The organism is Paramylibacter kogurei (genome assembly GCF_002742285.1).
Lineage (GTDB): Bacteria > Pseudomonadota > Alphaproteobacteria > Rhodobacterales > Rhodobacteraceae > Amylibacter > Amylibacter kogurei.
In genome coordinates, this window is record NZ_MDGM01000012.1 from 170,860 (window position 1) to 401,545 (window position 230,686).

Sequence of the window (230,686 nt, forward strand, 5' to 3'; positions counted from 1 at the left end):
GGGCGCACGGCTATTCCAATGTATCGTTGCGCGATATCACATCAGAGGTGGGTGTTGATGTGGCGTTGGTGTCGCGTTATTTCGGATCGAAACTGGGCCTGTTTCAAGCGACCTTGGTCGATGTTTACGATTGGCCCGAGTTGTTTGAATCCCGCAATCCAGATGTGGCCAAAGTGTTGATAGAGCGGCTTCGTGATGATGAAACGGGGCAGGCGGTTGTGCAAATGTTGATCGCAAATATCACCGACCCAGAAGTGGGCGATATGGTCCAAGAGGATTTCACAAAACGTGTGGTTGCACCGCTTGAAACCATTGTCGGGAGCGCATGGGCAAAAGAGCGCGTGGGCATGTTTTTGGCAGCAATGATTGGCATGTCGATGATGCGCAATTCTTTTGGCCTAACGGGCATTTCTGATGTCAGCGACGAAAGCTATGCGCAACAGTTGCAGCATTTGGCGCGAAATGCGCTGCGCTATATTGCCTAAACAGGTTTAAAAACGTCTTTTTTCGACTGACATAAAAAGTTCAACGCGCTACATCTGATGCAATCAAAGAGGATTGTAAAATGGCGTTGATGTTGGGTGTTGATACGGGTGGAACCTATACCGATGCGGTGTTGATCCGTGACGAAGAAACCGTCATTGCATCGGCGAAATCTTTGACCACGCGCCATGATTTGTCTGTCGGTATTTCACGCGCAATTGCATCCGTTTTGGAACAATCTGGCGCGGATAAATCCCAGATTGCGATGGCGTCCATGTCCACCACACTGGCCACAAACGCGCTGGTCGAGGGGCAAGGTGGGCGCGTTGGTTTGATCCTGATTGGGTTTTCGGAAAAAGACGTTGCACGACAAGGGCTTGCGCAGGCGCTCAATGGTGATCCGGTGATTTATGTCGCGGGTGGTCACAATCATTCAGGCGGCGAAATCGCACCGCTGGATGTGGCGCATTTGCGTGACGAATTGGCCAAAGTTGCGGATGATCTGTCTGGCATTGCCATCGCCAGCCAATTCGCCACACGCAACCCCGCACATGAAATTGCGGCGCGTGAAATTGTGCGTGAAACATCGGCCTTGCCCGTATCGTGTTCGCATGAACTCAGCGCGAAATTGGGCGGACCAAAACGTGCAATGACCGCAGTTTTAAACGCGCGATTAATCGGGATGATTGATCATCTGATCGCCGCGACAGAAGGGTTGCTAAACGACCTAGACATCGATGCACCCTTGATGGTTGTGCGCGGTGACGGCGCATTGATCAGCGCGGATCAAGCGCGTGAAAAGCCGATTGAAACCATCCTGTCTGGACCCGCCGCATCCATCGTTGGTGCACGCTGGTTGACCGATGCAAGTGATGCGCTGGTGTCTGATATTGGTGGCACGACCACGGATATCGCATTGCTGCGCGATGGGCGCCCGATGATTGATCCTGATGGCGCCAGTGTCGGCGGTTTGCGCACAATGGTCGAAGCGGTTGCCATGCGCACAACCGGGCTTGGCGGGGATTCAGAGGTTCATATCGACAAGGATGGATTGGCGGGTGGATTGCAACTTGGCCCGCGCCGTGTGATGCCGATTTCATTGTTGGCGATGGATTGGTCCGACTTGGTTCACACAACCTTGGATCGTCAATTAAACGAAAATCGCGTAGGCGAATTTGCCGCGCGATTTATCGTTCCGATTCAAGGTAATAGCCTGTCTCGCGCGGGCTTGGAGCCACGCCAAGTACGGCTGTTGGATCGTGTTGGGGATACGCCAAAACCGCTGGGAGATGTGTTGCAAACGCGGGTGGAATTGGGGGTGCTGGATCGGCTGATTTCGCGTGGCCATGTGATCGTATCTGCGATCACCCCATCGGATGCGAGCCATGTATTGGGGCGCCTTGATGCATGGGATCAAGAGGCGGCGCAAAAGGCGCTGACATTATTTGCAGGACAGCGCACGGGTGCGGGTGTGCGTGTGGCAAATGATGCATCCACGCTTGCCCAAAAAATCATTGATCAATTGACCGAACAAACCTGCGAAGCATTACTGGAAGCGGCATTCGCAGAAGAGCCAGATATCAACGGCACCCCGCGTGAATTGGCGCGTCATGTGTTGATGAAATCTGGGCTGAATAATCATCGTAATGTCGTGGCGATAAAGGCGGATTTGAACCTGCCCATCATCGGGCTGGGCGCATCGGCGCGGGCGTATTACGGCGCGGTTGGCGATCGGTTGCACACCACGACAATTTTGCCCGAACATGGTGGTGTGGCCAATGCCATTGGCGCGGTGGTGGGGCAGATCACCATGCGTGAAATGGGCGAGGTAAACAGCGCGGGCGAGGGGCGTTATCAAGCATTCCTTGATCATGGTCCACAGATGTTCGATGATCAGTCCAAGGCAATCGCAACGCTGGAACAGGAATTGAAAACACGCGCCCAATCAGCGGCGGTTGCAGCAGGCGCACAGGATGTGCGCATTCAAGTGTCACAAGACATTCAAACTGCTGATGTAGAAAACCGGCAAGTGTTTGTTTCAGCACAAATAACCGTCACTGCAAGCGGGCGACCACGCATTGCAATTGAATAGGAAAGACCAATGATAACACATGTTTGTTTCGATGCAGATGACACGCTTTGGGAAGAGGGAAAATTTTTCATCGCGGCGGAATTTGTGTTGGCGGATGTGTTGGCAAAATACGCACCGAACGAGGATATCGCCGACATTTTATTGGGTGTTGAGCGCGCCAATGTTCCCACGCTTGGCTATGGTGTGAAAAGCTATACCCTGTCGTTGATTGAGGCAGCGTTAAAGATTTCGGATTATCAAATTAGTGCCGAGGAAATCGCGCGGGTTATGGATGCAGGGCGCGCCATTTTGCGCCATCCGATGGAAATGCCAGAAGGGTTGGTTGATGTTTTAACCAGTTTGCGCAAATCCTATAAATTGGTGGTGATTACCAAGGGTGATTTGGTGGATCAAAACCATAAATTGGATCGTTCAAACCTGCGCGAATATTTTGATGAAATCCATGTGGTGATCGAAAAAGACGCGCCAAAATATACCGAGATTTTTGATGGGTTTGATGTGGCGCCAGAACAGTGTTTGATGATCGGGAATTCGATGAAATCCGATGTGGTTCCCGCGATTGATGCAGGGGGCTGGGGCGTGTATTTACCCCACACCGTCACATGGCAATTGGAGAGCGCGGATGAACCCGTGGATGCACCAAAATACCGCCGCTTGAAACATATTTCAGAGCTGCCCGCATTGCTGGCCGAATTGAATAAAACACCCGTGTGACAGACGTGGGACACATGGCGGACAAACGTGCGACATGTGGCGGGCGGGTTAAGCGCGGGTAAATGCGCCGCGCGAATGCTTGGCAATATGTAAACATCCGTCTGGCAATCTGTTTGCCATGACGACAAATGCACAGAAACAAAAACGCGCCTTGACCCAATTCATGGACAGCGCGCTGGATTTACAAAGCCACTTTTTAATCTGGAACATGCGCGGGGCATTGCCCCCTGAATGGGACGAGATTGATATCAACGCACCCGTCCCACCCAAGAAAGAAAAGATCAGCATCCGCATGGACGCCGATGTGATCAAATATTTCCGCGCCCTTGGCCCTCATTACACAACACAAATCAACGCTGTGTTACGCTGTTTCGTGATGGGACGGCTGGCCAATACATTGCACATCCGCGAAGAAGGGTTGAGCATTGACGAATTGATGAACGGCTATCGCCAAAAAACAATCGCAGAGCTGGAAATGGAAGCAAGGATGAAGGCGCGACGGGAGGAGAGGAATTATAAATGATCATCATCTTTTTGTGACCACTGTAAAAGTGTTCTGAAACTATCAAAGTTTTCGGCACACTTCACCGCCTCACCACGCATAGATAATGCGTGAAATTCTGCGACGGCTCTAGCTTGGCAATTTATAGATTTACTCGGTGTAAACTCAACATCTGAATATGCCGCATATTTCATGTTTTGTCGTACCCAAGTTTCATGAGGAGCAATGGCACGGATATAAAGCCAGTCATAAAATGCATTAAGCGGAGTTGTTGGGAAATCTTTGCCCATAAAATTGAAAGCTATGATTTCGCCCTTACCCAAGTTTCGGATTTCACGCTTTGCTTGAAAAGGGTCAGTATCCATCAAAAATTCGTGCTGACCAGATATCGAGAAAACTTTGGAGCTTTGATAGACACTTTCCAACGGTTTCATATCGCCGTGTACTTCGATTTTAAGATTAAAGGCCGACAGTCTTCGTCCAACTTCTTGCTCGGATTTAGTGGAAATTTCTAAAATCGGCGAAATCCCCATTTCTGCGGCTTTGCGATGAATTTCTGCAATATTTTTTTGCTTTTGCGAGACCGCAAAACCGCCGTGCCACTTAACGTTAATATCAACGGTTTCGACCAAACGGCCACTTTTAAAATCACTCTTAGTGTGCGCTTGGCGTCCTTCCAGCGGAACAAATATTGGGCGTACGGCCACTAGTACAATACCTTAATGAATTTTTTTGGGACAAATTTCGGCACAAGGATTTCACATCTCTCCGCTGCGATGAGCCTTGCATGTACTTTGGGATCTGTCCATTTTGTTCTGGTATAAATCACGTCTAAATCCAAATCCATTAGGTGTTCCGCGAAGTCGAGACACGGCTCTTCGGGTATATTTGCGATATTTAAGGTTAATTTTGTTTCAGGCTCTAGAATTATGCTTGGGCAAATACCCAGATAACGGATATTTTCAAGCCGACCATCTTTCTGTGCGATGTACGCCATGGGGTGATTTCTGGTAAAACATAAATTAACGTAGTCATAAAGGCCTTGTTCGCGGTCAAGATCATGGCTTAAATCGTTTCCACCAAATGCTTTGGGCACCACTTTCCTGCTCTCTAATTCTTGCTTGGAAAGCAATCCGTGTTGTTTGATGCTATCTATATTCCTTGCGTCAGTGAAATGATATAAGTACTTGTGTTGCTCACTTTTTTTAATATATTCCACGAGTTCATTTAAGTTCATTGGTAAAATCCAGTATATTAACAAAACTACTCTATTTTTAGTTGAATTAACCAGATATGCAACTTTACCGCGTAAACTTCTTATATTTCACACGCTTTGGTTCCAGCGCATCGGGGCCTAGGCGGCGTTTTTTGTCTTCTTCGTAATCTTCAAAGTTGCCTTCGAACCATTCGACATGGCTGTTGCCTTCAAACGCGAGCATGTGGGTACAGATCCGATCGAGGAAAAAGCGATCGTGGGAAATGACCACGGCGCAGCCTGCGAAATCTGTGAGCGCGTCTTCTAGTGCACGCAATGTTTCAACATCCAGATCGTTTGTCGGTTCGTCGAGCAGCAAAACATTGCCGCCATCCTTGAGCAATTTTGCCATATGCACGCGGTTGCGTTCACCACCTGATAACAGGCCAAGCGGTTTTTGTTGATCGCCGCCTTTGAAATTGAATGACGAACAATAAGCGCGAGAGTTTACCTCTGCATCGCCCAGTTTGATGATGTCGGAACCACCCGAAATTTCATCCCAGACGGTTTTCTTGTCATCCAGCGCATCACGCGATTGATCGACATAGGATAGTTTCACCGTGTCGCCAAATTCCAATGTGCCACTGTCGGGTGTTTCTTGGCCTGTGAGCATACGAAACAGCGTGGATTTACCCGCGCCATTGGGGCCAATCACGCCAACGATACCACCAGGGGGGAGCGAGAATGACAGATTATCGATCAACAGATTATCGCCATAAGCTTTGGACAGGTTTTCAACCTCGATCACCTTGGAACCCAGACGGGGGCCGTTAGGGATGATGATTTGTGCACGCCCGACCTTGTCCCGTTCGGATTGTTCGGCCAATTCGTTATAGGCGTTGATCCGTGCCTTTTGTTTGGCTTGGCGTGCTTTTTGCCCCTGACGCATCCATTCCAATTCGCGTTCCAGCGTTTTTTGTTTGGATTTGTCTTCGCGTGCCTCTTGTTCCATGCGCTTGGCCTTTTGTTCCAGCCAGCTGGAATAGTTGCCCTCATATGGAATGCCGCGCCCGCGATCCAATTCCAAAATCCATGATGTGATGTCATCAAGGAAATAACGATCGTGGGTGACGATCAAAATCGTGCCTTTGTAATCAATCAAATGGTTTTGCAGCCACGCGATTGTTTCCGCATCCAGATGGTTAGTCGGTTCGTCGAGCAGCAACATATCTGGTTTTTCCAAGAGCAATTTGCACAAGGCCACGCGGCGTTTTTCACCACCAGAAAGCTTGGACACATCCGCATCATCAGCGGGGCAGCGCAATGCCTCCATCGCGATATCGATGCTAGCGTCAAGGTTCCACAGATCCAGCGCGTCGATTTCATCCTGAAGCTTTGCCATTTCATCGGCGGTTTCTTCGGAATAATTCATCGCCAGTTCGTTGTATTTATCCAAAATGCCCTTTTGCTCGGCCACCGCCAACATCACGTTTTCACGCACATTCAGCGTTTCATCCAATTGTGGTTCTTGGGGCAGGTAGCCCACGCGCGCACCCTCGGCCGCCCATGCTTCGCCAGTGAAATCCTTATCAATCCCTGCCATGATGCGCATCAATGTGGATTTACCCGTGCCGTTCACACCGACCACACCGATTTTCACACCGGGCAGGAATGACAGGCGCACATTTTCAAAGCATTTTTTGCCACCGGGATAGGTTTTGGACACGCCGTCCATGTGATACACATATTGATAAGATGCCATGTTGGATGCTCCAAGATTGAAATGTTTCATTGCGGTTTAGCGGGTTGGCAGACCTGTTTCAATGGCAGGGCGTGATTTTCGCGCTTTGATGTGGACATTTATAACCAACTAAAATACTAGGGATTAAATTTTACGACAGAAAGCCCGCAAATCATGACAAAACCTCAACGCCCAGGCCCTCGTTTGTTGACTGTGAAATCGGTGTATCATCTGACCCCAAATATGATCCGTGTGACGTTTCAGGGGCCTGAATTAGCGGGTATTGCAGAAAATTGCGCCGGTGCAAATTGCAAGATTTTCATGCCCGCCGATGGGCAGAGCCGCGAAGATTTTGCACATGAGTTGGAAAATGGGCGCCCAACTGTGCGCACATATACGGTGCGTGCCTATCGGGCTGATCAATTGGAAATGGACATTGATTTTGTCGATCACGGCGATGAAGGCCCAGCGAGCGCATGGGCATGCAATGCAAAGGCAGGGGATTTTCTGGGGTTTCGTGGGCCAAGTGCGCTAAAACTTAATGAATTTTACGCAGATTGGTATTTGGTGGCGGCGGATATGTCGGCGTTACCAGTGGCAGGCGCGGTATTGGAAACCATGCCGCGCGATGCCAAAGGTGTGGCTATTTTTGAAATCACATCGCCCGAAGATAAACAGGATATTAATGCGCCAAAGGGTGTTGATATTCATTGGTTGGTACATGAAAACCCGCATCATGCATCGAGTGCCCAAGAAGATTTCATTCGTGCGATGGATTGGCCAACGGGCACATGTCAAACCTGTATCGCGGGTGAAAGCGGCGTGATCAAATCGCTGCGCGGATTTTTGGCAAACGAGATCAAATTACCCCGCGAAGATGTGTATATCAGCGGATATTGGAAAATCGGCTTGATCGAAGATGAACATCAAAAGATGAAACGCGCAGAGGCAGCGGCATAAACCGGCATCAGTTTATGCGGGGCGCATCATGTTGCATATCACCCCATTGTCTGGGGGATAGGCCATACATGCGTTTAAATTCACGGCTGAATTGGGATGCGCTGATATAGCCAACGTCCATTGCGGCCTCACTCACCGTTGTACCAGTGGCAATTTTCATCGCAGCATTATTGAGACGCATCGATTTCATATACTGTATGGGTGACATGGAAGTGGCCTGTTTGAATTTGCGATGAAAAACCGCACGGCTCAGCCCAGCGCGATCGGCCATGTCATCAATCGAAACCGTTTCATTCAGATTGGATGTCATATGCGCAATGGATCGCGCAATGGCGTTGCCCACACCAAATGCGCGGCGTGCAAAGATGCCTGCGTCGCCTTTGAGAATGGCATAATAAAGTTCGCGCAATCGCGATTCAGCAAGCACGGCAATATCGGTTGGGCGATCTGACAATTGCAATATGCGCAACAATGCATCCGAAAAATCATCATCCCATTGCGCAAGGCGAATGCCCTGTTCGCGTGTATTATTTCCAGTGGGTAGCGAACCACCGGCATTTTCCATTTCGATCGCCAATTCCGTCATTACCCGTTGATCAAGCGAAATATAAACCCCAAAGAGCGGTTTTTGAGGTGAAACATCAGGAGCGCCAGCGCGAAGCGGCATGGACATAGGACAGCACATATATTTTTGATCGTCATAAATATATCGCCGGCCATCAAATATGGCCTCTTTCGCGCCCTGAACGATGGCAATCACGCAGGGTTCAAAGACCGCATGATCACAAGGCACAGCAGCGGTTGCACGAAAAATTTGTACGGAATTCAAGCCGATATCAATAAGACCATCAGCATCTGCACGGGTTTCGATGAATTGTTTTATTTGCATTTTTGACATGCGGTAACGCTAATGCGCAATATGTGCGCTGGCAACAGGTTTGATACAAATAGGCAAGTATTTGCAACAATATCGCCTATTTTATGCAATGTAAGTTCATTATTTAACAAATCAGACGAAATGATATTGCGGGCCGATGAACCTGCGTGAAAAGGATTATTAAAATGGCAGACTATCAATATGGCCTCAAGGGCTGGACCCCAGAGAAACTCAGCGACTTGAGCGGGAAAACCTATCTGATTACGGGTGCCAATTCTGGCACGGGTTTCGAAGCATCAAAGATATTTCTTGCCAATGGGGCAGAGGTTGTGATGCTGAACCGGAGTGTTGAAAAATCAAACGCGGCGATTGATGCGTTGAAGCAAGAATTTGGAGCAGGCGCAAAGGTGCGGTTTATCCAAACGGATCTGGCCGATTTGGTCAGTGTGCGCCGCGCCGCGGATGCGATTTTGAAAACGACGCCGAAAATTGATGCGCTGATCTGTAATGGTGCGATTGCGCAGGTGCCAACGCAAAAACTAACTGTTGATGGATTTGAAAGCCAGCTTGGCACAAACCATTACGGACATTTTGTTTTATGCGGCAAATTGTTTGATCGCATTGATGAATCCAAGGGGCGTATCGTGGTGGTTGCCAGCCTTGGGTATAAAATGGGCATACGCACCATTCAATTTGACGATATGAATTGGGATAAAAATTATAGCCCCAATCCGGTCTATAGCCAAAGTAAACTGGCGCAGATGATGTTTGCCTATGAACTCCAAGATCGGGTAAAGGCCGCTGGCAAAAATGTAGAGGTATATGTTTGCCATCCAGGTTCGTCTGCCACGTCGTTGATTAGCACAAGTGGTGGTTGGCACATGCGTGCCGTTTGGTGGTTGATGAGCAAATCTCCAATGGTGCAAACCGCAGAAAAAGGTGCATATCCAGAAGTGATGTGCGCCACCAATAATAATTTGGAACAGCGTGCATTTTATGGCCCAACAGGGCGGATGGAATTTGTTGGGCCAGTGGGGCAGGGCACATTGCACCCATATGCATATGATAAGGCGGTGATTTCAAAATTGTGGGATGTATCCGAACAGGCCACGGGGCACCGTTGGGATTTATAATCGCGTTCCTGTGCATTGCTTTTCACCTTGGATGATCCCCAAAACTTCTTTACACCTGTTATAAGTTTGAATTGCACAGGAAAAACACATGCGCGGGATGCCGATTGCCACTGCTGGTCTGCGTGTGGGATTGTTGGGTGGTTCGTTTGATCCACCCCATGCGGGGCATTTGCATATTTCCAAATGGGCGCTCAAAGAATTTGGGTTGGATCAGGTTTGGTGGCTGGTCAGCCCCGGCAATCCGTTAAAATCAGAGGGTCCCGCCGATATTGATCGTCGCGTTTTGGCCTGTGAACAGTTGGTGGATAATCACCCGCGTATTGTCATCACCGATTTAGAGCGGCGGTTTAACACGCGATACACCGCGCAAACTTTGCAAGAAATTCAGAAACGTTATTTGGGTGTGCGGTTTGTGTGGTTGATGGGTGCGGATAATCTGGCGACGTTTCATCGCTGGGATCGTTGGGATGAAATCATGCATATGATGCCCATTGGCGTTTTGGCACGCCCGGGTGATCAACTGGCCGCGGGATGTTCGCCCGCGGCGCGCCGTTTTCGTGATTATCGTCTGAAGGCGCGGCGTTCAAATGCGCTGCCTTATCGCGCGGCCCCATGTTGGACCCTGCTCACTGGGCCAATGGTGAATATGTCCAGCACAGAAATCCGCGCACGCGGGGAATGGCAACGATAAGTGACTTGCCCTGAAGCATTCTTGATCTAAGATATGCCCATGCGTAGTGATTTGAACCATTCCCGTCTTTCTCGCCGGTTATTTTTAGCCAGCCTTGCCGCTTGTACTTCGAGCGTTGCGATTGCCCAAACACAGGTTGCACCAACGGGTGCGAAACGTGTGGTTGTGCCAATCCCCAGCCTGTCACAGATCATGGCGAAATATGCCGTATCTGGCGATCAATCTATCGTGGTGATGGATGTGGCCACAGGGCGTGTGTTGGAACAAGTGAACGCGGGCAAATCTTTGCCCCCCGCCAGTGTGACCAAGATTGCCACCACATTATATGGGTTGCGCAATTTGGGCAGTGATTTTCATTATGTGACGCGTCTTGTTGGATCGGGCAAGGTGGTGAACGGTGTGTTGCAAGGTGATTTAACCCTGATGGGTGGCGGTGATCCATTGTTGGATACGGATGCGCTGGGCGCGATGGCAGAGCGGCTTGTCGCAAAGGGTATTCGCACTGTTGCGGGCAAATTTCAGGTGCATTCAACCGCATTGCCCTATCAGCGGGTGATTGATACGGATCAATTGGAACATGTGGGGTACAACGCCTCTGTTTCAGGATTGAATTTGAATTTCAATCGCGTGTTTTTTGAATGGAAACGCAATGGCGCTGGGCATGAAACCAGCCTGACCGCAAAAGGGCGCAAATATGCACCACGCGTGTCGGGCATTAAATTGAATACAGCGGCGCGTAAATTTCCCGTTTATGCATATCGTTCTGTCAATGGTGCGGATCATTGGACAGTGGCATCAGGGGCGCTGGGCAGTGGTGGTAACCGTTGGTTGCCTGTGCGTGCGCCGGCGAATTATGCGGGTGAAACATTTCGCGCCATCGCACAGGAACTGGGCGTGACATTGCCCCATCCCACAACCGCACGCGCCAATCCGCGTGGTGTGGTTTTGGCACAATATAATAGTGATAGCTTGGCCACGATCACCCGTGACATGTTGAAATTTTCCAATAACCTTACTGCAGAGGTTGTTGGCCTGACAGCCAGCAAACGGCGCAAGGTTTCGGGAAAATCACTGGCCGCATCTGGCAAAGAGATGAGCAGTTGGTTGGCAAAAACCTACAAGGTGAAGGGTGCGAAATTTGTCGATCATTCGGGGCTGGGCGATGGATCACGGATCAGCGCGCGCGATATGGGGTTATTGCTACGCCGTGATGGCTGGAACGGGCCGCTGCGCGGATTGTTGAAAACCGTTGGTTTGCGCGATGCCAATTGGAAAGCAGCACCGATTGCCGGCGTATCCGTGGTGGCCAAGACAGGAACGTTGAATTTCACATCGGCATTGGCGGGATATGTGGAATGCCCCAATGGGCGGCAATTGGCATTTGCGATTTTCACCGCCGATCAACGTAAACGCGCCGCCATTGCCAAGGATCAGACGGATCGCGCACCGGGGGCAAAATCTTGGGCGCGGGGCAGCCGTATTTTACAACATCAACTGATCGCGCGTTGGGCCAAGGTTTACGGGGCGTAATCGCCCCGAAAACTAAAGTGTCATATGACGTGCGCGCGCACCCCATTCGATTGCGGCGGTGCGCAGACGATCAATTTCCAATTCATATCGGGTTTCTTGTAAAAAACGCAGCTCTTCTTCGCGCAGGCGCCCATCGGCGGCGGCCACATCACAACAAAGCGCATATGCAGTTTCATAAAGCTTTTCCGGCAGGGCCTCTTTGACCAAACCAAAAAGCGCATCCAACCCATCATCAATTTCCATTAAATCAAACACGGAATTGGACACAGATCGTAAATGATCGGTGTTGTACCCTGCAAAAACAGGCAGGTGATTGACGATGCGTTCAATTGACAAAAGCTCGATCGTTTTGATTGCTTGGTCGGATATGGATGCCGCAACCATCATCGCGACAAGCGCGTCTTGGGCGGACCAGGGTGTTGTATCTGAATCAGACATGATATTTCCTTTGTTTCGCGTTGCAGATTATTGACCACAGCCGCGCGGGGCAATAGGAGAGGTGAACAAAACCAACCTCAATCTGGAATAAAACAATGTCTGATATGCGCAATGCGGGAATGAAAAGCAAAGCTTGGCCGTTTGAAGAGGCGCGCAAGCTGTTGAAACGTTTTCAAAAAGGCGCACCCGAAAAGGGTTTCGTTTTATTTGAAACGGGTTATGGCCCATCAGGTTTGCCCCATATCGGCACATTTGGCGAAGTTGCCCGCACAACCATGATCCGCCGCGCGTTTGAGGTGATTTCAGATATCCCCACCAAATTGATCTGTTTTTCAGATGATTTGGACGGCATGCGCAAAGTGCCCGATAACGTGCCCAACCCAGATGGATTAACACCGCATTTGCAAAAACCGCTGTCCGATGTGCCAGATCCGTTTGGCAAATTCGACAGCTTCGGTGCGCATAACAATGCGATGTTGTTGCGTTTTCTGGATACATTCGGTTTTGAATATGAATTTTACAGTGCGACCGAATTTTATCGCACAGGTCAGTTTGATGAAATCCTGCTGCGTGCTGTGGAAAAATATGACGAGATCATGGAAGTGATGCTCGCATCCCTGCGCGAAGAACGCCAAAAAACATATTCACCATTTTTACCGATCAGCCCATCAACCGGGCGCGTTCTTTATGTGCCGATGAAGGCTGTGAATGCCAAAGATGGCACCATCACATTCGATGATGAAGATGGCACAGAACACACCGTAAGCGTGACCGGTGGTCAGGTGAAATTGCAATGGAAGCCAGACTTTGGTGCGCGTTGGGCCGCGCTGGGTGTGGATTTTGAAATGTATGGCAAGGATCATTCCACCAATACGCATATCTACGATAAAATCTGTCGTATCTTGGGGGTGCCAGCACCCGAACATTATGTTTACGAGCTGTTCTTGGATGAAAACGGTGAAAAGATTTCAAAATCCAAGGGTAACGGAATTTCGATTGATGAATGGCTAACCTATGCCAGTGCGGAAAGCCTGTCGTATTTCATGTATCAAAAACCGCGCACCGCAAAGCGGATGCATTTTGATGTGATCCCAAAGGCGGTTGATGAATATCATCAACAACTGCGCGCATATGAGGACCAAGATATCACACAGCGTTTGAACAATCCTGTGTTCCATATCCACGGCGAAAATGTACCGAAATCCGATATGGTTGTGCCATTCGCGATGTTGTTGAATTTGGCATCTGTGTCCAGTGCGGAAACCAAGGATGCGATGTGGGGCTTTATCAACAAATACGCACCCGACGCATCGCCTGAAACGCACCCTGGATTGGACGCAGCGGCGGGTTTTGCCGTGCGCTATTACCATGATTTTGTAAAACCCAACAAAACATTCCGCGCCGCCAGCGATCAAGAACGTGCAGCACTTGCCGATTTGGCAGCCGCACTTGGTGATGTGGATGTGGCGAAATCCATGATTGATAAGAAAAATGAAATGAAGGCGAACGGGCAAGCCCCCGTTGAAACGCTTGATTTCACCAATGCAGATGATTTGCAATCCATCGTATTTGCGGTGGGGACAATCCACGGGTTTGAACCGCTGCGCAATTGGTTCACTGCGATTTACGAGGTATTGTTGGGCGCATCACAAGGGCCGCGTTTTGGCGGGTTTATCGCGCTTTACGGTGTCGATGAAACCATCGCTTTGATCAAGGATGGTTTGGACGGCAAACTATCCTAAGCCAACGGCGCTGGCGATCACCGCCAGCGCACCGCTTAACCCCAATACAGTCACAACATTCCAGTGGCGTTTTAACAGCAAAACGCCACAAAGAATTGCCAGTGTCACAACCAGCCAATTGATGCTGACAAGGCTGGGTGTCAACAATGTGATGGGGCCAAGGGTGTTGGTGTTTACGACATCGAAAAATACGTGCAGTGCAAACCAGATTGAGAGGTTTAAAATCACGCCAACAACAGCGGCGGTGATGGCGGATAATGCGCCATGCAATCTGGGCTGTGCACCGATCCAATCGATATAGGGCGCACCTGAGAAGATCCACAAAAAGCAGGGGGTGAATGTGACCCAAAGTGTGACAATCGCGGCCATGATTGCCATGCCAATACCGCCCTCGCGAAAGCCTGCGAAAAACCCGACAAATTCGGTGACCAAGATTAATGGCCCCGGTGTGGTTTCGGCCAATCCCAACCCATCCATCATTTCACCGGTATGCAACCAGCCTTTGATCGCGACCACGTCTTGCGCCATATAGGCGAGCACCGCATAAGCGCCGCCAAACGTGACCACCGCCAGTTTGGAAAAGAAGTAGGCGATTTCGGTGAGGATGGATTGTTCTGTTACCAGTTCAAGCGCCAAGACAGGCAGCCACCAAATTGCCAGCCATATCACAACCGTGCGCAACATTTTTGAAAGCGGTTGGCGGGGTTGAACAGGTTCAGAAATATCACTGTTTTTGAGGAATGCCCAACCTGTGAGTGCTGCGAGTAAGACGATCAACGGATAGGGGATTTGAAGGAAGAAAATGCCGATGAATGCCGCCAGTGCAATCGCCCAATGCAGCGGTTGATGCAATGCCTTTTTGGCGACGCGCAACAAGGCCTCTATCACGATAATCACAACCGTGGCCTTAACCCCAAGGAAGAGGGCGCTGACCAAGGGGACAGATCCAAAATAGGCATAGATCGTGGCCAAGATTGCAATGACGATTGCACCGGGCAGGACGAACATTAACCCTGCGATCAATCCACCAATTGTGCCGTGCAATCGCCACCCCGCATAGGTGGCCAATTGCATTGCCTCTGGCCCAGGTAACAACATGCTGAAATTCAACGCGTTCAGGAATTGGCGCTCAGTTAGCCATTGATTTTGTTCTACAATTTCGCGGTGCATCAAGGCGATTTGTGCCGCTGGTCCACCGAATGACAACAGGCCGATTTTTGTCCAAACACGGCTGGCCGTGCGCAAGGTTGGGGTGGATGACATTTGATTTAAACCTTGTTCTTTGCGTTTGGCCAATCATGCTTTTCGCCCGTGGCATCACGCGCCCAGCGATAAAAGCTGTCGTATAATGTCATGCCCGCATCAAGTTGTTGGTGATCGTTGGAATACATGCGCGACAATCCAAGGGATGCCGCAACAAGACCTGCACATTCGGGGGCAAGATCATGGCGGTTGGTATCCGCGCCTCGAATGATGGTGGCAAGGCGATCAAGGGCAGGGGAATGGAGGTTAAAGTCATCGCAAAACGCATCAAAGCTGCACCGATCATCGCGATGGGAAAAGTGGACGTTATCAATATCAAACGGGGTGGCGTTAAAACGTTCTGCGACGCCTGTAACTTCGGATGGGGACACGAACAAAAACTGTGCGTTTGGATCGATGAAACGGCGGATCAACCACGGACAAGCGATGCGATCAATCTTGGGGCGGTGGCGCGTGACCCAAATGCTATGCCCTTGTGGGCCGCGCGGGATTGCGGCATTTTCGATCCGCAGTTCACCCGCATCACGCCATGCGTAATTCCCACCCGCGAGATATTCAGCGGCAATGCCATGTCCGCGCAAAATGGCCGCCGTTCCTTGGGATAGTTTTTTGCCCTTTTGACAGATCACCACCACGGATTTACCCTGCAACGTGGGTACCAACGCGGCGATGTTGTCAAACAGATGACGTGTGGCGGTGGGGATCAGATAGGGATCAGCGTTAAAATCCGCGTCGATGGACACATCGATAAGGATCGGGCAATTGGGTGTGCCGATCAGTCGTGACAGTTTTGATATGCTAATTTCATTTGGCGATGGCATAGGCGCATCCTTCCTGTGGATTGGTTGGACACGAAACTTGGGCCAAAGCCTCTTGGGGTGTTCGTAAACCCCATAGCGTAAGTATGGCAAAGTGAATTGCCCCACGTCAAGCAATGTTGAAACTATTTTGCATGCCATTGCGTGTCTTCGAAAGAAGACCAACAGAGAGGGAAGGAAAATGAAAAAATTATTGATCAGTTTGACCATGATGCTCTGCATCGCATTTCCAATGCAGGCGCGAAATAATGACATCGAAAGCGTGATTAGCGATCAATTCAAAGCATTTCAGATGGATGATTTTGAGCGCGCATATGAATTTGCATCCCCCAATATTCAACGCATGTATGGCGATGTGGATCGGTTTTCACAGATGGTCACCAACGGATATCCCATGGTGCATCGCCCCAGCCGCATCGAGTTCAAAGAACAACAAGAAAAGGGCGGCGTGATTTACCAATATGTTTATATCATCGATCAACAGGGGCGTGGTTTCATTGCGGAATATGCCATGATTGAAATGGAAAACGGATGGAAAATCAACGGTGTGGATATTCAGCGCAGCAAAGATATCGGGGTATAATCCAAAGCAGCGTACGGTGACATAAGCGGTTTTTAAATCCTTAACGATAAATTGCATTCAGATTTGCATGCATTGGCTTTGGCCAGATTATCAAAGGATTTTTCGATGAATAAAGCAGTCACAGATGGCATTAATTTCACACCTGCACCGTTTGGTGATGGTCTTGATATGTGGTCGAGCGTGGATGGAACCCCCGGTTCGCCAACCTATGATGGGGCGACAAATGCAACCTTGATCGCAGCGGACGCTGATTTTGGCCTGTGTTTAGAAATGCAAAAAACTCAAAGCGTTCAGCGCCTGCGATATATGGGGGAAATCCCGATGTTGCCTGGCTGTTATTTGCGCGTGCGTGTGCGTATCAAGGCGATCAGCGGGCAAATGCCATCGGTGCGCATCGCAGGCTGGGCAGGGGGTGCAGGCGGGAGCCATGTATCAGGCGTTGATGAAACTGGGCCTCTGACGGCGCTTAGCGAATATGGCAAGGTGGAAACCATCGAGGCGATTATCGGATCGGGGTCGCGCACTGGCGTGGATATGGTTTGGGGTCGCGATCCGATTTACGGGCATTTTGGCATTGATTTAACGGGCGCAGATGGCGGTGTGGTGCGCGTTGAAAATATCCGCATCGAGGATGTCACATCCGTGTTTCACCGCAATATGATGGATGTTGTTGATGTTGCCGATTACGGTGCGGTTGGCGATGGTGTGACCGATAATTCAAGCGCGTTCGAGGCCGCCGATGCAGATGCCAACGGGCGCGATATTTTGGTGCCAGCGGGCACATATTACATCGCGCAAACCATAACCATGAATAATCGCATTCGGTTTGAGGGGCATTTGGTCATGCCCGATGATGCGATTTTGCAATTGGCAAAGAATTTCAATTTCAACATGTACGAAGATGCGTTTGGCGACGAAGAAATCGCGTTGAAAAAAGCGATTCAAGCGCTGTTTAACTATACCGATCACGAGGCATTGGATCTGAACGGGCGCATTGTGCATCTAAGCGGGCCGATTGATGTGCATGGCGTTATTGGCAATCGCGATACATTTGGTACGCGCAAAGTTATTCAAAACGGAGAACTTTATGCATCAAACAACGACAATTGGGATATTGATACCGTCGTTGCATCTGCAAGCTATGACACCGATGATCCCTATACGCTAACCGATGTTCAAAATATCGCCAGCATCCAAATTGGATCACATATCGAGGGCAATGGCGTGGGGCGCGAAGTTTATGTGCGCGATGTGGATATTCCCAACAATACAATCACGCTGAGTCAGGCGCTTTATCGTGCGAATGCGAACCAAAATTACACGTTTACACGTTTCAAATACCTGTTGGATTTTTCAGGCTTTCATTCCATGCAACGCTTTGTTGTGGATGCAATTGATTTTCGCTGTAATAAATTTGCCAGTGCGATTTTATTGCCGCGAAATGGTAAAATTTTCCACGTCAAAGATTGTTTCATCACCAGCCCCAAAGACCGCGGGATCACATCGGTGGGGAATGGCTGTTCGGGGATTATGATTGATCGGTGCCAATTCCTATCTTGGGAACAAGACGAAGCGGTTGCAGATCGGGTGACGATTGGATTCAATATCAATGCGAATGATGCAAAAATTCGAGACAATCGCGCCACGCGGTTCAAACATTTTGGTATTGTTGGCGGCACAGGTAATATCATTTCTGGCAACCACTTTTTCCAAGGTGATAACCAAGGAACATCTGATCGCACCGCTGGTATGATTTTTGCCGCCAAGGGTTTCAAAAGCACATTCACCGGAAATTACGTTGATAATTGTTACCTGTCATGGACCAATGAACATTCGCCCCGCCCCGATGCAGATGATACATCATTTGGCCAATTAACGATCACTGGTAATGTGTTCACCGGAAGTGGTACTGAAACTTGGTTTAGCTATATCCGCGTGAAACCTTATGGCACGGGGCAATATATTAGCGGCCTGTCGGTGACAGGAAACACGTTCAAACAATTTGGATCGGTTGATATTGATCGTGTTGAACAGGTGACAACGACATTTGCCGAATTGGACGGATCAAAAACCAAAAACCTGATTTTTGCCGATAATCAATTTGCGCGGGTGAATTATGTGACGCAAAGCCCTGTGAATATCGAAGTGTCGCGCAGCAGCAATGGTTCGGTTTGGTCGGCGGATTTGGCGGATTACATGCCTTTTGGGCTACGTGCGCGCCATGTCACCGCTGTGGTGCCAGAGGGGCCGGTTCTAGGGTCGTCAGGTGCGGTTTACACCATGCCCTATGCGTTGACGGAACTGGGAAGCAATAAAACACAGATCAGTTTGAATTGGTCACAGGCCGTGCGCGGCAAGGTGCGATGCGAAGTGCGCTGTGACGATCCGATCCAAGTTTAGCCCGCGATTTCATCACATTGTAAATTGCCTGCTTGATCTGTCCAGCCAGATGAAATTTTGCCGGGTTTGGATTTGCTCATCAATGTGATGAATTGCCAGTCACCCTCGTTCAGGTGAAGCCAGCCAAGCGTATCACCCGTGTCGATTACCGCCAGCACGGGTGATGTTTCGGTTTTATCTTTGTGTAGAACAATGGGTTTATCTGGTTGTGCGCCAAAGCAAACCTTTACATTGTCTTCGGTCGCGATGGGTTGGGTTAACAGACGCAAGCGCGATGCTTGATTATAAACGCTAATACTGGTTTGGGATTGATCAACTGCACATTCCAGCGCTTTGTCCTGTGCCCAAATTCGGGTGATGCGTTCTTGTAATGCAGGGGGCAATGCGGGATCGACACTGGTGCAGCCGTTATTGTCAAAAATCGCCTTGCCGAGCGTGGAGCCAAAGCAATAGCCATGCGCATCATAGATCACATTTCGCGACAACCACAGATCATCACAAACCGATTGCGCCCATGATGGGGCAGCGAAAAAGACCAGAGAAATAAGCACATAAAATTGTTTCATTATGAAAAGTTTAAATTAATGAATTTATATTGATACCTAGCTTTTCAGCTAGGTTTTGTCATTTAAAACCTGCGTTGCGTTTTCCCTTTGCGCACACGTGTGCCACCCTTGCCCGCCGAACTTCGCCCCGATTTTTTAATCGCGTCATCAACGGCGGCCTCGATCACCGATTGACGTGCCATTGGGTTTTCTGCCACGGCTAACTCCACCGCCTCTAGGCGTTTGACCTCGTCGCGGATGCGCGCGGCCTCTTCGAATTCGAGATTTTCAGCGGCTTTAAGCATATCCTTACGCAAACCATCCAGATGCGCTTGCAGGTTAGCGCCGATCAAATTGGCGGATTTCGTTTTGGCGGTGATGCGCGATTGATCGGTATCGGCACCAAAAACACCCTCTAACACATCTTCGACATTCTTTTTCACGGTCAGCGGTGTGATGCCATGTTCAATGTTATAAGCATGTTGTTTTTCGCGCCGTCGATTGGTTTCGCCCAATGCGCGTTCCATGCTGCCTGTGATGCGATCGGCATACATAATCACGCGCCCATCGGCGTTACGCGCCGCACGCCCAATGGTTTGTACCAATGATGTTTCAGATCGCAAGAAACCCTCTTTGTCCGCATCCAAAATCGCGACCAAGCCACATTCAGGGATATCCAACCCTTCGCGTAACAAGTTAATCCCGATCAACACATCAAATGCACCCAGCCGCAAATCGCGCAGGATTTCGATACGTTCGATCGTGTCGATATCGCTGTGCATATAGCGCACGCGAATACCCTGTTCGTGCAAGTATTCTGTCAGATCCTCGGCCATGCGTTTGGTCAGTGTCGTCACCAACACACGATTTCCTGCATCTGCAACAATGCGAATTTCATCCAGCAAATCATCGACCTGCGTTTCAACGGGGCGAATTTCAACGGGGGGGTCAAGCAACCCAGTGGGGCGAATAATCTGTTCGGCAAAAACCCCGCCCGATTGTTCCAATTCCCATTTTTGCGGTGTCGCCGATACGAACACCGATTGTGGGCGCATGGCATCCCATTCTTCGAATTTTAGCGGGCGGTTGTCCGTGCATGATGGCAAGCGAAACCCATGTTCGGACAAGGTGATTTTGCGGCTAAAGTCACCTTTGTACATGCCGCCAATTTGGGGGATGGATACATGGCTTTCGTCCGCAAAAACGATGGCGTGATCGGGGATGTATTCAAACAGGGTGGGGGGCGGTTCACCCGGTGCACGCCCTGTCAAATACCGTGAATAGTTTTCAATCCCGTTGCAAACGCCCGTGGCTCCCAACATTTCCAAATCAAACTTGGTGCGTTGTTCCAAGCGTTGTGCCTCTAACAATTTTCCTTCGGCTTCGAATTGTTTTAGGCGTGTTTCCAATTCGGCCTTGATGCCGACCATGGCTTGGCTCATCGCAGGCCCTGGGGTGACATAGTGTGAATTGGCATATACGCGCACCTTTTCCAGCCGATCGGTTTTTTCGCCTGTGAGCGTGTCAAATTCGGTGATGCTTTCAAGTTCTTCACCAAAAAACGACAAGCGCCAGCCGCGATCATCAAGGTGCGCAGGCCAAAGTTCCAAGCTATCGCCGCGCACGCGAAATGTGCCGCGTGCAAATACCTGATCGTTCCGTTTATATTGCTGTGCCACCAGATCGGCCATGATTTGACGTTGATCGTAACTTTCGCCAACCAATAAATCCTGTGTCATGGCGGTATAGGTTTCAACGGAGCCGATGCCGTAAATGCACGAAACGGACGCAACAATGATCACATCATCACGTTCCAATAATGCGCGGGTTGCTGAATGGCGCATACGGTCAATCTGTTCGTTAATTTGGGATTCTTTTTCAATGTAAGTGTCGGATCGTGGGACATATGCCTCTGGCTGATAATAATCATAGAAGCTTACAAAATATTCGACCGCGTTTTCGGGGAAAAAGCTTTTGAATTCACCATAAAGCTGTGCTGCAAGCGTCTTGTTTGGTGCCAAGATAATGGCGGGGCGCTGTGTCGCCTCGATTATTTTGGCGACGGTGAATGTTTTACCCGTGCCCGTCGCACCCAATAGCACCTGATTTTGCGCACCCGCATTCAATCCACCAACCAGTTCGGCAATGGCGGTGGGTTGATCACCTGCGGGTGAAAATTCGGAATGCAGGATGAATTTTTTCCCACCTTCCAGTTTATTTTTCTGGGCGCGTGGATTTTGCGTGATGACTTCGGCTTGCGACATGAAAATGATTCCCAGACGGATAATGAATGCACAGGTTGCAACACTGATGTCCTAAAACACAAGTACCCTAGAAATAATGTGAATATTTAACCTGTTGTTAACCAAGTCGTTGCAAACCAAAGCTACAGAAGACGTAAACGAATACTGCATGATTAATTGGGTTAAATTTATTTGGTACTGCAATTTTAATTGGTTTGTTCTGTTGCTCGGCTTGCAGAACCAGCGTGTTTTGTGACGCAAGCCGCGAAAAGTTACTGGTCAATTGTTTGACCTACCCCACCCCTCACCTTAACAATTGGCCAGTAACACCCTTGGTGAAAACGCCAAGGAGTGCTTGATCAATTGCGCAGATTTGGCGATAAGCAGTGGAATCATAACACAAAGGGTTTTGTTCAATGACCGCGCGTATTTATCAGCCTGCTCGTAATGCAATGCAATCTGGCCAGGCGAAAACAAAAAATTGGATTTTGGAATATGCACCAGAAGAACCACGCGCCGTTGACCCATTGATGGGCTGGACAAGTTCAGGTGATATGGACAGCCAAATCAAATTAACATTTGAAAGCAAAGATGCCGCAATCGCTTATGCGCAATCCAAAGGCATCGCATTTAGCGTTCAAGAACCAAAACCACGCAAACATAATGTTCGCGCTGGTGGATATGGCGAAAACTTTGCCACCAACCGTCGTGGTGTCTGGACGCATTGATCAAATAACACAGGTTGTGCGAAAGGCGGATTTTGCCCGCCTTTAACCTTGAAAACAAACCCCAGCTATAGCAAAACTTCATCACAAGGTCCCATAGCTCAACTGGATAGAGCACCTGCCTTCTAAGCAGGGGGTTTCAGGTTCGAGTCCTGATGGGATCGCCATGATTTTGTACTGGGTTCTGAATGTCATTTCGTAAATCTGCAAATTCTGCCACGCCTGATGTCGCCATCTATTTTCACAATGATGGGTTTGACCCCAAGAAAAACACATTAAACGGGCGGCGCATTGCGGGTGAATCGTTTTTGCGCGGATATATTCAACATGCCGGCGTGGATCGATTATGTGGTGCAGTAGATAATAAAACCCAAGGTGATGGTTTTCGTGAATTTGCAAAATCGCTTGGTTATGATGGCGAAGTTGTCACGCGCATTTTATCACGTCCGGGCCTGGCAGGGGATGCCAGTGTTTTAAACATGCCCGGTCCAAACCTGTCGGAACAGGCATGGCGGCGGCATCATTTGGGCGGACAGGCATTTTCGATCTGTGGCATAACACATACGACGGCCACAAAACGCGTGATGCAGGGAATTTTTGATATGCGATCTGCGCCCGTTCTGGAATGGGATGGGGTGATTTGCACATCAAACGCGGTGAAAGCATCGGTTGACTATCAATTCGATCAGGCGGATCAGTTTTTAAAACAACGATTTGGGAAACTGCCCGCACGCCCGCAAACCCCCGTGATCCCACTTGGTATCCACACCAAGGATTTTGCGCGTGATGAAAACGCACGAAAATCATGGCGAGAGCGTTTGAATGTGGGGCCAGATGAAATTGTGGTTCTGACCATGTCGCGGCTCAATAGCTTTGGTAAATTTGATCCATTGCCGTTGTTTCAGGCGCTTGAAATCGCAGCAGGTAATACCACGCATAAAATTCATTTCCTTGCTGTTGGGCCGTATAGCGATAATGTCACCCGTCGTGTGTTTGAAAATGGTGCGCGTAAATTGGCGCCAAGTGTCAAATATCACCACGTTGATGGCACCAAGGAACCCATGGCGATGGGGCTGTGGTCAGCGGGCGATGTGTTCACCCATCCTGTTGATAATATACAAGAAACATTCGGGCTTGCCCCTGTCGAAGCAATGGCCGCTGGATTACCTGTTGTTGTGTCCGATTGGGATGGGTTCAAAGATACGATTACACCAGATGTTGGCGCACGTATCAGCACATATGGCCCCAAACAGGGCAGCATGCGCATCGAAGCATTACGCCATTTCATGGGCACAGATAGCTATGCCCAATATATGGGGCAGGTAAGTTTTCAAACCTATATCGATGTCGCCCAAATGGCGGGTGTTTTTGCGCAATTGTTTAACGATCCAGCCTTACGCCAAAAAATGGGTACAGCGGGGCGCAAACGTGCGCAAATGATTTATGATTGGAAAAACGTGATCCCGCAGTATCAAGCGTTTTGGGCCGAATTGGATGCACGCCGTGTGCATCAATTGAATGAAAACTTTACCTATAAACCCCAAACCGCGCCTGTCGCGCTTGACCCAAGTACATTATTCGCAAGCTATCCAAGCGATGTTGCTGAATTTGGCGGGCGTGGATTTTGCGCAAATACATCCGATAACGCCAAGGAAACCGTGCTTGATTTGGTGCGATTGCGCGAAATTCCCGCGCTAAAACGTGCATCCAGCAAGGCAGATAATTATGCGGCGGTGTTGGAATATATCCAAAACAACAAACGCGCATCGTATGAATCCCTGCAACGCGGTGTTTTTGATATGGATGATGCGGTGTTGGACAAGTGTCTGATCTGGCTTTTGAAATACAACCTGATATCCATCGGCAAGGATTAGTCGAAACCAACCTTGTTTCGATAAACTTGTATCTGTGGCTCTCGTCCCTAGATATAAAGGGATAATTCAAAAGCGATGAGGGTATGATGCTATTTAATCTGATATTGGGAGTGGTCGCGGGGATCACGTCACGTTATGTGGAAAAACCGCTGGGGGGCATGATTCAGGAACAATTGGATATGCCAGAGGCGGATTTACGTGTGTTGTCTTTTGTGGCGTGTTTGTTGGTTGCTTCGTTGTTGATTGCAATCGCGGGTGCAAATGGAATGCCGATCGTGTTGTTGATCGGTGGTGCATTGGGCATTTTTGGCAGCCATGTGATGAAATTCGGTCGCGAACAAAAAGATGTGTTTCAGCAAAAACTGGATGAACGCAAGGCAAACGCCGGCAATGCAACACCATATCGCGCCGAAGATGTGAACCAAGACGTTGCCGATGCGGTTGACGAAGCTGTTGAGGCCGCGAAAGAGGCATCAACCAAAACCAGCCGTGCGGTGAAAAAAACGGCAGCCAAGAAAACAACGCCGAAAAAGCCAGCAGCAAAAAAATAAGCTGTTTCAAAACTGATCATTTTTTCAAAAGGGTAGCAATTGCTGCCCTTTTATTTTGCATAGATGTTACGTTAGGTTATGCGTTGAGCGCATAGCGACTTTGCGATTTGTATTGTTGTGCATTGCACCATCTGGCCCCATATTCAGGGTAACAAAACGCATGACAACCAAGAAAGGAATGTCAAAATGGCTCAAGTAGCAACAACAACCGCATCAGTTCGCGACATCGCTGTATCAGTATTATCTTCTATCGGTAACTGGTTCATCAAAGTTGGCGAAGCACATTCACGCTCTGCAAAGTTCGAAGAGATGAACAATCTGACAGACGTTGAATTGGCAACGAAATACGGTATCAACCGTGATCAAATCGCTGCTTATATCTTTCGTGACCGTATGATCTAATCCGATCATTCGTTCATGAAAAAGGCGGGCAAATTGCCCGCCTTTTCTATTTTTTGATGGGGCTTTCGCCCCTTTTTTATGCGGCTTTTTCAACCTTTGGACCGAACTTGCCGTAAAATGTTTCACCAGATGCGGCCAGATCGCGCAACATTTTTGGTGTCGTGAAACGCTCGCCATATGTTTTGGTCAATCCATCACAGATTTCCACGGCTTTTTCTGCGCCGATCATGTCCAACCAGCTGAACGGGCCACCAGACCATGGCATAAAGCCCCAGCCAAGGATCGCGGCAACGTCGCCTTCGCGGATATCCATCAACACGCCGTCTTCAAAGCTACGCACAGCTTCCAAAACCTGTGCCATCGCCAAACGGTGCTGAACGGTGGTCAGATCAAGCGCATCTTCGGTCACAGGCCATTCGCGGCGCAAACCTTCCCAAATGCCGATACGTTTGCCTTTTTCGTCATAGGCATAGAAACCAGCGTTGTTTTTACGCCCCATGCGCTCTTCTTCGAACAATTTGAACAAGATGCCTTCAGCCTCTGTCGCTTTGTAATCATCGCCAAGTGCGGCTTGTGTTGCCTTGATGATTTTCACTGACAGGTCGATGGAAACCTCGTCCGCCAATTGCAATGGGCCAAGCGGCATGCCAAGCAATTTGGCAGCGTTTTCGATCAAGGCTGGTTCCACACCCTCGGCCAACATTGTGATACCTTCGTTCACATATGGCAGGATACAACGGTTGGCATAGAAGAAACGCTCGTCATTCACCACAATCGGTGTTTTCTTGATTTGCGCCACGTAATCCAATGCTTTGGCCACCGCATCATCACCGGTGTTTTTACCTTTGATGATTTCAACCAAGTTCATTTTGTGAACTGGGCTAAAGAAGTGGATGCCGATGTAACGTTCATCATCACGGCTGGCTTTGGCCAGTTCGGTGATTGGCAATGTGGATGTGTTGGTTGCAAAAATTGCATCCGCTTCCAATTGTGCCTCTGCGTCTTTGGTGACACCGGCCTTAACGGTTGGGTCTTCGAACACAGCCTCAACAATCAAATCACAGCCCTTGAGCGCTGCGTAATCTGGTGTTGCTGTCAAACGGCCAAGGATTTCTGCTTTCTTTTCTGGTGTTACTTTTTTGCGTTTCACACCTTCATCAAGCAATCCCTCAACCGTGGCGTAACCACGATCAGCGGCTTCTTGATCACGATCAAGCAATACAACCTCGATCCCAACTTTGGCGGATACGAATGCAATGCCTGCACCCATCATGCCCGCGCCCAAAACGCCAAGCTTTTTGACCTTCATGTCTGGTACACCAGCGGGGCGAACAGCACCTTTTTCAAGCGCTTGTTTGGATGTGAACAATGTGTTGATCATTGCCGATGATGATGGGTTCATCAATACTTGGGTGAACCAACGTGCTTCGATTTTGATCGCCGTGTCGAATGGTACTTGAGCACCTTCATAGATTGCCGACAACATTGCCTTGGCTGCGGGATACACGCCTTGGGTGTTGGAATGCACCATTGCGGATGCGCCAACATATGTCATGAAACCAGCAGGGTGATACGGTGCGCCACCTGGCATTTTGAAACCTTTTTGATCCCAAGGTTTCACGATATCCGCATCTGTTGCGTTTAAAACCCATTCTTTGGCTTTGGCCAGCAATTCATCGGCGGGAACAACTTCGTCAACCAAACCAATTTTTTGCGCTTTTACGGGATCGTGCAATTTGCCCTGCAACAGGATTGGTGACACGGTCATCATATCCATTTTGCGTGACAGACGTGTTGTACCACCTGCACCTGGGAAAATACCGACCATGATTTCTGGCAAGCCGATTTTCGCCTTAGGGTTGTCCGCCGCAAAAATGCGATGACAGGACAATGGAATTTCATAGCCAATGCCAAGCGCCGTACCCGGCAGAGCCGCCGCGATTGGTTTCCCACCCTTGTTTGTTTTTGGATCCATGCCCGCACGTTCGATTTTACGTGTGATGCGGTGGAAATTCATGATCCCGTCAAACAGACCTTGGGCTGGGTTATCACCCGCCATTTCGGCCATTTTCTTGATCACGTTCAAATCCATACCACCGGCGAAATCTTTTTTGCCAGATGTGATAACCACACCTTTGACAGCGTCGTCTGCCAAGGCTTTGTCAACCAGCCCGTCCAATTCCGCCGTGCCTTGCAGGTTCAACACATTCATGGATTTATTTGGCAAATCCCATGTGATTGTGGCAACGCCGTCGCCGTCTACGTCATAATGAAAATCAGTCATTTCTCTTCCCTTTCGATGGGTGCTCACAATGGTGAGCCATCCTTGCGGGTGAATGTGCAGGAACCGCCCTGCATTTCCACCTTCATGTCGATGTCTGAATAGGTTGCGGTTTCTGTTGGGGCCTTGGTGCCAACCACCAGAAAACGTGCAATCCTATCCGTTTTATTGATAAAATGGTGACCATTTGCATCGCCTGCGGGAAATGCGGCACAGTCACCAACGCTCATTTGGGTTTCGCCGTGATCGTCGATCAACGTCACAATACCATCCGTGACCATGACAAACTCGTCCTCGTTCAAATGCCAGTGGCGCAATGATGATTTCGCCCCTGGTTCAAGGATGACAAGATTGGCGCCAAACTGGGTCAATCCACCGGCATCCCCCAAACGCAACGATGTGCGCCCCGCCATTTCAGCGGCAAAAGGATCAGGATAGATCGAACCTGTTTTTACAGGCACCATATCAAGGTCAAGTTTTGGCATTATACGCGTTCGATAATGGTTGCCGCACCCATGCCAGAACCGATGCACAATGTTGCAAGACCGGTTTCTTTGTCGCTGCGTTCCATTTCATCGAGCAACGTGCCAAGGATCATTGCACCCGTCGCACCCAATGGATGCCCCATCGCAATGGCGCCGCCGTTAACGTTCAGCTTGCCATGATCAACATTGAAATGTGTCATGAAACGCAACACAACAGATGCGAATGCTTCGTTGACTTCGAACAGATCAATATCACCGATATCCATGCCTGAATCGCGCAAGATTTTTTCTGTTACCGGAACAGGGCCCGTCAACATGATGGTTGGGTCTGTGCCGATTTTCGCGGTGGATTTGAAACGTGCGCGTGGTTTCAGGCCATTTGCTTCGCCAAACTCTTTGTTCCCGATCAATACAGCCGCCGCACCATCAGAAATCGCAGATGAATTGCCCGCGTGGTGAACGTGATTGATGCGTTCCAGTTCTGGGTATTTCATCAATGCGATTTTATCAAAACCGGGCATTGTTTCACCCATGTCTTTGAATGATGGACGCAATGCACCCAAACCTTGCATATCTGTTGGGCGAATTTGTTCGTCCACACCCAAAATGTCCAAACCGTTTTGGTCTTTGACCATGATGCGTGATTTTTCGAAATGGCCTGCTTTGGTTGCTGCCGCCGCACGTTTTTGGCTTTCAACTGCGTATGCATCACAATCATCACGGCTAAACCCGTATTTCGTTGCGATGATGTCAGAGCTGATCCCCTGTGGAACGAAATATGCTTTCATTGCCAAATAGGGGTCAACCGCGATTGCGCCACCGTCCATGCCCATTGGCACGCGGCTCATGCTTTCAACACCACCGGCGATATATGCGTTACCGGCACCACCGCGCACTTGGTTTGCGGCCATGTTCACTGCTTCCAAACCAGATGCACAGAAACGGTTGATGGAAACGCCTGGAACGCTTTCGTCCAGATCAGAGTATAAAACGGCAGAACGCGCCAAACACGCACCTTGTTCGCCAACTTGGGTCACATTGCCCCAAATCACGTCTTCGATTTGCGATGTATCTGTCAGGTTATTGCGCTTTGCTGTTTCGTTCAGCACTTCTGCAGATAGGCGCACAGCGGTCACTTCGTGCAAGCTGCCGTCTTTTCTGCCTTTGCCCCGTGGGGTTCGAATTGCATCATAGATATAGGCGTCTGTCATAATAGCCCTCATTTAGTGTGAATTGAGCCGCGTCAGAAACGCGAGATTGCTGGCGACATAAAACAGTGTGAACCCTGCACGGCGCAAGGTGTAATTTGGCCAAATCACTCAATAAGACGTTACGTTCTTACGTTTACGTCATGGTTTGCGCAATAAATTGACCTTTTGCGTTGATTGGTGAATGTGTTGTGACAAAGGAAAGAATCTCATGAAAGCAGTGATTGTTGGGGCGGGAATTGGCGGCATAACGACGGCCTTGGCCTTGGCTATGCGCGGATGGGACGTCAACGTTTTGGAACGTGCCGCAAAGATACAAGAAGTGGGTGCCGGTCTTCAGATAAGCCCAAATGGGATGAAGGTTTTACAATCCCTTGGTGTAACAGACTATATTAATGAAAAATGGTTTGAACCTGAAAATATCGAATTGCGTATGGGGGCAACGGGGCGGCGGATTTTTCAAATTCCGATGAAAGCCCAGGCGCAAAATCGTTGGGGTGCGCGATACGTGCAAATCCATCGTGCAGATTTGTTAAACGGATTATTGGCGGCCCTACATGCACGTGTGGGTAATGTGGTACAAACCAATTGTCAGGTGACGGGATATCAAAATGCCCATGCAACCCCATCTGTGATCTGTGCCGATGGGCGCATGATTGAGGCTGACCTTATTGTTGGGGCGGATGGCATTCGTTCTGAAATCCGCACCCAAATGATCGGCCCTGATAAACCACGTTTCACTGGAAACACCGCATGGCGCAGTGTTGTGCCCATGGATCGATTGGGTGAACAAGTGCCACCGCCTGCGGGGTGTATTTGGGCGGGATCATCGCGCCACGCTGTAACCACCCGCATTCGCGCAGGTAAGGTGGCGAATTTTGTGGGCATCGTTGAAACCGATGTTTGGACCAGCGAAGGATGGTCTGTTCAGGGTGAAAAATCTGATGCCTTGGCCGATTTCGATGGCTGGGATCCGATTATTCAAACGATCATCGAAAAATCACCCAATATGTTTCGCTGGGCGCTGTTTGATCGCGCGCCGCTAAAACAATGGTCGGATGGCAATGTTGTTCTGTTGGGGGATGCTGCGCATCCGATGTTACCATCGATGGCGCAGGGCGCGGTGCAGGCCATCGAAGATGCATATGTTTTGGCGCAAACGGTGTCATCCGCGCCAAATATCGCACAAGGTGCATCGCTTTATTTTGAAAAACGTATCAAACGCTGCACCAAAATTCAGGCGATTTCCACGCGCAATCTTCGCATGTTTCACAGACATGGCGCGATGGCGCGGTGCTTCACCTATGCCCCGCTTTGGGCCGTGGGACAGATTGCGCCAAATATATTGCTGGCAAAAAACGATTGGATTTATGGGTTTGATCCAACACGCAATTAATCAACCTGCGGTCCAGCCACCGTCGATTAACAATGAAGTACCTGTCACCATCGCGCTGGCATCGCTTGCCAAATACACGGCAGCACCCATGATGTCGGTTACTTCGCCAACGCGGCCCAATTTGATTTTCGACTCCACCCATGCGATTTTTTCAGGGTCGTCAAATGTCGCAGCCGTCAAAGGCGTGCGAATGAATGTCGGGCAAATGGTGTTCACACGAATGCCCAGCTTACCCCATTCAATCGCCATGGATTTTGTGAACCCTTCGACCGCGTGTTTCGTGCCACAATAAACCGCGCGATCAATGCCACCCACATGGGCCATTTGTGATGATATGTTGATCAGGCTGCCGGACTTGCCTGCCGCGATCAAACCCTTGGCCACGGCTTGGGTCAAAAAATACGCACCCTTGATATTCAGATCACTGACCGCGTCAAAATCATCAGGGGTGGTTTTTGTGGCCTCGCTGTGGCGTGCTAAACCAGCGGAGTTGATTAATATATCAAACGGGCCGTGATCGGCGACCTGCTTGGCGGTGTTTTCAACATCGCCAATATCCATGACCAATGATTCAATTTCCCAACCTTCGGTGCGCATTTGCGTTGCGATATCTTGCAACCGATCCGCACCTCGCGCGGCAATGGTGACATTTGCGCCAGCTTCAGCCAGTGCCACTGCACAGCCAAGCCCGATGCCCGAACTTGCCCCCGTAACCAAGGCACGTTTGCCGTCCAGCCGAAAAGATGGGGTTTTGGGCAATGTCATGTCGCAATCCTTTTTGGTGGAAACTTGCGCAGATTGAACAGCGGGTCAAGCATGGACTTGGCGCATCAATTGCGGTTTAAATCCCCCACGGACAAAGGAAACACCATGACACCACATTTTTGGCTTCGTGCAGAAGATCACAATAACGAACATCGTAGCCCAATTACCCCAACAGAGGCATCCGCATTAATGCAGGCGGGCGCAAAACTTACGGTGGAACGCAGCGATGATCGCGCACATCACGATGCCGATTTCGCCGCACTTGGCTGTGACATGGTGGAACGTGGCACGTGGATGGATGCGCCACGCGATACGGTTATCTTGGGGTTAAAGGAATTGCCAATTTTGGATTTTCCGCTGATCCATCGCCATATCCAATTCGCCCATGTTTTTAAGGGGCAGGATGCCGCCCCACAAAACCTAGATCGGTTTAAACGTGGTGGTGGAACGCTGTATGATTTGGAATTTCTGGTTGATGACACGGGGCGCCGCGTGGCGGCATTTGGATATTGGGCCGGGTTTGCAGGTGCTGCCATTGGCTTGATGGCGTGGATTGCACAACAGCGCGGTGAAACGCTGGGCGCTGTGCCGAGCTATCCAAATCAGGCGGCCCTTGTTGATGAATTGAAAGAGGCACTTGGCGCGGTTGATACGCGCCCCAATGCGATTGTGATCGGCGCACTTGGGCGTGTTGGCACGGGGGCGGGTGATTTGTTTTCGGCGCTGAATTTGGATGTCACAAAATGGGACATGGATGAGACCGCAAGCGGGGGACCATTTCCCGAAATTGCACAGCATAACATTTTCCTTAATTGTATATTGGCATCCCCCAAAACACCGCTGTTTTTTGGCGCGGATGACGTTGCCAAATCACGAAGCCTGAGCGTGATTGCCGATATCGCCTGTGATCCAAACAGCCCTTATAACCCGATCCCAATTTATGGCGATAACACGCGTTTTGATGCGCCCATCATTCGCGTGGCGGATACCCCCGTGTTGGATGTGATGGCGATTGATAATCTGCCATCCATGTTACCATTGGAAAGCAGTGCGGATTACGCAGCACAACTCTTGCCTATTTTATTGGACTTTAGCGAAGACAAACTTGGCACATGGGCACGTGCCAAATCCGTATTCGATGAAAAAATCGCCGCGCTTTAGGTCAATAACGCCGCGTGATGTTTAATGTGATCTTGCATAAAGCTTTGTACAAAATAGTAGCTGTGATCATACCCGTCTTGCATGCGGTATTCACCCGCTTGGCCGCGCGCGGCCATGGCATCGTTCAGGGATTGTGGTTTCAACAAATCCAGAAAATTGTCGCCCAAACCTTGGTCGATCAAAATGGGCGAATGAAACCCGTGTTCACGCATCAAAATGCTGGCATCATGGGCAACCCAAGTGGTTTCATCATCGCCCAAATATGCGCTAAACTGTTTGCGTCCCCAATCGGATGCGGTTGGGTTGGCGATGGGTGCAAAGGCTGACAATGATTGATAACGATCGGGCAGGGTCATCGCGATGGTTAATGCACCATGCCCCCCCATCGAATGCCCCGTGATCCCGTTTGCATCTGCGCGGACATTAAATTCTGTGGCAACCAAGGTTGGTAATTCATCCGTTACATAATCCCACATCTGGAAATGTGGCGCCCAAGGTTTTTGCGTGGCATTCACATAAAAACCAGCGCCCTGACCCAAATCATAATCATCATGATTTGCAATATCGTCCCCGCGTGGGGATGTGTCGGGAAATACAAGTGCCAGCCCATGTTCTGCGGCGAAACCTTGCGCGAACGCTTTGATCATGGCGTTTTCGTGGGTGCAGGTCAGCCCAGATAAATACCACAAAACGGGCACAGGGTTTTGCGCCGCCTGTGGGGGCATGAACACCGCAAATGTCATATCGCATTGCGTAGCGCTTGAAGCGTGTTTGTAAACGCCCTGAACACCGCCAAAACATTTGTTTTCCGAAATGATTTCCATGATTTGTTAGCTTTCTACATTGCCAATAAAAATATATCCCGCGCCATAAATCGTTTTGATGATTTGTGGGTTTTGCGGATCATCGCGCAGCTTGGTGCGCAATCGCGATACGCGCACGTCAATTGCACGGTCAAAATTTTCACCCGCCGTTTGATCCAATGCGGTGAATATCTGATCGCGGGTAATCAAACGATTTGGTGCATCCAAAAAGATGCGTAAAACCTTGCTTTCTGCGTGGGATAAATCCTGCGTTTTGCCATTTTCATCTGTCAGCCGATATTGTTCAAAATCCGCGGTCCAGCCAGAAAAACGCACGACTTGTGATGCGGTTTCAACGGTTTTTTGCGTGTTGCGGCGCAACAGGGCGCGCACGCGGGCCACAACTTCTGCGGTTTCAAAGGGTTTGGTGATATAATCATCTGCACCCAATTCCAGCCCGATAATTTTATCCTGCACCAAATTGCGCCCTGATATGATGATCACCGCCGCACCACTTTCCAATGCCAAACGATTGACCAAGGCCAAGCCGTCCTTATCTGGCAGGCCCAAATCCACCAAGCATACATCGGGGGATAATGTGCGAATTGCGCGTTCAAAATCACCAGATCGACCAAAGCTTTTGGTATCATACCCCGCATCTTGGAGCGCGGTGGATAACATTTCACGAATTTCGGGGCTGTCGTCCAGAATTGTGATCAAGGATTTTTGCGGGGTCATTTTGAAATACTTTGGAACATGTGTTGCAGTTCTTCTTGGCTAAACGGTTTCCCAAGCAAAGGGAATGTTGCGCGTGCCTTTTGTCGAATTTTATCGCTTTGCGGTAATCCTGTGACAATCAAAACGGGGGTGTCTTGATCAGAATCGCGCATATGCTGTGCCAAATCAAAACCAGTCATATCCCCGGCCAGCATTAAATCGGTCACAACATGGGTCAGGTTTGGAATTTTAAGTAATCCCATTGCTTCTTCGCCACTTTTGGCTTCGATCACCGAATGACCCATTTCGCGCAGATATCCCCGCACGGTTTGGCGAATTTCATCGGTGTCTTCTACCAATAAAACTAGCCCATCTGGCACGATTTCCGCTTCGCGATAAGGGATTTGGATTTTGACAAATCCTCCCTGATCGTGATTGCCAATGCGGGCATGGCCATCGCTTACTTTGGCGTAATCAAACACGGTGGATAATCCCAAACCGCGCCCAGCATTGTTTTTCTTGGTGGTGTAAAACGGTGCAAAAGCATTGGATAATGCATCATCGCTGAAACCTGGACCTGTGTCAGAAACGCTAAACTCCAACCAATTTTCATGCACATATTGTATCGTGACACGAATAAGTCCGTTGCCGTTCATCGCCTCTGATGCGTTTAAAACCAAATTCAACAGCGCATCTTGGGTAAAACCCTGATCCAGCAATATCGTTTTATCGCCCAATAAATTCACAATTTCCAAGGTGACATCTGTGGGGATCGCGGCATGTGCCAATTGTGAAAAACTTTTGATAAAATCGGGAAGTTTCACCGCCCCAAGCCGCAGATTGCGCCGCGCAGAAATATTGGACAACCCTTCCAATAACGCCCCACCGCGTAGTGCCGCAGATTTTGTCGTTTCCACAATTTCACTAATATTTTTGGGCAGTGAATCCATTGCTTCTAATTTGTTTTGCTGACCCAAAATAATTGTAAGCAAATTGGCAAAATCATGTGCTAGACCGCTGGTTAATTGCGCCGCCAATTCGCGCCGGCGCGCATGGGTCAATGCCTCGCGGGCTTGGGATTCTGCGGTGATATCCATCGACAAAAGATATACACCGTCCACCTCGCCATCGGGATTGATATCAGGTGTGAATGCCACACGCACCTTGCGGTTATCCGCAGGCAGTGCGAATTCAAAAACGCTGGGCACACCATTTAATGCATCATTAAAATAAGGGAGGATATGGGCATATGCCTCTGATCCAAGAGCCTGTTCAAAATGCATACCAACAATATCGTCTGGGCGGTTTGGTACAACCGTGCCCAATTTGCGATTGGTATAGGTATAATACCCATTTATATCCACATGCGCCAAATGTGCGGGCATCATTTGCGCGGTCATTTGGGTGCGCGCCTCTGATTCCGTTAATTCGCGCTTTGCTTCTTCTAATGCGGTGATGCTGGCTTGTAATGCGCGGTTGGTGTGTTCCAATTCTTGGCTGCGTTCGATGAGCTTTGCGGTGAGTTCATCAGAGCGCCCGCGCAACATGTCTTCTTGGCGATGAATTTCGGTGATGTCGGTGTAAACCGTTACCCACCCACCTTGGCGAAGCGGGCTGCCTTCGACGGAAATATGCATACCATTGTCGCGCACACGTTCAACATAGTGGGGTTGAAAATCCCGTGCCTGTTCCACGCGTTCGCGCACAAATTCTTCGACATCATCCACCACGCCGTAATCGCCGCTGGTTGCCAGATAGCGAATGGTATCAGCAAAATCCGCACCCCGTTCCAACAGGTTTTGTGGCAGGCCGAACATATCCTTGAACCGTTGATTGCACACAACCAGACGCAAATCGCCATCATAAATCGAAATTGCTTGTTTGATCAGGTTTAACCCTGATTGGGTCATTTCGCTGATATCTTGCCTGCTGCGTTTCATGGCATATCGGTATCATTGGGCGACACAGAATGACCAGTGATTTTGCAAAAAATTTGCGTTGATACAATTCGTTACATTTGCGAAAAATTTTTGCAAAACTGAAATGTCAGCGTAACCTTGAGGAATAGCACAGGGATTCGGCCCCTGTGCACGTCTGACAAGACGCTGGGAGGAAATATGTCCGAGACTATGGGTGATCCACAATTGGATACCGTGCCTAAATTATTGGCGCGAAACGCAAAAATGTACGGGGATTCCCCAGCATATCGCGAAAAAGAATTTGGAATCTGGCAAAGCTGGACTTGGGCGCAAACCGCAAAAGAGGTGCACGCGCTCGCACTTGGGTTTTTAACCCTTGGTATTAAACAAGGCGATCACATCGCCATTGTCGGGCGCAATCGTCCGCATTTTTATTGGTCAATGTTGGCGGCGCAATCGGTGGGCGCAATACCTGTCCCATTGTACAAAGACGCGGTTGCTGATGAAATGGCATTTGTTTTGGATCACTGTTCTGCGCGTCTTGTCGTGGCAGAGGATCAGGAACAAGTCGATAAAATGATCGATGTCAAAGATCAGTTGCCCAATCTGGCCAATATCATTTTTTTGGATCCGCGTGGCATGCGTAAATATGATCGCGAAGCGTTGTTCGATTTCACGGATGTTCAGGCCAAAGGTTTGGCAAAGGCCGCTGAATTGCAGGGCGAATTGGATGCACGATTGGCTGCGCCAAATTACGATGATACCTGTGTGATGCTCTATACATCGGGTACAACAGGGCGCCCCAAAGGTGTGGTTTTATCCAATCGCAACATTATTGAAACAGGTAAAAATACATCTGAATTTGACAGCCTGAAACACACTGATTCCGTGTTGGCCTATCTGCCGATGGCGTGGGTTGGTGATTTTATCTTTTCGATTTCACAGGCTTACTGGTCTGGGTTTTGCGTCGCGTGCCCCGAAAGCGAAAGCACGATGCAGGATGACCTACGCGAATTGGGCCCAACATATTTCTTTGCGCCACCTCGCTATTTCGAAGGCGTGCTAACATCTGTGCAAATCCGCATGGAAGATGCCGGCAAATTTAAACAACGGTTGTTTAAATGGGGCATGAATGTCGCCAAAGAAGTGGGGCCAAACCTGTTGGATGGGAAATCCGTTGGGCTTGGTGATCGCATCAAATACCAAATGGCAAAATTGTTTGTGACAGGCCCGCTGAAAAACACGCTTGGTCTGTCATGTGTGCGTCTTGGCTACACCGCGGGCGAGGCAATCGGGCCTGAGATTTTCGATTTCTACCGCTCGCTTGGCATAAACCTTAAACAGCTTTACGGCCAAACCGAAGCCTCTGTTTTCATCACCCAACAACCCGATGGACAGGTACGTGCCGATACGGTTGGCATCCCATCACCAGGTGTTGAATTGAAAATCGCTGAAAACGGCGAGGTATTTTACCGATCATCGGGCACATTTGTCCGATATCACAAAAACCCAGAAAGCACCGCAGACACCAAAGATGCCCAAGGTTGGGTTGCCACAGGTGATGCAGGTTTCATCGAAAAAGAATCTGGCCATTTGCGCATCATTGATCGCGCAAAGGATGTTGGAAAAATGAAAGACGGGTCAATGTTTGCCCCCAAATTCGTTGAAAACAAGCTCAAGTTTTTTGCCAATATTTTGGAATGTGTGGTGTTTGGGAACGGGCGCGAAATGTGCACTGCATTCATCAATATTGATCTCACGGCCGTTGGTAACTGGGCAGAGCGGAACAACATCGCCTATTCATCATACCAAGAATTGGCTGCACATCCCGAAGTGTACAAAATGATCCAATCCCATGTGGAAGAGGTGAACGCATCGGTTGCACAGGATGAAATGTTATCGGGTTGTCAAATTCATCGGTTCCTGATCTTGCACAAAGAACTGGATGCGGATGATGGCGAATTGACCCGCACGCAAAAGGTACGCCGCAACATTATCGCGGAAAAATACGACGATCTGTTGACCGCATTGTTCGACGGCAGCACCGAAATTTCCACCAAAACCGAAGTCACATACGAAGACGGTCGCAAAGGTTCCATTTCCGCGACGCTTGAAATTCGTGATGCTGCGGTTTTTGAACGCGCAAAGGTGGCGGCATGAACGCGATAGACAGCTATATCACCCCAGACGGGCGCACCATTGGTGCCCCTGTGATGGAAATGAAAAATATCACGCTGCGTTTTGGCGGCGTTGTTGCGATCAAGGATATTTCCTTTGATATCCGCGAAGGCGAAATTCGCGCGATCATCGGGCCAAATGGTGCGGGCAAATCATCCATGTTAAATGTGATGAACGGGTTTTATCACCCCCAAGAAGGCGAAGTCCATTTTCGCGGTGAAAAACGTGGCCCCATGCGCCCGCATCAAATTGCACATCAAGGTATCGCACGCACATTCCAAAACATCGCGTTGTTCAAGGGCATGTCGACCCTTGATAATATCATGACGGGGCGATTGACTCATATGAAAACGGGCATGTTTTCCCAAATCAAATGGTGGGGTGCGGCGCAACGCGAAGAAGTTGAAAATCGCGAACTGGTCGAAAAAATCATCGACTTTTTGGAAATTCAAACCATCCGCAAAACACCTGTTGGTCGCTTGCCTTATGGTTTGCAAAAACGTGTGGAATTGGGGCGTGCATTGGCGGCAGAACCAAAATTATTGCTGCTTGATGAGCCCATGGCGGGCATGAATGTCGAAGAAAAAGAAGACATGTCGCGCTTTATTCTGGATGTGAATGATGAATTTGGTACCACGATTGCCCTGATCGAACATGACATGGGCGTGGTGATGGATATCGCCGATCGTGTCGTGGTTATGGATTACGGTAAGAAAATTGGCGATGGCACCCCCGAAGAGGTGCGCACAAACCAAGACGTGATCGACGCCTATCTGGGGGTTGCACATGATTAATACTCCCCAACGCAATCCCAAGACGAGGGTAAATCAATGAGCGCTAATTTCTATTTCGGGGTCGAGGTTTTCCTAAACGGCCTGATGGCAGGGGTGATGTATTCCCTTGTTGCCCTTGGTTTTGTTTTGATTTTCAAGGCTTCTGGTATTTTCAACTATGCCCAAGGTGTGATGGCGCTGTTTGCAGCGTTGACACTGGTTGGGTTTCAAAATGGACAAATCCCGTTTGCCCATCTGATCAATGCGATTTTTGGCACGGATTTACACCATTTTGGCTGGCATATGCCTGCGTTTCTGGCGATCCTATGTGCGCTGGGCGTGATGATATTATTCGCCTTTATTGTGGAGCGATACATTCTCAAACATTTGGTGAACCAAGAACCGATTATCCTGTTCATGGCGACAATTGGTCTGGCCTATTTCATGGAAGGTCTGGGTGATCTGATGTGGGGTTCTGACATCAAGAAACTGGATGTCGGCATTCCGCAGGGCGGCAATATCTGGCTTGAGGAAAAAACAGCCTTTTTGGGCGGCGAAGATTTTTATGGTTTCTATCTGGATAACCTTGATATCTGGGCCACTGTTCTGGCGGCGATCCTTGTGACCAGCCTTGTTTTATTTAGCCAATACACCAAAACGGGTCGCGCATTGCGTGCGGTGGCCGATGACCATCAGGCGGCATTGTCGGTTGGTATATCGCTGCGCACAATCTGGGTGATTGTTTGGTCGATTGCAGGTTTTGTCGCACTGGTTGCGGGGATCATGTGGGGATCCAAATCAGGCGTGCAATTCTCCCTGTCCTTGATCGCGCTCAAGGCATTACCGGTTCTAATGCTGGGTGGGTTCACATCCATCCCGGGTGCGATCATCGGCGGGTTGATTATCGGCGTCGGTGAAAAGATGTTTGAATTTCTGATCGGTGCGCCATTCTTGGGCGGCGCGACAGAAAACTGGTTCGCCTATATGCTGGCATTACTGTTCCTTGTCTTCAGACCCCAAGGTCTGTTTGGCGAAAAAATTATCGAGAGGGTGTAATCATGATCTATCGCGAAGCAGGTGATTTCAAAACATCCTATGCCAAGGATCAACAAACATTCCCGATTGCGTTTGATCGCTGGGGTTATTTCATCACATTGGCGTTTGCCTTTTTGGTGGTGCCATTCATCATCAATGATTATTGGATTAACGCGGTTGTGCTTCCGTTCCTGATCTATGCTATTGCGGCGATTGGGTTGAATATCCTGACGGGATATTGCGGTCAGGTCAGCCTTGGATCGGGTGGGTTTATGGCCGTTGGGGCCTATGCCGCATATAAATTGATGACGGGGTTTCCTGATCTTAATATCGTCTTTGTGATATTCTTGTCGGGTGGTATTACCGCGCTGGTGGGTATGCTATTTGGCCTGCCATCCTTGCGCATCAAAGGGTTCTATTTGGCGGTGGCCACATTGGCCGCGCAATTTTTCCTAGTCTGGCTATTTAACAAGGTGCCGTGGTTTTATAACTATTCCGCATCGGGGCAAATTTCCGCACCAGAACGCTCGATATTTGGCTATGCCGTGACGGGTGCGAATGCATTACCTGCGGTCAGCTATCTGTTTTGCCTGTGCTTTGTTGTGATCCTTGCATGGGCGGCGCGTAACCTGACACGCGGTGCCAATGGGCGCAAATGGATGGCCATTCGCGATATGGATATTGCTGCGGAAATCATCGGGGTGAACCCGTTGAAAACCAAGCTGACAGCATTTGGCGTATCCAGCTTTTATATTGGGATTGCGGGGGCGATGTTATTTGCGGTTTACCTTGGCGCGGCCGAGGTTGGCGAAGCATTCGGAATTTCCAAATCATTCCTGATCTTGTTCATGGTGATTATCGGCGGGTTGGGTTCCATTTTTGGATCATTCGCCGGTGCGGCATTCATGGTATTGATGCCTGTATTGTTGAAAAACGTCATGGTGGGGCAACTTGGCTGGCCCACGGATTTGGCGGCACATTTTGAATTTGTAATCGTAGGTGGCTTGATCGTTCTGTTCTTGATCGTCGAACCACATGGTCTTGCGCAATTGTGGCGCTTGGCCAAGGAAAAACTACGTCTTTGGCCCTTCCCACATTAGGGCCAAATCATTTGCGCCTTGGCGCAGAACTTATGTCAACCTTAGGGAGGAAAACGACATGAAAATGACTAAACTGGCCGCCTTTGCAGCGACCGCAATGACAATGGCAAGCCCTGTGTTGGCGGATCTTGTGTTCCCGTCGCTCAGCTATCGCACAGGGCCATATGCGGCGGGTGGTATTCCATTTGCTGATGGCTATGCCGACTATTTCACAATGGTCAACGCACGCGATGGCGGTATTGGCGGTGTACCAATTAAAATGATCGAATGTGAAACGGGCTATAACACCGAAAAAGGTGTGGAATGTTATGAATCAACCAAGGGCGAAGGCGCGCTTGTTTATCAACCATTGTCCACAGGTATCACATATCAGTTGATCCCAAAGGTGACGGCAGACGGCATTCCATTGCACACAATGGGTTACGGTCGTACGTCCGCTGCCAATGGCAAGGTGTTTTCAAACGTGTTTAACTATCCAGCGAACTACTGGAATGGTGCGTCAAACGCGGTGAACCACATTTTGGATTTGAATGGTGGTGACATTAACGGCAAAACAATTGCACTTGTTTATCACAACTCTGCCTATGGTAAGGAACCAATCCGCACCTTGGAAGAATTGTCCAAAAAGCATGGGTTCAAGCTGAGCCTTCTTGCAGTGGATCACCCAGGCCAAGAGCAGAAATCACAATGGCTTCAAATTCGCCGCGAAAAGCCCGATTACGTGGTGATGTACGGTTGGGGTGTGATGAACCAAGTTGCCGTGCAAGAGGCGGCAAATATCCGTTTCCCAATGGAAAACTTCATCGGCATCTGGTGGTCAGGTGGTGAACATGACGTTCTGCCAGCGGGCGATGCGGCCAATGGTTACAAGGCATTAACATTCCACGGTGTTGGCAAAGACTATCCAGTTTTTGCAGACGTTCAAAAATACGTTGTGGAACCGGGTAATGCTGCGGGTGCAGGCGATCAAATCGGCACAGCAGTTTATAACCGCGGTTTCTATGCGGCGATGTTGGCGGTAGAGGCCGCAAAAACAGCCCAAGAAATCCATGGTGTAAAAGACATCACTCCGGCAATGATGCGTGACGGTATGGAAGCATTGGTCATTGACGAGGCGAAGATGACCGCCCTTGGCATGCCAAACTTTGGCCCGTCATTTAGCGTGTCTTGTGAAAACCACGGCGGCCCAGGTTTGGGTGGCGTGGCACAGTGGGATGCTGGCGCGAAGGAATGGAAATTGATTTCCGATTTCGCCCCATCTGACATGGAAGTGATTGGCGATTTGATCGTTGAAGACAGCATGGCATTCGCCGCTGAAAACAACATCGAAGAACGCTGTAAATAAGCAAATCAAAAACCAACGCCCTTGGCCCATGCGGCCAAGGGCACCGCTAAATAAAGGGTTTTGTGAACCATGCTAGACACAACAGAAAATTCAGAAACACTGCTTGAGGTGAACAATATCGAGGTGATTTATAATCACGTGATCCTTGTTCTCAAAGGTGTCAGCCTGTCCGTCCCAAAGGGTGGTATCACCGCATTATTGGGGGGCAATGGCGCAGGGAAAACCACAACGCTCAAGGCAATTTCAAACCTGCTGCATTCTGAACGCGGCGAAGTCACCAAAGGGTCGATCAAATATCGCGGCAATGCCGTTGCCGATTTGAACCCCGCTGCATTGGTAAAATCAGGTGTTATTCAGGTGATGGAAGGCCGTCATTGTTTCGAACACCTCACCGTCGAAGAAAACCTGATGACGGGTTCATATACACGCCGTGCCAGCCGCGCCGAATTGGCGCAAGATTTGGAAATGGTTTACGAATATTTCCCCCGCTTGCGCGAACGGCGCAAATCACAGGCGGGATATACTTCGGGTGGTGAACAACAAATGGTTGCTATTGGTCGCGCACTCATGTCGCGCCCTGAAACCGTTTTATTGGACGAACCATCTATGGGGCTCGCGCCGCAATTGGTCGAAGAAATTTTTGGCATCGTGAAAGACTTGAATGAAAAAGAAGGAGTTTCATTCCTGCTCGCAGAACAAAACACCAATGTCGCGCTGCGCTTTGCGCATTACGGTTACATTTTGGAATCTGGTCGTGTGGTGATGGATGGCCCCGCCGCCGAATTGCGCGAAAACCCAGATGTAAAAGAATTCTATCTTGGCATGTCGGACGAGGGGCGCAAATCCTTTCGTGATGTGCGTTCATATCGTCGTCGTAAAAGGTGGCTCAGCTAATGACAAAATATTACGATGCGCTTGAAACCCGTTCTGCGGATCAACGCGCAAATGATCTGGCAATCGCATTGCCTGCACAGATTGCGCGTGCGCAAACCACCGCGCAATCGGCGGGTTTGGCGGGGATTGACGGCGCGAAAATCACCAGTGCCGATGATCTGGTTGGCCTGCCAGTTTTGCGCAAATCCGCATTATCATCGGCGCAAAAGAAACATCCACCTTTGGGTGGTTATGGTGATGTGTCCGCTGCGCGTCATGTGTTTCAATCACCTGGTCCGATTTATGAAATTGGCAACACCAGCCCTGATTGGTGGCGGTTTGGGCGCTATATGCATGCGGCGGGATTAACCGCAGATGACATTGTGCAAAACACCTTTTCATATCATTTCACCCCTGCTGGAATGATGTTTGAAAATGGTGCCGCGGCGATTGGGGCAACAATTTTCCCAGCAGGAACAGGCCAAACCGAACAACAGGCACGCGTTGCCGCCGATATCGGTGTAACAGCATACGCAGGCACGCCCGATTTTTTGAAAATGATCTTGGAAAAGGGCGATGCGCTTGGCCTTGATCTGTCAAAGATCACCAAATCAATGGTAAGCGGCGGGCCGTTGTTTCCACAGCTTCGCCAATATTACATTGATCGCGGGATCAGCTGTTTGCAATGTTATGCAACCGCTGATTTGGGGCATATCGCTTATGAAACGGATGCGATGGATGGCATGATTGTGGACGAGGGCGTGATTGTTGAAATCGTCACCCCGGGCACAGGCATTCCTGTTGCACCTGGTGAAATTGGCGAGGTTGTCGTTACAACACTCAATCCCGATTATCCGCTCATTCGATTTGCCACGGGCGACATGTCGTCGATCATCACAGGTGTTTCACCATGTGGGCGCACCAATATGCGTATCGCTGGTTGGCAAGGGCGCGCCGATCAAGCGACCAAGGTTAAGGGCATGTTTGTACGCCCCGAACAGGTGGCCACCTTGATCGAACGCCACCCCGAAATCCACAAGGCACGTATCGAGGTTACGCATGATGGCAGCACCGACAATATGACGGTGCGTCTTGAAACCGACCACAGTGATGAAAAACATTTCGAAAACGCGGTGCGTGACGTATTAAAATTGCGTGCAGAAATCGAAATCGTTGCGAAAGATGCTTTGCCAAAAGATGGACTTGTCATTCAAGATAAACGCGACCTAACCTAGGGTTTCAAAACCAAGGACTGGTATGATTCACACCCGATTAACAAAATTGCTGGGCATCCAGCATCCTATTATATTGGCACCTATGGCGATGGCTGCGGGTGGCACATTGGCGGCCAGCGTTTCAAACGCGGGTGGTTTGGGTTTGATCGGGGGCGGTTATGGCGATGGCGATTGGTTGAAAACAGAATTGGCCAACGCAGGTGATGCGCCCATCGGGGTTGGGTTTATCACATGGGCGCTGGATGAAAATCCAATGGTGCTTGATATCGCATTGGCACATAAACCGCGCGCTGTGTTTTTATCCTTTGGCAATGTTGCACCCTATGTCGATAAAATTAAATCGACAGGTGCGGTGATGATCGCACAGGTGCAAACCATGGCCGATGCACGCGCCGCAATTGATGCAGGTGCAGATATAATTGTTGCCCAAGGCAGCGAAGGTGGCGGCCACGGCCAAACACGTGCCACCATGTCATTTGTGCCAGAGGTCGCGGATTATATCGCCGCCCATTCCCCGCAAACATTGCTATGTGCCGCAGGTGGAATCGCCGATGGGCGCGGGCTTGCGGCGGCATTGATGTTGGGTGCAGATGGCGTTGTGATCGGTTCACGCTTTTGGGCCAGCGGTGAATGTTTGGCACATCAAAATATGCAAAACGCGGCGATGGCGGCGGATGGCGATCAAACGTTGCGCACCACGGTGATTGATATTACGCGCAATAAAAACTGGCCTGCGCGATATAATATCCGCGTGATGAAAAACGAATTTTCCAATCAGTGGCACGGGGCCGAAGATGCGCTTCGCAAGGATCGTGCCGCAATTGATCAATGGAACGCGGCCCTTGCCGCAGGGAACCCCAAAATCGCCAACCCCATCGTGGGCGAGGCCGTGGGGATCATCAACGAAATACGCCCGACCAGCGAAATTATGAATGATATCATGGCGGGCGCTGAAACCTTATTGGCGGGAACGCCATTTACCCAGAATTAATCACTGTACGAAAGGTGACATCATGACAAAATCAGTTGTAATCGCGGGCGCTGCACGCACCCCCATCGGGGGATTTCAGGGCGATCTGTCCGATGTTGCATCACCCGATTTGGGCGCAGATGCAATCAAAGCGGCGTTAACAAATGCTGGCGCCTCTGCCGCTGATATCGACGAATTGCTAATGGGTTGTGTATTGCCAGCGGGTGTAGGCCAAGCGCCCGCACGCCAAGCGGGCATTTTTGCCGAACTGGGCGAAAACACACCCGCAACCACGGTTAACAAGGTTTGCGGATCGGGCATGAAAACCGTATCCATGGCCACCGATCAAATCAAAGCAGGCAGCAACGACATCGTTGTTGCAGGTGGCATGGAAAGTATGACACGCGCCCCGTATTTGGCACCCAACGCACGCGGTGGCGCACGCCTTGGTCACACCACCATGTTGGATCATATGTTCCTTGATGGTTTGGAAGATGCATATGACAAGGGTAAATTGATGGGGCATTTCGCCGAAATGTGTGCCCAGAAATACCAGTTCACCCGCGAAGCACAGGATGAATATGCCCTCAAATCATTGTCCAACGCGTTGGATGCGCAAAAATCCGGTGCTTTCGATGGCGAAATTTTCCCCGTCACCATTAAAACGCGCCGTGGCGAAACAACTGTTTCTGCTGATGAACAACCTGCAAAGGCACGCCCAGAAAAAATTCCACAACTGCGCCCTGCATTTGCAAAGGATGGCACGGTGACGGCGGCAAACGCTTCATCCATTTCAGATGGTGCCGCCGCAATGGTGATCGCCGCCGAAGATGTGGCCAAGGCCAAGGGTTTGAACATTCGCGCACGGATCGTGGGATCGGCGGGTCATGCACATGCACCCGAATGGTTCACAACCGCACCCGTGCCAGCGGCGCAAAAGCTATTGGAAAAACTCGGCTGGTCGGTTGATGATGTGGATCTGTGGGAGGTCAACGAAGCATTCGCCGTTGTGCCCATGGCGTTCATGCATGAATTGAACATCCCGCGCGAAAAAATCAACGTCAATGGCGGTGCTTGTGCGCTGGGTCATCCCATCGGTGCATCGGGTACGCGTATTATCGTGACCTTGCTGAACGCGCTTGAAAAACGCGACCTGAAACGCGGTATCGCCGCAATTTGTATCGGAGGCGGCGAAGGTTTGGCCATCGCCATTGAACGCGTATGATTATTGATAAAAATACCCCCGTTGTCGTCACTGGTGGCGCATCTGGTTTGGGCCATGCCTGTGCGGTGATGTTTGCCAATCTGGGCGCAAAGGTTGCGATTTTTGATCTCAACGATGAAATGGGCAATGCGGTTGCCGCTGAAATTGGTGGTATCTATGCGCATGTGGATGTGTCCGATCCGGCGTCTGTCGCGGACGGGTTCAAAACAGCACGTGCGGCACATGGCCAAGAACGCATCTTGATCAATTGCGCGGGCATCGCACCGGCGCGTAAAACCGTATCACGCGGTGCAGCGCACGATCCCGCATTGTTTGCCAAAACCATCGGTGTGAACCTGATCGGATCATTCAACACCGCCAGCCAAGCGGCAGAGGGCATGGCGGCAAGCGGTGCATTAAACGCCGATGGTGAACGCGGGGTTATCATCAACACCGCATCGGTTGCGGCATATGATGGGCAAATCGGGCAAATCGCCTATTCCGCATCCAAGGGTGGCATCGTTGGGATGACGTTGCCCATGGCGCGTGATCTGTCGGACAAAGGTGTGCGCGTCAACGCCATCGCACCGGGAATTTTTGGAACACCCATGGTCAAGGCATTCCCACAAGAGGTGCAAGATGCATTGGCCGCTGACATTCCATTTCCATCGCGCCTTGGCGCGCCCGAAGAATACGCATCACTTGCCCGCCATATGGTGGAAAATGCGATGCTTAATGCCGAAGTGATCCGCCTTGATGGTGCGATCCGTATGGCACCTAGATAACCCAAGGATCGATCATGGATTTTGGACTTTCAGAAGAACAACTAATGTTTTTTGACACGGCTTATGCCTTTGGTCAGGAACATATCGCCCCGTTCGCCTATGATTGGGAAGAGGCGGGCGCAATCCCGCGTAGCGTTTTGGAAGGTGCCGCAGAACTTGGCTTTGCCGCACTTTATGTGCCAGAGGATCAAGGCGGCACGGGGTTATCACGCCTTGATGCAACCCTGATTTTCGAAGCATTGAGCGCGGCCTGCCCATCGGTTGCAGCATTCCTGTCGATCCATAATATGTGCACCAATATGGTGGCAAAATATGGCGCCGATCAGGCCAAGGATGAATGGCTGCCTAAACTGATTTCCATGGAAAAAATCGCAGCTTACTGTTTAACCGAACCGGGGTCTGGTTCCGATGCGGCCGCACTTCGCACCAAAGCGGAAAAAACCGATGGGGGCTATGCGCTGACGGGAAACAAGGCATTTATTTCGGGTGGCGGTTTTGCCGATCTGTACGTTGTGATGTGTCGCACGGGCGAGGCAGGGCCAAAGGGTATTTCAACCGCACTGGTTTCCGATGGTGCCAACGGTTTATCGTTTGGCGCGCTTGAAAAAAAGATGGGCTGGAAAGCACAGCCAACCGCACAGGTACAAATGGATAATTGCGAAATCCCTGCGCATAATTTGCTGGGTGAAGAAGGCAAAGGTTTCAAATACGCAATGGAGGGCCTTGATGGTGGGCGCCTAAACATTGCGGCCTGTGCATTGGGGGCGGCGCAATCCGCACTTGATATGGCGCTTGCCTATGTGGGCGAGCGCAAGGCATTTGGCAAAACGCTTGATCAATTCCAAGCATTGCAATTCAAATTGGCCGAAATGGAAATCGAGCTTCAGGCCGCGCGGGTGTTTTTGCGCCAAGCAGCGTGGAAATTGGACACCGCCCAACCGGACGCCACAAAACATTGCGCCATGGCCAAGAAATTCGTGACAGAGGCTGCAAGCCGCGTTGCTAATGAGGCGTTACAATTGCACGGCGGTTATGGATATTTGCAAGATTACAAAGTCGAAAAAATCGTGCGTGATCTGCGTGTGCACCAAATCCTAGAGGGCACATCAGAGGTGATGAATTTAATCACCGCACGCACATTGCTGGCAGAACGAGGCAATTAAATGGATGACGAAATCCTGATCCGCCAAAACGGGCATATCGGCCATATCACGTTAAACCGCCCAAGGGCGTTGAATGCATTAACCCAAGGCATGGTCGATGCAATGGAACCCGCACTTGTCGCTTGGGCCACGGATGATACGATCAAGGCGGTGGTGATTGATGCGACAGGGGACAAGGCATTTTGCGCAGGCGGTGATGTAACCCAGCTTTATCACGAAAGCCTTGCTGGTAATATCGCTTTTGGTCATAAATTTTGGCGCGATGAGTATCGTGTGAATGCGATGATCGCCGCATTTCCAAAACCCTATGTTGCATTGATGGACGGCATTGTGATGGGCGGGGGCGTTGGTGTGTCCGCGCACGGATCACATCGCATTGTCACCGATCGCACCATGTTTGCCATGCCCGAATGCGCAATCGGTTTGATCCCAGATGTTGGGGGCACATATTTGCTGGCAAATGCGCCAGGATCATTGGGTGAATATCTGGGCATCACAGGTGCACGTATGAACGGCGCTGATTGCATTTATGCGGGGCAGGCCGATTTTTATGTGCCACATGAACAATTGCCCGCGTTGCTGGATGAACTGGTGAAAACGGGTGATGTGGGCGTGATTGCAAATTTTGTCCAAACCCCACCAAACAGCACACTTGCCGATCAGCAATCCACAATTGATGCGGTGTTTGGTTTGCCCGATATGGCGCAAATCAATGCGGCCCTTGATGGTGATGACACCGAATGGGGTGCGAAAACACGCAAACAAATATCCCACGGCGCACCATTGTCGGCGGTAATGTCACTGGAATTAATCCGTGCTGCACGTGGTGGCGATATCAAAATGGCGCTTCGCAATGAATATCGATTTGTGTCACGTTGTGCCGAGCAAAGCGATTTTATTGAGGGCGTGCGTGCCATGTTGATCGACAAAGATCGCAATCCAAATTGGCGTTACAAATCCATCGCCGATATTCCCCAATCATTGATTGACGAATTGATGCAACCCGCGCCAGATGGCGACTTGAACCTATAAGGAATCCCCCCGATGCCAAATTCTATCAAAGTAACCCAAACCGGCGGCGTTGTTCTGGTTGAACTGAACCGTCCAAAGGCACTCAATGCCTTGAACCAAGAAATCATGGAAGAGATCGTTGAAACGCTCGTCCCGCTTGATCGTGATCCATCCGTTGGCTGTTTTGTTTTAACAGGCAATGAAAAGGCATTCGCCGCAGGGGCGGATATCAAGGAAATGGGCAGCAAAACATATATGGATGTTTTCACCAATGATCTGTTTGCAGATTGGGATAAATTTGGCGCAATGCGCACACCAAAAATCGCCGCTGTTGCGGGTTATGCGCTGGGCGGTGGCTGTGAATTGGCGATGATGTGCGATATGATTTTCGCCGCTGAATCCGCGCAGTTTGGACAACCTGAAATCAAGCTGGGCGTGATGCCGGGCATGGGTGGGTCGCAACGCCTGACCAAACTTGTGGGCAAAAGCAAAGCCATGGATATGATCCTGACAGGCCGCATGATGGACGCAGCAGAGGCCGAACGTTCAGGTCTGGCCGCACGTGTGATTGCCAATGATGAACTGATGGCCGAAACCATGAAGGCCGCGGAAACAATCGCATCCTTTGGTAAGCCAAGTGTGATGATGGCACGCGAAACCGTGGAACGTGCATTGGAATCCAGCCTGCGCGAAGGTTTGATGTTTGAACGCCGCGTATTCCAATCCATGTTCGCCACCGAAGATCAAAAAGAAGGCATGGCGGCATTCGCAGAGAAACGAAAAGCCGAATTCAAAGGCAAATAAGCACGATCATTACCAACAGAATCCTTGATTTGCGTGCCTGTGTCTGATTAAATGAACGAACGTTCATTAATGAAGGTTTCGCATGGCACGCCCCAAGGGTTCAACTGGTTTTAAAACCGCCGATCGTATTTTGGATGAAAGTCTGGCATTGATCGCACGCCTTGGTTATGCGGCCGTCTCCATGCGCATGATTGCCGATGCGGTGGGGGTGAACGCATCCGCAATTTACAACCATTTCCCCACCAAACAGGCGATTTTGCATCGCCTTATGGCGGATCACATGACGGGTCTGTTGGATGCGTGGAGGGATGAAAACAGCGCGGGAATGGCACCCGCCGCCGCGCTTGCCCATTTTGCGCGGTTTCACATTCGATACAATATCGCCCGCCCCGATCAGGTGTTCATTTCCTATATGGAACTGCGGGCATTGGAACCTGATAATTTTGAGGCCATCGAAACCCTGCGCCGCGAATATGAACAAATTCCGCGATCCATAATCGATGCGGGACAGGCCAGTGGCCAATTTGAAATTGATGATGCCCATGTCGCAACAATGGCCGTATTGGCCAGCCTGACGGGTGTGAATACTTGGTTTAAAACAACGGGTCGCTTGTCGGCCAAAGACATTGAAAATACCTATGCCGCATTCATTTTGCGCGCTGTGGGATGCAAGCTGGAGGAACTGTAATGTTTAACGCATCTATGAAATTCGACCTTGGTGAAGACATCAACGCATTGCGCGAAACGATGCATCGTTTTGCACAGGATCGCATTAAACCGCTGGCGGAAAAAACCGATGTGGATAACGAATTTCCTGCCGAACTTTGGGCGGAAATGGGTGAAATGGGGATGCATGGCATCACCGTTCCCGTTGAATTTGGCGGCGTTGAAATGGGATATCTTGCCCATGTTGTCGCAGTGGAAGAGGTCGCGCGCGCATCCGCATCTGTGTCGCTGTCATATGGTGCGCATTCCAACCTTTGCGTCAACCAAATCAATCTGAACGGCACGGCTGAGCAGAAACAAAAATACCTGCCAGATTTAATTTCTGGTACGCGTGTTGGCGCATTGGCGATGTCAGAGGCCGGTGCGGGTTCCGATGTTGTTGGTATGCAGCTCAAGGCGGAAAAAAAGAACGGGTATTACACATTAAACGGCACGAAATTTTGGATCACAAACGGGGGCGAGGCGAACACATTGGTGGTGTACGCCAAAACCGATCCCGACGCAGGATCCAAGGGCATGACCGCATTTTTGATCGAAAAAGACATGCCCGGTTTCAGCCAATCCAAACATTTTGATAAATTGGGTATGCGCGGATCAAACACCGTCGAATTGGTGTTTGAAAATGTCGAAGTACCATTTGAAAATATCCTTGGTGAAGAGGGCAAAGGCGTCAATGTTTTGATGTCTGGCCTTGATTACGAACGCGTTGTTCTTTCTGGCATTGGCCTTGGCATTATGGCGGCCTGTTTGGATGAGGTCATGCCGTATATGGTGGAACGCAAACAGTTTGGAAAACCAATTGGTTCATTCCAACTGATGCAGGGTAAAATCGCGGATATGTACACCAAAATGAACTCCGCCCGCGCCTATGTTTACGAGGTCGCGAAGGCCTGTGATCGCGGCGAAGTTACCCGCCAAGATGCCGCCGCATGTGTGCTTTACGCGTCAGAAGAGGCCATGACAGTCGCCCATCAGGCCGTACAGGCCATGGGTGGCACAGGGTTCATGAACGAAAGCGTGGTATCTCGCCTGTTCCGCGATGCCAAATTGATGGAAATCGGTGCAGGCACATCGGAAATTCGCCGCATGTTGATCGGGCGTGAACTCTTGGCGGCGATGGCATAATGGCAATCCTTCGTTCACAAATTTCACCAAATTCCGAAAGCTTTACCGCCAACACGGCGGCGCATTTATCGGCGATGGGTGGTATTGAAAATGCCGCCAACACCGCAATGGCGGGGGGCGGCGATGGCCCACGCGAACGCCATTTATCGCGTGGCAAAATGTTGCCCCGTGACCGCGTTCAAGGCTTGCTTGATCCAGGTTCCCCGTTTCTCGAGGTCGGCTTGTTCGCCGCCAACGGTTTGTACGATGGTGCATGTCCATCGGCGGGGATGATTGCGGGTATTGGGCGTGTGTCTGGGCGCGATGTGATGGTGATTTGCAATGATGCCACCGTGAAGGGGGGCACATATTTCCCGATGTCGGTGAAAAAACACCTTCGCGCCCAAGAAATTGCACAGCAAAATAATCTGCCTTGCGTTTATCTGGTCGATAGTGGCGGTGCCAACCTGCCAAACCAAGACGAAGTTTTTGCCGATCGCGATCATTTTGGCCGTATCTTTTTCAATCAGGCGAATATGTCGGCCATGGGTATTCCCCAAATCGCGGTGGTGATGGGGTCGTGCACGGCAGGGGGTGCATATGTGCCCGCCATGTCTGATGTGACGATCATTGTGCGCGAACAGGGCACGATTTTCCTTGCAGGTCCGCCATTGGTCAAGGCCGCAACGGGCGAGGTTGTTTCGGCCGAAAACCTTGGCGGTGGTGATGTCCATACCCGCCTGTCGGGTGTTGCGGATTATCTGGCGGATGATGATGCACATGCGCTTGCCTTGGCACGCCAAGCAGTGGGGAATTTGAACCGCCCCAAAAATCCAAATATCGAATTTCAAACACCAGAAGACCCGCTTTATGATCCATCCGAAATCCTTGGTGTTGTGCCGGCGGATTTGAAAACCCCATATGATATCCGCGAGGTGATCGCACGTCTGGTGGACGGCAGCCGCTTTGATGAATTCAAGGCACGATATGGCACAACGCTGGTCTGTGGTTTTGCCCATGTCAAAGGCATGCCCATTGGCATTATCGCCAATAATGGCGTGTTGTTTTCCGAATCCGCGCTTAAGGGTGCGCATTTTGTGCAACTGTGCAGCCAGCGTAAAATCCCATTGGTGTTTTTGCAAAATATCACAGGGTTCATGGTGGGTGAAAAATACGAAACAGGTGGCATTGCCAAGGATGGTGCGAAACTTGTCACCGCCGTTGCCACAACCAATGTGCCCAAAATCACAATGTTGGTGGGTGGCTCGTTTGGTGCGGGCAATTATGGCATGTGTGGTCGTGCCTATTCCCCACGGTTTTTGTGGACATGGCCAAATTCACGGATTTCCGTGATGGGTGGCGAACAGGCGGCAGGGGTGCTTGGCACTGTGCGCCGCGATGCGATTGAACGCAAAGGTGGCACTTGGTCAGCAGAAGAAGAAGCCGCATTCAAACAACCCACCATTGATATGTTCGAAGAACAATCGCACCCGCTCTATGCCTCTGCACGGCTCTGGGATGATGGGATCATTGATCCACGCCATTCGCGTGATGTGCTTGCGTTGTCGCTATCTGCGGCATTGAACCAACCAATCGAGGACACGCAGTTTGGCGTGTTCCGCATGTAAGGGGATCGCGATGTTTGATAAAATTCTGATTGCAAACCGCGGCGAAATTGCATGTCGCGTGATTGAAACCGCGCGTCGTTTGGGTGTGCAAACCGTGGCCGTTTATTCCGATGCGGATGCGGGCGCAAAACATGTGGCACTGGCCGATCAGGCGGTACATATCGGCCCACCAGCGGTGAATGAAAGTTATCTTTTGGGGGATCGCATTATTGCCGCCGCCTTAAAAACCGGCGCACAGGCCATTCATCCGGGATATGGGTTTTTATCCGAAAATCCCGATTTTGTGGATGCGGTTGTCGCAGCAGGGCTTAAATTTATCGGGCCATCTGCGGATGCGATCCGCGCGATGGGGCTAAAGGATGCGGCGAAAAATCTGATGCAAAAATCGGGCGTTCCTGTTGTACCCGGTTATCACGGCGAAGATCAGGATTTGAAATTGCTGCAATCCGAAGCCGAAAAAATCGGCTACCCCGTGTTGATCAAGGCCCGCGCAGGGGGCGGTGGCAAAGGCATGCGTTTGGTTGAACGCGCCGCTGATTTTTCCGCCGCACTTGATTCCGCACAGCGCGAAGCATCGGCAAGCTTTGGCGATCCGATCTGTATGGTTGAAAAATACATCACATCCCCGCGCCACATCGAAATTCAGGTATTTGGCGATGAACATGGCAATGTGATCCATCTGTTTGAACGTGATTGTTCATTGCAACGTCGCCATCAAAAGGTAATCGAAGAAGCCCCTGCACCAGACATGCCCGCCGATGTGCGCGCCGCCATGGGACAGGCGGCAATTGATGCGGCCAAGGCGGTGAATTATGTCGGCGCTGGCACGGTGGAATTTATCGTTGATGGTGGCGATGGGCTGCGCACAGATGGATTCTGGTTCATGGAAATGAACACCCGATTACAAGTGGAACACCCCGTGTCCGAGGCGATCACAGGGCTTGATTTTGTCGAATTGCAATTGCGCGTCGCCGCTGGCGAAGAATTGCCCGTGAAACAGGATGATCTGCACATTAACGGCTGGTCGTTTGAGGCACGCGTCTACGCCGAAGATGTGCCAAAGGGTTTCTTGCCATCAACGGGCACATTGCATCATTTGCAATTTCCAAAGGGTGCACAATTCGCCCTTGGGTCAACACGCATTGACAGCGGTGTACGCATGGGCGATGCCATCAGCCCCTATTACGACCCGATGATTGCAAAGGTGATCGTGCACGGCCCAACCCGCGCCGCCGCACTTGGACAGCTTCGCGCAGCCCTTGGTGATACGCATATCGCAGGGTCTGTGACCAATATCGGTTTTCTATCGGCGCTCGCCGCCCATGACGGGTTTGGCGCAGGACAAGTGGACACAGGATTGATCGCACGCGATATTGATGCGCTGACCGATATGGGAACCGCACCCGCTGAACTGATCGGTTTTGCCGCTGTGGCATCTTTGGGATTGTTGGACGACGCACAACCACATGATCCATTCGCCGCAAAATCAGGGTTTCGTGCTTGGGGTGTTGCAAATCCAGTGGCGACATTGACGATGGGTGATGACACACTGCAGTGCCATGTTGAAATTTTGGGGCATGACCAGTTTAAAATCACCCAAGGTGATGTTGAAACAACGCTGCACATCAAAGCGGGGCAAAACGGTGATTTCACCCTGTTGCATGACGGTGTGACCAGCGTTGTGTCACTTTATCAAGATGACGGAGCGGTCAGCGTTTTTGCCAATGCACAAACGCTCCATTTCATACGCCCTGATCCATTGCTCGGCAGCAGTGACGCCGCCGATGGTGGGGACGGTATCATCGCCCCCATGCCCGGATTGGTGAAATTGTTGAACGCGAAAGCAGGGCAATCCGTGTCCAGGGGCGATGTTCTGATCATGCTGGAAGCAATGAAAATGGAACACAGCCTAACCGCACCACGCGATGGTGTGATTGCAGAGGTTTTGACAGATGTCGGTGATCAGGTGTTGGATGGCGCGATGTTATTGCAACTTGAACCCGTCGATATCTAATGCTGCCCATCGTCAACAGCTTTGATGCGCTCAATGCGGAATTCGCATGGGATATCCCCGAATTTTATAATATCGGCGTTGATATTTGTGATCGCTGGGCGGATCGCGACCCTGATCGCATTGCCATTATCGATGTGAAATCATCGGGCAAGGGGATGCGCCACAGCTTTGCCAATTTGCGCGATCAATCCAATCGGTTGGCCCATGCGCTAACCCGTTTGGGGATTGGCAAATCGGGTGCATATGGTGATCGCGTGGGGGTGTTACTGCCCCAATGCGTTGAAACTGCGTTATCCCATATCGCATTGTCGAAAATGGGCTGTATCAGCATCCCATTATTCACATTGTTTGAACGGCTTGCATTGTTGCACCGCCTTCGCGATGCAGGTGCTGTTGCGGTGATCACGGATGCAACGGGGGCTGCAAAAATTGCCAGCCTGCGCGATGAACTACCAAAATTACGCTATGTGATTTGCATTGATACCGGTGAGGAGGACACGCATCATTTCGATACGCTCATCGCGGGTGAAAGCATTGATTTCACACCGATGATGACCCGCGCTGATGATCCGGCATTGTTGATCTATACCTCTGGCACGACGGGCAATCCCAAGGGTGCGTTGCATGCACACCGTGTGTTGCTGGGCCATTTGCCAGGGGTGGAAACCAGCCATAATTTCATGGGTGATCAGGGTGATGTGTTTTGGACACCCGCCGATTGGGCATGGATTGGTGGATTGCTTGATGTGATGATGCCAGCATTGCACCATGGTGCGAGTGTGATCGCACATCGATTTGAAAAATTCGACGGGATCGGGGCATTTGAATTGATGCGTAAACACGGTGTAACCAATGCATTCCTACCACCAACCGCATTGAAAATGATGCGAAAGGTGGAAAATCCCGAACGATATGCGTTGAAATTGCGCGCGGTGGCCAGCGGGGGTGAATCGCTGGGCGCGGATTTGCTGGATTGGGGCAATCGTGCGTTTGGCGTGGCGATCAATGAATTTTACGGCCAGACCGAATGCAATATGATTGTGTCATCCTGTGCAGGGCTGGAACCCGTTGCGGCGGGGATCATGGGGCGCGGTGTTGTTGGGCATAATGTTGCGATCATTGATGAAACCACGGGGGCGAAGTTGCCCCATGGGATCGAGGGTGCAATTGGTGTGAAATCCCCCGATCCTGTGATGTTTCTGGGCTATTGGAACAATGAAACCGCAACGGCGGAAAAATTTGTAAGCGGCGCGGATGGCAAATGGTTATTGACGGGTGATCGTGGATTGCAAACGCCATCGGGGCATTTCCAATTCATCGGGCGCGATGATGATGTGATCAGCTCGGCTGGATACCGCATTGGCCCCGCTGAAATCGAGGATTGCATCACAACGCACAAGGCCGTTCAATTCGCAGGTGTTGTTGGCAAACCTGATGCCACGCGGGGCAGCGTGATCGCCGCCTATGTGACATTGATCGCAGGTTTTGAACCCAGCGATGAATTGGCAGGTGACATTGCCGATCATGTGAAATCACAGCTTGCCGCATATGAATACCCGCGCGTGGTACGGTTTTTGGATGAAATGCCAATGACCACCACGGGCAAAATCATTCGCCACGAATTACGCAGATTGGCCAAGGCAGAGGCCGCATCGGAGGAACAAAATGGCTGAACATGTGACATTATTTGAAATGGGTCCACGCGATGGGTTGCAAAATGAATCCGTGCAAATCCCCACAGCGCAAAAAATCGCACTGGTCGATGGCCTGTCCGATTGTGGTCTGCAAAAGATCGAGGTCAGCAGCTTTGTCAGCCCCAAATGGGTGCCACAAATGGCCGATGCTGCGGATGTGTTTGCGGGGATCACGCGGCGCGATGGGGTATCTTACGCAGCACTCACGCCCAATATGCGCGGATATGACGGTGCGATTGCGGCAAATGCCGATGAAATCGCGATTTTCGCGTCGGCATCAGAAGGGTTCAGCCAGAAAAACATCAACTGTTCGATTGATGAAAGCTTTGATCGCTTTGCCCCGATTATAACAGCGGCAAAATCGGCGGGGATACCCGTGCGGGGGTATGTGTCTTGTGTAATCAAATGCCCTTATGACGGCGATGTGGCACCATCGGCGGTGGCGGATGTGGCGGCGCGATTGTTCGCCGTTGGCTGTTATGAAATCAGCCTTGGCGACACCATTGGTGCGGGCACACCTGATAGGATTGATGCGATGTTATCACCCGTATTGGCGGGGGTTCCTGCGGATAAACTGGCCGGGCATTATCACGATACAAACGGGCGGGCGCTGGACAATATTTCAACCAGTCTTGATCGGGGTTTGCGCACATTTGACGCCGCCGTGGGCGGGTTGGGCGGTTGCCCATATGCACCGGGTGCGGCGGGGAATGTGGCATCTGAATCTGTGGTGCAATTATTGCATGATCGCGGGTTTGAAACAGGCATCGATTTGGAAAAATTGCGCGCCATGGGCGCATTCGCAAAATCACTAAGGACAGCATGATGACAACATATGAAACGCTTGAAATTTCCATGGATGATCGCGGTGTTGCCACAGTGACCATGAACCGCCCAGATAAACGCAATGCGTTGAATGCACAGATGATGCTGGATCTGACCCATATGGCGCAAAATCTGGGTGCGACGGATGAAACGCGGGCAATTGTGATCAGGGGCGCTGGCAAATTGTTCTGTTCGGGTGGCGATTTGCAGTGGATGATGGATCAGATTAACGCAGATCGCAAAACCCGCATGGCCGAGGCACGCAAACTGGCCACCATGTTACAGGCATTGAATACCATGCCAACACCCCTTATCGGGCAAATTCACGGCGGCGCATTTGGCGGTGCGGTTGGTTTGGCCTGTGTCTGTGATGTAGCGATTGCAGAGACAGGTACAAAATTTGGCCTCACCGAAACCAAACTGGGTCTGATCCCCGCCACGATTAGCCCCTATGTGATCGCGCGTATGGGCGAGGGTTTCGCGCGGCGTGTTTTCATGTCTGCACGCATTTTTGATGCGGCAGAAGCAGCGGCATTAAACATCATCGCCAAAAGCGTGGATGCATCCGATTTGCCCCTTGCCATCGAAGCAGAAATCGCGCCATATTTGCACGTCGCACCACAAGCGGTGGGCCATGCAAAGGCATTGGCGCGCAAACTTGGCCCCAAAATTGATGATGCGGTAATCGACGAAACAATCACCCTGTTAGCAGACGTCTGGGAGGGTGCAGAAGCATCCAAAGGTTTGGATGCGTTTTTAAACAAAACGACCCCAAGCTGGGCAGATTGACGAAAGATGCGACATGAAAATTGGCATTTTGCAAACAGGGCACGCACCTGATGAATTGATCGGCAAACATGGCGATTACGATCAGATGTTCGCTCGCCTGTTGGCGGGGCTTGGGTTTGAATTTGAAACATTCCCCGTTTTGCACAATGAATTCCCCGAATCGGTCACGGCCAAGGATGGCTGGATTGTGACTGGGTCCAAACATGGCGCCTATGAGGATCACGATTGGATCCCCCCGCTTGAAAATTTCATCCGCGAAAGCTTTGCAAAAAACGTCCCCATGGCGGGGTTTTGTTTTGGCCATCAAATCATGGCACAGGCCTTGGGCGGCAAGGTTGTGAAATTTGACGGTGGCTGGGCCGCGGGGCGCACGGATTATCGCATGGGTGATGAAACGCTGACCATGATCGGCTGGCATCAGGATCAAGTGGTTGAAATCCCGCCTATGGCGACACCCACAATGGAAACTGATTTTTGCAGATACGCAGGGCTATCATACGGATCAAACGCCATGTCATGGCAACCCCATCCCGAATTCACCACCGAATTCGCCAAAGGATTGCTCGCCGCACGCTATTCCGTGTTTGACGATGCACAGGCAAAACAAGTCGCCGACAGTTTGACCGACGAACCATTATCAACGCCCAAACTGGTTGAAATGGTGCGCGATTTTTTCATGGCGGCAAAACAGGGCGCCACATCACAGGGCACAAAGGAAGTATCATGAATAAAATCACCAACCATCTGCCCACCGCCGAATTACAGGCACTTGATGCCGCGCACCACATGCACCCGTTTACCGCTGGCGCAGAGCTTGCGAAAAAGGGTGCGCGTGTAATCACCGCCGCAAATGGCGTGACGTTAACGGATTCTGATGGCAATCAGATGCTGGATGCCATGGCAGGGCTGTGGTGTGTGAATATTGGATACGGGCGCAAAGAATTGGCCAATGTCGCGGCCGCACAAATGGAACAATTGCCCTATTACAACACGTTTTTCCAAACCACACATGTGCCCGCAATTGCATTAAGCGCAAAGCTCGCCGAACTGGCACCAGCCCATATTAACAACGTGTTTTATGCCGGTTCAGGTTCCGAGGCGAACGATACAAATATCCGCATGGTGCGCCATTATTGGGCCGCCAAGGGCAAGCCCACGAAAACCACAATTATCAGCCGCAAAAACGCCTATCACGGGTCGACAATTGGTGGTGCATCATTGGGTGGTATGTCGGGGATGCACGCCCAAGGTGGATTGCCGATTCCAGGCATTGCCTATATCGATCAACCAAATTGGTATGCAGAGGGCGGCGATTTATCACCCGAAGATTTCGGTCTTGAACGTGCGCGCCAATTGGAATTGAAAATCGCCGAACTTGGCGAAGATAACGTCGCCGCATTCATCGCCGAACCGGTGCAGGGTGCGGGTGGTGTGATCGTTCCTCCCGCAACATATTGGCCCGAAATTCAGCGCATTTGTGATGCGCATGACATCCTGTTGATCGCGGATGAGGTGATTTGTGGATTTGGGCGCACGGGCAATTGGTTTGGTTCGCAAACCTATGACATTCGCCCCGATATTATGACCATCGCCAAGGGGCTATCATCAGGTTACGCCCCGATCGGTGGATCATTGATCAGCGATGAAATCGCAGATGTGGTCAATAACGCGGGCGATTTTAACCACGGTTATACCTATAACGGGCACCCCGTGTCCGCCGCTGTGGCCTTGGAAAATCTGCGGATTTTGCAAGAGGAAAAAATCATTGAAACCGCACGTGAAACCACCATGCCCTATCTGGCCGAAAAATGGCACGCTTTGGCGGATCACCCGTTGATTGGCGAAACCAATATTGTTGGCATGATGGGATCAATCGTGATGACCCCCGATAAATCCGCACGCGCGCCGTTTAAATCCGATGCAGGCACGGTTGGGCTTATCTGTCGCGAGTTTTGTTTTGAAAACGGTTTGGTGATGCGCCATGTCGGTGATCGCATGATTATTTCACCGCCACTTGTTTTAACCCCATCGGATGTGGATGTGTTGATTGAGCGCGCCGTCAAATCATTGGATCAAACATTGGCCAAGGCAACAGCGGATGGATTGATGGTGGCAGGATAGCGAACGCTATGCTCATAAAATCCTAACGCATTTCACGCTATAACATTCCCGACGTCAAAGTGGTTTCACTTGTGCGCGGGCTGGCACCCGTGCGCTGGTTCCAAAATCATCGGTGGACAGGCGCAAGCCTAGGACAAACGGGTCTAAAACCCCCGTTTGAATGAACAACCGCAACGGCGGGCCCGCCCAATTCCAAGACCCATATGCAAATATGCATGAACCCTCGCAATCCAATTTGGTTGCGGGGCGTTTGTGCTGTTGATTTTATCAAACTGTCACAGTGTTTAACTATACACTGGCGCTGATGAATAACGCGCAGATGGGAAAAATCATGAGCCTAGATAAACCAAACACCAACGACAGTTGGAGCAAAACCGAATTTCAGGATTATCTGGACGAAGAATTAGAACAGGAAATGTATGATTCCCATATTCCCGATGAATTGCGCAATCTTGACCGCCCACATAAAACCGACCCGATTGATCGCCATGTGTATTTTAACGAATTGTTCCGCCTGCAAGCGGAATTGGTGAAATTACAAGAATGGGTGATCGAAACCAAATCCAAGGTTGTGATAATATTCGAGGGTCGCGATGCGGCCGGCAAGGGCGGCGTTATCAAACGCATCACGCAGCGCCTGAACCCGCGCGTATGTCGCGTGGTGGCATTGCCCGCACCCAATGATCGCGAAACTTCGCAATGGTATTTTCAACGCTTCGTGCCGCATTTGCCCGCAGGTGGTGAAATCGTTTTGTTTGATCGCTCATGGTATAATCGCGCGGGCGTGGAACGGGTGATGGGATTTGCCGATGACAATCAGGTTGATCAATTTTTTCACGACGTTCCCGAATTTGAACGCATGTTGGGGCGCTCTGGCATCAAGCTGATTAAATATTGGTTTTCGATCACGGACGAAGAACAACAATACCGTTTCCTTACCCGCATCCACGACCCGATGAAACAATGGAAGCTGAGCCCAATGGATTTACAATCGCGCATCCGCTGGGAAGATTACACAATCGCAAAAGAGGAAATGCTACAACGCACCAACATACCAGAGGCACCTTGGTTCATTGTTGAGGGGAACGATAAAAAACGCGCACGCCTGAATTGCATGGATCATCTGTTGGCGCAAATCCCATATGGGGATGTGCCACATGATACGATCACGCTGCCCGAACGTGTTTCAAACCCCGATTATGAACGCGCGGTTTTGCCAACCGATCTGTATGTGCCGCAAAAATATTAACGCAAGCGGCGGTAAATGATTTTATCGCTGTCTGATTTTTCAGGCCGCCCATTTGGCAAAATTGCATGATAGACGATGAAATCCAACCGATTGTCGTTGATGTCTTTGACGGATTTGGACACTTCGGTGCCAAATTCCGCCAAAGTGCCGCATTCGGGATGACGTGCGGAAATGTCTTCGAGCGTGAAATGCGCGCCGATATCCATTTTTGAAACCTCTTGGCGCAATATTTCGATGTGGTCATTTGTAAGCATGGCATTCCTCCCTATTGGTTGGATCAGCCTAGCGTTGATGCCCCGCGTTTCAAAACGAAAACTTACGCCAAGATTTCATCGCGCTGTTTCAAAATGAAATCCATATCCGCATCCAGCAGCGTTTTTTGTTTTGCGCTCTCGATCATCAAATCAATATGGGTTTTGAGAATATCGCGCGCATCATCATCCCCCAGATGATACAACCGCCCCAAAGCATCCAAAATATGTTTGGTCATTAACACATTCCCCGCCGCCGCACGGCGCAGCGGATGAAATGCTGTGTTGATCAAATCGCGCAATGTCATGCCCGGTAAATGCAACCGCGCAATCCCATCACCGTCACCGCGAATATGTTCGCGCAAACCGTGGCAAACGGGATTGCGCAATGCGGATGAAATTCGATCAATACAGGTGATCGCCGTAAACGTATCATTGATCCCAGGCGACAGGGCGCGCAGGGCAATTTCGATCATCAAACGGATCGAAAAATCCACGTCCGACACAGGGGATCGTGACTCGGATAACATCACGGCAGCTTGCACATATTGCGTCACCTCATCATCAGATGAAAGGTTATCTTTCGCATAGACATTTGCGATTTTTGACCCCTTGATCACAAAATCCCCGAACCCGTGGCAGAGCTGAAAATACAGATCATGTTTTTGCGCAAATGCGATCAAACCCTTGCTGTCGATTTCATCAATATAACCCGAACCATCGGCGCAAATACGCAATGCAACGTCTTGGTCGGTGTCATGTTTGGATTGAAATTCCTTGGGGTCTTCTGATGCGATCAACGCGTCAATATCGCGACCCAATTGTGATGAAATCGCCGCCAGTTCTTCGTCTACTGTGACGCTAATGGATGCGGTGCGCACGAAATAAATCAACTGCAACACCGCCAATACCGCCAGCAACATGGTGATGGTGACGGATATTTTTGGCACAAAATCAGCGGTGGTTTGATATAAAACTGTTAATGAAAACAAAAACGTACCGCCAAATAGCCCTGCGGTGAATTGGTTGACGCGATCGGATGTAAACCGTTGCAATAATCGCGGCCCAATATTACCCGCCGCCGTGGTGAACACCACCAATACAATGGAATACACCAGACCAAGCGTGGTGATCGACGCCGATGCCACCGTGCCAAGAACGCGCGCAGCCGTGGTTTCATTCACGGCCAGAAACGAAAACCAGCCCGTTTCAAACGCATTTGGGAAATATCGATCTACGCCTAACCAGACAAAGGCAAAAAACCAGAAGGTCAACGCAATCAGCCCAGGAACCGTGGACAGTCCGCGCAGTTGTTTTAGCCGTTTGCGCAATGCGCTGATCATGAAACCCCCTTGTTAAATGCGCCCGATCACGTGGCCCTTGGCACCTTTTTTCTGAGCCAGCAAACACAACCAATCATGCGCAACCGTGGCCGCCGCCAATGCGGTGATTTCGCCGTGGTCATATGCGGGCGCGACCTCGACCACATCCATGCCGATCAGGTTTAGATCACCCATGCCTCGGATCAATTCCAATCCTTGCCAACTGGCCAATCCACCCACCACGGGCGTACCTGTGCCAGGGGCAAATGCGGGGTCAAACCCATCAATGTCGAACGAGATATAAACAGGCGCATCGCCTGCGCGTTTTTTGATAATATCAAGCGCTGCATCAATGCCATTGCGATGCACCCAGGGCGCGGTCAGGATTTCAAAACCCGCATCCGTATCATTATATGTACGAAGCCCAATTTGCGTGGATTTTGTTGTATCAATAATCCCATCCGCCGCAGCACGCGCAAACATCGTGCCGTGATCCAACTGCTTGCCATCATCGGGCCATGTGTCGCAATGGGCATCAAACTGTACCAACGCTATGGGGCCGTATTTTTCGGCGTGCGCCTTTAATAATGGATAGGCGATGAAATGATCACCCCCAAGGGTCAACATTTTCGCATCCGATTTTAAAATTTCTCGTGCATGATCCGCGATGGTATCGGCAATTGTTTCGGGATGATGGGGGTCCATGTAACAATCGCCATAATCTGTGACGGCAAGCGTATCAAATGGGAAAAACCCAAATGGAAATGCATCCAGTTCCGCCAATTGCGTTGATGCCTCGCGGATGGCGCGTGGGCCAAAACGACAGCCAGACCGATTGGTCACAGAACAATCATACGGCACACCGCTTACCACCACATCAACATCGTTCAATTCACGCGTATATCGGCGGCGCAGAAAGCTGAGCACACCAGAATAGGTACGATCATCCGAACGCCCCAAATTTTCATTTGATCGAAATGCAAAATCACCTTTGGTTGTCATGGTTGCAATCCTTATAGTCGGTTGAGGTAGGTGCGATATTCAATGGGTGCGATTTCTGTGGTTAATTGCGCAATTTCATCGCGGCGCACGGTGGCATAAATATCGCGATATTCTGCGCCAAAAATTTGGGCGGCAATATTCGATGTTGCGAATTTATCAACGGCTGTTGACCAATCATGGGTTAGCTTTTCAGGGATCACCGCTTCATCGGCATCAATCGCGGGTGGCACGGGCAATTTATTATCCAGCCCATGTAACATCCCACCCAAAATCGCGGCAAAGGCAAGGTATGGATTTACATCCGCACCGCTGATCCGATGTTCCAGACGTGCGGCGCGATTATCCGTATCGGGCAGACGGATCGCAGCGCCACGATGATCCAATCCCCAATTGGGATGGGTTGGCGCAAAGCTGTTTGCCTGAAAACGGCGATATGAATTGAGGTGAGGCGCAAAAATCGCCTGTAATTCTGGCATGGTTTCCAAAACACCACCAACGGCGTGGAACAGACGTTCGCCCACACCATCATCGCTGGCGAAAATATTATTGCCATCATCATCCAACACAGATGCGTGCAAATGCATCCCATTGCCCGGGTGTTCGGCGTATGGTTTGGCCATAAACGTGGCCTCCATCCCGTGGTTTTGCACCACACCGCGCACCAGACGGCGAAACATCAACGCTGTGTCGGCTGCAAACAGCACATTATCGGTATGCTGAAAATTAATTTCGAATTGGCCCGGGCCAAATTCTGCGATCAATGTGTCAATCGGCATGTCCATCGCCAATGCGGCGGCCTGAATATCGCGCAACAAATCCTCTGATCGGCTGAGAACATCCAGATCATAGTTTTGCGCATCGGGCGACCAATCGGGCGGTGTTGGGGATTGATCGGGGTCATCGCGCGGATGGAATACGTAAAATTCCAATTCACAGGCAATCACAGGGTGAAGCCCCTGCGCCTTGAACCGATCCCAGACATTGGCCAGTATTTGGCGCGATGACAGCGTGCTAATTTCGCCATTATCATCTGTCATTTCGACCAAAATTTGCGCCACATCGCCATCGGCCCATGGCACGTTGCAAAGGGTTTCAACAACAGGCACCAAATTTGCATCGGGATCACCCGAAACAATGCCAAGCCCCGTTTCCTCCACATCATTGCCCAAAATATTGGGGCAATATGTGGACATGGGCAGGCGCACGCTGCCTTTGCCAAGTTTGTCAATTTCGCTACTCGGGAGCCATTTGCCGCGCAGTACCGCGTTCATGTCACATAACATGATTTCAATGCGTTCGGGCGTGCCATGTGTTTGGCAATATTCGGTGTAGATGTCTGAAAAATTGGACACGTTGATCTTCTCATTATAAGGTTGGTTTACACTATCAGGCGGATTGATTTTGTCCACTGTATGTGCGCCAGATCGGCATAATTTATAACAGGATACTATCGTGAGTAACGCATCTGCTAAAGGCTGGCTCGATAACGTGCCAGACGCGTTTAAAACCTATCGTAATAATCGCCAACTGGACGAGGTGGAATGTATCATTCCCGATCTTGCGGGCATGTCGCGCGGCAAGGCAATGCCCGCGTATAAATTTTCACCTGATGAAACATTTTTCCTGCCTATATCATTGTTTTATCAAACAATTTCAGGCGAATATGTGGATATGGATATTGAAAATCAATGGCTTGAAAAAGACATTGTTTTGCGCCCCGATATGGGCACGGTTACGGCTGTTCCTTGGGCCGAAGACCCCACCATGCAGGTGATCAATGATCTGGAAACACGCGATGGCACGCCATTGCCAATTGCACCGCGCAATGTGTTGAAACATGTGCTAAAGCTTTATGCAGATCAAGGTTGGCGCCCCGTTGTCGCACCCGAATTGGAATTTTATCTAACCACGCCCAATACCGATCCCACCGATGATATTGAACCCATGACAGGACGCACAGGGCGCAAGGGTGCGGGACGCCAAGCGTTTTCCATGGTTGCCGTGGATGAATATGGCGAAGTGATCGATAAAATCTATGATTACGCCGATGCCCAAGGATTGTTGATTGATACCGTAATCCAAGAAGGCGGTGCGGGACAAATTGAAATTAATTTGATGCATGGCGATCCGCTGGCGCTGGCTGATCAGGTGTTTTATTTCAAACGCACCATCCGCGAAGCAGCGCTAAAATACGGGGTTTTTGCGACATTCATGGCCAAACCGATGCGCGATGAACCCGGCAGTGCAATGCATATTCACCAAAGCATCGAAGACATCAAAACCGGCGAAAACATTTTTTCCGACAAGGATGGCAAACCCACCGATGCGTTTTATCATTTCATTGGCGGGTCACAAAAACATATCCAATCGGCGATGCCACTGCTCGCGCCATATGTGAATTCATATCGCCGCATTTCAGGCCAGATGAGCGCGCCAACCAATTTGGAATGGGCCGAGGATAATCGCACCACCGGTATCCGCGTGCCAAATTCAGGGCCCAAGGCACGGCGCGTGGAAAACCGTGTGACGGGTAGCGATACAAACCCGTATTTGTCCATCGCGGCAAGTTTGGCGGCGGGCTATCTGGGGATGATGAATAAAATCGAACCCCGCCCAGAGGCCAAGAAAGAGGTTTATAAATCCGAACTTCCCTATAGTTTGAATTCCGCCTTGCGCCAGTTTGATATGGCAACCGAATATCGCGCCGTTTTGGGCGAAGAGTTCTGTAAACTTTACAGCGATATTAAACATGCCGAACTGGATGAATATCAGCGCGAAATTTCACCATGGGAACGCGAACATCTGTTGTTGCAGGCCTAAATGGCGGCCTTGGATTTATTGACGGCGAATGATGTGGCGGGGGAATATCCCGCATCATATTACGCCGCCACTGCCAAACCATTACCGATATTTCCACCTGCGAAGGGTGGCATTGATGCGGATATTTGCATCATTGGTGCGGGGTTTACCGGGTTATCATCTGCGCTTCATCTGGCGCGGGCAGGGTATCACGTGGTGGTGTTGGATGCACAACGCATCGGATTTGGTGCATCAGGGCGCAATGGTGGGCAGGTTGGCAAAGGCCAGCGTCTGGAACAGGACGAATTGGAAACCATGCTGGGGTGCGAACATGCCCGCGCGCTTTGGGATATTTCCCAAGACGCGGTGCAATTGGTCAAAGATTTATGCGCAGATATGCCCGATTGTGCATTTCAACATGGGTTAATCCATGCCGCACACCGCGAACGATATGTGGGGCATGAACATGTCTATGTTGATAAAATGGCCGCTGAATATGATTACCCACATATGCAAAAATTGGATCGCGCGGCGTTGCGCGATTTGGTCAATTCCGATGCTTATTTCGGTGGCTCGCTTGATATGAACGCGGGGCATATTCACCCGCTGCGCTTTGCGCTTGGGATGGCGCGAAAATGCGTGGATGCGGAGGTGCAGTTTTTTGAACAATCGCGGGTGGTGCGCATTGAACATGGTGCGCGTGCCACTGTGCATACAGGCGATGCAAAGGTCAGCGCGGATTTTGTCATTGTTGCCTGCAATGGGTATCTTGGCAATCTGGAACCACAGGTCGCCCGCCATGTGATGCCGATTGGCAATTACATCGTGGCAACCGAACCGATGGACACAGCGCAAATGAACGCAGTGGTGAAAAACCATTACGCGGTGGCGGATACAAAATTCGTGGTGAATTATTTTCGGTTCTCTGATGACAATCGATTGTTGTTTGGGGGCACGGAATCCTATGGCTATAAATTTCCACGCGATATTGCGGGAAAGGTGCGCAAACCCATGGCGGCGATTTTCCCACAACTGGCAGATATCAAAATTGATTACGCATGGGGTGGAACCCTTGGGATTACTATGAACCGTATGCCCCATTTTTATCGCGCAGCGGGGAATATCATTTCGCTGTCTGGGTATTCTGGGCATGGGGTTGCCATGGCGACAATGGGCGGGAAATTGGCGGCAGAGGTCGTTCAAGGCCAAGCAGAACGATTTGACATTATGGCAAATGTACCAAGCCAGAAATTTCCAGGCGGGGTGGCGCTGCGTCATCCATTGCTGATCGCAGCGATGCTTTGGTATTCGCTGCGCGACAAATTGTAAGGATTGATATGCCCAAATTCATAGCCGAACCTGCGCGGCGCGTGGATGTGATCCATGATACGGATGTACTGGTTGTTGGTTCTGGCCCCGGGGGCTTGGCCGCGGCATTGGCGGCGGCGCGTGCGGGCGTGGATGTCACGCTGGTGGAACGCTTTGGTTGCATGGGTGGGAATATCACCACCGTGGGTGTCGAAGGTTTTGCATGGTATCGCCATGAACAAACAATAGAGGCCGGCGGCATCGGCATGGAATTTGAAACCCGCGCCAAGGAAATGGGCGCGGCCGTTCCCGAAAGCCAATCATTGTCTTATGAATTGGATAGCGAGGGTTTCAAACTGGTCGCCGATCAATTGGTGGAACAGGCAGGGGTGCGCCCGATGTTGCACCGCCAATTTGTTGCCCCCATCATGGAAGGTGACGCCATTGTGGGCATCATCACCGAAAGCAAAGCAGGGCGCGAGGCAATCATGGGGCGCGTAGTTATTGATGCCACGGGTGATGCCGATATTGCCCAACGCGCAGGTGCGCCTACCAACAAAACCCCCGTTGAACAGATGCAGGCCGCATCGGTGATGTTTCATCTGGCAGGTGTTGATAAAACCGCGTTCATGGCGGGGGTGAATGCGGATCCGCAAACCTATGCCGATTGGGCGACGGGTGAATGGGAAATTGAAACCAGCGGCAAAGAAGACGATATGTTTTCGCCATTCTTGGCAAAACCGTTTGAACGGGCCATCAAGGATGGGGTGATCCCTGCACATCTGAATACCATTGGGGGCACTTGGGGTGCGGTGCATGACAGTGGTGAAATGACCTATATGAATTTGGTGCATTTGGCGGGGTGTGATGGCACCGATCCCGAAAGCATGACCAAGTTCGAAATCGAAGGGCGCAAACAAGCAATGCACGCGATTAATGCGCTGCGCAAATATACACCCGGCTGTGGCGATGTGCGGTTGCGCAATTTTGGCATGACCATCGGTATTCGTGATACGCGCAAGATTGATGCGATCTATAACATGACCGAAACGGATGTCCGCGAACAGGGGCGGTTTGACGATAGCATCGGAATTTATCCTGAATTTATAGATGGATACGGCATTTTAATTCTGCCCACCACAGGGCGATATATGCAAATTCCATATCGTTCAATGTTGCCCAAGGGCGTGAAAAACCTGTTGGTGGCGGGGCGTGCCATTGGCGGGGATAAAATTGCCCATGCCGCCACGCGCAACATGGCCTGTTGTGCGGTTGCAGGACAGGGCGCTGGCATTGCCGCCGCATTGGCCGTGCGTGAAAATCGCGATGTGGATAGCGTGGATATCGGCGCCGTTCAAACCGAATTGCGCCGCCAAGGTGTTCGGATTGATTAAACCGTTTAACCGTTGATCAAAAAATATCGCACCAACCCGTAAACATACAGAGCTGCAAACATCATGTTGATATATTTCAACTGTGGCTCATTGCGCAGCCACCCACAATAAATCCAGATCAAACAAAATGGCAGGCTCAGCAGCATCGCCGCCAATTGCCAGCCCTGAACCACCGCAATCGCACTGCCCAAACCCAAGCCAAAGGCCAGCCATTTCAACGGTTGCTCGAAACGCGCAAACATCATCAATGTCATTCAAATACTTTCGGAATATCAGCGCCGTGAACCCGGCGTTCTGATGCTGAGAAATGTATATGGAATGTGGGTATGTTGCAAAAAGTTTTTTTAAAGTTATGATTTACATAATGCTGTTGACAAGTTGATTACATAATTCATCTGTTAAAGATCGAAGTGCGATTATAGTCTGTTAAGTTTCAAACAGCCCAATTTAATTGAATTCCAATAAAATTTTTGCAACAATTTAAGGAGTCAGTTTAATGCTAAATATCAACAATTCTATAACCCATACTGTAAGTTTTAAGAGTCAAAAATTGGCGATTTCCCAAAGTACACGAACAGCAGGGAGCACTTTTGATAGTACTCATTTTTTGCTAACAATCCATGGGGAATCTGATTTTCATTCTTTGCCTGTAGAAATGCGTTTCGCATACCAAGATTTTGGAAATCCATCACATCCTCCGTCGATTAAGTTTATTAGTTCCGGGGGTTCTGGAAATACATTTTATGTCGAACAATTTGTAGACTTAGAATTCTTAAATGCCGTGCAAAGCGGCGTTAGCGATAGTGTGATTTCACACGCAAGAGTTACATTTTTTGGGGATGAGTTTTCCAAAAATCCTAAGAATGGTTTTGAGCAGCGAGAATTGGCGCAAATTATTTTTAATTGAGCAACACATATTAAATTATCGAGTGTACTGACAAAATCCTAGATCAGCTATCCGCGCCCATCCACCAGATTGGACAACCAATCGGGGTCCATTTCGGGAACTGACGACAGCAATAATTGCGTGTAATCGGGGTGAGGGGGTGACATGACCACGCTTTTTGGGCCTTGTTCGACAACGCCGCCTTGGTACATCACCACGATTTCGTCGCTGATGGCTTGTACCACTGCGATGTCATGGGTGATGAACAGATAGGTGATGTTGTATTCTTTTTGCAGCCGTAACAACAGGCGCAAGATGCCCTCTTGCACGATCTGATCAAGAGCGGATGTGACCTCGTCACAGATAATTACCTCTGGTTCTGCCGCCAATGCACGCGCGATACAGACACGCTGTTTTTGCCCACCTGATAATTCCGATGGCAAACGGTCGTAAAATGTCTGATCCAGTTCGATCATTTCCAACAGTTCAAGAATGCGATCTTGTTTTTTGCGCCCGCGCAGCCCGTGGTAAAATTCCAATGGGCGGCCAATGATTTCAGCCACGGTTTGGCGCGGGTTCATCGCGGTGTCGGCCATTTGGTAAATCATCTGAATGCGTTGCAACTGATCCTTGCTGCGATCCTTGAGTGCCGGGGGGAGCGGTTCACCGTTAAACAGGGTTTCACCCGTTAAGGGGGGCAATAGCCCCGTTATCACCCGCGCAGTTGTGGATTTACCAGACCCTGATTCACCCACCACGGCCACCGTGGTGCCGCGTGCAATTTTGATATTCACATCGTGCAAAACCTTGACCGTGCCAGCATAGGCCGCATCAACATTTTTGATTTCCAAAACCGTATCATTGCTAATGTTTTCGGGTTTTTCGAGCGCACGCACAGACCAGAGCGATTTTGTATAATCCTCTGTCGGGGCGGATAGCATTTGGCGTGTTTCGGCCTCTTCTACCTCTTCGCCGTAACGCAGAACCTTGATGAAATCGGCCATTTGCGCGACCACCGCCAAATCATGGGTGATGTAAATCGCAGCCGTGTTGAACCGCTCCACAATATCGCGCATCGCAACCAACACTTCGACCTGTGTGGTTACATCTAGCGCGGTTGTTGGTTCGTCGAAAATAATCAAATCGGGGCGTGATGACATCGCCATTGCGGTCATCATCCGTTGCAATTGACCCCCCGAAACCTGATGGGGGTAGCGATCACCGATATTATCGGGATCGGGCAATTGCAGGGATGCGTATAATTCACGTGCATCTGATTGCGCGGCGTTCGCCGTTTGCAACCCACCATCAAGCGTGGATTCCACGGTTTGATCCAACAAACGATGTGCGGGGTTAAATGATGCAGCGGCGGATTGCGCAACATAGGCAATGCGTGTGCCCCAAAGCGCGCGCAATTCATCCTCTGTCGCGTTGATCAAATCATGCCCGTCAAAATCAATTGATCCACCAGTGATTTTACATCCCGGGCGTGCAAACCCCATGGCGGCAAGGCCAAGTGTGGATTTCCCCGCACCTGATTCACCGATCAAACCCATGACCTCGCCCCGTTTCAGGGTCAGATCGACACCTTTGATAATCGGGTGCCATTTTTCATCTGAAAACCCATCAATCGTGATGTTTTTCATCTCTAACAGGACATCGCCCTTTTTGCCTTTGTGGGTATCAGTGGTCATCTTTAAGTCCGCTTGATTTATGCAAGAACCAGTCAACGACAAAGTTCACAGCAACGGTTAACAGGGCAATCGCACCCGCAGGGATCATCGGCGTGAGCGCCGCCGTCAGATCATATTTGGCAAATTGGATCATGGATGCATTATCGCGCACCATAGAGCCCCAATCGGCGGTGGGTGGTTGAATGCCAAGCCCCAAGAATGACAAGGCCGCGATGGTCAAAAACACGAAACAGAACCGTAATCCGAATTCAGCGATCAGTGGGGGCATGATGTTTGGCAGGATTTCGCGACGCATGATCCAGCCCAGTTTTTCACCGCGCAATTTTGCCGCCTCGACATAATCCATCACCACGACGCTGACCGCAACGGAACGGGTTAATCGGAACACGCGCGTGCTGTCCAACACGGCGATGATACAGATCAGGCTCAACACACTTGATCCAAAAATAGTGAGCAACATCAATGCAAAAATCAGACTTGGGATCGCCATCAGGATGTCCACCCCGCGTGACAATAGCTGATCCAACCAATTGCCGCTGATGGCGGCCACCAGACCCAAACCGCCACCGATCAGGAATGATAACAAGGTTGCCGCCAATGCGATGCCCATGGTGTTACGTGCACCATAAATCAGGCGTGAAAACACATCGCGGCCAATTTGATCGGTGCCAAAAATATGTTCGCCACCCCAAGGTGCAAAGGGCGTTGGAAATACCTCTGCCTCGCCATAGGGCGCGATGATGGGGGCAAAAATGGCCACCAAGAAATAGATCGCAATCACGATCATGCCAAACCACGCAGACAAAGGCGCCTTTTTCAATTCGATTTTCGCCATCTGCCAACGCGTGCGGCGTTCGCGCAGATTTGCCACTTCGCCAGCGGCGGAATAGGTATGTTCGGTATCGGTCATCGTGGGTGCAACAATCTTGGGTTTGTAACGATGCCGATGATATCGGCGATCAGGTTCAAAATAATGTAAGTGGCGGCGAATATCAGGGCGCATGCCTGTACCACGGGGATATCGCGGGTTGTCACCGCATCCACCATCAACTGGCCAATGCCGGGGTAAACAAACACCACCTCTACCACCACAACGCCCACCACCAGATAGGCAAGGTTAAATGCAATCACGGTTGCAATCGGCGCCCATGCGTTTGGCAATGCGTGGCGCAAAATCACGCGGGTGCGCGACACGCCTTTCAGTTTTGCCATTTCGATATAGGGGCTGGCCAACAGGTTGATAATCGCCGCACGCGTCATGCGCATCATATGGGCGACAATCACCAAGGTGAGCGTTAATGCTGGCAATGCACATTTATACACACGTTCCATAAACGGCGTATCCGCATTCACATTGGCAAGCGATGGAAACACTGGCCAAAGCGATGCAAAGAACAAGATCAACAAATATGCGACGAAAAATTCAGGAAATGAAATCGTGGTCAATGTCGCGGCATTCACCGTGCGATCATACATCGTGTTGCGATAAAGAGCGGCCGTCACCCCAAGGAAAAGCGCAAGCGGCACCGCAACAATCCCTGCCATGCCCGCCAAGAATAATGTGTTCCATAAACGTGGCGCGATCAAATCAACCACGGCGCGGGATCGATCAACACCCGATGAAGCCCGCCCTGAAAATGACGTGCCTAAATCACCGGTCATTACCGATCCAACCCAGTTGAAATAGCGAAGATATGCAGGTTGATCCAACCCCAATTCACGGCGAAACGCGGCAACGGTTTCTTCGGTTGCGGCCTGTCCAAGCACGGCTTGGGTGAAATCGCCTGGCAAAAATTCAATCGCGCTAAAGATGATTAAAGACACAAAAAACAGCGTGATAAGCCCCAACAACAGCCGTTGCAGGATGGTTCCAAGAATTGGATGCACTTATATTCTCCCTCTCGCGCGGGTTTGTCCCGCTGCGGTTTTGCTAATTTAACGCAGGGCAGGGCGTGTTTGTAAAGCATTTGCTTGGATTTTGACCCAAAGCGCATGTTTTATTGGCGTTGGAATCGCTGGGTCACACATAATTTTTACAAAGATACATTGGTAAAGCGCGGGGAATCATGCAACAGTCTGCGCGGCGGAATGATCCAACCAATAAAATAATGGATCACCTACTATCCAACTGGAGGACTAAAAATGAAAAAATTATTTCTTGCCAAGCAAGCCACAAAATTGACAGCAGGTCAGATTGATCGCCGTCAATTTGTGATGTCTGCATTGGCCGCGGGCGTTGTGTTGCCAAGCGCGCTAAGCATGGCAGACAAAGCGATTGCCGCGACACCTAAAAAGGGCGGATTGCTGCGCCAAGGTATGGCACATGGTGCGACCACGGATTCGCTTGATCCAGCAACATATGAAAATTCCATGATGACAGGCATCGGTTTTGCCTATGGTAACTGTCTGACAGAAGTTGGCCCAGATGGTGCGCTGCGCCCTGAATTGGCCGAAAGCTATGAATCATCAGATGCCAAAACATGGGTTTTCAACCTGCGCCAAGGTGTGGAATTCCACAACGGCAAAACCCTGACAGCGGATGATGTGATTGCATCATTGAACCATCACCGCGGCGAAGACAGTAAATCCGCAGCCAAAGGTTTGCTGGCACCAATCGTATCCATGAAAGCAGATGGCGCAAATCGCGTTGTGGTCGAATTGGATGGCCCCAATGCTGGTTTCCCATTCATCGTATCCGATTATCACCTTGTGATCATGCCATCTGTTGATGGTGCGGTTGATGCACAGGCTGGTGTTGGTACCGGCGGCTATGTTTTGGACAGTTTCGAAGCAGGTGTGCGTTCAACGTTCAAGCGCAACCCCAATTATTGGAAAGCAAATTCAGCGCATTTTGATGAGCTGGAAATGCTCAGCTTGCTGGACACAACCGCACGTCAAAACGCCATTATGAATGGCGATGTTGATGTGATTGACCGCGTTGATCCAAAAACAGTGGCCCTGTTGGCGCGTGTTCCAACGCTCAGCATTCTAGAGGCTGCGGGTACATTGCATTACACCATGCCAATGCGCGTGGATGCAGCACCGTTTGATAATTATGATCTGCGCATGGCGTTGAAATATTCAATCAAACGTCAAGAATTGGTTGACAAAATTCTGTTGGGTCATGGTCAAATTGGTAACGACCACCCGATTTCAACAGCAAACCAATATCACGCATCCGATCTGGCACAGCGTGAATTCAACCCTGAAAAAGCGATGGAGCATTACAAGAAATCTGGCCATTCTGGTACGATCCAATTGTCTGCATCCGATGCGGCATTTGCGGGCGCAGTTGATGCGGCGCAATTGGTTGCAGCATCCGCCAAAGAGGTTGGTATCGATGTCGAAGTGGTGCGTGAACCATCCGATGGTTACTGGTCAAACGTGTGGAACAAGAAACCTTGGTGCACATGTTATTGGGGTGGTCGCCCGACCGAGGATTGGATGTATTCATCTGCATATACTGCCGATACAGAATGGAATGACACTGCGTGGCGCGATACGCCAGATGCGAAACGCTTTAACGAAATAGTTATTGCGGCGCGTGCAGAACTGGACGAAGGCAAGCGCCGTTCCATGTATTTTGAAACACAGCAGTTGATCCACAATGATGGCGGCGCAATCGTTCCAATGTTTGCAAACCACATTCATGCATTGTCCAAAAACTTGGCGCATGAAGAACAGATCGCAGGGAACTGGGAACTGGATGGTAACAAAAACACCGAACGCTGGTGGTTCGCATAATTACCATATGAATGATGGGAAAGGGCGGTCAGCAGTGATCGCCCTTTTTCTTTTGATCAAATAAAATGACCTGATCATCATCAGTAATTTTTGCATTGTACAATTCTTGATCAATACCATGTCGAAAACCCCATTTTCATTCCCCAAGATATGGGTATGATCAAGATATTAATTTTAAATGCGAGTCTTGTTATGGCCAAACCAGTTGTTGGTATTATCGGTAATTCATACATCATCGACGATAGCTATCCCGTGCAATCCACGGGCGTGAGCAATGTCGAGGCGATCGCGCGGGTGTCTGGCGCGCTGCCTGTGGTGATCCCTGCCATTCCCGATATGGTGAATATTGATGATCTTTGCGGCCGTTTTGATGGGTTTTTGTTCACGGGTGGGCGCCCCAATGTGCACCCCGAAGAATACGGCGAAGAGGCAACCCCCGCGCATGGGCAATTTGATCGCGACCGTGATCGCGTCGCCTTACCGTTGATCCGCGCAGCCGTGGACAAGGGCATTCCGATCCTTGGCATTTGTCGTGGGTTTCAGGAATTTAACGTCGCCTTTGGCGGATCGCTTTATCCCGAAATTCGTGATTTGCCCGGACGGATGAACCACCGTATGCCCCCCGATGGCACGCTCGAGGAAAAATTCGCACTTCGCCATGATGTGACCCTGATCGACGGCAGCGAATTTTCCAAAATGTTTGGTGCAACCGTGGTGAAAACCAATTCGCTGCATGGGCAAGGGATCAAGGAAAAGGGTGCGCGTATCATCATCGAAGGCCACGCCCCCGATGGCACGCCAGAGGCAATCCGCATCGCCGATGCGCCCAGCTTTGCCATGGCGGTGCAATGGCACCCTGAATGGCGTGCGCATGAATGCGGTGTTTCGCGCCCCTTGTTCGAAGCATTCGGCCAAAGCATGCGCGAACACGTTTAATCAAAAACCGTTACGCCACGACATTCACGGGCACTTGCGTTGCTTGGTACATGCCCTTGCGCTAGCATCAGGTAAATCCATCTGTGCAAAGGGGCGAAGATGAAGCTGAACGTCAATGGAAACGAACATGAAGTGGATGTCGAACCCGACATGCCGTTGTTGTGGGTTTTGCGCGATGAATTGAATATCACGGGGCCAAAATACGGCTGTGGCGTTGCGCAATGTGGCGCATGTACGGTGCATATTGATGGGATGGCTGTGCGATCTTGTCAGATGGCGGCGGGTGATGTCGATGGTGATATCACCACAATCGAAGGATTGGGAACACCCAATGCTATGCATGCGGTTCAGGCTGCGTGGGTCGAACACCAAGTGGCGCAATGTGGATATTGCCAATCGGGGCAAATCATGGCCGCCGCATCATTTTTGGATGTGAACCCAGAACCAACAGATGATCAAATTGATCGCGCTATGTCGGCCAATCTGTGTCGGTGTGGAACCTATCCACGCATTCGCGCCGCCATAAAAACCGCCGCCAAAAATTTAAGCGGGGCGTGAATATGGGACGTATCGGAAATATCGCAAGACGTACATTTTTAATCGGTTCTGCCGCTGTTGCGGGGGGTGTCGCCTTTGGCACCTATGCCTATAAAAAACCAACGGATAATCCGCTGTTGGATCATCTGGGGGATGGTGAAAATGCGATCACGCCATATGTGCGCATTGACGCGGAGGGGATCACATTGATCACACCGCGTGCCGATTTTGGCCAAGGCGGATATTCCACACAAGCAATGTTAATCGCCGAAGAATTGGATGTTGATCCAAACACCGTGCGCCTTGATCCGGGCCCGCCAAGCGCGGCCTATTACAACGGTGCTGTGATGGAAGAGGCATCGCCATTCCCCGCTTATAATACCGATCCAATCGCCGAACGCGCACGCAGTTTCATGCATGTCCCCGCTAAATTATTGGGGCTGCAAATTACGGGCGGGTCATCCACCGTTCCTGATACATTTGTAAAATTGCGCAGCGCTGGATGTGTGGCGCGAGAAACGTTGAAACAGGCAGCGGCGCAAATGGCGGGTGTGGAACGCAGCGCGCTGAAAACCCAAAACGGACAGGTGATTTTGCCAGATGGCAAAACATTGGGATATGTGGAATTGGCACCGCTTGCGGCAACGCTTGATCCTGTGATGGATGTGCCATTGCGCGATGAATCCACGTGGAAATATATCAGAAAGAATACCACCAAACGCGTTGATATGATCGCGCGTTGCACAGGCACGTTTGATTACGGTATCGATTTGGCGTTTGATGATATGGTTTATGCATCCGTGCGGGCAAATCCGGGTATTGGCGGTGGTGTGAAATCATACGATGCGAACGCGGCGCAATCCATGCGCGGCGTGCAAAAAATCGTGCCCATTACATCGGGTGTTGGGGTGATCGCCGATAATACGTGGCGTGCAATGCAGGCGGTCAATGCGATTGATATCACATGGGATGCACCCGATTACCCCGCGAGTTCGGATGAAATCTGGCAGGTGTTGGAGAATGCCATATCGGATGAATATCAAGACACCCGTAACCGTGATGATGGTGATGTTGAAACCGCACTGGCCGATGGCGATGTGCTAGAGGCGCAATACCGCATTCCGTTCTTGGCGCATGCACCGCTGGAACCCATGAACGCCATTGTCAAAGTCAGCGATGATAAATGCGAAATTTGGACGGGCACACAGATCCCGGGCTTTGTCAAAGACCACGCCGCCAAGATGACTGGTTTGGATGCGGATCAGGTGTTCGTTTACACGCAACCGATGGGGGGCAGTTTTGGTCGGCGGCTAGAGGACACATATGTTCTGCAAACCATCGAATTGGCGATGGCGGTCAAGGGCACACCTGTAAAAATGACATGGTCACGCGAAGAAGATTTCGCCCATGATTACCCGCGCTGTGCACAGGTCAGCCGCGCACGGGGCAAGGTTGCAAATGGTCAGGTGGACAGCTTGGATTTATCCATCGCGGCACCTTCAACGGCGGCGTCTTGGTTCGGGCGCATCGCGATGGCACCCCCAGGCCCCGATGCATCATTGGTTGCGGGTGCGTGGGATCAACCCTTTGCCATTCCCAATTATCGCGTCACGGGATATCGCGCACCTGAAACCGTTCCGGTCAGTTCATGGCGATCTGTTGGCGCGTCGGGAAATGGGTTTTTACACGATTGTTTTTTGGATGAATTGATCCACCGCGCGGGGGCAGACCCGTTAATGGAACGCTTTCGTTTGTGCCATCACGATGTTTCGCGCAAGGTTTTGGAAACCGTGGGTGAGATGTGCAATTGGAATGGTCATGCGATTGGCGAAAACCGTGGGCGCGGCGTTGCATTCACCATGGCGTTTAGCGTCCCTTGCGCCCAAGTGATCGAGGTAACCAACACACCAGACGGTATCAAGATCGACAATGTCTGGGTTGCCGCCGATGTTGGCAAAGTGGTGGAACCCATAAACCTTGAAGCACAGATTTTTGGCGGGGTGATTTTTGGCTTGGGCCATGCAATGAATTGCGAGCTGACCTATGACAATCATGTGCCTGACCAAACCAATTATCACAATTACGAAGGGATGCGATTATATCAATGCCCCCAAATCATGGTCAAAGCCTTGGAAAACGGTGCGAAAATTCGCGGCATTGGTGAACCGGGTGTTCCCCCGGCAGCGCCCGCATTGGCCAACGCGATTTTCGCCGCCACAGGGCAGCGCATTCGTGAAATGCCGCTCAATAAACATATCAATTTTGTATAGGGGCGAGCGATGAACCGTATTGTGAAAACAGTTATCTTTGCGCTCGGCGTTATGTCTGTGACGCCACCGCTGTTCGCCGAAGGTGAAACCGATTTGGTTGTCACCCAACCCACCACCCCGATCAGCACCGAACGGGGCATGGCGGCGTGGGATCGCATTTATGCGGTGGCCAGCCATCCGCGCTGTGCCAATTGCCATGTTGATGCGCGCAACATTCCGATCTGGACGGATGATGCAACGGGTATGGATCGCGTGCACGGGATGCATATCAACGCTGGCGAGAGCCGATTGGGCGCCGAAGGTTTGATGTGCGCAACGTGTCATATGACTTCAACGCGCCCCAACACCATTGAACACGCGCCACCCCATGCAGGGATTCCATGGCAGCTCGCCCCAGTGGAATTTTTATGGCACGGGCAAAGCAGTGTGAATATTTGCGAACAGATGCGCAACGCAGATCGCAACGGCGGGCGTGATGGTGCGGGATTGGTTGAACATATCCTGCATGATGTATCGCTTGGCGGATTTATCGCATGGGGGTTCAATCCCGGTGCAGGGCGCGAACCCGCACCTGGCACATTGCAAGAGCATTTAGATGATATGATCACATGGACAGCCGCCGGCATGCCATGCCCCAATGATTAAGGAAAACACATGAGCGCAGGAATCGCAGGTGCCGTTTTAATATTTGTCGCCATTTGGCATTTGACCGAATGGATGATGTCCCATCGTGACAAGGATACATTGGTATTGATCCCATTTGGGGTGCTTTATGCCATTTTGGGATATCTGATTGTAAACCTGATTGGCGGTAAGGTGGTTTTGGCCATCGCATTGATTTGTGTCAGCATAGGCATGACCGCCGCCATCACCGTGCGCAAAACATCCAGCGTGCGCCCTTGGGTGATGCGGGTGTTTATCCTGATCGATATGGTGATTATCACCTGTTTGATCTTGGCGTTGTTGGCGTAAATCAGAACCAGCAAAAAAATCTGTGAATTGGGCAAAATAATTCTTGAATAATTTTATATTTTAAATATTCATGAAATATGGAAATAGAACTGATAAATCGCCTGTCCGCATTAAGCCATCCACAACGCATGGCTGTGTTTCGCCTGTTAATGCGGCGTTGCCCTGATGAATTGCCCGCAGGTGAAATTGCCGATGCGTTGGGGTTCAAGGCAAGCACCGCATCGGTGTATCTGTCGGCATTAACAGGGGCAGGGTTAATCGCGCAGCGTCGTGATGGCACGCGGCTTCTTTATGCAATTAATTTGGACGCGGCCCAAGAATTGGTCGCAGGAATTTTCTTGGATTGTTGTCGTGGGCGTGCGGATATTTGCCCGCCCCAGCTTCAACATATTATTGGGAACATATCACCGATGACTGATCAGAAATTCAATGTTCTGTTTGTCTGTACGGGCAATTCCGCCCGCTCTATTTTTGCCGAAACGATTTTGCGCGATCATGCGGGGGATAAATTCAACGCCTATTCGGCGGGGACAATGCATCGATCCGAACTGAACCCTTTTGCGATCAAAATGTTAGCGCAAAAGGGCCATAGCGTGGATGATTTGCGGTCCAAAAACATCTCCGAATTTCAATCATCACAAGCACCGCGAATGGATTTCGTTTTCACCGTTTGCGACCGTGCGGCAAATGAGGAATGTCCAACATGGGCGGGTCAGCCCGTTTCGGGCCATTGGGGTGTGCCAGATCCGGTAAAGGTCACAGGAACCGATGCGCAAATCAGCCTTGCATTTCAAACCGCCTATGGCGCGATTTATAATCGGATAAGCGCATTCACATCACTGCCATTTGACACATTGGATCGCCAGTCGTTGCAAAAACGTGTCGATGAAATCGGTCAACAACCCGCTGAATAGGATTTGGATATTATGACAGTTTATGCGTTGAACGGCCTTGGCCGAATGGGGAAATTGGCGCTGCGCCCTTTGTTGGAACGGGGGGCAAAAATCGCGTTTATCAATGATGCGGTGGGTGATCCAGAAATGCATGCGCATTTGTTGGAATTTGATTCCGTGCACGGGCGTTGGGATGCCGAATTTGCCCATGATAGCGATGCGATCACAATTGATGGCACGCGTATTCCCGTGACATGTACGCGCGATTTGAATGATCTGCCCCTTGATGGGGTGGATGTGGTGATTGATTGCACGGGCGCGTTCAAAACAGAGGCGAAATTGGCGCCATATTTCGCGAAGGGCGTGAAAAAGGTTGTCGTTTCCGCCCCCGTCAAAGACGGGCCAACCGCCAATATCGTTTATGGTGTGAATGATGATGTTTATGATCCAAATACTCATCACATCATCACCGCCGCAAGCTGTACCACCAATTGTTTGGCGCCCTTGGTCAAGGTGTTGCACGAATCCATTGGGATTAAACACGGATCAATCACCACAATCCACGATGTGACCAATACGCAAACCATCATTGATCGCCCGGCCAAGGATTTGCGCCGTGCGCGATCAGCATTAACCAATCTGATCCCAACCACCACGGGGTCGGCCACGGCGATCACGCTGATCTATCCTGAACTCACGGGCAAATTGAACGGCCATGCGGTGCGTGTCCCGTTGTTAAACGCATCGATCACCGATTGTGTGTTTGAAATGGAGCGCGGCACAACCGTGGACGAGGTGAACGCATTGTTCGAAACCGCCGCCGCTGGCGCATTGAACGGGATATTAGGGTATGAAACCCGCCCGTTGGTATCATCCGATTACACCAATGATAAACGCAGCAGCATCATTGATGCGCCATCCACAATGGTGGTGAATGGCACGCAGGTGAAAATCTATGCTTGGTATGACAATGAATACGGCTATGCGCATCGTTTGGTGGATGTGGCAATGATGGTTGGCGGTGCGTTGTGACACGCGCGGGGGGGCTTGCGCCATTTATCACCGTCACTGCGGCCTATTGGGCGTTTATGCTGACCGATGGTGCGTTGCGCATGTTGGTGTTGCTGCATTTTCACACGCTTGGCTTTTCGCCCGTTCAACTGGCCTATCTGTTTGTTCTGTATGAAATTGCGGGGGTGATTACCAATCTGTCTGCGGGGTGGATCGCGGCACGGTTTGGTTTGACCGCAACGCTATACGCAGGGTTGGCGTTACAGGTTGTCGCGCTTTTGGCGCTGGCACAATTGAACCCTGCATGGGGCATCACCGCATCGGTGGTGTTTGTGATGATTATCCAAGGATTGTCGGGCGTTGCCAAAGATTTGGCAAAGATGAGCTCGAAAAGCGCAGTTAAAATCCTTGCCCCCACGGATGGCGGCGGATTGTTCCGCTGGGTTGCGGTTTTGACGGGATCAAAAAACGCGGTCAAGGGTGTTGGGTTTTTGCTCGGCGCATTGGTGCTGGCGCTGTTTGGGTTTGTGCCGGCAGTGTTAACGATGGCGGCGATCTTGGCGGTGATCTTGATCGCGGTGGTGATTGGCATGCCATCTGGTTTACCCGTGGGGCGCAAGGATGCGAAATTTTCCGAAGTGTTTTCCAAAAATCGCAACATCAATTGGTTAAGTGGTGCTCGGTTATTCCTGTTCGGGGCGCGTGATGTTTGGTTTGTGGTGGGCATTCCGATTTATTTTTACGCCGTGTTGTCCGACGGCAGCCATGATGGCAACCGCGCCGCATTTTTCATGATCGGATCATTCATGGCCGTTTGGACGATCCTGTATGGCATTGTCCAAGGATACGCCCCGCGCATTTTACGCGCAGCGCGGCGCACTGATGCGGATATGTTGTTACAGGCGAAACGCTGGGTTGCGCTGTTAATCATCACGCCCGCCATATTGGCCGCATTGGTGTGGGTTTTCCCCGAACCCTCAACGCCACTAACCATCACCATTGTGATCGGTTTGTTGATTTTTGGCGCGATTTTTGCGGTGAATTCATCGCTTCATTCCTTTTTGATCCTGCGCTTTACCGATGCAAAACGCGTCACGATGGATGTCGGGTTTTATTACATGTCCAACGCCGCAGGTCGATTGGTTGGCACGGTGTTATCGGGTGCGACATATCAATTGGGTGGCTTGCCATTATGTTTGGGGACAGCCGCCATTATGATCGCGATCAGTTGGCTTGCCACCGCGCAATTGCGGAGTAACCCCGCAACGCGATAGCGATTCAAAAAGTCAGTTTTGAAAAAATCAAAACTGTTTCATTTTGATTGACCCAAGGGGTGACTGTGTCTTGCTGTTAAAAACCAAATTTTTTGAACTTAAGGATTCCCAAGATGAAAGATCAGGCACGCGTCGTTGTTATTGGTGGCGGTATCGCGGGGTGTTCGGCGCTTTATCATCTGACCCAAGAGGGCTGGACAGATGTGATGCTGATCGAACGCGATGAATTGACATCGGGCACCACTTGGCATTCGGCGGCACAGGTCACAAATTTTGGCATGACGCAAACCATGGTGGGGTTGAAAACCCATTCGATCAATCTTTATCAAGAATTGCGCGACGATCCCGAATATCCTGTGGGCTATAATTATGGTGATGGGGGTATTCGCCTTGCCAATACCGCGGAACAGATGGATGGCTATCGCCATTTTGCATCCATGGCCGCAGGCATGGATGTGGAATTTGAGGTGATCGACGCCGCCGAATGCGCACGGCGCCACCCATTAATTTCAACGGACAACCTGTTGGGGGGGCTTTGGGACCCAACCGATGGGCATATTGATCCTGCGCAATTATGCCAAGCCTTGGCACGGCGTGCACGTCTGGCAGGGGCAGAGGTGAACCGCCACACGTCGGTGACGGGATTAACCCAACATCGCGATGACACATGGACCGTTCACACCGACAAGGGCGATGTGAAATGTGAAATTGTGGTCAATGCAGGTGGGTATCGCTGTAACGAAATTGGTGCGATGATGGGGGTGCAACACCCCGTTGCATCCATGGAACATCAGTATTTTTTGACCGAGGATATCCAAGGGATCGTTGATGCAGGCCACCGCATTCCATTGCTGCGCTGCCCGATCAGCGATTATTACTGTCGCCAAGAAAAAAATGGGCTTTTGCTTGGGTTTTATGAACAGGATTGCCGCACTTGGGGGATGGATGGGATTGACCCACATTTCACCAATGCGCTTTGTCCTGATGATTTGGATCGGGTGACGGATGTGTTAGAGGGCGCATTTGCCCGTATGCCCGCACTGATGGAAACCGGTATCCGCGAGGTGGTGAATGGCCCGATCACCTATACCATTGATGGCGCCCCGCTGGTGGGGCCAATCCCCAATAAACGCAATGCGTTTTGTATCATTGGCCTGCGCGCCGGGCTTGGCGAAGGTGGCGGGCATGGCTGGTTATTGGCGCAACAAATTGTGCATGGCGAGGCTGAATATGACACTTGGGTCATTGATCCGCGCCGTTTCACAGGCCATGCGAGCGTTGAGTTAACCGCGCTCAAGGCGATTGAGGATTACCAAAACGAATTTCGGTTTCATTTCCCCCATGAACACCGCCCCGCAGGGCGCCCGATGAAAACAACCCCGCTGACAAATGTGTTGCTGAGCGAGGGGGCGCATATGGGCACGGTGAATGGCTGGGAGCGCATTGATTATATCATGCCGACACCCGATTTCACCGAAACGCTGGGGTTTCGTTTTAACGAGGTGCACGATGTTGTCGCCGCAGAGGTGCAAAATGTTGCAACCAATGTCGGCCTGACCGAGGTTTCAGGTTTCAATCGGTTCGAACTTACCGGCAATGACGTTCACAGTTTCCTTGATCGGATGTTTTGTGGTGTGGTCACCAAACGCGCGGGGCGCGTTGGGCTTGGCTATCTGTTGAACGATCATGGAATGCTCAAGGGCGAGGCCACGATTGCCAATATCCCAGCATCGGATCGCGGTGAGAATCGCGTGTGGTATGGTTCTGCAGCGGCATCGGAATTTCACGATATGGATTGGCTGCAATCGCATCTGCGCGATGACGAAGATGTTGCGATAAAATCCCTGACCAACCAACAAACCATCCTGGTTCTGGCAGGGCCAAAGGCACGTGATGTTTTATCCGCCGCTGCGCGTGGGGATTGGTCACGCGATGCATTCCCGTGGTTATCCGTGCGCGAAGCGTTTATCGGCATCGCGCCCGCCACCGTGTTGGGGATTAGCTTTTCTGGTGAACTGGCCTATGAAATTCATATCCCCAATGAAAACCTGCATGCGGCCTATGCCGCGTTACGCAAGGCGGGTGCGGCGCATGGTTTGCAATTATTTGGCGGGCGTGCGGTTGATTCAATGCGTCTGGAAAAAGGGTTCTTGCATTGGAAGGCGGATATCCTGACGGAATTTGACCCGTTTGAAACGGGGCTTGATCGGTTTGTGAAAATGGACAAATCCGATTTTATTGGCAAAGCAGCGCTAGAAAAACGCGTGGCGGCGGGTATGCAGCGCAAATTGGTGACATTGGTTGTTGATACAAAAGATGCACCCGCACATGGTGGTGCGTCGGTGCGCAGTGATGGGCGGATCGTTGGCACGGTCACATCGGGTGATTGGGGGCATCGCACGAGGTTAAACCTTGCCTATGCGTTTGTGGACCCTGCGATTGGGGTTCCTGATACGCAAGTGACGGTTGATATCATCGGCGAACCCATTGCGGCACGTGTGATCGAAATGGGGCCATATGATCCAAGTTACGCGCGAATGCGGGCGTAATGCGATAATGAATATTGTCATCTGGAAAAGTGGTGCCCGGGGGCGGATTTGAACCACCGACACGAGGATTTTCAGTCCACTGCTCTACCCCTGAGCTACCCGGGCATGGGTTTTGGATGGTAACGTTTCATCCTTGGGTCGGCGCGTTTTAGGATAGGGATAAAGGGTGCGCAAGAGGAAATTTTATTTAATGCAATTTAGATTCATCAGGAATGGTATCTGATGACATTCCGTCACCTTCATCGCTTTCTTGTGCGGGGATGGCATAGGCCCCCGTCAGCCACTTTCCCAAGTCCAAATCGGCACAGCGTTTGGAACAAAATGGGCGGAATTTTTCGGTTTCGTCTTTGTCACAGATTGGGCAGGTCATAACAGCTCGTTCAATGGAATCCGTTCGCGTTTTCGTTGCAATTCATAATGCCCAAGAGGGGTCCAGCCGACAAGCGCTGTATCAATTCCATCGGCCTTAAATGCGCTGCGCAAAGCGTTTTCAAAGGCACGGCGATCCTTTTTCGGCATCGGGGCCAGATCCAGCACGATTTGCCCACCCAATCCACGCAATCGCAATTGACGCGGTAATTCACGTGCCACGGCCATATTGGCCTTGAGCCCTGCGGAAAGGGAAAAATCATTGCCCGTGTTCACATCCACAGCGACCAATGCGCTGGTGGGTTCGATAATCATCGATGCACCGGCGGGCAGGGGTGCGCGTGGTTTTTCCAGCGCATGAATATGATCCCAAACGCCCAGCGTTTCGAAACAATCATCGTCTTGGTGCACCGCATCGGGATCGGGGTTCACCCAATCGCGCCATGCTTTCGTGGCGGCATCAGGAGCGGCCAGCAACATTTCGGGTGCACCTGATGTTTCGCCCGTGATTCCCAATGCCAGATCGCGCATGGCGGTAATATCATCGGCAATGGCTTCATCAGCGACCAGTTCACATGATGATCGCAGGATGAGGCCGAAATTTTCGGGCACGCTGTCCAGCACCGAATGGGCGATTTCCAACAGACGTTCGCGTTCATCGTCATCACGAATGCGCCGCGCGATATTCAGACCCGGTGCATCGGGTGTGATGATGGCGTATCGGCTCTTGAATAACAGTTTTTGCACCACGGGCGCGGCCTTGCCAGATTCGGCGTGGGTTGCGACTTGAACCAACATGGTGGTGCCAGGTGAAATTCCCTTGGCATTGCGCAAAAATCCACGTTTGCCATGACCCAGATCAAGGATAATGCCGTTTTGCCCCTTCATGGGTTGTAATGATTTGGCGCGGTAAATTGATTCTGGCTGTGGGCCGTCGGATTTGGCGTCGATCAACAGATCATCCAACGTGCCATCCACCAACAATGCGGCGGCGCTGCGTCCATCAATGTGATCTATCGCGGCGATACGTCCGTTTTTCATGACATTTTGTTCCCATCAAATGCAATGGGATAGCCAGCCGCGGCCAGCATCCCAGCGGTTTCTGGCAATGGCAGACCAACAACATTGGTATATGATCCGTTGATCGCGGGGATAAATGCCGCACCGATCCCTTGGATCGCATATCCACCCGCCTTGCCCTGCCATTCGTTTGAACGGATGTAATCCGATATGTCGCGATCAGACAGGGTCTTGAATTGCACGGATGTTTGCACATCGCGCTGTTTTACACCGCCGTTTGTGCGTAATGCCATGGCGGTGATCACACGGTGACGCCGCCCTGATAACAGATTAAGATATTGCACCGCCTGTGCGGCATCAATTGGTTTGCCCAAAATGCGTCGCCCCACGGCGACAACCGTATCGGCACAAAGCACCATTTCATCGTCGCCAAGTGTGATGGCAGATGCTTTTTCCAGCGCTAGGCGGCGCGCATAAACGCGGGGCAATTCGGATTTTTGCGGGGTTTCGTCGATATCGGCGGGGCGAATATCAATCGGCACCACGCCAATCTGCGCGAGCAAATCGCGCCGGCGCGGGCTTGCTGATCCGAGAACCAGTTTCACCTGATTACTTGTAACGATAACTGATGCGACCCTTGGACAGGTCATAAGGTGTCATTTGCACCTGTACTTTATCGCCTGCCAAAACACGGATGCGGTTTTTACGCATCTTGCCTGCCATTGTTGCGATAATTTCATGGCCGTTTTCCAACTCTACCCGAAATGTCGCATTTGGCAGAAGCTCGTTTACGACACCATCGAATTCGAGAGGTTCTTCTTTAGCCATGAGGACTCCATAAGTTATTTTGGGCAATTTGCCCTTGCGTGGGTTACATGATGCCGATTGTCAGAAATATCAAGTAAAAAGGCAGTAAATAGCGCAATTTAGCGATCAAAGGCGGAAATTTAACACGTATTATTTGTAATGTTCACAGATAGGCGCAAATCCAAGCGCCAAACACATTTAAGGGCCGCCCAAAGGCAGCCCTCGTTTTTAAGCGTTGAGGCGTTGCTTACGAAGCGAATTTAACCATCAAGCCACGAACAGCGCCGCGAATGTCAGCGTCTTCGCCGCCGTGTAGGGCAATTGACAATTGATCAACTTGCGCGTCTGTCAATTGATCAACAACATCTGCTGAATAACCCAAAGACAAGATTTCTGATTTTGTCACATTGTCACCTGTTGTGGTGAATGCTGATGCAGTAACTGCTGTGAACAAAACGGCTGCAGCAGTTGTAAGAGATAGAGTAGTTTTCATAATAATAGTCCTTTGTATGTGAGGGAATTTGAAGGGAGGGGATTAGCTTGCGAATTTCACCATCAAGCCACGAACAGCGCCGCGAATGTCAGCGTCTTCGCCGCCGTGTAGGGCAATTGACAATTGGTCAACTTGAGCATCTGTCAATTGATCAACAACGTCTGCTGAATAACCCAATGACAAGATTTCTGATTTTGTCACATTGTCACCTGTTGTGGTGAATGCTGATGCAGAAATTGCTGTGAACAAAACGGCTGCGGCAGTTGTAAGAGATAGAGTAGTTTTCATAATAATAGTCCTTTGTATGTGCCAATCAGGGAGAAGATCAGCGGGTGGTTAATGTGTTTCGAACGATGCGTTTCGCTGTTCGATGAATTACATCTAGGCCGCCAATTCGCCGCTCTCAATTCACGAATTTGCTCACGGTTACGCACGGGTTTGTGACGCACGCATTGTCACGAAATTGCGAGCGTGTCGCCCATTTGGAAACAGTCAGTTTCATGCGCGCCAAGCCCTTTATGATAGGGTGATTGAACAGGGGTGAATCAGCGCCGCGAATTGCCCAAATTTGATCCAGAGTCGATTTTTTAAACCATGCGTATGTGCCAATTTCCGTCGCTCACACATGCGTGAATCTTTTGCGATGTGTTTGTGAATGGTTGAAATGAAATCTCACCGTCGCGTGTAAAATGTGTCAGCATAAACAATGGGTTCTGGCATGGTTTAGCGGTGAACCTTTGAGAAAATCGCACGATTTTTGGTGAATCGAATCGTTGATTTGGGTGAATCGTTTGGGGTGATTCAATAACTACTTGTAGAATCCGCACCTGATTTGCACACTATGCCCAGATATCCAAAGGAGAAGAACATGGATCAACACCTTACCGTCGTCGATCATCCGTTGATTCAGCATAAACTGAGCTATATGCGCAGTATCAAAACTCCCACCAATCAATTCCGTCAATTGCTGCGCGAAATTAGCCATCTGTTGGCATATGAAGTGACGCGCAATTTGGAAATGACCAGCAAACGCATCAAAACCCCGATGCAGGATTTGGATGCTCCGTTTGTTGCGGGCAAAAAAATGGCGCTGGTGTCGATTTTACGTGCGGGCAATGGGTTGCTGGATGGCGTGTTGGATTTGGTGCCATCAGCGCGTGTTGGTTTTGTTGGGCTGTATCGCGACGAAGAAACGCTGAAACCTGTGAAATACTATTTCAAAGTGCCAAAGCATTTGGACGAGCGTTTGGTGATTGCCGTTGATCCGATGTTGGCCACGGGCAATTCATCAGCCGCAGCGATTGATATGTTGAAAGAGGCAGGTGCGACCAACATTCGGTTTTTGTGCCTGTTGGCAGCACCCGAAGGCGTGGCCTTGATGAAAGAAAAACACCCCGATGTGCCGATTGTGACCGCATCATTGGATGAGCGTTTGAACGAAAACGGCTATATCCTGCCAGGGTTGGGCGATGCGGGTGATCGCATGTTTGGCACGAAATAAGTTTTAGGTGAAACGCGCCTTGATCCGCGCTTGGATATCATCGCGCACCGCGCGGTATTCATTCAGCTTTTCTTCGCGCGTTTCGCCCTTGATCGTGGGATCGTCGATATCCCAAAATTCAACTTCGACGGCGGAACCTTTGGTGTGCATACGCGCCGCATCCGCAGAATTTTGTGAACAGGCGATGATTAAATCGTAACTGTCCAGATCATCTCCCCAATCTTCCAGATCTTCGAATGATCGCACCTTGTGTTTGGTCAGCTCGACACCGATTTCTTGGCACACGGCAATGGCGAACCCGTCAATGTCTTTGTCGTTTTTAACGCCTGCGGATTGCACGAAAATAGATGTGCCCACATGTTGTTTTAACATGCCTTCGCCCATTGGGGATCGAATGGAATTATGATCGCAGCAAAACAAAACCGCGGATGGTTTGGATTGTGTCATGTGCCTATCCTTTGAATTGTAATACGCAGATCAAGGTGAACAGGCGGCGTGCGGTCATATCATCAACTGCGATTTTACCGTCAAGCCGTTCTTGGAGTTGTGACGCACCCTCGTTATGAATCCCGCGCCGCCCCATATCAATTGCTTCGATCTGGGCAGGGGGCAGGCTGGTGACCGCGTTGAAATAGCTTTCGCAAATGTCGAAATAATCACGGATCACTTGGCGCATGGGCGACAGGGACAGGTGAAACTCCGATGCGGGTTTGTCATCCTTGGTGGTGATGCGAAATACAAGGCGGCGTTCAACGATGCCCAGCACCAATTTATATGGCCCCTTTGGTGCATCATCAATTGTTAGCGTGAATTGATTGTCTTCCAACAAATCATAAATCGCAACGCGGCGTTCCTGTTCGGTTTCCGCCGTTGGTGGGGGCAGGCCCGCATCATCGAGCGTAATATCAATCAAGAATGAGGGATCAGCCATCGCGTGCCTCGTTCAATTGATCAAGACGCGCCCCAACAGACAGGCCATGCGCCTCCAAACTTTCGGATGTCGCCAATGTTTTGGCGGCGGGGCCAATGGCCGATAATGCGGCGGGGGTCATCATGGATAATGTTGTGCGTTTCATGAAATCCAGTACCGACAGGCCAGATGCAAATCGCGCGGATCGCGCGGTTGGTAAAACGTGGTTTGGCCCACCAACATAATCGCCAATCGCCTCTGGTGTCCACGCTCCGATAAATATCGCGCCCGCATGGCGGATTTTTTTTGCATAATTTTCAGCATCCGCCACACAGAGTTCCAGATGTTCGGGCGCAATACGATCCGACAGTGCCGCCGCTTGATCCAAATCTGCAACCGTTATGACCGCGCCGTAATCGGCCCAGCTGGGTCGTGCAATATCGCGCCGTTCCAATGTTTCCAGCCGCAATTCAACGGCCTCTGCAACGGCAACTCCAAAATCGGCATCATCGGTGATCAGGATGGATTGTGCGGATGCGTCATGTTCTGCTTGGCTAAGCAAATCAATCGCGATCCAATCGGGATTGTTGTTTTTATCTGCAATCACCAAAATTTCTGATGGCCCTGCGATCATATCAATGCCCACGCGCCCATAAACGCGCCGTTTGGCAGCGGCGACAAAGGCATTGCCAGGCCCTGTGATTGTATCAACCTTGGCGATTGTTTCTGTACCAAATGCCATCGCCGCAATCGCCTGTGCGCCACCGATGCGATAAACGGTTTCAACGCCCGACAGGCGCGCAGCCAATAAAACCAGCGGGTTCACCTTGCCATCGGGCGTGGGTGCACAAATCACCAGATTATCAACGCCCGCAACCTGTGCGGGGATCGCGTTCATCAACACCGATGATGGGTATGACGCCAAACCGCCGGGCACATATAAACCCGCGGCCTCTACCGCGCCCCAGCGCCAGCCAAGTTTTGCACCGGTTTCATCTGTCCACCATGCATCATCGGGCAATTGTTTTTCGTGATAGGCACGAATGCGTTTTGCCGCCAATTCCAATGCTGCGGCTTCATCCGCGGGGACGGTTGCGATTGCTGTGTCAATTTCTGCCGCACTAAACGCCAATGTTTCGGGGGTGAGGGTGAGGCGATCAAATTTCGCCGTCAACTCAATCACCGCCGCATCGCCGCGTGTTTGCACATCGTTTAAAATATCGGCAACGGCTGCGTCCACATCCACATCCGACTCGCGCTTTGACCCCAAAAAATCGCGAAAGCGTGTTTCGAAATCGGCGTCAGAACTATTTAAAAATACGGGCATCAAATTGCCTATGACAAATCGTGTTCAGGGGATTTTTTCGATGGCGCAACATATGGGCGGGTCACGTCTTTGAGCGTGGCTTGGATGGATTCAACATCCAATGCGATCATTCCATCGCCTGCCAAAATCAAGTTGATGCTGCCCGCGCCATCGCCGTCCGCCTCAAAATCAATCGACAGCAGGGAAATCACCTGATCTTTGTCCGACAGATCAATGCCATTGGATGCCACGGCCAAAACCGCATCAAACACCAATACGGTTTGCACGCGTTCAAAATCGCGCCCTTGTTTTTGCGCCTTGGTTTTATCTTCCCAGCGGAAACGGTTCAGCAACAGGCCAAAACGGTTTTCATCCGCTTTCCACGTGATTTCCGTGATCGGCAAAATGGCGTCTTGTACCAGCGTTGAAATGATCGCCAAATCTTCGCCATCTTTGGCGCGAAGTGCGATTGGCTGTTCGTCGCCATCTTCGAATTTTGCGTCTTGTTGGGTCATTTGTTCGATACTCGTTCAATTGAGGCGCCAATGCCAGAAAATTTTCGCACCACTTGTTCATAGCCACGATCAAGATGATACACACGAGAGACGATGGTCTCACCCTCTGCCGCCAATCCTGCAAGGATCAAGGACACAGATGCACGTAAATCCGTCGCCATCACCGGTGCACCGCGCAGTTTATCAACACCCGTCACCGTGGCCGTGCCGCCGTGCACTTCGATATTTGCACCCATACGCATCAATTCGGGTGCATGCATGAAGCGGTTTTCAAAAATATTCTCTTCCAGCACGGATTTCCCATCCGCCGTGCATAACAGCGCCATCATTTGCGCCTGTAAATCGGTGGGAAAACCGGGGAAGGGTTCGGTTGTTACATCCACCGCATGAATGCGCCCGTTTTTCGCGCTGACCTTTAGCCCCGCATCGGTTTGCGTGATATCCGCGCCTGCGATTTCCAGTTTTTGGCAAAATGCTTCGAGCAAATCACGTCGCCCACCCAGCAATTCAACCTCGCCCCCCGCAATCAGGGGCGCAAGCATATATGTGCCAAGCTCGATGCGATCGGTGACAACAGGGTGGGTTGCACCGTGCAATTTATCGACACCCTCAATCGTGATTTCAGGTGTGCCATCGCCGCTGATCTGTGCGCCCATCGCACGGAGCAAATCGGCCAGATCAACGATTTCAGGTTCACGCGCTGCGTTTTTCAAAACACTTGTGCCCTTGGCCAAAGTCGCTGCCATCAAAAAGTTTTCCGTTGCACCCACAGATGCAAATGGCATGTCATATGTGCCACCTTTCAACCCATTTGGTGCCTTGGCATGGACATAACCATCGCGCAGATCAAATTCTGCGCCCAATGACTCTAGCCCGCGCAGATGTAAATCAACGGGGCGCGCGCCAATGGCACAACCACCTGGCAATGACACAGATGCATGACCTGAACGCGCCAGCATTGGGCCCAGAACCAAAATGGACGCCCGCATTTTGCGAACAATGTCATAATGGGCGGTGTGATTGGTGATTTCTTTGGTATCCAAAACGATCAATTGACCGTCTTGCATGACCGCAACCTCGGTGCCCAAGGATTGCAATAATTCATTGGTTGTCGCGATATCGGACAGGCGGGGCACATTGGTTAATGTGATCGGGTCTTCGGTCAGCAATGTTGCGGGCATCAATGTGAGCGCGGCATTTTTTGCGCCCGCAATTGGAATTTGCCCATGCAACGCGCCGTTGCCTTTTACAATGATCGAATCCATTTTGCCTGTCCCTTATTCGTTTGTCGCATCGTCATCGGTGCGCACACGTGCCTGTGCCTTGCGTCGTTGCAGGTTCGCACGAAGCTGTTTTCGCAGCCTTTCTGCGCGTGCTTCTGCCTTGACCACCTTGGTGCTTTTGGGTTGTTCGTTATCTTTGTCGTCTTTGTTCATGAAAGGTCTTTACCCCAAGGTTTGGTCGGGGTCTAGATTGCCCTTGCACTATCGTTGAATTTCGCTAAAACCGCGCCAACTTACAGGTGATTATGTGAATCTGTGTCACAGTTTTCAGAATCACCCGCAAAATGTGATAGATCAAGCGCAAGCAAATGATCACAGGATGCTGCCGTAGCTCAGGGGTAGAGCACTCCCTTGGTAAGGGAGAGGTCGGAAGTTCAAATCTTCTCGGCAGCACCATTTAAACACTTGATAAATAAGTGTAAATTTTGAAAATTGGTGCTTTTGTGCGAATTTGATCCACTGCGCATTTTGCGCACTAAATTTTTTAGCGTTAAGTTGTTGGTTCTTTTGGTTTTTTTTACAATAAGTTTATTTTTGCTTAATCTGGATCGGTTGGGTAAATTTTGTGCTGGCGATCGTACCAAACAATTTGAAATTCTTGAAGTTTCCTAAATCCCCATAAGCGCAATTTGTTCCCTAATCTAAATCTGAATATCACATCCCCATCTAGTTCGATTTCCAAAAGTCTAAGTTGGGCTTCCTCACAAATTACGTCACAGTCCATATTGTGGTGCATTTTGTGACCAGTATCGGAGCTAAATTCATCTATTTCTTTCCAAGTTAGCTTTGACCATTCATCCAGTTTTGGTTTGATATTTTCTGCCCATTCGGCCTCTGTCCAATCGCGTTGGCATCCCCAACTCCACGAACATTCACGATCAGCATAATCGAGGCACCAACTCATATGCATCGCAAAAATAGAGTCGGGATTTTTATTCTTTCTAGGTTTCTTGATATTTTCTTGCACAACTGTAGTTACAAGCCGAGCGTTTTTCTCTGCTTTTTTCGCCGCTGCAATGTGTTTTCGCTCAGCCCGCGCCTGCCGCTTCGACTTCTGGTTCAATGGAAGAATAGTACTCTGAAATAGTTTCTAAATCTAATTGGGTATTTCGCCCTTGCTCAAAAGCTTCGCGCCAAGGTCGTTCCATATGGGTTAGGTCACTTAACCATTGAGCATCCTTGTCTCCATAAAAATTCAAAACAGAATCTATGTTTAGTTTTTGTTCAGGGCTCAACTTATCGGAATCTCCATCTGGAATTTCGCTAATTCTAAAGGTTCCTTTGTTCGCTACCCAAAGATCGCGAACTACTGGCCCATTATCCCACGCCTCGATTGGATCTATAAACAATACATCGTCAGCCCAAACAATTGTCCATGCTTGGGAATAGTAAACTAACTTTTGTAGTTTCATCGAGGTCATTGGCCCCGCTTGATCAATGATGTACTGTGCGACGTCTCTCGCTGACATATCTTCCACTCTGACAGGTTACTCCCGTCAGCCCTTCTGACAACTTTAACTAACTTTTTATATTATATATAAGTTATATAATATATATAGATCTTTCATGGTGAAATATCAATTGGCGTAATTTTGCGCTATAATGTGTAGAAATATTTAACAGGTTGCCAAAACTAGCAGTATTCATTTCTCAAGTTATCAATGTCCCCTTTGGTGCTTTCCACCAGCGCACTAATCCGCGCATAACTGCCCGAATTGCGCACCTTTGGAACCTTTGGTGCTTTTACATTTAGGCAGCATAAACAGGCAACAACAGCAATTTTCACCACTCAAAAAGCACCAAAAGCAACCACCCGAATACTTGGTAAGGGAGAGGTCGGAAGTTCAAATCTTCTCGGCAGCACCATTTAAACCAATTTGTGAACGGCGCGATAAATTCGCCATTCAGACGCCACTTTAGGTCGTTGCACTCCTTGAGGTTCTGAAATTCTGGGAAAAGCGGAATTGTTATCTTGACGAGGGAGTCATTAAGGAAATGGCTTGGTGTCGGCTATGCGGACAAATCTGCCGTTTAATTCTTACGTAAAATCACAACATTATAGATCAAGGATCAATTTGAGGGGTGCGATGCATGCAGGACGGCTCAACAGTTTGAATGTCGATAGATGTGGGATTTGAGCGATTAAAGCCCCGTCCTTAGCTCTAAATCTATGAAGCGAAGTGTTACCCCACCCAGAACTGATAGTCATTTCTAATGTAGCGTCTAGGATCTCACTAGTTATTTTCCTAGCCTGAGGGCAACAGCAAATCACCCTCTTGGGTCGATTGGTTGCGAAGACGTCCTCCCAGAATCTTTTCCCGACTTCTAATGCACCCCGACGCTGAGAGAGAGAAATACTCATCCACCGGTTGCTTCGAAAAGGTGCGACGGTTCCAGTAAGTATTTGCTTAGGTTGCAATTCTAATAGATCTGCCAATGCAAGAAATTGCGCCGTGATCGGGGATAACGTTGTGTATTTCTCTACTTCGTAGGAATTGCCACGTTCATCTGAAATACTGAAAAGGTCCGCACCATGTGGGGGACAGCCAGGGTTAAGAGACAAGAAAACAGTGTCAGAGTTTCCAATAGTTTCCCAAGGTCCATAAAGAATCTTGTAACCGTCATCAAAACCCAGCCTTTCAGCTTCGCTAGCTATCTGTTTATCCCAAAACTCGTAACTGAGCACGGCCGCCTCCATAGTAACTCATTGTTCCTCATTGCCAGTTATGCACTAAGAACAAGTTGCCAAAACTTATTGGACCGATGCATCACAAACAAGCATTGATTACGTTTCTTTGGGCTCAATCCGGACTTTCGATGAATGGCACGAGGTGGCGTCAGACAGGTCTGACGAAATTTATCCAGTGCAAACAATGATGGTTTTCATGCATAAGGATCAACTAAGACCGCCCGCCACACAATTTATACGTTCGGATGAACTGTGTTGTGTGGAAACATGGTTGATACGCATGACGCTTGCTTGTTAATGTTTTTGTATGTGTGGTGCGCAAATATCGGGACATATGACTTGGGCTGAAATTTACAGCATCCAACGCGCATTTCTTGAAAATTTTGAAATGATCGAAATGAATGCGCCACCTGCCGATCTTGGGTATAATATCCGACCAACGCAACAGGTGCGCATGGCAACGCTTGGCAATGGGGCATTTAACATGTCCACAGCGCGGTGGTGGTTTGTTCCAGACAGCTTTCATGGTGCGTCCAAAGATTGGAAAGCAACCACATTCAATGCCAGAATTGAAACCGCATCAGATAAGCCGACATTCAGCAAGGCATGGAAAAACCATCGCTGTGTGATCCCTGCAATCGGGTATTACGAATGGACGGGTGACAAGGGTAATAAACAGCCTTGGTTTATCGCACCAAAGATGAACGAGCCGTTTTTCTGGTTTGCCGGGCTTTATTCAGAACGCAAAGGCGAGGGGGCAAGTTGTACGATCTTAACCCGCCCCGCATTGAAGCAGATTGAACATATCCATGCGCGATCCCCTGTGATGTTGTCATGTTCAGATGTGCAATCTTGGTTAGAAAACGATCATGTGGATCGCGAGGTTCTTGGAACCACATTTGAAAATCGGATGCAGTTTCACACGGTTAAACCGATCAAACCCAAAGATGATGGTGAAAGTTTGATCGAACCCTATGATCCACCAGCACAAATGGGATTTGCGTTTTAAGGCGGTGTTGATCTGGCATGTTATGGGGCAATCGTTCACCTGTGTTGCTGATTTTTCCGATCAAAATGTAAATTTGGTGTGATTGGCAATTTTCGCACTTTTACACCCTTGCGCATTAAGCCTAGGGTCGGTGTTAAATTCGCAAGGAGAATATGATGAGCTATACCCCACCAAAAGTCTGGACTTGGGATGCCGAAAGCGGCGGAAAATTTGCCAGTATCAATCGCCCGATTTCTGGCCCGACACATGACAAGGAATTGCAAACGGGTAAACACCCATTACAGCTTTATTCGCTGGCCACGCCAAATGGTGTGAAGGTGACCGTGATGCTCGAAGAGCTGTTGGCCGCAGGGCACACAGGTGCCGAATATGATGCTTGGTTGATCAACATCCAAGAGGGCGATCAATTCGGAAGCGGTTTCGTTGACGTAAACCCAAATTCAAAAATCCCAGCCTTGTTTGACACGACAACAGGCAGCCGCGTTTTTGAAAGTGGCGCGATCTTGTTGTATTTGGCAGAAAAATTTGATGCATTCCTGCCAAAAAACCCCGCCGCACGCACAGAGGCGTTGAATTGGTTATTCTGGCTGCAAGGGTCAGCACCTTATTTGGGTGGTGGGTTTGGTCATTTTTATGCCTATGCCCCGGAAAAATTCGAATATGCGATCAATCGTTTCACGATGGAGGCAAAACGCCAAATGGATGTGTTGGATCGCAATCTGGCGGATCGTCAATTTTTGGGCGGTGATGAATATTCGATTGCCGATATTGCCACTGCGCCGTGGTATGGCGCGGTTGCCAAAGGCACGGTTTATGATGCCGCTGAATTTTTGGATACAAGCAGTTATAAAAACCTGAACCGCTGGGCGGACGAGGTTTTTGCACGCCCTGCATATCAGCGCGGAAAAATGGTGAATCGTGGTTGGGGCGAACCATCCGAACAATTGCACGAACGCCACGACGCCAGCGATTTTGATACCAAAACCCAAGATAAAATCGAAACCGCGGCGCAATAATTAAGGAAATACAAAACGGGGCGGTGTGAATTGGCATGGATGCCATTTGATGCCGCCCCAGATTTTGAACCGATTGCGAAATGATGGGTTTTAAAACGAAACAAGGGTTGCAACGATTGTTGCAACCCTTTGTTTTATTTGGAGCGGGCGAGGCGATTCGAACGCCCGACCCTAACCTTGGCAAGGTTATGCTCTACCCCTGAGCTACGCCCGCTTCCATGTGTGAGGCTTGTTTCATCCCCTTGGGTAAGGGGCGTTATAAGCATACAGCCGCGACTCGCAAGGGGAAAAACACGCTTTTGCAAAAAATTTTCATCTCTTGCTGATTTTGGCCATTTCTGGCCTAACAGGGGCAAGCAGAAAGGAAATATCATGGGATTGAATGTGTTTTTATCAGGCGAAATCCATACGGATTGGCGCAACGAAATTGAAACAGGCTGCACCAAGGCTGGGGTGGATGCGACATTTACATCTGCTGTCACCGATCACGATGCATCGGATGATTGTGGGCCTGCGATCATGGGGGCGGAATCGGATAAATTCTGGCATGATCACAAATCGGCCAAGTTGAATGCGATGCGCATTCGCAAGGGCATCGGGGATGCGGATATTGTTGTGGTGCGCTTTGGCGATAAATACAAACAGTGGAACGCAGCCTTTGATGCAGGCTATGCCGCCGCACTGGGTAAATCATTGATTGTGATCCACGGGCCTGATCATCAACATGCGTTAAAAGAAGTGGACGCCGCCGCATTGGCCGTATGCGAACACCCAACGCAGGTTGTTGATATGCTGCGCTATATTTCAAACGGCACATTGCCCGCATAACAGCACAAACGCCCCGCAACGTATACGCGTTGCGGGGTTTGTTCATGTGTCATGCAATTGATGCAGTAACATAAATATTTGGGCGGGCCCGCCAAGCGGTTCGTATCTTTCGGGGTGTTAATCCGAAATGCCAAAGGTTTTTAACCTTGCTCACCAGTGAAATTCAGCAGATTTGCAATGGGGATGTCAGCCCCGCAAACCAAGAACCACAATTTTGACGTCAACGATGTTATAGCGCAGATGATTTAGCAATCCGTAACCCCTGCGTTCGCTGATCTTGGCAATTGCGCATGGCGTATGGGATGTATTTAATACCCGCAACACATGGGGGGATATATGGCTGGTTTTCAGATTACCGATTGGGATGATGCCTATGAAAATTCGGGGCATATTGTTGATAGTGCGCTGATCCGCGAAACATGGGCAGGCGATGCAGCGGCATTTCGCGCCAATGTGGCATGCGAATTGGATGTTCCATATAGCGCGGCATTTGGCGCCACGGATCGCGCAAAATACGATGTGTTTTTTCCCAAACAAACGCCCAAAGGATTGTTTGTCTTTGTCCATGGTGGATATTGGCAAGCCACGGATAAATCCGTCTGGTCGCATTTGGCACAAGGTGCGGTTGATGCGGGATGGGTGGCGGTTTTGCCATCGTATGATCTGTGCCCTGATGTATCCGTTGCGACCATTATAAAAATGGTTGGGGCGGCGATTGATCATGCGGGTGGGCAATATGGTGGGCCCATTGTGTTGGCAGGGCATTCGGCAGGGGGTCATTTGGTGGCATCCATGTGCCAAACGGATGCGCCCATTGCGCCCGATATCGCCAAACGTATTCGCCATGTGGTGCCGATTTCGGGGCTGTTTGATTTACGTCCAATGTTGAAAACCAAAATCAACGATGCGCTGGGCTTGGATATGCGCGGCGCCATTGAAAGCAGCCCAGCATTGAAAATACCGCGCAAGGATGCGCGTATCACCGCTTGGGTGGGCGGGGGTGAGCGTTCGGAGTTTTTACGCCAAAACGCATTGATCGCAAATGTCTGGCGCGGGCTTGGGATCTGGAGCGATGAAATCGTGGAACCAGATCGACACCATTTTAATGTGATTGATGGGCTGCGCGATCAAAACTCTGCCTTGATGCAAACCATCCTACGCCCATTTTAATTTATCGGAGAACACCGTGAAAAAAGATCAGTTTCAAATCCCAGAGGGTGTGATTTACATGGATGGCAATTCGCTGGGGCCATTGCCAAAATCCGTGCCCACGCGCCTGTCGCAAACCGTTCACGATGAATGGGGTGCGATGTTGATCAAAGGTTGGAACGATGCGGGTTGGATGGATATGCCAACGCGATTGGGGGATCGGATTGGTGCCATGTTGGGTTGCGCCAATGGTAGCGTGGTGTTGGGCGATACCCTGTCGATCAAGGTGTATCAGGCATTGGCAGCGGCGCTCAACCTGAACCCCGATCGCCGTGTTGTATTATCCGACAATGGCAATTTCCCGTCTGATTTATACATGGCGCAAGGGTTGTTAAATACGCTGAATCGCGGGCATGAATTGCGCGTGGTGGACCCTGATAAAGTGTTGGAACATATCACATCTGATGTGGCGGTGTTGATGTTAACCCATATCGATTATCGCAGCGGGCGCATGCATGACATGATGGCGCTGACCAAGGCCGCACAGGATTCGGGCGTGGTGGTGATCTGGGATCTGGCGCATTCGGCGGGGGCGGTTCCCGTTGATATGGGGGCAAGTGGCGCAGAATTTGCGGTTGGTTGTACCTATAAATATCTGAACGGTGGACCGGGGGCGCCTGCGTTTATCTATGTACGCCCCGATTTGATTGACCGCATTGATCCGTCATTGTCAGGATGGCTTGGCCATGATGCGCCATTTGCGTTTGAATTGGGGTATCGCCCTGCGGGTGGGATTGATCGGATGCGCGTTGGCACACCACCAATTTTACAAATGGCGGCACTGGATGCCGCGCTTGATGTGTGGGAAGGGGTTTCAATGGATGAATTGCGCAACAATTCCATTGCATTATCAGAGCGATTTATCAGTGGTGTTGAACAACACTGCCCCACTTTAACATTGGCCAGCCCGCGTGATCCGCAACTGCGCGGATCGCAAGTGTCGTTTCAATGTGAAAACGGATATGCAGTGATGCAAGCCTTGATCCACCACGGTGTGATCGGCGATTTTCGTGCACCTGATCTGATCCGATTTGGGTTCACGCCACTGTATTTAGATAGCGGCGATATTGATCAAGCGGTGGATATATTGGCGCGGATCATGCGCGATGATCTGTGGCAAGACGCGAAATTTCAAACACGATCCGCCGTGACCTGAGACGCACCATCACGTTTGGCCGCGCCTGCGTCTACGGCGATATCGTAATCTTCGCTATGGACAACAATGCTGTCATCCGTGACGAAAATAATGCCATAGGCCGCTGGTTCTTCCACCGATAGGGATGGATCACACACATCCGTGACCATCGGCATCTGATGGCAGGTGCTTTTGAACATGGAAAAGCTCTGTCCCTGTGTGGTGCCTGATATTGTACGATGCACATGGCCTGCGAAAAAATGCGCGACATTGGGGAAACGGTTTAATAAGGCAAGCAATTCATCGCCATTGCGCATACGGATCATGTCCATGCCCGGAAACCCGATGTCATGGGGCGGGTGATGCAGGAATAACAACACCCGCGCATCCCCCGCATCAATCAATTGCTGTTCCAGCCAAGCCAGACGTGCAGGGCATAAAAAACCTGCATGTCCCATCAAGCTGTCCAATGAACGATCAACCGTATCAAGCGTGATAATCACATCATCGCCAATGGTTTGCACCGATTGGATAAACCCATCGGGGCCTTGGGGTGCATCGGGGAATGCGGCCAAAAACGGTTCGCGTTCATCGTGATTGCCAATCAATAATGTGATCGGGATCGGGTATCCATCAATTGCGGTTTTTAGTGCCTGATATTGCGCTGGTGTGCCTGCATGGGTCAGGTCACCCGTTAAAAATAACGCCTTGGCATCTGGGTGGGTTTTGGCGGCGTGATCTAGGGCGCGTTGAAACTGATCCAACGGATCAAGCCCAATAATCGTTTCCCCTGCATCGCACAGGTGAATATCCGTCATGACCAAGATTTTATGCATCACATCCCTCGTAAATCGAAAATTGCGACTACCCTAGAATGGTTTGAAATTTTTCCAAGCTGATATTTGCACCACATGCCAATATGCCCACACGTTTTCCCGCACAAATTTCGCGCAATGGCCCGATCAACCCTGCAAGTGCTGCCGCACAGGCGGGTTCTGGCATCAGGTTGAGCGATTGATTCATCAACGCCATTGCGCGGCGCATTTCATCGTCGTGCACGCGATGAATGGCGGTGACATTTTGTTGGGTTAGACCAAATGAAATGGGCAGGGCGGTGGGTGATCCCAAACTATCGGCGATGGTATCCACCGATGAAATCTGTTCGGGTTTGCCGCTGGCAAAGCTGCGATACATCGTATCTGCACCAAATGGTTCAATGCCGTAAATTTCGATGTTTGGGTTCAAGAGTTTGAGCGCAACACTCGCCCCGCTGATCAATCCACCACCACCCACGGGGAAAATGGCGATATCCAGATCATCGGACTGTGCATGAAATTCTGCGCCCAATGTGGCAGAGCCAAGCGACATTGATAGACCCTCGAACGGGTGTAATATCGCGCGATTTTCATTGGCTGCGATATCTTGCATGGTTTGAAACGCATGGGCGATATCCTCACACAGGATAGCGTCCGCCCCCAGTGCACGACAGCCATCAATGCGAATGGCATCGGCGTGGCGTGGAATGGCGATTTTTGCGCTGATCCCTGCGGCATTGGCCGCCCATGACACTGCAAGTGCATGATTGCCACCACTGGCGGCAACAACACCCGATTTGCGCTGATCAGGGGTGAGGTTTTGAACAGACAGATAAACGCCGCGTGCCTTGAACGATCCCGCCATTTGAAACAGTTCCAGTTTCAATGTCGCGCGGCACCCATCGGGCAGGGCGTCAACCATTTGGGGTTGGTTCAGATCAACAATGGGTGTCTTGATGATCTGCCCCGCCAGCGTTTTTTGCGCGGCTTTGATTTGGGGCAGATCAATCGTTGGTATTTGCGTCACGCTTCGAATTCGATCAACAAATCCTTGGCGTCAACTTGTGAACCAGCGGGGGCGTGGATCGCCTTGATCACGCCATCACGTTCGGCGTTGATGCCTGTTTCCATTTTCATCGCTTCGATGGTGCACAGCATATCACCCTGTTTCACCTCTTGGCCGACATTGACCACAACGGATGAAATCACACCGGGCATAGGTGCGCCCACATGGGCGGCATTGCCAGATTCCGCGGTTGGGCGTTTTGCGCTTGTTGCGGCCTTTGATCGATCTGTCACGCGGATTGTGCGTGGTTGACCGTTCAATTCAAAGAACACGCGCGCCTGACCATCATCATCGGTATCACCCACCGCAATCAATTGGATTTCCAGCGTTTTCCCGGGATCAATTTCTGCGGTGATTTCTTCGCGTTGGTTCATCCCGTAAAAGAAAACTTTGGTTGGGATGGTACGCACAGGGCCAAATTTGCGATGGCGCCCCATGTAATCCAAGAACACTTTTGGATACATCAGATAACCGTTCAGATCCTCATCATCGACCTTGAACCCATCCAATTCCTTGGACAGTTTTGCACGCTCCGCTTCCAGATCAAGGGGTTTGAGGTGTTCGCCCGGGCGTGATGTATCGGGTTTTTCACCTTTCAAAACCTTGGACACGATCCCATCGGGGAAACCGCCCTCTGGCTGGCCCAGATTGCCGCGCATCATATCAACCACACTATCGGGGAATGCGACCTCTGTTTTTGGGTTTTCTACATCCGCGCGGGTAAGGTCTTGTGTAACCATCATCAAGGCCATGTCGCCCACAACCTTGGACGATGGGGTCACTTTGACGATATCGCCAAACATTTGGTTCACATCGGCATAGGTTTTTGCAACCTCTGGCCAGCGATCCTCGAGCCCCAATGAACGCGCTTGTGCCTTGAGGTTGGTAAATTGACCACCGGGCATTTCGTGCAAGTATACTTCGGATGCGGGGGATGACAGGCCGCTTTCAAATGGTTTGTAAAGCGCGCGCACACCTTCCCAATAATCGTTGATTTCGCGAATATGTGCGATATCCAATCCTGTGTCGCGATCGGTGTGGCGCAATCCTTCGACGATGGACCCAAGACAAGGTTGCGATGTGCCACCGCTAAACGCATCCATTGCGGCATCAACCGCATCAACACCAGCCTCGGCCGCGGCCAAGATTGTGGCACCCGCAATGCCAGATGTATCATGGGTGTGGAAATGGATCGGCAATCCGACCTCTTCTTTCAACGCCTTCACCAATACACGTGCGGCAGATGGTTTTAGCAAACCAGCCATGTCTTTTAGGCCCAGAACATGCGCCCCTGCGGATTTCAGTTCCTTACCCATTTTGACGTAGTAGTTAAGGTTATATTTGGCACGGTTCGGGTCCAAAATATCGCCCGTGTAACAAATCGTGCCTTCGCAAACCTTGTTGTTTTCCACAACCGCATCCATTGCGACGCGCATGTTTTCGACCCAGTTCAAACTGTCAAACACGCGGAACACATCAACGCCGCTGGCGGCGGCTTGGCGAACGAATTCTTGCACTACGTTATCGGGATAGTTGGTATAACCCACACCGTTTGATGCGCGCAGCAACATTTGCGTCATCAGGTTGGGCATGCGACGGCGCAAATCGCGCAGGCGTTGCCATGGGCATTCTTGCAAGAAACGATAGGCCACATCAAATGTTGCACCGCCCCAGCATTCCATGGAAAACAGTTGTGGCAGGTTGTGTGAATATGCCTCTGCCACTTTGATCATATCGTGGCTGCGCATACGGGTTGCCAACAATGATTGGTGGCCATCGCGCATGGTGGTGTCGGTGATCAAGAGTTGTTTTTGTTCACCCATCCAGTCGGCCACGGCCTGTGGTCCCTTTTCTTCAAGCAGGTTGCGCGTACCGTATGCGGGTTTATCCGCATGGTTTTTCGGCGCTTTTGGTGCCTTGATCAACGGATCAAGCTTTGCGCGTCCTTCCACATCAGGGTGTCCGTTCACTGTGACATCGGCGATATAGTTCAAAATCTTGGTCGCGCGGTCACGACGCTGTGGGAATTTGAACAGATCGGGCGTCGTGTCGATAAATTTGGTGGTATAGGTGTTGTCCAAGAATGTTGGATGTTTCAACAGGTTGATTACAAAGGCGATATTGGTCGATACGCCGCGAATACGAAATTCGCGCAAGGCACGATCCATCCGCGCAATTGCGTTTGCTGGGCTTGGCCCTTTGGCGGTGATTTTCACCAGCAAGCTGTCGTAATAACGGGTAATCACCGCACCAGAATATGCCGTGCCACCATCAAGGCGAATGCCCAAACCCGTGGCGGAACGATAGGCGCTGATGCGGCCATAATCGGGGATGAAATTGTTTTGCGGATCTTCGGTGGTGATACGGGTTTGCAAGGCGTGCCCGTTCAATTTGATGTCTGCTTGGCTGGCGGCACCTGTGGCGCGTTCCAATGTGGCACCTTCGGCGATTTTGATCTGGGCGCGCACGATGTCGATGCCGGTGACCTCTTCCGTGACGGTATGTTCCACCTGAACGCGTGGGTTCACTTCGATAAAGAAAAATTCCTCTGTGTCCATGTCCATCAGGAATTCAACCGTACCCGCACATTCATAACCAACATGGGCACAGATTTTACGACCCAATTCGCAAAGTTCCGTGCGTTGTTTTTCTGTCAGATATGGGGCAGGGGCGCGTTCCACGACCTTTTGGTTGCGGCGCTGAACGGAACAGTCACGTTCATACAGGTGATAAATATTGCCAAAGCTGTCGCCAAGAATTTGCACCTCTACGTGGCGGGCGCGTTGGACCAGACGTTCAAGATATCCCTCGCCATTGCCAAATGCGGCCTCTGCCTCGCGGCGGCCTTCCAGAACCTTTTCTTCCAGTTCATCGGCATTCATGATCGGGCGCATACCGCGCCCACCACCACCCCAAGATGCCTTGAGCATGAAAGGATAGCCAACCTCATCCGCCATGCGGCGTACCTCGGCCATGTCATCGGGCAACACTTCGGTGGCGGGAACGACAGGCACGCCTGCCTCCATCGCCACGCGCCGTGCGGATGCTTTGTCACCCAATTGGCGCATGGTTTTGGCCTTGGGCCCGATGAATTTGATCCCTGCCTCTTCGCAGGCATCAACGAAATCGGGGTTTTCTGATAACAGACCATAGCCAGGGTGAATGGCATCCGCCCCAGACATTTTTGCCACGCGAATAATTTCAGGGATGCTCAGATATGCGGCCACGGGCCCCATGCCCTCGCCAATGCGATAGGCTTCGTCGGCCTTGAACCGGTGCAAACCCAATTTATCCTCTTCTGCAAAAACGGCGACCGTTTTTTTGCCCATTTCATTTGCAGCACGCATAATACGAATGGCAATTTCACCGCGATTGGCGATCAGAATTTTCTTAAAGGATTTCATATGGCTTCACCTATTTGGGGTAGAGGTTTGACGTTAGGACAATTTTTAAGCGACAATATTGTGTTTTGTAAGCAAAAATTGATTTTTAGCGTCATTTTGGGGCAATTTGCGGTTGGTTTTCCGTTAGCGCTAACATTTTTGATGCTTGCTTGAGGTTTTTTGCCCCCATTTGCGCCAAATTCGATTCGATATCGGCACGTAAGATATTGATCAAATGGTCAATTCCTGTTGCGCCAAAGGCCGCCAATGCATAATGAAACGCCCGCCCCAACATGACAAAATCAGCGCCAAGTGCATAGGCACGGATGATATCAAGACCTGTTTCAACGCCGCTATCAAATATCACGGGGAAATGTGGGCCAAGGGCGGTGCGAATGGGGGGTAACATTGAAATACTGTCCAACCCGCCATCAAATTGACGCCCCGTGTGATTGGACACCCAGATGGCATCAATCCCTGTTTGTGCCAGACGGGTGGCATCATCGGGGGTGGTGACGCCCTTGACGATCATCGGGCCATCCCACATATCGCGCAGGCTGGCCAAATAATCCCAATCGGGCATGCCGCGAATGACGTAACCCGCATGGGCGGTGGATGAAACCTTGCCCCCCAGTTTCAGATAATCCTCGGCAAATCGCAGGCGCGGCTTGCCATGTTTTAAAATCCCCATCGCCCAAGTTGGATGGGTGATGGATTGCCAAATCATATTCGGCGTGATGCGCGGCGGGATGGTCAGCTGTGCACGTTTTTGGCGTTCGCGAATGCTGGTCATGGGCACATCGACGGTCAGCACCAGCGTGGTGAACCCCGCCGCTCGTGCGCGTTTGATCATATCGGAACGAATTTCCAGATCGCGTGCTGGGTAGAATTGAAACCACGCATGTTCGCCCAAATGGGGTGCGATGGTTTCAGGTGTCAGGGTTGCAACCGTGGACATGGAATAGGGGATATTATGTTCGCGCCCCTTGTCCGCCAAAATCGGTTCGGCATTGGGCCATATCATCCCCGACATGCCAATGGGCGCAATGCCAAATGGTGTGGCAAAATCATGCCCCAAAAACCGCGTGGAAATATCGGGGGTATATTCGCCCTGTAATATTTTGGTGTGGAACAGGATGCGATCAAGCGCTGTGCGGTTGCGATGTTTTTGATCCTCTTTACCCGTTGCGCTATCGACATATTCCCACGCAAAATGGGGCAGGCGCGATTTTGCGCGGCGTTTGATATCATCAAGGCTGGGGTATTTATTTTCCAAATCCATGCGCAAACTATGCGAAGATTGGGCGATATTGACAATGGTGAAAAACACGCGGAACAATTATGGAACATGGCTTCCCTATTTTTGCGATGCGGTCTATTGTCATGCGCATGAACGAATGGGAAGAATCAGACGCATTTGAAGCCGCCGCGCAACCCAGCCTGTCGCAACAGGCGATGGGCATGCGCCCAACGCCCTATCTGGATGGGTTGAATCCCGCACAGCGCGATGCGGTGGAAACCTTGCAAGGGCCAGTGTTGATGTTGGCGGGTGCCGGCACGGGTAAAACCAAAGCGTTGACCACGCGCATTGTGCATTTGATGAACACGGGCATGGCGCGCCCCAATGAAATTTTGGCGGTGACATTCACCAACAAGGCCGCACGCGAAATGAAAATGCGCGTGGGGGGGATGTTGGGCGAAATGGTCGAGGGCATGCCGTGGCTTGGCACGTTTCATTCGCTTTGTGTGAAAATCCTGCGCCGTCATGCGGAATTGGTGGGGTTGAAATCGAATTTCACCATTTTGGATACAGACGATCAGATCCGATTGATGAAACAATTGATCCGCGCCGAAGGGATTGACGAAAAACGCTGGCCGCCGCGATTATTGGCAGGGATGATTGACGGTTGGAAAAACCGTGCTTGGACGCCAGAACATGTCACCGCTGGCGAAGACGGTTTCGATGGCAAGGGGCAAAAATTATACGCGCAATATCAGGCGCGATTGATCACGCTCAATGCCGTGGATTTTGGCGATTTGTTATTGCATGTGGTGATGATTTTTCAAAAACACGATGATATTTTGCGCCGCTATCAAAGCTGGTTCAAATATATCCTTGTGGACGAATACCAAGATACCAACGTGGCGCAATATATGTGGTTGCGCCTGTTGGCATCGGAACACAAAAACATCTGTTGCGTGGGCGATGATGATCAATCGATTTACGGTTGGCGCGGTGCAGAGGTGGGAAATATCCTGCGCTTTGAAAAAGATTTCGAGGGTGCCAAGGTTATTCGCCTTGAGCAAAATTATCGATCCACGCCTCATATTTTGGGCGCGGCATCGGGGGTGATTGCGGGCAATACCACGCGGCTTGGCAAAACATTATGGACGGATCGCACAGATGGGGAAAAGGTTCGCCTGATCGGCCATTGGGATGGCGAAGAAGAGGCGCGCTGGATCGGCGAGGAAATCGAAAATTTCCAACGCGGTACGCGCGGGCTTGATGGCATTAGCCTTGATCATATGGCGATCCTTGTACGGGCATCCCATCAAATGCGCAGCTTTGAGGATCGGTTTTTAACCATTGGTTTGCCTTATCGCGTGATCGGTGGGCCACGGTTTTATGAGCGTTTGGAAATCCGCGATGCGATGGCGTATTTTCGCGTGGCGGTGTCACCCGATGATGGTTTGGCGTTTGAACGCATTGTGAATACGCCCAAACGTGGCATTGGTGACAAGGCACAGCAAACCATCAATCAGGTTGCGCGGGAAAATGGTGTGTCACTGTTAGAAGCATCGCGCATCTTGGTTGAACAGGGCGGGTTATCTGCCAAGGCACGCAAGGAACTTGGCGCGTTGGTTGATGGGTTTGATCGCTGGTCAAAGGCACTGCACGATGAAACCGTAAGCCATGTTGAATTGGCGCAAGTGATATTGGATGAATGTGGATACACCGCATTTTGGCAAAACGATAAAACACCAGAGGCACCGGGGCGGTTGGAAAACCTCAAGGAATTGGTCAAAGCCTTGGAAGAATTTGAAAACCTGCAAGGGTTTTTGGAACATGTCAGCCTGATCATGGAAAATGATGCCACGGACGCAACCGAAAAAGTGAGCATCATGACATTGCACGCCGCCAAAGGTTTGGAATTTCCCGTGGTGTTCCTGCCCGGATGGGAAGATGGGTTATTCCCATCGCAACGTTCAATGGATGAAGCGGGGCAAAAGGGTGTGGAGGAAGAACGCCGTCTGGCCTATGTTGGGATTACACGGGCAGAGGAACATTGCACCATTTCATTCGCGGCCAACCGACGTGTTTATGGCCAATGGCAATCACAAATGCCAAGCCGTTTTGTGGATGAATTACCCGCCAAACATGTTGAAGTTTTAACGCCACCGGGCCTGTATGGTGGGATGGGTGCCGGTGCTGGCAGCGAATACAGTTCGGGATTAACCGAACGGGTCTCAACCGCGGATGCCTATGCATCGCCCGGTTGGAAACGGATGCAGGAACGTACATCATCGCGCGGATTAAGCCAGCCCAAAAAGGCGAGCAATCTGGTGATTGACGCCAAGGTCGTGTCCAGTTTTGGCATTGGTGATCGTGTGCATCACGCGGCACTTGGATTTGGTGCGGTGATCGGGGTGGAGGGTGATAAGCTTTCGATCGTGTTTGAAAATGGCGGTGCGAAAAAGGTTGTCGCCAGTTTCGTCACCGCGGCGGATGATGTGCCGTTTTAAATACTTTACCAGCGTTTCGTGACGTGTTTTGTTTTGGATACCTCCAAAACGAAAGCAATTGATCATGAACACAACAGAGCGCGGGCGCGCATTATCCGAAGAATTAAATCCAGGAATGGAAGATGCATTAAACGAACGATACGGGCATTTGGTGCCCGGAATGGCCGAAGGCGTGGTTGATTTTGCCTATGGGCGCCAATACGCACGCGACGGGCTGGATTTGAAATCGCGTTATATCGCAACGATTGCGGCACTGACCGCGCTGGGTGGGCAGACCAAACCACAGCTAAAGGTGAATATCGCAGGTGGGCGCAAGGCGGGGTTAACCCAACAAGAAATCGGTGAAGTGATTTGGCAGATGGCGCTGTATGGTGGGTTCCCTGCCGCGATCAATGGATTGAACGCAGCATTGGAAGTTTTCGAAGCAGAATAAAAAAACGGTGATGCACAAGGGAGGAGCGTGCATCACCGTTTATATGTTAAAGGTCGGCGTAATTGGGGACAACGCAGCAACCCTTACAATTCCTTGCCTAATTCAAGGCAATGAAAAATGTCTTAAGCGCCGTAAGCCGCTTCGTGTGCAATCGCACGGATTTGACCGCGGCCAATGCCCAGATCGCTTAGGTCGCGGTTTGACAGCTCTGCCAATTCTGCAACAGTGCGTGTGTAAACACGGTATTGAGCGTATGATTTTTTCAAGCCGTCGATTTTGTCTGCCAAGATGTTTAGCAATGATGGTTTAGACTGTGTTTGTGTTAGAAAAGCCATTTCGTTTTCCTTCGTTTGTGTTCCGTTAACGCTAACTTATGCGTTGCTAGCCATGAGGAGTAGGCATAGTTTTGCAATTCCGCTTTTCACTTTTTGCATAGCTAATATATTGTTCTTAAAACGAAAAAACGGCGATGCTCTGGGAGGAGGTAGAGCATCACCGTTCTTTTATAAAGCGTCTCCATACGGGAGGAGGTGTATTTCAACGCTTCTATTTTCGGCGCCCGGGAGGAGGTGGGCGCGGAGTAGCTTTCGCCGCTCTTGTGATAATATTTAGCGTATCATTATGATTTTTCTAGGGCTGAAATGTGCAAATCCGCTATGCGCTGAGCGCATGACCTAGCGTCACTTTATGCATTTGTGCAGCTTCTATGACCTATTTTAGCGAAATTGGCCAATTATTGAGCAGGACAAGCATCGTCGGGTGTTTGTTCCTGTTCTGATTGCTGATTTGCATTGGGGCAAAATAATTGTTTGCCTGCGACTCGCACATTACCAATGGCGGTTTGGCCGACATCGGAAATCAACCATTGCACGAATTGCATGGCTAATTCGGATTTCACATGGGGGAATCTGTCAGAATCAACCACCATCACACCATAGGGATTGCGCAAATCGCGATCCTGTTGCCAAATGATTCCCAAATCACCCTTGTTCCCAAACGAAAGCCAAGTCCCACGATCCGTGAGGGTAAATCCGTTAACGGCGCTGGCCATATTCAATGTGGCGCCCATGCCCGAGCCAATTTCACGATACCAATCGCCCGTGGGCATGGTTTGCGCATATTTTTCCCATAATTCGCGTTCGCGTTTATGTGTTCCACTGTCATCGCCGCGCGAAATAAAGATGTGATCGCCGGTATCCGCAAAATAATTTAACAATTCATCCAATGATTTTGGCGCAAAGTCGATTTTGGGGCCAACAAGAATGAAATCATTATACATCACGTCAAAACGTTGTTTGGCATATCCATCTGCGACGAATGCATCCTCTGATGCGCGGTGGTGAACCAGTAACACATCTGCATCTCCGTTTTGGGCGATACGGATGGCCTGACCAGTGCCCACGGCCACCACGCGTACCTCTATCCCAGTTTGTGCGGTGAACTGGGGCAGGATTTGATCATAGAGCCCTGAATTTTGTGTTGAAGTGGTTGATGCCACGGTGATGAAATCGGCCAAGGCTGCGTTTGCGCTGGTGATGGCGATAAACACGGCGGCAATGAAAGGGCGCATTATATTTCTCCGTTCAGGTATCGTTTTGCCGCATCGGATCTGGTCATGCGGAAAAAATCCTCGGCGCTGGAATCTTCGCAAATTTTGCCTTGTTCCATGAAGATGACCTGATCCGCACAGCGTTGAGCCTGTGCGCGATCATGGGTGGCCCAGATGAACCCGACACCTGCGGATTTTACTGCGGTGACGATTGCTTCGAACTGTGCGGTTGCGCTGGGGTCCATGCTGGATGTGGGTTCGTCCATCATCACAACATTGGGCTCGTTGATCAATGCGCGGGCAAGGGCCATGCGCTGTGCTTCGCCACCTGATAATAATGCGGCGGGTTGATCGGCGCGATCACGCAGTTGCACCATTGCCAGCAATTCATCAACCCGTTCGGATTTTTGCGATGCTGACATATTGCTGGTGGCAAGTGCGAATGCCACGTTTTGCGCCACCGATCGGCGCATCAACACATTATTTTGAAAAATGAAACCACGGCTGCGGCGTGTTTCGCGCACATCTTGCCCATCAATTTCAACCCGCCCGTCGGTGGGGCGCAACATGCCATGGGCCAATTGCAAAAACAGCGATTTGCCAGCCCCATTATGACCCAACAATGCCGTCACGCCCGTTGCATCAAGCGTGATATTCAACGGCCCGACCAAGGATTGGCCATCCGCGTCATAGGTGGTTTTGTGAAATACGATCAACGTCATTGGCGCGTGACCTGATAGCGCTGGCCAATGCGGGCAACGCCGTGCATGGCGGCGTTCACAATCAATGCAAGCAGAATTAAAACCAAGCCAAGCGCAAGGGCGAGTTCAAGATTTCCCTTTGAACTTTCAAGCGCGATGGTGGTGGTCATCACACGGGTTTGCCCGTTGATATTGCCGCCTACCAGAATAACCGCGCCGACCTCTGCCAAGGCGCGACCAAAACCGGCGAGCACGGCGGTGTAAATGGCAAATCTTGCATCCCAAATCATGGTGCGTAGGCGTAACATGGGTGGCACATCCAATGCGTTCATCAAATGGGAATAATCGCGTTTGATGGGTTTCAATGCCTCAACCGTTAGCACCAAAACGATCGGGAAAATTAACATGGTTTGCGCAATGATCATCGCACTTGGCGTATAAAGAAGCCCCCATTCCCCAAGCGGCCCAGATCGCGATAACATCAGATAAACCAGCAGGCCCACCACAACAGGGGGCAGCGCCATAAAGGCCGATGCCACAACCATGATCGCGCGTTTGCCTGTGAAATCGTAATTTGTGAGCAATGCGCCAAACGGAATGGCCAAGCTGGATGCGATGAAAGTGGCGGTAAAGCTAACGCGAAGTGATAACAAAACGATCTGTAATAAATCATGATCGCCGCTGAAAATCAGCTGAATGGATTTTGAAATCACGTCCATTTAATTAAAGTTTGCTTTCTGCTTGCCCTTTCTTTCTATTTGGCCAATTTAGTGGTCGCAGTCTAGGGCAATGTGAAAAAAGGTATACTTATGTCGATCAACAAACAGGCCGTTTTGGAACAGTTGGAAACGGTACACCTGCCAGATGGGAAAAACATTGTTGCACTGGACATGGTGCGTGCGATTACGATTGATGGCAATGATGTACGGTTTGTGATCGAGGTTTCTGCCGAGGATGGCCCGCGTATGGAACCTGTGCGCGCCGCCGCGCAACAAGTGGTTGAAGGAATTGAAGGCATTGAAAAAGTGTCTGTAATCCTGACATCCCCATCTGCGCCAAAGGCACCGCCAAGTTTGAAAATTGGTGGTCATCCAAAACCGGCTGCAGATTCACAATCCATTCCAGGTGTTGATCGCATCTTAGCAATTGCATCGGGCAAAGGGGGCGTTGGTAAATCCACCGTTTCATCCAATCTGGCGGTGGCGCTGGCCAAACAGGGGCGGCGCGTTGGGTTGTTGGATGCCGACATCCACGGGCCAAGCCAGCCGCGCATGATGGGGGTCAGCAAACGCCCTGCATCGCCCGATGGTAAAACCATCATTCCGCTGCAAGCGCATGGCGTGACCATGATGTCGCTGGGGTTAATGCTGGACGAAGATCAAGCCGTGATTTGGCGCGGGCCGATGTTGATGGGCGCGTTGCAACAAATGTTGGGACAGGTTGAATGGGGTGAACTTGATGTTTTGATTATTGATCTGCCACCGGGCACGGGGGATGTGCAATTAACATTGGCGCAAAAATCCAAGGTGACGGGCGCGGTGATCGTATCCACGCCCCAAGACGTGGCATTATTGGATGCGCGCAAGGCGATGAACATGTTCAATCAGTTGAAAACGCCCATCGTTGGCATGATTGAAAACATGTCGCATTATGTATGCCCCGATTGCGGGAAAGAGGCACATATTTTCGGTCATGGCGGCGCACGCGCCGAGGCGGAAAAACAAAATTTGCCATTTTTGGGTGAAATCCCACTGGATCTGGAAATTCGCCTTGCAGGTGATGGTGGCACACCAATTGCCGCAACGGATAATCCGATTGCAGATGCCTATGCCAAGATCGCCAAAGGATTGATCGACGCGGATATGGCATAACGCCAGTCACAGATTGGTATATGCCTTTCATTGATATTTTAACAGATTGATGCGGTTTTCTTGTGGATAACCGCATCTTTTCTGTGGGTAAACCAAACCTTGCCCAAGTTTTTCCTTTACTTACATACGTTTTGCGCACACCATATCTAGTAAGGGGATCAATCAGAAACCCCGATACCTAGCAAGGCGCCCTATACCTAGGGGGTTTTGCCCTTAAAGCCGAATTAAAAGGGGACAGGGCATGGCAGCGACAGAGCAGTATTTCGAAACCACAGATATTCACCCGATTGATATCGTTGAAAACCTCGCAGAAAGCCGCGATTGGGATTTTGATCGCGTTGGCGAAGATCAAATCGCACTGACCGTCGAAGGATCATGGCGTAGCTATACATTAACGCTTGCTTGGTCTGGGTTTGATGAAACCTTGCGGTTGGTCTGCACATTTGAAATGGAACCGCCCGCCGATAAAATGGCGGAGTTGTATGAGGTTTTGAACCTGACCAATGATCGTTTGTGGACAGGTAGTTTTTCAATGTGGAACGAAGAACGCATTATGATTTATCGCTATGGTTTGACACTGACGGGGGGTGCGATTGCGCTGCCAGATCAGATTGATCAGATGATGCACAATGCGGTTTTGGCCTGTGAGAAATTTTACCCCGCTTTCCAATTGGTCTGCTGGGGCGACCAGTCTCCAGCAGAATCCATGAACGTCGCCATTTCCGAGGCTTACGGGCGCGCATAATCCGTGTTATTCCAAACCAGTGAATCGACTGGGATGGAAAAATGACATTATCACGCGTGAATGAAAACGGTCTGGTTTTGCTGGGCTGTGGCAAGATGGGTTCGGCCATGTTGCAAGGCTGGCTGGCACAAGGTTTAAACGCGAACAGTGTCACCGTGATCGACCCGCATCCATCCCAATGGGTGCAAGGATTGGTGCAACAGGGGTTGCATCTGAATGAACCACTTCCAACAACTCCTGCGATTTGCATCATTGCTGTGAAACCCCAAATGATGGGCGATGCGTTGCCTGCGTTGCGTGCACTTGGCAATGGAACAACTGTGTTTTTATCCATTGCGGCGGGCACATCAATTGGCGCATTTGCAGATGCGCTTGGCGATCAATCCCCGATTATTCGCGCCATGCCCAACACACCTGCGGCGGTGGGACAGGGCATTACCGCATTGATCGGAAACGCCCATATCAATGATGCAGATATGCAAATGGGCGAAGCATTGCTGAGCGCGGTTGGCCAAACCGTGCGTTTAGCATCAGAGGATCAAATGGATGCGGTGACGGCTGTGTCGGGTTCTGGCCCTGCCTATGTTTTTCATCTGATTGAAACATTGGCCGCGGCGGGTGTGGCGCAAGGCTTGCCCAAAGATATGGCATTGCAATTGGCCAAGGCAACGGTGGCTGGTGCTGGGGCATTGGCACAAGCGGCGGACGAAGATCCAACGCAACTGCGCATTAACGTCACATCGCCCAACGGCACCACAGCGGCGGCGCTAGAGGTCTTGATGAATGAAACCGATGGGTTTCCAGCCCTGCTAAACCGCGCCGTCACCGCCGCCGCAGATCGTAGCCGTGAATTAGGAAAAGAATAATGGACGAAATAAGTTTTGACGATTTCATGCGCGTTGATGTGCGTGTTGGCACAATAACCCGAGCCGAACCATTCCCAGAGGCACGCAAACCCGCGATCAAACTATGGATCGATTTTGGTGGCGAAATTGGCGAAAAGAAATCATCGGCACAGATTACCAAACATTACACACCCGAAACCCTGATCGGGCGCCAAGTGATGGCGGTGGTGAATTTTCCGCCACGCCAAATCGGCCCTGTGATGTCAGAGGTTCTGGTTTTGGGCCTGCCTGACGGGGACAAGGAAATCGTATTGTTGGCCCCTGATATGGTGGTGCCCGATGGTGGGCGGATGCATTAATGCGCCCCTGTATCTATATTTCCCGCCCCTTGCCAAATGTGGTGGTTGAACGCGCAGAGGAACATTTTGATGTGACCATGCGCGTTGATACTTCGCCCATGACCAAGGGTGAAATCCGCGAAGTGTTATCACAATATGATGGGTTTTTACCAACGCTGCGCGATCCGCTGGACGGCGATGTGTTTGATGGGGAAATCAAAACCAAGGTGATTGCCAATTTTGGGGTCGGGTATAACCACATTGATGTCGCGGCGGCGAACGGTGCGGGAATTGTTGTGTGCAATACACCCGGTGCCGTAACCGATGCGACGGCAGATATCGCGATGATGTTGGCCCTGATGACAGCGCGGCGCGCATCCGAAGGCGAAGCATTGTTGCGCGCAGGTAAATGGGAAGGCTGGCATCCGACACAGTTGCTGGGCATGCATTTGGGCGGCAAGACAATTGGCATTATTGGCATGGGCAATATCGGCAAGGCGATGGCCAAACGTGCGCATTTCGGGTTTGGCATGGATGTGGTGTTTTACAACCGATCCCGCGTTGACGATTTTGGAGTTCCTGCGAAACAAATGAACAGTATCATGGATGTGATGGGGGCAAGCGATGTTGTCTCGCTTCATATTCCAGGGGGTGGTGCAAACCGCCATGTGATAGGTGCTGCGGAATTGGCCGCGATGCAATCCCATGCGATTTTGGTTAACACCGCGCGGGGCGATGTGATTGACGAGGCTGCATTGATCAAGGCATTGAACGCTGGCACCATCGCGGGGGCGGGGCTGGATGTGTTTGAACATGAACCAGAAGTGCCAGAGGCGTTGATTGCAATGAAAAACGTCACCCTATTACCCCATCTTGGCACGGCATCATTGGACGTGCGCAGCGATATGGGTTTGTTGGCGGTGGAAAACCTGCGCGTGTTTTTCACAGGTGACACACCGCCAAACAAGATTGGCTAGGATGTTTGTTCGTTGTTTGGGATCGGGAATATCAAATCATATGCCCAGTTAAACACGAACGCATAGATCAGATAAAACAGCGCGAATGAGATATCCATGATCAACGCCTGCATCAGAGATATTTGCAAATACCACGCCACGAATGGCAGCAAAACAATAAGCAGGCCAAGTTCAAAAAATACCGCATGAATGATGCGCAGGGGGATGGTTTTGTGAACCGATCCACGGATGCGCAGCATGGTGCGATCAAACATCAGATTATAAATATAGTTCCAGAGTGTCGCGAGCGTTGCCGCCAAAATGGCGACGATGCCAATATCGTGGATCGGCATGTGAAATGCCAATGCCCCAAGTGGTGTGATAACCAAAAGGCCAATAATTTCAAAGCTGAGTGCGTGGCGAATACGATCAAATGTGGTGCGCATGGGTGAACCCTTTTCATCGGGTCGTCCCGCAGTGATGCCCATAATGGGGGAGGTCGTCCTCGCATGTGGTTTTTAGCGCGAAGGGATATGTTCGGCAAGGGGATGAAATATTGATCACCTGCTTGTCAGCGTGGGCATTGCGGTTTATCATTCCCCAAACCCAAGATGGAGATTTTATGTCCCGTTAAAAAGGGAAGGCAGAGCGCCCTTCCGTTTCAAATCCACCACAAAGATGTGCCCGATTGATCGGGGTTCTGTGGTGAGTTGAATTCATTTTGAAAATAAATGTGCTGCGTAAAATACGTGGCAGGACATGAAAGATACAACCATGACCAAAGACTACTCTGCGTTTTTTGGCGGCAATATGGGAACACCGCGCAAATTATCAACCCTTGAAACCCAAGGCTGGAGCAGCTTTTTCGCACAGCAAACCGATGTGGACGAAATGGCCACAAACCCGCCCGTGCGGATTACGCAAGTACACCGCAGCTTGTTTCAGGTGATGGGTGATGGGATTGATACACAGATCCCTGCACAGATGGATGCCACTGTCGGGGATTGGTTGATGCTTGATCGCGATAACCCTGCGTATAGTCGCCGATTGGAACGAAAATCGGTGATGAAGCGTCGCGCGGCAGGGCATGATCGCGCCGTGCAATTGATCGGGGCCAATATCGACACGGCGTTTATCGTGACATCGTGCAACCAAGATTTCAATATTGCGCGGCTGGAACGTTATTTAGCGGTGGTGTTCGAGGCGGATGTCACCCCCGTGATCATCCTGACCAAGGCGGATTTATGCGATGATGTGGAAACATATCGCACCCAAGCAGAAACGATATCCGATCTGGTGTCCGTTGTGGTTGTTGATGCGCGTCGTGACGATGTGACTGGGACATTATCGCAATGGTGCAAGCCTGGAAAAACCGTGGCATTCGTTGGGTCATCTGGTGTTGGGAAATCCACGCTGACCAATGCATTGTCGGCGGGCAATATCGCAACCCAAGGCATTCGCGAGGATGACGCAAAAGGGCGCCATACCACCACGCGGCGTCATTTGCATTTCATCCCCGATGGATGCGCGGTGTTGGACACGCCCGGTATGCGCGAATTGCAATTAACCGATGTGTCCGCAGGGCTGGAAGATGTGTTTGGCGATCTGGCTGATCTGGGGCGGCAATGTCATTTCAACGATTGCAAACATGAAACCGAGCCAAAATGCGCGGTGCTGGCCGCCGTCGCCGATGGCACGGTTGATCCGGTGCGATTGCAACGTTGGCGTAAATTAGTGGCAGAGGATGAATTTAATTCCGCAAGCCTGTCAGAGCGGCGCGCCAAGGATAAATCATTTCAGAAAATGGTGAACCGTGCACAGGCTCAAAAGCGGCGTTGATCAACAGCGTTTCAATAACACACTGCCAACGGAATAGCCTGCGCCAAAGGAACAGATCAAACCGATGTCGTCGGGTTTCATATCATCGGAATTTTTGGAAAATGCGATGATGGAACCCGCCGATGACGTATTGGCGTAATCTTGCAAAATATTAGGTTGTTCCGCAGGTTCGGGGACGCGGCCCATGACCTTGCGCCCGATATAATCATTCATGGATTTGTTGGCTTGGTGCAACCACATGCGTGACAGTTGGGTGTTTTCAATGCCTTCATCCGCCATATGTTGCAAGATATGGGCGCTGACCATTGGCACGACCTCTTTGAACACTTTGCGCCCGTTTTGCATGAACTGCATATCGCGGCGATCTTTCATGCCATCGGGGCGGGTGCGGCGCAAGAAACCATCGTTGTTGCGGATGTTGTTGGAAAACTGTGTCGCACAACGCGTGGAGATAATTTCAAAATGATCGCCTGTTGCGTCTTCTTTGCGTTCAATCAAGGTGGCGGTGCAAACATCGCCAAAAATGAAATGACAGTCGCGATCGCGCCATTCCAAATGCGCCGAACAAATTTCGGGGTTTACGACAAGTGCGCTTCGGATTGATCCGCTGCGCACCATATCGGCGGCGGCTTGGATGCCGAATGTCGCACTGCTACAGGCGACATTCATGTCAAAACCAAACCCTTTGATCCCCATCAAATCTTGGATTTCAACAGCAATGGCGGGGTATGCGCGTTCGTGGTTAGACGCCGCCACAATCACCGCATCAACATCGGCGGCGGTTTTGCCCGCATCCGTCAATGCCTTGGCACAGGCATCAAGCGCCATTTCGGCCATGACACCGGGTTCATCGTCGCTGCGCTGGCGCAGGCTTGGATGCATAATATCGGGGTTCAGGATTCCCGTTCTATCCAGCACATAGCGCTGTTCAATGCCCGATGCGTTAAAGATAAATTCCGCATTGGACATGGGCATTTCGGCGATTTCACCCGATGCAATCTGATCGGCGTTATCGGCGTTGAATTTTTCAGCATAGGTATTGAAACACGCGACCAATTCGTCGTTCGTGATGGTGTTTTCTGGCGTGAAAACGCCCGTGCCGGTGATCGCTGGTGTATACATGAATTTCTCCCTTGCACCTAAATGGTGGTTCACGCGCCAATGGTCAACCCGTTCGCCACGTCAAAGCGTGTGAAATGTCACAGGCAGGCACCCCACGCTGTGATAGTGACGTAAACACAGATTTAAAACATTGTAGGTGAAATTATGGACATTATCGCAGCAGGCGAATTGGTTCGCCATGCCTATGCCAACACATTGTTAAATGTATCCCACCGATTTGATGTGGGTGGTGCACAGGCGTTTTTCTTGACCGATGGCACGCTTGTCATTCCAGGTAGCAATGAAATTTCGGATTACCCAGAATTTAATCTCAATATCAGCAAGATCAAAGGCGACAGCGGGCGGTTTTATCATCGTGGATTTTTGCGCCACGCCCAGTTGGTGTTTACATTTGCCAAAGGGTTGCAGCCCAAGTTCATTATCGGGCATTCGTTGGGTGCCGCCAGTGCGCAAATTGTCGGAAGCTCGCTTGGCATTCCCACAATTGCATTTGCATCCCCCAAAGTTTTAAGCGGTTCCAAAAAAGTGCGCGGCGAACATCATGTGGTAAATTACCAACGCATGGATGATCCGATTTGTTTCATGCCGCCGGGCAAAAAAATGTTTCGTCACATTGGCAAAACATTTTGGATGGCACCCAATACGCTGGATATCGGGTTTAATCATAAGGTGTTGGAATATATCAAAATAATCAAGGCCGCGCGCACCAATCCCAAATTGCCACAGCGCTGGCCGGTGTGATTACATCAATGCGATAATTGCCATGATCGCCAAAGCAAGATTGATCAACAATCCCAAAACATAGGCGATTGTGCGCGGCCCACCCGCATCAGGGCCAATGCGCATCACATAAAACACCCAATGCAACAGGCGTAGAACCACAGCGGCAACCACCAGATATGTCACCCATGTCGGGCTTGCCCCTGCGATCATTGCCAAAAGCGATGCCGCCATCAGCGCAGAGAAATTTTCAACGCTGTTTTCATGGCTACGCACCACGCGAAATGTGCGATGTTCGATATTACCCCGAACAGTGACACCCGCGGGTTGCCCCGAAATTACATTTTTGACAATGCCTGCAATCGTGGCCTGAACCACCATCAACAGTGTTAAAACCCCAAGCGCCAATAATGCTGTGGAATATGTGGCAACAAGTTCTGGCATGGTATCCTCCTGTGTTGACGACAAACTATCCAAAATATGTGTAAAATCAATTCCTTTGTCGTTTGGCGATGCTCGCATTGGGTAATTTTGCGTGGTAATCTGGCGATATGAAACATGCATCTGTGATATTGAACTGGTTGGTTTTAGGGGGGATTGTCACAATCACCTATTTTGACGTGCCAACGCAAATCAAACCTGCCATCCCCGATCCAAATGAACAGTTTTCTGGCGTGGTGAAATGGGTATCTGATGGCGATACATTTTTGGTGGATGGGCATGATTGGCCCGTGCGGGTTTGGGGTATTGAAGCACCAGAACGCGACACTGATGCAGGGGTGACATCGCGTGCATATTTGACGGATAAAATCAAAGGACAGGTGGTGCGCTGCGATAAAGTTGTGGTTGATCAATATCGGCGCAGCGTTGCGCGGTGTTATCTGGGCGATACCGATATTGGCGCGATGATGATCGCAGCGGGGCAGGCGCAGGAATATTGTAGCTTTAGCGATGGTGCATACGGCACCTGTTAAACGCAAAACGCCCGAACAGAAGTTCAGGCGTTTTTATAGATTTTATTGTGCTTAGTAGTTTTGAAGCGCGTTCACTTCGATTTCGCTTTCGCTCATATTACGGATTGCCTTGGCGGCGGCGTTGCTGGCCGCAGCGGTGGTGTAATATGCGATTTTACCATAAAGCGCGGCAGATCGGATATCGCGGCTATCTTCCAATGACTGCGATCCTTCGGTGGTGTTGAAAATCAAATCGACACCGCCGTCTTTGAGCGTATCAACAATATTCGGGCGACCCTCGAATACCTTAAGTACCTTGGTGTTTTTGATACCATTATCGGTCAGCCAAGTAGACGTGCCACCCGTCGCAAGGATGTTAAACCCAAGATCAGACAAGATTTTCGCCGCCTCTGAAATCAGCGGGGTTTTATCCAAATCTTTGATCGAAATGAACACGGTGCCCGATGATGGCAACGGCGTGCCCGCGCCCAATTGTGATTTCAAAAATGCGCGTTCAAAGGTTTTGTCCAACCCCATCACCTCGCCAGTGGAGCGCATCTCTGGCCCCAATAATGGATCAACGCCGGGGAAACGGTTGAATGGCAATACCGCCTCTTTCACCGCGAAATGATCGGGGTGGGGTGATTTGAGATCAAAATTGGTCAGCGGTTCACCCGCCATCACACGCGCCGCAATGGATGCGATGGGGCTGTTAATCGCCTTGGCCACGAATGGCACGGTACGCGATGCACGCGGGTTGACCTCTAGGATGAAAATTTCGCCATCCTTGATCGCGAATTGAACGTTCATCAGGCCAACCACGTTCAAACCAATGGCCATCGCTTCTGTCTGGCGTTTCATTTCATCGATCAAATCATCGGACAATGAATAGGGTGGCAATGAACACGCACTATCGCCTGAATGAACGCCGGCCTCTTCGATATGTTGCATGATGCCAGCAACATGGACGTTTTTGCCGTCAGACAATGCGTCAACATCAACCTCGATCGCGCCAACGAGATAGCTGTCGAGCAACACGGGGCTGTCGCCTGATACATTCACCGCCGTGGTGATATAGCGTTTCAGTTGCGCATCATCGCGCACGATTTCCATCGCACGACCACCCAAAACATACGATGGGCGAATGACCAGCGGGTATCCAACATCCTGTGCGATTTCAAACGCTTCTTCGGGGGAGCTGGCGATACCGTTATAGGGTTGTTTTAGATCCAGATCATGAAGCAGCTTTTGGAAACGCTCGCGATCCTCTGCCAGATCAATCGCATCGGGGGTTGTACCCAGAATTGGAATGCCCTCGGCCTCTAGATCATTGGCGAGTTTCAGGGGCGTTTGGCCGCCGAACTGTACGATCACGCCGTGCAATGTGCCGTTTTCCTGTTCCACGCGCAGGATTTCCATCACGTTTTCCATGGTCAGCGGTTCGAAATACAAACGATCAGATGTGTCGTAATCGGTGGATACGGTTTCAGGGTTACAGTTCACCATGATGGTTTCGTAACCCGCATCTGTCAGTGCGAAACAGGCGTGACAGCAACAGTAATCAAATTCGATGCCTTGGCCGATACGATTTGGGCCACCGCCCAGAATGACTACCTTTTTGGCATCTGATGGGCGGGCTTCGCATTCGACTTCGCCCATGGCATCAGATTCATATGTGGAATACATATATGGCGTTTGCGCTTCGAATTCCGCAGCACATGTATCAATGCGTTTGAACACGGCGGTAACACCCGCCTTGGTGCGCGTGATGCGGATATCGCGTTCGGCTTGGCCAGTTAATGTGGCAAGGCGAGCATCGGAAAAGCCATACATTTTCACACGGCGAAGTGCCGCGGTTTCTGTTGGCAAGCCGTTTTCACGAATGTCATTTTCCATATCAATGATTTCACGGATACGCGCAAGGAACCAAGGATCAAACGATGTGACCGCGTTGATTTCATCATTGGTCAGCCCATGACGCATGGCCTGTGCGATCAACAGCAAACGATCAGGTGTTTGTTGGCTGATTGCTTTGATAATCGCAGATTTTTCTGGCGCACCTTCGATGACTTGTTCATCAAAACCAGACAGGCCGGTTTCCATGGATGCCAATGCTTTTTGCAATGATTCATGGATTGTACGCCCGATTGACATCACCTCGCCCACGGATTTCATCGCGGTGGTTAGTGATGCTTCGGCACCTGGGAATTTTTCGAATGCGAAACGTGGGATTTTTGTGACCACGTAGTCAATGGATGGTTCAAACGATGCTGGTGTCACCTTGGTGATGTCGTTGTCGAGTTCATCCAATGTGTAACCCACAGCCAGTTTTGCGGCGATTTTGGCAATCGGGAAACCTGTGGCCTTGGACGCCAGTGCGGATGAACGCGACACACGTGGGTTCATTTCAATCACAACCATACGCCCATCGGCAGGGTTGACCGACCATTGAACATTAGAACCACCGGTTTCAACGCCAATTTCGCGCAACACATTGATCGAATGTGTCCGCATCATTTGGTATTCTTTATCCGTCAGGGTCAGGGCAGGGGCGACGGTAATACTGTCGCCTGTGTGCACACCCATGGGATCAATGTTTTCAATCGCACAAACGATAATGGCATTATCCGCTTTGTCGCGCACCACTTCCATTTCGTATTCTTTCCAACCCAAGAGCGATTCATCAATCAGGATTTGATTAACGGGGCTGGCATCAATACCGCTGGCACAGATTTTTTCGTAATCTTCGCGGTTATAGGCAATACCACCACCCGTGCCACCCATGGTGAATGCGGGGCGAATGATTGCCGGCAGACCAACCGTTTCAATGGCGGCCATTGCCTCTTCCATGGATTCAGCAATGGTGGCGCGCGGGTTTTCGATGCCGAGACGATCCATTGCCTCGCGGAATAATTTGCGATCTTCGGCCATTTCGATCGCCTTGCGATCTGCGCCGATTAATTCGATGTTGAATTTTTCAAGTGTGCCGTCTTCGTCCAATGACAGGGCGGTGTTCAAACCCGTTTGCCCGCCCATCGTAGGGAGCAGCACCATTTTATCATTGGGATGTAGATTGATTTCTTTTTCAATTATTTTGGCAACAACTGCGGGGGTGATCGGCTCGATATATGTGGCATCGGCCATGTTGGGGTCGGTCATGATCGTGGCGGGGTTGGAATTGACCAAGACGACACGGTAACCTTCTTCTTTAAGCGCCTTACAGGCCTGTGCACCAGAATAGTCGAATTCGCAGGCTTGGCCGATAATAATGGGGCCTGCACCGATGATCATAACTGTGTTGATGTCGGTTCTTTTTGGCATAGCGCGTGGCCCCTATTGGTGTGCATGTCCGATCCCGTGGCAGCGGAATCGCCGTGCAGTTTGCAAATTATCGTGGGTGTAATGATTTGGCGCGTTTGGTTCAAGGATGAATTGCGCGTATTTGCGTGTTTTTTAAAGGCTCGAACGCCTGCGGCGCGGATATTTGGAACATTTGGAAAATGGAGGATGCAATAGGTGAAGTATATATTTGTTGAGGTTGTTGATTGGGGAGATGGTTGTTACGCTTGTAAGGATAATTGATGTGTAAGATTGAGAGTATTTGATGACGCCGCGCCATATCGCAATAATCGTATCCGCAATGGCGATCTCCTTGACGATTTTTAATGCTACCCGAAAGCCTGTTTTGATAATCCGACCCATTGTGGCGGAGCATAATGGGTGTGTTAACAAGAAGCAAAAAGCCGCTGATATCATTGCGGCCTGTACCAAGGTTTTAGCGCGTGATGTCGATGAATCGTTTGAGCATCAGTATTACAAAAGCCGCGCTTTGGCGCATCGGCGGGTGGGCGATTATGACAAAGCGTTATCCGACATTGATGCGGCGATTACATTGCAGCCCAAGAATGTAAATGATTTGGAATATCGGGCGTATATCAACAACGAAGCGGGTGATGTTGATGCGGCAGAGGCCGATTTTGAAACGGCAATTGCGTTGAGGCCAGCGCGGATTCACACATATTTGAACCGTGCAAAGATTTATAAAATTCGCGGTGAATATGGCAAAGCATTGCGTGATTATTATAATGTGCTGGAAATGAAACCTTCGAATAACGCCGCGTTAAATGGTGTTTCGGTAATGCATTTCAAAATGCAAAATTATGACCAGTTGGTTGGTTTTTTGAACGAAACCGCACCGCGGTGGAAGAAAAAACATCTGCCATATTTTATTCTTGGATTGTTACATGTTGAACAGACGGGCGATTATGAAAAGGCATTGGCGGCATTCACCACAGTTACCCAATTGGAGCCAGAACATGAAGCAAGGCATATCCTGTTGGCAATGGCGCATTTTAAGTTGAACGATGATGCGCAAGCGAAGATTTATATCGAGAAAGAAGTGGAAGCAGGGATACGTGCAAACGCCGCCAAAAGAAACCTATGGGAAACGTTGCTATTTTTATTCGCCAAACACATCTTGGGTGTGGACACAGGTGAAGCGCTTCGTGGGCTAGCATATAGTTTCGCCGGGCGCCCCGAAGAAGGTGCGCAGGCGTTTGCAAGGTTCATTGAAAAGGGCGGTGTTGCGTCGCGAAATGTAATGAATGCAATGTTTCAAGAGCATGGCGTTGAGCCAATCTCTGAATCGCGAATTGATGGAGCGGATATTTCGCAAAACCTGCGTGAATTTGCCACCAAGATAGAACAGGTCTTCTCATTAGAACGGCTTGCAAAGAAGTTTTAGTGCGCGGCACATTTACACGTTTCTCTCTGGCATAGATGTGATCGGGTGATTACATAGGTGTGCAAGTAAGGGATGGCGTGTGAGCGAGCAGTTTATCATATTTGACACGGGGCCAAACGGTGATTTGGCGGGGTTTGTTGATCCGAGCGAAGTGATTGTCGCATGGGATGCAGGCGATGTGGCGGATGCGTTTGCACGGATTGAGGCGGCGCGCGCGGCTGGTAAATGGCTGGCGGGGTTGGCGTCATACGAGCTTGGCTATGTTTTTGAGCCGCGATTAACGCCGCGTATGCCAGCGGAGCGGCAAAGCCCGTTGTTATGTTTTGGTGTGTTTGATGGTGTGGATATGGCCGCAACGCGTGGGTTGATGCATCGCGCACAAAGTGAAGCGGCGCAGGCGACACTGGATACACCAAGCCCCAAATGGTCAGCGGATGAATATGGTGCTGCATTTGCGCAAGTTGCGGATTACATCGCCGCTGGTGATTTTTATCAGACCAATCTGACATTCCCGATGGACAGCAAATACACAGGTTCGCCCCTTGGTCTTTACGCCGCGTTGCGCCATGGGCAGCCTGTGAATTATGGCGGGATTGTTCAATTGGGGCAGGGGCCGATATTGGTAAGCAGATCACCAGAGCTGTTTTTCAAAGTGGACGCAGCGGGTGTAATTTCAACGCGTCCGATGAAGGGCACGGTACCACGGGGCAAGACCGCGGGTGAGGATGCCGACCTAAAAGCATTTTTGCAAAGTGATGAAAAAAACCGTGCGGAAAACCTGATGATTGTGGATTTGTTGCGCAATGATATTTCACGCGTGGCCAAGGTGGGATCGGTGCGTGTGCCCGAATTGTTCACAATCGAGAGCTACGCCACCGTGCATCAGATGACATCGCTGGTCGAGGCGGATTTGCAAAATGGGTTATGCGTAGAAGATTTGTTTCAAGCGCTGTTCCCCTGTGGGTCGATCACAGGCGCGCCCAAGTTACGCGCGATGGAGGTGATTAATGATCTGGAACCATTCCCGCGCGAAATTTATTGCGGGTCCATTGGGTGGATCGCACCATCTGGGGAAATGGCATTTAATGTGGCGATCCGCACATTGAGCCTGTTTGGCGATCAATCGGTGCGACTAAACGTAGGTGGCGGAGTGGTTTATGATTCAACCGCTGACAGCGAATATGAGGAAGCATTGTGGAAAGCACGCTATACCAAAATTCGCCCGATGGGTTGATCGTTATTGAAACCTTGCGGTTTGATGCACGCGATGGGTTCGTGCGCCTTGGTCTGCATCTGGATCGCGCTGCGCAAACCTGTGAAATGCTTGCAATTTCGTTTGATCGTGCGGAAGCGTTACAGCGTTTGGGTGCCGCCGTTGGTGATGAAACCTGTCGCGTGCGTTTGACCATTGCAAAATCGGGTGAGATCAACGTTGAAACATTTGCGTTTATCCCGATTACGCGCAATTGGAATATCGCGATTGCACCACGCCGATTGCAATCAGATGATCCCTGGTTGGCGGTAAAAACCAATCAGCGGGTGGGATATGACACGGATCGCGCCAATCTGCCCGATGGGGTGGATGAATATATCTATCAAAACGAGCGCGGTGAGCTTTGCGAAGGAACAATTACGAATTTGTTCGTGGAATTGGATGGGCAATTGTTCACACCTGCGTTGCAATCGGGGTTGCTGCCTGGTGTTTTTCGCCAATCCTTGATCGATGATGGGCGCGCAAAGGAGGCGATTTTAACCTTGGATGATTTGAAACGCGCCGATGCAATTTATGTTGGCAATTCGCTGCGCGGCCTTATTGATGCCAAGTTGATTTGACACCAACGCCATAAGACGCAAGTCTGTTCGAAACTAACAGGAGTGTTTGATGCGTTTATGTGTAATCTGGTGTGTGGTTTTTTGTGGATTTGTTTCATTTGCACAGGCGTATGAAGATACCCGTGGTGGAAAAATATTAACCCTGATGGGGTTTGATGTGGCCTTGGCGTCACTGGTTCCTGAAATGAAAGCGGTAAAAGAGAATGCGCCAAATATGGGAGAAGACATTTTTGACGATTGGGATGATATCGTCGAAAACGTTTTTAAACCCGACGCCATTTTACACGCCACATCGGAGGCATTGAATAATACCCTAAGTGACGCGGAATTTGCGGAGTTGAACGCCTATTTTTCCGATGGGCTGGGTTATGACATTACCCAGATGGAAAATGAGGCACATAGTGTTGAAAACATCGGTAAATCAGATGTTTATGGCCCTGGCATTCTGGCCGAAATGGCCGAGGTCAACCCAGAGCGATTGGCGCAAATTCACGATTTGATCACGGCACTTGGAACCGTGGAAACCAGCACCGCAAGTGTGATGAATATTGGGTTTGCATTGAATATGGGCATGATCAGCGCGAGCGATAATCCACTTGGCATTACCGAAGATCAAGTGCTGCGCGAGCTGTTCGCGCAACATGATCAAATCTCGCAAAATATGAAAATCCGCATTTTGAATGATACTGCATTCACTTATCAAATGGCATCGAACGCAGAATTTTCACAATATGTGACTTTCCTTAAATCTGATTTATCGCAAAAATTTTATCGTATTGTACGTGAAGTGAACCATGAAATGATGACGGGGTTTTCACGCAAATTGGGGCGTGAATTGGTCAAACGCGCCAATGCGAGAAAATTATAGTTATTGAAAATGCGCCCGCGTTTCACGGGTTTTTTCCATCCCCGCAGCCGATAAAATATCTGCGATTTGTGTAATATTCATCGCCCGATCCAAATTGCGTTTTGTGACCAATGAAATTTTACGATCCGGTTGTGGATCAGCAAGGCGCAGCACCGCCAGATTGTCATTTTGATGAGCCGCATCATAGGCCAATTCGGGCAATAGCGTCGCGCCATATCCCCCCGCCGCCAATTGGGTGAGCGTTAACAGTGAACTGGCCCCAATTTGATTAAGCGTTTCTTGGCTTGCGTAACGGCAAAGGCTTTGTGCTTGGTCGCGCAAGCAATGCCCTTCGGACAAAAGCAATAATTTCAAGGGCGCCATATCGGTCAGTTGAATTTCACCATCTGTCAGATACATTGATTTGGCCTGATCGGATTTGATCGCCAACATAAAGCGATCATCAAACAGGTGGCGCTGGCGCAAATTGTGATCAAACACATCGGTTGCAATGACACAGGCATCAAGCTGTCCATTTTGCAATTCATCCAACAATGTATCGGTTTGTGCTTCGCGCAGATGTAAATCAAGATCGGGCAAATCGGATTGTATTTTCGCAATCGCGCTTGGCAACAAATAGGGGGCGACGGTTGGGATCACCCCAAGGCTAAACCGCCCTTGTAACCCGCGTTGCAAACGTGCGGCGTTTTCCAAATCGTGAACATCGTTCAAAATGCTTTTGGCGCGTTCCAAAATATCCGCGCCAAACGGTGTGGGGGAAATCGGGCGTGCGCTGCGATCAATCAATGCGCTGCCCAGCGTTTCCTCCAACTCTTTGATTTTTACGGAAAGGGCGGGTTGGGAAACATGCGCGGCCTCTGCTGCGCGGCCAAAATGCCCGTTTTCACACAGGGATTTGAAATAGTAGAGATGGCGTAGTGAAATTTTCATAACTTTTAGTTATCAAAAATAAATAAATATGCAATTTTAATTTATCAAATTTTCAGTCTACCATTTGCTCAACCACAATTGATTCCATAACCAGAGGAGAGCCAGATGTCTGATAAAACCAAGCGATTAACCACCACCGCAGGTGCGCCAATTGCCGATAACCAGAATTCACAAACCGCAGGTGCACGCGGCCCTGTATTGATGCAGGATTACCAATTGATCGAAAAATTGGCGCATCAAAACCGCGAACGTATCCCCGAACGTGTTGTTCACGCCAAAGGTTGGGGTGCGCACGGGACATTGACCATCACCAACGATATTTCAAAATACACCAAGGCGGATATTTTTTCCAAAGTGGGCAAAAAAACCCCGATGATTTGCCGCTTTTCCACGGTGGCGGGTGAATTGGGAGCAGCGGACAACGAACGCGATGTGCGTGGCTTTGCCCTGAAATTTTACACAGACGAAGGCAACTGGGATCTGGTTGGCAATAACACACCAGTGTTTTTCCTGCGCGATCCTTATAAATTCCCAGATTTCATCCACACGCAAAAACGCCACCCGCGTACCAATTTGCGTAGCGCCACCGCGATGTGGGATTACTGGTCGCAAAGCCCAGAGGCATTGCATCAGGTGACAATCTTGATGTCTGATCGCGGTTGCCCAACCACGCCAATGAACATGAACGGCTATGGCAGCCATACATTTTCAATGATCAATGCGGATAATGAACGTGTTTGGGTGAAATTCCATTTCAAAACCCAACAAGGCCATGCGCATTTGACAAACGAAGAAGCAGGCCAGAAAATTGGCGAAACCCGCGAGGGCTACCAAGAATCCCTGTTTGGTGCGATTGAATCTGGTGATTTCCCAAAATGGGACATGAAAATTCAGGTGATGACCGAAGAACAAGCCGCGCAAACGCCATATAACCCGTTTGATCTGACCAAAGTTTGGCCACATGGCGATTTCCCATTGATCGACGTGGGAACATTGGAATTGAATCGCAACGCCGATAACTATTTCGCGGAAATTGAAACGGCTGCGTATAGCCCGTCAAACATTGTGCCTGGTATCGGGTTCAGCCCGGATAAGGTTCTGCAAGCACGTATATTCAGCTATGCCGATGCGCATCGCTATCGGATCGGCACGCATTACGAACAACTGCCCGTGAACCAACCAAAATGTCCTGTGCATCACTATCACAAAGATGGTGCGATGAATGTGTTGGGTCAGGTGACAGGGGCAGATGATGCCTATTACGAGCCAAACTCAATGGGTGGTGCAACACAATCACCTGAATTTAGCGAACCACCATTGCCACTGGATGGTGATGCAGATCGCTACAACCACCGTGATGGCAATGATGATTACGGTCAGCCACGCGCATTGCATGATTTGATGAATGCCGAACAACAGGCGCGGCTGTATTCAAACACAGCCGCATCAATGGTGGGCGTTCCAGATCATATCGTTGATCTCGCGCTCAGCCACTATGCGAAAATCAGCCAGCAATATGCAGACGGCATCCGCACAGCATTGAATGCCATGTCGTAAATTGCGACAGATGATGAACTGAATTAACGGCGTCCCAATGGGGCGCCGTTTTTCGTGATATTGTTCGGTGGGTTTTGCTCAAACCTGCGAAATCCCATCCAATCCATTCTGTTTGGCTGTTTTATGCGCCCAAGGCTTGACAATTTGGCGATAAACAAGTGTATCAGCGCAACAGAATAATCCAAATTTAAACCCTTGAGGGGATGTCCGATGCACAGCTACCGCAGCCATACTTGCGCAGATCTTAACGCGAAACATGTGGGCGAAAATGTTCGCCTGTCTGGTTGGGTGCATCGTGTGCGCGATCACGGTGGGATTTTGTTCATCGACCTGCGCGATCATTACGGCATTACACAGGTTCTGGCCGACCCTGACAGCCCCGCGTTTTCAGAACTGGAAAAGGTGCGTTCAGAATGGTGTATCCGCATTGATGGCGAGGTTAAGGCACGCGCACCAGAATTGGTAAACAAAAACATTCCCACGGGCGAAGTGGAAATTTTTGTGCGTGACATGGAAGTGCTGGGTGCCTCCAAAGAATTGCCATTGCAAGTGTTCGACGAACCCGATTTCCCAGAAGAAACCCGCCTGAAATATCGTTTCTTGGACCTGCGCCGCGAAACATTGCACAACAATATAATCTTGCGTTCAAACGTGGTGAAATCCATCCGCAATCGCATGGATGGACAGGGTTTCAACGAATTTCAAACACCCATTATCACCGCATCATCACCAGAGGGTGCACGCGATTTCTTGGTGCCATCTCGCCTGCACCCGGGCAAGTTTTACGCGCTGCCTCAGGCCCCCCAACAGTTCAAACAAATGATCATGGTTGCGGGCTTTGATAAATACTTCCAAATTGCGCCGTGTTTCCGTGATGAAGACCCGCGCGCCGACCGAAGCCCAACCGATTTTTACCAGCTTGATCTGGAAATGTCCTTTGTAAATCAACAGGATGTGTTTGATACGATCGAGCCAGTGATCAAAGGTATCTTTGAGGAATTTGGCAAGGGACGCCCCGTGGCCCAAGACTGGCCACAGATTTCATACAAAGATTCCGCGCTGTGGTATGGCACAGATAAACCAGACCTTCGCAACCCCATTAAAATGCAGGTTGTGTCTGAACATTTCGCTGGCTCTGGTTTTGCAATTTTTGCCAAGCTATTGGAAAACGAAGGAACCGAAATTCGTGCGATCCCTGCGCCCAAGGGTGGGTCGCGCAAATTCTGTGATCGGATGAATAAATTTGCCCAACAAGAAGGGTTGCCCGGCATGGGCTATATCTTCTGGCGCGATCAGGGTGAAGGGATGGAGGCCGCAGGACCGTTGGCGAAAAACATCGGGCCAGAGCGTACCGAAGCGATCCGTCAACAGCTTGGCCTTGAAGTTGGCGATGCCGCGTTCTTCTTGGGCGGCAAACCAGCGGCATTTGAATCGGTTGCGGGGCGTGCGCGCACCGTGATTGGCGAAGAGCTGGAATTGACCGATAAGGACAGTTTCAAATTCGCATGGATTGTTGATTTCCCGATGTATGAGCGCGACCCAGAAAGCGGCAAAGTCGATTTCAGCCACAACCCATTTTCCATGCCCCAAGGCGGGATGGAAGCGTTGAGCGCAGAAGACCCTGAAACGATTTTAGGTTACCAATACGATCTGGCCTGTAATGGTTACGAGCTGATTTCGGGTGCGATCCGAAACCACCAGCCTGAAATTATGTACAAGGCATTTGAAATCGCGGGATACCCCAAAGAAGAGGTTGAAAAACGGTTCGGCGGGATGGTGAATGCATTCACATATGGCGCGCCACCCCATGGTGGTTGTGCGGCAGGGATTGACCGTATTGTGATGCTGTTGGCCGATGAATCGAACATCCGCCAAGTGATCATGTTCCCGATGAACCAACGCGCCGAAGATTTGATGCTGGGCGGCCCATCAGAGCCGACAAATGAACAGCTTCGCGAATTGCACCTGCGGGTTATCCCCGCAGAGGATAAATAATCCTGCGCAGATTTGCGTCATGATATCAAAGACTTGCCCGATCACAAAACTTTGGGCAAGTCATTGCTGGAAATTTTGCGAATAAGGATTAGGTTGCATTTTAACAAAGGATGAAACCGATGATATTCAGCGATTTTCAGAAAGCCATTTCACAATTAAACGATAGCCGATTTTTGCGCGTCATGGGATATGGCGTGGCGTTGACGATTGCGTTGCTGGCGGCCGTGACCATGGGCGTGCAATGGATTTTACCCGATACGATTAGCCTGCCGTGGGTGGGCGAAATTGCGTGGCTAAGCAGCCTGTTGTCTGGCTTTATCCTGTTCGCAATGATCGGCATGTCGGTGTTTTTAATGGTGCCTGTGGCATCAATTTTCACGGGGTTCTTTTTGGAACAAGTGGCCGATGCGGTGGAGGATAAACATTACCCAGCGCTTGCGGATGTGACCCCCGTGCCGTTCATGGATATGCTGATTGATAGCACGAAATTTTTGGCGCTGTTGGTGGTGGTGAACCTGTGCGCGTTGGTGCTGTATTTGATATTCACACCGATTGCACCGATCCTGTTTTGGGCGGTGAATGGGATGTTATTGGGGCGTGAATATTTCCAACTTGTCGCGATGCGAAAACTGGGCCGTGTGGGCGCAAATGCGATGCGCAAAAAACACCGATTTCAGATTTTTCTGGCAGGGTTTTTGATGGCGGTGCCGCTGTCGGTTCCGTTCATAAACCTGTTCATCCCCGTGCTAGGTGTGGCCACATTTACCCATCTGTTCCACCGTATCAACACCGCGAAATAGCCCCGATTTTGGGTGTAGGACATCCGTCGGACAAATGGGGGACACGTGGCGGACAGATGGGGGGCGGGTGGCTTGGCTCATTTCTTACTTTCGGATAAGTAGGTTTCTATCATTTTTTTCCAATGACTACTTACCTTCACATTGTCCAAAAGCCATTTAAAGCCCTCGGGTACAAATTCTTTATCGAAGCCGTCAAACGCTTCAATATTCTGCAGTAGGGCATCTATACGAGAAAGACTAAATGCTAGTTCGGGAGCAATGGCTCCAGGAGCAATTTTGTCGATATCGGAAGACTTTCTTTGAAATTCAAAATTCCAAGCATGGAAAAGGTCTTGCGTATTCTCTCCGATACTTTTCAATTCTTGATACGGAATGCTTAAGTGTCTGATTTGTTCAGTTGGATTTTGTTCAATAAATTCTCGATAGGTTTTGCCATTGAAATGTTGGAGATTTTCTTCGGCTCGAAAGTCCTCACCAATGACCCAATCGAGTCCCATGGTTCTTTGACGTAATTTGAATACCAATTGATCCAACTTGAACAAATCATCTTTGGAGCTTTGATAACCAACCAAACCATATCTTGCATCGGCGCTTCCAAGAGCGGAAATTTTGGTGACAAAATCTTTAACGGACGTATCGCTCCACAGTTCTGCTTTGAGCTTCTTGGGTTTATCAAAAGAATTAAATGCATCAGATCCCAAAGTTTCCTCGTAAATCGGCAGTAGTTTTGTTAACTCATGGGATTTCGATTTCACAGAAACGCCATTCAAAACTAATCCAGCTTTGAAGAGTTTTTCCAATGTTTGTTGAGCGTGCCAGAAAAAATCTTGGTGCATTCCGATTACTCGTAAAAAGCGGGCTGTAAGATAATTTTGATCCGCTGGCTGAATGAAAATATCGTAAATAAATACTGACTTAAAGTGGTTCAAACTGTGCAACGGCATGTGTGAATACTCCGCAAAAAAGGACTTCATATTTTTTTGGTGAAGTTATCCCAATAACCAAAACAAAAAAACGGCCAAGGTTTCCCTTAGCCGTTTCCTATTCCTTTACCCGCGCGTTCCCGCGCCCAACGGATCAATCTTTGCGAAAGAATGATTTGTCTTTGTTGGGTTTGTCAAAGCTTTTGCCTTCAAACGGTTTGCCGCGACCTTTGTCGCCGCCACGATCACCACCGCGATCACCGCCCTTAAAGCCGCCTTTGCCGCCGCGATCACCGCCTTTGAATCCACCACGATCACCACCGCGATCGCCACCCTTGAAACCGCCGCGGTCACCGCCACGGTCGCCCCCTGCTGGGGCCTCCCATTTGCGGATCAATGCGATATCGAATGTATCGCGATTGACGCTGCCTTCGTTGATCCAAACAACAGAGATGGCTTTGCCAGTGATTTTTTCGACTGCCAAACGTGGCGAGCCAGAGACGAGTACGACGATATCGCCTTCGGTAAGTACAGACATGTTATGTTCCTTTGAACAGAGGTTTCCACCTGCCCCTAGTTGGATTCAATGATATTGTAAATGTCCATTTGTTCGGATGTGATCAAACCAGACGAAATTAGCCAGACCAGAAACAGCCAAACAGGGATGGTGATCAGCGTGGTAATCAACATGCGTTTCTTGATCTGTGGATCGGCAGGGGCGCTTGCCGATGTGCCGGGGACAACATTGTTATCCTCGCCTTGTGATTTCAACCGAATGGGCAGCACGATAAACAGGATCATAAACCAAGTCACGGCAAGCAGGACGAGTGATGCGCTAATGGTCATGTTACACCTGTTCCAGTTCGATCAACGTGCCGTTGAAATCTTTGGGGTGCAGAAACAGCACGGGTTTGCCATGCGCCCCGATTTTGGGTTCGCCATTGCCAAGAACGCGTGCGCCATTGGCGATCAATTGATCCCGCGCAGCGATGATATCGCCAACCTCGTAACACATATGGTGGATGCCGCCATCGGGGTTTTTGGCCAGAAAATTATTGATCGGGCTGTCATCACCCAGTGGATGGATCAGCTCTATCTTCGTGTTGGGCAGGGTGATGAACACCACTGTCACACCGTGTTCGGGTTGATCAAACGGCTCTGCCACATCCGCGCCCAACGTTTCGCGATACATCGCCATCGCGCTGTTCAAATCGGGCACTGCAATGGCCACGTGGTTTAATCGTCCGATCATGGTGGTCTCCTTTGGCGCTATCTAGGCCGAATGGATTTAGGCTTGCAAGGGAATTAGGCGGGCAAATCCGCGCGGCGTTAGGGCGATGTTAGGATTCTGTTTGTTTTATATCAATTAATCAGAAATTTAGAGAGGGTGCCCAAAATGGAAGATTTTGCCAATGATGACAATTGTTTAGCCCCGCGCAGAACCGCCAAACGCCCCTTGTTGGGGTTGACGATTCTGCTGGTAGAAGACAGCCGTTATTTCGCCGATGCGGTGCGCCTGTTGGCCATTCGCAGCGGTGCGCGATTGCGCCGTGCGGATTGTCTGGAATCAGCGCGCAAACATATCCGCATTTACCGCCCCGATGTGGTGATCGTTGATATGGGGCTGCCTGATGGATCGGGTTTGGATTTCATCAAGGAAATGGCCGCGATTGGTCAAGCGGCGCCAAGCGTGATCGCCATGAGCGGTGCGGATGATTTGCGCGGTGATGCGATTGCATCGGGTGCGGCGCAATTCATTGAAAAACCGTTTTTTGATTTGGCAGGGTTTCAGCAAACGGTTTTATCCGTTTTGGATGTCGCGGAAAAATCGGCGGCATTTGTTCCGCGTGTGGCGGGCAATGCGGTGGAACCAGATGCGGATGCTTATCACGAAGATTTGCGTGATATTGCCGAGATGATGGATGCCGCGATGGTCCGCGCGGATCAAGAGGTGTTGCAATACACCGCCCAGTTTTTGCAATCCGTCGCACGCGTTGCGCATGATCAAGAATTGATGGACATCGCCACGCGATTTGGTGCGCGATTGACGGGGCAGGGTTGGCAAAATATCGGCCAAGAGGTGCAACATATGTTGCGCGGGCGTTTAGCGGCTGTGCCCGCCTGATTGCACTTGGATTTTGTGACACGCAACCTATAATTGCCCGAAAAATAGAGGTATGAAATGGAAACGGGTATAAATATTTTTAAAAAATCAATCGGAATGGTTGGTGATAATTTGGATGATGCGGTGCGCGTGAGCGCGGTGATTTACATCGTGCAGTTTGTGATAGTAACCGTATTGTTGGTATCCGTTACCGACAGTTTTGACATGGATCGTTTGCAAGATCCCAGATATGTTGCCGCGCGTTCAATGAGTGGCCATTTAACAGTCTTGCTCGCGGGTGTTATTTCTATGTTGTCACTGGCTTGGATCGCGGTTGCATGGCATCGTTTTGTGTTGCTGGAAGATTACACCAAAGGTGCTGTGCCACCGTGGAGTTTTTCGCGTGTGATTTCGTATATCTGGAAATCGATATTACTGGGAATTTTACTTGTATTGATCGCAATCATCCCAGTCACGATAGTTGTGCTGATTGGACAAGTATCCGCAATTCTGTCTGGAATCGGAATGATTGCGGTGTTGGCGTTTTTAATTTGGATAGTTATGCGATTGTCTTTGGTGTTACCCGCCACGGCGATTGATGAAAACATGTCATTTATATACGCTTGGGAACAAACTGATGAACATAGCAAAGATATTTTTGTCGCGGCTGTATTGATGGCGTTGTTGATCAATATCTGCGGGGCGGTTTTGCAATCAATCTTGCCTTCGAACGTGATTGGCTTGATCGTAATGGGCGCGTTTCAATGGGTTGCGACAATGGTGGGATTGTCTCTTGCAACAACCATTTATGGATTTTGCATTGAAGGGCGCAGCGTGGAGTAAGCGCAAGCCGCGGGAATTATTCCGCGGCTTTGGTTTTTGAAGCGGCCTTTTTGGGGGCCGCTTTTTTTGCGGCTGGCTTTTTCTTGGCTGCTGCTTTTTTCTTGGGCGCGGCTTTCTTGCGTGCAGGTTTTGCCTTGCCTGCCTTTTCGGTGATCAATTCCACAGCCTTTTCCATTGTCACATCGCCAGGTTCAATATCCTTTGGCAAGGTTGCATTGACCTTGGCCCATTTCACATAGGGGCCATAACGCCCGTCCATGACATTGACCGGGCCACCTTCGGTTGGGTGTTCGCCCAATTCTTTGAGTGGTGTCGCCGCCGCACCGCGCCCCGTTTTATTGGCCTTTTCGGTGATCAATTCCACCGCACGGTTCATGCCAACGGTAAACACCTCTTCTGGGTCTTTCATATTGGCATAGATTTTTTGTGCGGTTTTTTTGCCCTCTTCCAGTGGTTTTTCCCACATGACATAGGGGCCAAAACGCCCGATTGCGGCGGTGATTGTACCGCCATCAGGGTGATCGCCAACCTTGCGCGGCAAGGATAACAATTGCAATGCGCGTTCCAATGTGACCTCGCTTAGATCCGAACCTTTGGGGATGGATGCGCGTGGTGGTTTTGGGATTTCATCGGTCGCATTGCCGCGCTGAACATAGGGGCCAAAACGACCCGTGCGCAATGTGATGGTTTCGCCATCATCATCAAGCCCAAGTGGTTTGCCATCGGGGCCAGCGATATCGCCGCCCTCAAGTTCACCTGCCAATGGACGGGTGTAGCGGCATTCGGGGTAATTCGAACACCCAATGAAAGCGCCGCCCGAACGTGCGGTGCGCATCGACAAACGGCCCGTGCCACAGGTTTTACAAACGCGTGGGTCCGATCCATCCTCGGTTGGGGGGAACAAATGTGGTTCCAAAACCTCGTTGATTTTTTCCAACACTTCAGTGATGCGCAAATCGGCGGTTTCACCGATTGCAGCGGAAAAATCACGCCAGAAACGGGTTAACACATCAATATAGTTCGCTTCGCCTGCGGAAATTTCATCAAGCTCTTCTTCCAGCTGGGCGGTAAAGTTATACCCCACATATTGGCGGAAATAGTTTTCCAAAAACGCGATCACCAATCGCCCTTTATCCTCGGCAATCAGGCGGTTTTTTTCTTTGCGTACATATTCGCGCGTTTGAATTGTGGTGACGATTGATGCATATGTTGACGGGCGACCGATGCCCAATTCTTCCATGCGTTTAACCAACGTTGCCTCGGTATAGCGGGGCGGTGGCTGGGTAAAATGCTGGTTCGGCGTTACGGATTTTTTCGCGCAAGCCTCGCCATTGGAAAGCTGTGGCAAACGCTTGTCATCATCATCAATCACCGCATCATCATCGCGCCCTTCTTCGTAAACCTTAAGGAAACCTTCGAATGTGATGACCTGACCAGTGGCGCGCAGGCCGACCTGACCATCATCTGATCCGATATCAACGGTGGTGCGCTCAATTTTGGCCGATGCCATCTGGCTGGCCAATGTGCGCTTCCAGATCAGATCGTATAATTTGCGTTGATCCGCCTCTAGTTTTGAAAGGCTTTCTGGCGTGGCGGCCATCACGGTTGGGCGGATACATTCGTGCGCCTCTTGTGCGTTTTTCGCCTTGTTTTTATAGATGCGCGGCGTGGCGGACACAAAATCTTTGCCATAGAGACCTTGGATCGCATCGCGTGCTTCGCTCACGGCCTCGGGGGCCATGTCGATGCCATCGGTACGCATATATGTGATATGCCCCGCTTCGTACAAACGTTGCGCAGTAGACATGGTTTGGCGCGCGCCAAAACCGAATTTGCGGCTTGCCTCTTGTTGCAGAGTTGATGTCATGAATGGTGCAGATGGGTTGCGATTGGCGGGTTTGCTTTCGACCGATTGCACTGACAAATCGCGTGATGTGACGGCCTGTACGGCCATTTCGGCGCTGACCTCGTTTTCAAGATCGTATTTTTCAAGCTTTTTACCCGCAAGCAGGCGCAAGCTGGCATCAAAATCCTGACCACGCGAATTGGTGAGCGTGGTTTTCACAGACCAATATTCGCGCGGTTTGAATTTTTCGATTTCCATTTCGCGTTCAACAATCAAACGCAGACAAACGGATTGCACGCGCCCTGCGGATTTTGAACCGGGCAATTTGCGCCACAAAACAGGCGACAGGTTAAAGCCCACCAAATAATCAAGTGCACGGCGTGCCAGGTAAGCCTCGACCAGTTCCATATCCACGGCGCGGGGATTTTTCATCGCTTCGGTTACGGCGGTTTTGGTGATGGCGTTGAATACAACGCGGCTTACGGATGTGGATTTTTTGATCGCTTTGCGTTTGCGAAGCGTTTCTTCCAGATGCCAACTGATAGCTTCGCCTTCGCGGTCAGGGTCGGTTGCGAGGATCAGTTCGTCATCGCCCTTGAGCGCATCTGCAATTGCTTTGACATGTTTGCGGCTGTCGGTTGCGACCTCCCATTTCATGTCGAAATTATTGTCTGTATCCACCGATCCATCCTTGGGCGGCAGATCACGCACATGACCATAAGAGGCAAGCACGGTATAGTCTTTGCCAAGGTATTTATTAATGGTCTTTGCTTTGGCAGGAGACTCGACAACAACAACAGGCATAACTGATTCCTTTAAGCGAATTTGGCCATAGGGTATGGGCGCGGAACATGTGTTGGTTATCGGTGTAATGTCAATGGGGCGGATAAAAATAAGATTTGAAGCAGGGCGATTTATGCCTTTCTTGCCAGTTTACCGCCGGGGTGTCGCGATATATCGCCCTTGATTTCAAGTGCCGTGATTTGAGGGGAAACAGAATTGGTTGGCAGACCCGTGTCGCGAATGACATCATCCTCAGACACGGCAGAGGGGCCAAGCAGATTTAAAATGCGATCTGCGATTTGACGCGCAGAGAGGCGCGGAATTTCAGGGGCGGGCGGTTCGGCAAATGCCATTTGTGATTGTGCGGGGCGGTTGAGTGATTCAAGAATATCCGCGCCACTTCGGATTAATGTCGCACCTTCGCGGATCAAAATATTACACCCTGTAGCACGACCATCCATTGGGTTGCCCGGCACGGCCATCACCTCGCGCCCCAATTCGGCGGCGATGCGTGCGGTGATTAAGCTGCCCGATCTGGCAGCGCCTTCGACGACGACGATAGCGGATGAAACACCTGCAATGATCCGATTGCGCTGTGGGAAATGGCGTGCCTGTGGGATCAACCCGATGGGTTGTTCGGACAATCGCAAACCCATTTTTGCGATATCATCTGTTAATGCCTCGTTTTCCTTGGGATAGATCACATCAAGCCCGCCCGCCTGAACCGCGATGGTGCCTGTTGCTAAGCTTGCGCCATGAGCGGCGGCATCGATTCCACGGGCAAGACCGGATGCAACACAAACGCCAGCCTCGCCCAATTCGCGTGCGATATTGCCCGCAATGCGCCGCCCCAATGATGATGCGTTGCGCGCACCTACCATGCCCACGACATCGCGCCGCCCAAGCGCGATATTCCCCTGTGCCCATAAAAATGGTGGGGCGTCGGGTGCTTCGTTTAATAATGTCGGATAATCGGGGTGGCCCAGAAACAATGGGGTAAATCCCAAATGGCGCCCCGCATCAAATTCGCGTTCGGCAACCGAATACCCGCAAGTAGTGTATTTTGAAACACCAGCATCACGTGCGATATTTGGCAATGCGTCAAGTGCCGCATCAACCGATTCATATTCATTCAATAGGCGAACGAATGTCGCGGGTCCCACCCGGCGTGATCGTGTCAGACGGAGCCAGTTGATCTGATCCTTCACGGATTTCGGCATCTGGCTCGGCGGTATTTTGTGGAATCGTTCGCTCATGATCCAACTTTGTCACCTGATGGTTAACAGAGTTTGAATCATCTGACTCAATTTCGGATGAATCATCATTCAAAATCTTGTCCACACCATCGCGAAGTTTCGAATTTGTTGAACCTTGTTCCAATTGTTGCGTCGCCATATGCGCGACACGCTTTGCGGATCGCCCAAATGGTTGCAATGTTTTGCTGACACCCATCGCATCGGGCAGTGTGATGACATTTTCCTTGAGCAGGACATCATAAACATGTTGTGCCATTTCATCAGACAGCGCCAATTGGCGTTTGAACATCGCAGGGGATGCCTTGTCATGGATGCGCGCAGTGAATGCGGCCCAGCTATAGGGGTGTTGAAACATATGAAGCGGCGTTGTCGTCGCGGTTTTTGCAAGTGCTGCGCTGGGAATGGCGGGTGCACTGATCAATGCGGCAAGTGATTGGGTGAATTGACGGCGGTTCATTCGCATTCCTCCATTGGCGCAATTTTTGTTTCATCTGGCTCATTGATCACACGTTGCGCCAGTTTTTGAATATCCGATGGATCGAATTTATTGCCAAAGTGATTGATCATACCATTGTTTGGGCGGATCGTTTGATAAACGCCCTTGGCTTTGGTTGTGGTGATCACATTGGTTTTGATCAGATGCTGCATCACGTCCTGTGCGGCAGTTTCGGATATTTGCAAAATAGAAGAAAGCGTTTTCGCACTAATGTCTGGGCGGGCCTGTGCGATGCCACGCCCCCACAGATGCGCATATTGCGCCGATTTTGCGCCAAGCGTTTTTATTGTGGGCGCAGAGGATGCGAGCGGCATATTGGGTAATGCAGCGCTGGCACCAAGAGCAAGCGAAAATTGGCGGCGGTTCATGCGTTTTCCTCTGGTACAGAAGGTGGTGTTTCAACAGGTTCAATATCCACATCTTCTGGTGCATCGATGATCCGTTCAAGCGTGGATTTGATATCGGTTTTATGGGCAACTTTTGATAGGCTGGCCGCACTTTGTTGTGCAACACGCAATGTTGCATCTGATAATTTCCAATAAGGTGCAACGGCACGCACGAACCCGTTTTCATCTGGCACGGAAATGACATTTTCTGATTGGAGCCGTGCGATGATGGAAAGCGTTTCATCTTCGCTTGTTTTTAAAACACCCATAAACATTTCAGGTGCGGCACGATCCCACAGATTTGCATAGTGTACGGCGCGTTCATACAGGTTTGATTGCGCAATACCGCCCATGCCCAAAGACAGCGGTTTTATTGGCGCGGATGCGAGCGCGCCAAGCCCTTGGGTGAATTGGCGCCGGTTCATTGTGTAGCATCCTGATCGGCGATTGCGGTCCCGATTTCACAAATGAGACCCGCGTCATCCGCATGATCGCAAAGCGCCGTCATGGCGGCATCGCTTTGTGCCAACAGATGACACACTGATGTTTCGTCATGGACATAAAATCCAACGGGCGCACCAATTGCACCAATCACGATGGTATTCATGAGGTGATCGTAAAGATATGTTTCTATGTCATCGCAGGTTTGATCGCTGTTGCGATCCCAAATTTCGATGAGTGCAGGAATGTCATCCTGTGTTGCATCGCGAGCGGTGTGATCGGTGTTTGTTAGCTTTGTTGATTTAACACGCTTGGTTGGTTGTGATCGTTCAATTGTTTGAGTCGATGCGCGAGGTATGGATTTTGGTTGACGTGCAATCAGATTGGGATGTGCCGCACCAGATGCCGTGAGATAGTTTTCAGCAACCAATTGTGCATGAATGATCTTTGCTGCGTTTTGATCGACACGTAAAAATGGTGCGAGCATTTGGGGGCTGCAAACCTTGTGCATCCGTGTCAGATAATCCGCCCAACAATAAGCCATATTGGGTACAACGGTTTGTGTAACAGGTGTTGCGAGTGCTGCCGCTGGCAATGCAGGTGTTGCAAAAAGCGCGGCAATGGATTGGGAAAATTGGCGTCTATTCATCTGTATCAGGCTCTGTGGTCGGGTCGGTCGTTTGATCAAGCGTATTGTCAGGATCAAAATGGCGTTTCATGCGCGAAAGTGTTTTGCGCAATTTGGGTTGATCCGATGCAATGTTTTGAACAGGTGCTGGTGTGTCGAAATAATCAATCGCCTTGAACACACCCTGCGCATTGGCAGGGGCAACGATGTTTGATTTGATCAGATGTTGCATCAATTCTGTCGCCACATCGGGTGGGAAGGAATAGTTGTGGGTGAATGTATCCAGCGTCAGATTATCGTGAATACGCGCGGCAAACCCGGCCATACCATAGGGATCAAGCCCTGTTTTGGCGGCATATGCAGCCGCAGGTGATACGCCCATCGCACCGATGGCAAGCCGCGCTGGGGCGGCGAGTACGCCACCTGTGGCAAGGATGGATTTTGTAAATTGACGTCTGTTCATGCCTTATAATATAGGGTGCGATTGACAAATTGCGAGTCATTCGCAACTAAAATCACAGACGGGGCGTTGCCCCGACGACAAAAGCCCCTGTCGGGGCGAATGCCTGCGGCGCGGATATTTTTACAAAATGGAGGTAAAGGTCTTAGGTTTGCGAACCACCCACGGTGAGGCCGCCGATCAACAATGTTGGTTGACCCACGCCAACGGGCACCCATTGGCCCGCCTTGCCACAATTGCCCATGCCCGGATCAAGCGCCATATCGTTGCCAATTGCGCGGATATGTTTCAGGGCAGTTGCACCATCACCGATTAATGTGGCGCCCTTGACCGGTGCGCCGATCTTGCCATTTTTGACGCGATAAGCCTCGGTGCAGGAAAAGACGAATTTGCCATTGGTGATATCAACCTGACCACCGCCAAATCCAACGGCATAGATGCCATCCTTGATATCGGCGACGATATCGGCGGGGTTGGCATTGCCACCTTCCATGTATGTATTGGTCATGCGCGGCATTGGGGCGTGTTCATAGCTTTCGCGCCGTCCATTGCCTGTTGGGGCAACACCCATCAGGCGGGCATTTTGGCGATCTTGCATATACCCCACCAGAATGCCGTCTTCGATCAGGGTGTTTTTTTGTGATTGTGTACCTTCGTCATCAAAGCTGATGGAGCCACGACGATCGGGGATGGTGCCATCATCAAGGACGGTGACACCTTTGGCGGCGACTTGTTTGCCCATCAACCCTGCAAAGGCAGAGGTTTTTTTGCGGTTAAAATCGCCCTCTAACCCGTGACCAACCGCTTCGTGAAGCAAGATACCTGGCCAGCCATTGCCAAGGGCGACGTCAAAGACACCTGCGGGGGCGGGTTCGGCATCAAGATTGACCAGCGCGATGCGCAATGCCTCTTTCGCGGTTTTTTGCCAGTGATCAGATTGCAAAAGTGGGGAAAGCAAGTAGCGGCCACCGCCGCCTGCGGATCCGCTTTCGCGCCGCCCGTTTTGTTCAACGATGACGCTGACATTAAGGCGGGTCATGGGGCGCACATCGCGCAAAATTGTACCCTCTGGTCGCATGATTTCAACCTCTTGCAAGCTGGCAGCGATTGTCGCGCTAACCTGCACCACGCGTTTATCAAGGGTTCGGGTGAAATCATCGATCTCTTTCAGGGTTTCGATTTTGACAGAAAATTCTGCATCGGCCATTGGATCGGCATCGGTGTAAAGCCGTTGATTGGTTGCCTGTGGTGCAGCGGCGAGCGTAGCACCCCCCGCGCCAACCGCGAGGCGCGCCGTTTCTGCGGCACGTTTCAGTGCGGATTCTGTCATTGTCGTGGAATGTGCATATCCAGCGGTTTCACCGCGCACAGCGCGAAGGCCAAAACCCTCTGATGCGTTGTAGCTTGCGTTTTTGAGGCGGCCATCATCGAATACCAATGCCTCTGATTTGCGCCTTTCCAAAAATAGTTCGCCATCATCGGCACCTGCCACCGCATCTTGAAGCGTTTTAAGGGCAGCTTTTTCATCAATATTGGTTTCAAACGGGCGAAAGGGCGCTGTTTGCTTGTTCATTTGGGCTGTCCTTTTGATAAAATTGACCAAAAGCGGCGCAATGCCGCAAAGGGAATACTTGTTCTTTTGCCCTTATTATGGTTTTTCAGGCCAAGGAAACAACTGGGGATTCTCTTGTTACATTGTAAGAGCCCCGAAAAATGGCTAAAACAGCCAAGAATGACAGGATCGGACGCATGGCGATTTCAAAGGTTTTGAATAGATTTGGCGCAACACTGGCAGGTGTATTGGTGGCAGGGAGTGCACTGGCACAAGATTCTCTGCAAGGTTTGGAATCAATTGGTAAACCTGTTGATGGTGCGATGGGCTGGCAGCCCGCAGCAACAGAGATTGCGCGCGATATCCACTGGATGGATAATTTCCTGTTGATTATCATTACAGTCATTTCAATTTTCGTCACATTGTTGCTGGCTTGGGTGATTGTACGTTACAACCGTCGTCGCAATCCAACACCTGCGACCTTCACGCATAACACTGCAATCGAAATCGCATGGACGTTTATTCCGGTGATTGTTCTGATCTTTATGGTTGGGCCAAGCTTGGGTTTGTTGAAAAAACAACAATTCATTCCAGAAGCGGACATCACCATCAAAGCAATTGGTAACCAATGGTATTGGACACATGAATATGTGGATCACGGTTTTGGGTTCGATAGCTATATGTTGGGTCATCCTGCGACCATGCCAGAAGGCACAGAAGGCGATGAATTCAAACTGTCTCCATCCGTGAAAACATTGCTGGCAGACAAAGGTTACAGCGAAGACGAATTCTTGTTGGCAACTGATACAGCCGTTGTTGTACCAGTTGGTAAAACCATTGTTGTTCAGGTGACAGGTTCGGATGTGATCCATTCTTGGACAATCCCAGCATTTGGCGTGAAACAAGACGCGGTTCCCGGTCGTTTGGCAGAGCTTTGGTTCAAAGCCGACAAAGAGGGCGTCTATTTCGGCCAGTGTTCAGAATTGTGCGGCAAGGACCACACATATATGCCAATCACAGTCAAAGTTGTGAGCGAAGAAGCATATGAAAACTGGTTGGATGGCGCGATCGAAGAATATGCGGGCATCCCGCGTGACGTGAAAGTTGCATCTGCAAACTAATCCCTATTGCGGACAGGTTTATCGCCTGTCCGCGCTGCTATTTAGGCGAGAATAACCGTGACAGATCAATCGTATGACGCCGAATTCGGCGACTTTTTTGCATTGTTGAAACCCCGCGTGATGTCGCTGGTGGTTTTCACGGCTGCGGTTGGTTTGCTGGTGGCACCCGTTTCCATGAATCCCGTTTTGGCATTTTCTGCTGTATTGTTTATCGCGCTGGGCGCGGGTGCATCTGGTGCATTAAACATGTGGTGGGATGCGGATATCGACCAGATCATGAAACGCACCCAAGGCCGCCCCATTCCCGCAGGGCGCGTGACGCCAAGCAATGCATTGATCATGGGGTTATGGTTGTCGGTGCTGGCGGTTGGGATGCTGGGGCTGACATCCAATTGGGTTGCCGCGGGATTATTGGCATTCACCATTTTTTTCTATGCTGTGGTCTATTCAATGTGGTTGAAACGCTCGACCCCGCAAAACATCGTGATTGGTGGTGCGGCGGGTGCATTTCCTCCGATGGTGGGATGGGCTGCGGCAACGGGTGGCGTTTCAGTAGAAAGCGTATTGATGTTTTCGTTGATATTTATGTGGACTCCACCCCATTTTTGGTCGCTGGCATTGTTCATGAACCATGATTATTCTGCGGCGGGTGTTCCAATGATGACTGTCACCCATGGCAAACCATACACACGCAAACAAATCCTGATCTATACGGTATTGTTGACGCCGATCACATTGGCCATTGCGTTTACCAGCATTGGTGGCCCGGTGTATTTTGCCGCTGCGGTGATATTAAGCGTGGGCTTTTTGCGCGGTGCTTGGGGATTATTCAATCGCAGCGAAGATATCGCCACAGGTGATGATTACGCAGCAGAGCGCGGCGTATTTAAATTTTCGCTGTTATATCTGTTTGCACTGTTTTTCGCACTGTTGATAGAGGCCGCCTTGCGCGGGCTGAACCTTACATGGGGCGCTTGGCCCGTTTGGATATAAAATGACGATACGAAAAGATCACGAAGTACATAAACGCCGGGGCAAAACCAATCTGACATTGGGTGTTGTATTGGGCGCTTTTGTCCTGTTGGTTTTTGCCATTACCATTTCTAAGATGGTTGGCGAAGCAAAGCGCGTTCAATCTGAAAACGCAACAACAACACAGGCCGAATGATGGCAATGAACCAAAACAATAAAATCGCATTTCGTTTCTTGGGGGTCGCCGCATTCATGTTGGCAATGTCTTTTGCGGCTGTGCCTTTTTATGATTGGTTTTGTCGGGTTACGGGTTTTGGTGGCGTGACACAGGTTGCGGTGCAAAAAAGTGACGAAATCTTGGACGAAACCATGAATATTCGTTTTGATGGTTCGCTAGAGGCAGGCATGCCATGGGAATTCAAACCCATTGAACGCAAGATGAAAATCAAAATTGGTGAAACGGGTTTGGCATTTTACGAGGCTTATAACCCAACCGATAAACCCATCGCAGGAACGGCCAGCTACAATGTTTATCCATACATTGCAGGCGGGTATTTCACGAAAATTGATTGTTTTTGTTTTGAAATGCAGGTTTTGCAACCTGGAGAGCGGGTGCAAATGCCCGTCACATTCTTTGTTGACCCTGAAATCAAAGACGATGCAGAGGCGAAACTGATCAAATCCATCACTTTATCTTACACATTCCATGTGACAGATTTACCCAATACACAAGCAAGTCTTGCCACGGACGATAAAAGCCAAGTAAAAGCGGCTCAATAACAAGGGAACTTGATTCATGGCGCATGAAAAAAATCACGACTATCACATTCTTCAACCCAGCATTTGGCCGGCATTTGGTGCGTTAAGCGCATTTACAATGTTGTTTGGTGCTGTTTTGGCATCGCACCATTTGGGGCGTGGCAATGATCCGGTAACATTTGTTGGCATTCCAATGTCACCTTGGTTGTTCATTCTTGGCCTTGTGATGGTGTTATACACCATGTTCGGCTGGTGGTCAGAGGTTGTCAAAGAATCCCATGTTGGTGATCACACACCGGTTGTTGTGATTGGTCTGCGTTACGGCGTGATCATGTTCATCATGTCAGAGGTGATGTTCTTCGCCGCTTGGTTCTGGTCATTCTTTAAACATGCGATGTACCCAATGACAGAAGGTTCCCCCGCCATTGATGGTGTGTGGCCACCCGTTGGGATTGAAACATTTGATCCTTGGCATTTGCCGCTGATCAACACGTTGATTTTGTTGTGCTCTGGTTGTTTCGCAACATGGGCGCACCACGCATTGGCACATGAAAATGACCGCAAAGGTTTGGTTTGGGGCTTGGTTGGCGCGATTGTTTTGGGCGCGATCTTTACCGTGTTCCAAGCATACGAATATGGCCATGCTGCGTTTAGCTTCCGTGATAACATTTACGGCGCGAACTTTTTCATGGCGACAGGTTTCCACGGTTTCCACGTGATCATCGGTACGATCTTCTTGGCGGTATGTTTGGCGCGTGCGCTAAAAGGCCACTTTACCCAAGAACGCCACGTTGGTTTCGAAGCTGCTGCATGGTACTGGCACTTTGTTGATGTTGTATGGTTGTTCTTGTTCGCAGCCGTTTACATCTGGGGTGGCTGAACCATCCATTGATAACTGATTTGAAAGCGTGGGGCGATTGCCCTGCGCTTTTGCTTTTGTGGGGCATGAATGACAAAACGAATGATTTTACCGCTGATCTTTGGCGTGGCGGGTATTGCGGTGTTGCTCTGGCTGGGGCTATGGCAGATGCAGCGTCTGGAATGGAAGCTGGGCATCATTGATGCCATCGAAACACGCATGGCGGCCGATCCTGTGGCGCTGGCTGATTTACCGCAACCCTTGAGCAAGGATGTAAATAATTATCAGCGTGTGAAATTAAACGCGACCCTGACAGGGCGCGAAATGCATGTGCTGACCTCAATCAAATTCAAGGGTCCTGGGTTTCGTGTGGTGGCAGAGGCGATCTGGAACAACCAACCCATTTTGGTCGATCTGGGATTTGTGTTAGAGGAATCAAAAGATACACCGCGCACCGGTGAAGAATTGCAAATCATCGGCAATTTGATTTGGCCCAATGAATGGGATCCAGCATTCACACCCGAACCCGATTTGACCAAAAACATCTGGTTTGCACGCGATTTGCCGCGCATGTCTGAAAATTTCAACACCGCACCGATTATGGTGGTGCTGCAATCAGCAACGCTGTCCGATGGGGCAGAATTTAGCGATACGTTACCCCAACCCGTGAGCGTGAATATCACCAATGATCATTTGCAATATGCGATCACATGGTTTTCGCTGGCGCTGGTATGGTTTGGGATGACACTCTATCTGCTTTGGCGTATTAAACGCAAAACCGTGTAAGGCTTGATCACATGAAATATATTTCGACACGCGGGCAGGCGCCCGAACTCACCTTCGAAGACGCGATGCTGACAGGTTTGGCACGTGATGGGGGGCTGTATGTTCCTGAAACTTGGCCAACGTTAAGCTTCGATGAAATCGCTGGTTTTGCAGGGCAAAAATACGAGGACGTTGCATTCGCCGTGATGAAACCATTCATTGGCGATACATTTAGCGATGCAGAGTTTCGCGAAATTTTGGCCAAGTCATACGCATCATTCGAACATGATGCGCGTTGCCCGCTGGTGCAATTGGATGAAAACCATTTCTTGTTGGAATTGTTCCACGGCCCAACATTGGCATTCAAAGATGTTGCCATGCAATTGATCGGGCAAATGTTCCAAGTGGCGCTGAAACGTCGTGGTGAAACCGTGACAATCGTGGGTGCCACATCTGGCGATACTGGTTCCGCCGCGATGGAGGCATTCAAAGGTTTGGATGCCGTGAACCTGTTCATCATGTACCCACATGGGCGTGTATCCGACGTGCAACGATTGCAAATGACAACGCCTGCGGAATCAAACGTTCACGCCTTGGCGGTGGATGGTGATTTTGACACGTGTCAGGCCTTGCTCAAGGATATGTTCAACGATTTCGAATTTCGTGACGGTGTGAAATTGGCAGGCGTGAATTCCATTAACTGGGCGCGTGTTTTGGCGCAGGTGGTGTATTATTTCACCTCTGCCGTTGCGCTGGGTGCGCCACATCGCAAGGTATCATTCACCGTGCCAACGGGCAATTTTGGTGATATTTTTGCAGGCTACGTTGCCAAACGCATGGGGTTGCCGATTGATCGTTTGGTGATTGCCACCAATCAAAACGACATCCTGCATCGCACAATGGAAAGCGGGGATCACGCCAAAACCGGTGTGACTCCATCCATCAGCCCATCAATGGATATTCAGGTCAGCTCAAATTTTGAACGCTTGGTATTCGATCTTTATGATCGCGAAGGATTGGCCGTGGCGCAATTGTTTGATGCGCTGAAAACGGATGGCAATTTTGCGCTTTCACAAGGTGCGCTTGGTAAATTGCGCGATGAATTTGACAGTGGTCGTTGTTCAGAGAATGAAACAAGTGCGACCATCAAATCTATGGCGGCGCGTACCGGTGAAATCCTATGTCCGCACAGCGCCGTTGGCGTAAAGGTTGCAAATGAACACCGCGATGGTGCGACACCGATGATCACATTGGCCACCGCACATCCCGCAAAATTCCCCGCAGCGGTAAAAGATGCCTGTGGCATTCACCCCGAACTGCCCCCACGCATGGCTGATCTGTTTGATCGCGAAGAACGTTTTACCCGTGTTGATGGCACATTGGATGCCGTGACCAAATTGATTAAGGATCGCATAGGCGCATGAAAGACCGCGTTGAAATAACAACCCTTGATAACGGGTTTCGCATTGTATCAGAACGTATGCCCGGGCTTGCATCCGCATCGATTGGTGTATGGGTTAGTGCGGGTGGCCGCCATGAACGCGTGGAACAAAACGGTATCGCGCATTTCTTGGAACATATGGCGTTCAAGGGCACAAAGCGGCGCAATGCATTGGAAATTGCCGAGGCGATTGAAAATGTTGGCGGGTTTATCAATGCCTATACCAGCCGCGAAATGACGGCCTATTACGTGCGGGTTTTGGAAAATGATGTACCGCTCGCATTTGATGTGATTTCGGACATTGTTTTGAATTCAGTATTTGATCCGCGCGAATTGGAAATCGAACGCGGTGTGATATTACAGGAAATCGGGCAAACACTGGATACGCCTGATGACATCGTATTCGACTGGCTACAAGAAGTTGCCTATCCTGATCAACCCATTGGTCGATCTATCCTTGGCCCTGCTGAACGTGTGCAAAATTTTTCACGCGCAGATTTGCAAGGTTTCGTTGGCGAACATTACGGGCCTGAACAAATGGTGTTGGCCGCCGCTGGTGCGGTAGATCACGATGCATTGGTTCGCGCGGCAGAGGCCACATTTGGACATCTGCCAAGACAGGTGCAAAAACCCGCATTGGTGGCACAATTCAAAGGTGGCGAATATCGTCAATCCAAGGATTTGGAACAGGCACATTTCACGCTTGCGCTCGAAACGGTTGGTTATCGCGATGATGACATTTACACCGCACAGATTTACGCCAGTGCGCTTGGCGGGGGCATGTCATCGCGATTGTTCCAAGAAATCCGCGAAAAACGCGGGCTGTGTTATTCGATTTACGCATCCGCTGGCGGATTTGTTGATACGGGTTTGTTGACCATCTATGCGGGGACAAGCGGTGGTGATCTGGCAGGGCTTGCCGAATTGACCATTGATGAAATCAAACGCAGCGCCAAAGACATGACATTGGCCGAGGTTGATCGCGCCCGCGCACAGCTTAAGGCGGGGATGTTGATGGGGCTGGAAAGCCCATCGTCACGTTGCGAACGTCTGGCACGTATGGTTGGCATTTGGAACCGCGTGCCAACATTGGACGAAGTCGTGGCCAAGGTTGACGCCGTCACACTTGAAAAAGTGGCCGCATTCGCCGACGGATTACAACAGGGCGGTGCACCTGCGGTTGCGCTTTATGGGCCGGTGGATGATGCGCCATCACATGGTGAATTATCTGATCGGTTGGCGGCGTAACCCGATGTTTTTGCGCGCTCCCAAAGTTCGTATCGAAGCACCGCGTTTATATCTGCGCTTGCCTGAAATGGCGGATCATTTGCATTGGGTTGCATTGCGCGAACAGGGTGTGGAATTTCTGCGCCAATGGGAACCCGATTGGGCAAGCAATCATTTTTCCAAACGCGCCTTTCAAAACCGAGTCTACTGGGCGCGTAAATCATTTGATAGCGACGATGGCATGCCGCTGTTTTTGATGAACAAAGAAAACGACCAACTGATGGGTGCGATCACGCTTGATAATATCCGCCGTGGCCCGGCACAGGCGGGTACAATCGGATATTGGATCGGCCAAGAATTCGCCCGCGCAGGTTACATGACAGAGGCCATTAACGCCGTGGTGAATTATGCATTCGCCAAAATGGACCTCAGCCGGATAGAGGCCGCAACATTACCCGAAAACGCACCATCACGCGGCGTTTTGGAAAAGACTGGGTTTAAATACGAGGGTGTCGCGCAGAGCTATTTGCAAATAAACGGACGCTGGCGCACCCATGTTTTATACGCAAATTTGCGCAATGATCGGCGTGGGAAAACCGACGCCGGTTAATGTTACTTTGTGCTTTCCCAAACATCGGGTAGCATCCCTGTCATAGCGACAAGGGAATGTAACATGAAACGCATTTTGTTTGGACTATCACTTTTACTGGCACCGATGGCACAGGCCGAACGCATGCCAAGCCATTGTTTGGCATTTGCAGAGCGTGCGCCAACCACCCCAATTCGACTTGCCAGCACGCAATTGGCACAAGATGAAATCAACCTGACCTTCATCGATCATTCGATGTATCAGATTGATACATATGGTGGCCTGTCGGTCGTCACCGATTTTAATGGGCGCGTGCCAAGCCCACCTGACGTTGTCACCATGAACCACGCCCATTCAAGCCATTATACCACCCATCCGCATCCCGACATTAAACATGTATTACGGGGCTGGGACCCAAACGGGGGCAGGGCGGAACATGCGCTGGAACTTGATGAAATGCTGATCCGCAATGTCACCACGGATATTCGGTCGGGTTACACAGGGATCGAACCAGATGGAAATTCGATTTTCATATTCGAGGTGGCGGGATTATGCATCGGGCATCTGGGGCATATTCACCATGAACCCACAGAAGAACAATATGCCATGATTGGGCGTCTTGATGTGGTGATGGCCCCAATGGATGGTGGGCGCACCTTGGATATTCCCAGCATGACACGCATGTTAAAACGGTTTCGATCTGTGGTTGTTTTGCCGATGCATTGGTTTGGACGCGGAACATTGGAAACATATCTGCGCGAAATGAGCGATACATTCGTGATTGAACGCTTGGATACCAATGCCATTACATTGTCTTTGGATACATTGCCAGATGTTCCAACGGTAAAGGTTTTAACCCCGAAATATATGCCCGTGTTTGACGAATAACTTGTGATCTCGCGTCCAAGAATGTTAGCTGCGATTGATGATAAAGGAGTCTTCGATGGCAGAGGATATTTTTGGGCAATTGCTGGATGAATTTGGCGCTGGTGTTGTGGAACACGCGGCGCAATCCTATCTAGAAGAGCCGCGCGGCACATATCAATCCGCACCAATGCCTTTGATCCGTCCACATGACACACAAGGCGTATCCGACGTGGTGGCGTTTTGTCATCGACATAATATCGCAATCATTCCCTATGGGGGTGGTACGGGGCTGGTTGGTGGCCAGACCAAGCCAGACGGCAATGCGGTTATTTTATCCATCGAACGTCTGAACAAAATACGCGACATATTCCCAACCGAAAACGTGATCGTGGTAGAGGCAGGAATGTTTCTGGCAGATGTTCAGGCCGCAGCAGATTCGAATAACCGCCTGTTCCCATTGTCACTGGCATCCGAAGGGTCATGCCGCATCGGTGGCAATTTGGCGACAAATGCGGGTGGGACTCAAGTATTGCGATACGGCAATGCGCGCGATTTATGCTTGGGAATTGAGGCAGTATTGCCCGATGGAACCATCCATCACGGATTGCGCCGATTGCGCAAAGATAACACCGGTTATGATCTGCGCAATCTGTTGATTGGGTCAGAAGGCTCGCTTGGCATTATCACGGCTGCGGCGCTAAAATTATTTCCAAAACCCCAAGAAACCACAACGGCGTTATTGGCCGTATCCAATGTAGATGCCGCCGTACAATTATTGGGCATGGTTCAGGATCAAACGGGTGGTTTGGTGTCTGGATTTGAATTGATGCATCGCAATGGATTTGAATTTTTAACCGAAACCATGCCCACGCTTCGCCAAGCATTTGATACGCCCCCCGAATGGTCCGTTCTGTTAGAGGTATCGGGCGGTGCGGATTTCAATCTGGATGAACGCGTGATGAATGTTTTGGAAACCGCAATGGAAACAGAATTGGTTCTGGATGCGCTGTTGGCGCAATCTCAATCACAGCGGGATGAATTTTGGAATTTGCGCGAAACCATACCAGAGGCAAACCGTTTGATCGGTGCAATTTCATCGCATGATATATCCGTACCAATTTCCCGCATTCCAGAATTTATTGCCAACACCCCTGCATTGCTGGCGCAATTTGGCGATATCCGTATCAATTGTTTTGGGCATCTGGGGGATGGGAATCTGCATTACAATGTCTATCCGCCAAAGGGTGGTCAGAAAAAGGATTTTACCCATCTGCGTGACGATATTCAGCGCACCGTGCACGATCAGGTGCAAAAATTTGACGGGTCAATGTCGGCGGAACATGGGATAGGGCGGCTCAAGGTTGCGGATTTGGAAACATACGGTGATCCGGCAAAGCTGGCCGCGATGCGCGCGATCAAATTCGCGCTTGATCCAAAGGGGATTATGAACCCCGGTGCAGTGTTAAGAAACGATTAACGCCCTGCCAAGGGTATGCAGGGCGTTAAGGGAACATAACAACGTTTCTATCTAAACACCTGATGTTTGGCGCAAAAATCTTACGTATTGGTTAACGCAAATCAAAGCCCTTCAAATGCGCATAATACATGTACGGGGATACCCATGGCCTCGATCTTGGCGGCGCCACCCAGATCAGGCAGATCAATCACAAACGCGGATTGTGTCACCTGTGCGCCAAGGCGTTCCACCAGTTTTATTCCCGCCTCTGCGGTGCCACCTGTTGCGATCAAATCGTCCAGCAACAAAACCTTTTCACCGGCTTCTAGCGCATCATCATGCAATTCCAATGTCGCCTTGCCATATTCCAGTTCGTAATCCTCGGATATGGTTTTCCCTGGCAATTTACCCGCCTTGCGAATGGGCACGAATCCCACACCCAAATCACGCGCCACGGCACCGCCCAGAATGAAACCCCGCGCTTCCAATGCGGCGACCTTGTCGATGTTGCTGTCTTTGAACAGATCAACAATGCGTTCGATGGTCAAACGCAATCCTTCTGGATGGCCAAACAGGGTGGTCACATCGCGAAACATGATCCCTTTGTGAGGGAAATCGGGGATGGTGCGAATAAATTCACGAAGATCTTTTTGCATCTGTAACCTGTTAGTTGGCGTTAAGCGGATTGACGATAATTTGGGTCGCATCATTCGCGGTTTGAATGATCAGTGACACGACATTGGCACCTTTGCGTGCCTCGCGTGTTGGATCGAACACCTCGCGCATACGCTGGGTATTACCCAAAAGTTTAAGTAATGTCGGGGACGTTGCCGCAACCGAATGGTTCAACATATCACCGCCGTCATTGATATTGGTCACATCAATCAGATCAATTTTAAACCGCGCCAATTTGGTTTCATTATCCAACAAACCAACCCGATTGCGTGTACCTGTCAAAAGCGATGAAATACGCAGCGCCAAATCCTTGCGTGATGCAAAAATCAAGAACGGTTGGGGCAGGGGGTTGATCCGCGACAATTGCGTCACGAACACATCAACATCAATGTCAGGCGAAATCAAAACCACACCGCGCAGTTTGTTTTTCAACGTAGCATCACCGGCGATCGACATTTGTCGTAGCGTTTCCACAGTAAGCGCGGACCCAATCGAATGGGCAACGATAAAAATATCCTTGGCCCCTGTTTTGGCGATGTCATTTAGGAATGTTTCCAATCCGTCACGCGCAAATAACACGCTATCGCGATCATAAATATATCCCCGCGCATCACCCGCAGACGGCCATGAATAATGGTATTTTGTTCCCTCAAGTTCCAGATCCTTGGACATTTGCGCAAATCGGTAAATACCTTCGGCAAAATTGTTATTGTATCCATGGATGAAAACAACCGCTTCGTCGGGATTTTTAGTTGGCTGTTTTTTTGTGTCTGCAATCATCCCTGCGGCGGTGGTGAAATTTGCAATCTGTGTGGTGATAAAATCAGTCAGCGGATTTGGTGTGGATTTTGGCCATTCAATTTTACCAGGGCTGTGCATTTGAGGCACAGAAACATCGTAACGCGAAAAATGAACGGTTTCGCTGCGAAACTGTGAAAAACGACGCGGTTCGTTTATCGGCTCGCGCGAAGTGGCGACGTAAATCTGTTGCAAAAACCCATTTTGGATCGGCTGCGTGATTAATGTGATTTCACCACGCGGTGCACAGGCCGCGATAAACAATAACAGTGAAATCAACAATCGTTTCATCAACACATCCCGATCAACGGTTCAATACACGCCCAGCAACAGCATCAAGTTTTGCAACCAATGCGGGGTCGCGCATATCTGGTTGCGTTAATATCGCATATTCCAATGCGCGATCACAGCCATGCGGGCAATCTTTGCGTGTTGCACCCAGTAATTCGGGCAATCGTGCGACAATGGATTTTGCTTTGGTTGCATTCCCCATCAAGGTTTCGATGATCTGGGTTACATCCACCTCTCCGTGATCTGGATGCCAGCTATCGTAATCAGTAATCATCGCAACGGAGGCATAGCAAAGCTCTGCTTCGCGTGCCAATTTTGCTTCTGGCATATTTGTCATGCCAATCACATCCGCACCCCAACTTTCGCGATACATTTTGCTTTCGGCTAGGGTGGAAAATTGAGGGCCTTCCATGGCAAGATATGTGCCACCTTTATGCACATTGATCCCCGCATCCTTGGCCGCCGTATAACAGGCATCGCCAAGGCGCGGACAGGTTGGGTGTGCCACAGAAACATGCGCCACACAGCCCGCGTCGAAAAAGCTTTTCTCGCGCGCAAATGTACGATCAATGAATTGATCCACGATCACAAAATCACCCGGTGCCATTTCTTCGCGAAAGGAACCACAGGCGGATACGGAAATCACATCTGTGACACCGGCACGTTTCAAGGCATCAATATTGGCACGATAATTCACAGTGCTTGGCGTTTGCACATGCCCACGCCCATGACGGGGTAAAAACGCCATTTTTACACCGTTCAATTGTCCAAACAGGATGTCATCGGATGGGGTGCCAAATGGGCTATCTATTTGAATCCATTGTGGATTTTCTAGCCCATCAATATCATACACGCCACTGCCACCAATGACGCCGATCATTGTTTCCATAATTGATATTCCCTGTTGTTCGTGGACAATTTAACGATTGGTTGGATAAACTCAAGCGTGGGTTGAACGCTATTTCTGATCTGGGCGATCAAGGGAAAATAGTTCGGTGACAACGGAATAATCTTTGTATCCTAAACGCGCAACGGGTTGGTAGCTTGTCACATCCAAAATGCCGTCTTTGATATGTTCATCAGCAATATGAATACCAACGACATTGCCAATGACCCATGTGGTGCCACCGGGTAAATCAGTTGTTGAAAACAAGGTGCATTCCATCGAAATTGGGCTTTCTTTCACCATCGGTGCGCGCACGATATTACCTGCCTGTTTTGTCAGACCCGCCATTTCAAATTCATCGGCGCCGTGGGGATAATGGCCGCTACTGATGTTCATTTCATCGCGCAATGCATAGCTGACGATATTGACGCAAAACTCGCCTGTTTCGACAATGTTACGCAGGCTATCCTTGGCTTCGTCAATGCCCGCTTTGTTGCCAGAGGATGCAAAACCAATCATTGGCGGCATTGCGGAAACGCCGTTGAAAAATGAATAGGGGGCAAGGTTTGCGCGGCCTTGATTATCAACCGTTGAAATCCAACCGATGGGGCGAGGGGATACGATGGCCTTGAACGGATTATAGGGCAATCCGTGGTTATTCTTTTCTGGTTCATAAAACATGGCAAATTCTCTATCTTTGTTTGATCAAGCACTAGCCGCATGCTATCGCCAATTCCAGAACAAATTCAAAATTCTAACGGTAAGCAATGTTCCAGATCAGCCAAGAAACCAAAGATGACCAGTGGGAGGTTGAATTCTTGTATGATTTATCATTCGCCCCTGGCCGTGAGGCGCTGAGCTCTTATCGTTTGCGCGAAGATGTGGCACCTGTTGCACAGCTTTGTTTGGTGGCGCGTGATGCTGGCAATAGTGTTGCAGGTGCCATTCGATATTGGCCGATTTTTATCGGTGATGATAACGCGGCCGCGTTATTGCTTGGCCCGGTTGCGGTGCACCCCACCCACCAAGGCGAAGGTTTGGGCGCATTGTTGATCCAAAAATCGCTTGAAATTGCACGTGATGCGGGCTGGGCACGAGTGATTTTGGTTGGCGACGCACCATATTATGCGCGATTCGGGTTTCAGCGGGCAACGAATCTAGAATTTCCACCACCAACCAACCCTGAACGGCTGTTGTTTTTGGAACTTTTGCCTGATGGATTCGAAAACATTTCTGGAAAAATTCATAAGTTTTTAAAGTAAACGTCACGAAAAAACTGAATTTTTAAGGGGATTTAGGGGAAATGGCGCTGATTTTCTTGTTTTGCTATGTATAATCACAACAACAAAATTTAAATGGAATGAGAAACGCGCCGCACTGTTGACGCTTTTCTATTCTACTTTTACCAATTGGTGGTCAAAACATCTGACGCGTTCAGGGGGAAACTAGACTATGAGAATTCGGTTCTTGGGAATCATGTTGGCTTATGTTGTTGTTGCCATTGGTATCTACCAATACTGGCCGCAACCAGAAGGCGCACAAAATGCTGTTGCAACCCCTGCACAGCCAGAAGCGCAGCCAAAACCACCAGTTGAAGCACAAACACCTGCAGTTGAACCCGCACAGCCAGTTGTTGTTGAACCAACACCTGCGCCAGCACAACCCGTTCAAGAACCCACAAATACAGAAGTTGCGGTAACACAAAGCGAACCCGCAACCGTTGCCCCCGCACAGCCACAGGCCGCCGCGGTTGAATCAGCGCCAGCAACAACAACAAACGAAGATCGTTTGGCAACCGCCGATCGTATGCAAGTTTTGCGGATCTGGACCTTGGTCGAAGAATGCCGTTTGAACAAATGCGATTCATTGGATTTTTCAGATTTCACATTGTCATGGTTGCCTGATGAAATCCGCGATTTGCGTCGTGTGAACCATATCACATCGGGCACAAAGATGGTTGATATCACTGCGCTTGATGGGCTGAGCAATATCCGCCATTTGGTGCTTAAAAACGGTGTTGTGGATGATTTGGGTGCGATCAAAGGGTTGCGCGGTTTGAAATCAATTGATCTGCAAGGTTCACGTGTGACAAGCATCGAACCTGTCAAGGATTTGGCGGCGCTTGAATATTTGAACATCGCCGATACCAAAGTATTTGATCTTTCACCAGCGCGTGAATTGTTTAGCCTGACCAGCCTAGATGCAAGCAATACCCGTGTGAGCGAGCTTGAGCCGCTGAAAGAAATGTATCAATTGCAAGAATTGAACCTGAGCAATTCCAACATTTTGGACCTGTCATATTTGGCACGTTTGTCTTCGTTGATCTCTGTCGATGTGTCCAACACCAATCTTCGCATTTTGCCAGACTTTAGCGAAAATGTTGATTTGCAAATGTTGAATATCAAAGACACTGATATTTCCGATTTGACACCGCTGAACCAGATGGAAAATCTGGAAACGCTGAATATTTCGGGTACAAATGTCAGCAGCCTGAAACCGCTGGCAAATTTGAAGAACCTGAAAAATTTGGATTTGCGCGACACACGTGTAACCGACCTGAGCTTTTTGGAAAACCTGACAGGGTTGGAAGAGCTGTTGCTTAGCAATGTGTCACGTGTTGATACCAATATGATCAATCAGCTGGAATCACGCGGCGTTCGGGTAAAATAACCTCGGGTTAGCTGCGGTTTTTTAGCCATTCCATTAAATCTTTGCGAACTGACTGTGCGCCTGATCCGCGCGCAGTATCGATCACTTGTTTCGCCTCGGCCAAATTCGCCTTGCGCAACATGTGTTTCACAGGGCCAATGGATGCGGGGCGCATGGATAGATTACGCAAACCCATTGCCGCGAAACACAATGCTTCGACGGGTTTACCAGCATCTTCGCCACAAAAACTAACTGGGGTGTTAAAGCTGTTGCAGCGTTGCGCGATCAATTCGATGAATGACAGAAAGCTTACGTTCAATGTGTCATAGCGGCTACGCACACGTTCGTTTTCACGATCCGCAGCATAGAAAAACTGTTTCAAATCATTACCACCGATGGAAATGAAATCACAGGTTTCAAAAAACTGATCAGGTGCAAACGCGAGGCTTGGTGTTTCCAGCATTGCACCAATTTTGATTTCAGACGGGATCGCATGACCCAGCTTTTTCTCGCTTTCAATCGCGGCATGAAGCATGGCGCGTGAATCTAAAAATTCGCTGTACTGTGCGATGAAGGGGAACATGATGTTCATTGGGCGCCCTTTTGCACCGCGCAGCAACGCTTGTAACTGCATCTTCATCACACCGGGTTTATCCAGCCCCATGCGAATTGCGCGCCAACCCATTGCAGGGTTTGGTTCGCTTATATTTTTCATATAAGACAGAACCTTGTCCGAACCGATATCAAGCGTGCGAAACGTGACGCGTTTATCGCCCGCTGCATCCATCACACGTGAATAAAGCGCGGCAAGCTCGTCACGTTTGGGCACGGCGTTGCGCATCAAAAATTGCAATTCTGTGCGGAACAAGCCAACCCCCTCGGCGCCGGATGTTTCAAGGCTTGGCAAATCCACCATAAGCCCCGCATTCATTTGCATACCCACGGTCACACCGTCCAGCGTTGTGGCGGGTTCATTGCGAATGGCGGCATATTTGGTTTGTGCCGCTGTCAGCATTGCGATTTTATCTTGGAATGCTGATGTCACTTCTTCGGTTGGGCGCAGGTGAACAACACCTTGGTCGCCATCAACCAAAATAGGATCATTGTTCAAGGCTTCGCGGGTAATCGGATCGGCATGAATAACCATTGGGATCGCCCAAGCACGTGCGATAATCGCCGCATGGGATCCCACCGAACCACCCTCTAAAACGATGCCCTTTAGGGTTTTGCCATATTCCAATAGTTCCGCAGGCCCGATATTGCGTGCAACCAAAATTGCATTTTCTGGCACACTATCACCCGCTGCGCGTCCTTGGCCCGTTAACAGACGTAACAAGCGGTTGGACAGATCATCCAGATCATGCAGGCGTTCGCGCAAATACGGATCGGGGACACGCGCCATGCGTGCACGTGTGGCGGATTGTTCTTTTTCAACCGCTACTTCGGCTGTCAGGCCGCGATCAATGCTGGTTTCAAGACGCGACACCCAGCTTTTGGAATTGGCGAACATGCGGTATGCTTCCATCACGTCTTTTTGGTCTTGTCCGCCGGTATTTGTGCTGGTCAGCAAATCATCAACATTCAGGCGCAATTGATCCATTGCCGCGCTAAGCCGTTCTTTTTCCGCCTCTGGATCATCGGCCACAACGTTGGATACAACGATTTGGGGATCATGGAGCAAAACCACGCCTTTGGCTGAACCTTCTTGGGCAGATGTGCCTTTGAACAGGTGCGGGCGTTGGTGTGGGGCTGTCATCGCCTCGCCATCACCGACAAATGCGCCAAGCTCTTTCATTTCGGCGATGACCATGGCCACGACTTCTAATGCGTAAACGTCATCTTCGGAAAATTGGCGTGCGGATTTATTTTGAACAACCAAAACGCCCAGAACTTCGCCCAAGCGTTGCACGGGTACACCCAAGAGCGAGGTATATAATTCCTCGCCCGTTTCGGGCATGTAACGGAAACCCTTTTCTTGGGGGGCGTCGGCGGCATTGATGGGTGCTGCGCGTTTGGCAACAAGGCCAACCAAGCCTTCACCAAAACGCAAGCGCGTTTGGTGGACGGATTCTTGTTTCAAACCTTTGGTTGCACAAAGTTCAAGTGTTTGACGATCGCGGCGCAGATAAATGGAACATACTTCTGTTCCCATATGTTCGGCGACCAGCCCAACGATATGGTCCAAGCGTTCTTGCCCGTCGCCTTCGACGGCGAGCGTTTCACGCAGCTTTTTCAGAAGATCGCGGGAATTACCCCCTGCATTGATGTCCATTGAGTTAGGCTACTTTCTCCAATTCAAAGGCATCATGCAACGCACGAACGGCGAGTTCCATATATTTTCGATCAACCAGAACGGAAACTTTGATTTCCGAGGTGGTGATGACGCGAATATTCACGCCCTCGTTGGCCAAAACCTGAAACATTTGTGCCGCGATGCCTGCATGGCTTCGCATACCCACACCTACCATGGATACTTTGGCGACTTCTTTATCAGTTGCCAATTCAGCGAAATTTAGTTCGCCGTTGGTTTTTAATGCATTCATTGCGTTTTCGGCACGCTCGACCTGATCAACAGGACAAGAGAATGTCATATCTGTACGGCCATCTTCGGAAATGTTTTGAACGATCATATCAACGTTCACCCCAGCATCCGCCAGTGGCCCAAAGATCGCAGCCGCGATGCCTGGACGGTCCGCAACGGACACCAATGTGACCTTTGCTTCGTCTTTGGAATAGGCGATTCCGTGAACTACTTTGCTTTCCATTGTGTCATCCTCCTGAACAACCATTGTGCCGGCTGTCATTGAAATATCGTCTTCGAAACTTGAAAGAACCCGCAGGGGTACTTGGTAACGCATGGCCAATTCGACCGAGCGGGTTTGCAAAACTTTGGCACCTAATGATGCCAGTTCTAACATCTCTTCGTAAGAAATCTTACGGATTTTACGCGCTGTGTCTACGATGCGTGGGTCGGTGGTGTAAATGCCATCCACATCGGTATAGATATCACAACGCTCTGCGCTCAGAGCGGCGGCAAATGCCACGGCGGTGGTGTCTGAACCACCACGCCCCAATGTTGTGATGCGCCCATCTGGGCCAATGCCCTGAAAGCCCGCAACAACAGCAACCTTGTGACCCGATGCAAATGATGCATCAAGGTTATCTGTTGGAATTTCTTCGATCCGCGCCGCCTCGTGTGCATCGGTGGTTTTAAGGGGCACTTGCCAGCCTTGCCAGCTTCGCGCCTTGATCCCCATTTCTTGCAATGTCATGGCCATCAAGCCAGCGGTGATGTTTTCACCCGATGATACAACCGCATCATATTCGGCACGATCATAGATCGGGGATGTTTCACGCACCCAGCCAACCAATTCATTTGTTTTACCAGACATGGCCGATACAATCACGACCACCTCGTGGCCATTTGCCACCTCTTGTGCAACCTTTTTTGCGGCAACTGAAATACGTTCCAGATCCGCAACCGAGGTTCCACCAAATTTCATCACGAGACGAGACATCACATTCTCCTGCGTCTTTGTATTCATTCGGTTTGCTGGTTAGCGAACGCAACCGCAAAGGGCAAGGGGAACTGCAATTTGTACCCAGTAAATAGGCGTAATCTGGGTGACAAGTTTGCCCATTCCCATTATCGAAGTCGAAAGCGACTTTGGTGAAAACATTATGCGGTTTAAACAAAATTTATCACGGCTTCGTATCGAATGGATGACATTTCGAATGCAACTTGGTGACAAGGCAAATGCAGCGACATTGTTTAACAGCGCTGTGGAAACCGCACAGGCCAATATTGCCAATGATCCGAGCGCAGAGACCCATCGCCATTACGGTTCGTTGTTGATCGAGGGATTGCGATTGTGCAACGGATCGGATGAATACGAACGAATGTTGCAGTTGGCGCGTGAACAATTTTCAGATGCGCTCGCGTTATCACAAGGTGATTGCCACGCAATGGCGGGATTAGCGTATTGTGATTTTGAGCTTGCGCAAATGCAGACAGGATCAGCGCGAAAAATATTGTTATCCGCCGCCCAAGACATGTCAATTGCCAGTTTGACAGATGGGAAACAATATCGACAACGCGTGTATTTGCTGTGCTATATCCTCAATGCTTTGGCTTATTACTTGCCGCGACCAATGGCACGCGATTCATTGGAATTGGCTGGGGAATATTTGGCGCAAATCAAACCGCGCTTGTTTGGAAAGGCACGATTTCAACAGATATCGCTCTGGCTGGAATTGCATCGTTTGATGCGTGAACAGTCAACGGATTTTGCCGCATATTCAGCCTGTGCAAAGATTGCCGAAAATCTGGCCGCAGGAATGGTTATGGGTGGCGAGATGAATTCTGAACACAACGCCCGAATTCAAACCCAATGGGTGGTGTGTTTGGTGCACCAAGCGCTGACATGTGATGATGATGAGGCGCGATTGGCGTTTTTAAACAAGGCAGAAATCAAGGCACGCGCTGCCATTCACATGGCCAAAACATCGGGCGAGCATTTGTGCAATCTGGGCGCGGTATTGTCGTTGAAAAACATATTTGCAGGTGCGCGCGCGCAATTTAACGCATTGACCGAATTGAAAAAAATCCTGCCTGAAATCAAGCGATTATGCCCCGATGGGTTGATAAATTATGCGGCATTGCTGTCTGAAACAGGACAGGTTGATGATGCGATGGAACATTTATTATTATGCGCGGATCGCGATACGTTATATCCGCTGGATTTGGTGATCCATGCAAAATCGTTCGCCAATCTACGTGATCATGCCGATTATCCCGCATTCATTGAAACACAGCTGGCACGGCTTGGTCATGAATGGGCAGAGTAGGGTTAATTCGAACGCTTATTACGCCCCCAAGGCAAAGGCACAACAGGTATGCCGTCTTCGATCAATGCCTTGGCGTCATCGATTTTTGCCTCTCCGATGATGGATCGTTCGGGTGCTTCGCCATCATGAATTTTACGCGCTTCTTTGGCGAAATTTCCGCCGACATTTTCGGCCTCTGCCTCGATTTTTTTGCGCATTTCGGCCAACGCTTGTTCGGCAGGTGATGCAGGTTGCGATAACGGCCCTTTGGCGGGGCGTTCACGAGACGTTTGCACACGCGGTGCCATAATCGATTTTTCCACGCCCAATGTGCCACAAACAGAACAAGTCACCATGCCCGCGCCAAACAATTTGTCATAGGCGTTGGCGGATTCAAACCAGCTTTCGAACTGGTGGCCATGTTCACATTTTAACGTGTATTTTATCATGTGTTTGCCTATGGGCGGTTACGTGGAACGGCGGGTGTATCCTGGAAAAACACCAAACGATTGCCAAACGGGTCGGTGATGATCACTTCGCGACAACCCCAATCTTGGTCCATGATACCGGGGCGTGCGTATTTATATTCGGGCAGGGCGGCATGAAATGCATCAATGTCATCGGTTTCGATACGGATCGCGCTGCCAGGGGTGGCATCACCGTGATGCTCGGAAAGATGGATCACACAGTTATCTTTGGCGAGCCCCATATACAATGGCGCATCATCAAAAAAACGATGTTCGAAAAACGGAACAAAACCCAAATAATCAATGTAAAATGCGCGCGCCTTGTCTTCGTCAAACATACGCAAGATTGGAACCGGCGCGCGTAACATTTTTACACCCTAGCGTGAACGGCGATCGCGCCGTGCGGACATCGGTTGGAATGCAACAGCGTTATGTGCCTCGCAATATGGTTTGCCGGTTTCTGTGTTCAAACCGCAAAACCAAAAATCATCCGTAGCAGGATCGCCAACCGGCCATTTGCATGTTTTTTCGGTCAATTCCATCAGGTGCAATTTCTTGGCCTTTTTCACCACTTCGGCAGCTTTGGTTAAGGCCTCTTCGCTGATTTCATTGGTGGATGGTTGTGGCGGCAATGGTTGACCAGCCTTGATGATCGGTTTGCGCGGCGGAATGTTGACCGCATTCATTGGCAACGGTGTTTCGGCCGCAACCTTTGGCGCAGGTTTGTTTGATGATGCCGGTGCGGCCTTTGTCTTGGGCGCGGCTGCTGGTTTTGCCTTGGCCGCGGTGGCTGGTTTTTTTGCAGGTGCTTTGGTCGTGGTTGCACGATTGGACAGACCCAAACGATGCACTTTGCCAATAACCGCATTACGGGTGACACCGCCCAATTCCTTGGCGATTTGGCTGGCGGATTTACCTTCGCCCCACATTTTTTTTAGAACTTCTACACGATCATCTGTCCAAGCCATTTTGGGCCTCCAAGCCTATCAGATCGACAGTGGCGCGGCAGATTGCCAAGGGATCTGAGAAAATTCAACTGTTCTATAATAGCGATTGGGCAAAGGGTTACAAGGCAAAGCCTTGTTTTTATCACCAAAGGTTTACGTTTTCTGATGTAAACCTTCCCGCCATGCCAGCAATAATGCACCGCCAAGGATGAAAACGGCACCAATCACGCTAATCCGATCCAATGCTTGTCCGAATAAAACATAATCATACATCGCCGCATAGGCCAGCGTCGCATATGAAAATGGAGCAACGAAACTGGCGTCTGCGCGTTTCATTGCATTCACAAAACAAGTTTGTGCACAAACCATTAACGCGCCAACACCCGCCAGCGCAATCCATTGAGCACCAGTAGGGGGATGCCAAACAAAACTGGCTGCGATGCCCGCGATCGTTAGGCCAATTGCATTGTTCACCCACAAAATTTGAAGCGATTTTTCGCCATTTGAAATCAGCTTGATCACAATCAATTCCAAGCCAAGCGCCAAGGCCGCGCCAAGGGCTACAAGCCCACCGATTTGGATGCTGGTCGCGCTGGGGCGTAATAATATGACAGCACCGATTATGGCAGTAATCGCAGCAATCCAACGGTATCGCCCGACACGTTCACCCAAAAATGGGATGGCAAATATCATACCAAACACAGGGTTAAGAAAGCTGATCGCCGTGGCATCGGACAATGGGATCATGGATGCGGATGCAAACATCAAGCTGACGCCCAACCAACCACAAGCGGATCGCACAACGTGCAATTTTAAATTGGGGTTGGATATTTTTTCGCGCAATAAAACGAATGCACCAGACAGGATGATAAAGGCGAATAAAAATCGACCAAAGCTAATCTGAAACGGATGCAGCGCGGGGCCGAGCGTGTCTTGGCCCAACATCTTTGCCAAGACCATCGTTCCAGCGATGAAAAGCCCCGCAAAAAGGATCAGGCTTGCAGCCAGCAATGGATTTTGGCGAGGCATGACACGGCCTTTGGCATTGTTAGAAATTCGCCACTAGCGATATAGTATTGCTCACAATCCACAAGCAATAATTGACTCGTCACAGTAATTGCGCCAACAGGGTTTTTTGACGTTTCATCAACAGGAGTAAACGCTGTGATTTCTTCAGTATTGCCGACCTATTCTCGTGCACCTCTTTCGTTTGTAAAAGGCGAAGGTTGCTGGTTGATTGATGAAACGGGCCGACGATTTTTGGATGTGGCTGGTGGCATTGCGGTAAACGTATTGGGCCACGCGCACCCCGCGTTGGTATCTGCGTTGACAGATCAGGCGGGGCAATTGTGGCATACGTCCAATTTGTACAACATTCCAAATCAACAGGCCTTGGCCGATGCGTTGGTTGAACATACCTTTGCCGATACGGTGTTTTTCACCAATTCAGGAACTGAAAGCATGGAATGCGCGGTCAAAATGGCGCGCAAATTTCATTATGAAAACGGCGCGCCTGAGCGCAACGAAATCATTGCATTCAACGGATCATTTCATGGCCGCTCATTGGGTATGATTTCTGCCGCTGGTGCAGAAAAACTGACCAAAGGTTTTGGCCCGTTATTGCCGGGATTCATCCATGTGCCATTTGCCGATCTTGACGCAACCAAGGCTGCGATCAGCGATAAAACAGCCGCGATTTTGATTGAACCTGTTCAGGGCGAGGGCGGTATTGTTCCCGTTCCCGATCAGTTCTTAAAAGCATTGCGCGAGTTGTGCGATCAAAACGGCATCTTGTTAATCTTGGATGAAATTCAATGCGGCATGGGGCGTACTGGTAAATTGTTTGCGCATGAATGGGCGGGTGTGACACCCGATATTATGGCGATTGCCAAAGGTATCGGGGGTGGCTTTCCGCTTGGCGCGTGTTTAGCGACAGAACGTGCGGCCAGTGGCATGGTTGCGGGGACACATGGGTCCACATATGGTGGCAACCCATTGGCCTGTGCCGTGGGCAAGGCGGTGATGAACATTGTTGCCGATGATACGTTTTTAACGGGCGTCGGGGAAAAAGCCGGGCTGTTTCGCCAAAAACTGGAAGGGTTGGTCGCAAACCATCCTGATATTTTTGAAGAGGTACGCGGATCTGGTTTGATGTTGGGCATTAAATGCAAGGTCACAAACATTGATGTGGTGAACGCAGGTTATGATGCGCAAATCCTTACTGTGCCAGGTGGTGATAACGTGATCCGCTTGCTACCACCCTTGAATATTTCAAACGACGAAATCGCGACAGCGGTTGATCGACTGGATCAGGCCGCAACCGCGTTGGAGGCAAAACAATGAACCACTTTTTAGACATCCATAAAACCAGTGCCGATGATTTGCGCGCAATACTGGATCAAGCAAATGCGATGAAATCTGCCCGCGCGGGTTTGCCAAAGGGCACGCCAGATTCCGAAACCCCGCTGGATGGGCGCATGGTTGCGCTGATCTTTGAAAAGCCATCTACGCGCACACGTGTTTCATTTGACATGGGCGTGCGTCAATTGGGTGGACAATCAATGGTTCTGTCTGGTTCAGAAATGCAATTGGGGCATGGTGAAACCATTGCCGATACCGCGCGTGTTTTGTCACGCTATGTCGATATGATCATGATCCGTACCTTTGATGAAAGCATTCTGTTGGAATTGGCGGAATATGCCGATGTGCCGGTGATTAACGGCCTGACCGATCGCACGCATCCTTGTCAGATTATGGCAGATATCATGACCTATGAGGAACATCGCGGTGCGATCAAAGGTAAAAAAGTGGTGTATCTGGGGGATGGCAACAATGTGTGTCACAGCTTGTTGCATGCGGCGGGACAGTTTGAATTTGACGTGACATTCGCAGGCCCTGCACAGTTGGAACCAGAATCCGAAATCATCGGTTTCGCCCGTGGCAAAGGATCTGAAATCGTAATCGAACGCGATGCGAACAAGGCCGTTGCAGGCGCTGATTTGATCGTCACCGATACATGGTTGTCGATGCATGACAAACAATCCGCACGTGAACGCCGCCATAATATGTTGCGCCCGTATCAGGTGAACAAGGCATTGATGGAAACCGCAGGTGAACAAGCGGTATTCATGCATTGCCTGCCAGCGCATCGCGAAGAAGAAGTGACGTCAGAGGTCATGGATGGCCCACAATCCGTTGTGTTTGACGAGGCAGAAAACCGATTGCACGCGCAAAAAGCGGTGATGCGGTTTTGTCTGGGGCTATGATGAACACAGCACTTTTGGTGATCGATGTGCAAATGGCATTTGTGCATCGTGACGTCACGGGAGCGGCGCGTTCGTGTCCAGAGGCAAGCCAAAACATTGGTATGCTGCTGAGCGGCGCGCGTGCAAATGGTTTGCCAGTGATCCATGTGCATCATCATTCGCACGAAGAAAACTCTGCCTTTCGCGCAGAACTGAGCGGTTCAGATGTCCAACCATTTGCGGCCCCCCAAAAGGGTGAAAAGGTTTATGTGAAACATGTAAACAGCAGCTTTATCGGCACAAGTTTGGAATCCGATTTGCGCGATGCGGGCATCAACCGGTTGATCCTTTGTGGGGGTACGGCAAACCATTGCGTTGAAACCACAACGCGTATGGCCGGGAACCTTGGGTTTGATGCGATCTATGTCGGTGATGCGGTTTGGGCCTATGACGCAAATGGAATTGATGGCGCCGTGATCCCCGCAGATACGATTCATGCGGTGAGCATGGCAAATTTAGAAGGTGAATTTGCGCGTGTTATGATGACCAAGGCTGTATTGGAACAGCTTTAACGCACGACGGATTATTTATCGCTTGGGTGATTGATACCATCCATCCAAGGTGGATTTTCAATTTTGGATGGATCAACACCATCAATCGCCCCAACATTCACCCCATATTCATTTGGGTTCGAGCGGCGGCGATGATGGGTGTAATTCCCACAAATCGAACAGAAATAATGTTCTGCGGCATGGGTGTTGAATTGATAAAGCGTGAGCTTGTCCGCACCCTTGATAATTTCCAGCCCATCGGGATAGGCAACAGCCGCGCTTAGCGCGCCACGACGGCGACAAAATGAACACGTACAACGATGGGCGGAATCAATTCCGTGTTTCAGTTCAACGCGCATTTCCACCGCGCCACAATGACAGGTCAGTTTTTGTTTCATTTGCGTCTCCGAACAACAGGAATTGTTGTGCTGCGGGTTTCAAATGTGGGTTTATGGGGTGGGTGATAATCGCTTCGCTGCCAAAATTGTTTGCCCCCGCGTTTTGCCCAGAGCGGGAGTGTGAAGATCACGCCAGCAACAAAACCACCGACATGCGCCCAATAGGCCACGCCACCACCCGCCGCGGTATTGGCCACGCCGCCAAACAGTTGCATCGCCATCCAAACCCCAAGCACAACAAATGCAGGCAAGGTAAAGATGCGAATAAAAACAAAAAGGATAAGCAGAATGTCGACCTTCGCATTGGGAAAGAGCAACAAATACGCCCCCATCACACCCGCAATGGCACCCGATGCACCAACGGTTGGGATGGGTGAATTGGGATCAGACAAAACATGTATCGCATCCGCTGCAAACCCAGCAGCAAGGTAAAACAAAAGGAATGGAATATGCCCCATTGTATCTTCGACATTGTCGCCAAATATCCATAAAAACAGCATGTTACCCGCGATATGCATGAACCCACCATGCAGAAACATCGATGTAAGTGCCGTATGGTATTCAGTGCCAGATGTGATTTCCGCTGGGACCATAGCCCAAGTATCAAAGAAATTCGCAAGCGCGATATCATCACCCAAAATCGGCACATAGAGCATGAACACAATAATGTTCACCGCCATCAACCCCCATGTGACATAGGCGGGATGACGGGATGGATTATGATCGCGAATTGGAAACATGGGCTAATCTAACCATTCTAAGTTGAAATTACCGTTTGGAAAGGTGCCATTGTTCTGACCATGTGCCACCATATAACCAAAGATCGCGGCGACGATCAGGCCAAACAAAATTGCGAATATAATTTTCCACTTTGAAAATGGGCGCTCGCCTTGCACATTTCCTGTGCGTCCATTCACAACAAAACGATAGGTTTTACCCTGATATTTATAGGCCGCCACCCAAACTGGTAGCAGAACATGTTTGAACGTTAATGTTCCCACATCTGTTGAAATATGATCAATCTGTTGGCGATCCCCGCCAATATCAAAACGCACATCGCGTTCGATCATGCGGTTCATGTGTTCCGCCGCCTCGGCATATCCATCCTCAAGCGTTACGGTATACCCTTCGGCGCGAAACCCTGCCAGATATTCGGGGCGATAGGGTTGCATGGATGATAAATCCCAAGGTGCCAATCCATCGGTATATTTTTTCGGAAGACTTTGCGACGCAAGCACCAGAACATCGTCAAAAAATCGCGCGACCCGTCCACGTACATTTTTCCAACGGATTTTGGGAACTTGGCGCGTGCGCATTTGGCGCCGCCCGTTCACCACCACGGAAACGCGGCGGGTTTCGTAATAAACGGTGCCACGCTGGCCCGTGTAATCCGATTGCGTTTGCGCATCATATGTCCAATAGGGCACATAAACCCCCGACATTTTACGCCCCTTTCGCGCATAAGCCTTAAGCCCCGATGGCGCAAACCATAAGCGCCCCAACCAATCTGTCATTTGTTGGCGGGCTTCTTTTTCAGACAGGTGAAAAGGTAACAGGCCGCGCGGTTTGATTTGGCGTTCAACACCGGTGCCGGTCACAATTGGGGTTGCACAAAACGGGCATTCTGCGGCGTGTGTGTCCGCATCAAATTCGTTATGCGCCCCGCAATTGGTGCAAGTAACGGTTTGAATTTCGGCCATGTCAAATTCAGACAGGCCTTCTTTGATTGCGCGGCGAAAATCCAATTCGCGCACGGCTTGTCCGCGAAACCCAGCACTGTGTTCAATCTGTTGTTGATTGCCGCAATGATCACAACTTAACAAATCCGTGCCCGGTTCGAACCGCAGGTCCGAACCACAGCTTTCGCAAGGAAAACGGTGTTCCTCGGTCATGGAAATTTGTTCAAAGGCGGGTGCCTCGGTCATGTTCTGCGATTAACCCTTTGGTGCGGGGGGCGGCATGATGGTGAAAAGCTGTGCCAATTCATCCAGTTCACCTGCGGTTTTCCAACCATCCAAACCAACAGTCCAGACATAGGTGTCACGCTTTAATTTACCCTCTTCGGCCATGCGGCCCAATTCGGCACGTGCATAGGGGCCTTTGGTTTTGCCATTGTCGGCAATGTGCCAGACCTTTTCCACAGGTGGTGGCGGTGGTGGCATATACGCATTGTCAGGGCGTGCGCCCCATGGGCCTTGCTGTGCCATTTGACCTGCCATTGCCATACCCATACCCGCACCCATGCCAGCGGCCAAACCGCCACCATTTCCAGGTGTCGCGGCACCGGTGGTCAGGGCCTCTGCGGTGGAATATTGGGTGAAAGTGCGCAAATCACCCACGATACCCATGGATGTGCGTTTGTCCAACGCCGCTTCTACCGCGTCAGGCAAGGAAATGTTTTCGATGAACAAGTTTGGCAATTCGATCCCATATTCCGCGATTTCAGGTGCGATACGTTGCGCCAAATGTTTGCCCAGCTCTGGCGTATTCGCGGCCATATCAAGCACAGGAATGCCCGAAGTCGCAATCGCGGAGGAAAAACGTGACACAATGATGTTGCGGATTTGATAGCTGATTTCATCGGTGGTGAATTCACCATCCGTGCCCACGATTTCGGTCAAGAAACGCGCAGGATCAGAAACCTTAACCTCATATGTCCCATATGCACGTAAACGCACGGGGCCAAATTCGGCGTCGCGACACATCACAGGGTTTTTTGTACCCCATTTCAGATCGCTAAACCGCGTTGTGTTCACGAAATAGATTTCGGATTTAAATGGGCTTTTGAAACCGTGGTCCCAGTAATTCAATGTGGTCAGGATCGGCATATTGTTGGTTTCCAACATATAAAGCCCTGGTGAAAACACATCGGCAATCTGGCCTTCATGCACGAATACGGCCGCTTGGCCTTCGCGCACGGTCAGTTTGGCACCGTATTTGATTTCATGGCCTTCACGTTCAAACCGCCAAACGATTGTATCGTCGCTATCATCCGTCCAATGGATAACGTCGATCAATTCACCGGTGATAAAATCCAAAATGCCCATGTTTTCGCTCCTTTGATGGTCGAATCGCGCGGCGGTTATGCGACGCCGCGCAAATGTTTAGCTGTCCGTCGATGTCGCAATATTATCGCCAGTGCCTGTTTCCTTGGCTTTGGCAGCGGCCAAAGTTTCTTTCAGCTTGGCTTCCATATCTTGCAATTCGGTTTCGGCGGATGCACGACGTGCTTTGCCCTCATCGGCGATTTTCAAGCTTTCTTCGATCGTGTCGATCAAATATTGGTTCGCCTTTTTGATGCTTTCGATATCGAATACACCGCGTTCCATTTGTTGGCGCACTTCGCGGTTTGCCGCTTGTAGATTTTCCGCATTGCTTTCCAACAATTCGTTGGTCAAATCGGTGGCCTCTTTCACCACTTCTGCGGCTTCGCGTGAACGGTGGATTGTAACGGCCTGTGCCAATTGGGTTTCCCACAATGGAACGGTGTTGACCAAGGTCGAATTGATTTTAGTAACCAGTGATTTGTCGTTTTCCTGAACCAGACGAATGGATGGCAAGGATTGCATTGTCACCTGACGGGTCAATTTCAAATCATGCACACGGCGTTCCAGATCGTCACGCGCTGCACGCAAATCGCGCAATTCTTGCGCTTTGATCACGCCTTGGTCTTTCTTGGCTTTTTCAACCTGTTTTTCTTTGGCAGGGATTGTTTTGGCATCAAGATCGGCGATTTTGGTTTCACCTGCGGCGATGTACAAACCGATTTCGTCGTAAAATGCGAGCGTTTTGCCATATAGTTTATCAAGCGATTTGATATCTTTGAGCAAGATATGTTCGTGATCAAGCAATTCGTCGGTGATGCGGTCAATCTGTCCCTGTACGGTTTCGTATTTCGCCATGAATTTGGCAACGGGTGCTGTGCGCCCGATCAGACGTTCCCACCATGACAATTTGCGATTTGGGTTCAATTCATCAACGGAAAAACCACGAATGGATGTCACCATTGAACGCAGGCTTTCGCCTGCGGGGCCAACATCCTTGTTGCGCACACCTGCCAGCATTTCTTGGCTGATTGCTTGCAATTCTGTTTGCGCGGATGAACCAAATTCGATGATGGATTGCGTATTATCCATGTCGATTTCTTTGACACGCGCATCAATTGCGGCCTGTTCATTTGGTTTCATCTCTTCGATTACAACCAATTCGCCCTTTGGTTCTGGCAAAATAACGGCGGTAACTTCTTCCACTTCTTTAAGGGCAGTTTCTGCCTTTGCTCGGATATCGGACATATGGTTTCTCCTAATCGGTCGGTGTTATGGTTTGGCCTGAAGGCCTTCTTGTTTCAATCGGTCGCGCAGAACCTCGATTTCAACATCAAGGTCTGTGCGGTTATCCAACAGCATGGTTTCACGTTGCGCATCAAAGCTACGTTCAAGATCGCTGAGCAAATCTTTGTAATCTTGGCGCGCGTTTTCATCTTTGGTTTTACTAAAAAAATCGGCAAATTTTACAGTCGCATCACGCGCACCTTTTAAATAGATGCTCATGAATTTTCGCGCCGTTGTCAAATCGCGTGGGTCTTCTTCGACGGTGCGAAACATATCGCGTGCGGCGGATGCCAATGCCTCGACCCGACCCTCGATTTGGCGATCCCCAATGCGTTTGGATGCGGCCAATGTTTCGGCCACCAGTTTTTCCGCCTTTTCCACGGCCTTGGCCACGCGTTGGGCGTCAAATTCATTCACGCCTTCCATGCCTTTTTTGCGCAAGGGATCGATGCCAAAGCTGAACGTATGTGCACCACCTGCGATGGCGGCGAAAATGATCGAGGGCAAAATGCCCTGTTTCCAACCAAAGTAGCTGGCAGCGCCAACACCAAGTGCTGTGAGCACTGATGCGAAAATTTTTCGAGGGATCGCAGGGGGGCGGGCGATTTTACGTGCGTGATAGGCTTGTTCGGCATCTAAACCATCGCGTAACAACCAAGCCGCCAAAATCAAAATCGCAAATGCGCCCAGTTCCGAAAGCATTCCAATTGCATCGCCTGCACGCAATTCGCCGATTGCGGCAAATAACAGGGGCATAGGTGCCAAGAATAAAATCTTGGTGCGAATGTTGGATTGATAGGTTTTGCGCCCGCGAAATTTATTCGTCTGTGCCGTCGGGCTATATTTTCCGCCAAATCGTTGCGCCATTACAGACCACCTGCAAATGCGCCAAAAGACACCGTGACGATCACGGCAACAAGAATAATAAAGTTAAACCATTTCAGGCTGGATGCAGACATTCTTTCCTCAATTCGAGAAAACCCCAAGTACAACCAATATATAAAGGAAAACCGCAGATACTAGTCTGCGGTTTTCATTATTTTTACTTATTTTAGTGTTTGGCGCCTGCCGCACGTTCATGCGCGAGCTTTTTCTGATATCCAGATTGGATAATTTCCACCGCAACCAGAACGATTACAGAGAAATAGAATGTCGTTTTGGACATTGGCAGCAATTCATAGCCAAAGATGCGGATTTGCAAACTATCGTCATGCATCGCATGTGCTGCAGCTGGTCCAACTTCGCCCAACAGAACAACACCAACAATTAGCAGAATAAACAGACCCAAAACTTCGTACATGCGGTTTTTCTTCAAGAACACCGTCACACCATCGGCCAATAACAACATTGCCGCACCAGATGCCAGGATCGCAATCGCGAGCACGGGGAACACATCAGTGATCGCAAGGGCAGATAGGATTGAATCAAAGCTAAAGATCAAGTTCATCATCACGATCAGGGTGATAACCTGCGCCGCTGATTTGCCGCTTTTCTTTTCGACATCGGTTTCAAGATGTTCGATGGTCAACATATGGGTAATTTCCTTGAACGCGGTATACATGATGAACATACCCCCGATTAGGAACACCACCGTGGCAAAGTTTACGCCACCTTCAAGGATGCCGGGCATGTTGAACACATAAAACGGTTCTTTCATCATTTCGATCAGCTGAATCATTGTGAACAGCAACACAACCCGCAACGCAACGGCGATGATAATGCCCCAAAAGCGTACCTTTTTCTGAGATTCCAAAGGTGCACGTTGTGATTCAATTGAAATATACAACAAGTTGTCAAAGCCAAGCACAGCTTGCAAAAAGATCAATACGGCCAAATTGCCGAGGTTTTCGATGGTAAATAAATCTGCCATTTGGGGATTCTCCGCCTAAATTACTCATTTCCATCAGAAATAGGGGCTGTGAATCAGACCTGCAAGCAACTTTTGGCCAATCGACCCGCGCATGCGCGAGCAAGTATTTTGAAAAAATCACTTTTTGGGTTAAGTTACGCTACGTCGCGATGTCTGCTGTGACTTTGTCAAATTTTAGAACCTCACCCCCGAGGGTGCATGGCAGATGCGCGTGTGGCACGGAATTTCGCCGTGCTATCGTTCAAGATTAAGGGACTAATCTAATGGCAAAGGGAAAAGTGAAGTGGTTTAATGCTGCAAAGGGTTATGGTTTTATCCAACCCGAAGACGGCGACAAAGATATTTTTGTTCATGTATCCGCGTTGCAAGAAGCAGGGATTGAATCGCTTCAGGATGATCAACCTATTGAATACGAATTGATTGATGGGCGCGATGGGCGTCAGATGGCGGGCCATCTGAAACCCAGTTAATTAGCGCCGTTTTTTATTTGGTTTTTTATTGCCTGCATCGCTGCGGGGCGAATTTCGTGTGCCGCGCGATTTGTTTGGGCGTGGCTTTAACGTGCGTTTTGGCTTGTCGCTTTCGTCCACTGTATCAAATAAATCGGCACCTTCTGGGCCAAGCTGTTCTTTGAACACGCGGGTTGGAATGCTGCGCACTTCACCCGGTTCCATATCGCCCAATTGAAATGGGCCGTAACTGATACGGATCAGGCGGTTCACCTTCATGCCAACATGTTCCATGGCGCGGCGTACCTCGCGGTATTTACCTTCGCGAAGCCCAACGGTGAGCCACGCATTCGCCCCTTGTTGGCGATCAAGGATCACTTCCATTGGTGCGAAAACCTCGCGATCAATCACAACACCTTGGCGTAATGGTTCGAACGTTTCATCAGTGGGGCGACCATTCACACGCACGCGGTATCGGCGCAACCAACCCGTGGCGGGCAATTCCAATTTGCGTTTGATACCACCATCATTGGTTAACAATAACAATCCTTCGGAATTGATATCCAAACGCCCCACGCTCATGGTGCGCGGCATATCTTCGGGCAGATCATCAAAAATGGTTTTGCGCCCTTTTTCATCACGTTCTGTGCTGACCAAACCAAGCGGCTTGTAATAGCGCCAAAACCGCGGGGGCTGTTTTGTTGGGGCGGGTTTGTTGTCGACAATGATATTATCGGCATCTGTTACCTTGACCGCAGGTGTTTTCAACACCTCGCCATTTAGCGTGATACGACCCGCTTCAATCATACGTTCGATTTCGCGGCGCGATGCAACGCCCGCGCGGGCAAGGAATTTGGCAATACGTTCTGGTTCTTGGCTCATATGCCCCCTATGCGCCAAACGCTTGGGTCTTGCAAGTTATGTTCGTTTTGGCGCAAGACAATTCTATGACACAATTTAACAGCTTTATGGATATCGCACTGGAACAGGCCGCCGCCGCGGCCGATCGTGGCGAAGTGCCCGTTGGCGCGGTGATCGTGCGAAATGGAGATGTGATCGCATCGGCTGGGAATCGGACGCGTGAATTGAATGATCCCACAGCACATGCAGAAATCTTGGCCATTCGCGCAGCCTGTGATGTATTGGGCGCGGAACGGTTAACCAATGCTGACCTATACGTCACGCTGGAGCCATGCCCGATGTGTGCCGCCGCCATTTCAAACGCACGCCTTGCACGCCTTTATTATGGGGCAAGTGACCCAAAATCGGGTGGGGTGGAACAGGGGCCGCGCATTTTCCAGCACGCCCAATGCCACCACGCACCAGAGGTTTACGATGGGATAAACGCCAAGCCGGCAGAGCGTTTGCTAACAGATTTTTTTGCAAAACTGCGTGAATAGCGGGCAGGGTGCATTGTCGCCTTGCGAAACTGTGCCTTGCCCGATAAATATCGCCCAAACAGATGACCATCGGATGGAACAGCACATGTCGATCGACAAAGAAACAGCACGCCGCGCAGCATATTTGGCGCGGATCGAAGTAAAAGACGAAGATTTAGATGCCTTGGCAGGGGAACTGTCAGGCATTTTGGATTTTATGGAACAGCTGTCCGAGGTTGATGTCGAAGGTGTGGAACCATTGACATCTGTCACCCCAATGAACCTGCCAATGCGCAAGGACGAGGTGACAGATGGTTATCAACAAGACAAGATTTTGGCCAATGCGCCTGATGCGCGCGAAGGTTTCTTTGCTGTGCCAAAAGTGGTGGAATAGATTATGAGCGAATTATCAAAACTAACCATATCGGGTGCACGCGAAAAACTCCGCGCCAAAGAAATTACCGCTGTTGAATTAACGCAAAGCTGTCTGGATGCGGCGGCGGGTGCGGATGCGTTGAACGCATATTGTGCACACACACCTGACATCGCCATCGAACAGGCCAAGGCGGCGGATGCGCGTATCGGCGCGGGCGATGCGCCTGATATGTGTGGTATTCCACTTGGTATCAAAGATTTGTTTTGCACCAAAGGTGTGAAATCTCAAGCGGCATCAAATATCCTTGACGGTTTTAAACCCGAATATGAAAGCACGATCACCACCAAGCTGTGGGATTCTGGTGCGGTTATGTTGGGCAAATTGAACATGGATGAATTCGCGATGGGTTCATCGAATGAAACATCTGCCTATGGCCCTGCGATCAATCCATGGCGTCGTGAAGGTTCGGATACAAAATTGACACCGGGTGGTTCATCTGGTGGGTCTGCGGCGGCTGTTGCTGCGGATTTGTGTTTGGCGGCAACGGGTACGGATACCGGTGGCTCCATTCGCCAACCTGCGGCATTTGTTGGGATCACAGGTGTGAAACCCACCTATGGTCGTTGTTCACGTTGGGGCGTGATCGCATTTGCGTCATCGCTGGATCAAGCGGGTCCCATGACGAAAGATGTGCGTGATGCTGCGATCATGTTGGAAACAATGGCAGGGTATGATGCCAAAGATTCCACATCTGCAAACCTGCCTGTGCCAAATTTTGAATCGATGCTGACGGGTGATATCAAAGGCAAGAAAATCGGTATTCCAAATGAATATCGCATTGATGGCATGCCCGCCGAAATTGAAAAGCTGTGGGCAGATGGTGCGGATATGTTGCGCGATGCGGGTGCTGAAATCGTCGATGTTTCACTGCCCCATACCAAATACGCATTGCCTGCATATTATGTTCTGGCACCAGCCGAAGCATCATCAAACCTCGCCCGTTATGATGGCGTGCGCTATGGCAAACGCGCCACGTTGCAATCTGGCGAAGGTATCAATGAAATGTACGAACGCACCCGCGCCGAAGGTTTCGGTGACGAGGTGAAACGCCGTGTGATGATTGGCGCATATGTATTATCCGCAGGATTTTACGATGCCTATTATCGCCGTGCACAGCGTGTACGCACGTTGATCAAGAAAGATTTCGACGATGTATATGCAACGGGTGTGGATGCGATTTTAACACCTGCAACACCGTCTGCTGCGTTTGGCATTGGTGAAATGAAAAACGAAGACCCAATTAAAATGTATCTTAACGATGTGTTTACCGTGACGGTTAACATGGCTGGTTTGCCAGGTGTGTCGGTTCCAACGGGTACGGATGCCAATGGATTGCCATTGGGGCTACAGTTGATTGGACGTCCTTGGGAAGAGGGTGATATGCTAAATATCGCTTATCGCTTGGAACAATCCGCAGGTTTTGTTTCCAAACCAAATAAATGGTGGTAAGTTTTTGTTAAGGGCATAGAATGCCTAAAAATTGTAAGAGGCAAATATGCGTTTAATTTTGGGTATGACGATTACTGCGGGTTTGTTGGCGGCGTGTTCACCACCACCGCCAACACCAGATGATTATTTTGAATCTGTAACACCGCAATCGCCCGCGCTATCCATCGAAGAACAGCGTTTGCAACGCGCCGAACAGGCGCAAGCACAGCGTGAATTGGCGGCTGAAAACACATTGGCGACCACACCAAGCAATGACGCGTCCGTTGATAATCTGTTGGAACAGGCCGAAAATGAGTTGAACGCAACGGATACCCCCGCGCCTGCACCTCTGCCAGAAACAGATCGTTCCACGATTTCCAATTCCCAAGATTTCGAGGCGGTGACACAACGTGAAACCATCGAAACCGATGCGGCGAAATTGGAAGAGTTGAAACGCACCTATACCGTGTTTGACGCCAAAGAATTGCCGCAAAAACAAGGTGGCACAGATTTGGCCAGCTACGCCCAAGCCAACAAAGACCGCACCGTGGGACGTTCGCGCTATCGTCGGAACAAAAAAGATTACACCGCAAATAATTGCAACAATTATGCGGATCGCGATTTGGCGCAGGTGACATTCTTGTTGCAAGGTGGCCCACGCAAGGATCCATTGAAATTGGATGCTGATGGTGATGGTTTCGCCTGTTCATGGACACCATACGGTTATTTCAATTCACGTAGCGCATCCGCGCAATAAGCGTTGAATGGTGGATATTCACCACGTAAAATCAGAAAATTGTGGCCCGCGCAAACACGGGCTGTCACCTGACATGGTAGTGCTGCATTACACCGCGATGGAAACCGCAGAGGCCGCCATTGAACGGTTGTGCGATCCATCTGTCGAAGTATCAGCACATTATGTTGTCGCAGAAGATGGCGCGATCACCCAATTGGTTGATGAAACCATGCGAGCTTGGCATGCGGGCGCTGGGCAATGGGGCAATGTGGTCGATGTCAATTCCCACAGTATTGGCATAGAAATCGCCAACAAAGGCCCAGAAAGCGATGCGCCCGATTTTCCTGAAACACAAATGATTGCACTGCAAGGATTGCTTGCGGATATTCTTGATCGCAACAATATCCCCGCGGCACGTGTGATTGGCCATTCGGATATGGCGTCAGGGCGCAAATTTGATCCAGGTCCCAATTTTGATTGGCAACGCCTTGCTCACAAGGGGTTATCCATTTGGCCAAGCCCCGATTTTTTGGCCGTGCCAGATTGGGATCGGTTCAGCATGGCCGCGACAACCTTTGGTTATCGCGCACCCAGCGATGATTTGTCCGCATGGCAAACCGTGCTGGATGCATTTCGTTTGCGGTTTAACCCATCCGCGGTTGGAAAACTGACAGGCGCAGATGTTGCAATCATCGAAACACTGGCACGCGATTACCCTTGCGCGGATGTTGACCTTGGGCAAACTTGTGCTTAATGCGCAATTGCGGATGGCTGGATGGCTGCACGTTTACGTGAGGAAAGTCCGGACACCACAAGGCAACGGCGGCGGGTAACGCCCGCCTGGGGTAACCCAAGGGAAAGCGCCACAGAGAAAAGACAGCCCGCGTTTACGCAGGTCAAGGTGAAACGGTGGAGTAAGAGCCCACCGCGGTGGTGGTAACATCACTGGCAAGGCAAGCCCCGCCGGGTGCAAAACCAAATAGGGATCGCGTGGCCGCGTGCGGTCGGGGTTGCTTTGGCCCCAGCAGATCCGGGTTGGTTGCAAGAGCCTGTTGGCAACAGCAGGCCCAGATGAATGGTCATCAACGGGCGCAAGCCCTGAACAAAATCCGGCTTATAGGCCATCCGCAAAATAACTTTGATCAACCCTAGATTTATCAAAAATAGCTGGCTAGGCTGATCAGGTGTCGTGATATTGATACATTCGCCGCATAGTCAATTTGAACCATAGATTTCATTGCCATTCCTCTTTGTTTGCAAAGAAGAATGACATTGGTCTTTCAAAACGTCGGAGCCAAACATGCCAATTGATCATACCAAACTTAATCGTCGTACATTATTGGGAACAGGTGTCGCTGCCAGTTCGCTGTTTGCACTACATCCGTTTTCGGCAAATGCTGCTGGCAATCAGGCGCATCTGCGCATTATGGAAACAACCGATTTGCACGTGCATGTCATGCCATATGATTATTATGGTGATCGCCCGGCCGATACGGTTGGCTTGGCAAGTACCGCCGCCATCATCGAGGACATCCGTGCAGAATCCACCAATGCAATGTTGGTTGATAATGGTGATTTTCTGCAAGGTAATCCCATGGGGGATTACATCGCCTATGAGCGTGGGATGAAAGAGGGTGATATGCACCCGATCATTACCGCCATGAATACGCTGGGTTATGAGGCATCGACACTTGGTAATCACGAATTCAACTATGGTTTGGATTTTTTGATGAAATCCATTGCGGGTGCGAATTTTCCAGTGGTTAGCGCAAATATCGCAAAAGAAATGGGTGCAAACCCGCGCGACGACAAAACTCTGTTGCCTCCATATGTGTTGATCGACAAACAGATCACCGACGGGAGCGGCGAAGCGCATACCATCAAAATCGGTTTGATTGGCTTTGTCCCACCACAGGTCATGGGCTGGGATCGTCGCCACCTAGAGGGCAAGGTAAATGCCCGCGATATCGTTGAAACCGCCAAGGCTTATGTTCCTGAAATGAAGGAAAAGGGCGCGGATATTATTATCGCGCTGTCCCATTCGGGAATTGGTTCTGCAAATCACACTGATGGTATGGAAAACGCATCTGTCCCACTGGCCGAAATTGACGGCATCGATGCATTGATGACAGGTCACAGCCATCTGGTTTTCCCAAGCGAAAAATATGCAGATTTTGCGGGCGTTGACGCCGCCCAGGGCACAATCCATGGCAAACCCGCCGCAATGGGTGGTTTCTGGGGTTCGCATTTGGGTGTGATCGATTTGATGTTGGAAAAATCTGGCAATGAATGGCAGGTGGTGACGTCATCTGTTGAAGCGCGGCCAATATCACAACGTGGCGAAGATCGTAAAATCACCCCACTGGTCGAAAGTGTTGCCTCAGTTGAGGCAAGCATCGCGGATGAGCATGCGGCAACATTGGAATATGTACGCCGATCGGTGGGACAAACAGAGGCACCGCTGCATTCCTATTTCGCATTGGTTGCAGATGATCCTTCGGTACAAATCGTTTCCCAAGCGCAAACTTGGTATATCACCGAAATGATGCAAGGCACCGAATGGGAAGGCTTGCCCATTCTATCCGCCGCTGCTCCGTTCAAGGCTGGTGGTCGTGGTGGCCCCGAATATTACACCGATGTTCCTGTGGGTGATGTTGCGATCAAAAACGTATCTGATCTGTATCTCTATCCAAACACTGTGCGTGCGGTAAAGGTTACGGGTGCACAGGTGAAGGATTGGTTGGAACGTTCCGCAGGTATGTTTAATCAGATTACTGCGGGGCAGGCGGATCAGGTATTGCTGAACCCTGATTTCCCATCCTACAATTTTGATGTGATTGATGGCGTAACCTATCAGGTTGATCTATCACAGCCATCCAAATTTGATTCCAAGGGTGGTGCGTTAAATCCCGATGCGAACCGCATTGTTGATTTGCAATATAATGGCGCACCGGTGACGCCCGATATGACATTTGTGGTTGCGACAAATAACTATCGCGCATCTGGTGGTGGGTCATTCCCTGGTGCCATGGGCGATACGATTATATTCGAAGGCCCAGATACAAACCGAGATGTGATCGTGCGCTATATCGTAGAACAAGGCACGATTAACCCACGCGCCGATGCCAATTGGCGATTCAAATCATTGCCCGATACCAGTGTCTTGTTTGATACTGGGCCAAAGGCCAAAGAGCGTATCGCGGATGTTAAGGGTGTTAACCTTGCCGCGGTAGGTGACGGCCCAGATGGGTTTGCACGTTTTCGTATCACGCTTGATTAACGCGATAACTCACAACAAAGTAACAGATCAGAGACCGCCACGCCGTTGGCGGTCTTTTTGTTTTTTGGAACAAACACGAATCAAACATATGCGTTGATTCTTAGAAAATGACATGTTTTTCAATATGTTCCACCTATGTTCCGCGTTTGCGATACCAGATATGGTCTGAGATAGGAAAAACTTAGGAATAAATAGGAAATCTTCAAAAATCACTATATCTAGCGTAAATGTAAAAGTCAGACACAATAAAGTGTGGCTATTTGTCCATATTGTCGCAACGCTATGCAAAAAATCACTATCAGATATGCTGTTTTTGCGATAAAGACTAAAAAAATCCCTTTGCAGACTATGATTTCCCATGTATTCCTAAATGCAAGATAAGGTTAAGGGCAATTTTAAACGGGCGTTAAGACCCACATAAGAAAACCTCGCAGGTTTCGTACAGGCACCCTCCTTATTGAAAGAAAGATCTGACGTGCGTGCGAGCAGACACCCCCCCAAGGTGGCACCACAAATCAGACAGTCCAAAGTGGGACAGAGGGCGGCGGATTGAGCAGTGGCAGCAGCTCAACCCGCCGTTTCCATTTCTGGCCCGATGTTAACGAGGAGTCACAAAGGTGGCACAACGTTTTAAAGGTGAATTCGTCCAAAAAATGGACGGAAAAGGTCGGGTGTCTATCCCGGCTGCCTTTCGGCGTGTGCTCGAAGATTGTGATCCAGAACACAACCCAGATCGCGAACCACAACTTGTGCTGGTTTACGGCGACCATCGCCGTGAATTCATCGAAGGTTTTACAATGACCGCGATGGAAGAGGTTGACGATAAAATCGCACAATTGCCACGTGGATCAAAACCACGTCGCGCATTGGAGCGCACCTTTTCAGGGCAGGCCGTCCAGTTGCAAGTAAATGAAACAGGTCAAATCGTGCTGAGCCCGAAATTGCGCGAAAAATTGGGTCTGACGAACCAAGTGTTCTTTATTGCATCGGGTGACACATTCCAAATCTGGCATCCAGACACATACGAAGATCAGGCAAGTGCGATGGATGATTATCTTGATGAATTCGAAGAAGGTTTTGATGTTCTCACCCTTCTTGATGCAGCACCTGGGGTGTAAGCAATGGTTCAGGCGTCAGATGATACAGCCACCGCGCCACACATTCCCGTATTATTGTCCCCAATTTTGGATGCCATTGCGCCTGTGTCTGGGCGTTGGTTGGATGGCACCTTTGGTGCGGGTGGGTATACGCGTGCATTATTAGATGCAGGTGCGGATACAGTTTATGCCATTGATCGCGATCCCGAAACATTTGAACGCGCCGCCGTTTGGGCAGGTGAATATGGCGATCGCCTTCGCTTGATCGCCGGTGAATTTGGTAATTTGGATACGCTTGCGGAACAAAACGATGCGCTGCCTCTTGATGGGGTGGTTTTGGATATTGGCGTGTCCTCTATGCAAATCGATCAGGCCGAACGTGGATTTTCATTTATCCAAGACGGCCCATTGGATATGCGCATGTCCCAATCGGGAACAACCGCCGCTGATATTGTAAACACAGCGGATGAATCCACACTGGCCGATATGTTGTATCTTTACGGCGAAGAACGTGCATCGCGCCGTATCGCACGCAACATCGTCAAGGCTCGCAGCGAAGCCGCGTTTCAAACCACAAGTGAATTGGCGCGTGTGATTGAAAATTCTTTGCCCCGCGCCAAACCAAACCAGGCCCACCCCGCAACGCGCAGCTTTCAAGCATTGCGTATCGCGGTGAATGATGAGTTAGGCCAATTGGTGGATGGATTGATCGCGGCTGAAAATGCGCTGGTCGAAGGCGGCATTTTGGCGGTGGTCACATTTCATTCACTGGAAGATCGCATCGTGAAACGTTTTTTACAGGCACGTAGTTCTGAAATGCCTCGCGGGAGCAGGTATCAACCAGAACAGGCACAAGACGAACCAAGGTTTGAACGCATCGGGCGCAAAGCAATCAGCGCACGCGAAGATGAACTGGCGGCAAATCCACGTGCCCGTTCGGCAAAATTAAGGCTCGCGCGGCGATTATCCGCCCCTGCGGGGAATATTGATGGGCGCAAATTAGGGCTGCCCAATTTTGATTTGGAAAGGCTGGTATAAAATGAAGAATTTCCTCTATCTGTTATGCTGTGCATTGGTCGTTGGTATGGCCTATTGGGCCTATACCGAAAATTATCGCACGCAGGCGACGGCAAAACGTGTGCAAAAGCTGCAACAAGAAATTGCATCTGAACGCGAAGCGATTTCGGTGCTCAAGGCCGAGTGGGCATATTTAAACCGCCCCGAACGATTGCGTGAATTGGCGGATTTGAACTTTGAAACATTGGGTTTGATCCCGCTGTCATCACAACATTTTGGCGATACAAATTTGGTGGCCTTCCCGCCGCGCCCAACAAATTTGGAAATCGTAAACGAGCCGATTGCTGTTCAAAACTCAGAAGGGGTTGAATGATATGAACCGCACCCCATTGCGCCCATTAGCATCTGTTATTTCCGCACGTTCCAAGGGTGAAAACCCTGATCGGATCGAGGCACGCGAACGTGCCAAGCGAAACCAAGCAATGATGACCCGCCAACGCAAACGCGCCGAAAACCGTTTGATGATCATGGGGGTTGCGTTCTTTTTTGCATTTGGTGCGATTGGGGCACGTATGGGGATGTTGGCGGCAACCGAACCTGCCGAACCCAATGCGATTGCATCCACCAGTCAGATTTTGAACCAACGCGCCGATATTGTTGATCGCAACGGTACGGTCTTGGCAACCAACCTGACGACGCAATCGCTCTATGCACAGCCACCATTGATGATTAACCCTGCCAAGGCGGCCAAAGATTTGATGAAAATCTTTCCTGATCTTGATGAAAAACGTCTGACGCGTGATTTCACCAGTGGAAAACGCAAATTTTTATGGGTGAAACGCAAAATCAGCCCCGAACAACGCCAAGCGGTGCATGATTTGGGTGAACCCGGCCTGTTGTTTGGGCCGCGCGAAATGCGGCTTTATCCAAATGGGAATTTGGCAGCGCATATCTTGGGCGGTGCTGGATTTGGTAAAGAGGGTGTTCAAGCCGCAGAAATCGTCGGCGTTGCTGGCATTGAAAAATACCACGACAAATTGTTGCGCGATCCTGCGATGAATGGCGCACCACTGGAACTGTCAATTGATCTGACCGCCCAAGCAACCACGCGCCGCGTCTTAAACGGTGGAATGAAAATTATGGGTGCCAAGGGTGCATCGGCGGTGTTGATGGAGGTGAACACCGGCGAAATCGTTTCTATGGTGTCATTGCCCGATTTTGATCCCAATGATCGCCCAAACCCCTTGGTCGAAGGTGATCCATCCGACAGTCCGTTGTTCAATCGTGCGGCCCAAGGTTTGTATGAGCTTGGCTCAACCTTCAAATTATTCGCCGCTGCAACGCATCTGGAAAAAGGCTTGGCCACACCAGATACATTGATTAATACCGAAAGCCCGATGCGCGTTGGCAAATTCAAAATCCGCGATTTTCATAATTACGGCAAAACGCTGAGCCTGACCGATGTTATGGTGAAATCATCCAACGTTGGCACCGCGCGCATGGCGCTGGAGGCAGGCGCAGGTGCACAACAACAAATGTTGTCTGATCTTGGGTTTTTTGAACCAGTTGATGTTGAATTGGGTTCTGCCACACAAACCAAACCGATCTTGCCAAAACGCTGGTCGGATATTTCAACCATGACCATTTCATATGGTCACGGGATTGCGGCAACGCCATTACATCTCGCGACAGCCTATGCCACGATTACGAACGGTGGTTATCGTGTGAAACCAACTTTGATCAAACAACGCGGCATTGCCAAAGACCGCCCACAGGTGATTTCTGAAAAAACATCGGCACAGCTTCGCTATATGTTGCGCCAAGTGGTTGCCAAAGGCACGGCAAGCTTGGGCGAGGTTGAAGGATACGAAGTTGCTGGTAAAACCGGCACAGCGGATAAACCCAAACCATCGGGTGGGTATTACGAGGATCGCGTGATTGCGACATTCGCAACGGTATTCCCTGCGAGTAATCCAAAATATGTGTTGATCCTAAGCCTTGATGAACCAGAGGTTTTCGTTCACGGTGAAAAACGCCGCACCGCAGGGTGGACAGCGGTGCCCGTTGCCGCCGAACTTATTTCACGCGTGGCACCCGTGTTGGATTTGCGACCAGCAGTTGCAGCCATCGATCAGATAACATACACGTCCGCTGGTAACTGATCGACAGAGTCAAAGGCATATAAATGGCAAACGCGAAACCTGCTGGTAAATCTCTTTTGGAAATGGGGCTTACGGCCAACGCAGGGATGGTGGATGCCGATCCGCAAATTCTCGGTATTTGTGTCGACAGCCGCAAAACAAATGCGGGTGATTTGTTTGTCGCGATGTGTGGGGTCAACGGGCATGGGGGCGAATTTATCCAATACGCATTGCGCATGGATGCAGCGGCCGTGTTAACCGATGCGGCGGGGCTTGAAATTGCCAAACGCAATGTGGCCAAGCTGGACGTCCCATTCATCATATCCGATGATCCGCGTCTTGATCTGGCGCATGCTGCGGCGCGGTTTTATGCCAAACAGCCCGCCACCATGACAGCGGTCACGGGCACAAACGGCAAAACATCTGTGGCCAATTTCACCCGTCAAATCTGGGAAAACCTTGGCAAACAAGCAACCAATTTTGGCACTGCTGGGGTCGAGGGCGCGTATACTGCTCCGCTCAGCCATACAACGCCAGAACCCGTAACTTTGCACAAATTGCTGGCCGAATTATCCGATGCGGGCATCACCCATGCATCGATGGAGGCATCATCGCATGGGCTTGATCAACGCCGTCTTGATGGCGTGTATCTGACGGCGGCAGGATTTACCAATTTCACCCAAGACCATTTGGATTATCACGAAACGTTCGAGGCGTATTTTGATGCCAAAGCAGGGTTATTTACCCGCGTCCTTCCGCCCGAAGGGTCAGCAGTGATCAATATGGATGATCCACGTGGCGTGGATATCAAATCGCTGGCCGAGGCACGCGGCCAAGATGTGATCACCATCGGGTCAAACGATTGCGATATTACAATATTAAACAGCCGCTTTGACGCAACCGGCCAAGATGTGCGATTTTCATGGCGCGGCGATGTGCGCACGGTGCGTCTTTCTTTGATCGGCGGGTTTCAGGCGCAAAATGTGATGATGGCGGCAGGGCTTGTGATTGCCAGTGGTGAACAGGCCAAGGATGTGTTTGATACACTTGCCGAAATGCGCACCGTTTCTGGGCGTATGGAATTGGCGGCAACACGTCAAAACGGTGCACCTGTTTTTGTTGACTATGCCCATACACCAGATGCGGTTGAAACCGCGTTACGCGCGATGCGCCCCCATATCATGGGGCGGTTGATCGTGGTGTTGGGTGCAGGCGGTGATCGCGATACGTCCAAGCGTAAATTGATGGGTGCGGCTGCGGCAGAAAATGCCGATGTGGTGTTTGTAACGGACGACAATCCACGTAGCGAAGACCCAGCCAGCATTCGTGAAATGGTGATGCAAGGATGTCCTGATGCCAATAATGTTGGCGATCGTGCTCAGGCAATTTTGCGTGGCATCGATGCGTTGCAACCGGGTGATGCATTGTTGATCGCGGGCAAGGGGCATGAAACCGGGCAAACCATTGGCAATGATGTATTGCCGTTTAACGATGTGGAACAGGCCAGCGTTGCTGTTGCTGCTTTGGATGGAATGGGTGCGTAATGGAATTGTGGAATTCAAAAGATGCGGTTTTGGCAACAGGTGGTCGATCGACCACTGATTGGGTTGCCAACGGATTGTCGATTGATACGCGCGAAATCGAACAGGGTGATATTTTTGTTGCACTGAAAGATCAGCGCGATGGGCATGATTTTGTTGCACAAGCGCTCGAAAAAGGTGCCGCCGCTGCATTGGTTTCACGCATCCCCGATGGCGTTTCCCCAAATGCACCGCTGTTGATCGTTGATGATGTATTATCAGCGTTGGAAGACATGGCGCGATTTGCACGCAAACGCACATCTGCCAAAGTGATTGGCGTGACAGGGTCCGTTGGTAAAACAGGAACCAAGGAAATGCTACGCACCGCTTTGATGGGACAAGGTCGTGTGCACGCTGCAGAACGCAGTTTTAACAACCATTGGGGTGTGCCCCTAACGTTGGCGCGGATGCCTGAAAACACCGATTTTGCCGTGATTGAAATTGGTATGAACCATCCAAATGAAATCACACCACTGGCGCGTATGGCCGATCTGGATGTGGCGATTGTGACCACAGTGGCGGCGGTGCATATGGCGGCGTTCAAAGACGTGGATGAAATCGCCCATGCCAAGGCTGAAATCTTTGATGGGTTGCGCAAGGGTGGCGCGGCCATCATTAATATCGACATCCCCACCACAAAAATTTTACAAGATGGCGCGGTAAATGCGGGTGCAAACCTGATCGGATTTGGCCAAACCGCGGGCGCAGATTACCAGTTGCAAGATGCAATTATCGGCAACGATACCACCAATGTCACCGCCACGGCATTTGGTGATCCGATCATGTTTAAACTTTCTGCCCCTGGCAAACATCTGGCGATGAATGCATTGGCGGTTCTTGCTGCTGCGGTGGGTGCGGGTGGCGATCTGGCGATGTCGATGCTGGCATTGCAAGAATTCACAGCACCCAGCGGACGCGGAGCCCGCCAAACGATTGAACTGGCCAATATTGACGGTGCATCGCTGGAATTAATTGACGAAAGTTATAACGCCAACCCCACGTCGATGGGGGCATCGCTGGATGTGCTGGCGGCCTCGCAACCCGTTGATAACGTTGGGCGTATTCGCAAGGGACGCCGCATTGCGTTTCTGGGTGATATGCTGGAGCTGGGGCCAAAAGAACATGAAATGCATGCGGAATTGGCGCAACATGATGCGATCGCACAGGTTGATATCATCCACACGGCGGGTGCATTGATGCAATCGCTGCATGATGCATTGCCCGTTGAAAAACGCGGCACGTGGTTTGCAGATGCGCAACAAATGGCGGACAAAGTACATCAATTGCTGGACGCGGGTGATGTGGTTATGGTCAAAGGCTCGTTAGGGTCGCGGCTGGCGTTGGTGGTGAAATCCATCCAAAAGCTACAGTATAAATAGGGGACACCGATGTTTTATTTTCTGAGTGAGCTGTCTGACGGCGGGGATATATTCAATATCTTTCGATATATCACCTTTCGCGCAGGTGCTGCATTTTTCACAGCCTTGTTCCTAAGCTTTATTTTTGGTCGCCCGCTGATCAATTTTTTGAAACGCAAACAGAAAAAAGGCCAACCCATTCGCGATGATGGCCCCGAAAGCCATATCATCCAAAAGGCAGGCACGCCCACCATGGGTGGTGTGCTGATTTTGGGCACGCTGATTATTTCAACGCTTCTCTGGGCGCGGTCCGACAATGGGTTTGTCTGGCTGGTTTTGATGGTGACGGTTGGTTTTGGTTTGATCGGATTTGTTGATGATTACCTGAAGGTGACAAAGCAAACCGTTGCTGGGTTTTCGTCCAAGGCACGTATGGGCATTGGCTTGGTGATTGCATTGATCGCGGGGTATTGGGCCACGCAATTGCATCCTGCGGAATTGACAAATCAACTCGCACTGCCTGTATTCAAGGATACATTGATTAACCTTGGGTTCTTGTTTGTTCCCTTTGCGATGATCGTCATTGTGGGTGCTGCCAATGCCGTGAACCTGACCGATGGGTTGGATGGTTTGGCGATTATGCCTGTGATTATTGCGGGTGGTACGCTTGGTGCGATTTCATATGTGGTGGGACGGACCGACTTTACCGAATATTTGGATGTGCATTACGTGGCCGGTACGGGTGAATTGTTGGTCTTTACATCGGCGCTCATCGGCGCTGGGCTTGGGTTTTTATGGTATAATGCACCACCCGCCGCGGTGTTTATGGGCGATACAGGTTCGTTGGCCTTGGGCGGTGCACTTGGGGCAATCGCGGTTTCCACCAAACACGAATTGGTGTTGGCCATTGTCGGTGGCCTGTTCGTGGTCGAAGCATTGTCGGTGATTATCCAAGTTCTTTATTTCAAACGCACAGGTCGTCGTGTTTTCTTGATGGCGCCCATTCACCATCACTTTGAAAAAAAGGGCTGGCATGAATCGCAAATCGTTATCCGTTTCTGGATTATCGCGCTGATCTTAGCGTTGATCGGTCTGGCAACGTTGAAGCTGCGTTAATGATCCCCGTTCGTGGATATCGCGATGCACAGGTTGCCGTGCTGGGCCTTGGGCGATCTGGCCTCACGGCGGCGCTGGCGCTGCGGGCGGGTGGTGCCATTCCTGTTGTCTGGGATGATAACGAGGCCGCGCGCCAAAAGGCTTTGGATGAAGGCATCGAAGTTGCCGATCTAACCAAAGATAAATCATGGGAAGATGTGGTGAGTTTGATCGTATCGCCCGGCATTCCACATCTTTATCCAACGCCCCATCCGATTGTGCAAAAGGCGTGGTCGCATGGTGTGGTTGTGGATAACGATATCGGATTGTTTTTCCGATCTTATGCCACGCAAGATTGGGAAAAATTTGACACTATCCCCAAGGTGATTTGTGTCACAGGGTCGAATGGAAAATCCACAACCACCGCGTTAATCCAACACATCCTGAACGCCGCTGGGCGCAATGCCACGATGGCGGGTAATATCGGGCGCGGTGTGCTTGATCTACCACCGGCGCGCGATGGCGATGTGGTGGTGTTGGAATTGTCATCATATCAAACGGATCTGGCGCGCGCACTTGCGCCTGATGTTGCTGTGTTTATGAACCTATCCCCTGATCATTTGGATCGTCACAACGGCATGGGCGGTTATTTCGCGGCCAAACGACGTTTGTTTATCGAGGGCGGCCCAGACAAGGCCATCATCGGCGTGGATGAACCAGAGGGGCGTTTTTTAGCCAACCAAATTCGCCAAGATAAAACGGGTGATCCCGTGATCGCCATTTCATCTGGGCAAAAGTTGCAAGGCCAAGGTTGGTCCGTATTTGCCCGCAAGGGGTTCTTGGCGGAATGGCGCAAAAACCGACAGGTCGCATCGATTGATCTGCGCGATATTGTTGGTCTGCCCGGTGCGCATAACCACCAAAATGCCTGTGCCGCCTATGCTGCATGTCGCAGCTTGAACATCCCACCCAAGGTGATTGAAGCCGCTTTAAAAACCTATCCAGGTCTGCCGCATCGCTGTCAGGTTCTTGGCAAAGGCAAGGATGTGCTTTTTGTCAATGACAGTAAGGCAACCAACATCGATGCCGCCGAACAGGCGCTGAAGGCATTTAAAAACATCCGCTGGATTGTCGGCGGTCAGGCGAAAGAGGGTGGTATTACCGCGCTTGCGCCGCTGTTTGATCGTGTCAAAAAGGCCTATTTGATTGGCGAGGCAACAACAGATTTCGCCAGCCAATTGGGAACCACACCACAATCACAATGCGAAACCATCGAACGCGCGGTCGCCGCGGCGGTGGCGGATGCCGATGCGGGTGATGTGATACTGCTTGCTCCTGCCTGTGCCAGTTTTGATCAATACCCCAATTTTGAAAAACGCGGTGATGCATTTATTGCGGCGGTCACCCCGCATTTGGATGGCTGATCCGTACGAGGATACCCAAAAACTATACCGCCGCGCGGCGATGGAATATGATGCAGGGCGCAACAAATCCTTGTTTGAAAAAGCGGTGTTGGATGCGCTGTTGGCGCGCTGTCCTGACAATCCGCATATTTTGTATCTGGGCAGTGGAGCAGGCGAACCTGTGGCGGCATATTTGATTGCACAGGGTGCACGGATCACGGGCGTTGATTTCGCCCCTGAAATGGTTGCAATCACCCAAAGTCGATTTCCGGATCATACATGGATCACATCGGACATGCGCGATTTTGCGAGTGATGAAAAGTATGATGCAATCATATGTTGGTCTGGTCTGTTTCATCTGACAGGTGTCGATCAAATCGCCATGTTCCCAAAATTTGCAACTTGGCTGGAACCAAATGGTGCAATCCTCGTCGCCACGGGTCATCAAGATGGCGAAGTTTATGGAACCGTTGCCAATACCCCCGTGTATCACGCAAGCCTTGCCCCCGATCATTATCGCCAGCTATTAGTCGAAAACGGGTTTTCAAATATCCAATTCACCGCCCAAGATCCCGATTGCGCAGGGTTTTCCCATTGGTTGGCAATGCTTGGGTCATAATGCTGGAACTGTAAGATTTTTCGTGTATAGTTACCCCATAACAAAAAGCTGACCCAAAAAATGAGGCAGCATCAGGCAGTAAATCAGATATGAAGGCAGGCAGGCTCTCATGACAGATATGGTATTTGGTACGGTTGCATCGCAGCCGGGTGATCCGATTCTTCCACGTTGGTGGCGCAGTTTGGATCGCTGGTCACTTTTCGCAGTGGTGATTTTGTTTTGTGTCGGGATATTGCTTGGCCTCGCAGCATCGGTGCCATTGGCAGAGCGAAACGGGTTAACCCCGTTTTATTACGTTTATAAACAAGTGTTTTTTGGTGGCGTTGCGCTCACGGCGATGATTGTCACCTCGATGATGTCACCACGCACCATTCGCCGATTAGGCGTGTTTGGCTTTGCCATTGGATTTATCGCTATCTTATTGCTACCTGTTTTGGGCACTGATTTTGGCAAAGGTGCAACACGGTGGTATTCGCTGGGCTTCACATCATTGCAACCATCCGAATTTTTGAAACCTTGTTTTGTGGTGTTTTGCGCTTGGTTGATGGCCGCATCTTTTGATGTGGGTGGCCCACCCGGTAAACGCTGGTCGTTTATTGTGGCCATTGTTGTAACATTCATTTTGGCAATGCAGCCTGATTTTGGACAAGCATCATTGGTTTTGGCCGCATGGGGTTTGATGTATTTCGTGGCGGGTGCGCCCGTGATTTTATTGATACTGATGGCGCTGGGCGTGTCAGGGTTTGGCTATCTTGCGTATCATAATTCTGAACACTTTGCGCGGCGCATTGATGGGTTTTTAAACCCAGAGGTCGATCCGCGGACACAGCTTGGCTATGCCACCAACGCCATCCAAGAGGGCGGATTTTTTGGTGTGGGTGTCGGTGAAGGCACGGTGAAATGGTCACTACCAGATGCGCATACCGATTTCATCATCGCCGTCGCTGCCGAAGAATACGGGCTGGTCATGGTATTATTCATCATCGCGCTATTCATGGCGCTGACCGTGCGATCATTGTTTCGCCTGATGAATGAACGCGATGTGTTTATTCGCCTTGCGGGCACTGGGCTGGTTGCATTGTTTGGCATGCAAGCCTTGATCAATATGGGCGTTGCGGTGCGGTTACTTCCTGCCAAGGGCATGACGCTCCCGTTCATCAGCTATGGTGGTTCATCGCTTGTGGCGGGGGGCATAGCACTTGGTATGTTGCTCGCATTTACACGTAGCCGCCCACAGGGTGACATGTCTGACGCGCTTCGCAACGGTTAGGGTTTTATCATGGTGCAACCTTTATTAACGATTGCTGCGGGTGGCACAGGCGGGCATATGTTCCCCGCCCAAGCGCTCGCCGAAGAAATGTTAAACCGTGGCTGGCGGGTGAAATTATCCACCGACCCACGCGGCGCACGCTACACGGGCGGTTTCCCCGATGCGGTTGAAATTGAGGTCGTGCAATCAGGCACATTTGCACGTGGTGGATTGCTGGCAAAACTCTCTGTGCCGTTTCAACTTTTATCGGGCGCGATGGCCGCGAAAAAATCCATGCGATCAGATCGCCCCGATGTGGTTGCGGGTTTTGGTGGATATCCTGCCATCCCCGCAATGGTTGCCGCGGGTTGGTTGAAAATCCCACGCATTATCCATGAACAAAACGGTGTTTTGGGGCGCGTGAATAAAAAATTCGCAAAATCTGTGAATGTGGTTGCCTGTTCGATTTGGCCGACAATCCTGCCCACGGGAACCAATGCTGTGCATGTCGGCAACCCTGTGCGCGGTGTTGTGCGTGAACGCGCAGGGGCAAATTACATAAGCCCTGGTGATTGGCCGATGAGCGTTCTGGCCATTGGCGGATCACAGGGTGCGCGGATATTGTCACAAACCATGCCAGCGGCGGTCGCCTTGTTGCCCAATGATTTGCGCGGGCATTTGCGTATCGCACAACAGGCCCGCGAAGAAGACGTTGATGCCACCACCACAGCCTATGCCGATGCAGGTGTGATGGCCGAAGTATCCCCATTTTTCGACGATATCCCCGAACGTATTGCAGAGGCACAGTTGATCGTATCGCGTGCGGGTGCATCATCCGTTGCCGATATTTCCGTGATTGGTCGCCCATCTATTTTGATCCCGCTGGCCATCGCAATGGACGATCATCAGACCGCCAATGCCCGTGGTTTATCAGGGGTGGATGCGGCAATTTTGATCCCTGAAAATGAATTGACCCCTGAAACACTGGCAAATTGCATCAAATCGGTTTTACAAGAACCAAAAGGTGCGGAAAAAATGGCGGCGGCAGCTTTGAATGCTGGCAAGCCTGACGCAGCAACAGAATTGGCCGATCTCGTGCAAAACTTGGCCCACAAAGGATAGTATCGTGAACGCAGTAACAAAACTCCCCACTCAACTTGGCCCGATACATTTTGTGGGGATTGGGGGCATTGGCATGTCTGGCATTGCCGAGGTGTTGTTAAACCACGGCTATACCGTGCAAGGGTCTGACCTTAAAACCAGCAAGATCACGGATCGTTTGGAGCAAATGGGTGCCACAATATTCGAAGGCCAGCGCGCCGAAAATATTGATGGGGCAGAGGTGATCGTGATTTCATCCGCGATCAAACCGGGCAACCCTGAATTGGACACTGCGCGTGCAATGGGGCTGCCCGTCGTGCGCCGCGCAGAAATGCTGGCCGAATTGATGCGATTGAAATCAAACGTGGCGATTGCGGGCACACATGGCAAAACCACAACCACAACAATGGTCGCCACATTGCTTGAGGCAGGCGGTGTTGATCCAACTGTGATCAATGGTGGTATCATTCACGCATTCGGATCCAACGCACGTATGGGTGGTGGCGAATGGATGGTGGTTGAAGCGGATGAATCCGATGGCACATTTAACAAACTGCCCGCGACCATTGCCGTTGTCACCAATATCGATCCAGAGCATATGGAACATTACGGCACGGTGGAAAACCTGCACGCCGCGTTTAACCAATTTGTGCATAACATCCCGTTTTACGGCGTGGCGATTTGCAATACAGATCATGGCGTAGTGCAAACATTGGTCGGCAATATGCACGATCGACGCGTCATTACGTATGGTTTCAATAAACAGGCCGATGTGCGTGCGGAAAACCTGCGCTATGAAAACGGGATGGCGGTGTTTGATGTGGCATTGCAAAGCGAAGAAAAACGCATTGATGGCATTATCCTGCCCATGCCCGGCGATCACAATGTATCCAACGCATTGGCGGCCATCGCCGTGTCGCGCCATTTGGGGGTGAAATTGGATGAAATCAAAGATGCTTTGAAAAATTTCAAAGGCGTGAACCGCCGCTTTACCCGAGTGGGTGATGTCAACGGCGTGACCGTGATCGACGATTACGCCCACCACCCCGTGGAAATCAAGGCGGTGTTATCCGCTGCGCGTCAATCAACACAAGGGCGCGTAATCGCGGTGCATCAACCCCACCGTTTCACACGCTTGCATGATTTATTTGAGGATTTCTGTGGCTGTTTCAACGATGCCGATATCGTTGGCATTACCGAAATTTACGCCGCTGGCGAAGACCCGATAGAAGGTGCCAGCCAATCAGATTTGGTGACTGGCCTAACCCGTCATGGGCACAAGGCCGCAGTTGCCGTAAATGACGAGGCCGCATTGCAAGCATTTGTGAAAAATGAATGCAAACCGGGTGATATGTTGATTTGTTTGGGTGCGGGCACGATCAGCGCTTGGGCCAATAACCTGCCAAAGGTTCTTGGCTAATGGCATGGTCGCTTATCCTTGCTGCGATCTGGGTGATTTGTTCCACCATTGTGGCAATGTTTCCGATGCGCTGGCAGATGAAACCGGGTTTATTATTACTGGTCGCAGCCCCGATTTTGATCATTTGGATCGGATATGATTACGGCTGGTGGATATCGCTCGCTGGGTTTTGCGCATTTGCATCCATGTTTAGCAATCCATTGCGCTATTTTTATCGCCGCGCACGTGGCCTTGAAACCGAGACATTACCATGAACCTTTCCCTTCTTTGTGCAGGCATTTGGTTTTTGGTGGCCAATGTATTGGCGATGATCCCATCCAATGATAACCACTGGCGCCGTGCCTATATCCTGATGGCGATTGGCATTCCGTTATTGGGGTGGGTGACCTATGAAAACGGGTGGCTGGTTGGTTTTCTGGCACTGTTGGGTGGCGGATGGATTTTGCGCTGGCCTGTCTACTATGCTTGGCGCTATATCGAAGGCCTGTTTACCAAAGAGTGATTGCAATGAAAAATCTGCCCGAAACCCGTGGAACACTAACGCCCAATCGCCCGATGGCGGATTTATCGTGGCTGCGTGTTGGTGGCCCCGCAGAGGTTTTGTTTCAACCGGCTGATTTGGATGATCTGCAATCGTTTTTACAAAATTTACCCGCTGACATTCCCGTGTTTCCGATTGGTGTGTGTTCCAATCTGATTATCCGCGATGGTGGGATACGCGGTGTTGTTGTGCGCATGGGGCGTGGATTTAACGGCATTGAAATTCTTGATGATACCCGCGTGCGCGTGGGTTGTGCAGCATTAGATGCACATGTGGCACGCAAAGCCGCCGCCGCTGGAATTGATCTGGCATTTTTGCGCACGATCCCCGGCGCAATTGGTGGGGCGGTCAAAATGAACGCGGGCTGTTATGGTGTTTACACCGCCGATGCGTTTGTGTCGGCGGATGCAATCACACGCGATGGGCAACGTGTGACGTTAACGCCAGATGATATGGGCTTTGCTTATCGCAGCACAAATATTCCCGATGGGATGATTATCACATCGGTTGTTTTACAAGGGATCGCGGATGATCCTGAAACCATCGAGCAAAAAATGACCGATGCGTTGGAAAAACGCGAAAAAACCCAACCGACCAAGGAACGATCATGCGGTTCCACATTTCGCAATCCTGCTGGGTTTAGCTCGACAGGGCGTGCCGATGATACCCATGATTTAAAGGCGTGGAAGGTGATTGATGATGCAGGAATGCGCGGTGCCATGATAGGGGGCGCACAAATGTCGCCCATGCATTCCAACTTTCTGATTAACAAGGGTGGCGCATCTGCCGCAGATTTAGAAAACTTGGGCGAAGAAGTGCGAAAAAAGGTTTTCCAAAATAGCGGAATTGAATTAGTGTGGGAAATAATGCGGGTCGGAGAATTCGCAAACGAATAATAAGAAACCCCAAAGGCATCATAAATGTCGGGGAAAGAGGCGGGCATGTCGAGCAAGGCAATCACCCGTGTGACGGTATTAATGGGCGGCCCTTCGGCGGAACGTGATGTTTCGTTGAGTTCAGGGCATGAAGTTGCATCTGCGTTACGCGGCGAAGGATTTGAAGTTACGGAATTGGATGCAGGTCCAACGCTGGCGGCCGATTTGCAAGCACAAAACCCAGATGTTGTTTTTAACGCGCTCCATGGTCGTTGGGGCGAAGATGGCTGTGTTCAGGGCATATTGGAATGGTTGCAAATTCCATACACGCATTCGGGTGTTTACGCATCCGCACTGGCCATGGACAAAGAAAAAACCAAGGTTGCATATCGCATGGCAGGCTTGCCAGTGGCCGAAAGCAAACTTGTTTCAAAAGCGGATGTTTTATCGGGGCACCCCATGCCCGCACCTTATGTTGTGAAACCTTATAACGAGGGTTCATCCGTGGGCGTTTATATCGTGCAAGAAGGGTCAAACGCGATTGCGTCAATGGCTGATGACATGCCCGATGAATTGATGGTTGAACAATTTATCCCAGGGCGTGAGCTGACCACCACCGTCATGGGTGATCGGGCATTAACCGTGACCGATATTATCACCGATGGCTGGTATGATTACAGCGCGAAATACGAGGTTGGCGGTTCCCGACACGAGGTCCCCGCCGATATCCCATCCGATATTTTTGACGCTTGCATGGATTACGCAGTACGCGCACATGATGCGTTGGGCTGTCGCGGTGTTTCGCGTACCGATTTTCGCTGGGATGAAAGCAAAGGTTTGGATGGTTTGATCTTGCTTGAAACCAATACCCAGCCGGGATTGACGCCAACGTCGCTTACGCCTGAACAGGCGATAAAAACGGGAATGAGCTTTGGCGCATTATTGCGCTGGATGGTGGAGGATGCATCATGCAACCGATAAACCGCAAACCATCAAATCAGGGTCAACCACACGGACAAAAACCCGCCAAACAACATTTAAGCTATTCCAGCAATATCAAACCCTTGGGGTCTGTGGCACAGGGCACGGCGCAAACTTTGTTTGGCCAAAAGGCATCAAAACAATTACCCAAACGCGATCCCGCGCCCAGCCGAACATCATATAAATTGCAACGTCTTTGGCTCACCCCGATGGTGCGCTCCATGGCCAAGGCGGCAATCCCAACACTTGGTCTGTTGGCGATTGGGTTTTACTTGGTGAACAACCAAGGTTTGCGCGATCATATTTCAACGCGTTATGCCGAAACGCGTGAATCCATTCAAACGCGCCCTGAATTCATGGTTGATCTGATGAAGGTCAGTGGTGCCACCGATCGTGTGGGCGATCAGGTGCGTGCGGCCAGCCAAATCGAATTGCCTGCCAGTTCGTTTGAACTGGACCTGCCCATCATTCGCAAACGGATAGAGGCCTTGGATTCCGTCAAGGCGGCATCGCTATTTTTGCGCACAGGCGGTGTTCTGGATATTGTGATCGAACAGCGCAATCCCGTTGTGATTTGGCGTAACAAGAACGGATTAGAATTGCTTGATGCCAACGGCATTCGTGCGGGTGTTTCGCAATCACGTCTTGATTATGCAAAATTGCCATTGATTGCCGGAGAGGGCGCGAATGCAGATATTGCACAGGCGATGTCGATTTTTGCCGCTGCGCGCCCGTTTGAAAACCGTGTGCGCGGGTTGATGCGCATTGGTACGCGCCGCTGGGATTTGGTTCTGGATCGCGGGCAGATTGTTCAACTGCCTGAAACCGAACCTGTGGCCGCCGTTGAACGGCTGGTGGCATGGCAATCTGCACAACAAATCTTGGCCAGAGATATAAAAACCATTGATCTTCGCAATCCGTCGCGCCCGTATTTGCGCCTGACGCCATTTGCGATGGAAGAATTGCGCCGTGTGCGTTCCATAAATTTAGGGGTGGAAACAAAATTATGAGCAGCCTGTATGAATCCCAAAAAGCCATGCGCCAAAAACGTCGCGCCGCATTACAACGCGGTGTGGTTGCGATTTTGGATGTGGGTACGTCCAAGGTTGTTTGCATGATTTTGCAATTTGATCCATCTGTACAGGTGGACGCGGCCAGTGGCATGGGTGCCATTGCCAATCACGGCGCGTTTCGTGTGGCAGGCGTTGCGAAAACACAATCGCGCGGTGTGCGTTTTGGTGAAATCAATTCCATGGAAGAATCCGAACGTGCCATTCGCACAGCCGTTCAAGGTGCGCAAAAAATGGCAGGCATCCGTGTTGATCACGTGATTGCATGTTTTTCAGGTGCTCGTCCACGCTCCTATGGTTTGGTTGGCAAGGTTGATTTGGACAAAGGTTTGGTCGCAGATCAAGATATCGGGCGCGTTTTGGCGGCCTGTGATGTGCCAGATTATGGCGCAGGGCGCGAAGCAATCCACGCCATGCCTGTGAATTTCGCCCTTGATCAAACATCGGGATTATCTGATCCGCGGGGTCAAATTGGCCATGAATTGGCCGTTGATATGCACCTGTTGACCATCGACAGCCGATCAATGCAGAACCTTTTGATCTGTATCAAACGCTGTGATTTGGAATTGGCAGGCGTTGCATCATCATCCTATGCCAGCGGGATTTCCGCGTTGGTTGAAGATGAACAAGAATTGGGCGCTGCATGTGTTGATATCGGTGGTGGATCCACGGCTGTAAGCGTGTTTTTACGCAAACACATGATTTTTGCTGACAGTGTGCGCATGGGGGGCAATCATATTACCTCTGACATTTCACAAGGGTTGCAAGTGCCCCATGCGATGGCGGAAAAAATCAAGGCGCTGCATGGCGGCGTGGTTGCGACAGGGCTTGATGATCGTGAAATGATTGATACCGGTGGTGATACGGGCGATTGGGAAATTGATCGCCGTCAGGTATCGCGATCAGAACTGATCGGCGTCATGCGCCCACGTGTCGAAGAAATTCTTGAAGAAGTCCGCGCCAAATTGGACGGGGCAGGGTTTAATAACCTGCCAAGCCAACGCATTGTTCTGACAGGTGGCAGTAGCCAAATCCCCGGAATGGAAGGGCTCGCCAGCCGCATTCTGGGGCAAAACGTGCGCCTTGGCCGCCCATTGCGCATCCACGGATTGCCACAGGCCGCAACTGGCCCTGACTTTTCTGCCTGTATTGGCCTGTCTCTTTATGCGGCGCATCCACAGGATGAATGCTGGGATTTTGCCATGCCAGCACCATGTGTTGGCGGGCGTTCGTTTAAACGTGCAGCACAATGGTTGCGTGAAAATTGGTAAATTTGGAATAATCTTCGGCGAGTTTTCGCAAAAATCCCAATTAAATCACTGATTTTATCGGTTTTCGTTACGATTTTTCGTGACGAATGCGAATCGCTTTGTTACGATGGTTTCAGCAGTGATGACCGTTCAACGCGGCATTTATAAAAACAAAAAACAAACTACAGGCGGACAGACCCATGACTCTGAATCTCCAGATCCCCGAAGTGGCCGATCTGCGTCCAAAAATCACCGTATTCGGTGTTGGTGGCGCAGGATGTAACGCGGTCAATAACATGATCGAGAAAAACCTCGAAGGCGTTGATTTTATTGTCGCCAATACAGACGCACAAGCGCTGCAAGGTAACAAAGCAGGCAACCGTATCCAGCTTGGTGAAAAAATCACCGAAGGTTTGGGTGCTGGTGCGCGCCCATCCGTTGGGTCCGCTGCCGCCGAAGAAAGCATCGAAACAATCGTTGATAATCTGGCAGGTAGCCACATGTGTTTCATCACGGCCGGTATGGGCGGTGGCACAGGCACAGGTGCCGCACCAATCATTGCACAAGCTGCACGTGAATTGGGTGTCCTGACGGTTGGTGTTGTCACCAAACCGTTTCAGTTTGAGGGCAACAAACGTATGCGCCAAGCCGAAGAAGGTGTGGAAGCATTGCAAAAGGTTGTCGATACACTGATCATCATTCCAAACCAGAACCTGTTCCGGATTGCGAATGAAAAAACCACATTCACCGAAGCATTCAGCCTTGCAGACGATGTTCTGTACCAAGGTGTGAAAGGTGTGACCGATCTGATGGTTCGCCCAGGTCTTATCAACCTCGATTTTGCCGATATTCGCGTTGTCATGGACGAGATGGGCAAAGCGATGATGGGTACCGGCGAAGCAGCAGGCGAAGATCGCGCGATCCAAGCGGCAGAAAAAGCCATCGCAAACCCATTGCTGGACGAAATTTCATTGAACGGTGCCAAAGGTGTGTTGATCAACATCACAGGTGGTTCCGATCTGACATTGTTCGAAGTGGACGAAGCCGCAAATTGTATCCGCAACCAAGTGGATTCAGATGCAAACATCATCGTGGGTTCCACAATGGACCCAACATTGGATGGCATGATGCGCGTTTCCGTTGTGGCCACTGGTATTGATGCCGCCGAAGGTGCAGCAGAAATTCCTGTACCACGTCGCACATTGAAATCACCTCTGCCTTTGGCGAACGAAGCAGCAGCACAAGAAGCTGAAACAACAAGCTTTATTCCCGAAGAAGAGCCAGCACCTGCACCTGCACCACAAGTGGCAGAACAGGCACCTGCACAGGCAGAACCAGAATTGTTTGATGTTCAAACTCCTGCGGCACCCGCTGCACCTGTTGAACAGCCACAACAATATGCCCCTGCGGCGCAAACCTTTGAACCACAAGTTCAAGAAACCGCAGCCGTTGCAGATGATCAAATGCCTGAACCAGCGTATCAACCCCAATACGAAGAACCTGCGCAGGAACTTCGTTTCGGAGTGGAACAGCCTCGCCAACAACGCGCAGGTGAACCAAGTGCCGAAACATTGGCACGTTTGGAAGCAGCGGTTGCAAAACAACCTAGCCAACAGCCATTGCGCGCAGATCATGCGCCAGCGGCGATGCCACACCATCACGCAGAACCAAAACGCGGTGGTGTATTGGGCGGGTTTATTTCACGCATGACAGGTGCAGCAGAACCAGCACAAGCAACACGTGAACAACCATCATTTACAGAAGAACAACAGTTCTCTCCTGAATATGACGAGATGGCTCACGAAGACGATCAAATTGAAATTCCAGCGTTCTTGCGTCGTCAAGCGAACTGATATTTCACTGATATTTGCGAAAAGGCGCGGATTTCCGCGCCTTTTTTGCGTTTTGACACCTAAATTACAGATTCCTGTTACAAACCGTCACAAAGCGTGAGTTGAGATTTTAGCCCAGAGAAACTAGTTCAAAGGTAAGCGGACGTAATGACGAATCCGACAAACCTTTGAGGTAGACATGCAAAAGACGCTGAAATCACCGGTTACACTACGCGGCACAGGGCTCCATTCGGGCAAACCTGCAAACCTGCGCTTGGTTCCTGCTGGCGTTGGGCATGGCATTGTTTTCCACCGCGTTGATATCACAGACCGCGATCAGGTTATTCCTGCAAACTATCTGGCAGTAAATGATACACAGCTTTGCACACGTGTATCAAACGACGATGGTGTCGAGGTTTCCACAATCGAACATCTGATGGCTGCACTTGCGGGTACTGGTGTGAATAACGCAGTGATCGAAATTGATGGGCCAGAAGTGCCAATCATGGACGGTAGCGCAATTTCATTTGTGCGCGAAATTCTGAACACAGGATTGATTGAACAAAACGCACCCGTGCGCGCCATTCGCGTGCTGCGCGATGTAACCGTCACATTTGATGATGTTGTGGTGACATTGTCACCAGCGGATAATCTGGAAATCGATTTTTCAATCGATTTTTCTGATCGTGCGATTGGTGAACAGCACAAAAAATTGAATATGGCGAACGGCACATTCGTGCGTGAACTGTCTGATTGTCGTACATTCGTGCGTCGCAACGATGTTGAAATGCTACAAGCAAACGGTCTTGCACTGGGTGGCAGCCTTGATAACGCAATCGTTGTGGATCAAGACAAGGTTTTAAACCCAGAGGGTTTCCGCCGTGCGGATGAATGTGTGCGTCACAAAATGTTGGACGCGCTGGGGGATTTGTATCTGGCAGGGGCGCCGATTTTGGGCCGCTATGTCGGGAATCGCGCAGGCCACCGTGCCACCAATGAATTGCTGCGTGCATTGTTCGCAACCGATGGTGCTTGGGAATGGGTGACATGTAGCCCTGAACAAGACCACGATTTGCCTGGTACAGACATCAAATCAAGCGATTTTCCCACACTGTAACCGTCGTTTACGGCGATGATCACGCTTGGGAACAAAAACTTTTGTCATTATCTGCTTGAATCCGTTTTTCCTTTGCTCAAAGTATGGTATCCAACAGGCTCGCTGGCTATGTTCGGCAAGTAATTGAAATTGGTGTCCTACATGTTTCTGAACAGAAAAATATTTGCCGCAACCGCAATTCTTTTGGTGTTGTCGGCCTGTGCAAAGAAAGATGAACCAGCGCAGCAGTTGGAAAATCTCCCGCCAGAACAGATTTTTAATTCCGCAGAAGCGATGTTGGATGACAAGGATCCAGAGGATGCCGCACAACGGTTTTCCGAGGTTGAACGCCTCTACCCCTATTCCGAATGGGCAAAACGTGCACTGATCATGTCGGCATTTTCATACCACGAGGCTGGTCTTTACGAAGAAAGCCGTGGCGCCGCACAGCGGTATTTGGATTTTTATCCGGCGGATCAGGATGCCGCCTATGCGCAATATCTGATTGCGCTGTCATATTACGACCAAATCGATAACGTAAGCCGTGACCAAGGTGTGACGTTTCAGGCATTGCAAGCTTTGCGCGTCACAATCGAACGTTACCCAGATAGCGAATATGTCACCACCGCATTGTTGAAATTCGACCTCGCATTGGATCACCTTGCGGGCAAGGAAATGGAAATCGGGCGTTATTATCTAAAACGTGGCCATTTTGGTGCGGCGATCAATCGTTTCCGCGTGGTGGTAGAGGATTTCCAAACCACCAGCCACACACCAGAGGCATTGCATCGTTTGGTAGAATCCTATCTGTCCTTGGGGCTGGATCAGGATGCACAAACAGCGGCGGCGATTCTTGGACATAACTTCCAAGGGACGCAATGGTATGCTGACAGTTACGCATTGCTGCGCGGCAAAGGGTTGGATGCAACGGGCGATACCAAGGGTAATGGCTGGCTCAGCTCGATCTATCGCCGCGTGATCAAGGGTGCGTGGTTGTAACCACCCGTTCGGAGGATGCCAAATGCTGCGTGGCCTGAATATCAAGGACATGTTGTTAATTGATCGGCTGGATTTGGAATTCCAATCGGGGTTAAACGTGCTGACGGGTGAAACGGGGGCGGGTAAATCCATTTTATTGGACAGTCTTGGTTTTGTGCTGGGTTGGCGCGGGCGTGCTGATTTGGTGCGCACAGGCGCCGATCAGGGCGAAGTGACGGCTGTTTTTGAACTGGCAACAGATCACCCCGCACGTAAAATATTGCGCGATGCGGGGCTGCCCGAAGAGGATGATTTAATCCTGCGCCGCACCAATTCACGCGATGGGCGCAAAACCGCATATGTGAATGATCGGCGCTGTTCGGGCGAGGTTTTGCGAAACCTGTCTGACACGTTAATCGAATTGCATGGCCAACACGATGATCGTGGATTGCTTGATCCCAAAGGGCACCGCGATTTACTTGATACATTCGCGGGTATTGATTTGACTGATCTGCGCAATGCTTGGCGTGAACGCGCACGATTGCAACGTGAATTGGACGCGGCCAAACTGGCGCTTGAAACCGCTCAGGCCGATGCGGATTACCTGCGCCACGCCGCCGATGAATTAACCACCCTCGCACCAGAGGTTGGCGAAGACACCGCATTGGATGAAAAACGCCGCTTAATGCAGGCGGGCGAACGCATTCGCGAAGACATCGCAAAGGCTGCAAATGCGTTGGGCCCATCGGGTGCAGAATCCATGTTGGGTGATGCAACCCGCTGGCTCGAGGGCGCATCGGACAAGGCCAACGGGCGATTAGACAGCGCGATTGAATCCTTGTCACGCGCCATGAACGAGCTTGGCGATGCTCAGCGCGGGGTAGAGGACACGCTTGCAGCGCTTGATTTCGACCCGATGGAATTGGAAAACTGCGAAGAACGCCTGTTCGCCATTCGCGCCCTTGCACGCAAACATAATGTGCAACCTGATGAATTGCCCGCGCTCACCGATGATTTCGCAAATCGTTTGCGTGCGATTGATACTGGTGCAGATGATATTGTTGCACTTGAAAAACAACTGGCGGCGGCGGCATCAACCTATGATGAATTGGCGCAATCGGTGCATGATAAGCGCACCAAAGCGGGTGTTGAATTATCAAAGTCAATGTCTGTTGAATTATCACCCCTTAAACTGGAACGCGCTGTTTTTGTTGTGGAAATTACCAATGCGGAACCTTCGGCCAGCGGTATTGATACGGTCACATTCACTGTTGCCACCAACCCCGGCGCACCCGCAGGGCCGATCAATAAAATTGCATCGGGTGGTGAACTTTCGCGATTCTTATTGGCACTCAAGGTTTGCTTGACCAAGGGATCAACGGGTATCACCATGATCTTTGATGAAATTGATCGCGGTGTGGGCGGGGCGACGGCTGATGCTGTCGGGCGTCGATTGGCAGGCATTGCCCAAGATGCCCAAGTTTTGGTCGTTACCCATTCCCCGCAAGTTGCCGCCAAAGGTGCACATCAATGGCGTGTATCTAAATCCGTGCGCGATGGTGCCACGTTTAGCACGGTTGAACCCATGCTCGGCGATGCGCGCATTGACGAAATTGCACGCATGTTGGCCGGCGATACCATCACATCAGAGGCACGCGCCGCCGCGCGTTCCTTGTTGGGCTAGGGGCATATCATGATCCGCCATATTGTGTTTTTCAACGCCCGCGATAAATCCGATTTGGAAACCATTTATAATGGCTTGTCGCTGTTAAAAACCAACCCACATGCAACCCATCTGGAAATCGGGCGCAACAATCACGTCGATGAATTGTCGGGTGATGCCGTTGATTTTGTCGTCTACGGCGAATTTAGTGATGACGCGGCATTGGCGGCCTATAAGGCGCATCATACCTATCAAGACGCAATTGATATTGTGCGCCCATTCCGTGATTTGCGTATGGCGGCGGATTTTATCGCCGCTTAATTCACCTGAACCATTTTACCGGGGTTCAGGATGTTTTGTGGATCAAGTGCGCGTTTGATATCCGCCATCACCGACCACCCATCACCATGTTCAGCGGCCATATATTTCATTTTGCCAATGCCAACGCCATGTTCGCCCGTCACCGTGCCACCAACGGCCAATGCGCGTTCGGCCATGCGATGAGCAACACCTTTGGCCGTTGCAATCATGTCGGGATCATTGGGATCAACCAACAATGTGGCGTGGTAATTCCCATCGCCCACATGGCCCAAAATCGGACCCAAAAGCCCACTATCGGCAATGTCTTTTTCGCTATCCCCAATGGCCTTTGCCAATTGGGAAATTGGCACACATATATCGGTGGTCAGCCCCGTAAACCCAGGTTTCAACCCCCGTGCAGCGGGATAGGCATTGTGACGCGCTGCCCACAAGCGATTGCGTTCTTCAACCTTGGTGGACCACTGAAATGCACCCCCGCCAAATTCGCCTGTGATGGATTTCATCGTTTCAGATTGTTCACCAACGCCCGCTTCTGATCCATGAAATTCCATGAATAAATGCGGCGTTTCTACCATGTCGAGCTTTGAATAATTGTTGATCGCACGGATCATCATTGCATCGACCAATTCAATACGTGCGATGGGAACCCCCATTTGCACCGCCATGATCACGGTGTTCACAGCCGATTCCACATCTGGAAAATCGCAAATCGCAGCGGCGGTTGCCTCTGGTTGACCTTGCAACGCCAGCGTGATTTCTGTGATAATCCCCAATGTCCCCTCTGATCCCACCATCAGGCGGGTGAGATCATACCCTGCGGATGATTTTTTCGCCCGTGTGCCCGTGCGGATGATACGCCCATCGGCCAAAACGACCTCTAACGCCAAAACATTGTCTTTCATCGTGCCATACCGCACTGCTGTCGTGCCCGATGCACGTGTTGCGGTCATGCCCCCAATGGTGGCATTCGCACCGGGATCAATTGGGAAAAATAATCCCGTGGTGCGCAATTCTGCGTTTAATTCTTCGCGGGTAATGCCCGGTTGGACGCGCACATTCAGATCTTCGTTATAGATTTCAACAATTTTGTTCATTTGGGAAAAATCAATGGTCACACCACCCTTGATTGGTAATGCATGCCCTTCCAATGACGTGCCAACACCCCAAGGCGTAATCGGGCAATCGTATTTCGCACAGATTTTGACAATATCGGAAACCTCTTGCGTGGATTGGACAAACGCCACCGCATCGGGCGGGGTAAATGGATAATAGGCTTCGTTCTGACCGTGAAAATCCAAATCGGATTTTTTCGTGCTTAGCCGATCACCCAACACCGCCTGCATTTCTGTGATCGCCTTATCAATGTTCATCCAAACCTCCCTTTGCGTTGAGCAAAGAATAGGCATAGAAACAAAGTGAAGGAAAGTCACAATTCAATTTGATCGCGCCGCGTTATGTCCTATGTAAAATTCGTAAAAACTTGTTGTAAGGATGGCTGGCAGGGCTGCAAAGATGTGACCAAAGCCGCCCAAGACAGCGCCCCCGCACAAACCAAATTCTGGCTGATTGCCCTGTTCTTGGGAATTGCCGCGGGTTTGGCTACGGTGGCATTTCGCCTCGCGATTAGCGAAATTCAAGCGTTTCTATATGGCGCGGATGATTTGATGTTGGCTTCTACTGCGCAACATCTGCCGTGGTTTTGGGTGTTGGTTATTCCCATTATTGGCGGGTTGATTGTGGGGTTGATCCTGCATCGGTTCACACCAGATGCCAGCGTGCGCGCCGTTGCCAATGTGATCGAAGGTGCTGCATTGGATAATGGGCGTGTCGAAGGGCGCGCAGGGCTTGCATCCACTATTGCATCTTTGATCACGCTTTCCACTGGTGGATCAACAGGGCGCGAAGGCCCCGCCGTATTGCTGGGTGCGTTGATTTCCAGCAAGGTTGCCAAATGGATGAACGCCGATGGGATTACGGGGCGCGATTTGCTGGGCTGTGCCGTGGCGGCGGCGGTGTCTGCATCGTTTAACGCCCCCATCGCAGGTGCAATTTTCGCACTCGAGGTGGTCTTGCGCCATTTCGCCGTGCATGCATTTGCCCCAATCACCATTGCATCCGTTGCGGGTACGGTTGTGGGGCGGTTGTCATTGGGTAACACCACCGAATTTTCGCTGCCTCCACATGCGGCTGAATTTTACATCCAACTGCCCGCATTCATGATGCTTGGCATCGTTTGTGGATTTGTCGCCGTGATCATGATGCGCGGTATTTTCTGGGCCGAAGATTTTGGCAATCTTGTCGTCAAGCAAAGCGGTCTGCCCCGTTGGGCACGCCCTGCATTTGCGGGGGCACTTTTGGGCATGATCGCGATATTTTTCCCCCATATTATCGGGGTTGGCTATGAAACCACATCAAACGCATTAACGGGGCATCTGACCTTTTTCACAGCTGTGGTTTTTGCGGTGGTTAAGGTGATCGCGGTTGCCATCACCATGGCGGGGCGCATGGGGGGGGGCGTGTTTTCACCCGCCTTGATGTTGGGCGCGCTCACGGGGCTCGCTTTTGGCTGGGTCGCGACATCGGTTGTGCCATCGGTTGCGGGCGATGAAAGCCTCTATGCCCTTGCGGGTATGGGCGCGGTTGCCGCCGCCGTTCTGGGCGCACCCATTTCAACCAGCCTGATTGTGTTTGAAATGACGGGGGATTGGCAGGCGGGTTTGGCGGTGATGGTGGCGGTGTCCTTGTCAAGCGCGGTGGCGTCCAACCTTGTGCATCGCTCGTTTTTCCTAACTCAATTGGAACGCAAAGGGGTACATTTGGCCGCTGGCCCACAAAGCTATCTTTTGGCGACATTCAAAGTCACCGATTTGATGCAACCGCTTACGGATATGGAATCTAACACCAAAAAATCCTTGTGGGATAGCGTCGAAGACGGTGTTTATCTTGATGCCAGCACCACGCTAGAGGTCGCAATGCCAATGTTTGAATCTGGCGCACGTGGCCAAATTCCCATCGTGCAATTGGGTGCAGACGGGCAGGGTACGGAATTGCTTGGCGCGTTGAAATACGTTGATGCGCTCACCGCATATAACCGCGCATTGGCCGAAACCGCACGCGAAGAACATTCGTGATTTAAATCGGCGCACAGGCCATGGTTAAATAATCTTGCGCATCCGCGCTCACCAGATCAAACAGTGTTTCAAACACCCGCGTGTGATAGGCGTTGATCCATTCGCGTTCGTCACGTGTTAAATTTTTACGATCAATCAGGCGCAAATCAATCGGCGCCAAGGTGAGCGTTTCAAAACACAACATATCACGATCATCACCCCCACGGATCGCTGGGGCGGATTTCACGTAAATCAGATTTTCAATACGAATGCCAAACGCACCTTCTTTGTAATAGCCAGGTTCGTTTGATAAAATCATTCCCTCGCGCAAGGGCGCATTGGATCGGCGCGAAATGCCCTGTGGCCCTTCGTGCACAGACAGATACGATCCAACACCATGCCCTGTACCATGATCAAAATCCATGCCTGCCGACCATAGTGGCGCACGGGCAATTGCATCAATTTCACGCCCTGACAATCCAACAGGGAAACGCAATTTTGAAATCCCGATCATTCCCTTGAGAACCAGCGTGAACGCACGGATGGCCTCGCGCTTGGGTTTGCCGATGGCAATGGTGCGGGTGATATCAGTGGTGCCATCCAAATATTGCGCCCCTGAATCGACCAATAATAAATCACCATTAGAAATGGTGCGATTGGTGTCTTCGTTCACGCGGTAATGCACAATCGCCCCATTTGGCCCTGCGCCACTGATGGTATCAAAGGATATATTGCGCAATTGATTGGTGGCTGCGCGAAATCCTTCCAGCGATTTCACAACATCAATTTCGCTGAGCGGTTCGCTATGATCATAACGATCAAGCCATGCCAAAAATTCGCACATGGCGACGCCATCGCGGATGTGTGCGGTAATCGCGCCATCAATTTCAACCTTGTTTTTCATCGCCTTTGGCAGGGTGATCGGGTCATCACCAAAATCGACCTTTACGTCTCCATTTTGTAAAATATCCAAAATTGCGATGGGGGTTGTTCTGGGATCAACGCGGATGGGGCCAAGGTTTCGGATCAACTCTGCCGATAAATCCCCAAGATCATAAATGGTAACATCTGCCCCCAGATGGTCACGCAATTCATCGTCAACTTTTTCAGGCGCGATGAAAAGCGCCACGCGCCCATCTTGAAATAACATCGCAAAGCAAAGCGCAACAGGCGTTTGCCCTAAATCTGTGCCACGGGTATTCAACAGCCATGCAATGCTGTCTGGCTGGGTTAACACCACGCCCGATTGTTTGGCTTCGCGCAAAATTTGCGCAATCTCGCTGCGTTTATCGCCGTGCGACTTGCCTGCATATTCCATTGGATGCGCATGCATTTTATCAAGTGGTGCTTGGGGTTGGTCTTCCCAAATCTGATCGATCAGATTTTCAGATTTCACCAATTCCACACCGCGCCCATTGATATGTTTTTCGATCTCTTCGATCTGTGCCTTGGTATAAAGCCATGGATCAAACGCAACTTTGCCACCATCGGGCAGGGCATCAACCAACCAATTGCCCAGCTTCACATCGGGGAATTTTTCGATTGAAAACAATTTGGTATCCACCTGATCGCGTGCTTGGATGGTGTAACGCCCATCCACAAACAGACAGGCTTCATCCAACAAAGCGGCGCAAAATCCAGCCGAACCAGTAAAGCTGGTCAGCCACGCCAATCGCATATCACGCGCAACCACATATTCGCCCTGATGTGCATCTGCGCGCGGGATCAAAAATCCATCAAACCCATTTTCGCGCAAAACATCGCGCAACTGTGCCATGCGTGGTGCTGCGGTTTCTGGGGTCGTTTTCGCATCAAATGTTTGAAACATTATTTTCCGTTACGTTTTTTTGCGCGTGGGTCATTGTCAAACAGGCCGGCCAATTGTTCGGTGATGGCACCGGCCAATTGTTCGGCGTCTGTGATGGTAACCGCGCGATCGTAATAGCGTGTCACGTCATGCCCAATACCAATCGCGGTCAGCTCAACCGCTTTGCGTTTTTCAATCATCGCAATCACATCGCGCAGATGTTTTTCCAAATAATTGGCCGCATTCACCGACAGGGTGCTGTCATCCACGGGGGCACCATCGGAAATCACCATCAAAATACGGCGCGCTTCGGGGCGGTTGACCATGCGCTTATGCGCCCATTCCAATGCCTCGCCGTCGATGTTTTCCTTGAGCAAACCTTCCTTCATCATCAGGCCAAGGTTTGGTCGCGCACGCCGCCAGGGCGCATCGGCGGATTTGTAAATAATATGGCGCAGATCATTCAAACGCCCCGGTTCCGCACCGCGCCCATCTTGAAGCCAGCTTTCGCGGCTTTGCCCACCTTTCCACGCACGTGTGGTAAAGCCCAAGATTTCACATTTCACCTGACAGCGTTCCAAGGTCCGCGCCAATACATCGGCACAGATGGCGGCGATGGAAATTGGGCGTCCACGCATGGAACCTGAATTATCCAACAGCAATGTCACCACGGTGTCACGAAATTCGGTGTCTTGTTCCACCTTGAATGACAGAGGTGTTGTGGGGTTTGACACAACACGCGCCAATCGGCCCGCATCCAAAATGCCCTCTTCCATGTCAAACGACCAACTGCGGTTTTGCTGTGCTTGCAAACGGCGCTGCAATTTATTGGCAAGACGTGATACCGCGCCTTTTAATGGGTCAAGCTGTTGATCCAAATACGCCCGCAGCCGTTCCAATTCCGCAGGTTCGGCCAATTCTTCGGCCAAGATTTCTTCGTCAAATTCGGTGGTGAACACGTTGTAATTGGGATCAGCATCGGAAATGGGTTGCAATGGGGGTTGATCCATTGGCGGTTGCCCGTCGGGGGCATCCATTTCTTGGCCATCGTCCAATTCATCGCGTTCTTCCATGCTAACCTGCGCTTGTTGCTGGTCAACGGATTGTTCTTGCTGATCTTCACTGGCTTCTGATTGATCTTCGTCATCCGCCTCGTCCCCAACATCGGTATCGGGTGTGTCTTGTTCATCCTCTTGCGGATCGCCGTCTTGGGGATCATCTTGATCATCCATATCGGGATCTTCGCCCAACTCATCGCCATACCCCAGATCATCAATCAACTGGCGGGCAAATTTGGAAAATGTCACCTGATCGGTCAATACATTATCAATGTCTTTGAATGTATCACCTGATCGTTCCTCGATCAGGGTTTTCCACTGCTGCATCGCATTATTCACCGCAGGGGGCATGTCGCGCCCCGTCGCAATATGGCGCAGATAATAACCAAGCGCGGTTGCCATTGGCACTTCGTTAAAGGATTTCACCTGATCATAGCCAAGTTTCACCGCCTCTGCCTCAAGCATCGCATCGATATTGCCAGCGGTGCCGGGCATGGCACGTGCGCCAACGGCCTCGCATCGTGCGGTGGCCATGACCTCGTATAATTCACGCGCCTGTGCGCCTTGTGGCATGTAACGGTTATGCGTGGCTTCGTTATGAAACCGCACGCGCAGCGCAAACGCATCGCCCGTGCCACGCGCCAGCATCACCTCTTCACGGGTCATGCGCCGCGATACTTGGGGCAGACGTGCCACATCATTGGTTAATCCCGCGGGATCAACGCTAAAGGCGATGTTCAACTCTGGCTCATTCGCCATCGCCTTGGTCGCCTCTGCCAATGCCTTTTTAAACGGATCAGCGGGATTGTCGTTTGGTTTGGACATAGATATCCAATGATCCTTTTTATTTCTATGCGAAAGGTAATGTTTGCATTAACACGTGATGCTAATGGCAAGGTATTCCATTTTAATATTATCAAGCGGAATGGGTGTATTACGATCACCTGTCAGCATTGACAGAATGCTCGTATCTTTCCCTACACAACCCGACGCTTTACTTGCGACCTGTTCGAATTGAACAATTGATGCTTTTCCTTGAAAACCTGCAAGTCCAACATAGGCTCTGTTTCGCTCAGGGTTAATCGCAACTTCAATGGTTTTGCCATCAAATGCAACGGGCTTTCTTGTGTTCCATACTGCATTAGATGCCGCTTTGTTTTTTGCGGCTTGGGCTTTTTGTTCGGGTGTCATTGATGGCCCACCACATGCGCTTAGTACGCTCAAAATTGTAAGCCCAACAAAAGTTTGTTTAATCATTGCATTTCCTAACAGTATAAAATTCAAGTTCTTGGTTAACCAAGGCTCACACTCGCGGCACTTTCTGGTAATTCTTCGTCAAAACAACGTTGGTAGAATTCCGCAACGGTTTCGCGTTCCAATTCGTCACATTTGTTTAAAAATGTTAAACGGAAGGCAAAGCCAACATCGTTGAAAATTTCCAAGTTCTGCGCCCATGCAATCACGGTACGGGGCGACATCACGGTGGAAATATCGCCGTTCATGAATGATGCGCGGGTCAAATCGGCAACCGTCACCATACGCCCGATGATTTCACGATCAAGCGTTGGGTTTTTCGCCGCGACGATATCTGTTTCGGCATCATGGGGCAGGTAATTCAACGTGGACACCAATGACCAACGGTCCATCTGACCTTGGTTAATTTGTTGCGTGCCGTGGTACAAACCCGTGGTATCGCCCAAACCAACCGTATTGGCGGTGGCGAACAGGCGGAAATATTTATGGGGTGTGATCACTTGGTTTTGGTCAAGCAATGTTAATTTACCATCCACTTCCAAAACACGCTGGATCACGAACATCACATCTGCACGACCCGCGTCATATTCATCAAACACAATCGCCACAGGATTGCGCAGCGCCCAAGGCAAGATACCTTCTTGGAATTCGGTAACTTGCTTGCCGTCTTTAAGTTTGATCGCATCCTTGCCGATCAAATCAATACGGCTGATGTGGCTGTCCAAGTTCACGCGCACACAGGGCCAGTTCAGACGTGCGGCAACCTGTTCGATATGGGTTGATTTACCCGTGCCGTGATACCCTTGGATCATCACGCGACGATTGCGTGCAAACCCTGCCAAAATCGCCAATGTTGTATCGCGATCGAATTGATAGGTGCTGTCGATTTCTGGCACACGGTCAGAACCGTCATCAAACCCTTTGACAACCATATCGGTGTCGATGCCAAACACATCGCGCACTGAAATGTCTTTTGTTGGCTCTGTCATCATTTGAAGGTTCCCGTCTGCCATGATCTGATTCCTGAATATGCGTAAAAAACTGTTCACTCCCTAGTGAAACATAACGCGATGGAATTCAAGGGATAGGGGGGAGTTTTCGGTTTTGTAAGCAAAGCATGGGAAATGTGAAACTTAATAATCCATATGCGCGGTTGCCAATAAAACAAAACCCCGCTGGTTTGTCCAAGCGGGGTGTTGTTTTTTGATATGGGGTCAGCGTTATTTAAATGAACGGCTGTCTTTGATTTGATCCCATGCCCAGACGACCTCTTGTAATTGGTCCTCGTGGGAACGATCACCACCGTTCAAATCGGGGTGCAGGGTTTTGATCAATTGTTTATATTGTTTGCGCACTTCGGCCTTGGTCCAACTGTCCTTGGCTTCCAATATTTCGATAGCTTTGCGCTCGGCGGCGGGCAGGCGGCGTGAACCACCCAATGCGTTGCCGCGCCCTGGATTTTGCGTGGCATTTGCACCCAACACTTCGTGCGGGTCTTCGATGCCCAAACGCTCCCAAGCGCGTTGTTCGGCTGTTTTTTGGCCAAATGGTTTTGTGCCACGTTCCCAAACACGGTCTGCAGCGAATTGTTTTTCCATTTCTTCTTGTGAATGGCTTTCAAAGAAATTCCATTTTTGGTTGAACTGGCGGATATGCGTTAAACAATACCAGCGGAATTCTTCCAGATTGTCTGGGTTCAATGGCGCGCGGTATTTTCCCGCTTCTTCACAATCGGGATGTTGACAGGCACGTGTCGATGTTTCAGATGCGCCAGACATGCCACGACGGCCTTTTTTGCGTCGTTTTTTATCGGCGGAAACGGAAATGTCGAAATTAAAGGGGGAATTATCTGACATGGGTGTTTATTCTCTTTGCGACTCGGACAAGAGACTTTAACCAAAAACAGCGGTTTTCCAAGGGGTCATTCGCGTTATTTAGGAAAAATTTCAATGCTTGAACAAATCAGATCAAAATTAGACGCAGCATTTGTGCCAAAGGTATTAGAAGTGCGCGACGATAGCGAAGATCACCGTGGCCATGCAGGATACCGCGAAGGTGGCAATACACATTTTAGCGTAAAGATCCGCGCCGCCGCATTTGACGGGCAAAGCCGTGTTGCCCAACAGCGTGCAATTTATGCACAACTTAAGCAAGAGTTCGCAGATGGGCTGCACGCGCTCGCATTGGATGTGGGCGGGGCTGACGCGCCTTAATCTTTGGCGATGTTTTCCACGGTTTCGCTTACGGTTTCAACCGCATCCTCAACCACGTCTTCGACGGTTTCTTCAACGGCTGTGGCCTTTGGCTCAATGCGTTGATTTGGCTCTGGCTTGGGTTTGGGGCGGAAAAATGATCCGCGTTTGTCCAATGTGCTTGGTGTTTCAGATGGTGTTTCCAAAACCTCTGCATCGCTTGCTTTGCGAAACACCAATACGTTTTGAAATGTTTCAACCTTGCGCCGTGTGATGCCAACGCGTTCAACAGATGGCAAAGATTCAGCGCGGATATATTCCCAACCTTCAGCCGCCAATTCGTTGATTGCGGTTTCCAAACCATTGGCAAAACGCCCTGCGATGCCTTTGGCACCTTTGGCGCGTTTGCCATGTGCGGGCGCTGGAATAACTTTGTAAATAAACGAGCCCATCAATTTCCCCTTGGTCTGCAATCTTTGACGTGAATGAACGCTAGATACCCATATGGGTAAGATTCGTCCATCTTAAAGGGTTTGGCGCGAATTCGGCATAAAAACGTGGCGAAAATGCAAAAACAGCCGCATTTCGCCCGCATGTGGCACATTGATCCCAGCGCAAGCGTTTGATCTTTGATGATACATCTGGCACTGCTTGCAAAACTCAAAGGATATACAGCCATGATTATGCGCGACTACCCTTCGTCATTTCAGTTGTTTTTCATTTTGAAAGGCTCTGTGATCCCGAAAATCTATGGCAAGATTATCGGCGTTGCGGTGTTATCCATCGCGGTTTTACTGGTGGATCAATTGTTGTGGGAATTGCCGCATGTTTCCATCGGCGCGATGGGGATTTTTGGTGTCGCGCTTTCGCTATTTTTGGGGTTTCGCAACAATGCCGCCTATGACCGTTGGTGGGAGGCACGCAAATTATGGGGCAATATGATTGCAGATATTCGCAATCTTGGCCGCAGCCTGACCATATTCATGCCAGACAGCACCAAACATCGCGAAATCCTTTCGCTTGCCGTGGCATTCGCGCATCTGCACCGAGGATTTTTGCGCGGCGTGGACGCAAGCGACGCGGTCACCCCTTGGATTGGTGCGGATTTGGCAAAATCTCTGAGCGCACGCAAAAACCCAGCCAATGCCGCATTGAATGAATTGTCACAAAAAATCAAAGATGATCAAAGCCTGAGCGGATTTGGCCAACTTAAAATCGCAGAGCTTTTGTTATCCTTGGGCGCATCACAAGCGGGGTGCGAACGCATTGTCACAACGCCGCTGCCGTATGTTTATTCATTGTTGGTGCGGCGCACGACATATCTGTATTGCGGATTGTTGCCATTTGCACTGATTGAATCAACGGGGTGGTTCGCACCGTTTTTTTCCGCTGTTGTCGCCTATGTTTTCTTTGGGCTACAAGCGGTGACAAATGAATTGGAATTGCCGTTTCGCCATGTGCAAAACGGATTGGCGCTGGATGCGATGTGTCGCACGATTGAAATATCGGTTTGTGAAACGCTTGATCTTGATCCACCTGCCGATTGGGCGGTGGTTGATCATGTGCTGACATGAATGGGGCGCAAAGTTTCCCTTGCGCCCGATTTCAACTTAATCTTGTAGCTTTTTCGCGACGATTTCATTCACCGCTTTGGGGTTGGCTTTGCCACCCGTGGCTTTCATCACTTGGCCCACGAACCAACCCGCCAATTTGGGGTTTTGTTTCGCTTTTTCGACCTGTGCGGGATTATCCGCGATGATTTGATCCACGGCGGTTTCAATCGCGCCCGTATCCGTCACCTGTTTCATGCCGCGCTCTTCTACGATTTTCGCAGGGTCGCCGCCTTCGTTCCAGACAATTTCAAACAGGTCCTTGCCGATTTTACCGCTGATTTCATCTTTGGCGATCAGATCAAGGATACCGCCCAATTGATCGGCGGAAATCGGGCTGTCTTTGATGGTCAGCTCGGCTTTGTTCAAACGGCCAAACAATTCGTTAATCACCCAGTTCGCCGCCTGTTTGCCATCGCGCCCTTGTGCGACCTCTTCGAAATAGGCCGCATCGCGGACATCGGCGGTTAACACCGATGCGTCATATTCGGTCATGCCAAATTCGGTCACAAACCGTGCCTTTTTCGCGTCGGGCAATTCGGGCAAGGATGCTTTGATTTCATCGACCCATGATTGTTCAATCACCAATGGCAACAAATCAGGGCAGGGGAAATAACGATAATCCTGCGCTTCTTCCTTGGAGCGCATGGAACGGGTTTCGTTTTTATCCGCATCATACAGGCGTGTTTCTTGGTCGATGGTACCGCCGTCTTCCAGAATGGCGATTTGGCGGCGTGCCTCGTAATCAATCGCGGCTTGGATGAAACGCATGGAATTCATGTTTTTCAATTCACAGCGTGTGCCCAGATGTGAAAAATCACCGGTTTCGCGGTATTTTTCATATTGGCCAGCGGGGCAGACGGATACGTTCACATCCGCACGCATATTGCCGTTTTGCATATTGCCATCACATGTCCCCAAATAACGCAGGATCTGGCGCATCTTTGTCAGATATGCCGCCGCTTCTTCGGGGCCACGAATATCGGGCATGGAAACGATTTCCATCAATGCCACACCCGTGCGGTTCAAATCCACAAACGACATGTTCGGGTCCATGTCATGCACTGATTTACCTGCGTCTTGTTCCAGATGGATGCGTTCCACACGCACATTGCGCGCAACACCAGGTTCCATATCAACCAGAATTTCACCTTCGCCAACAATCGGGTGGTAAAGCTGTGAAATTTGATAACCTTGGGGAAGGTCTGGGTAAAAATAGTTTTTGCGATCAAAGGCAGAATATAGATTAATCGCAGCCTTAATGCCCAACCCCGTGCGCACGGCCTGTTCCACGCAAAATTCATTGATTACGGGCAACATGCCGGGCATGGCGGCATCAACGAAGGATACGTTTGAATTGGGCTCTGCGCCAAATTCGGTTGATGCACCTGAAAACAATTTCGCCTTTGATGCGACCTGTGCGTGGACTTCCATCCCGATCACCAATTCCCAGTCGCCTTTGGCGCCGGAAATGACTTTGGGTTTGGGTTCTGTATAGGCAAGGTCAAGCATGTGCGAAATCCGTCTGAATGTTCCGGCTGTAAGTGTCGTGTGGTTTTTACGCAAACACAGCAAGATGGGCAAGGGGATTGAACGCGATATCACCGTGCGCAGGTGTAACGCGATATTCACGCATAAATGGGATAACTTCTGCGACGTCAAATTCGTGGTTCAGGTCTGTTTTGGGCAATTCCCCATCACAGATATCCAGCAAATCACATGTGGCCCCAAATCTGGGGAAAGTCGCGGTTCACACCCGCAATGGATCGGTTTTACACACCGTCTGGCAAACCCGCATTGGCGGCGCCGTCAAATTACCAAAGTGCGAAAATATGCACGCAACCCTCGGTGGCCACCGCGCCATCGGGGCGTTTGTGCTGCATGGGTGAAAATACGCATCTATCCCGTCAGGTGGAATTTGTCATACCCAATATCACCCGTCCAACGCCACGCGGCGATAATCGGATCATCTTTGGTGACACTGGCATGGGGAATATTTGATGGGTGATGAATGATCGCACCGGTTTCGTGCAATTGTGCCTTTTCCCCTTGTTTTTGCCAGTAACAGCGCCCGCCCAGAATAATCATGGATTCCTCGGCGGCGTGATTGCGTGCAACGTAATTCAGGTTGGGGGATTGGACAAATAAACCCACACGGACTTTTTCGCAAAATATCATGCCATCGGGGCCAATCAATTCGGCCGTGGCCATGTTATTGGCAATTTCGGGCGGGATGCGCCCATCGGATAATCCCGACCAATGCCAATCAATATAGGGTAAAACTGTTTTGATTTTTTCACATATGGGATGGGGGTTGATCGACAGCGCGGTTTGGATCGTTTCAGACAAGATTTGATGCGACGGGGGCAGCGGCGTGTGGCTTTTGGCGCTGATCGTGCGCAATGCCAATGCGGCGTCATGCCCGCCTGATTTTTGTTCGCTATCGAATAGTTCCGCTAGATCCGCCAAGAGATCGTAGAAAACCTTGTAAACAGTCATCACTCTTCTCCTTGATAGATCGAGTGTAGCACAGTTTGCGTTGATTCTCGCCGCTAAAGTTTCAGGGCGCGTTTGATGTCATCCAGCGCATCGCGCTGACGATCGCTTAATGTGCTGTTGGCTGCGTTCATTGTGTCATTGATCAGGGTTAACAATGGTTCAAACGCTGGCGTGCCCTCTAATTTATACAAACGGCGCGTGATACGGGTGATGGCGCCGCTTGGGCTTTGACATTGATCCGATAACCAGCGCCCCAAAACGGCCAGTTCTTCGGCGCTGGTGTGATCCAGATCGAATTTTGATTGCAACTGAACCAAAAAATGATCGCGCTGATCGGCGGTGGGTAAATTGTCCAATTCCAAAAACGCGGTGGCAATGGCGGCGATGGCAACATTGCCATCATCTAGCCCCTCGACAGGGTGCACATTCATTTTGCGTTTAAACCCAAATCGACGCGCCGCAAGACGTACATCATTGGCCACATCCATCAATTCGCTTGCCATATGTGCGGCATTTCTTGCACGCATCACGTAAAAATAAAGCGCGCCTGCAATGGCCAGTAACCCCAAAATAATATGCATCATAACCCCCTGTAAACAATGCAAACACATTGGTGCGAAACACGGCGTTTTGCAACCACGTTGAACATTTTTTCAATTGGCGTTATCCCAACAAGAACACCACGGGGGCAGGATATGAACGAAATCACAATCATTCGCCACGGTCAGGCCAATTCGGCCGCCAAGGACGAAGCATCATATGATCGCCTGTCCGATCTGGGGCATGTTCAGGCGGGCTGGCTCGGCGAATATGTGAAATCGCGCAACAGCTTTGATCACATCGTTTCAGGTGGCATGAAACGCCAAATCCAAACCGCACAGGGCATGGCGCTCGCCGATGTGCCCCACACGATTGATCCGCGTTTGAATGAATTGGATTATTTCGGCCTTGCGGGCAGTTTGAATAAAATCCACGGCATTGCATTGCCAAATGATCCCGCCAGTTTTACCGAACATGTGCCCCATGTTTTACACCATTGGCGCGATGATGCGGTGTGCGATGAACTTGAAAGCTATGCTGATTTTTGCGCACGGATCATGGCGGCGATGCAGGACATTAATGCCATGTCAGGGCGCGTGGGTGTGGTCAGCTCTACAGGGGTGATTGCAACGCTTGGTGCGATGGCTCTTGGGCTTGATGCGATGACACATGCGCGGATGTTTTTGCGTGTGCGCCACACATCCATGCATAAATTCACGCTTGATCCTGACGGGGTGCATTTGGTGCAATATGGCGCGACCCCGCATTTAGATTTTGCCGATCGCGCCCATGCCAGAACCCATATTTAGGCAGCTAGCCTAATATTTTCCCAACGATTTCTGATGTGTCTTTCGACAGATTTTTAGTATCCGCAATGCGGCGCAATTGCCCCGTGATCAAGGTTTGGCGTTTCTTGTCATACCGTTTCCATGTTTCAAACAACCCCGCCATACGCGCGGTGGTTTGGGGATTAATGGCATCCAGTTTAATCAACCAATCGGCCAAGAATTGATAACCCTTGCCATCAATGCGATGGAACGCGGCGGGGTTCATGGCGAATGGGCCGATCAGGCTTCTGAACCTATTCGGGTTTTTCCAATTGAAATCGGGATGTGTGGCCAATTGTTGCACAATGTCCAGCCCCGCATCGGGCGTGGCACAGGATGCTTGGATCGCGAACCATTTGTCCAAAACGATATTGTCTGATTTCCACTGGTCATAAAACGCCGCGGATTGCGTTTCACCCGCACCTGCGCGGATCAATGCGGCCAGTGCGGAAATTTGCAATGTCATGTTATCGGCATTGTCAAATTGTTTGGCGGCGGTTTTGCCCCCATCCAATTTGGTCAATAACCCAAGTGCAGTGCTTGCCAACGCGCGTTTGCCCGCCGCTTCCGCATCAGGGGAATAGGGGCCGTCAACCTGCATTGCTGTGTAAAGATTTGGCAGATCATCCGCCATTTTTTGCGCCATTGCCAAAGATAGCGCATTACGCGCGCCATAAATCGCATCGGGGTCTGGTTTTTCGCCCAATGCCACGATGGCGCTGGTGATTTCTTCTTCTGATGGCAGACCAACCGCAAATGCGCGAAACGCGGGATCAAGCGTATCGTCAAGCGCCACCGCATGGATCGCATCCAAATACGCCGCATCAATCGCGCCATCGTTCAATGCCATATCCACCAACATATCGCTGGCATATGCGCTGCCTGCTTCCCATTTGTTGAACGGGTCGCTGTCATGGGCGAGCAGGAACGCACGCGTGGCGTTATCCACATCATGTTTCAAAATCACAGGTGCGGAAAACCCGCGCAAAATTGACGGCACTGGTTTTTCATCAAACGCGCCCAGATCAAAACTTTGCTCGCTTTGAGTTAATTCCAACAATTGTTTGGGTGCTGCCTCTGATCCATCACCTGCAAGCAAACCAACACGCACAGGGATCACCAGTGGCAATTTGTCAGGCTGTCCCGGTGTGGGTGGCGTGGATTGCGACAGGTGCAGCGTGTAACGCCCATTGGCGAATTCTTCGCGTACCTTCACAATGGGTGTGCCCGCTTGTGAATACCAGCGTTTGAATTGCGCCAAATCACGCCCCGTTGCATCCTCGAACACGGCAATCCAATGTTCGATGGTACAGGCTTGCCCATCATGGCGATCGAAATACAGATCAAGCGCCTTGCGATAATTTTCATCGCCCACCAGCAGTTTTAACATGCCAATCACCTCGGCACCTTTTTCATATACGGTGGCGGTGTAAAAATTGTTGATCTCGATATATTCTTCGGGGCGCACGGGGTGGGCCAATGGGCCAGCGTCCTCGCGGAATTGACGCCCGCGCAATTGCAACACATCATCAATGCGTTTCACACCGTGGCTACGCATGTCGCCCGTGAATGTTTGATCGCGAAATACGGTCAAACCTTCCTTGAGGCAGAGCTGAAACCAATCGCGACAGGTGATGCGATTGCCCGTCCAGTTGTGAAAATATTCATGAGCGATAATGCCCTCGATCCGTTCAAAATCCACATCTGTTGCGGTTTCGGGGCTGGCCAAAACATATTTGGAATTGAAAATGTTCAATCCTTTGTTTTCCATCGCACCCATGTTGAAATCATCCACAGCGACGATCATGAATAAATCCAGATCATATTCGCGCCCGTAAACCTCTTCGTCCCATTTCATGGATCGTTTCAGCGCATCCATCGCATAGGCGCATTTATCCTGATCGCCATCACGCACGAAAATTTGCAAATCGACATGGCGACCAGAGGCAGTGGTGAATGTATCGTCGTATGATTTCAAATCCCCTGCAACCAGCGCAAATAAATACGCAGGTTTGGGCCACGGGTCATGCCAAATTCCATGCGCCAATTTATTGCCGTTGGATAACAACACCGGCGCGTCGCC

At 50.4% G+C, this 230,686-nt stretch carries 223 protein-coding genes, 4 tRNA genes and 1 other RNA gene (2 of these 228 running past the window's edge); 133 read left to right on the top strand and 95 right to left on the bottom strand.

Annotated features, from left to right (window positions below; translation table 11 throughout):
- The 4 genes from BFP76_RS06290 to BFP76_RS06305 all read left to right on the top strand — a co-directional run.
- Positions 1-485 carry the 3' portion of a TetR/AcrR family transcriptional regulator gene (locus BFP76_RS06290; RefSeq protein ID WP_165775671.1) on the top strand. Its footprint begins 58 nt before the window's first position, so only the last 485 of its 543 coding nucleotides appear in the window; its start codon lies beyond the left edge, outside the window; its stop codon occupies positions 483-485.
- Between the two features lie 80 nt (positions 486-565).
- Positions 566-2,575, top strand: a complete 2,010-nt coding sequence (locus tag BFP76_RS06295; RefSeq protein ID WP_099592329.1) for a hydantoinase/oxoprolinase N-terminal domain-containing protein — start codon at positions 566-568, stop codon at positions 2,573-2,575.
- Between the two features lie 9 nt (positions 2,576-2,584).
- The gene (locus tag BFP76_RS06300; protein ID WP_099592330.1) at positions 2,585-3,289 is read left to right on the top strand and encodes an HAD family hydrolase; all 705 of its coding nucleotides are present in this window, start codon (positions 2,585-2,587) and stop codon (positions 3,287-3,289) included.
- Between the two features lie 118 nt (positions 3,290-3,407).
- Entirely contained in the window at positions 3,408-3,812 is a 405-nt protein-coding gene (locus tag BFP76_RS06305) for a BrnA antitoxin family protein (RefSeq protein WP_205661383.1), read from the top strand.
- On the opposite strand, the gene BFP76_RS06310 is transcribed toward BFP76_RS06305, so the two are convergent.
- From BFP76_RS06310 to ettA, 3 genes are all read right to left on the bottom strand, one after another.
- Positions 3,803-4,498, bottom strand: coding sequence for a DarT1-associated NADAR antitoxin family protein (locus tag BFP76_RS06310; RefSeq protein WP_099592331.1), 696 nt, complete (start codon positions 4,496-4,498; stop codon positions 3,803-3,805). The genes BFP76_RS06305 and BFP76_RS06310 overlap by 10 nt on opposite strands.
- Entirely contained in the window at positions 4,498-5,028 is a 531-nt protein-coding gene (locus BFP76_RS06315) for a DarT ssDNA thymidine ADP-ribosyltransferase family protein (RefSeq protein WP_099592332.1), read from the bottom strand. The genes BFP76_RS06310 and BFP76_RS06315 overlap by 1 nt, the downstream gene beginning before the upstream one ends.
- A 64-nt stretch (positions 5,029-5,092) precedes the next feature.
- Complete coding sequence (gene ettA, locus BFP76_RS06320; protein WP_099593933.1) at positions 5,093-6,748, bottom strand: energy-dependent translational throttle protein EttA; 1,656 nt, start codon at positions 6,746-6,748, stop codon at positions 5,093-5,095.
- A 153-nt stretch (positions 6,749-6,901) separates the two neighbouring features.
- On the opposite strand from ettA, the gene BFP76_RS06325 reads away from it, so the two are divergent.
- Positions 6,902-7,687 (top strand): siderophore-interacting protein, encoded by a 786-nt coding sequence (locus BFP76_RS06325; RefSeq protein WP_099592333.1) that lies wholly within the window; start codon positions 6,902-6,904, stop codon positions 7,685-7,687.
- Positions 7,688-7,694: 7 nt separating this feature from the next.
- Here BFP76_RS06325 and BFP76_RS06330 read toward each other — a convergent pair whose 3' ends face one another.
- Complete coding sequence (locus tag BFP76_RS06330; protein WP_099592334.1) at positions 7,695-8,585, bottom strand: AraC family transcriptional regulator; 891 nt, start codon at positions 8,583-8,585, stop codon at positions 7,695-7,697.
- Positions 8,586-8,749: 164 nt separating this feature from the next.
- Here BFP76_RS06330 and BFP76_RS06335 point away from each other — a divergent pair, with 164 nt between their 5' ends.
- The 3 genes from BFP76_RS06335 (at position 8,750) to dacB (ending at position 11,918) form a co-directional block, all read left to right on the top strand.
- Positions 8,750-9,697 carry an SDR family oxidoreductase gene (locus BFP76_RS06335; protein WP_099592335.1) on the top strand — a complete coding sequence of 316 codons (948 nt, stop codon included), beginning with the start codon at positions 8,750-8,752 and terminating at the stop codon, positions 9,695-9,697.
- An 88-nt stretch (positions 9,698-9,785) separates the two neighbouring features.
- A complete protein-coding gene (locus BFP76_RS06340; protein ID WP_099592336.1) occupies positions 9,786-10,388 on the top strand; it encodes a nicotinate-nucleotide adenylyltransferase in 603 nt (200 codons plus the stop codon).
- Between the two features lie 39 nt (positions 10,389-10,427).
- Positions 10,428-11,918 carry a D-alanyl-D-alanine carboxypeptidase/D-alanyl-D-alanine endopeptidase gene (gene dacB, locus BFP76_RS06345; RefSeq protein WP_165775672.1) on the top strand — a complete coding sequence of 497 codons (1,491 nt, stop codon included), beginning with the start codon at positions 10,428-10,430 and terminating at the stop codon, positions 11,916-11,918.
- A gap of 12 nt (positions 11,919-11,930) precedes the next feature.
- On the opposite strand, the gene BFP76_RS06350 is transcribed toward dacB, so the two are convergent.
- Entirely contained in the window at positions 11,931-12,356 is a 426-nt protein-coding gene (locus BFP76_RS06350) for a tellurite resistance TerB family protein (protein WP_099592338.1), read from the bottom strand.
- Positions 12,357-12,451: 95 nt separating this feature from the next.
- Here BFP76_RS06350 and BFP76_RS06355 point away from each other — a divergent pair, with 95 nt between their 5' ends.
- Positions 12,452-14,098 (top strand): lysine--tRNA ligase, encoded by a 1,647-nt coding sequence (locus tag BFP76_RS06355; RefSeq protein WP_099592339.1) that lies wholly within the window; start codon positions 12,452-12,454, stop codon positions 14,096-14,098.
- On the opposite strand, the gene chrA is transcribed toward BFP76_RS06355, so the two are convergent.
- Together chrA and BFP76_RS06365 are read right to left on the bottom strand one after the other, a co-directional pair.
- Positions 14,090-15,361 (bottom strand): chromate efflux transporter, encoded by a 1,272-nt coding sequence (gene chrA, locus BFP76_RS06360; protein ID WP_099593934.1) that lies wholly within the window; start codon positions 15,359-15,361, stop codon positions 14,090-14,092. The two genes, BFP76_RS06355 and chrA, sit on opposite strands and share 9 nt — an antisense overlap.
- Positions 15,362-15,366: 5 nt before the next feature.
- Complete coding sequence (locus BFP76_RS06365; protein WP_099592340.1) at positions 15,367-16,182, bottom strand: chromate resistance protein ChrB domain-containing protein; 816 nt, start codon at positions 16,180-16,182, stop codon at positions 15,367-15,369.
- Between the two features lie 178 nt (positions 16,183-16,360).
- On the opposite strand from BFP76_RS06365, the gene BFP76_RS06370 reads away from it, so the two are divergent.
- Together BFP76_RS06370 and BFP76_RS06375 are read left to right on the top strand one after the other, a co-directional pair.
- Positions 16,361-16,762, top strand: a complete 402-nt coding sequence (locus BFP76_RS06370) for a DUF4864 domain-containing protein (protein ID WP_099592341.1) — start codon at positions 16,361-16,363, stop codon at positions 16,760-16,762.
- Positions 16,763-16,867: 105 nt separating this feature from the next.
- A complete protein-coding gene (locus BFP76_RS06375; protein ID WP_099593936.1) occupies positions 16,868-19,162 on the top strand; it encodes a glycosyl hydrolase family 28-related protein in 2,295 nt (764 codons plus the stop codon).
- Here BFP76_RS06375 and BFP76_RS06380 read toward each other — a convergent pair.
- Both BFP76_RS06380 and uvrB read right to left on the bottom strand, forming a co-directional pair.
- Entirely contained in the window at positions 19,159-19,728 is a 570-nt protein-coding gene (locus BFP76_RS06380) for a YARHG domain-containing protein (protein ID WP_099592342.1), read from the bottom strand. The genes BFP76_RS06375 and BFP76_RS06380 overlap by 4 nt on opposite strands.
- 62 nt (positions 19,729-19,790) lie before the next feature.
- Complete coding sequence (gene uvrB / locus BFP76_RS06385) at positions 19,791-21,971, bottom strand: excinuclease ABC subunit UvrB (protein ID WP_099592343.1); 2,181 nt, start codon at positions 21,969-21,971, stop codon at positions 19,791-19,793.
- A 395-nt stretch (positions 21,972-22,366) separates the two neighbouring features.
- Between uvrB and BFP76_RS06390 the strand changes: the two genes are divergently transcribed.
- From BFP76_RS06390 to BFP76_RS06410, 5 genes are all read left to right on the top strand, one after another.
- Positions 22,367-22,678 (top strand): ETC complex I subunit, encoded by a 312-nt coding sequence (locus BFP76_RS06390; protein ID WP_099592344.1) that lies wholly within the window; start codon positions 22,367-22,369, stop codon positions 22,676-22,678.
- Positions 22,679-22,765: 87 nt separating this feature from the next.
- Positions 22,766-22,842: transfer RNA gene (locus BFP76_RS06395), tRNA-Arg, on the top strand.
- Between the two features lie 21 nt (positions 22,843-22,863).
- The gene (locus BFP76_RS06400; RefSeq protein WP_099592345.1) at positions 22,864-24,549 is read left to right on the top strand and encodes a glycosyltransferase family 4 protein; all 1,686 of its coding nucleotides are present in this window, start codon (positions 22,864-22,866) and stop codon (positions 24,547-24,549) included.
- Between the two features lie 83 nt (positions 24,550-24,632).
- Complete coding sequence (locus BFP76_RS06405) at positions 24,633-25,100, top strand: hypothetical protein (RefSeq protein WP_133117398.1); 468 nt, start codon at positions 24,633-24,635, stop codon at positions 25,098-25,100.
- Between the two features lie 186 nt (positions 25,101-25,286).
- Entirely contained in the window at positions 25,287-25,502 is a 216-nt protein-coding gene (locus BFP76_RS06410; protein WP_133117399.1) for a DUF1127 domain-containing protein, read from the top strand.
- A 76-nt stretch (positions 25,503-25,578) separates the two neighbouring features.
- Here BFP76_RS06410 and BFP76_RS06415 read toward each other — a convergent pair whose 3' ends face one another.
- From BFP76_RS06415 to BFP76_RS06425, 3 genes are read right to left on the bottom strand one after another with little or no spacing between them, the layout of a single operon-like run.
- Positions 25,579-27,786, bottom strand: coding sequence for a 3-hydroxyacyl-CoA dehydrogenase NAD-binding domain-containing protein (locus tag BFP76_RS06415; protein WP_099592348.1), 2,208 nt, complete (start codon positions 27,784-27,786; stop codon positions 25,579-25,581).
- A gap of 23 nt (positions 27,787-27,809) precedes the next feature.
- On the bottom strand, positions 27,810-28,268 hold the full coding sequence (locus BFP76_RS06420) for a cupin domain-containing protein (protein ID WP_099592349.1): 459 nt from the start codon (positions 28,266-28,268) through the stop codon (positions 27,810-27,812).
- On the bottom strand, positions 28,268-29,479 hold the full coding sequence (locus BFP76_RS06425; protein WP_099592350.1) for an acetyl-CoA C-acetyltransferase: 1,212 nt from the start codon (positions 29,477-29,479) through the stop codon (positions 28,268-28,270). Before BFP76_RS06425 ends, BFP76_RS06420 begins: the two co-directional genes overlap by 1 nt.
- 208 nt (positions 29,480-29,687) lie before the next feature.
- Between BFP76_RS06425 and BFP76_RS06430 the strand changes: the two genes are divergently transcribed.
- Positions 29,688-30,872 carry an FAD-dependent monooxygenase gene (locus tag BFP76_RS06430; protein WP_165775673.1) on the top strand — a complete coding sequence of 395 codons (1,185 nt, stop codon included), beginning with the start codon at positions 29,688-29,690 and terminating at the stop codon, positions 30,870-30,872.
- Here the strand turns inward: BFP76_RS06430 and BFP76_RS06435 are convergent, their stop codons facing one another.
- The gene (locus tag BFP76_RS06435) at positions 30,873-31,637 is read right to left on the bottom strand and encodes an SDR family NAD(P)-dependent oxidoreductase (protein WP_099592352.1); all 765 of its coding nucleotides are present in this window, start codon (positions 31,635-31,637) and stop codon (positions 30,873-30,875) included. It abuts the gene before it with no gap.
- A 105-nt stretch (positions 31,638-31,742) separates the two neighbouring features.
- Here BFP76_RS06435 and BFP76_RS06440 point away from each other — a divergent pair, with 105 nt between their 5' ends.
- Positions 31,743-32,798 (top strand): saccharopine dehydrogenase, encoded by a 1,056-nt coding sequence (locus BFP76_RS06440; protein WP_099593938.1) that lies wholly within the window; start codon positions 31,743-31,745, stop codon positions 32,796-32,798.
- On the opposite strand, the gene fghA is transcribed toward BFP76_RS06440, so the two are convergent.
- Genes fghA through BFP76_RS06455 form a run of 3 tightly spaced genes read right to left on the bottom strand, consistent with a single transcriptional unit; the run spans position 32,795 to position 36,258 of the window.
- Entirely contained in the window at positions 32,795-33,622 is an 828-nt protein-coding gene (gene fghA / locus BFP76_RS06445) for an S-formylglutathione hydrolase (RefSeq protein WP_099592353.1), read from the bottom strand. The two genes, BFP76_RS06440 and fghA, sit on opposite strands and share 4 nt — an antisense overlap.
- Before the next feature lie 6 nt (positions 33,623-33,628).
- Entirely contained in the window at positions 33,629-34,339 is a 711-nt protein-coding gene (locus BFP76_RS06450; protein WP_099592354.1) for a response regulator transcription factor, read from the bottom strand.
- A complete protein-coding gene (locus tag BFP76_RS06455; RefSeq protein ID WP_099592355.1) occupies positions 34,336-36,258 on the bottom strand; it encodes a PAS-domain containing protein in 1,923 nt (640 codons plus the stop codon). Before BFP76_RS06455 ends, BFP76_RS06450 begins: the two co-directional genes overlap by 4 nt.
- Before the next feature lie 177 nt (positions 36,259-36,435).
- Here BFP76_RS06455 and BFP76_RS06460 point away from each other — a divergent pair, with 177 nt between their 5' ends.
- The 23 genes from BFP76_RS06460 (at position 36,436) to ppk2 (ending at position 62,863) form a co-directional block, all read left to right on the top strand.
- Entirely contained in the window at positions 36,436-38,397 is a 1,962-nt protein-coding gene (locus BFP76_RS06460; RefSeq protein ID WP_205661385.1) for an AMP-binding protein, read from the top strand.
- The gene (locus BFP76_RS06465) at positions 38,394-39,209 is read left to right on the top strand and encodes an ABC transporter ATP-binding protein (RefSeq protein ID WP_099592357.1); all 816 of its coding nucleotides are present in this window, start codon (positions 38,394-38,396) and stop codon (positions 39,207-39,209) included. The genes BFP76_RS06460 and BFP76_RS06465 overlap by 4 nt, the downstream gene beginning before the upstream one ends.
- 36 nt (positions 39,210-39,245) lie before the next feature.
- Complete coding sequence (locus BFP76_RS06470; RefSeq protein ID WP_099592358.1) at positions 39,246-40,244, top strand: branched-chain amino acid ABC transporter permease; 999 nt, start codon at positions 39,246-39,248, stop codon at positions 40,242-40,244.
- Positions 40,245-40,246: 2 nt separating this feature from the next.
- The gene (locus BFP76_RS06475) at positions 40,247-41,323 is read left to right on the top strand and encodes a branched-chain amino acid ABC transporter permease (protein ID WP_099592359.1); all 1,077 of its coding nucleotides are present in this window, start codon (positions 40,247-40,249) and stop codon (positions 41,321-41,323) included.
- Between the two features lie 58 nt (positions 41,324-41,381).
- On the top strand, positions 41,382-42,668 hold the full coding sequence (locus BFP76_RS06480; RefSeq protein ID WP_099592360.1) for an ABC transporter substrate-binding protein: 1,287 nt from the start codon (positions 41,382-41,384) through the stop codon (positions 42,666-42,668).
- Between the two features lie 69 nt (positions 42,669-42,737).
- Positions 42,738-43,562, top strand: coding sequence for an ABC transporter ATP-binding protein (locus BFP76_RS06485; RefSeq protein ID WP_099592361.1), 825 nt, complete (start codon positions 42,738-42,740; stop codon positions 43,560-43,562).
- Positions 43,562-44,776 (top strand): phenylacetate--CoA ligase family protein, encoded by a 1,215-nt coding sequence (locus BFP76_RS06490; protein ID WP_099592362.1) that lies wholly within the window; start codon positions 43,562-43,564, stop codon positions 44,774-44,776. Before BFP76_RS06485 ends, BFP76_RS06490 begins: the two co-directional genes overlap by 1 nt.
- Positions 44,777-44,798: 22 nt before the next feature.
- On the top strand, positions 44,799-45,767 hold the full coding sequence (locus BFP76_RS06495) for an NAD(P)H-dependent flavin oxidoreductase (protein WP_099592363.1): 969 nt from the start codon (positions 44,799-44,801) through the stop codon (positions 45,765-45,767).
- Positions 45,768-45,789: 22 nt separating this feature from the next.
- Positions 45,790-46,971 carry a thiolase family protein gene (locus BFP76_RS06500; RefSeq protein ID WP_099592364.1) on the top strand — a complete coding sequence of 394 codons (1,182 nt, stop codon included), beginning with the start codon at positions 45,790-45,792 and terminating at the stop codon, positions 46,969-46,971.
- On the top strand, positions 46,968-47,735 hold the full coding sequence (locus BFP76_RS06505) for an SDR family NAD(P)-dependent oxidoreductase (RefSeq protein WP_099592365.1): 768 nt from the start codon (positions 46,968-46,970) through the stop codon (positions 47,733-47,735). The genes BFP76_RS06500 and BFP76_RS06505 overlap by 4 nt, the downstream gene beginning before the upstream one ends.
- Positions 47,736-47,749: 14 nt before the next feature.
- The gene (locus tag BFP76_RS06510) at positions 47,750-48,898 is read left to right on the top strand and encodes an acyl-CoA dehydrogenase family protein (protein WP_099592366.1); all 1,149 of its coding nucleotides are present in this window, start codon (positions 47,750-47,752) and stop codon (positions 48,896-48,898) included.
- A complete protein-coding gene (locus BFP76_RS06515; RefSeq protein ID WP_099592367.1) occupies positions 48,899-49,930 on the top strand; it encodes an enoyl-CoA hydratase/isomerase family protein in 1,032 nt (343 codons plus the stop codon).
- A 12-nt stretch (positions 49,931-49,942) separates the two neighbouring features.
- A complete protein-coding gene (locus BFP76_RS06520; protein WP_099592368.1) occupies positions 49,943-50,713 on the top strand; it encodes an enoyl-CoA hydratase in 771 nt (256 codons plus the stop codon).
- Positions 50,714-50,795: 82 nt separating this feature from the next.
- Positions 50,796-51,401, top strand: coding sequence for a TetR/AcrR family transcriptional regulator (locus BFP76_RS06525; protein WP_099592369.1), 606 nt, complete (start codon positions 50,796-50,798; stop codon positions 51,399-51,401).
- Positions 51,401-52,564 carry an acyl-CoA dehydrogenase family protein gene (locus tag BFP76_RS06530; protein ID WP_099592370.1) on the top strand — a complete coding sequence of 388 codons (1,164 nt, stop codon included), beginning with the start codon at positions 51,401-51,403 and terminating at the stop codon, positions 52,562-52,564. Before BFP76_RS06525 ends, BFP76_RS06530 begins: the two co-directional genes overlap by 1 nt.
- Positions 52,564-54,171: a carboxyl transferase domain-containing protein gene (locus BFP76_RS06535; RefSeq protein ID WP_099592371.1), complete on the top strand. Its 1,608-nt coding sequence runs from the start codon at positions 52,564-52,566 to the stop codon at positions 54,169-54,171. Before BFP76_RS06530 ends, BFP76_RS06535 begins: the two co-directional genes overlap by 1 nt.
- 10 nt (positions 54,172-54,181) lie before the next feature.
- Positions 54,182-56,185 (top strand): acetyl-CoA carboxylase biotin carboxylase subunit, encoded by a 2,004-nt coding sequence (locus tag BFP76_RS06540; RefSeq protein ID WP_099592372.1) that lies wholly within the window; start codon positions 54,182-54,184, stop codon positions 56,183-56,185.
- On the top strand, positions 56,185-57,858 hold the full coding sequence (locus BFP76_RS06545) for an AMP-binding protein (RefSeq protein ID WP_099592373.1): 1,674 nt from the start codon (positions 56,185-56,187) through the stop codon (positions 57,856-57,858). The genes BFP76_RS06540 and BFP76_RS06545 overlap by 1 nt, the downstream gene beginning before the upstream one ends.
- Positions 57,851-58,705, top strand: coding sequence for a hydroxymethylglutaryl-CoA lyase (locus BFP76_RS06550; protein ID WP_099592374.1), 855 nt, complete (start codon positions 57,851-57,853; stop codon positions 58,703-58,705). The genes BFP76_RS06545 and BFP76_RS06550 overlap by 8 nt, the downstream gene beginning before the upstream one ends.
- The gene (locus BFP76_RS06555) at positions 58,705-59,493 is read left to right on the top strand and encodes a crotonase/enoyl-CoA hydratase family protein (RefSeq protein WP_099593940.1); all 789 of its coding nucleotides are present in this window, start codon (positions 58,705-58,707) and stop codon (positions 59,491-59,493) included. The genes BFP76_RS06550 and BFP76_RS06555 overlap by 1 nt, the downstream gene beginning before the upstream one ends.
- A gap of 13 nt (positions 59,494-59,506) precedes the next feature.
- Positions 59,507-60,220 carry a type 1 glutamine amidotransferase gene (locus BFP76_RS06560; RefSeq protein ID WP_099592375.1) on the top strand — a complete coding sequence of 238 codons (714 nt, stop codon included), beginning with the start codon at positions 59,507-59,509 and terminating at the stop codon, positions 60,218-60,220.
- A complete protein-coding gene (locus tag BFP76_RS06565) occupies positions 60,217-61,614 on the top strand; it encodes an aspartate aminotransferase family protein (protein ID WP_099592376.1) in 1,398 nt (465 codons plus the stop codon). The genes BFP76_RS06560 and BFP76_RS06565 overlap by 4 nt, the downstream gene beginning before the upstream one ends.
- A gap of 331 nt (positions 61,615-61,945) precedes the next feature.
- Positions 61,946-62,863, top strand: coding sequence for a polyphosphate kinase 2 (gene ppk2 / locus BFP76_RS06570; RefSeq protein ID WP_099593942.1), 918 nt, complete (start codon positions 61,946-61,948; stop codon positions 62,861-62,863).
- Here ppk2 and BFP76_RS06575 read toward each other — a convergent pair.
- The 4 genes from BFP76_RS06575 to BFP76_RS06590 all read right to left on the bottom strand — a co-directional run bounded on the left by BFP76_RS06575 (position 62,860) and on the right by BFP76_RS06590 (position 66,790).
- Positions 62,860-63,117, bottom strand: coding sequence for a hypothetical protein (locus BFP76_RS06575; protein ID WP_099592377.1), 258 nt, complete (start codon positions 63,115-63,117; stop codon positions 62,860-62,862). The two genes, ppk2 and BFP76_RS06575, sit on opposite strands and share 4 nt — an antisense overlap.
- A 62-nt stretch (positions 63,118-63,179) precedes the next feature.
- Positions 63,180-64,457, bottom strand: coding sequence for a DUF2254 domain-containing protein (locus BFP76_RS06580; protein WP_099592378.1), 1,278 nt, complete (start codon positions 64,455-64,457; stop codon positions 63,180-63,182).
- A gap of 12 nt (positions 64,458-64,469) precedes the next feature.
- Positions 64,470-65,438 carry an agmatinase gene (speB, locus tag BFP76_RS06585; RefSeq protein WP_099592379.1) on the bottom strand — a complete coding sequence of 323 codons (969 nt, stop codon included), beginning with the start codon at positions 65,436-65,438 and terminating at the stop codon, positions 64,470-64,472.
- A gap of 11 nt (positions 65,439-65,449) precedes the next feature.
- On the bottom strand, positions 65,450-66,790 hold the full coding sequence (locus BFP76_RS06590) for a glutamine synthetase family protein (RefSeq protein ID WP_099593944.1): 1,341 nt from the start codon (positions 66,788-66,790) through the stop codon (positions 65,450-65,452).
- 100 nt (positions 66,791-66,890) lie between these two features.
- Between BFP76_RS06590 and BFP76_RS06595 the strand changes: the two genes are divergently transcribed.
- Genes BFP76_RS06595 through BFP76_RS06605 form a run of 3 tightly spaced genes read left to right on the top strand, consistent with a single transcriptional unit; the run spans position 66,891 to position 70,939 of the window.
- Positions 66,891-68,258 (top strand): glutamine synthetase family protein, encoded by a 1,368-nt coding sequence (locus BFP76_RS06595; RefSeq protein WP_099592380.1) that lies wholly within the window; start codon positions 66,891-66,893, stop codon positions 68,256-68,258.
- A 9-nt stretch (positions 68,259-68,267) separates the two neighbouring features.
- Positions 68,268-69,566 (top strand): NAD(P)/FAD-dependent oxidoreductase, encoded by a 1,299-nt coding sequence (locus BFP76_RS06600; RefSeq protein WP_099593946.1) that lies wholly within the window; start codon positions 68,268-68,270, stop codon positions 69,564-69,566.
- 8 nt (positions 69,567-69,574) lie between these two features.
- Positions 69,575-70,939 (top strand): FAD-dependent oxidoreductase, encoded by a 1,365-nt coding sequence (locus BFP76_RS06605; RefSeq protein ID WP_099592381.1) that lies wholly within the window; start codon positions 69,575-69,577, stop codon positions 70,937-70,939.
- A 5-nt stretch (positions 70,940-70,944) separates the two neighbouring features.
- Here the strand turns inward: BFP76_RS06605 and BFP76_RS06610 are convergent, their stop codons facing one another.
- Complete coding sequence (locus BFP76_RS06610) at positions 70,945-71,193, bottom strand: peptidase (protein ID WP_205661386.1); 249 nt, start codon at positions 71,191-71,193, stop codon at positions 70,945-70,947.
- 242 nt (positions 71,194-71,435) lie between these two features.
- Here BFP76_RS06610 and BFP76_RS06615 point away from each other — a divergent pair, with 242 nt between their 5' ends.
- The gene (locus tag BFP76_RS06615) at positions 71,436-71,846 is read left to right on the top strand and encodes a hypothetical protein (RefSeq protein WP_099592382.1); all 411 of its coding nucleotides are present in this window, start codon (positions 71,436-71,438) and stop codon (positions 71,844-71,846) included.
- Positions 71,847-71,893: 47 nt separating this feature from the next.
- On the opposite strand, the gene BFP76_RS06620 is transcribed toward BFP76_RS06615, so the two are convergent.
- From BFP76_RS06620 to BFP76_RS06630, 3 genes are read right to left on the bottom strand one after another with little or no spacing between them, the layout of a single operon-like run.
- Positions 71,894-73,519 carry an ABC transporter ATP-binding protein gene (locus BFP76_RS06620; protein ID WP_099592383.1) on the bottom strand — a complete coding sequence of 542 codons (1,626 nt, stop codon included), beginning with the start codon at positions 73,517-73,519 and terminating at the stop codon, positions 71,894-71,896.
- Complete coding sequence (locus tag BFP76_RS06625; RefSeq protein WP_099592384.1) at positions 73,509-74,429, bottom strand: ABC transporter permease; 921 nt, start codon at positions 74,427-74,429, stop codon at positions 73,509-73,511. Before BFP76_RS06625 ends, BFP76_RS06620 begins: the two co-directional genes overlap by 11 nt.
- Positions 74,426-75,406, bottom strand: coding sequence for an ABC transporter permease (locus tag BFP76_RS06630; protein WP_099592385.1), 981 nt, complete (start codon positions 75,404-75,406; stop codon positions 74,426-74,428). Before BFP76_RS06630 ends, BFP76_RS06625 begins: the two co-directional genes overlap by 4 nt.
- A 255-nt stretch (positions 75,407-75,661) precedes the next feature.
- Between BFP76_RS06630 and BFP76_RS06635 the strand changes: the two genes are divergently transcribed.
- From BFP76_RS06635 to BFP76_RS06680, 10 genes are all read left to right on the top strand, one after another.
- A complete protein-coding gene (locus tag BFP76_RS06635; protein ID WP_099592386.1) occupies positions 75,662-77,263 on the top strand; it encodes an ABC transporter substrate-binding protein in 1,602 nt (533 codons plus the stop codon).
- A gap of 192 nt (positions 77,264-77,455) precedes the next feature.
- Positions 77,456-78,199, top strand: coding sequence for a gamma-glutamyl-gamma-aminobutyrate hydrolase family protein (locus tag BFP76_RS06640; RefSeq protein WP_099592387.1), 744 nt, complete (start codon positions 77,456-77,458; stop codon positions 78,197-78,199).
- A gap of 99 nt (positions 78,200-78,298) precedes the next feature.
- Entirely contained in the window at positions 78,299-78,757 is a 459-nt protein-coding gene (locus tag BFP76_RS06645; protein WP_099592388.1) for a (2Fe-2S)-binding protein, read from the top strand.
- Between the two features lie 2 nt (positions 78,758-78,759).
- A complete protein-coding gene (locus BFP76_RS06650; protein ID WP_099592389.1) occupies positions 78,760-81,006 on the top strand; it encodes a xanthine dehydrogenase family protein molybdopterin-binding subunit in 2,247 nt (748 codons plus the stop codon).
- Between the two features lie 9 nt (positions 81,007-81,015).
- Positions 81,016-81,651 (top strand): hypothetical protein, encoded by a 636-nt coding sequence (locus tag BFP76_RS06655; RefSeq protein WP_099592390.1) that lies wholly within the window; start codon positions 81,016-81,018, stop codon positions 81,649-81,651.
- 9 nt (positions 81,652-81,660) lie between these two features.
- Positions 81,661-81,978: a hypothetical protein gene (locus BFP76_RS06660; RefSeq protein ID WP_099592391.1), complete on the top strand. Its 318-nt coding sequence runs from the start codon at positions 81,661-81,663 to the stop codon at positions 81,976-81,978.
- Positions 81,979-82,055: 77 nt separating this feature from the next.
- A complete protein-coding gene (locus BFP76_RS06665; protein WP_099592392.1) occupies positions 82,056-82,892 on the top strand; it encodes a metalloregulator ArsR/SmtB family transcription factor in 837 nt (278 codons plus the stop codon).
- Between the two features lie 12 nt (positions 82,893-82,904).
- Positions 82,905-83,903, top strand: coding sequence for an ArsJ-associated glyceraldehyde-3-phosphate dehydrogenase (locus BFP76_RS06670; protein WP_099592393.1), 999 nt, complete (start codon positions 82,905-82,907; stop codon positions 83,901-83,903).
- Complete coding sequence (gene arsJ / locus BFP76_RS06675; RefSeq protein ID WP_133117400.1) at positions 83,900-85,156, top strand: organoarsenical effux MFS transporter ArsJ; 1,257 nt, start codon at positions 83,900-83,902, stop codon at positions 85,154-85,156. Before BFP76_RS06670 ends, arsJ begins: the two co-directional genes overlap by 4 nt.
- Positions 85,157-85,269: 113 nt before the next feature.
- Positions 85,270-87,705 (top strand): GcvT family protein, encoded by a 2,436-nt coding sequence (locus BFP76_RS06680; RefSeq protein WP_099592394.1) that lies wholly within the window; start codon positions 85,270-85,272, stop codon positions 87,703-87,705.
- 30 nt (positions 87,706-87,735) lie between these two features.
- Here the strand turns inward: BFP76_RS06680 and BFP76_RS06685 are convergent.
- The 7 genes from BFP76_RS06685 to BFP76_RS06715 form a co-directional block, all read right to left on the bottom strand.
- A tRNA-Phe gene (locus tag BFP76_RS06685) sits at positions 87,736-87,810 on the bottom strand.
- 82 nt (positions 87,811-87,892) lie between these two features.
- A complete protein-coding gene (locus BFP76_RS06690) occupies positions 87,893-88,075 on the bottom strand; it encodes a DNA gyrase inhibitor YacG (RefSeq protein WP_099592395.1) in 183 nt (60 codons plus the stop codon).
- Entirely contained in the window at positions 88,072-89,115 is a 1,044-nt protein-coding gene (locus BFP76_RS06695; RefSeq protein WP_099592396.1) for a ribonuclease E/G, read from the bottom strand. The genes BFP76_RS06690 and BFP76_RS06695 overlap by 4 nt, the downstream gene beginning before the upstream one ends.
- Positions 89,112-89,699 (bottom strand): Maf family protein, encoded by a 588-nt coding sequence (locus BFP76_RS06700; RefSeq protein WP_205661387.1) that lies wholly within the window; start codon positions 89,697-89,699, stop codon positions 89,112-89,114. The genes BFP76_RS06695 and BFP76_RS06700 overlap by 4 nt, the downstream gene beginning before the upstream one ends.
- A gap of 4 nt (positions 89,700-89,703) precedes the next feature.
- Positions 89,704-89,922 carry a translation initiation factor IF-1 gene (gene infA, locus BFP76_RS06705; protein WP_099592398.1) on the bottom strand — a complete coding sequence of 73 codons (219 nt, stop codon included), beginning with the start codon at positions 89,920-89,922 and terminating at the stop codon, positions 89,704-89,706.
- A gap of 226 nt (positions 89,923-90,148) precedes the next feature.
- Positions 90,149-90,394 (bottom strand): hypothetical protein, encoded by a 246-nt coding sequence (locus tag BFP76_RS06710; protein ID WP_133117401.1) that lies wholly within the window; start codon positions 90,392-90,394, stop codon positions 90,149-90,151.
- A gap of 42 nt (positions 90,395-90,436) precedes the next feature.
- Positions 90,437-90,682, bottom strand: a complete 246-nt coding sequence (locus BFP76_RS06715) for a hypothetical protein (protein WP_099592400.1) — start codon at positions 90,680-90,682, stop codon at positions 90,437-90,439.
- Between the two features lie 580 nt (positions 90,683-91,262).
- On the opposite strand from BFP76_RS06715, the gene upp reads away from it, so the two are divergent.
- The gene (gene upp, locus BFP76_RS06720; protein WP_099592401.1) at positions 91,263-91,895 is read left to right on the top strand and encodes a uracil phosphoribosyltransferase; all 633 of its coding nucleotides are present in this window, start codon (positions 91,263-91,265) and stop codon (positions 91,893-91,895) included.
- A 3-nt stretch (positions 91,896-91,898) separates the two neighbouring features.
- Here the strand turns inward: upp and BFP76_RS06725 are convergent, their stop codons facing one another.
- From BFP76_RS06725 to BFP76_RS14640, 6 genes are read right to left on the bottom strand one after another with little or no spacing between them, the layout of a single operon-like run.
- A complete protein-coding gene (locus tag BFP76_RS06725) occupies positions 91,899-92,342 on the bottom strand; it encodes an arsenate-mycothiol transferase ArsC (protein ID WP_099592402.1) in 444 nt (147 codons plus the stop codon).
- A 4-nt stretch (positions 92,343-92,346) separates the two neighbouring features.
- The gene (locus tag BFP76_RS06730; RefSeq protein ID WP_099592403.1) at positions 92,347-92,826 is read right to left on the bottom strand and encodes a UPF0262 family protein; all 480 of its coding nucleotides are present in this window, start codon (positions 92,824-92,826) and stop codon (positions 92,347-92,349) included.
- Positions 92,819-94,132, bottom strand: coding sequence for a histidinol dehydrogenase (gene hisD / locus BFP76_RS06735; protein WP_099592404.1), 1,314 nt, complete (start codon positions 94,130-94,132; stop codon positions 92,819-92,821). Before hisD ends, BFP76_RS06730 begins: the two co-directional genes overlap by 8 nt.
- Before the next feature lie 8 nt (positions 94,133-94,140).
- Positions 94,141-94,626, bottom strand: coding sequence for a DUF2948 family protein (locus tag BFP76_RS06740; RefSeq protein WP_099592405.1), 486 nt, complete (start codon positions 94,624-94,626; stop codon positions 94,141-94,143).
- Positions 94,623-95,891, bottom strand: a complete 1,269-nt coding sequence (gene murA / locus BFP76_RS06745) for a UDP-N-acetylglucosamine 1-carboxyvinyltransferase (protein WP_099592406.1) — start codon at positions 95,889-95,891, stop codon at positions 94,623-94,625. Before murA ends, BFP76_RS06740 begins: the two co-directional genes overlap by 4 nt.
- Positions 95,892-95,903: 12 nt before the next feature.
- Positions 95,904-96,062, bottom strand: coding sequence for a hypothetical protein (locus BFP76_RS14640; RefSeq protein ID WP_165775674.1), 159 nt, complete (start codon positions 96,060-96,062; stop codon positions 95,904-95,906).
- 168 nt (positions 96,063-96,230) lie between these two features.
- Between BFP76_RS14640 and BFP76_RS06750 the strand changes: the two genes are divergently transcribed.
- Positions 96,231-96,305: transfer RNA gene (locus tag BFP76_RS06750), tRNA-Thr, on the top strand.
- A gap of 142 nt (positions 96,306-96,447) precedes the next feature.
- Here BFP76_RS06750 and BFP76_RS14580 read toward each other — a convergent pair.
- Positions 96,448-96,972, bottom strand: coding sequence for a hypothetical protein (locus BFP76_RS14580; protein WP_133117402.1), 525 nt, complete (start codon positions 96,970-96,972; stop codon positions 96,448-96,450).
- Positions 96,938-97,330: a Panacea domain-containing protein gene (locus tag BFP76_RS06755; RefSeq protein WP_205661388.1), complete on the bottom strand. Its 393-nt coding sequence runs from the start codon at positions 97,328-97,330 to the stop codon at positions 96,938-96,940. The genes BFP76_RS14580 and BFP76_RS06755 overlap by 35 nt, the downstream gene beginning before the upstream one ends.
- Positions 97,331-98,932: 1,602 nt before the next feature.
- On the opposite strand from BFP76_RS06755, the gene BFP76_RS06765 reads away from it, so the two are divergent.
- Positions 98,933-99,607 (top strand): SOS response-associated peptidase, encoded by a 675-nt coding sequence (locus BFP76_RS06765; RefSeq protein ID WP_240513997.1) that lies wholly within the window; start codon positions 98,933-98,935, stop codon positions 99,605-99,607.
- Between the two features lie 155 nt (positions 99,608-99,762).
- On the top strand, positions 99,763-100,623 hold the full coding sequence (yghU, locus tag BFP76_RS06770) for a glutathione-dependent disulfide-bond oxidoreductase (RefSeq protein WP_099593951.1): 861 nt from the start codon (positions 99,763-99,765) through the stop codon (positions 100,621-100,623).
- Between the two features lie 139 nt (positions 100,624-100,762).
- On the opposite strand, the gene BFP76_RS06775 is transcribed toward yghU, so the two are convergent.
- A tRNA-Gly gene (locus BFP76_RS06775) sits at positions 100,763-100,837 on the bottom strand.
- A 158-nt stretch (positions 100,838-100,995) separates the two neighbouring features.
- Here BFP76_RS06775 and BFP76_RS06780 point away from each other — a divergent pair.
- The 3 genes from BFP76_RS06780 (at position 100,996) to kynU (ending at position 103,816) form a co-directional block, all read left to right on the top strand.
- Positions 100,996-101,451, top strand: a complete 456-nt coding sequence (locus tag BFP76_RS06780) for a YtoQ family protein (RefSeq protein WP_099592410.1) — start codon at positions 100,996-100,998, stop codon at positions 101,449-101,451.
- Positions 101,452-101,787: 336 nt separating this feature from the next.
- The gene (locus tag BFP76_RS06785; RefSeq protein ID WP_099593953.1) at positions 101,788-102,621 is read left to right on the top strand and encodes an alpha/beta hydrolase; all 834 of its coding nucleotides are present in this window, start codon (positions 101,788-101,790) and stop codon (positions 102,619-102,621) included.
- 16 nt (positions 102,622-102,637) lie between these two features.
- Positions 102,638-103,816 (top strand): kynureninase, encoded by a 1,179-nt coding sequence (gene kynU, locus BFP76_RS06790; protein ID WP_099592411.1) that lies wholly within the window; start codon positions 102,638-102,640, stop codon positions 103,814-103,816.
- On the opposite strand, the gene BFP76_RS06795 is transcribed toward kynU, so the two are convergent.
- The 4 genes from BFP76_RS06795 to BFP76_RS06810 form a co-directional block, all read right to left on the bottom strand.
- Positions 103,792-104,631, bottom strand: coding sequence for a phosphodiesterase (locus tag BFP76_RS06795; protein ID WP_099592412.1), 840 nt, complete (start codon positions 104,629-104,631; stop codon positions 103,792-103,794). The genes kynU and BFP76_RS06795 overlap by 25 nt on opposite strands.
- 28 nt (positions 104,632-104,659) lie before the next feature.
- Positions 104,660-105,637: a threonine ammonia-lyase gene (locus BFP76_RS06800; RefSeq protein ID WP_240513998.1), complete on the bottom strand. Its 978-nt coding sequence runs from the start codon at positions 105,635-105,637 to the stop codon at positions 104,660-104,662.
- A complete protein-coding gene (gene pyc, locus BFP76_RS06805) occupies positions 105,634-109,080 on the bottom strand; it encodes a pyruvate carboxylase (protein WP_099592413.1) in 3,447 nt (1,148 codons plus the stop codon). The genes BFP76_RS06800 and pyc overlap by 4 nt, the downstream gene beginning before the upstream one ends.
- Positions 109,081-109,171: 91 nt before the next feature.
- A complete protein-coding gene (locus BFP76_RS06810) occupies positions 109,172-110,341 on the bottom strand; it encodes an alpha-hydroxy acid oxidase (RefSeq protein WP_099593957.1) in 1,170 nt (389 codons plus the stop codon).
- Positions 110,342-110,448: 107 nt separating this feature from the next.
- Between BFP76_RS06810 and BFP76_RS06815 the strand changes: the two genes are divergently transcribed.
- Positions 110,449-112,803, top strand: a complete 2,355-nt coding sequence (locus BFP76_RS06815) for an ATP-dependent helicase (RefSeq protein WP_099593958.1) — start codon at positions 110,449-110,451, stop codon at positions 112,801-112,803.
- Between the two features lie 64 nt (positions 112,804-112,867).
- Positions 112,868-113,236, top strand: coding sequence for a carboxymuconolactone decarboxylase family protein (locus BFP76_RS06820; RefSeq protein WP_099592414.1), 369 nt, complete (start codon positions 112,868-112,870; stop codon positions 113,234-113,236).
- Between the two features lie 122 nt (positions 113,237-113,358).
- Here BFP76_RS06820 and BFP76_RS06825 read toward each other — a convergent pair whose 3' ends face one another.
- From BFP76_RS06825 to BFP76_RS06840, 4 genes are all read right to left on the bottom strand, one after another.
- The gene (locus BFP76_RS06825; protein ID WP_099592415.1) at positions 113,359-113,571 is read right to left on the bottom strand and encodes a DUF1127 domain-containing protein; all 213 of its coding nucleotides are present in this window, start codon (positions 113,569-113,571) and stop codon (positions 113,359-113,361) included.
- Between the two features lie 398 nt (positions 113,572-113,969).
- A complete protein-coding gene (locus tag BFP76_RS06830; protein WP_099592416.1) occupies positions 113,970-114,806 on the bottom strand; it encodes an ABC transporter substrate-binding protein in 837 nt (278 codons plus the stop codon).
- Positions 114,806-115,507: an energy-coupling factor ABC transporter ATP-binding protein gene (locus BFP76_RS06835; RefSeq protein ID WP_099592417.1), complete on the bottom strand. Its 702-nt coding sequence runs from the start codon at positions 115,505-115,507 to the stop codon at positions 114,806-114,808. Before BFP76_RS06835 ends, BFP76_RS06830 begins: the two co-directional genes overlap by 1 nt.
- Complete coding sequence (locus tag BFP76_RS06840; RefSeq protein ID WP_099592418.1) at positions 115,504-116,205, bottom strand: ABC transporter permease; 702 nt, start codon at positions 116,203-116,205, stop codon at positions 115,504-115,506. The genes BFP76_RS06835 and BFP76_RS06840 overlap by 4 nt, the downstream gene beginning before the upstream one ends.
- Before the next feature lie 90 nt (positions 116,206-116,295).
- Here BFP76_RS06840 and BFP76_RS06845 point away from each other — a divergent pair, with 90 nt between their 5' ends.
- From BFP76_RS06845 to BFP76_RS06865, 5 genes are all read left to right on the top strand, one after another.
- Positions 116,296-117,357 carry an Mrp/NBP35 family ATP-binding protein gene (locus tag BFP76_RS06845; protein ID WP_099592419.1) on the top strand — a complete coding sequence of 354 codons (1,062 nt, stop codon included), beginning with the start codon at positions 116,296-116,298 and terminating at the stop codon, positions 117,355-117,357.
- A 241-nt stretch (positions 117,358-117,598) separates the two neighbouring features.
- A complete protein-coding gene (locus tag BFP76_RS06850; protein WP_099592420.1) occupies positions 117,599-118,102 on the top strand; it encodes a type III secretion system chaperone family protein in 504 nt (167 codons plus the stop codon).
- 41 nt (positions 118,103-118,143) lie between these two features.
- On the top strand, positions 118,144-118,968 hold the full coding sequence (proC, locus tag BFP76_RS06855) for a pyrroline-5-carboxylate reductase (protein WP_099592421.1): 825 nt from the start codon (positions 118,144-118,146) through the stop codon (positions 118,966-118,968).
- Entirely contained in the window at positions 118,968-119,306 is a 339-nt protein-coding gene (locus BFP76_RS06860) for a tRNA-binding protein (protein ID WP_099592422.1), read from the top strand. Before proC ends, BFP76_RS06860 begins: the two co-directional genes overlap by 1 nt.
- Positions 119,306-120,262: a 2-hydroxyacid dehydrogenase gene (locus tag BFP76_RS06865; RefSeq protein WP_099592423.1), complete on the top strand. Its 957-nt coding sequence runs from the start codon at positions 119,306-119,308 to the stop codon at positions 120,260-120,262. The genes BFP76_RS06860 and BFP76_RS06865 overlap by 1 nt, the downstream gene beginning before the upstream one ends.
- Here BFP76_RS06865 and BFP76_RS06870 read toward each other — a convergent pair.
- Positions 120,259-120,687, bottom strand: a complete 429-nt coding sequence (locus BFP76_RS06870) for a PACE efflux transporter (protein WP_099593960.1) — start codon at positions 120,685-120,687, stop codon at positions 120,259-120,261. The two genes, BFP76_RS06865 and BFP76_RS06870, sit on opposite strands and share 4 nt — an antisense overlap.
- A gap of 313 nt (positions 120,688-121,000) precedes the next feature.
- Here BFP76_RS06870 and rsgA point away from each other — a divergent pair, with 313 nt between their 5' ends.
- Positions 121,001-122,080, top strand: a complete 1,080-nt coding sequence (gene rsgA / locus BFP76_RS06875) for a ribosome small subunit-dependent GTPase A (RefSeq protein ID WP_420818659.1) — start codon at positions 121,001-121,003, stop codon at positions 122,078-122,080.
- On the opposite strand, the gene BFP76_RS06880 is transcribed toward rsgA, so the two are convergent.
- Complete coding sequence (locus tag BFP76_RS06880; protein ID WP_099592424.1) at positions 122,081-123,202, bottom strand: beta-ketoacyl-ACP synthase III; 1,122 nt, start codon at positions 123,200-123,202, stop codon at positions 122,081-122,083.
- Between the two features lie 144 nt (positions 123,203-123,346).
- On the opposite strand from BFP76_RS06880, the gene BFP76_RS06885 reads away from it, so the two are divergent.
- Positions 123,347-123,943: an alpha/beta hydrolase family protein gene (locus BFP76_RS06885; RefSeq protein WP_099592425.1), complete on the top strand. Its 597-nt coding sequence runs from the start codon at positions 123,347-123,349 to the stop codon at positions 123,941-123,943.
- Here BFP76_RS06885 and BFP76_RS06890 read toward each other — a convergent pair whose 3' ends face one another.
- Entirely contained in the window at positions 123,944-124,366 is a 423-nt protein-coding gene (locus BFP76_RS06890; RefSeq protein ID WP_165775675.1) for an MAPEG family protein, read from the bottom strand.
- A 107-nt stretch (positions 124,367-124,473) separates the two neighbouring features.
- Here BFP76_RS06890 and BFP76_RS06895 point away from each other — a divergent pair, with 107 nt between their 5' ends.
- The gene (locus BFP76_RS06895; RefSeq protein WP_099593964.1) at positions 124,474-124,896 is read left to right on the top strand and encodes a thermonuclease family protein; all 423 of its coding nucleotides are present in this window, start codon (positions 124,474-124,476) and stop codon (positions 124,894-124,896) included.
- Positions 124,897-124,947: 51 nt separating this feature from the next.
- Here BFP76_RS06895 and carB read toward each other — a convergent pair whose 3' ends face one another.
- A complete protein-coding gene (gene carB, locus BFP76_RS06900) occupies positions 124,948-128,196 on the bottom strand; it encodes a carbamoyl-phosphate synthase large subunit (protein ID WP_099592427.1) in 3,249 nt (1,082 codons plus the stop codon).
- Between the two features lie 283 nt (positions 128,197-128,479).
- On the opposite strand from carB, the gene BFP76_RS06905 reads away from it, so the two are divergent.
- The 4 genes from BFP76_RS06905 to BFP76_RS06920 all read left to right on the top strand — a co-directional run bounded on the left by BFP76_RS06905 (position 128,480) and on the right by BFP76_RS06920 (position 132,320).
- A complete protein-coding gene (locus BFP76_RS06905; RefSeq protein WP_099592428.1) occupies positions 128,480-129,619 on the top strand; it encodes a tetratricopeptide repeat protein in 1,140 nt (379 codons plus the stop codon).
- A gap of 79 nt (positions 129,620-129,698) precedes the next feature.
- The gene (locus BFP76_RS06910) at positions 129,699-130,853 is read left to right on the top strand and encodes an aminodeoxychorismate synthase component I (RefSeq protein ID WP_099592429.1); all 1,155 of its coding nucleotides are present in this window, start codon (positions 129,699-129,701) and stop codon (positions 130,851-130,853) included.
- Positions 130,814-131,452, top strand: coding sequence for an aminotransferase class IV family protein (locus tag BFP76_RS06915; RefSeq protein ID WP_099592430.1), 639 nt, complete (start codon positions 130,814-130,816; stop codon positions 131,450-131,452). Before BFP76_RS06910 ends, BFP76_RS06915 begins: the two co-directional genes overlap by 40 nt.
- Before the next feature lie 49 nt (positions 131,453-131,501).
- The gene (locus tag BFP76_RS06920) at positions 131,502-132,320 is read left to right on the top strand and encodes a hypothetical protein (protein WP_099592431.1); all 819 of its coding nucleotides are present in this window, start codon (positions 131,502-131,504) and stop codon (positions 132,318-132,320) included.
- Here the strand turns inward: BFP76_RS06920 and BFP76_RS06925 are convergent, their stop codons facing one another.
- Positions 132,321-133,250, bottom strand: coding sequence for a hydrogen peroxide-inducible genes activator (locus tag BFP76_RS06925; protein ID WP_099592432.1), 930 nt, complete (start codon positions 133,248-133,250; stop codon positions 132,321-132,323).
- Positions 133,251-133,355: 105 nt separating this feature from the next.
- Here BFP76_RS06925 and BFP76_RS06930 point away from each other — a divergent pair, with 105 nt between their 5' ends.
- The 3 genes from BFP76_RS06930 (at position 133,356) to BFP76_RS06940 (ending at position 137,602) form a co-directional block, all read left to right on the top strand.
- Complete coding sequence (locus BFP76_RS06930; protein ID WP_099592433.1) at positions 133,356-134,807, top strand: catalase; 1,452 nt, start codon at positions 133,356-133,358, stop codon at positions 134,805-134,807.
- Positions 134,808-135,017: 210 nt separating this feature from the next.
- Positions 135,018-136,802: an aspartate--tRNA ligase gene (gene aspS, locus BFP76_RS06935; protein ID WP_099592434.1), complete on the top strand. Its 1,785-nt coding sequence runs from the start codon at positions 135,018-135,020 to the stop codon at positions 136,800-136,802.
- A gap of 122 nt (positions 136,803-136,924) precedes the next feature.
- Positions 136,925-137,602, top strand: coding sequence for an EI24 domain-containing protein (locus BFP76_RS06940; RefSeq protein ID WP_165775711.1), 678 nt, complete (start codon positions 136,925-136,927; stop codon positions 137,600-137,602).
- 77 nt (positions 137,603-137,679) lie between these two features.
- Here BFP76_RS06940 and BFP76_RS06945 read toward each other — a convergent pair whose 3' ends face one another.
- The 4 genes from BFP76_RS06945 to mce form a co-directional block, all read right to left on the bottom strand.
- Positions 137,680-138,546 carry a HEPN domain-containing protein gene (locus BFP76_RS06945; protein WP_133117403.1) on the bottom strand — a complete coding sequence of 289 codons (867 nt, stop codon included), beginning with the start codon at positions 138,544-138,546 and terminating at the stop codon, positions 137,680-137,682.
- Between the two features lie 133 nt (positions 138,547-138,679).
- Complete coding sequence (locus BFP76_RS06950; protein ID WP_099592436.1) at positions 138,680-139,063, bottom strand: hypothetical protein; 384 nt, start codon at positions 139,061-139,063, stop codon at positions 138,680-138,682.
- Between the two features lie 35 nt (positions 139,064-139,098).
- Positions 139,099-139,371 (bottom strand): DUF1467 family protein, encoded by a 273-nt coding sequence (locus BFP76_RS06955; protein ID WP_099592437.1) that lies wholly within the window; start codon positions 139,369-139,371, stop codon positions 139,099-139,101.
- 1 nt (position 139,372) lies between these two features.
- Positions 139,373-139,777: a methylmalonyl-CoA epimerase gene (gene mce, locus BFP76_RS06960; protein ID WP_099592438.1), complete on the bottom strand. Its 405-nt coding sequence runs from the start codon at positions 139,775-139,777 to the stop codon at positions 139,373-139,375.
- A 144-nt stretch (positions 139,778-139,921) separates the two neighbouring features.
- Here mce and BFP76_RS06965 point away from each other — a divergent pair, with 144 nt between their 5' ends.
- Together BFP76_RS06965 and BFP76_RS06970 are read left to right on the top strand one after the other, a co-directional pair.
- Entirely contained in the window at positions 139,922-140,650 is a 729-nt protein-coding gene (locus BFP76_RS06965) for a response regulator (RefSeq protein ID WP_099592439.1), read from the top strand.
- Between the two features lie 57 nt (positions 140,651-140,707).
- The gene (locus BFP76_RS06970) at positions 140,708-141,472 is read left to right on the top strand and encodes a hypothetical protein (RefSeq protein ID WP_099592440.1); all 765 of its coding nucleotides are present in this window, start codon (positions 140,708-140,710) and stop codon (positions 141,470-141,472) included.
- A 16-nt stretch (positions 141,473-141,488) separates the two neighbouring features.
- Here the strand turns inward: BFP76_RS06970 and topA are convergent, their stop codons facing one another.
- From topA to tldD, 8 genes are all read right to left on the bottom strand, one after another.
- Positions 141,489-144,122, bottom strand: coding sequence for a type I DNA topoisomerase (gene topA, locus BFP76_RS06975; RefSeq protein ID WP_099592441.1), 2,634 nt, complete (start codon positions 144,120-144,122; stop codon positions 141,489-141,491).
- Between the two features lie 110 nt (positions 144,123-144,232).
- Positions 144,233-145,321 carry a DNA-processing protein DprA gene (dprA, locus tag BFP76_RS06980; protein ID WP_099592442.1) on the bottom strand — a complete coding sequence of 363 codons (1,089 nt, stop codon included), beginning with the start codon at positions 145,319-145,321 and terminating at the stop codon, positions 144,233-144,235.
- A complete protein-coding gene (locus BFP76_RS06985) occupies positions 145,230-145,814 on the bottom strand; it encodes a hypothetical protein (RefSeq protein ID WP_099592443.1) in 585 nt (194 codons plus the stop codon). The genes dprA and BFP76_RS06985 overlap by 92 nt, the downstream gene beginning before the upstream one ends.
- Entirely contained in the window at positions 145,811-146,221 is a 411-nt protein-coding gene (locus tag BFP76_RS06990) for a hypothetical protein (protein WP_099592444.1), read from the bottom strand. Before BFP76_RS06990 ends, BFP76_RS06985 begins: the two co-directional genes overlap by 4 nt.
- Positions 146,218-146,664 (bottom strand): hypothetical protein, encoded by a 447-nt coding sequence (locus BFP76_RS06995; RefSeq protein ID WP_099592445.1) that lies wholly within the window; start codon positions 146,662-146,664, stop codon positions 146,218-146,220. Before BFP76_RS06995 ends, BFP76_RS06990 begins: the two co-directional genes overlap by 4 nt.
- Complete coding sequence (locus BFP76_RS07000) at positions 146,661-147,329, bottom strand: hypothetical protein (protein ID WP_099592446.1); 669 nt, start codon at positions 147,327-147,329, stop codon at positions 146,661-146,663. The genes BFP76_RS06995 and BFP76_RS07000 overlap by 4 nt, the downstream gene beginning before the upstream one ends.
- On the bottom strand, positions 147,322-147,771 hold the full coding sequence (locus BFP76_RS07005; protein ID WP_099592447.1) for a hypothetical protein: 450 nt from the start codon (positions 147,769-147,771) through the stop codon (positions 147,322-147,324). Before BFP76_RS07005 ends, BFP76_RS07000 begins: the two co-directional genes overlap by 8 nt.
- Positions 147,772-147,913: 142 nt before the next feature.
- Positions 147,914-149,341 carry a metalloprotease TldD gene (gene tldD, locus BFP76_RS07010; RefSeq protein WP_099592448.1) on the bottom strand — a complete coding sequence of 476 codons (1,428 nt, stop codon included), beginning with the start codon at positions 149,339-149,341 and terminating at the stop codon, positions 147,914-147,916.
- Positions 149,342-149,517: 176 nt separating this feature from the next.
- On the opposite strand from tldD, the gene coxB reads away from it, so the two are divergent.
- The 11 genes from coxB to BFP76_RS07060 all read left to right on the top strand — a co-directional run bounded on the left by coxB (position 149,518) and on the right by BFP76_RS07060 (position 159,397).
- A complete protein-coding gene (gene coxB / locus BFP76_RS07015; protein ID WP_099592449.1) occupies positions 149,518-150,441 on the top strand; it encodes a cytochrome c oxidase subunit II in 924 nt (307 codons plus the stop codon).
- Between the two features lie 57 nt (positions 150,442-150,498).
- Positions 150,499-151,434: a heme o synthase gene (gene cyoE, locus BFP76_RS07020; protein ID WP_240513999.1), complete on the top strand. Its 936-nt coding sequence runs from the start codon at positions 150,499-150,501 to the stop codon at positions 151,432-151,434.
- A gap of 1 nt (position 151,435) precedes the next feature.
- Positions 151,436-151,609: a hypothetical protein gene (locus tag BFP76_RS14645; RefSeq protein ID WP_165775676.1), complete on the top strand. Its 174-nt coding sequence runs from the start codon at positions 151,436-151,438 to the stop codon at positions 151,607-151,609.
- Positions 151,609-152,193, top strand: a complete 585-nt coding sequence (locus BFP76_RS07025) for a cytochrome c oxidase assembly protein (RefSeq protein WP_099593969.1) — start codon at positions 151,609-151,611, stop codon at positions 152,191-152,193. The genes BFP76_RS14645 and BFP76_RS07025 overlap by 1 nt, the downstream gene beginning before the upstream one ends.
- Positions 152,194-152,209: 16 nt before the next feature.
- Positions 152,210-153,052 carry a cytochrome c oxidase subunit 3 gene (locus tag BFP76_RS07030; protein WP_099592451.1) on the top strand — a complete coding sequence of 281 codons (843 nt, stop codon included), beginning with the start codon at positions 152,210-152,212 and terminating at the stop codon, positions 153,050-153,052.
- A gap of 69 nt (positions 153,053-153,121) precedes the next feature.
- Positions 153,122-153,817, top strand: coding sequence for an SURF1 family protein (locus BFP76_RS07035; RefSeq protein ID WP_099592452.1), 696 nt, complete (start codon positions 153,122-153,124; stop codon positions 153,815-153,817).
- Between the two features lie 11 nt (positions 153,818-153,828).
- Entirely contained in the window at positions 153,829-155,220 is a 1,392-nt protein-coding gene (gene thrC / locus BFP76_RS07040; RefSeq protein WP_099592453.1) for a threonine synthase, read from the top strand.
- Complete coding sequence (locus BFP76_RS07045) at positions 155,217-156,485, top strand: M16 family metallopeptidase (protein WP_099592454.1); 1,269 nt, start codon at positions 155,217-155,219, stop codon at positions 156,483-156,485. The genes thrC and BFP76_RS07045 overlap by 4 nt, the downstream gene beginning before the upstream one ends.
- A gap of 4 nt (positions 156,486-156,489) precedes the next feature.
- On the top strand, positions 156,490-157,074 hold the full coding sequence (locus BFP76_RS07050) for a GNAT family N-acetyltransferase (RefSeq protein WP_099593971.1): 585 nt from the start codon (positions 156,490-156,492) through the stop codon (positions 157,072-157,074).
- A gap of 63 nt (positions 157,075-157,137) precedes the next feature.
- Positions 157,138-157,941, top strand: coding sequence for an MBL fold metallo-hydrolase (locus BFP76_RS07055; protein WP_099592455.1), 804 nt, complete (start codon positions 157,138-157,140; stop codon positions 157,939-157,941).
- Positions 157,942-157,996: 55 nt separating this feature from the next.
- Complete coding sequence (locus BFP76_RS07060) at positions 157,997-159,397, top strand: FAD-binding oxidoreductase (RefSeq protein ID WP_099592456.1); 1,401 nt, start codon at positions 157,997-157,999, stop codon at positions 159,395-159,397.
- 101 nt (positions 159,398-159,498) lie between these two features.
- Here BFP76_RS07060 and BFP76_RS07065 read toward each other — a convergent pair whose 3' ends face one another.
- The 4 genes from BFP76_RS07065 to BFP76_RS07080 form a co-directional block, all read right to left on the bottom strand.
- Positions 159,499-160,032 (bottom strand): adenine phosphoribosyltransferase, encoded by a 534-nt coding sequence (locus tag BFP76_RS07065; protein ID WP_099592457.1) that lies wholly within the window; start codon positions 160,030-160,032, stop codon positions 159,499-159,501.
- A gap of 10 nt (positions 160,033-160,042) precedes the next feature.
- Positions 160,043-161,140, bottom strand: a complete 1,098-nt coding sequence (locus BFP76_RS07070; protein WP_099592458.1) for an alpha/beta hydrolase — start codon at positions 161,138-161,140, stop codon at positions 160,043-160,045.
- Positions 161,141-161,153: 13 nt separating this feature from the next.
- Complete coding sequence (locus BFP76_RS07075; protein ID WP_420818660.1) at positions 161,154-162,029, bottom strand: S-methyl-5'-thioadenosine phosphorylase; 876 nt, start codon at positions 162,027-162,029, stop codon at positions 161,154-161,156.
- Positions 162,030-162,098: 69 nt separating this feature from the next.
- Entirely contained in the window at positions 162,099-162,707 is a 609-nt protein-coding gene (locus BFP76_RS07080) for a flavin reductase family protein (protein WP_099592460.1), read from the bottom strand.
- An 86-nt stretch (positions 162,708-162,793) separates the two neighbouring features.
- Here BFP76_RS07080 and BFP76_RS07085 point away from each other — a divergent pair, with 86 nt between their 5' ends.
- Both BFP76_RS07085 and BFP76_RS07090 read left to right on the top strand, forming a co-directional pair.
- Positions 162,794-163,288: a GNAT family N-acetyltransferase gene (locus BFP76_RS07085; RefSeq protein ID WP_099592461.1), complete on the top strand. Its 495-nt coding sequence runs from the start codon at positions 162,794-162,796 to the stop codon at positions 163,286-163,288.
- 190 nt (positions 163,289-163,478) lie between these two features.
- A complete protein-coding gene (locus BFP76_RS07090; RefSeq protein ID WP_133117404.1) occupies positions 163,479-164,696 on the top strand; it encodes a leucine-rich repeat domain-containing protein in 1,218 nt (405 codons plus the stop codon).
- Positions 164,697-164,703: 7 nt separating this feature from the next.
- Here the strand turns inward: BFP76_RS07090 and ptsP are convergent, their stop codons facing one another.
- Together ptsP and BFP76_RS07100 are read right to left on the bottom strand one after the other, a co-directional pair.
- Entirely contained in the window at positions 164,704-166,947 is a 2,244-nt protein-coding gene (gene ptsP, locus BFP76_RS07095) for a phosphoenolpyruvate--protein phosphotransferase (RefSeq protein ID WP_099592463.1), read from the bottom strand.
- A 4-nt stretch (positions 166,948-166,951) separates the two neighbouring features.
- On the bottom strand, positions 166,952-168,193 hold the full coding sequence (locus BFP76_RS07100) for an aspartate kinase (protein WP_099592464.1): 1,242 nt from the start codon (positions 168,191-168,193) through the stop codon (positions 166,952-166,954).
- Between the two features lie 115 nt (positions 168,194-168,308).
- Between BFP76_RS07100 and BFP76_RS07105 the strand changes: the two genes are divergently transcribed.
- Positions 168,309-169,523, top strand: coding sequence for a hypothetical protein (locus BFP76_RS07105; protein WP_133117405.1), 1,215 nt, complete (start codon positions 168,309-168,311; stop codon positions 169,521-169,523).
- Positions 169,524-169,525: 2 nt separating this feature from the next.
- Here the strand turns inward: BFP76_RS07105 and BFP76_RS07110 are convergent, their stop codons facing one another.
- From BFP76_RS07110 to BFP76_RS07125, 4 genes are all read right to left on the bottom strand, one after another.
- A complete protein-coding gene (locus tag BFP76_RS07110) occupies positions 169,526-169,951 on the bottom strand; it encodes a DUF1178 family protein (RefSeq protein ID WP_099592466.1) in 426 nt (141 codons plus the stop codon).
- An 8-nt stretch (positions 169,952-169,959) separates the two neighbouring features.
- Positions 169,960-170,337 carry a glyoxalase superfamily protein gene (locus BFP76_RS07115; RefSeq protein ID WP_099592467.1) on the bottom strand — a complete coding sequence of 126 codons (378 nt, stop codon included), beginning with the start codon at positions 170,335-170,337 and terminating at the stop codon, positions 169,960-169,962.
- A gap of 9 nt (positions 170,338-170,346) precedes the next feature.
- Complete coding sequence (locus tag BFP76_RS07120; protein WP_099592468.1) at positions 170,347-170,937, bottom strand: GcrA family cell cycle regulator; 591 nt, start codon at positions 170,935-170,937, stop codon at positions 170,347-170,349.
- 132 nt (positions 170,938-171,069) lie between these two features.
- The gene (locus tag BFP76_RS07125) at positions 171,070-171,945 is read right to left on the bottom strand and encodes a DMT family transporter (protein WP_099592469.1); all 876 of its coding nucleotides are present in this window, start codon (positions 171,943-171,945) and stop codon (positions 171,070-171,072) included.
- Between the two features lie 135 nt (positions 171,946-172,080).
- Here BFP76_RS07125 and BFP76_RS07130 point away from each other — a divergent pair, with 135 nt between their 5' ends.
- The 3 genes from BFP76_RS07130 to BFP76_RS07140 are packed head-to-tail and all read left to right on the top strand — an operon-like array spanning position 172,081 to position 174,733.
- On the top strand, positions 172,081-173,259 hold the full coding sequence (locus tag BFP76_RS07130; RefSeq protein ID WP_099592470.1) for an aspartate aminotransferase family protein: 1,179 nt from the start codon (positions 172,081-172,083) through the stop codon (positions 173,257-173,259).
- Positions 173,256-174,182, top strand: coding sequence for an ornithine carbamoyltransferase (gene argF, locus BFP76_RS07135; protein ID WP_099592471.1), 927 nt, complete (start codon positions 173,256-173,258; stop codon positions 174,180-174,182). Before BFP76_RS07130 ends, argF begins: the two co-directional genes overlap by 4 nt.
- On the top strand, positions 174,182-174,733 hold the full coding sequence (locus BFP76_RS07140) for a cysteine hydrolase family protein (protein WP_205661390.1): 552 nt from the start codon (positions 174,182-174,184) through the stop codon (positions 174,731-174,733). The genes argF and BFP76_RS07140 overlap by 1 nt, the downstream gene beginning before the upstream one ends.
- Positions 174,734-174,744: 11 nt before the next feature.
- Here BFP76_RS07140 and BFP76_RS07145 read toward each other — a convergent pair whose 3' ends face one another.
- From BFP76_RS07145 to BFP76_RS07175, 7 genes are all read right to left on the bottom strand, one after another.
- Positions 174,745-175,110, bottom strand: a complete 366-nt coding sequence (locus BFP76_RS07145; protein WP_099592473.1) for a GFA family protein — start codon at positions 175,108-175,110, stop codon at positions 174,745-174,747.
- Positions 175,107-175,850, bottom strand: a complete 744-nt coding sequence (locus BFP76_RS07150; RefSeq protein WP_099592474.1) for a rhomboid family intramembrane serine protease — start codon at positions 175,848-175,850, stop codon at positions 175,107-175,109. Before BFP76_RS07150 ends, BFP76_RS07145 begins: the two co-directional genes overlap by 4 nt.
- Positions 175,851-175,853: 3 nt before the next feature.
- Positions 175,854-177,035 carry a TFIIB-type zinc ribbon-containing protein gene (locus BFP76_RS07155; protein ID WP_099592475.1) on the bottom strand — a complete coding sequence of 394 codons (1,182 nt, stop codon included), beginning with the start codon at positions 177,033-177,035 and terminating at the stop codon, positions 175,854-175,856.
- A 9-nt stretch (positions 177,036-177,044) separates the two neighbouring features.
- Positions 177,045-178,157 (bottom strand): SPFH domain-containing protein, encoded by a 1,113-nt coding sequence (locus BFP76_RS07160; RefSeq protein WP_099592476.1) that lies wholly within the window; start codon positions 178,155-178,157, stop codon positions 177,045-177,047.
- Between the two features lie 57 nt (positions 178,158-178,214).
- A complete protein-coding gene (locus tag BFP76_RS07165) occupies positions 178,215-179,402 on the bottom strand; it encodes a toxic anion resistance protein (RefSeq protein ID WP_099592477.1) in 1,188 nt (395 codons plus the stop codon).
- Between the two features lie 24 nt (positions 179,403-179,426).
- Positions 179,427-180,308, bottom strand: a complete 882-nt coding sequence (locus BFP76_RS07170; protein WP_099592478.1) for a 5-bromo-4-chloroindolyl phosphate hydrolysis family protein — start codon at positions 180,306-180,308, stop codon at positions 179,427-179,429.
- Between the two features lie 184 nt (positions 180,309-180,492).
- Positions 180,493-181,311, bottom strand: a complete 819-nt coding sequence (locus BFP76_RS07175; RefSeq protein ID WP_099592479.1) for a TerC family protein — start codon at positions 181,309-181,311, stop codon at positions 180,493-180,495.
- Positions 181,312-181,574: 263 nt separating this feature from the next.
- Between BFP76_RS07175 and BFP76_RS07180 the strand changes: the two genes are divergently transcribed.
- Positions 181,575-181,781, top strand: a complete 207-nt coding sequence (locus BFP76_RS07180) for a cold-shock protein (protein WP_099592480.1) — start codon at positions 181,575-181,577, stop codon at positions 181,779-181,781.
- Here BFP76_RS07180 and BFP76_RS07185 read toward each other — a convergent pair whose 3' ends face one another.
- Positions 181,782-182,642: a pseudouridine synthase gene (locus tag BFP76_RS07185; RefSeq protein WP_099592481.1), complete on the bottom strand. Its 861-nt coding sequence runs from the start codon at positions 182,640-182,642 to the stop codon at positions 181,782-181,784. It lies immediately after the preceding gene.
- 65 nt (positions 182,643-182,707) lie between these two features.
- Here BFP76_RS07185 and BFP76_RS07190 point away from each other — a divergent pair, with 65 nt between their 5' ends.
- The 30 genes from BFP76_RS07190 to BFP76_RS07335 all read left to right on the top strand — a co-directional run bounded on the left by BFP76_RS07190 (position 182,708) and on the right by BFP76_RS07335 (position 213,706).
- Positions 182,708-183,160, top strand: coding sequence for a nucleoside deaminase (locus tag BFP76_RS07190; protein WP_099593973.1), 453 nt, complete (start codon positions 182,708-182,710; stop codon positions 183,158-183,160).
- Positions 183,161-183,245: 85 nt separating this feature from the next.
- Complete coding sequence (gatC, locus tag BFP76_RS07195; protein ID WP_099593975.1) at positions 183,246-183,533, top strand: Asp-tRNA(Asn)/Glu-tRNA(Gln) amidotransferase subunit GatC; 288 nt, start codon at positions 183,246-183,248, stop codon at positions 183,531-183,533.
- Between the two features lie 3 nt (positions 183,534-183,536).
- The gene (gene gatA / locus BFP76_RS07200) at positions 183,537-185,024 is read left to right on the top strand and encodes an Asp-tRNA(Asn)/Glu-tRNA(Gln) amidotransferase subunit GatA (protein WP_099592482.1); all 1,488 of its coding nucleotides are present in this window, start codon (positions 183,537-183,539) and stop codon (positions 185,022-185,024) included.
- A 46-nt stretch (positions 185,025-185,070) separates the two neighbouring features.
- Positions 185,071-185,760 carry a hypothetical protein gene (locus BFP76_RS07205; RefSeq protein ID WP_099592483.1) on the top strand — a complete coding sequence of 230 codons (690 nt, stop codon included), beginning with the start codon at positions 185,071-185,073 and terminating at the stop codon, positions 185,758-185,760.
- A gap of 7 nt (positions 185,761-185,767) precedes the next feature.
- Complete coding sequence (locus tag BFP76_RS07210; protein ID WP_240514000.1) at positions 185,768-186,493, top strand: N-acetylmuramoyl-L-alanine amidase; 726 nt, start codon at positions 185,768-185,770, stop codon at positions 186,491-186,493.
- A gap of 9 nt (positions 186,494-186,502) precedes the next feature.
- An RNA gene (gene rnpB / locus BFP76_RS07215) (RNase P RNA component class A) lies at positions 186,503-186,872 on the top strand.
- A gap of 167 nt (positions 186,873-187,039) precedes the next feature.
- Positions 187,040-189,019, top strand: a complete 1,980-nt coding sequence (locus BFP76_RS07220; protein WP_099592484.1) for a bifunctional 2',3'-cyclic-nucleotide 2'-phosphodiesterase/3'-nucleotidase — start codon at positions 187,040-187,042, stop codon at positions 189,017-189,019.
- A gap of 617 nt (positions 189,020-189,636) precedes the next feature.
- On the top strand, positions 189,637-190,137 hold the full coding sequence (gene mraZ, locus BFP76_RS07225; protein ID WP_099592485.1) for a division/cell wall cluster transcriptional repressor MraZ: 501 nt from the start codon (positions 189,637-189,639) through the stop codon (positions 190,135-190,137).
- 3 nt (positions 190,138-190,140) lie between these two features.
- Positions 190,141-191,154, top strand: a complete 1,014-nt coding sequence (gene rsmH, locus BFP76_RS07230; protein ID WP_099592486.1) for a 16S rRNA (cytosine(1402)-N(4))-methyltransferase RsmH — start codon at positions 190,141-190,143, stop codon at positions 191,152-191,154.
- Between the two features lies 1 nt (position 191,155).
- The gene (ftsL, locus tag BFP76_RS07235; protein ID WP_099592487.1) at positions 191,156-191,506 is read left to right on the top strand and encodes a cell division protein FtsL; all 351 of its coding nucleotides are present in this window, start codon (positions 191,156-191,158) and stop codon (positions 191,504-191,506) included.
- Between the two features lies 1 nt (position 191,507).
- Complete coding sequence (locus BFP76_RS07240) at positions 191,508-193,295, top strand: peptidoglycan D,D-transpeptidase FtsI family protein (protein ID WP_099592488.1); 1,788 nt, start codon at positions 191,508-191,510, stop codon at positions 193,293-193,295.
- A gap of 23 nt (positions 193,296-193,318) precedes the next feature.
- Entirely contained in the window at positions 193,319-194,818 is a 1,500-nt protein-coding gene (locus tag BFP76_RS07245; RefSeq protein WP_099592489.1) for a UDP-N-acetylmuramoyl-L-alanyl-D-glutamate--2,6-diaminopimelate ligase, read from the top strand.
- Entirely contained in the window at positions 194,818-196,233 is a 1,416-nt protein-coding gene (locus BFP76_RS07250) for a UDP-N-acetylmuramoyl-tripeptide--D-alanyl-D-alanine ligase (RefSeq protein ID WP_099592490.1), read from the top strand. The genes BFP76_RS07245 and BFP76_RS07250 overlap by 1 nt, the downstream gene beginning before the upstream one ends.
- Before the next feature lie 9 nt (positions 196,234-196,242).
- Positions 196,243-197,328, top strand: coding sequence for a phospho-N-acetylmuramoyl-pentapeptide-transferase (gene mraY, locus BFP76_RS07255; protein ID WP_099592491.1), 1,086 nt, complete (start codon positions 196,243-196,245; stop codon positions 197,326-197,328).
- Entirely contained in the window at positions 197,328-198,731 is a 1,404-nt protein-coding gene (gene murD, locus BFP76_RS07260; RefSeq protein ID WP_099592492.1) for a UDP-N-acetylmuramoyl-L-alanine--D-glutamate ligase, read from the top strand. Before mraY ends, murD begins: the two co-directional genes overlap by 1 nt.
- Positions 198,724-199,329, top strand: coding sequence for a class I SAM-dependent methyltransferase (locus BFP76_RS07265; protein ID WP_165775677.1), 606 nt, complete (start codon positions 198,724-198,726; stop codon positions 199,327-199,329). The genes murD and BFP76_RS07265 overlap by 8 nt, the downstream gene beginning before the upstream one ends.
- A 109-nt stretch (positions 199,330-199,438) precedes the next feature.
- A complete protein-coding gene (ftsW, locus tag BFP76_RS07270; protein WP_099592494.1) occupies positions 199,439-200,599 on the top strand; it encodes a putative lipid II flippase FtsW in 1,161 nt (386 codons plus the stop codon).
- A 9-nt stretch (positions 200,600-200,608) separates the two neighbouring features.
- Positions 200,609-201,700, top strand: a complete 1,092-nt coding sequence (murG, locus tag BFP76_RS07275; RefSeq protein ID WP_099592495.1) for an undecaprenyldiphospho-muramoylpentapeptide beta-N-acetylglucosaminyltransferase — start codon at positions 200,609-200,611, stop codon at positions 201,698-201,700.
- Positions 201,701-201,704: 4 nt separating this feature from the next.
- Positions 201,705-203,099, top strand: coding sequence for a UDP-N-acetylmuramate--L-alanine ligase (gene murC, locus BFP76_RS07280; RefSeq protein WP_240514001.1), 1,395 nt, complete (start codon positions 201,705-201,707; stop codon positions 203,097-203,099).
- Positions 203,099-203,353, top strand: coding sequence for a DUF2484 family protein (locus BFP76_RS07285; RefSeq protein WP_099592497.1), 255 nt, complete (start codon positions 203,099-203,101; stop codon positions 203,351-203,353). The genes murC and BFP76_RS07285 overlap by 1 nt, the downstream gene beginning before the upstream one ends.
- Entirely contained in the window at positions 203,350-203,601 is a 252-nt protein-coding gene (locus tag BFP76_RS07290) for a DUF2484 family protein (protein ID WP_099592498.1), read from the top strand. Before BFP76_RS07285 ends, BFP76_RS07290 begins: the two co-directional genes overlap by 4 nt.
- A 5-nt stretch (positions 203,602-203,606) precedes the next feature.
- Complete coding sequence (gene murB / locus BFP76_RS07295) at positions 203,607-204,536, top strand: UDP-N-acetylmuramate dehydrogenase (protein WP_099593979.1); 930 nt, start codon at positions 203,607-203,609, stop codon at positions 204,534-204,536.
- Positions 204,537-204,560: 24 nt separating this feature from the next.
- A complete protein-coding gene (locus BFP76_RS07300; RefSeq protein WP_240514002.1) occupies positions 204,561-205,496 on the top strand; it encodes a D-alanine--D-alanine ligase in 936 nt (311 codons plus the stop codon).
- Entirely contained in the window at positions 205,484-206,506 is a 1,023-nt protein-coding gene (locus tag BFP76_RS07305; protein ID WP_099592499.1) for a cell division protein FtsQ/DivIB, read from the top strand. Before BFP76_RS07300 ends, BFP76_RS07305 begins: the two co-directional genes overlap by 13 nt.
- Positions 206,503-207,837 (top strand): cell division protein FtsA, encoded by a 1,335-nt coding sequence (gene ftsA, locus BFP76_RS07310; RefSeq protein ID WP_099592500.1) that lies wholly within the window; start codon positions 206,503-206,505, stop codon positions 207,835-207,837. Before BFP76_RS07305 ends, ftsA begins: the two co-directional genes overlap by 4 nt.
- A 179-nt stretch (positions 207,838-208,016) precedes the next feature.
- Positions 208,017-209,669: a cell division protein FtsZ gene (ftsZ, locus tag BFP76_RS07315; protein WP_099592501.1), complete on the top strand. Its 1,653-nt coding sequence runs from the start codon at positions 208,017-208,019 to the stop codon at positions 209,667-209,669.
- A gap of 178 nt (positions 209,670-209,847) precedes the next feature.
- The gene (lpxC, locus tag BFP76_RS07320) at positions 209,848-210,765 is read left to right on the top strand and encodes a UDP-3-O-acyl-N-acetylglucosamine deacetylase (RefSeq protein ID WP_099592502.1); all 918 of its coding nucleotides are present in this window, start codon (positions 209,848-209,850) and stop codon (positions 210,763-210,765) included.
- A gap of 141 nt (positions 210,766-210,906) precedes the next feature.
- Positions 210,907-211,743 (top strand): outer membrane protein assembly factor BamD, encoded by an 837-nt coding sequence (locus BFP76_RS07325; protein WP_099592503.1) that lies wholly within the window; start codon positions 210,907-210,909, stop codon positions 211,741-211,743.
- A gap of 22 nt (positions 211,744-211,765) precedes the next feature.
- Positions 211,766-213,406 carry a DNA repair protein RecN gene (recN, locus tag BFP76_RS07330; RefSeq protein WP_099592504.1) on the top strand — a complete coding sequence of 547 codons (1,641 nt, stop codon included), beginning with the start codon at positions 211,766-211,768 and terminating at the stop codon, positions 213,404-213,406.
- A gap of 9 nt (positions 213,407-213,415) precedes the next feature.
- A complete protein-coding gene (locus BFP76_RS07335; protein ID WP_099592505.1) occupies positions 213,416-213,706 on the top strand; it encodes a Dabb family protein in 291 nt (96 codons plus the stop codon).
- Here the strand turns inward: BFP76_RS07335 and BFP76_RS07340 are convergent.
- Positions 213,703-215,076 carry an FAD-binding oxidoreductase gene (locus BFP76_RS07340; RefSeq protein ID WP_099592506.1) on the bottom strand — a complete coding sequence of 458 codons (1,374 nt, stop codon included), beginning with the start codon at positions 215,074-215,076 and terminating at the stop codon, positions 213,703-213,705. The genes BFP76_RS07335 and BFP76_RS07340 overlap by 4 nt on opposite strands.
- Positions 215,077-215,220: 144 nt before the next feature.
- Here BFP76_RS07340 and BFP76_RS07345 point away from each other — a divergent pair, with 144 nt between their 5' ends.
- Complete coding sequence (locus tag BFP76_RS07345) at positions 215,221-216,837, top strand: chloride channel protein (RefSeq protein WP_240514003.1); 1,617 nt, start codon at positions 215,221-215,223, stop codon at positions 216,835-216,837.
- Between the two features lies 1 nt (position 216,838).
- Here BFP76_RS07345 and BFP76_RS07350 read toward each other — a convergent pair whose 3' ends face one another.
- The 5 genes from BFP76_RS07350 to BFP76_RS07370 form a co-directional block, all read right to left on the bottom strand.
- Positions 216,839-218,644, bottom strand: a complete 1,806-nt coding sequence (locus BFP76_RS07350; RefSeq protein WP_099592508.1) for an aminopeptidase P family protein — start codon at positions 218,642-218,644, stop codon at positions 216,839-216,841.
- Positions 218,644-220,506, bottom strand: a complete 1,863-nt coding sequence (gene cobT, locus BFP76_RS07355) for a cobaltochelatase subunit CobT (RefSeq protein WP_099592509.1) — start codon at positions 220,504-220,506, stop codon at positions 218,644-218,646. The genes BFP76_RS07350 and cobT overlap by 1 nt, the downstream gene beginning before the upstream one ends.
- A 48-nt stretch (positions 220,507-220,554) precedes the next feature.
- The gene (locus tag BFP76_RS07360; protein WP_099592510.1) at positions 220,555-220,938 is read right to left on the bottom strand and encodes a hypothetical protein; all 384 of its coding nucleotides are present in this window, start codon (positions 220,936-220,938) and stop codon (positions 220,555-220,557) included.
- A gap of 35 nt (positions 220,939-220,973) precedes the next feature.
- Positions 220,974-221,948 (bottom strand): cobaltochelatase subunit CobS, encoded by a 975-nt coding sequence (gene cobS / locus BFP76_RS07365; RefSeq protein ID WP_099592511.1) that lies wholly within the window; start codon positions 221,946-221,948, stop codon positions 220,974-220,976.
- Positions 221,949-222,155: 207 nt separating this feature from the next.
- Complete coding sequence (locus BFP76_RS07370; protein ID WP_099592512.1) at positions 222,156-222,791, bottom strand: DnaJ domain-containing protein; 636 nt, start codon at positions 222,789-222,791, stop codon at positions 222,156-222,158.
- Positions 222,792-222,884: 93 nt separating this feature from the next.
- On the opposite strand from BFP76_RS07370, the gene BFP76_RS07375 reads away from it, so the two are divergent.
- Entirely contained in the window at positions 222,885-223,148 is a 264-nt protein-coding gene (locus tag BFP76_RS07375; protein ID WP_420818661.1) for a BolA family protein, read from the top strand.
- Here the strand turns inward: BFP76_RS07375 and BFP76_RS07380 are convergent.
- Positions 223,145-223,579 carry a DUF4177 domain-containing protein gene (locus BFP76_RS07380; protein ID WP_099592513.1) on the bottom strand — a complete coding sequence of 145 codons (435 nt, stop codon included), beginning with the start codon at positions 223,577-223,579 and terminating at the stop codon, positions 223,145-223,147. The two genes, BFP76_RS07375 and BFP76_RS07380, sit on opposite strands and share 4 nt — an antisense overlap.
- Positions 223,580-223,804: 225 nt before the next feature.
- Here BFP76_RS07380 and BFP76_RS07385 point away from each other — a divergent pair, with 225 nt between their 5' ends.
- Positions 223,805-224,701 (top strand): bestrophin family protein, encoded by an 897-nt coding sequence (locus BFP76_RS07385; RefSeq protein ID WP_099592514.1) that lies wholly within the window; start codon positions 223,805-223,807, stop codon positions 224,699-224,701.
- 36 nt (positions 224,702-224,737) lie between these two features.
- Here BFP76_RS07385 and gatB read toward each other — a convergent pair whose 3' ends face one another.
- From gatB to BFP76_RS07400, 4 genes are all read right to left on the bottom strand, one after another.
- Positions 224,738-226,249: an Asp-tRNA(Asn)/Glu-tRNA(Gln) amidotransferase subunit GatB gene (gene gatB, locus BFP76_RS07390; protein WP_099592515.1), complete on the bottom strand. Its 1,512-nt coding sequence runs from the start codon at positions 226,247-226,249 to the stop codon at positions 224,738-224,740.
- A gap of 46 nt (positions 226,250-226,295) precedes the next feature.
- Positions 226,296-226,451: a hypothetical protein gene (locus tag BFP76_RS14650; RefSeq protein WP_165775678.1), complete on the bottom strand. Its 156-nt coding sequence runs from the start codon at positions 226,449-226,451 to the stop codon at positions 226,296-226,298.
- Between the two features lie 185 nt (positions 226,452-226,636).
- On the bottom strand, positions 226,637-227,236 hold the full coding sequence (locus tag BFP76_RS07395) for a dimethylsulfonioproprionate lyase family protein (RefSeq protein WP_099592516.1): 600 nt from the start codon (positions 227,234-227,236) through the stop codon (positions 226,637-226,639).
- A gap of 53 nt (positions 227,237-227,289) precedes the next feature.
- Positions 227,290-227,817: a hypothetical protein gene (locus BFP76_RS07400; RefSeq protein WP_099592517.1), complete on the bottom strand. Its 528-nt coding sequence runs from the start codon at positions 227,815-227,817 to the stop codon at positions 227,290-227,292.
- Positions 227,818-227,931: 114 nt separating this feature from the next.
- Between BFP76_RS07400 and BFP76_RS07405 the strand changes: the two genes are divergently transcribed.
- Entirely contained in the window at positions 227,932-228,585 is a 654-nt protein-coding gene (locus BFP76_RS07405; protein WP_165775679.1) for a histidine phosphatase family protein, read from the top strand.
- Between the two features lie 4 nt (positions 228,586-228,589).
- On the opposite strand, the gene pepN is transcribed toward BFP76_RS07405, so the two are convergent.
- A protein-coding gene (pepN, locus tag BFP76_RS07410) for an aminopeptidase N (RefSeq protein WP_099592519.1) crosses the window boundary here: on the bottom strand, positions 228,590-230,686 show its 3' portion. The gene runs 465 nt beyond the window's last position; 2,097 of the gene's 2,562 nt are visible here — the last part of the coding sequence; the start codon falls outside the window, past its right edge; the stop codon is at positions 228,590-228,592.

Excerpts from the sequence above, each read along its gene's own strand:
- BFP76_RS06825 (WP_099592415.1), bottom strand. The coding sequence starts at position 113,571 with ATGGCTTTTCTAACACAAACACAGTCTAAACCATCATTGCTAAACATC.
- BFP76_RS07145 (WP_099592473.1), bottom strand. The coding sequence starts at position 175,110 with ATGAAACAAAAACTGACCTGTCATTGTGGCGCGGTGGAAATGCGCGTT.
- BFP76_RS07405 (WP_165775679.1), top strand. The coding sequence starts at position 227,932 with ATGAACGAAATCACAATCATTCGCCACGGTCAGGCCAATTCGGCCGCC.
- uvrB (WP_099592343.1), bottom strand. The coding sequence starts at position 21,971 with ATGTCGCAAGCCGAAGTCATCACGCAAAATCCACGCGCCCAGAAAAAT.
- BFP76_RS06740 (WP_099592405.1), bottom strand. The coding sequence starts at position 94,626 with ATGACCCAACAAGACGCAAAATTCGAAGATGGCGACGAACAGCCAATC.
- BFP76_RS06430 (WP_165775673.1), top strand. The coding sequence starts at position 29,688 with ATGAAAGCAGTGATTGTTGGGGCGGGAATTGGCGGCATAACGACGGCC.
- hisD (WP_099592404.1), bottom strand. The coding sequence starts at position 94,132 with ATGCCCGTATTTTTAAATAGTTCTGACGCCGATTTCGAAACACGCTTT.
- BFP76_RS06455 (WP_099592355.1), bottom strand. The coding sequence starts at position 36,258 with ATGAAACGCAGCAGGCAAGATATCAGCGAAATGACCCAATCAGGGTTA.
- ftsW (WP_099592494.1), top strand. The coding sequence starts at position 199,439 with ATGACAGATATGGTATTTGGTACGGTTGCATCGCAGCCGGGTGATCCG.
- BFP76_RS06575 (WP_099592377.1), bottom strand. The coding sequence starts at position 63,117 with ATGCTTACAAATGACCACATCGAAATATTGCGCCAAGAGGTTTCAAAA.
- BFP76_RS06515 (WP_099592367.1), top strand. The coding sequence starts at position 48,899 with ATGGATGACGAAATCCTGATCCGCCAAAACGGGCATATCGGCCATATC.
- BFP76_RS06925 (WP_099592432.1), bottom strand. The coding sequence starts at position 133,250 with ATGAAAATTTCACTACGCCATCTCTACTATTTCAAATCCCTGTGTGAA.
- upp (WP_099592401.1), top strand. The coding sequence starts at position 91,263 with ATGGATCAACACCTTACCGTCGTCGATCATCCGTTGATTCAGCATAAA.
- BFP76_RS06525 (WP_099592369.1), top strand. The coding sequence starts at position 50,796 with ATGGCACGCCCCAAGGGTTCAACTGGTTTTAAAACCGCCGATCGTATT.
- BFP76_RS07150 (WP_099592474.1), bottom strand. The coding sequence starts at position 175,850 with ATGTTTCCAATTCGCGATCATAATCCATCCCGTCATCCCGCCTATGTC.
- BFP76_RS06510 (WP_099592366.1), top strand. The coding sequence starts at position 47,750 with ATGGATTTTGGACTTTCAGAAGAACAACTAATGTTTTTTGACACGGCT.
- chrA (WP_099593934.1), bottom strand. The coding sequence starts at position 15,361 with ATGTCATCCACCCCAACCTTGCGCACGGCCAGCCGTGTTTGGACAAAA.
- BFP76_RS06560 (WP_099592375.1), top strand. The coding sequence starts at position 59,507 with ATGAAAATTGGCATTTTGCAAACAGGGCACGCACCTGATGAATTGATC.
- speB (WP_099592379.1), bottom strand. The coding sequence starts at position 65,438 with ATGACAACCAAAGGTGATTTTGCATTTCGATCAAATGAAAATTTGGGG.
- BFP76_RS06480 (WP_099592360.1), top strand. The coding sequence starts at position 41,382 with ATGAAAATGACTAAACTGGCCGCCTTTGCAGCGACCGCAATGACAATG.
- BFP76_RS06520 (WP_099592368.1), top strand. The coding sequence starts at position 49,943 with ATGCCAAATTCTATCAAAGTAACCCAAACCGGCGGCGTTGTTCTGGTT.
- BFP76_RS07100 (WP_099592464.1), bottom strand. The coding sequence starts at position 168,193 with ATGTCTCGTCTCGTGATGAAATTTGGTGGAACCTCGGTTGCGGATCTG.
- dacB (WP_165775672.1), top strand. The coding sequence starts at position 10,428 with ATGCGTAGTGATTTGAACCATTCCCGTCTTTCTCGCCGGTTATTTTTA.
- BFP76_RS06355 (WP_099592339.1), top strand. The coding sequence starts at position 12,452 with ATGTCTGATATGCGCAATGCGGGAATGAAAAGCAAAGCTTGGCCGTTT.
- ftsA (WP_099592500.1), top strand. The coding sequence starts at position 206,503 with ATGAGCAGCCTGTATGAATCCCAAAAAGCCATGCGCCAAAAACGTCGC.
- murA (WP_099592406.1), bottom strand. The coding sequence starts at position 95,891 with ATGGATTCGATCATTGTAAAAGGCAACGGCGCGTTGCATGGGCAAATT.
- BFP76_RS06315 (WP_099592332.1), bottom strand. The coding sequence starts at position 5,028 with ATGAACTTAAATGAACTCGTGGAATATATTAAAAAAAGTGAGCAACAC.
- BFP76_RS06780 (WP_099592410.1), top strand. The coding sequence starts at position 100,996 with ATGGGATTGAATGTGTTTTTATCAGGCGAAATCCATACGGATTGGCGC.
- BFP76_RS06405 (WP_133117398.1), top strand. The coding sequence starts at position 24,633 with ATGATGCTATTTAATCTGATATTGGGAGTGGTCGCGGGGATCACGTCA.
- BFP76_RS07395 (WP_099592516.1), bottom strand. The coding sequence starts at position 227,236 with ATGACTGTTTACAAGGTTTTCTACGATCTCTTGGCGGATCTAGCGGAA.
- rsmH (WP_099592486.1), top strand. The coding sequence starts at position 190,141 with ATGGTTCAGGCGTCAGATGATACAGCCACCGCGCCACACATTCCCGTA.
- BFP76_RS06785 (WP_099593953.1), top strand. The coding sequence starts at position 101,788 with ATGGCTGGTTTTCAGATTACCGATTGGGATGATGCCTATGAAAATTCG.
- BFP76_RS07120 (WP_099592468.1), bottom strand. The coding sequence starts at position 170,937 with ATGGCTTGGACAGATGATCGTGTAGAAGTTCTAAAAAAAATGTGGGGC.
- BFP76_RS07250 (WP_099592490.1), top strand. The coding sequence starts at position 194,818 with ATGGAATTGTGGAATTCAAAAGATGCGGTTTTGGCAACAGGTGGTCGA.
- carB (WP_099592427.1), bottom strand. The coding sequence starts at position 128,196 with ATGCCAAAAAGAACCGACATCAACACAGTTATGATCATCGGTGCAGGC.
- BFP76_RS06795 (WP_099592412.1), bottom strand. The coding sequence starts at position 104,631 with ATGCATAAAATCTTGGTCATGACGGATATTCACCTGTGCGATGCAGGG.
- BFP76_RS06545 (WP_099592373.1), top strand. The coding sequence starts at position 56,185 with ATGCTGCCCATCGTCAACAGCTTTGATGCGCTCAATGCGGAATTCGCA.
- BFP76_RS06625 (WP_099592384.1), bottom strand. The coding sequence starts at position 74,429 with ATGACCGATACCGAACATACCTATTCCGCCGCTGGCGAAGTGGCAAAT.
- BFP76_RS06730 (WP_099592403.1), bottom strand. The coding sequence starts at position 92,826 with ATGGCTGATCCCTCATTCTTGATTGATATTACGCTCGATGATGCGGGC.
- BFP76_RS06335 (WP_099592335.1), top strand. The coding sequence starts at position 8,750 with ATGGCAGACTATCAATATGGCCTCAAGGGCTGGACCCCAGAGAAACTC.
- BFP76_RS06950 (WP_099592436.1), bottom strand. The coding sequence starts at position 139,063 with ATGTCTGTACTTACCGAAGGCGATATCGTCGTACTCGTCTCTGGCTCG.
- murG (WP_099592495.1), top strand. The coding sequence starts at position 200,609 with ATGGTGCAACCTTTATTAACGATTGCTGCGGGTGGCACAGGCGGGCAT.
- BFP76_RS06815 (WP_099593958.1), top strand. The coding sequence starts at position 110,449 with ATGAACGAATGGGAAGAATCAGACGCATTTGAAGCCGCCGCGCAACCC.
- BFP76_RS07285 (WP_099592497.1), top strand. The coding sequence starts at position 203,099 with ATGGCATGGTCGCTTATCCTTGCTGCGATCTGGGTGATTTGTTCCACC.
- BFP76_RS07065 (WP_099592457.1), bottom strand. The coding sequence starts at position 160,032 with ATGCAAAAAGATCTTCGTGAATTTATTCGCACCATCCCCGATTTCCCT.
- BFP76_RS06470 (WP_099592358.1), top strand. The coding sequence starts at position 39,246 with ATGAGCGCTAATTTCTATTTCGGGGTCGAGGTTTTCCTAAACGGCCTG.
- BFP76_RS07325 (WP_099592503.1), top strand. The coding sequence starts at position 210,907 with ATGTTTCTGAACAGAAAAATATTTGCCGCAACCGCAATTCTTTTGGTG.
- BFP76_RS06895 (WP_099593964.1), top strand. The coding sequence starts at position 124,474 with ATGAAACATGCATCTGTGATATTGAACTGGTTGGTTTTAGGGGGGATT.
- BFP76_RS06475 (WP_099592359.1), top strand. The coding sequence starts at position 40,247 with ATGATCTATCGCGAAGCAGGTGATTTCAAAACATCCTATGCCAAGGAT.
- lpxC (WP_099592502.1), top strand. The coding sequence starts at position 209,848 with ATGCAAAAGACGCTGAAATCACCGGTTACACTACGCGGCACAGGGCTC.
- BFP76_RS06435 (WP_099592352.1), bottom strand. The coding sequence starts at position 31,637 with ATGACATTGCCCAAAACCCCATCTTTTCGGCTGGACGGCAAACGTGCC.
- BFP76_RS06640 (WP_099592387.1), top strand. The coding sequence starts at position 77,456 with ATGGCCAAACCAGTTGTTGGTATTATCGGTAATTCATACATCATCGAC.
- infA (WP_099592398.1), bottom strand. The coding sequence starts at position 89,922 with ATGGCTAAAGAAGAACCTCTCGAATTCGATGGTGTCGTAAACGAGCTT.
- ptsP (WP_099592463.1), bottom strand. The coding sequence starts at position 166,947 with ATGGACATCAATGCAGGGGGTAATTCCCGCGATCTTCTGAAAAAGCTG.
- BFP76_RS07340 (WP_099592506.1), bottom strand. The coding sequence starts at position 215,076 with ATGAACATTGATAAGGCGATCACAGAAATGCAGGCGGTGTTGGGTGAT.
- BFP76_RS06440 (WP_099593938.1), top strand. The coding sequence starts at position 31,743 with ATGACACCACATTTTTGGCTTCGTGCAGAAGATCACAATAACGAACAT.
- argF (WP_099592471.1), top strand. The coding sequence starts at position 173,256 with ATGAACCACTTTTTAGACATCCATAAAACCAGTGCCGATGATTTGCGC.
- BFP76_RS07400 (WP_099592517.1), bottom strand. The coding sequence starts at position 227,817 with ATGCATATTATTTTGGGGTTACTGGCCATTGCAGGCGCGCTTTATTTT.
- rsgA (WP_420818659.1), top strand. The coding sequence starts at position 121,001 with ATGAAAGATACAACCATGACCAAAGACTACTCTGCGTTTTTTGGCGGC.
- BFP76_RS07115 (WP_099592467.1), bottom strand. The coding sequence starts at position 170,337 with ATGTTACGCGCGCCGGTTCCAATCTTGCGTATGTTTGACGAAGACAAG.
- BFP76_RS06710 (WP_133117401.1), bottom strand. The coding sequence starts at position 90,394 with ATGAAAACTACTCTATCTCTTACAACTGCTGCAGCCGTTTTGTTCACA.
- BFP76_RS06540 (WP_099592372.1), top strand. The coding sequence starts at position 54,182 with ATGTTTGATAAAATTCTGATTGCAAACCGCGGCGAAATTGCATGTCGC.
- BFP76_RS06500 (WP_099592364.1), top strand. The coding sequence starts at position 45,790 with ATGACAAAATCAGTTGTAATCGCGGGCGCTGCACGCACCCCCATCGGG.
- BFP76_RS06670 (WP_099592393.1), top strand. The coding sequence starts at position 82,905 with ATGACAGTTTATGCGTTGAACGGCCTTGGCCGAATGGGGAAATTGGCG.
- BFP76_RS07060 (WP_099592456.1), top strand. The coding sequence starts at position 157,997 with ATGGCAGAGGATATTTTTGGGCAATTGCTGGATGAATTTGGCGCTGGT.
- BFP76_RS07175 (WP_099592479.1), bottom strand. The coding sequence starts at position 181,311 with ATGGCAGATTTATTTACCATCGAAAACCTCGGCAATTTGGCCGTATTG.
- BFP76_RS06665 (WP_099592392.1), top strand. The coding sequence starts at position 82,056 with ATGGAAATAGAACTGATAAATCGCCTGTCCGCATTAAGCCATCCACAA.
- BFP76_RS07155 (WP_099592475.1), bottom strand. The coding sequence starts at position 177,035 with ATGACCGAGGCACCCGCCTTTGAACAAATTTCCATGACCGAGGAACAC.
- BFP76_RS06655 (WP_099592390.1), top strand. The coding sequence starts at position 81,016 with ATGAACCGTATTGTGAAAACAGTTATCTTTGCGCTCGGCGTTATGTCT.
- BFP76_RS06765 (WP_240513997.1), top strand. The coding sequence starts at position 98,933 with ATGACTTGGGCTGAAATTTACAGCATCCAACGCGCATTTCTTGAAAAT.
- BFP76_RS07110 (WP_099592466.1), bottom strand. The coding sequence starts at position 169,951 with ATGATAAAATACACGTTAAAATGTGAACATGGCCACCAGTTCGAAAGC.
- BFP76_RS06755 (WP_205661388.1), bottom strand. The coding sequence starts at position 97,330 with ATGACCTCGATGAAACTACAAAAGTTAGTTTACTATTCCCAAGCATGG.
- BFP76_RS06870 (WP_099593960.1), bottom strand. The coding sequence starts at position 120,687 with ATGCGCACCACATTTGATCGTATTCGCCACGCACTCAGCTTTGAAATT.
- BFP76_RS07210 (WP_240514000.1), top strand. The coding sequence starts at position 185,768 with ATGGTGGATATTCACCACGTAAAATCAGAAAATTGTGGCCCGCGCAAA.
- BFP76_RS06965 (WP_099592439.1), top strand. The coding sequence starts at position 139,922 with ATGGAAGATTTTGCCAATGATGACAATTGTTTAGCCCCGCGCAGAACC.
- ettA (WP_099593933.1), bottom strand. The coding sequence starts at position 6,748 with ATGGCATCTTATCAATATGTGTATCACATGGACGGCGTGTCCAAAACC.
- tldD (WP_099592448.1), bottom strand. The coding sequence starts at position 149,341 with ATGAACAAGCAAACAGCGCCCTTTCGCCCGTTTGAAACCAATATTGAT.
- BFP76_RS06295 (WP_099592329.1), top strand. The coding sequence starts at position 566 with ATGGCGTTGATGTTGGGTGTTGATACGGGTGGAACCTATACCGATGCG.
- BFP76_RS06380 (WP_099592342.1), bottom strand. The coding sequence starts at position 19,728 with ATGAAACAATTTTATGTGCTTATTTCTCTGGTCTTTTTCGCTGCCCCA.
- BFP76_RS06680 (WP_099592394.1), top strand. The coding sequence starts at position 85,270 with ATGAAAGATCAGGCACGCGTCGTTGTTATTGGTGGCGGTATCGCGGGG.
- thrC (WP_099592453.1), top strand. The coding sequence starts at position 153,829 with ATGAAATATATTTCGACACGCGGGCAGGCGCCCGAACTCACCTTCGAA.
- BFP76_RS14640 (WP_165775674.1), bottom strand. The coding sequence starts at position 96,062 with ATGAACAAAGACGACAAAGATAACGAACAACCCAAAAGCACCAAGGTG.
- BFP76_RS06620 (WP_099592383.1), bottom strand. The coding sequence starts at position 73,519 with ATGACCACTGATACCCACAAAGGCAAAAAGGGCGATGTCCTGTTAGAG.
- BFP76_RS07030 (WP_099592451.1), top strand. The coding sequence starts at position 152,210 with ATGGCGCATGAAAAAAATCACGACTATCACATTCTTCAACCCAGCATT.
- BFP76_RS07290 (WP_099592498.1), top strand. The coding sequence starts at position 203,350 with ATGAACCTTTCCCTTCTTTGTGCAGGCATTTGGTTTTTGGTGGCCAAT.
- BFP76_RS07300 (WP_240514002.1), top strand. The coding sequence starts at position 204,561 with ATGTCGGGGAAAGAGGCGGGCATGTCGAGCAAGGCAATCACCCGTGTG.
- mce (WP_099592438.1), bottom strand. The coding sequence starts at position 139,777 with ATGATCGGACGATTAAACCACGTGGCCATTGCAGTGCCCGATTTGAAC.
- BFP76_RS06415 (WP_099592348.1), bottom strand. The coding sequence starts at position 27,786 with ATGACTGATTTTCATTATGACGTAGACGGCGACGGCGTTGCCACAATC.
- BFP76_RS06400 (WP_099592345.1), top strand. The coding sequence starts at position 22,864 with ATGTCATTTCGTAAATCTGCAAATTCTGCCACGCCTGATGTCGCCATC.
- BFP76_RS06610 (WP_205661386.1), bottom strand. The coding sequence starts at position 71,193 with ATGACATTGATGATGTTTGCGCGTTTCGAGCAACCGTTGAAATGGCTG.
- BFP76_RS06580 (WP_099592378.1), bottom strand. The coding sequence starts at position 64,457 with ATGATCAGCGCATTGCGCAAACGGCTAAAACAACTGCGCGGACTGTCC.
- BFP76_RS06350 (WP_099592338.1), bottom strand. The coding sequence starts at position 12,356 with ATGTCTGATTCAGATACAACACCCTGGTCCGCCCAAGACGCGCTTGTC.
- topA (WP_099592441.1), bottom strand. The coding sequence starts at position 144,122 with ATGCCTGTTGTTGTTGTCGAGTCTCCTGCCAAAGCAAAGACCATTAAT.
- BFP76_RS07180 (WP_099592480.1), top strand. The coding sequence starts at position 181,575 with ATGGCAAAGGGAAAAGTGAAGTGGTTTAATGCTGCAAAGGGTTATGGT.
- cobS (WP_099592511.1), bottom strand. The coding sequence starts at position 221,948 with ATGGCAGACGGGAACCTTCAAATGATGACAGAGCCAACAAAAGACATT.
- gatA (WP_099592482.1), top strand. The coding sequence starts at position 183,537 with ATGAGCGAATTATCAAAACTAACCATATCGGGTGCACGCGAAAAACTC.
- BFP76_RS06840 (WP_099592418.1), bottom strand. The coding sequence starts at position 116,205 with ATGGACGTGATTTCAAAATCCATTCAGCTGATTTTCAGCGGCGATCAT.
- BFP76_RS06830 (WP_099592416.1), bottom strand. The coding sequence starts at position 114,806 with ATGCGCCCTTTCATTGCCGCCGTGTTTATCGCCATCACCAGCGCAAAC.
- BFP76_RS07305 (WP_099592499.1), top strand. The coding sequence starts at position 205,484 with ATGCAACCGATAAACCGCAAACCATCAAATCAGGGTCAACCACACGGA.
- mraY (WP_099592491.1), top strand. The coding sequence starts at position 196,243 with ATGTTTTATTTTCTGAGTGAGCTGTCTGACGGCGGGGATATATTCAAT.
- BFP76_RS07350 (WP_099592508.1), bottom strand. The coding sequence starts at position 218,644 with ATGTTTCAAACATTTGATGCGAAAACGACCCCAGAAACCGCAGCACCA.
- BFP76_RS06300 (WP_099592330.1), top strand. The coding sequence starts at position 2,585 with ATGATAACACATGTTTGTTTCGATGCAGATGACACGCTTTGGGAAGAG.
- BFP76_RS07190 (WP_099593973.1), top strand. The coding sequence starts at position 182,708 with ATGACACAATTTAACAGCTTTATGGATATCGCACTGGAACAGGCCGCC.
- ftsZ (WP_099592501.1), top strand. The coding sequence starts at position 208,017 with ATGACTCTGAATCTCCAGATCCCCGAAGTGGCCGATCTGCGTCCAAAA.
- BFP76_RS07160 (WP_099592476.1), bottom strand. The coding sequence starts at position 178,157 with ATGGGCATTTTGGATTTTATCACCGGTGAATTGATCGACGTTATCCAT.
- BFP76_RS07085 (WP_099592461.1), top strand. The coding sequence starts at position 162,794 with ATGTTCCAGATCAGCCAAGAAACCAAAGATGACCAGTGGGAGGTTGAA.
- BFP76_RS06490 (WP_099592362.1), top strand. The coding sequence starts at position 43,562 with ATGACAAAATATTACGATGCGCTTGAAACCCGTTCTGCGGATCAACGC.
- BFP76_RS06420 (WP_099592349.1), bottom strand. The coding sequence starts at position 28,268 with ATGCCAAAACTTGACCTTGATATGGTGCCTGTAAAAACAGGTTCGATC.
- BFP76_RS06450 (WP_099592354.1), bottom strand. The coding sequence starts at position 34,339 with ATGACCCCGCAAAAATCCTTGATCACAATTCTGGACGACAGCCCCGAA.
- BFP76_RS07380 (WP_099592513.1), bottom strand. The coding sequence starts at position 223,579 with ATGGGCTCGTTTATTTACAAAGTTATTCCAGCGCCCGCACATGGCAAA.
- BFP76_RS07385 (WP_099592514.1), top strand. The coding sequence starts at position 223,805 with ATGATTATGCGCGACTACCCTTCGTCATTTCAGTTGTTTTTCATTTTG.
- BFP76_RS07375 (WP_420818661.1), top strand. The coding sequence starts at position 222,885 with ATGCTTGAACAAATCAGATCAAAATTAGACGCAGCATTTGTGCCAAAG.
- BFP76_RS06375 (WP_099593936.1), top strand. The coding sequence starts at position 16,868 with ATGAATAAAGCAGTCACAGATGGCATTAATTTCACACCTGCACCGTTT.
- BFP76_RS07140 (WP_205661390.1), top strand. The coding sequence starts at position 174,182 with ATGAACACAGCACTTTTGGTGATCGATGTGCAAATGGCATTTGTGCAT.
- BFP76_RS06305 (WP_205661383.1), top strand. The coding sequence starts at position 3,408 with ATGACGACAAATGCACAGAAACAAAAACGCGCCTTGACCCAATTCATG.
- BFP76_RS07125 (WP_099592469.1), bottom strand. The coding sequence starts at position 171,945 with ATGCCTCGCCAAAATCCATTGCTGGCTGCAAGCCTGATCCTTTTTGCG.
- BFP76_RS06325 (WP_099592333.1), top strand. The coding sequence starts at position 6,902 with ATGACAAAACCTCAACGCCCAGGCCCTCGTTTGTTGACTGTGAAATCG.
- BFP76_RS06995 (WP_099592445.1), bottom strand. The coding sequence starts at position 146,664 with ATGAACCGGCGCCAATTCACCCAAGGGCTTGGCGCGCTCGCATCCGCG.
- BFP76_RS07080 (WP_099592460.1), bottom strand. The coding sequence starts at position 162,707 with ATGTTTTATGAACCAGAAAAGAATAACCACGGATTGCCCTATAATCCG.
- BFP76_RS06955 (WP_099592437.1), bottom strand. The coding sequence starts at position 139,371 with ATGACCATTAGCGCATCACTCGTCCTGCTTGCCGTGACTTGGTTTATG.
- cobT (WP_099592509.1), bottom strand. The coding sequence starts at position 220,506 with ATGTCCAAACCAAACGACAATCCCGCTGATCCGTTTAAAAAGGCATTG.
- BFP76_RS07360 (WP_099592510.1), bottom strand. The coding sequence starts at position 220,938 with ATGATTAAACAAACTTTTGTTGGGCTTACAATTTTGAGCGTACTAAGC.
- BFP76_RS07370 (WP_099592512.1), bottom strand. The coding sequence starts at position 222,791 with ATGTCAGATAATTCCCCCTTTAATTTCGACATTTCCGTTTCCGCCGAT.
- BFP76_RS07050 (WP_099593971.1), top strand. The coding sequence starts at position 156,490 with ATGTTTTTGCGCGCTCCCAAAGTTCGTATCGAAGCACCGCGTTTATAT.
- BFP76_RS07090 (WP_133117404.1), top strand. The coding sequence starts at position 163,479 with ATGAGAATTCGGTTCTTGGGAATCATGTTGGCTTATGTTGTTGTTGCC.
- BFP76_RS06920 (WP_099592431.1), top strand. The coding sequence starts at position 131,502 with ATGCGTTTATGTGTAATCTGGTGTGTGGTTTTTTGTGGATTTGTTTCA.
- BFP76_RS07170 (WP_099592478.1), bottom strand. The coding sequence starts at position 180,308 with ATGGCGCAACGATTTGGCGGAAAATATAGCCCGACGGCACAGACGAAT.
- BFP76_RS06860 (WP_099592422.1), top strand. The coding sequence starts at position 118,968 with ATGGACGAAATAAGTTTTGACGATTTCATGCGCGTTGATGTGCGTGTT.
- BFP76_RS06645 (WP_099592388.1), top strand. The coding sequence starts at position 78,299 with ATGAAGCTGAACGTCAATGGAAACGAACATGAAGTGGATGTCGAACCC.
- BFP76_RS06930 (WP_099592433.1), top strand. The coding sequence starts at position 133,356 with ATGTCTGATAAAACCAAGCGATTAACCACCACCGCAGGTGCGCCAATT.
- BFP76_RS06340 (WP_099592336.1), top strand. The coding sequence starts at position 9,786 with ATGCGCGGGATGCCGATTGCCACTGCTGGTCTGCGTGTGGGATTGTTG.
- BFP76_RS06370 (WP_099592341.1), top strand. The coding sequence starts at position 16,361 with ATGAAAAAATTATTGATCAGTTTGACCATGATGCTCTGCATCGCATTT.
- BFP76_RS07220 (WP_099592484.1), top strand. The coding sequence starts at position 187,040 with ATGCCAATTGATCATACCAAACTTAATCGTCGTACATTATTGGGAACA.
- BFP76_RS06535 (WP_099592371.1), top strand. The coding sequence starts at position 52,564 with ATGGCAATCCTTCGTTCACAAATTTCACCAAATTCCGAAAGCTTTACC.
- ftsL (WP_099592487.1), top strand. The coding sequence starts at position 191,156 with ATGAAGAATTTCCTCTATCTGTTATGCTGTGCATTGGTCGTTGGTATG.
- BFP76_RS06365 (WP_099592340.1), bottom strand. The coding sequence starts at position 16,182 with ATGCCATCGCCAAATGAAATTAGCATATCAAAACTGTCACGACTGATC.
- BFP76_RS07005 (WP_099592447.1), bottom strand. The coding sequence starts at position 147,771 with ATGAACAGACGTCAATTTACAAAATCCATCCTTGCCACAGGTGGCGTA.
- BFP76_RS06605 (WP_099592381.1), top strand. The coding sequence starts at position 69,575 with ATGCCCAAATTCATAGCCGAACCTGCGCGGCGCGTGGATGTGATCCAT.
- BFP76_RS06465 (WP_099592357.1), top strand. The coding sequence starts at position 38,394 with ATGAACGCGATAGACAGCTATATCACCCCAGACGGGCGCACCATTGGT.
- fghA (WP_099592353.1), bottom strand. The coding sequence starts at position 33,622 with ATGGAAATCATTTCGGAAAACAAATGTTTTGGCGGTGTTCAGGGCGTT.
- BFP76_RS07335 (WP_099592505.1), top strand. The coding sequence starts at position 213,416 with ATGATCCGCCATATTGTGTTTTTCAACGCCCGCGATAAATCCGATTTG.
- BFP76_RS06845 (WP_099592419.1), top strand. The coding sequence starts at position 116,296 with ATGTCGATCAACAAACAGGCCGTTTTGGAACAGTTGGAAACGGTACAC.
- BFP76_RS06690 (WP_099592395.1), bottom strand. The coding sequence starts at position 88,075 with ATGACCTGCCCAATCTGTGACAAAGACGAAACCGAAAAATTCCGCCCA.
- BFP76_RS06615 (WP_099592382.1), top strand. The coding sequence starts at position 71,436 with ATGCTAAATATCAACAATTCTATAACCCATACTGTAAGTTTTAAGAGT.
- BFP76_RS07165 (WP_099592477.1), bottom strand. The coding sequence starts at position 179,402 with ATGTCCGATATCCGAGCAAAGGCAGAAACTGCCCTTAAAGAAGTGGAA.
- BFP76_RS06330 (WP_099592334.1), bottom strand. The coding sequence starts at position 8,585 with ATGTCAAAAATGCAAATAAAACAATTCATCGAAACCCGTGCAGATGCT.
- BFP76_RS06425 (WP_099592350.1), bottom strand. The coding sequence starts at position 29,479 with ATGACAGACGCCTATATCTATGATGCAATTCGAACCCCACGGGGCAAA.
- BFP76_RS07000 (WP_099592446.1), bottom strand. The coding sequence starts at position 147,329 with ATGAATAGACGCCAATTTTCCCAATCCATTGCCGCGCTTTTTGCAACA.
- BFP76_RS06390 (WP_099592344.1), top strand. The coding sequence starts at position 22,367 with ATGACCGCGCGTATTTATCAGCCTGCTCGTAATGCAATGCAATCTGGC.
- BFP76_RS07265 (WP_165775677.1), top strand. The coding sequence starts at position 198,724 with ATGGCTGATCCGTACGAGGATACCCAAAAACTATACCGCCGCGCGGCG.
- ppk2 (WP_099593942.1), top strand. The coding sequence starts at position 61,946 with ATGAGCCTAGATAAACCAAACACCAACGACAGTTGGAGCAAAACCGAA.
- BFP76_RS06880 (WP_099592424.1), bottom strand. The coding sequence starts at position 123,202 with ATGTATACACCAGCGATCACCGGCACGGGCGTTTTCACGCCAGAAAAC.
- BFP76_RS06555 (WP_099593940.1), top strand. The coding sequence starts at position 58,705 with ATGACAACATATGAAACGCTTGAAATTTCCATGGATGATCGCGGTGTT.
- yghU (WP_099593951.1), top strand. The coding sequence starts at position 99,763 with ATGAGCTATACCCCACCAAAAGTCTGGACTTGGGATGCCGAAAGCGGC.
- recN (WP_099592504.1), top strand. The coding sequence starts at position 211,766 with ATGCTGCGTGGCCTGAATATCAAGGACATGTTGTTAATTGATCGGCTG.
- BFP76_RS06650 (WP_099592389.1), top strand. The coding sequence starts at position 78,760 with ATGGGACGTATCGGAAATATCGCAAGACGTACATTTTTAATCGGTTCT.
- BFP76_RS07240 (WP_099592488.1), top strand. The coding sequence starts at position 191,508 with ATGAACCGCACCCCATTGCGCCCATTAGCATCTGTTATTTCCGCACGT.
- BFP76_RS14645 (WP_165775676.1), top strand. The coding sequence starts at position 151,436 with ATGACGATACGAAAAGATCACGAAGTACATAAACGCCGGGGCAAAACC.
- BFP76_RS06485 (WP_099592361.1), top strand. The coding sequence starts at position 42,738 with ATGCTAGACACAACAGAAAATTCAGAAACACTGCTTGAGGTGAACAAT.
- dprA (WP_099592442.1), bottom strand. The coding sequence starts at position 145,321 with ATGCCGAAATCCGTGAAGGATCAGATCAACTGGCTCCGTCTGACACGA.
- pyc (WP_099592413.1), bottom strand. The coding sequence starts at position 109,080 with ATGAAATCCTTTAAGAAAATTCTGATCGCCAATCGCGGTGAAATTGCC.
- BFP76_RS06885 (WP_099592425.1), top strand. The coding sequence starts at position 123,347 with ATGGACATTATCGCAGCAGGCGAATTGGTTCGCCATGCCTATGCCAAC.
- BFP76_RS07055 (WP_099592455.1), top strand. The coding sequence starts at position 157,138 with ATGAAACGCATTTTGTTTGGACTATCACTTTTACTGGCACCGATGGCA.
- BFP76_RS06985 (WP_099592443.1), bottom strand. The coding sequence starts at position 145,814 with ATGAACCGCCGTCAATTCACCCAATCACTTGCCGCATTGATCAGTGCA.
- BFP76_RS06990 (WP_099592444.1), bottom strand. The coding sequence starts at position 146,221 with ATGAACCGCCGCCAATTTTCGCTTGCTCTTGGTGCCAGCGCTGCATTA.
- BFP76_RS07035 (WP_099592452.1), top strand. The coding sequence starts at position 153,122 with ATGACAAAACGAATGATTTTACCGCTGATCTTTGGCGTGGCGGGTATT.
- BFP76_RS06850 (WP_099592420.1), top strand. The coding sequence starts at position 117,599 with ATGGCAGCGACAGAGCAGTATTTCGAAACCACAGATATTCACCCGATT.
- BFP76_RS06715 (WP_099592400.1), bottom strand. The coding sequence starts at position 90,682 with ATGAAAACTACTCTATCTCTTACAACTGCCGCAGCCGTTTTGTTCACA.
- BFP76_RS06890 (WP_165775675.1), bottom strand. The coding sequence starts at position 124,366 with ATGCCAGAACTTGTTGCCACATATTCCACAGCATTATTGGCGCTTGGG.
- BFP76_RS06725 (WP_099592402.1), bottom strand. The coding sequence starts at position 92,342 with ATGACACAATCCAAACCATCCGCGGTTTTGTTTTGCTGCGATCATAAT.
- BFP76_RS07075 (WP_420818660.1), bottom strand. The coding sequence starts at position 162,029 with ATGGAAACAATGATCGGCGTCATTGGTGGCAGTGGCGTGTATGATATT.
- proC (WP_099592421.1), top strand. The coding sequence starts at position 118,144 with ATGACATTATCACGCGTGAATGAAAACGGTCTGGTTTTGCTGGGCTGT.
- BFP76_RS06970 (WP_099592440.1), top strand. The coding sequence starts at position 140,708 with ATGGAAACGGGTATAAATATTTTTAAAAAATCAATCGGAATGGTTGGT.
- murD (WP_099592492.1), top strand. The coding sequence starts at position 197,328 with ATGATCCCCGTTCGTGGATATCGCGATGCACAGGTTGCCGTGCTGGGC.
- BFP76_RS06820 (WP_099592414.1), top strand. The coding sequence starts at position 112,868 with ATGAACACAACAGAGCGCGGGCGCGCATTATCCGAAGAATTAAATCCA.
- BFP76_RS06505 (WP_099592365.1), top strand. The coding sequence starts at position 46,968 with ATGATTATTGATAAAAATACCCCCGTTGTCGTCACTGGTGGCGCATCT.
- BFP76_RS06810 (WP_099593957.1), bottom strand. The coding sequence starts at position 110,341 with ATGGATTTGGAAAATAAATACCCCAGCCTTGATGATATCAAACGCCGC.
- gatC (WP_099593975.1), top strand. The coding sequence starts at position 183,246 with ATGTCGATCGACAAAGAAACAGCACGCCGCGCAGCATATTTGGCGCGG.
- BFP76_RS07025 (WP_099593969.1), top strand. The coding sequence starts at position 151,609 with ATGGCAATGAACCAAAACAATAAAATCGCATTTCGTTTCTTGGGGGTC.
- BFP76_RS06635 (WP_099592386.1), top strand. The coding sequence starts at position 75,662 with ATGAAAAAATTATTTCTTGCCAAGCAAGCCACAAAATTGACAGCAGGT.
- BFP76_RS06835 (WP_099592417.1), bottom strand. The coding sequence starts at position 115,507 with ATGACGTTGATCGTATTTCACAAAACCACCTATGACGCGGATGGCCAA.
- coxB (WP_099592449.1), top strand. The coding sequence starts at position 149,518 with ATGGCGATTTCAAAGGTTTTGAATAGATTTGGCGCAACACTGGCAGGT.
- aspS (WP_099592434.1), top strand. The coding sequence starts at position 135,018 with ATGCACAGCTACCGCAGCCATACTTGCGCAGATCTTAACGCGAAACAT.
- BFP76_RS07185 (WP_099592481.1), bottom strand. The coding sequence starts at position 182,642 with ATGAGCCAAGAACCAGAACGTATTGCCAAATTCCTTGCCCGCGCGGGC.
- BFP76_RS07045 (WP_099592454.1), top strand. The coding sequence starts at position 155,217 with ATGAAAGACCGCGTTGAAATAACAACCCTTGATAACGGGTTTCGCATT.
- murB (WP_099593979.1), top strand. The coding sequence starts at position 203,607 with ATGAAAAATCTGCCCGAAACCCGTGGAACACTAACGCCCAATCGCCCG.
- BFP76_RS06460 (WP_205661385.1), top strand. The coding sequence starts at position 36,436 with ATGTCCGAGACTATGGGTGATCCACAATTGGATACCGTGCCTAAATTA.
- gatB (WP_099592515.1), bottom strand. The coding sequence starts at position 226,249 with ATGCTTGACCTTGCCTATACAGAACCCAAACCCAAAGTCATTTCCGGC.
- BFP76_RS06660 (WP_099592391.1), top strand. The coding sequence starts at position 81,661 with ATGAGCGCAGGAATCGCAGGTGCCGTTTTAATATTTGTCGCCATTTGG.
- BFP76_RS06550 (WP_099592374.1), top strand. The coding sequence starts at position 57,851 with ATGGCTGAACATGTGACATTATTTGAAATGGGTCCACGCGATGGGTTG.
- BFP76_RS07070 (WP_099592458.1), bottom strand. The coding sequence starts at position 161,140 with ATGAAACGATTGTTGATTTCACTGTTATTGTTTATCGCGGCCTGTGCA.
- BFP76_RS07245 (WP_099592489.1), top strand. The coding sequence starts at position 193,319 with ATGGCAAACGCGAAACCTGCTGGTAAATCTCTTTTGGAAATGGGGCTT.
- BFP76_RS06565 (WP_099592376.1), top strand. The coding sequence starts at position 60,217 with ATGAATAAAATCACCAACCATCTGCCCACCGCCGAATTACAGGCACTT.
- BFP76_RS07205 (WP_099592483.1), top strand. The coding sequence starts at position 185,071 with ATGCGTTTAATTTTGGGTATGACGATTACTGCGGGTTTGTTGGCGGCG.
- BFP76_RS06865 (WP_099592423.1), top strand. The coding sequence starts at position 119,306 with ATGCGCCCCTGTATCTATATTTCCCGCCCCTTGCCAAATGTGGTGGTT.
- BFP76_RS06905 (WP_099592428.1), top strand. The coding sequence starts at position 128,480 with ATGACGCCGCGCCATATCGCAATAATCGTATCCGCAATGGCGATCTCC.
- BFP76_RS06695 (WP_099592396.1), bottom strand. The coding sequence starts at position 89,115 with ATGAAAAACGGACGTATCGCCGCGATAGATCACATTGATGGACGCAGC.
- BFP76_RS06530 (WP_099592370.1), top strand. The coding sequence starts at position 51,401 with ATGTTTAACGCATCTATGAAATTCGACCTTGGTGAAGACATCAACGCA.
- BFP76_RS06410 (WP_133117399.1), top strand. The coding sequence starts at position 25,287 with ATGGCTCAAGTAGCAACAACAACCGCATCAGTTCGCGACATCGCTGTA.
- BFP76_RS06945 (WP_133117403.1), bottom strand. The coding sequence starts at position 138,546 with ATGCCGTTGCACAGTTTGAACCACTTTAAGTCAGTATTTATTTACGAT.
- BFP76_RS06495 (WP_099592363.1), top strand. The coding sequence starts at position 44,799 with ATGATTCACACCCGATTAACAAAATTGCTGGGCATCCAGCATCCTATT.